Source organism: Shinella kummerowiae (genome assembly GCF_009827055.1).
Classification (GTDB): Bacteria; Pseudomonadota; Alphaproteobacteria; order Rhizobiales; family Rhizobiaceae; genus Shinella; species Shinella kummerowiae.
On record NZ_WUMK01000004.1, the window covers coordinates 1 to 229,499 of the forward strand.

Annotated in this window: 217 protein-coding genes and 3 tRNA genes (1 of these 220 running past the window's edge); 149 read left to right on the forward strand and 71 right to left on the reverse strand. The window is 62.1% G+C overall.

Annotation, left to right across the window (positions count from 1 at the left end):
* The 4 genes from GR138_RS10885 to GR138_RS10900 form a co-directional block, all read right to left on the reverse strand.
* Positions 1–1,209: calcium-binding protein (locus GR138_RS10885; protein ID WP_160859269.1), on the reverse strand; the 1,209-nt coding region annotated here is incomplete at its 3' end.
* A 1,652-nt stretch (positions 1,210–2,861) separates the two neighbouring features.
* Positions 2,862–4,091, reverse strand: a complete 1,230-nt coding sequence (locus GR138_RS10890; RefSeq protein WP_160859271.1) for a calcium-binding protein — start codon at positions 4,089–4,091, stop codon at positions 2,862–2,864.
* 224 nt (positions 4,092–4,315) lie between these two features.
* A complete protein-coding gene (locus GR138_RS30960; protein WP_160859273.1) occupies positions 4,316–4,483 on the reverse strand; it encodes a DUF982 domain-containing protein in 168 nt (55 codons plus the stop codon).
* 511 nt (positions 4,484–4,994) lie between these two features.
* Positions 4,995–5,273 (reverse strand): hypothetical protein, encoded by a 279-nt coding sequence (locus GR138_RS10900; protein WP_160859275.1) that lies wholly within the window; start codon positions 5,271–5,273, stop codon positions 4,995–4,997.
* Between the two features lie 101 nt (positions 5,274–5,374).
* Between GR138_RS10900 and GR138_RS10905 the strand changes: the two genes are divergently transcribed.
* On the forward strand, positions 5,375–5,641 hold the full coding sequence (locus GR138_RS10905) for a hypothetical protein (RefSeq protein ID WP_160859277.1): 267 nt from the start codon (positions 5,375–5,377) through the stop codon (positions 5,639–5,641).
* 72 nt (positions 5,642–5,713) lie between these two features.
* On the opposite strand, the gene exbD is transcribed toward GR138_RS10905, so the two are convergent.
* Together exbD and exbB are read right to left on the reverse strand one after the other, a co-directional pair.
* Complete coding sequence (gene exbD, locus GR138_RS10910; RefSeq protein WP_160859279.1) at positions 5,714–6,142, reverse strand: TonB system transport protein ExbD; 429 nt, start codon at positions 6,140–6,142, stop codon at positions 5,714–5,716.
* Between the two features lie 3 nt (positions 6,143–6,145).
* A complete protein-coding gene (gene exbB, locus GR138_RS10915) occupies positions 6,146–7,168 on the reverse strand; it encodes a tonB-system energizer ExbB (RefSeq protein WP_338091069.1) in 1,023 nt (340 codons plus the stop codon).
* A 327-nt stretch (positions 7,169–7,495) separates the two neighbouring features.
* Between exbB and GR138_RS10920 the strand changes: the two genes are divergently transcribed.
* The 6 genes from GR138_RS10920 (at position 7,496) to exoR (ending at position 16,475) form a co-directional block, all read left to right on the forward strand.
* Positions 7,496–8,146: a methyltransferase domain-containing protein gene (locus tag GR138_RS10920; RefSeq protein WP_160859790.1), complete on the forward strand. Its 651-nt coding sequence runs from the start codon at positions 7,496–7,498 to the stop codon at positions 8,144–8,146.
* 254 nt (positions 8,147–8,400) lie between these two features.
* A complete protein-coding gene (locus GR138_RS10925; protein WP_160859283.1) occupies positions 8,401–9,798 on the forward strand; it encodes a TolC family outer membrane protein in 1,398 nt (465 codons plus the stop codon).
* A gap of 154 nt (positions 9,799–9,952) precedes the next feature.
* Entirely contained in the window at positions 9,953–10,732 is a 780-nt protein-coding gene (locus GR138_RS10930) for a PopZ family protein (RefSeq protein WP_160859285.1), read from the forward strand.
* A gap of 137 nt (positions 10,733–10,869) precedes the next feature.
* Positions 10,870–13,713 (forward strand): valine--tRNA ligase, encoded by a 2,844-nt coding sequence (locus tag GR138_RS10935; protein WP_160859287.1) that lies wholly within the window; start codon positions 10,870–10,872, stop codon positions 13,711–13,713.
* A gap of 358 nt (positions 13,714–14,071) precedes the next feature.
* Entirely contained in the window at positions 14,072–15,310 is a 1,239-nt protein-coding gene (locus tag GR138_RS10940) for an OmpP1/FadL family transporter (protein WP_160859289.1), read from the forward strand.
* Positions 15,311–15,674: 364 nt separating this feature from the next.
* Positions 15,675–16,475, forward strand: a complete 801-nt coding sequence (gene exoR / locus GR138_RS10945; RefSeq protein WP_160859291.1) for an exopolysaccharide production regulator ExoR — start codon at positions 15,675–15,677, stop codon at positions 16,473–16,475.
* Between the two features lie 31 nt (positions 16,476–16,506).
* Here the strand turns inward: exoR and xth are convergent, their stop codons facing one another.
* A complete protein-coding gene (gene xth, locus GR138_RS10950) occupies positions 16,507–17,298 on the reverse strand; it encodes an exodeoxyribonuclease III (protein ID WP_160859791.1) in 792 nt (263 codons plus the stop codon).
* A 32-nt stretch (positions 17,299–17,330) separates the two neighbouring features.
* On the reverse strand, positions 17,331–17,663 hold the full coding sequence (gene erpA / locus GR138_RS10955; RefSeq protein WP_160859293.1) for an iron-sulfur cluster insertion protein ErpA: 333 nt from the start codon (positions 17,661–17,663) through the stop codon (positions 17,331–17,333).
* Positions 17,664–17,881: 218 nt separating this feature from the next.
* On the opposite strand from erpA, the gene GR138_RS10960 reads away from it, so the two are divergent.
* The 15 genes from GR138_RS10960 to GR138_RS11030 all read left to right on the forward strand — a co-directional run bounded on the left by GR138_RS10960 (position 17,882) and on the right by GR138_RS11030 (position 35,309).
* Complete coding sequence (locus GR138_RS10960) at positions 17,882–19,102, forward strand: deoxyguanosinetriphosphate triphosphohydrolase (protein ID WP_160859295.1); 1,221 nt, start codon at positions 17,882–17,884, stop codon at positions 19,100–19,102.
* A gap of 66 nt (positions 19,103–19,168) precedes the next feature.
* Positions 19,169–20,929 (forward strand): arginine--tRNA ligase, encoded by a 1,761-nt coding sequence (argS, locus tag GR138_RS10965; RefSeq protein WP_160859297.1) that lies wholly within the window; start codon positions 19,169–19,171, stop codon positions 20,927–20,929.
* Between the two features lie 63 nt (positions 20,930–20,992).
* Entirely contained in the window at positions 20,993–24,265 is a 3,273-nt protein-coding gene (locus GR138_RS10970; RefSeq protein WP_160859299.1) for an SPOR domain-containing protein, read from the forward strand.
* Positions 24,266–24,393: 128 nt separating this feature from the next.
* Positions 24,394–25,413, forward strand: a complete 1,020-nt coding sequence (nagZ, locus tag GR138_RS10975) for a beta-N-acetylhexosaminidase (RefSeq protein WP_160859301.1) — start codon at positions 24,394–24,396, stop codon at positions 25,411–25,413.
* A gap of 76 nt (positions 25,414–25,489) precedes the next feature.
* Complete coding sequence (locus tag GR138_RS10980) at positions 25,490–26,302, forward strand: segregation and condensation protein A (RefSeq protein WP_160859792.1); 813 nt, start codon at positions 25,490–25,492, stop codon at positions 26,300–26,302.
* Positions 26,295–26,999, forward strand: a complete 705-nt coding sequence (gene scpB, locus GR138_RS10985) for an SMC-Scp complex subunit ScpB (protein WP_261004093.1) — start codon at positions 26,295–26,297, stop codon at positions 26,997–26,999. Before GR138_RS10980 ends, scpB begins: the two co-directional genes overlap by 8 nt.
* Before the next feature lie 65 nt (positions 27,000–27,064).
* Positions 27,065–28,162: an ABC transporter ATP-binding protein gene (locus tag GR138_RS10990; RefSeq protein ID WP_160859305.1), complete on the forward strand. Its 1,098-nt coding sequence runs from the start codon at positions 27,065–27,067 to the stop codon at positions 28,160–28,162.
* Positions 28,163–28,204: 42 nt separating this feature from the next.
* Positions 28,205–28,402, forward strand: a complete 198-nt coding sequence (locus tag GR138_RS10995) for a twin-arginine translocase TatA/TatE family subunit (RefSeq protein ID WP_023511864.1) — start codon at positions 28,205–28,207, stop codon at positions 28,400–28,402.
* A gap of 51 nt (positions 28,403–28,453) precedes the next feature.
* The gene (gene tatB / locus GR138_RS11000; RefSeq protein ID WP_160859307.1) at positions 28,454–29,074 is read left to right on the forward strand and encodes a Sec-independent protein translocase protein TatB; all 621 of its coding nucleotides are present in this window, start codon (positions 28,454–28,456) and stop codon (positions 29,072–29,074) included.
* Positions 29,071–29,901, forward strand: coding sequence for a twin-arginine translocase subunit TatC (gene tatC / locus GR138_RS11005; RefSeq protein WP_160859309.1), 831 nt, complete (start codon positions 29,071–29,073; stop codon positions 29,899–29,901). The genes tatB and tatC overlap by 4 nt, the downstream gene beginning before the upstream one ends.
* Positions 29,902–29,965: 64 nt before the next feature.
* Positions 29,966–31,249 (forward strand): serine--tRNA ligase, encoded by a 1,284-nt coding sequence (serS, locus tag GR138_RS11010; RefSeq protein ID WP_160859311.1) that lies wholly within the window; start codon positions 29,966–29,968, stop codon positions 31,247–31,249.
* Positions 31,250–31,262: 13 nt separating this feature from the next.
* The gene (gene surE / locus GR138_RS11015; RefSeq protein WP_160859313.1) at positions 31,263–32,033 is read left to right on the forward strand and encodes a 5'/3'-nucleotidase SurE; all 771 of its coding nucleotides are present in this window, start codon (positions 31,263–31,265) and stop codon (positions 32,031–32,033) included.
* Positions 32,030–32,686, forward strand: a complete 657-nt coding sequence (locus tag GR138_RS11020; RefSeq protein WP_276508782.1) for a protein-L-isoaspartate(D-aspartate) O-methyltransferase — start codon at positions 32,030–32,032, stop codon at positions 32,684–32,686. Before surE ends, GR138_RS11020 begins: the two co-directional genes overlap by 4 nt.
* A gap of 261 nt (positions 32,687–32,947) precedes the next feature.
* Positions 32,948–33,574: a hypothetical protein gene (locus GR138_RS11025; protein WP_160859315.1), complete on the forward strand. Its 627-nt coding sequence runs from the start codon at positions 32,948–32,950 to the stop codon at positions 33,572–33,574.
* A gap of 151 nt (positions 33,575–33,725) precedes the next feature.
* Positions 33,726–35,309, forward strand: coding sequence for a peptidoglycan DD-metalloendopeptidase family protein (locus tag GR138_RS11030; RefSeq protein WP_160859317.1), 1,584 nt, complete (start codon positions 33,726–33,728; stop codon positions 35,307–35,309).
* A 72-nt stretch (positions 35,310–35,381) separates the two neighbouring features.
* Here GR138_RS11030 and ftrA read toward each other — a convergent pair whose 3' ends face one another.
* Positions 35,382–36,371, reverse strand: a complete 990-nt coding sequence (gene ftrA / locus GR138_RS11035; protein WP_160859319.1) for a transcriptional regulator FtrA — start codon at positions 36,369–36,371, stop codon at positions 35,382–35,384.
* An 87-nt stretch (positions 36,372–36,458) separates the two neighbouring features.
* Between ftrA and GR138_RS11040 the strand changes: the two genes are divergently transcribed.
* The 3 genes from GR138_RS11040 to GR138_RS11050 are packed head-to-tail and all read left to right on the forward strand — an operon-like array spanning position 36,459 to position 37,702.
* A complete protein-coding gene (locus GR138_RS11040; RefSeq protein ID WP_160859321.1) occupies positions 36,459–36,890 on the forward strand; it encodes a rhodanese-like domain-containing protein in 432 nt (143 codons plus the stop codon).
* Positions 36,887–37,360, forward strand: a complete 474-nt coding sequence (locus GR138_RS11045) for a GNAT family N-acetyltransferase (protein ID WP_160859322.1) — start codon at positions 36,887–36,889, stop codon at positions 37,358–37,360. Before GR138_RS11040 ends, GR138_RS11045 begins: the two co-directional genes overlap by 4 nt.
* 36 nt (positions 37,361–37,396) lie before the next feature.
* Entirely contained in the window at positions 37,397–37,702 is a 306-nt protein-coding gene (locus GR138_RS11050) for an NIPSNAP family protein (RefSeq protein WP_160859323.1), read from the forward strand.
* Between the two features lie 39 nt (positions 37,703–37,741).
* On the opposite strand, the gene GR138_RS11055 is transcribed toward GR138_RS11050, so the two are convergent.
* Positions 37,742–38,626: an ATP-binding protein gene (locus tag GR138_RS11055; protein WP_420853636.1), complete on the reverse strand. Its 885-nt coding sequence runs from the start codon at positions 38,624–38,626 to the stop codon at positions 37,742–37,744.
* A gap of 168 nt (positions 38,627–38,794) precedes the next feature.
* Between GR138_RS11055 and yajC the strand changes: the two genes are divergently transcribed.
* The 5 genes from yajC (at position 38,795) to GR138_RS11080 (ending at position 43,572) form a co-directional block, all read left to right on the forward strand.
* Positions 38,795–39,133 (forward strand): preprotein translocase subunit YajC, encoded by a 339-nt coding sequence (yajC, locus tag GR138_RS11060; protein ID WP_160859325.1) that lies wholly within the window; start codon positions 38,795–38,797, stop codon positions 39,131–39,133.
* A 147-nt stretch (positions 39,134–39,280) separates the two neighbouring features.
* Entirely contained in the window at positions 39,281–41,788 is a 2,508-nt protein-coding gene (gene secD / locus GR138_RS11065) for a protein translocase subunit SecD (protein ID WP_160859326.1), read from the forward strand.
* Positions 41,781–42,167, forward strand: coding sequence for an Mth938-like domain-containing protein (locus GR138_RS11070; protein ID WP_160859327.1), 387 nt, complete (start codon positions 41,781–41,783; stop codon positions 42,165–42,167). Before secD ends, GR138_RS11070 begins: the two co-directional genes overlap by 8 nt.
* Positions 42,168–42,198: 31 nt before the next feature.
* Entirely contained in the window at positions 42,199–43,041 is an 843-nt protein-coding gene (locus GR138_RS11075; protein ID WP_338091086.1) for a phytoene/squalene synthase family protein, read from the forward strand.
* Between the two features lie 78 nt (positions 43,042–43,119).
* A complete protein-coding gene (locus GR138_RS11080) occupies positions 43,120–43,572 on the forward strand; it encodes a hypothetical protein (RefSeq protein WP_160859329.1) in 453 nt (150 codons plus the stop codon).
* A 9-nt stretch (positions 43,573–43,581) separates the two neighbouring features.
* Here the strand turns inward: GR138_RS11080 and trmFO are convergent, their stop codons facing one another.
* From trmFO to GR138_RS11095, 3 genes are all read right to left on the reverse strand, one after another.
* The gene (gene trmFO / locus GR138_RS11085; protein ID WP_160859330.1) at positions 43,582–44,991 is read right to left on the reverse strand and encodes a methylenetetrahydrofolate--tRNA-(uracil(54)-C(5))-methyltransferase (FADH(2)-oxidizing) TrmFO; all 1,410 of its coding nucleotides are present in this window, start codon (positions 44,989–44,991) and stop codon (positions 43,582–43,584) included.
* Between the two features lie 158 nt (positions 44,992–45,149).
* The gene (locus GR138_RS11090) at positions 45,150–45,293 is read right to left on the reverse strand and encodes a DUF1127 domain-containing protein (RefSeq protein WP_069058671.1); all 144 of its coding nucleotides are present in this window, start codon (positions 45,291–45,293) and stop codon (positions 45,150–45,152) included.
* Between the two features lie 332 nt (positions 45,294–45,625).
* Positions 45,626–45,769, reverse strand: coding sequence for a DUF1127 domain-containing protein (locus GR138_RS11095; protein WP_069058672.1), 144 nt, complete (start codon positions 45,767–45,769; stop codon positions 45,626–45,628).
* A 1,097-nt stretch (positions 45,770–46,866) separates the two neighbouring features.
* Here GR138_RS11095 and GR138_RS11100 point away from each other — a divergent pair.
* From GR138_RS11100 to GR138_RS11120, 5 genes are all read left to right on the forward strand, one after another.
* Positions 46,867–47,970 carry a DUF2157 domain-containing protein gene (locus GR138_RS11100; protein ID WP_160859331.1) on the forward strand — a complete coding sequence of 368 codons (1,104 nt, stop codon included), beginning with the start codon at positions 46,867–46,869 and terminating at the stop codon, positions 47,968–47,970.
* Positions 47,971–47,972: 2 nt separating this feature from the next.
* A complete protein-coding gene (locus GR138_RS11105) occupies positions 47,973–48,560 on the forward strand; it encodes a GDYXXLXY domain-containing protein (RefSeq protein WP_160859332.1) in 588 nt (195 codons plus the stop codon).
* Between the two features lie 128 nt (positions 48,561–48,688).
* Positions 48,689–48,773: transfer RNA gene (locus GR138_RS11110), tRNA-Leu, on the forward strand.
* Positions 48,774–48,951: 178 nt separating this feature from the next.
* The gene (gene tig, locus GR138_RS11115) at positions 48,952–50,427 is read left to right on the forward strand and encodes a trigger factor (protein ID WP_160859333.1); all 1,476 of its coding nucleotides are present in this window, start codon (positions 48,952–48,954) and stop codon (positions 50,425–50,427) included.
* A gap of 214 nt (positions 50,428–50,641) precedes the next feature.
* Complete coding sequence (locus tag GR138_RS11120; RefSeq protein ID WP_160859334.1) at positions 50,642–51,769, forward strand: DUF2336 domain-containing protein; 1,128 nt, start codon at positions 50,642–50,644, stop codon at positions 51,767–51,769.
* Positions 51,770–51,772: 3 nt separating this feature from the next.
* Here the strand turns inward: GR138_RS11120 and GR138_RS11125 are convergent, their stop codons facing one another.
* Both GR138_RS11125 and parE read right to left on the reverse strand, forming a co-directional pair.
* Positions 51,773–52,207, reverse strand: coding sequence for a hypothetical protein (locus GR138_RS11125; protein ID WP_160859335.1), 435 nt, complete (start codon positions 52,205–52,207; stop codon positions 51,773–51,775).
* 70 nt (positions 52,208–52,277) lie between these two features.
* On the reverse strand, positions 52,278–54,335 hold the full coding sequence (gene parE / locus GR138_RS11130; protein ID WP_160859336.1) for a DNA topoisomerase IV subunit B: 2,058 nt from the start codon (positions 54,333–54,335) through the stop codon (positions 52,278–52,280).
* Positions 54,336–54,620: 285 nt separating this feature from the next.
* Between parE and GR138_RS11135 the strand changes: the two genes are divergently transcribed.
* The 4 genes from GR138_RS11135 (at position 54,621) to GR138_RS11150 (ending at position 58,729) form a co-directional block, all read left to right on the forward strand.
* Positions 54,621–55,505, forward strand: coding sequence for an alpha/beta hydrolase (locus GR138_RS11135; protein WP_160859337.1), 885 nt, complete (start codon positions 54,621–54,623; stop codon positions 55,503–55,505).
* Between the two features lie 51 nt (positions 55,506–55,556).
* Positions 55,557–56,327, forward strand: a complete 771-nt coding sequence (tpiA, locus tag GR138_RS11140; RefSeq protein WP_160859338.1) for a triose-phosphate isomerase — start codon at positions 55,557–55,559, stop codon at positions 56,325–56,327.
* Between the two features lie 122 nt (positions 56,328–56,449).
* Positions 56,450–56,953, forward strand: a complete 504-nt coding sequence (gene secG, locus GR138_RS11145; RefSeq protein ID WP_160859339.1) for a preprotein translocase subunit SecG — start codon at positions 56,450–56,452, stop codon at positions 56,951–56,953.
* A gap of 138 nt (positions 56,954–57,091) precedes the next feature.
* Complete coding sequence (locus GR138_RS11150) at positions 57,092–58,729, forward strand: CTP synthase (RefSeq protein WP_160859340.1); 1,638 nt, start codon at positions 57,092–57,094, stop codon at positions 58,727–58,729.
* 54 nt (positions 58,730–58,783) lie between these two features.
* On the opposite strand, the gene GR138_RS11155 is transcribed toward GR138_RS11150, so the two are convergent.
* Positions 58,784–60,007 carry an MFS transporter gene (locus GR138_RS11155; RefSeq protein ID WP_160859341.1) on the reverse strand — a complete coding sequence of 408 codons (1,224 nt, stop codon included), beginning with the start codon at positions 60,005–60,007 and terminating at the stop codon, positions 58,784–58,786.
* A 118-nt stretch (positions 60,008–60,125) separates the two neighbouring features.
* Here GR138_RS11155 and GR138_RS11160 point away from each other — a divergent pair, with 118 nt between their 5' ends.
* Complete coding sequence (locus tag GR138_RS11160; RefSeq protein ID WP_160859342.1) at positions 60,126–60,716, forward strand: TetR/AcrR family transcriptional regulator; 591 nt, start codon at positions 60,126–60,128, stop codon at positions 60,714–60,716.
* A gap of 9 nt (positions 60,717–60,725) precedes the next feature.
* Here GR138_RS11160 and GR138_RS11165 read toward each other — a convergent pair whose 3' ends face one another.
* Complete coding sequence (locus GR138_RS11165) at positions 60,726–61,871, reverse strand: ceramide glucosyltransferase (protein ID WP_160859794.1); 1,146 nt, start codon at positions 61,869–61,871, stop codon at positions 60,726–60,728.
* A gap of 214 nt (positions 61,872–62,085) precedes the next feature.
* Positions 62,086–62,631: a cysteine hydrolase family protein gene (locus tag GR138_RS11170; RefSeq protein ID WP_160859343.1), complete on the reverse strand. Its 546-nt coding sequence runs from the start codon at positions 62,629–62,631 to the stop codon at positions 62,086–62,088.
* A 101-nt stretch (positions 62,632–62,732) separates the two neighbouring features.
* Between GR138_RS11170 and GR138_RS11175 the strand changes: the two genes are divergently transcribed.
* Positions 62,733–63,692, forward strand: coding sequence for a GlxA family transcriptional regulator (locus GR138_RS11175; RefSeq protein WP_160859344.1), 960 nt, complete (start codon positions 62,733–62,735; stop codon positions 63,690–63,692).
* A gap of 6 nt (positions 63,693–63,698) precedes the next feature.
* Here GR138_RS11175 and GR138_RS11180 read toward each other — a convergent pair whose 3' ends face one another.
* Positions 63,699–64,958 carry an FAD-dependent oxidoreductase gene (locus GR138_RS11180; RefSeq protein WP_160859795.1) on the reverse strand — a complete coding sequence of 420 codons (1,260 nt, stop codon included), beginning with the start codon at positions 64,956–64,958 and terminating at the stop codon, positions 63,699–63,701.
* Positions 64,959–65,101: 143 nt separating this feature from the next.
* Between GR138_RS11180 and GR138_RS11185 the strand changes: the two genes are divergently transcribed.
* From GR138_RS11185 to GR138_RS11245, 13 genes are all read left to right on the forward strand, one after another.
* Entirely contained in the window at positions 65,102–65,995 is an 894-nt protein-coding gene (locus GR138_RS11185) for a VOC family protein (protein WP_160859345.1), read from the forward strand.
* Between the two features lies 1 nt (position 65,996).
* Positions 65,997–66,836 carry a 3-deoxy-8-phosphooctulonate synthase gene (kdsA, locus tag GR138_RS11190; RefSeq protein ID WP_160859346.1) on the forward strand — a complete coding sequence of 280 codons (840 nt, stop codon included), beginning with the start codon at positions 65,997–65,999 and terminating at the stop codon, positions 66,834–66,836.
* Positions 66,837–66,966: 130 nt separating this feature from the next.
* Positions 66,967–68,241, forward strand: coding sequence for a phosphopyruvate hydratase (gene eno / locus GR138_RS11195; RefSeq protein WP_160859347.1), 1,275 nt, complete (start codon positions 66,967–66,969; stop codon positions 68,239–68,241).
* A 139-nt stretch (positions 68,242–68,380) separates the two neighbouring features.
* Entirely contained in the window at positions 68,381–68,689 is a 309-nt protein-coding gene (locus tag GR138_RS11200; RefSeq protein WP_160859348.1) for an FtsB family cell division protein, read from the forward strand.
* 149 nt (positions 68,690–68,838) lie between these two features.
* Complete coding sequence (pdhA, locus tag GR138_RS11205) at positions 68,839–69,885, forward strand: pyruvate dehydrogenase (acetyl-transferring) E1 component subunit alpha (protein WP_160859349.1); 1,047 nt, start codon at positions 68,839–68,841, stop codon at positions 69,883–69,885.
* A gap of 18 nt (positions 69,886–69,903) precedes the next feature.
* Positions 69,904–71,289, forward strand: coding sequence for a pyruvate dehydrogenase complex E1 component subunit beta (locus tag GR138_RS11210; RefSeq protein WP_160859350.1), 1,386 nt, complete (start codon positions 69,904–69,906; stop codon positions 71,287–71,289).
* Between the two features lie 15 nt (positions 71,290–71,304).
* Complete coding sequence (locus tag GR138_RS11215; protein WP_160859351.1) at positions 71,305–72,642, forward strand: pyruvate dehydrogenase complex dihydrolipoamide acetyltransferase; 1,338 nt, start codon at positions 71,305–71,307, stop codon at positions 72,640–72,642.
* Between the two features lie 16 nt (positions 72,643–72,658).
* On the forward strand, positions 72,659–73,300 hold the full coding sequence (locus GR138_RS11220) for an SGNH/GDSL hydrolase family protein (protein ID WP_160859352.1): 642 nt from the start codon (positions 72,659–72,661) through the stop codon (positions 73,298–73,300).
* Positions 73,301–73,359: 59 nt separating this feature from the next.
* The gene (lpdA, locus tag GR138_RS11225) at positions 73,360–74,805 is read left to right on the forward strand and encodes a dihydrolipoyl dehydrogenase (protein WP_160859353.1); all 1,446 of its coding nucleotides are present in this window, start codon (positions 73,360–73,362) and stop codon (positions 74,803–74,805) included.
* A 62-nt stretch (positions 74,806–74,867) separates the two neighbouring features.
* Entirely contained in the window at positions 74,868–75,875 is a 1,008-nt protein-coding gene (gene lipA, locus GR138_RS11230; protein WP_338091074.1) for a lipoyl synthase, read from the forward strand.
* A gap of 71 nt (positions 75,876–75,946) precedes the next feature.
* On the forward strand, positions 75,947–76,513 hold the full coding sequence (locus GR138_RS11235; protein ID WP_160859355.1) for a P-loop NTPase family protein: 567 nt from the start codon (positions 75,947–75,949) through the stop codon (positions 76,511–76,513).
* A 9-nt stretch (positions 76,514–76,522) separates the two neighbouring features.
* Positions 76,523–76,975, forward strand: a complete 453-nt coding sequence (locus tag GR138_RS11240) for a type II toxin-antitoxin system RatA family toxin (RefSeq protein ID WP_160859356.1) — start codon at positions 76,523–76,525, stop codon at positions 76,973–76,975.
* Between the two features lie 31 nt (positions 76,976–77,006).
* A complete protein-coding gene (locus GR138_RS11245) occupies positions 77,007–77,816 on the forward strand; it encodes a hypothetical protein (protein ID WP_160859357.1) in 810 nt (269 codons plus the stop codon).
* Here the strand turns inward: GR138_RS11245 and GR138_RS11250 are convergent.
* A complete protein-coding gene (locus GR138_RS11250; RefSeq protein WP_338091087.1) occupies positions 77,813–78,307 on the reverse strand; it encodes a CinA family protein in 495 nt (164 codons plus the stop codon). The two genes, GR138_RS11245 and GR138_RS11250, sit on opposite strands and share 4 nt — an antisense overlap.
* Positions 78,308–78,309: 2 nt before the next feature.
* Complete coding sequence (locus GR138_RS11255; RefSeq protein WP_160859359.1) at positions 78,310–79,521, reverse strand: bifunctional 2-C-methyl-D-erythritol 4-phosphate cytidylyltransferase/2-C-methyl-D-erythritol 2,4-cyclodiphosphate synthase; 1,212 nt, start codon at positions 79,519–79,521, stop codon at positions 78,310–78,312.
* A 146-nt stretch (positions 79,522–79,667) separates the two neighbouring features.
* Between GR138_RS11255 and dusB the strand changes: the two genes are divergently transcribed.
* The 9 genes from dusB (at position 79,668) to hflX (ending at position 91,143) form a co-directional block, all read left to right on the forward strand.
* Entirely contained in the window at positions 79,668–80,693 is a 1,026-nt protein-coding gene (dusB, locus tag GR138_RS11260; RefSeq protein WP_160859360.1) for a tRNA dihydrouridine synthase DusB, read from the forward strand.
* A complete protein-coding gene (locus tag GR138_RS11265) occupies positions 80,690–81,838 on the forward strand; it encodes a two-component system sensor histidine kinase NtrB (RefSeq protein WP_160859361.1) in 1,149 nt (382 codons plus the stop codon). The genes dusB and GR138_RS11265 overlap by 4 nt, the downstream gene beginning before the upstream one ends.
* Positions 81,838–83,292 carry a nitrogen regulation protein NR(I) gene (gene ntrC, locus GR138_RS11270; protein ID WP_160859362.1) on the forward strand — a complete coding sequence of 485 codons (1,455 nt, stop codon included), beginning with the start codon at positions 81,838–81,840 and terminating at the stop codon, positions 83,290–83,292. The genes GR138_RS11265 and ntrC overlap by 1 nt, the downstream gene beginning before the upstream one ends.
* A 205-nt stretch (positions 83,293–83,497) precedes the next feature.
* The gene (locus GR138_RS11275; protein WP_160859796.1) at positions 83,498–85,768 is read left to right on the forward strand and encodes a sensor histidine kinase NtrY-like; all 2,271 of its coding nucleotides are present in this window, start codon (positions 83,498–83,500) and stop codon (positions 85,766–85,768) included.
* The gene (ntrX, locus tag GR138_RS11280; protein ID WP_160859363.1) at positions 85,758–87,122 is read left to right on the forward strand and encodes a nitrogen assimilation response regulator NtrX; all 1,365 of its coding nucleotides are present in this window, start codon (positions 85,758–85,760) and stop codon (positions 87,120–87,122) included. The genes GR138_RS11275 and ntrX overlap by 11 nt, the downstream gene beginning before the upstream one ends.
* A gap of 29 nt (positions 87,123–87,151) precedes the next feature.
* Entirely contained in the window at positions 87,152–88,528 is a 1,377-nt protein-coding gene (gene trkA / locus GR138_RS11285; protein WP_160859364.1) for a Trk system potassium transporter TrkA, read from the forward strand.
* A gap of 8 nt (positions 88,529–88,536) precedes the next feature.
* Entirely contained in the window at positions 88,537–89,400 is an 864-nt protein-coding gene (locus GR138_RS11290; RefSeq protein WP_160859365.1) for a D-amino-acid transaminase, read from the forward strand.
* A gap of 100 nt (positions 89,401–89,500) precedes the next feature.
* Positions 89,501–89,743: an RNA chaperone Hfq gene (gene hfq / locus GR138_RS11295; RefSeq protein WP_023514954.1), complete on the forward strand. Its 243-nt coding sequence runs from the start codon at positions 89,501–89,503 to the stop codon at positions 89,741–89,743.
* Positions 89,744–89,820: 77 nt separating this feature from the next.
* Complete coding sequence (gene hflX / locus GR138_RS11300; protein WP_160859366.1) at positions 89,821–91,143, forward strand: GTPase HflX; 1,323 nt, start codon at positions 89,821–89,823, stop codon at positions 91,141–91,143.
* 7 nt (positions 91,144–91,150) lie between these two features.
* Here the strand turns inward: hflX and mazG are convergent, their stop codons facing one another.
* Entirely contained in the window at positions 91,151–92,002 is an 852-nt protein-coding gene (mazG, locus tag GR138_RS11305; protein ID WP_160859367.1) for a nucleoside triphosphate pyrophosphohydrolase, read from the reverse strand.
* Positions 92,003–92,010: 8 nt separating this feature from the next.
* Complete coding sequence (locus GR138_RS11310) at positions 92,011–92,598, reverse strand: deaminase (protein ID WP_160859368.1); 588 nt, start codon at positions 92,596–92,598, stop codon at positions 92,011–92,013.
* 197 nt (positions 92,599–92,795) lie between these two features.
* Here GR138_RS11310 and cysG point away from each other — a divergent pair, with 197 nt between their 5' ends.
* The 5 genes from cysG (at position 92,796) to GR138_RS11335 (ending at position 97,769) form a co-directional block, all read left to right on the forward strand.
* Complete coding sequence (cysG, locus tag GR138_RS11315; RefSeq protein ID WP_160859369.1) at positions 92,796–94,235, forward strand: siroheme synthase CysG; 1,440 nt, start codon at positions 92,796–92,798, stop codon at positions 94,233–94,235.
* Position 94,236: 1 nt separating this feature from the next.
* Positions 94,237–94,554 (forward strand): DUF2849 domain-containing protein, encoded by a 318-nt coding sequence (locus tag GR138_RS11320; RefSeq protein WP_160859370.1) that lies wholly within the window; start codon positions 94,237–94,239, stop codon positions 94,552–94,554.
* A gap of 10 nt (positions 94,555–94,564) precedes the next feature.
* On the forward strand, positions 94,565–96,241 hold the full coding sequence (locus GR138_RS11325; RefSeq protein WP_160859371.1) for a nitrite/sulfite reductase: 1,677 nt from the start codon (positions 94,565–94,567) through the stop codon (positions 96,239–96,241).
* 11 nt (positions 96,242–96,252) lie between these two features.
* Positions 96,253–96,753, forward strand: coding sequence for a DUF934 domain-containing protein (locus GR138_RS11330; protein ID WP_160859372.1), 501 nt, complete (start codon positions 96,253–96,255; stop codon positions 96,751–96,753).
* A gap of 203 nt (positions 96,754–96,956) precedes the next feature.
* Positions 96,957–97,769: a ferredoxin--NADP reductase gene (locus GR138_RS11335; protein ID WP_160859373.1), complete on the forward strand. Its 813-nt coding sequence runs from the start codon at positions 96,957–96,959 to the stop codon at positions 97,767–97,769.
* Positions 97,770–97,824: 55 nt separating this feature from the next.
* Here the strand turns inward: GR138_RS11335 and GR138_RS11340 are convergent, their stop codons facing one another.
* A complete protein-coding gene (locus GR138_RS11340; protein ID WP_160859374.1) occupies positions 97,825–98,442 on the reverse strand; it encodes an FCD domain-containing protein in 618 nt (205 codons plus the stop codon).
* Between the two features lie 280 nt (positions 98,443–98,722).
* Between GR138_RS11340 and GR138_RS11345 the strand changes: the two genes are divergently transcribed.
* Positions 98,723–99,127: a VOC family protein gene (locus GR138_RS11345; RefSeq protein WP_160859375.1), complete on the forward strand. Its 405-nt coding sequence runs from the start codon at positions 98,723–98,725 to the stop codon at positions 99,125–99,127.
* Positions 99,128–99,146: 19 nt separating this feature from the next.
* On the opposite strand, the gene GR138_RS11350 is transcribed toward GR138_RS11345, so the two are convergent.
* A complete protein-coding gene (locus tag GR138_RS11350; RefSeq protein ID WP_160859376.1) occupies positions 99,147–99,989 on the reverse strand; it encodes a MurR/RpiR family transcriptional regulator in 843 nt (280 codons plus the stop codon).
* Positions 99,990–100,148: 159 nt separating this feature from the next.
* Here GR138_RS11350 and GR138_RS11355 point away from each other — a divergent pair, with 159 nt between their 5' ends.
* Together GR138_RS11355 and GR138_RS11360 are read left to right on the forward strand one after the other, a co-directional pair.
* Positions 100,149–101,606, forward strand: coding sequence for an MFS transporter (locus GR138_RS11355; protein ID WP_160859377.1), 1,458 nt, complete (start codon positions 100,149–100,151; stop codon positions 101,604–101,606).
* Positions 101,607–101,611: 5 nt separating this feature from the next.
* Positions 101,612–102,289 carry an aspartate/glutamate racemase family protein gene (locus tag GR138_RS11360; RefSeq protein WP_160859378.1) on the forward strand — a complete coding sequence of 226 codons (678 nt, stop codon included), beginning with the start codon at positions 101,612–101,614 and terminating at the stop codon, positions 102,287–102,289.
* A 73-nt stretch (positions 102,290–102,362) separates the two neighbouring features.
* Here GR138_RS11360 and GR138_RS11365 read toward each other — a convergent pair whose 3' ends face one another.
* From GR138_RS11365 to GR138_RS11405, 9 genes are all read right to left on the reverse strand, one after another.
* On the reverse strand, positions 102,363–103,277 hold the full coding sequence (locus tag GR138_RS11365) for a LysR family transcriptional regulator (protein WP_160859379.1): 915 nt from the start codon (positions 103,275–103,277) through the stop codon (positions 102,363–102,365).
* Positions 103,278–103,336: 59 nt separating this feature from the next.
* Positions 103,337–104,869, reverse strand: coding sequence for an ABC transporter ATP-binding protein (locus GR138_RS11370; protein WP_160859380.1), 1,533 nt, complete (start codon positions 104,867–104,869; stop codon positions 103,337–103,339).
* A 5-nt stretch (positions 104,870–104,874) separates the two neighbouring features.
* Complete coding sequence (locus GR138_RS11375; RefSeq protein ID WP_160859381.1) at positions 104,875–105,807, reverse strand: ABC transporter permease; 933 nt, start codon at positions 105,805–105,807, stop codon at positions 104,875–104,877.
* A 77-nt stretch (positions 105,808–105,884) separates the two neighbouring features.
* Entirely contained in the window at positions 105,885–106,946 is a 1,062-nt protein-coding gene (locus tag GR138_RS11380; RefSeq protein ID WP_338091075.1) for an ABC transporter permease, read from the reverse strand.
* 105 nt (positions 106,947–107,051) lie between these two features.
* On the reverse strand, positions 107,052–108,029 hold the full coding sequence (locus GR138_RS11385) for a BMP family protein (RefSeq protein WP_160859383.1): 978 nt from the start codon (positions 108,027–108,029) through the stop codon (positions 107,052–107,054).
* A gap of 39 nt (positions 108,030–108,068) precedes the next feature.
* Entirely contained in the window at positions 108,069–109,061 is a 993-nt protein-coding gene (locus GR138_RS11390) for a BMP family protein (protein WP_160859384.1), read from the reverse strand.
* A 49-nt stretch (positions 109,062–109,110) separates the two neighbouring features.
* Positions 109,111–110,406, reverse strand: coding sequence for an amidohydrolase family protein (locus GR138_RS11395; RefSeq protein ID WP_160859385.1), 1,296 nt, complete (start codon positions 110,404–110,406; stop codon positions 109,111–109,113).
* 220 nt (positions 110,407–110,626) lie between these two features.
* Positions 110,627–111,427, reverse strand: coding sequence for an aldolase (locus GR138_RS11400; RefSeq protein ID WP_160859386.1), 801 nt, complete (start codon positions 111,425–111,427; stop codon positions 110,627–110,629).
* A gap of 223 nt (positions 111,428–111,650) precedes the next feature.
* Entirely contained in the window at positions 111,651–112,547 is an 897-nt protein-coding gene (locus GR138_RS11405; protein WP_160859387.1) for a LysR family transcriptional regulator, read from the reverse strand.
* Between the two features lie 162 nt (positions 112,548–112,709).
* On the opposite strand from GR138_RS11405, the gene GR138_RS11410 reads away from it, so the two are divergent.
* The 10 genes from GR138_RS11410 (at position 112,710) to GR138_RS11455 (ending at position 124,373) form a co-directional block, all read left to right on the forward strand.
* A complete protein-coding gene (locus tag GR138_RS11410) occupies positions 112,710–114,101 on the forward strand; it encodes a nucleobase:cation symporter-2 family protein (protein ID WP_160859388.1) in 1,392 nt (463 codons plus the stop codon).
* Positions 114,102–114,163: 62 nt separating this feature from the next.
* Complete coding sequence (locus GR138_RS11415) at positions 114,164–115,027, forward strand: FAD binding domain-containing protein (protein ID WP_160859389.1); 864 nt, start codon at positions 114,164–114,166, stop codon at positions 115,025–115,027.
* Positions 115,024–115,506 carry a (2Fe-2S)-binding protein gene (locus GR138_RS11420; protein ID WP_160859390.1) on the forward strand — a complete coding sequence of 161 codons (483 nt, stop codon included), beginning with the start codon at positions 115,024–115,026 and terminating at the stop codon, positions 115,504–115,506. Before GR138_RS11415 ends, GR138_RS11420 begins: the two co-directional genes overlap by 4 nt.
* A complete protein-coding gene (locus GR138_RS11425; protein WP_160859391.1) occupies positions 115,503–117,809 on the forward strand; it encodes a xanthine dehydrogenase family protein molybdopterin-binding subunit in 2,307 nt (768 codons plus the stop codon). The genes GR138_RS11420 and GR138_RS11425 overlap by 4 nt, the downstream gene beginning before the upstream one ends.
* On the forward strand, positions 117,806–118,975 hold the full coding sequence (locus tag GR138_RS11430; RefSeq protein WP_160859392.1) for a CobW family GTP-binding protein: 1,170 nt from the start codon (positions 117,806–117,808) through the stop codon (positions 118,973–118,975). Before GR138_RS11425 ends, GR138_RS11430 begins: the two co-directional genes overlap by 4 nt.
* Positions 118,976–119,373: 398 nt before the next feature.
* Entirely contained in the window at positions 119,374–120,297 is a 924-nt protein-coding gene (locus tag GR138_RS11435) for an amidohydrolase family protein (protein WP_160859393.1), read from the forward strand.
* Positions 120,298–120,314: 17 nt separating this feature from the next.
* A complete protein-coding gene (locus GR138_RS11440) occupies positions 120,315–121,262 on the forward strand; it encodes an amidohydrolase family protein (protein ID WP_160859394.1) in 948 nt (315 codons plus the stop codon).
* A 219-nt stretch (positions 121,263–121,481) separates the two neighbouring features.
* Positions 121,482–122,855, forward strand: coding sequence for a UbiD family decarboxylase (locus GR138_RS11445; RefSeq protein ID WP_160859395.1), 1,374 nt, complete (start codon positions 121,482–121,484; stop codon positions 122,853–122,855).
* A gap of 5 nt (positions 122,856–122,860) precedes the next feature.
* On the forward strand, positions 122,861–123,445 hold the full coding sequence (locus GR138_RS11450; protein ID WP_160859396.1) for a UbiX family flavin prenyltransferase: 585 nt from the start codon (positions 122,861–122,863) through the stop codon (positions 123,443–123,445).
* Between the two features lies 1 nt (position 123,446).
* Positions 123,447–124,373, forward strand: a complete 927-nt coding sequence (locus tag GR138_RS11455; RefSeq protein ID WP_160859397.1) for an XdhC family protein — start codon at positions 123,447–123,449, stop codon at positions 124,371–124,373.
* A gap of 151 nt (positions 124,374–124,524) precedes the next feature.
* On the opposite strand, the gene GR138_RS11460 is transcribed toward GR138_RS11455, so the two are convergent.
* On the reverse strand, positions 124,525–126,381 hold the full coding sequence (locus GR138_RS11460) for a M10 family metallopeptidase (RefSeq protein ID WP_160859398.1): 1,857 nt from the start codon (positions 126,379–126,381) through the stop codon (positions 124,525–124,527).
* 189 nt (positions 126,382–126,570) lie between these two features.
* Between GR138_RS11460 and GR138_RS30235 the strand changes: the two genes are divergently transcribed.
* From GR138_RS30235 to GR138_RS11485, 6 genes are all read left to right on the forward strand, one after another.
* Positions 126,571–126,795 (forward strand): tetratricopeptide repeat protein, encoded by a 225-nt coding sequence (locus tag GR138_RS30235; protein WP_202402646.1) that lies wholly within the window; start codon positions 126,571–126,573, stop codon positions 126,793–126,795.
* A gap of 243 nt (positions 126,796–127,038) precedes the next feature.
* Positions 127,039–128,298: a ferredoxin reductase family protein gene (locus GR138_RS11465; protein WP_160859399.1), complete on the forward strand. Its 1,260-nt coding sequence runs from the start codon at positions 127,039–127,041 to the stop codon at positions 128,296–128,298.
* A gap of 102 nt (positions 128,299–128,400) precedes the next feature.
* Entirely contained in the window at positions 128,401–131,685 is a 3,285-nt protein-coding gene (locus GR138_RS11470) for a c-type cytochrome (RefSeq protein ID WP_160859400.1), read from the forward strand.
* A 65-nt stretch (positions 131,686–131,750) separates the two neighbouring features.
* A complete protein-coding gene (locus tag GR138_RS11475; RefSeq protein WP_160859401.1) occupies positions 131,751–132,647 on the forward strand; it encodes an OmpA family protein in 897 nt (298 codons plus the stop codon).
* Positions 132,644–134,221 carry a caspase family protein gene (locus GR138_RS11480; RefSeq protein ID WP_160859402.1) on the forward strand — a complete coding sequence of 526 codons (1,578 nt, stop codon included), beginning with the start codon at positions 132,644–132,646 and terminating at the stop codon, positions 134,219–134,221. Before GR138_RS11475 ends, GR138_RS11480 begins: the two co-directional genes overlap by 4 nt.
* Positions 134,221–135,768: a caspase family protein gene (locus GR138_RS11485; RefSeq protein WP_160859403.1), complete on the forward strand. Its 1,548-nt coding sequence runs from the start codon at positions 134,221–134,223 to the stop codon at positions 135,766–135,768. The genes GR138_RS11480 and GR138_RS11485 overlap by 1 nt, the downstream gene beginning before the upstream one ends.
* Positions 135,769–135,804: 36 nt before the next feature.
* Here GR138_RS11485 and GR138_RS11490 read toward each other — a convergent pair whose 3' ends face one another.
* From GR138_RS11490 to GR138_RS11515, 6 genes are read right to left on the reverse strand one after another with little or no spacing between them, the layout of a single operon-like run.
* Complete coding sequence (locus tag GR138_RS11490) at positions 135,805–137,028, reverse strand: molybdopterin molybdotransferase MoeA (RefSeq protein ID WP_160859404.1); 1,224 nt, start codon at positions 137,026–137,028, stop codon at positions 135,805–135,807.
* Positions 137,028–137,522 (reverse strand): cyclic pyranopterin monophosphate synthase MoaC, encoded by a 495-nt coding sequence (gene moaC, locus GR138_RS11495; protein WP_160859405.1) that lies wholly within the window; start codon positions 137,520–137,522, stop codon positions 137,028–137,030. Before moaC ends, GR138_RS11490 begins: the two co-directional genes overlap by 1 nt.
* On the reverse strand, positions 137,522–138,337 hold the full coding sequence (gene trpC / locus GR138_RS11500; RefSeq protein WP_160859406.1) for an indole-3-glycerol phosphate synthase TrpC: 816 nt from the start codon (positions 138,335–138,337) through the stop codon (positions 137,522–137,524). Before trpC ends, moaC begins: the two co-directional genes overlap by 1 nt.
* Before the next feature lie 8 nt (positions 138,338–138,345).
* Positions 138,346–139,368 (reverse strand): anthranilate phosphoribosyltransferase, encoded by a 1,023-nt coding sequence (trpD, locus tag GR138_RS11505; protein WP_160859407.1) that lies wholly within the window; start codon positions 139,366–139,368, stop codon positions 138,346–138,348.
* Between the two features lie 16 nt (positions 139,369–139,384).
* Entirely contained in the window at positions 139,385–141,274 is a 1,890-nt protein-coding gene (locus GR138_RS11510; protein WP_160859408.1) for a peptidylprolyl isomerase, read from the reverse strand.
* A 3-nt stretch (positions 141,275–141,277) separates the two neighbouring features.
* Entirely contained in the window at positions 141,278–141,577 is a 300-nt protein-coding gene (locus tag GR138_RS11515; RefSeq protein ID WP_150129881.1) for a hypothetical protein, read from the reverse strand.
* Between GR138_RS11515 and GR138_RS11520 the strand changes: the two genes are divergently transcribed.
* The 5 genes from GR138_RS11520 (at position 141,558) to GR138_RS11540 (ending at position 147,868) form a co-directional block, all read left to right on the forward strand.
* Positions 141,558–143,207, forward strand: a complete 1,650-nt coding sequence (locus GR138_RS11520; protein ID WP_160859409.1) for a sodium-dependent inorganic phosphate transporter — start codon at positions 141,558–141,560, stop codon at positions 143,205–143,207. The genes GR138_RS11515 and GR138_RS11520 overlap by 20 nt on opposite strands.
* 79 nt (positions 143,208–143,286) lie before the next feature.
* Positions 143,287–144,666, forward strand: coding sequence for a bifunctional UDP-N-acetylglucosamine diphosphorylase/glucosamine-1-phosphate N-acetyltransferase GlmU (glmU, locus tag GR138_RS11525; RefSeq protein WP_160859410.1), 1,380 nt, complete (start codon positions 143,287–143,289; stop codon positions 144,664–144,666).
* A gap of 138 nt (positions 144,667–144,804) precedes the next feature.
* Positions 144,805–146,631, forward strand: a complete 1,827-nt coding sequence (glmS, locus tag GR138_RS11530; protein ID WP_160859411.1) for a glutamine--fructose-6-phosphate transaminase (isomerizing) — start codon at positions 144,805–144,807, stop codon at positions 146,629–146,631.
* Positions 146,628–147,122 (forward strand): GNAT family N-acetyltransferase, encoded by a 495-nt coding sequence (locus GR138_RS11535; protein WP_160859412.1) that lies wholly within the window; start codon positions 146,628–146,630, stop codon positions 147,120–147,122. Before glmS ends, GR138_RS11535 begins: the two co-directional genes overlap by 4 nt.
* Positions 147,123–147,157: 35 nt before the next feature.
* On the forward strand, positions 147,158–147,868 hold the full coding sequence (locus tag GR138_RS11540; RefSeq protein ID WP_160859413.1) for a DUF502 domain-containing protein: 711 nt from the start codon (positions 147,158–147,160) through the stop codon (positions 147,866–147,868).
* Positions 147,869–147,904: 36 nt separating this feature from the next.
* Here the strand turns inward: GR138_RS11540 and GR138_RS11545 are convergent, their stop codons facing one another.
* Both GR138_RS11545 and recG read right to left on the reverse strand, forming a co-directional pair.
* On the reverse strand, positions 147,905–148,120 hold the full coding sequence (locus GR138_RS11545; RefSeq protein ID WP_160859414.1) for a hypothetical protein: 216 nt from the start codon (positions 148,118–148,120) through the stop codon (positions 147,905–147,907).
* A gap of 75 nt (positions 148,121–148,195) precedes the next feature.
* Positions 148,196–150,301: an ATP-dependent DNA helicase RecG gene (gene recG, locus GR138_RS11550; RefSeq protein WP_160859415.1), complete on the reverse strand. Its 2,106-nt coding sequence runs from the start codon at positions 150,299–150,301 to the stop codon at positions 148,196–148,198.
* A 107-nt stretch (positions 150,302–150,408) separates the two neighbouring features.
* Here recG and GR138_RS11555 point away from each other — a divergent pair, with 107 nt between their 5' ends.
* A complete protein-coding gene (locus GR138_RS11555) occupies positions 150,409–150,717 on the forward strand; it encodes an FAD assembly factor SdhE (RefSeq protein WP_160859416.1) in 309 nt (102 codons plus the stop codon).
* Positions 150,714–154,226, forward strand: coding sequence for a transcription-repair coupling factor (gene mfd, locus GR138_RS11560; protein ID WP_160859417.1), 3,513 nt, complete (start codon positions 150,714–150,716; stop codon positions 154,224–154,226). Before GR138_RS11555 ends, mfd begins: the two co-directional genes overlap by 4 nt.
* Positions 154,227–154,238: 12 nt before the next feature.
* Here the strand turns inward: mfd and GR138_RS11565 are convergent, their stop codons facing one another.
* From GR138_RS11565 to GR138_RS11575, 3 genes are all read right to left on the reverse strand, one after another.
* Positions 154,239–154,670, reverse strand: coding sequence for a GNAT family N-acetyltransferase (locus GR138_RS11565; RefSeq protein ID WP_160859418.1), 432 nt, complete (start codon positions 154,668–154,670; stop codon positions 154,239–154,241).
* A gap of 26 nt (positions 154,671–154,696) precedes the next feature.
* On the reverse strand, positions 154,697–155,368 hold the full coding sequence (locus GR138_RS11570; protein ID WP_160859419.1) for a DsbA family oxidoreductase: 672 nt from the start codon (positions 155,366–155,368) through the stop codon (positions 154,697–154,699).
* Positions 155,369–155,503: 135 nt separating this feature from the next.
* Positions 155,504–157,300 (reverse strand): extracellular solute-binding protein, encoded by a 1,797-nt coding sequence (locus tag GR138_RS11575; RefSeq protein WP_160859797.1) that lies wholly within the window; start codon positions 157,298–157,300, stop codon positions 155,504–155,506.
* A gap of 289 nt (positions 157,301–157,589) precedes the next feature.
* Between GR138_RS11575 and GR138_RS11580 the strand changes: the two genes are divergently transcribed.
* Positions 157,590–158,216, forward strand: a complete 627-nt coding sequence (locus GR138_RS11580) for an invasion associated locus B family protein (protein ID WP_160859420.1) — start codon at positions 157,590–157,592, stop codon at positions 158,214–158,216.
* Positions 158,217–158,415: 199 nt separating this feature from the next.
* Complete coding sequence (locus GR138_RS11585) at positions 158,416–159,123, forward strand: FadR/GntR family transcriptional regulator (protein ID WP_160859798.1); 708 nt, start codon at positions 158,416–158,418, stop codon at positions 159,121–159,123.
* Here GR138_RS11585 and GR138_RS11590 read toward each other — a convergent pair whose 3' ends face one another.
* From GR138_RS11590 to GR138_RS11610, 5 genes are all read right to left on the reverse strand, one after another.
* The gene (locus GR138_RS11590) at positions 159,124–160,914 is read right to left on the reverse strand and encodes a cation:proton antiporter domain-containing protein (RefSeq protein WP_160859421.1); all 1,791 of its coding nucleotides are present in this window, start codon (positions 160,912–160,914) and stop codon (positions 159,124–159,126) included.
* Positions 160,915–161,024: 110 nt separating this feature from the next.
* Complete coding sequence (locus GR138_RS30240; RefSeq protein WP_202402620.1) at positions 161,025–161,372, reverse strand: hypothetical protein; 348 nt, start codon at positions 161,370–161,372, stop codon at positions 161,025–161,027.
* An 18-nt stretch (positions 161,373–161,390) separates the two neighbouring features.
* Positions 161,391–161,660, reverse strand: coding sequence for a hypothetical protein (locus tag GR138_RS11600; RefSeq protein WP_160859422.1), 270 nt, complete (start codon positions 161,658–161,660; stop codon positions 161,391–161,393).
* Between the two features lie 88 nt (positions 161,661–161,748).
* On the reverse strand, positions 161,749–162,273 hold the full coding sequence (locus GR138_RS11605) for a DUF992 domain-containing protein (RefSeq protein WP_160859423.1): 525 nt from the start codon (positions 162,271–162,273) through the stop codon (positions 161,749–161,751).
* Between the two features lie 192 nt (positions 162,274–162,465).
* On the reverse strand, positions 162,466–162,678 hold the full coding sequence (locus GR138_RS11610; protein ID WP_160859424.1) for a hypothetical protein: 213 nt from the start codon (positions 162,676–162,678) through the stop codon (positions 162,466–162,468).
* A gap of 304 nt (positions 162,679–162,982) precedes the next feature.
* Here GR138_RS11610 and GR138_RS11615 point away from each other — a divergent pair, with 304 nt between their 5' ends.
* Both GR138_RS11615 and GR138_RS11620 read left to right on the forward strand, forming a co-directional pair.
* Complete coding sequence (locus GR138_RS11615) at positions 162,983–163,555, forward strand: hypothetical protein (protein ID WP_160859425.1); 573 nt, start codon at positions 162,983–162,985, stop codon at positions 163,553–163,555.
* A 148-nt stretch (positions 163,556–163,703) separates the two neighbouring features.
* Positions 163,704–163,793 (forward strand) — tRNA-Ser (locus tag GR138_RS11620).
* 39 nt (positions 163,794–163,832) lie between these two features.
* Here the strand turns inward: GR138_RS11620 and GR138_RS11625 are convergent.
* Positions 163,833–164,462: a MarC family protein gene (locus GR138_RS11625; protein WP_160859426.1), complete on the reverse strand. Its 630-nt coding sequence runs from the start codon at positions 164,460–164,462 to the stop codon at positions 163,833–163,835.
* Between the two features lie 238 nt (positions 164,463–164,700).
* Here GR138_RS11625 and gyrA point away from each other — a divergent pair, with 238 nt between their 5' ends.
* The gene (gyrA, locus tag GR138_RS11630) at positions 164,701–167,481 is read left to right on the forward strand and encodes a DNA gyrase subunit A (RefSeq protein ID WP_160859427.1); all 2,781 of its coding nucleotides are present in this window, start codon (positions 164,701–164,703) and stop codon (positions 167,479–167,481) included.
* Positions 167,482–167,599: 118 nt separating this feature from the next.
* On the opposite strand, the gene GR138_RS11635 is transcribed toward gyrA, so the two are convergent.
* Positions 167,600–167,746, reverse strand: a complete 147-nt coding sequence (locus GR138_RS11635) for a hypothetical protein (RefSeq protein ID WP_160859428.1) — start codon at positions 167,744–167,746, stop codon at positions 167,600–167,602.
* 12 nt (positions 167,747–167,758) lie between these two features.
* Complete coding sequence (locus tag GR138_RS30795) at positions 167,759–167,884, reverse strand: hypothetical protein (protein ID WP_276508783.1); 126 nt, start codon at positions 167,882–167,884, stop codon at positions 167,759–167,761.
* A 249-nt stretch (positions 167,885–168,133) separates the two neighbouring features.
* On the opposite strand from GR138_RS30795, the gene coaD reads away from it, so the two are divergent.
* The 6 genes from coaD to tgt all read left to right on the forward strand — a co-directional run bounded on the left by coaD (position 168,134) and on the right by tgt (position 172,563).
* Positions 168,134–168,628: a pantetheine-phosphate adenylyltransferase gene (gene coaD, locus GR138_RS11640; RefSeq protein ID WP_160859429.1), complete on the forward strand. Its 495-nt coding sequence runs from the start codon at positions 168,134–168,136 to the stop codon at positions 168,626–168,628.
* A gap of 34 nt (positions 168,629–168,662) precedes the next feature.
* Positions 168,663–169,232: a peptidylprolyl isomerase gene (locus tag GR138_RS11645; RefSeq protein ID WP_160859430.1), complete on the forward strand. Its 570-nt coding sequence runs from the start codon at positions 168,663–168,665 to the stop codon at positions 169,230–169,232.
* Between the two features lie 83 nt (positions 169,233–169,315).
* Positions 169,316–169,831 carry a peptidylprolyl isomerase gene (locus GR138_RS11650; protein ID WP_069058785.1) on the forward strand — a complete coding sequence of 172 codons (516 nt, stop codon included), beginning with the start codon at positions 169,316–169,318 and terminating at the stop codon, positions 169,829–169,831.
* 80 nt (positions 169,832–169,911) lie between these two features.
* Positions 169,912–170,361, forward strand: coding sequence for a DMT family transporter (locus tag GR138_RS11655; RefSeq protein ID WP_160859431.1), 450 nt, complete (start codon positions 169,912–169,914; stop codon positions 170,359–170,361).
* 7 nt (positions 170,362–170,368) lie between these two features.
* A complete protein-coding gene (gene queA, locus GR138_RS11660) occupies positions 170,369–171,436 on the forward strand; it encodes a tRNA preQ1(34) S-adenosylmethionine ribosyltransferase-isomerase QueA (RefSeq protein ID WP_160859432.1) in 1,068 nt (355 codons plus the stop codon).
* Positions 171,433–172,563, forward strand: coding sequence for a tRNA guanosine(34) transglycosylase Tgt (gene tgt, locus GR138_RS11665; RefSeq protein WP_160859433.1), 1,131 nt, complete (start codon positions 171,433–171,435; stop codon positions 172,561–172,563). The genes queA and tgt overlap by 4 nt, the downstream gene beginning before the upstream one ends.
* A 3-nt stretch (positions 172,564–172,566) precedes the next feature.
* Here tgt and GR138_RS11670 read toward each other — a convergent pair whose 3' ends face one another.
* The 3 genes from GR138_RS11670 to GR138_RS11680 form a co-directional block, all read right to left on the reverse strand.
* Positions 172,567–172,989, reverse strand: coding sequence for a DUF4864 domain-containing protein (locus GR138_RS11670; protein ID WP_160859434.1), 423 nt, complete (start codon positions 172,987–172,989; stop codon positions 172,567–172,569).
* A gap of 205 nt (positions 172,990–173,194) precedes the next feature.
* Complete coding sequence (locus GR138_RS11675) at positions 173,195–173,722, reverse strand: GNAT family N-acetyltransferase (RefSeq protein WP_160859799.1); 528 nt, start codon at positions 173,720–173,722, stop codon at positions 173,195–173,197.
* A gap of 240 nt (positions 173,723–173,962) precedes the next feature.
* On the reverse strand, positions 173,963–174,400 hold the full coding sequence (locus GR138_RS11680; protein WP_160859435.1) for a BA14K family protein: 438 nt from the start codon (positions 174,398–174,400) through the stop codon (positions 173,963–173,965).
* Positions 174,401–174,675: 275 nt separating this feature from the next.
* On the opposite strand from GR138_RS11680, the gene GR138_RS11685 reads away from it, so the two are divergent.
* Positions 174,676–175,650, forward strand: a complete 975-nt coding sequence (locus tag GR138_RS11685) for a GlxA family transcriptional regulator (RefSeq protein ID WP_160859436.1) — start codon at positions 174,676–174,678, stop codon at positions 175,648–175,650.
* Positions 175,651–175,697: 47 nt separating this feature from the next.
* Here GR138_RS11685 and GR138_RS11690 read toward each other — a convergent pair whose 3' ends face one another.
* The 4 genes from GR138_RS11690 to GR138_RS11705 form a co-directional block, all read right to left on the reverse strand.
* On the reverse strand, positions 175,698–176,474 hold the full coding sequence (locus GR138_RS11690; RefSeq protein ID WP_160859437.1) for an amino acid ABC transporter ATP-binding protein: 777 nt from the start codon (positions 176,472–176,474) through the stop codon (positions 175,698–175,700).
* A 16-nt stretch (positions 176,475–176,490) separates the two neighbouring features.
* A complete protein-coding gene (locus GR138_RS11695; protein WP_160859438.1) occupies positions 176,491–177,645 on the reverse strand; it encodes an amino acid ABC transporter permease in 1,155 nt (384 codons plus the stop codon).
* Between the two features lies 1 nt (position 177,646).
* Complete coding sequence (locus GR138_RS11700; protein WP_160859439.1) at positions 177,647–178,855, reverse strand: amino acid ABC transporter permease; 1,209 nt, start codon at positions 178,853–178,855, stop codon at positions 177,647–177,649.
* A gap of 96 nt (positions 178,856–178,951) precedes the next feature.
* Entirely contained in the window at positions 178,952–179,980 is a 1,029-nt protein-coding gene (locus GR138_RS11705) for an amino acid ABC transporter substrate-binding protein (protein WP_160859440.1), read from the reverse strand.
* Between the two features lie 354 nt (positions 179,981–180,334).
* Here GR138_RS11705 and GR138_RS11710 point away from each other — a divergent pair, with 354 nt between their 5' ends.
* Positions 180,335–181,525, forward strand: coding sequence for a cystathionine beta-lyase (locus GR138_RS11710; protein WP_160859441.1), 1,191 nt, complete (start codon positions 180,335–180,337; stop codon positions 181,523–181,525).
* A gap of 3 nt (positions 181,526–181,528) precedes the next feature.
* Here GR138_RS11710 and GR138_RS11715 read toward each other — a convergent pair whose 3' ends face one another.
* Together GR138_RS11715 and GR138_RS11720 are read right to left on the reverse strand one after the other, a co-directional pair.
* Positions 181,529–182,689, reverse strand: a complete 1,161-nt coding sequence (locus GR138_RS11715) for an FAD-dependent monooxygenase (protein ID WP_160859442.1) — start codon at positions 182,687–182,689, stop codon at positions 181,529–181,531.
* A 21-nt stretch (positions 182,690–182,710) separates the two neighbouring features.
* A complete protein-coding gene (locus GR138_RS11720) occupies positions 182,711–182,959 on the reverse strand; it encodes a zinc-finger domain-containing protein (protein WP_160859443.1) in 249 nt (82 codons plus the stop codon).
* 166 nt (positions 182,960–183,125) lie between these two features.
* On the opposite strand from GR138_RS11720, the gene GR138_RS11725 reads away from it, so the two are divergent.
* The 8 genes from GR138_RS11725 (at position 183,126) to GR138_RS11760 (ending at position 190,005) form a co-directional block, all read left to right on the forward strand.
* The gene (locus tag GR138_RS11725) at positions 183,126–183,911 is read left to right on the forward strand and encodes an alpha/beta fold hydrolase (RefSeq protein ID WP_160859444.1); all 786 of its coding nucleotides are present in this window, start codon (positions 183,126–183,128) and stop codon (positions 183,909–183,911) included.
* An 89-nt stretch (positions 183,912–184,000) separates the two neighbouring features.
* Positions 184,001–184,834: a serine O-acetyltransferase gene (gene cysE / locus GR138_RS11730; RefSeq protein WP_160859445.1), complete on the forward strand. Its 834-nt coding sequence runs from the start codon at positions 184,001–184,003 to the stop codon at positions 184,832–184,834.
* A 96-nt stretch (positions 184,835–184,930) separates the two neighbouring features.
* Positions 184,931–185,134: a DUF3126 family protein gene (locus GR138_RS11735; protein ID WP_117371167.1), complete on the forward strand. Its 204-nt coding sequence runs from the start codon at positions 184,931–184,933 to the stop codon at positions 185,132–185,134.
* Positions 185,135–185,349: 215 nt separating this feature from the next.
* Entirely contained in the window at positions 185,350–185,703 is a 354-nt protein-coding gene (locus tag GR138_RS11740) for a phasin family protein (protein WP_160859446.1), read from the forward strand.
* A 266-nt stretch (positions 185,704–185,969) separates the two neighbouring features.
* Positions 185,970–186,320: an ATP-dependent Clp protease adapter ClpS gene (gene clpS / locus GR138_RS11745; protein ID WP_420853638.1), complete on the forward strand. Its 351-nt coding sequence runs from the start codon at positions 185,970–185,972 to the stop codon at positions 186,318–186,320.
* 9 nt (positions 186,321–186,329) lie between these two features.
* Positions 186,330–188,840, forward strand: coding sequence for an ATP-dependent Clp protease ATP-binding subunit ClpA (clpA, locus tag GR138_RS11750; RefSeq protein WP_160859447.1), 2,511 nt, complete (start codon positions 186,330–186,332; stop codon positions 188,838–188,840).
* Between the two features lie 83 nt (positions 188,841–188,923).
* Positions 188,924–189,664 (forward strand): AzlC family ABC transporter permease, encoded by a 741-nt coding sequence (locus GR138_RS11755; protein ID WP_160859448.1) that lies wholly within the window; start codon positions 188,924–188,926, stop codon positions 189,662–189,664.
* Positions 189,661–190,005 (forward strand): AzlD domain-containing protein, encoded by a 345-nt coding sequence (locus GR138_RS11760; RefSeq protein WP_160859449.1) that lies wholly within the window; start codon positions 189,661–189,663, stop codon positions 190,003–190,005. The genes GR138_RS11755 and GR138_RS11760 overlap by 4 nt, the downstream gene beginning before the upstream one ends.
* A 12-nt stretch (positions 190,006–190,017) precedes the next feature.
* Here the strand turns inward: GR138_RS11760 and GR138_RS11765 are convergent, their stop codons facing one another.
* Genes GR138_RS11765 through GR138_RS11780 form a run of 4 tightly spaced genes read right to left on the reverse strand, consistent with a single transcriptional unit; the run spans position 190,018 to position 192,842 of the window.
* Complete coding sequence (locus GR138_RS11765) at positions 190,018–190,440, reverse strand: HIT family protein (protein ID WP_160859450.1); 423 nt, start codon at positions 190,438–190,440, stop codon at positions 190,018–190,020.
* Positions 190,441–190,459: 19 nt separating this feature from the next.
* A complete protein-coding gene (locus tag GR138_RS11770) occupies positions 190,460–191,650 on the reverse strand; it encodes a GNAT family N-acetyltransferase (RefSeq protein ID WP_160859800.1) in 1,191 nt (396 codons plus the stop codon).
* A 2-nt stretch (positions 191,651–191,652) separates the two neighbouring features.
* Positions 191,653–192,378, reverse strand: a complete 726-nt coding sequence (locus tag GR138_RS11775; RefSeq protein WP_160859451.1) for a glycerophosphodiester phosphodiesterase — start codon at positions 192,376–192,378, stop codon at positions 191,653–191,655.
* Positions 192,378–192,842, reverse strand: coding sequence for a RidA family protein (locus GR138_RS11780; RefSeq protein WP_160859452.1), 465 nt, complete (start codon positions 192,840–192,842; stop codon positions 192,378–192,380). Before GR138_RS11780 ends, GR138_RS11775 begins: the two co-directional genes overlap by 1 nt.
* A gap of 146 nt (positions 192,843–192,988) precedes the next feature.
* On the opposite strand from GR138_RS11780, the gene GR138_RS11785 reads away from it, so the two are divergent.
* The 14 genes from GR138_RS11785 (at position 192,989) to lpxB (ending at position 207,320) form a co-directional block, all read left to right on the forward strand.
* Entirely contained in the window at positions 192,989–193,816 is an 828-nt protein-coding gene (locus GR138_RS11785) for a cell envelope integrity EipB family protein (RefSeq protein ID WP_160859453.1), read from the forward strand.
* A 186-nt stretch (positions 193,817–194,002) separates the two neighbouring features.
* Entirely contained in the window at positions 194,003–194,770 is a 768-nt protein-coding gene (gene rpsB / locus GR138_RS11790) for a 30S ribosomal protein S2 (RefSeq protein ID WP_160859454.1), read from the forward strand.
* 239 nt (positions 194,771–195,009) lie between these two features.
* Positions 195,010–195,936: a translation elongation factor Ts gene (tsf, locus tag GR138_RS11795; protein WP_160859455.1), complete on the forward strand. Its 927-nt coding sequence runs from the start codon at positions 195,010–195,012 to the stop codon at positions 195,934–195,936.
* Between the two features lie 206 nt (positions 195,937–196,142).
* Positions 196,143–196,865 carry a UMP kinase gene (gene pyrH, locus GR138_RS11800; RefSeq protein ID WP_069058826.1) on the forward strand — a complete coding sequence of 241 codons (723 nt, stop codon included), beginning with the start codon at positions 196,143–196,145 and terminating at the stop codon, positions 196,863–196,865.
* 58 nt (positions 196,866–196,923) lie between these two features.
* Positions 196,924–197,484 (forward strand): ribosome recycling factor, encoded by a 561-nt coding sequence (frr, locus tag GR138_RS11805; protein WP_160859456.1) that lies wholly within the window; start codon positions 196,924–196,926, stop codon positions 197,482–197,484.
* 42 nt (positions 197,485–197,526) lie between these two features.
* Positions 197,527–198,273 (forward strand): isoprenyl transferase, encoded by a 747-nt coding sequence (locus tag GR138_RS11810; protein ID WP_160859457.1) that lies wholly within the window; start codon positions 197,527–197,529, stop codon positions 198,271–198,273.
* Entirely contained in the window at positions 198,273–199,106 is an 834-nt protein-coding gene (locus GR138_RS11815; protein ID WP_160859458.1) for a phosphatidate cytidylyltransferase, read from the forward strand. The genes GR138_RS11810 and GR138_RS11815 overlap by 1 nt, the downstream gene beginning before the upstream one ends.
* Before the next feature lie 25 nt (positions 199,107–199,131).
* Positions 199,132–200,265 carry an RIP metalloprotease RseP gene (gene rseP / locus GR138_RS11820; RefSeq protein ID WP_160859459.1) on the forward strand — a complete coding sequence of 378 codons (1,134 nt, stop codon included), beginning with the start codon at positions 199,132–199,134 and terminating at the stop codon, positions 200,263–200,265.
* 239 nt (positions 200,266–200,504) lie between these two features.
* Complete coding sequence (bamA, locus tag GR138_RS11825; RefSeq protein WP_160859460.1) at positions 200,505–202,865, forward strand: outer membrane protein assembly factor BamA; 2,361 nt, start codon at positions 200,505–200,507, stop codon at positions 202,863–202,865.
* 50 nt (positions 202,866–202,915) lie between these two features.
* Positions 202,916–203,983, forward strand: coding sequence for a UDP-3-O-(3-hydroxymyristoyl)glucosamine N-acyltransferase (gene lpxD / locus GR138_RS11830; protein WP_160859801.1), 1,068 nt, complete (start codon positions 202,916–202,918; stop codon positions 203,981–203,983).
* On the forward strand, positions 203,976–204,443 hold the full coding sequence (fabZ, locus tag GR138_RS11835; protein ID WP_160859461.1) for a 3-hydroxyacyl-ACP dehydratase FabZ: 468 nt from the start codon (positions 203,976–203,978) through the stop codon (positions 204,441–204,443). Before lpxD ends, fabZ begins: the two co-directional genes overlap by 8 nt.
* The gene (gene lpxA / locus GR138_RS11840; RefSeq protein ID WP_160859802.1) at positions 204,440–205,258 is read left to right on the forward strand and encodes an acyl-ACP--UDP-N-acetylglucosamine O-acyltransferase; all 819 of its coding nucleotides are present in this window, start codon (positions 204,440–204,442) and stop codon (positions 205,256–205,258) included. The genes fabZ and lpxA overlap by 4 nt, the downstream gene beginning before the upstream one ends.
* A 5-nt stretch (positions 205,259–205,263) precedes the next feature.
* Positions 205,264–206,142, forward strand: coding sequence for an LpxI family protein (locus GR138_RS11845; protein WP_160859462.1), 879 nt, complete (start codon positions 205,264–205,266; stop codon positions 206,140–206,142).
* Positions 206,139–207,320, forward strand: coding sequence for a lipid-A-disaccharide synthase (lpxB, locus tag GR138_RS11850; RefSeq protein WP_160859463.1), 1,182 nt, complete (start codon positions 206,139–206,141; stop codon positions 207,318–207,320). The genes GR138_RS11845 and lpxB overlap by 4 nt, the downstream gene beginning before the upstream one ends.
* Before the next feature lie 30 nt (positions 207,321–207,350).
* On the opposite strand, the gene gltA is transcribed toward lpxB, so the two are convergent.
* Positions 207,351–208,640 carry a citrate synthase gene (gltA, locus tag GR138_RS11855; RefSeq protein ID WP_160859464.1) on the reverse strand — a complete coding sequence of 430 codons (1,290 nt, stop codon included), beginning with the start codon at positions 208,638–208,640 and terminating at the stop codon, positions 207,351–207,353.
* Between the two features lie 307 nt (positions 208,641–208,947).
* Between gltA and GR138_RS11860 the strand changes: the two genes are divergently transcribed.
* Positions 208,948–211,479, forward strand: coding sequence for a ComEC/Rec2 family competence protein (locus GR138_RS11860; protein WP_160859465.1), 2,532 nt, complete (start codon positions 208,948–208,950; stop codon positions 211,477–211,479).
* 54 nt (positions 211,480–211,533) lie between these two features.
* Here GR138_RS11860 and lexA read toward each other — a convergent pair whose 3' ends face one another.
* Positions 211,534–212,256 carry a transcriptional repressor LexA gene (gene lexA, locus GR138_RS11865; protein WP_160859466.1) on the reverse strand — a complete coding sequence of 241 codons (723 nt, stop codon included), beginning with the start codon at positions 212,254–212,256 and terminating at the stop codon, positions 211,534–211,536.
* Between the two features lie 369 nt (positions 212,257–212,625).
* Between lexA and GR138_RS11870 the strand changes: the two genes are divergently transcribed.
* The 9 genes from GR138_RS11870 (at position 212,626) to GR138_RS11905 (ending at position 220,348) form a co-directional block, all read left to right on the forward strand.
* Entirely contained in the window at positions 212,626–213,120 is a 495-nt protein-coding gene (locus GR138_RS11870) for a YciE/YciF ferroxidase family protein (protein WP_160859467.1), read from the forward strand.
* Positions 213,121–213,934: 814 nt separating this feature from the next.
* Positions 213,935–215,218, forward strand: a complete 1,284-nt coding sequence (locus GR138_RS11875) for a site-specific integrase (protein ID WP_160859468.1) — start codon at positions 213,935–213,937, stop codon at positions 215,216–215,218.
* Positions 215,218–215,592: a hypothetical protein gene (locus tag GR138_RS11880; protein WP_160859469.1), complete on the forward strand. Its 375-nt coding sequence runs from the start codon at positions 215,218–215,220 to the stop codon at positions 215,590–215,592. The genes GR138_RS11875 and GR138_RS11880 overlap by 1 nt, the downstream gene beginning before the upstream one ends.
* A gap of 80 nt (positions 215,593–215,672) precedes the next feature.
* The gene (locus tag GR138_RS11885) at positions 215,673–215,882 is read left to right on the forward strand and encodes a helix-turn-helix transcriptional regulator (protein ID WP_420853646.1); all 210 of its coding nucleotides are present in this window, start codon (positions 215,673–215,675) and stop codon (positions 215,880–215,882) included.
* A gap of 136 nt (positions 215,883–216,018) precedes the next feature.
* Entirely contained in the window at positions 216,019–216,465 is a 447-nt protein-coding gene (locus GR138_RS11890) for a hypothetical protein (protein ID WP_160859471.1), read from the forward strand.
* A complete protein-coding gene (locus GR138_RS30560) occupies positions 216,465–216,743 on the forward strand; it encodes a hypothetical protein (protein ID WP_246200400.1) in 279 nt (92 codons plus the stop codon). The genes GR138_RS11890 and GR138_RS30560 overlap by 1 nt, the downstream gene beginning before the upstream one ends.
* Positions 216,718–218,772 carry an AAA family ATPase gene (locus GR138_RS11895; RefSeq protein ID WP_246200402.1) on the forward strand — a complete coding sequence of 685 codons (2,055 nt, stop codon included), beginning with the start codon at positions 216,718–216,720 and terminating at the stop codon, positions 218,770–218,772. Before GR138_RS30560 ends, GR138_RS11895 begins: the two co-directional genes overlap by 26 nt.
* A gap of 221 nt (positions 218,773–218,993) precedes the next feature.
* Positions 218,994–219,218 (forward strand): hypothetical protein, encoded by a 225-nt coding sequence (locus GR138_RS11900; RefSeq protein ID WP_160859473.1) that lies wholly within the window; start codon positions 218,994–218,996, stop codon positions 219,216–219,218.
* Positions 219,215–220,348 (forward strand): hypothetical protein, encoded by a 1,134-nt coding sequence (locus GR138_RS11905; protein ID WP_160859474.1) that lies wholly within the window; start codon positions 219,215–219,217, stop codon positions 220,346–220,348. Before GR138_RS11900 ends, GR138_RS11905 begins: the two co-directional genes overlap by 4 nt.
* A 144-nt stretch (positions 220,349–220,492) precedes the next feature.
* Here GR138_RS11905 and GR138_RS30245 read toward each other — a convergent pair whose 3' ends face one another.
* Together GR138_RS30245 and GR138_RS11910 are read right to left on the reverse strand one after the other, a co-directional pair.
* Positions 220,493–220,648, reverse strand: a complete 156-nt coding sequence (locus tag GR138_RS30245) for a hypothetical protein (RefSeq protein WP_202402621.1) — start codon at positions 220,646–220,648, stop codon at positions 220,493–220,495.
* A gap of 648 nt (positions 220,649–221,296) precedes the next feature.
* Positions 221,297–221,737, reverse strand: coding sequence for a hypothetical protein (locus GR138_RS11910; protein WP_160859475.1), 441 nt, complete (start codon positions 221,735–221,737; stop codon positions 221,297–221,299).
* A 70-nt stretch (positions 221,738–221,807) separates the two neighbouring features.
* Between GR138_RS11910 and GR138_RS11915 the strand changes: the two genes are divergently transcribed.
* From GR138_RS11915 to GR138_RS11960, 10 genes are all read left to right on the forward strand, one after another.
* Positions 221,808–221,884 (forward strand) — tRNA-Pro (locus GR138_RS11915).
* A 517-nt stretch (positions 221,885–222,401) separates the two neighbouring features.
* Complete coding sequence (locus GR138_RS11920) at positions 222,402–222,788, forward strand: hypothetical protein (RefSeq protein ID WP_160859476.1); 387 nt, start codon at positions 222,402–222,404, stop codon at positions 222,786–222,788.
* Between the two features lie 16 nt (positions 222,789–222,804).
* Positions 222,805–224,652, forward strand: a complete 1,848-nt coding sequence (locus GR138_RS11925) for a terminase large subunit (protein ID WP_338091076.1) — start codon at positions 222,805–222,807, stop codon at positions 224,650–224,652.
* Positions 224,652–225,923, forward strand: coding sequence for a phage portal protein (locus GR138_RS11930; RefSeq protein WP_160859478.1), 1,272 nt, complete (start codon positions 224,652–224,654; stop codon positions 225,921–225,923). Before GR138_RS11925 ends, GR138_RS11930 begins: the two co-directional genes overlap by 1 nt.
* Positions 225,920–226,522, forward strand: a complete 603-nt coding sequence (locus GR138_RS11935; RefSeq protein WP_160859479.1) for an HK97 family phage prohead protease — start codon at positions 225,920–225,922, stop codon at positions 226,520–226,522. The genes GR138_RS11930 and GR138_RS11935 overlap by 4 nt, the downstream gene beginning before the upstream one ends.
* A gap of 68 nt (positions 226,523–226,590) precedes the next feature.
* Positions 226,591–227,862, forward strand: a complete 1,272-nt coding sequence (locus GR138_RS11940) for a phage major capsid protein (protein ID WP_160859480.1) — start codon at positions 226,591–226,593, stop codon at positions 227,860–227,862.
* 44 nt (positions 227,863–227,906) lie between these two features.
* Complete coding sequence (locus GR138_RS11945; protein ID WP_160859481.1) at positions 227,907–228,134, forward strand: hypothetical protein; 228 nt, start codon at positions 227,907–227,909, stop codon at positions 228,132–228,134.
* Positions 228,097–228,630: a head-tail connector protein gene (locus GR138_RS11950; RefSeq protein ID WP_160859482.1), complete on the forward strand. Its 534-nt coding sequence runs from the start codon at positions 228,097–228,099 to the stop codon at positions 228,628–228,630. The genes GR138_RS11945 and GR138_RS11950 overlap by 38 nt, the downstream gene beginning before the upstream one ends.
* A gap of 15 nt (positions 228,631–228,645) precedes the next feature.
* The gene (locus GR138_RS11955; RefSeq protein WP_160859483.1) at positions 228,646–229,050 is read left to right on the forward strand and encodes a hypothetical protein; all 405 of its coding nucleotides are present in this window, start codon (positions 228,646–228,648) and stop codon (positions 229,048–229,050) included.
* A 162-nt stretch (positions 229,051–229,212) separates the two neighbouring features.
* Positions 229,213–229,499 carry the 5' portion of a head-tail adaptor protein gene (locus GR138_RS11960; protein WP_160859484.1) on the forward strand. 70 nt of this gene lie beyond the right edge of the window, so the window shows 287 of its 357 coding nt (coding positions 1–287); it begins with the start codon at positions 229,213–229,215; the stop codon falls past the right edge of the window.

Genomic DNA, 229,499 nt, shown 5'->3' on the forward strand with positions numbered 1-229,499 from the left:
TCCGGCCATGGTGTTGCCGAGAATGTTGCCGGTGGCGTTGATGTTTGCTGCGCCGGTCAGCGCTACCTTCTCGACATTGGCGGCCATGGTCCAGCTAATGGACGATTGAACCAGGTCCGTGCCGCCTCCGGCAGCCTCGATCACAACGTCGCCGGCATTGTCGAGGACGTATGTATCGTTGCCGATGCCGCCAGTCATTTTGTCGGCTCCGGCGCCACCATTCAACCGGTCATCGCCGCCGCCAGCGTTGAGGACATTGTTCCCCGCATTGCCCTTGATGGTATTGGAAAGGCTGTTTCCGATGCCATTAATCGTGGCGGTGCCGGTCAGGAAAAGATCTTCAACGTAGGTGCCTGCAAGTGAATAGCTCACGGACGCTTCGATCCTGTCCAGGCCGTTGGGTGCGGTTTCGACAACCTTGTCGCCAACGTTATCGACGATGTAGGTATCATTGCCCTTGCCGCCGGACATTGTGTCGGCACCAGATTTGCCGTCCAGGACATTGTTCGCGACATTGCCTACCAGCGAATTCGCAAGAGCATTACCCGTGGCATCCGCCTCCTCTATCCCAGTGAGGATCAAGCGTTCGACGTTGTTTGAGAGTTCATAGCTTACCGAGCTTTTGACTGTATCTAGGCCGTCATTTTCGTATTCCCAAACGACGTCTCGCCACGAATCGACGATGTAAACGTCGTTCCCAGAATCCCCCAGCATGACGTCCCAGCCAGTGCCGCCATCAAGGGTGTCATCGCCCCCGTCGGCAAAAAGCGTGTCTCGGCCTCCGTACCCCATCAGATAGTCACTGTTCCAGGTACCGTCTATCTTGTCAGAGTACTGAAAAATAATCTCGGCAACACTATCAGACGTCATGGTCCCGTAGAAATAAGTGTAGTTTAGCTCAAATCCCCTGATCTCGTAGAATCCCTCAATGAGATCGAAATTCTCATCGGTTTCTATCCATGAGGCATTTATAATTGAAACATATGACGACGTAAAATCGACATCTAGTGTCAGTTCATCGACAGAGTAATTGAACCAACCACGCAGTTCATATGATATTTCAGGGAATGACGCTGTGTCTACGAAATAGAGATAATCTGTTTCGTGATCGCCTGGGCCGGAACCGGCTAAGTCTGCATCGTGAATTAAATGGAATTCAATATTTCGCATATCGACGCCGGCGGCGCCAAACGCTGAGAATTCTGCCATAGCCCTCTTCCATGAAACATTTGTTCGTTAAGATCAACTTGCCCGATCCGATTTAGAGCGTCAATGACCTGCCGATGAAGATTTATCCGGCTGTTCTCGGATCTGTAGTGGCCGAAAGAAATGCTCCGCTGGTAATAGCGGGGCAGGAGGTCGATCAGCGCGGCGAGATATTCGCAATCTGATCAAGTTTGTTCTGTCATAGCGAATTCACGATGGGCGCCGGCCGCTAGATGAACATCGATCCGTTGATGTCCAGGCTGGCGAGGTGCATCTGAGACATCTTTTTGCCCTTCGTCAAATTCCGACTAGTCCAAGCACCGAAAGCGTCACGTAGCCGATCACGCATAACCACGCGACCGGTATTGCGGCTACCGCGCCCCAAATTAGCTTCTTCATCATTTGCGCCCCAACTGACTATCTCTCATCAAGCGTAGAGACGGGCTGTTTGGCAAGACATTAGCCATGACCTCGCGAAGGCGAGCGCCCGCATACCGACTCGCCAATAACCTTGCCTCGAGTCCCACCAAGCCTGCTTGGCGAAGACAAGCCGAAATTCATTGAATATTTCTTTGCGATTTTTTTAAGGGGCCTCCACGTATATCCATGGCGGCAGCATAAAGTCGCCATCGTCTCAGCATTGTGAGCCTGTCTCCAAAGCATATCAAAAAACGAATGACATTCAGTAATTTGGCTTAATCTGACCAAATGTGATGGCGCGAAGACGGTTATCGATTTCGGAAAGGTTTTACATTTCAGCGATCATAAAGCCGGGACCCAGATCGTCTTGAATTCGTCTGTTCCCAGCAAAGAAAACGGCGCTCCCACCCCGTTGGTTCTTTACGTGACGGAGGGTTTCGATGCAGTCGTGGCGGCACTCGGAGCCACGAAAGTAAGACGATAGGCGCCTAAATCCGGAAGCTCGCCGGTCTTAAACATCGCATTCGCTGTGTCAAAGTTAATAGCTTACATGTCTCGATCTTGCGAAGATACACGTGCCATCCGGAGGTGGACAGGGATTCGGCTCAGAAATGAGCCGAGTCTTTGGCATGATCGCCGCCGCAGACCATATCCATATTACTGAAATATTTGTCGTTTTCCCTTCAACATAAGGGAACCGCACCTCATCCTCCTTTGTTTTCAAGCATATTCGAAAACAAAGGAGGATGAGATGTTCCAAGCGTCTCTCGGCGGCGGCTTTGGCGCGCAGGGCTATGGCCTACGTGCATCCATCAACGCCGCAGTAGCCTACGACGGAATATGCTCCCAGCACCGGATCGATCTTCGTTTCGAGCCGCAGGCCATTATAATCCAAGGCCGAGTTCCGCCAGGCGTCGTTCGGAGGGTTCGTACAATCATTTTTGAGGTTGCCGGATCGGTCCCGGTTTGGGATCGAACGTTCTGGCTAGGGTAACTGCCTCAGCCTGTGATAAACACGCCGGCCGCTTTCGCGGCCTTCAGAAACGTGCTCTGCGCCGCGGCAGGCTCTGCGGGGGACTCAACTATCTCCCTAATCCGGGCAACCTTGAGGCGACCGCGCCTCAGTAACCGTGATCACGGCGGCTGGTTCCCCTTGCGCCGCTTTCTTCCATCGCCGGAAGCTCACCGGCATGAAACAGGCCCCTCGCAAGCCGCGGGCTTCTTTCGCCGTTCTCCTAAATGATGAAGAAGTCGGCATTGGTCAGCGCAAGCCCGGCTGTAAGCTTGGCAAACTCGACTGTTCCACCGGAAGCGGAACCATTGCTGTCGTAGATCAGGGCGCCCGTCGAGGAGTTGTAGATGATCCGGTCGCTCGCATCGCCAGCCGCGGTCCCGATACGAAAAGCCGCAGAAGAAAGCCCGCCGTTCGCACCGACCCCCGTGAAGATAGCATTGTCCAGCCAAACGGTGTCGTCCGCCGCGTTAAAATCGACGATGGTGTCCTTGTTCGTGGAACTGTTAGGCACCGTGTTGAACACGAAAATATCTGAACCGTTACCGCCGGTCAGCGTGTCGTTGCCACGGCCGCCAAAAAGCCTGTCATTGCCGTCGCCGGCACTGATGATGTCGTTGCCCGCTCCGCCGTTCAGGGCATTGTTGCCATTGTTTCCGGCCATGGTGTTGTTGAGAATGTTGCCGGTGGCGTTGATGTTTGCTGAGCCGGTCAGCGCTACCTTCTCGACATTGGCGGCCATGGTCCAGCTAGTGGACAATTGAACCAGATCCGTGCCGCCTCCGGCAGCCTCCGTTACGACATCGCCGGCATTGTCGAGGACATACGTGTCGTTGCCTGCGCCGCCAACCATCTTGTCGGCGCCGGCGCCACCGTCCAGCGTGTCGTTTCCGCCTAACCCTACAAGTAGATTGTTGCCATCATTGCCGGTCAAAATATTTTGGAATTCGTTCCCTGTCAGGGATGCGTCAGTGTTTCCGGTGAGCACCAACCTGACCATCGCACTTCCCGTGCCAAAAATCACCTTCGCGATGTCAATGCTGATCGACGACCGGACCGTCACTGAGTCATAGACTTCCTGAATGAACAGCTGGTCGCCGATATTGTCGAAGTAGGCCAAGATTAAGGTACCTTTGCCAATCATGAGATCAGCGCCAGTTCCTCCATCTAATTTGAGACTAAAGGCATCTCCCCGGAGGACATCGTCCCCGGCATCGCCAGAGAGCGTTGCGCCCCATAGGTCACCCTTGGCGACGATTTCATCATTTCCGTCGCCGCCGTAAATTCTCTGTGCGCTCTCTATAACCCCTAAGCCACTGAATATCTTGTCATTACCGCCGAAGCCGTAAATAGTAAGGTTGCCGTCGGCGCCCAGAATAACGTCACTTTCCGGGGTGCCGTTCAACACGCCGTCAACAACCGTTCCCGGCTGATTTCCATCAATGTAAGCCATCAGCATCCCCAAATGGTGTTCACATCCTGAGGGGGTCAGGCCGACACTATGCACGCAATAGTCAATCTTTGGTGTGCCGGCACCCGTAAAAAAAATCGCGCAGGCCCCTGTGAGGGCTCTTCTCCCCTCCGACGACGCGGGAGGGGCTTGGCGTTCGTAGCTCGGCCTGGGTGTTGATTGCCATTGCTGTCAGTCTCTGCACCGGCCTTATCATCTGACCTCAGTTAAAGGTGAGCGATCGACGCGACCGGTGGCGCATCTTGAACGGTGGAAAGGTTCACGGCCATGCCACACCTGCGGTCACCGCGGATAAACAACCCGGCCTCTTCTGCCGCCTTGATAAGCGCCTCGCGTGCAGCCTCGGGGTCTTCTTTCCCCTCCAGTACCGCCAATCGGCTCTATAGCGGGCAGCCGGATCGGATCGACGCAACTCTTGGCGAGAGCCAGCGATCAGAATTCATTCGAAAACCAGCAGAGCGAGAGCTTCAGAGGCTCGAAGCGGCAAAAGCAGAGCAATCTGAGGACGACTAGCTGCGCAGCCAACGTGGTAACCCGTCGTTGTCAAGAGGACCCATGTTCATCGACACAGTGGTCGGCCGTTCCCGGTTCGCGCCATCCCCTCGTCGTACCAGTCCTCAACGGCCTTCGCCGCCTCCCAGCTTCGACTGCTCGGCCGCATGGGGCAGGTGCCGGACAAAGGCACTCCAGTCAGAACAGTTTCCGCTCCAAATATACATGCCGCGCTTCAGGCTCGTTCGTTCCCGCGATACCCTTCCTGTGCAAAGTCCACATGGAAGGCCGACCAGTCTTCCTTATCCTGATCGGGGACGGTCAGCACCGAGCGGTATTTTTTCTTCATGTATGGCCGGTCATGGCGGAAAGTGATGGGAAAAGGCGCAAGATTCAAGGGACGACGAGAGGCAAATCTATTCTGAACGTATGAAATTTCGCAGCAGAATCAACAAATGAAATGCGGACGAAAAACATCAAACCGCCCTGAATTTCAGAACGGTAATCGAAATCACTGCGCTGTGATTGGATTTGCAGTCCTCTGCGTAACCACTCCGCCACGAGGCCGTCCGTCTTGCTATAAAGCGAGTGGTGCCGGGCGTTTAGAACGAATTTAGAAAGGGCGCAAGAGGCTTCCCTCGCATTGTGGATTTTTTCCGCCGCCATATGCATTTTGCGCGCCCGGAGCTTGATACGGCCATTGAAACCCTACTTATCGTCTGTGGTGGCTCGTGCCGAAACGTGCCGGGCCTCAACACATTGGAGAGAATCCCATGCCCAATCCGAAAGTCCTTGCGGCGATAGCCATTGCGTTCGCGCTATCGGGCTGCGCGCCGTCGACGCTGGAACCCATACGCGGCAGCATTACCTACAACGGGCAGCCTCGGACGAAGCTGACGAAATCGCCGATCGGCAGTACGTTTGACCACAAGTTCATCGGGCCGGGTGGCGACCAATATGTCGAAACGTATCGGATAGCCCCGGATCGCTCGCTGGAACTGCTGTCCCGCTACAAGGTGGAAATCGTCGATTCCCGATAACCGGATCGAGTTGGGCCGTTTCGTCCCGGCTGAAGAGGAGGCGCGTTCGCAAAGGCGCCTCCCGTTTCGCCGCTATTGCGCCGGTGCGGCGCCTTCCAGCCCGACGAGGGCGATCTTGGCGTAGCCGGCTGCGCGCAGCAGGTTCATGACATCCATGACGCTGCCGTAATCGACGGCCTTGTCGGCGCGCAGCAGGACGCGCGTCTGCTTGTTGCCGTCCGTCACCGCATCGAGTTCGGGTCCGAAGCTGTTGCGCGCGATCTCGCCATTGCCGATCGATACCGTCAGGTCCTTCTTCAACGTCATGAACACCGGCTTGTCCTCGCGCGGGGTCGGCTGCGCGACGGAGGAGGGCAGGTCGACATTGATGTCGACAGTGGCGAGCGGGGCAGCCACCATGAAGATGATGAGCAGAACCAGCATGACGTCGATGAACGGCGTCACGTTGATTTCGCTGTTCTCCTCGAGGTCGTCGCCGCTATCCTTGATCTTGCTGGCCATGGATCACCCGATCTTCACGACGGAGCCGCGTTCGCTGCGCTGCGCGGGGTGGCGAACGGCGCGGCGCACGTCGAGGTCACGGCTGGCGAGGCGTTCGATCGCGGCCGAGGCATCGGCAAGGTTCTGGCGGTAGCCGGTGATGGCGCGGGCGAGGAAATTGTAGAACACCACGGCCGGGATGGCGGCGACGAGGCCGATCGCGGTCGCCAGAAGCGCTTCGGCAATGCCTGGCGCGACGATGGCGAGGTTGGTGGTCTGCGCCTTCGAGATGCCGATGAACGAATTCATGATGCCCCAGACGGTGCCGAACAGGCCAACGAACGGGCCGGTCGAACCGATCGTGGCAAGCAGGCCCGTGCCCTTGGCCATGCGGCGGCCGGCATGGGCTTCCATGCGCGAAAGGCGCGAGGCGATACGTTCCTTCACACCACCATCCGACACGTGGTCGAGAACGCCTTCGGATAGCTGCATCTCTTCCCGCGCGGCGCGGGTCATGTGGGCGACCACACCGCGATTGCGGCCGAGCGCCTGCTCGCCATCCTCCAGGCCGCGTGCAGCGGAAAGCTGGCGGACCGCGCGACTGGCGGAGCGCTGGGCGCTGCCGAGCTCGACGATCTTCACCAGAAGCACGGTCCAGGTGACGACAGAAGCAAAGGCGAGGCCGAGCATCACGCCTTTGACGACGATGTCGGCGGCCATGAACATGCCCCAGGGGGAGAGGTCGTGCGGCAGGCCGGACTGGCGTTCACCGACCGCTGGCGCGGTATCATCGGATGCTTCGAGGTCGGTTGCCGTGGCGGCGTCTGCGGGGTTGGCCGGATTTTCGGCCGTGTTTTCGCCGGCCACCGGACGGGATGTCGTGTCGGTCGTGGTCCCGCCCGTTGCAGTGCCTGTCGCCTGTCCCGTCGTGACAGGTTGATTGTCCGTCTGGACCGACGGTGTCTCCTCGGTCTGCGCCGACACGGTATGCGGGGTGGCAAGCGCCATCAGGAAGATCGCGAGTAGCAGTCGGGACCGTTTCAGCACCGTGTATTCCTCTTGCATGTCTTAAATTAAACGAAGCCCGCTCGCTGGAACGGGCACGGTGTGGGCGCGAGGCGCTCCTAAAACCTGCTTTCTCAATACGACATTATACGCAAGGCAGGCAATAATATGTTGAGTAGTTTATTCATGATAATGCCCGAAGCGGCCAGAGGCCTGCCTTTTGCCCTCGCTGTGACGCGGATTTTGCGCGCAAGCGGTCGACGCCTATGGACACCCGGGCTGAAACCGCACTAAGACAATCGCGACGCATCCGGCATTGCAACCGGGCCTTTGTGCCGCGGTCTGCCGTTACTCACAGGGCTAGAGATGATTGACTACAAAGCAGCGCGCACGAAGATGGTGGACAACCAGATCCGTACGACGGATGTGACGTCGCACGAGGTGCTCGACGCGTTCCTCACCGTTGCGCGCGAAGAGTTTGTGCCCGCGGCCGCCAAGCCGCTTGCCTATATCGACGATGACATCCAGCTTGTTCCCGGCCGCTACCTGATGGAGCCGTCGCCGCTCGCCAAGCTGATCCAGCTTGCGGATGTCGTGGCCACGGACGTGGTGCTGGAAGTCGGATGCGGCACCGGCTACGCCTCGGCGATCCTCTCGAAGCTCGGAAGTTCGGTCGTGGCGATCGAAAGCGACGCGACGCTTGCGGCGACCGCAACGGAAACCCTGTCCCGTCTCGGCTATGACAATGTCGCTGTGGTAGTCGGTGATCTCGAGGCCGGCTACGCGCCCGAGGCGCCCTACGACGTCGTCTTCGTGCACGGTGCCGTGGAATTCGTTCCCGATGCGCTCCTGGCGCAGCTGCGTGATGGCGGCCGGTTCGTCGTCGTCGAGGGCTATGGCAATGCCTCGCAGGCCCGTCTCTATATCAAGGAAGGCGGCCACGTTTCCGAGCGCACCGTTTTCAACACGGCGGTCAAACCGTTGCCCGGCTTCCGAAAGGCAAAAGAATTCGTTTTCTGAGGTCGCTTTGTTGCAATGATATCTGGCAGGCCTGATTTGTTGCGCATTGGCAACGGGCCTGCCGTATCGTCACTTTCGAAGCACTTGCGGCCGGTATGACGGCTATTCCCTGATAAACTTACGGGCAATATCGCGAGCGTGGAAGCTGTGTCAAAATGGCTCTGCGAGCCAAAAGTCTAGGCGGCGGTCTGCCGGCGCGCACTGTGTAGGGAGCGGCTCAGCGGCGGGTCGATCCAGGATCGGAGTTTTGTACTGTGTCCATTCTTCGTCGAACCGCTCTTGCGCTCGCTCTCGCTTCTGCCGCGCTGGTGGTGCCCTGCAACGCCTCTGCCGAGACGCTGGCGGGCGCAATGGCCAAGGCCTACCAGAACAATCCCGATCTCAATGCGGCCCGGGCGTCGCTGCGCGCCATCGACGAGAACGTTACGATTGCCAAAGCGGGCATGCGACCGCGGGTCAGCCTCGTAACGCAGTCGGAGCTCAACCGCACGAACCTCGACGTGGGATCGCGAAATTTCTTCGGGCAGCGTGGCTCGCGCCGCACGCAAAGCTTCACGTCGAGCTACGGCCTCACCATCACGCAGCAGATTTTTGATGGCTTCCAGACGCTCTATCGCGTCAAGGTCGCCGAGGCGAACGTGCTGGCCAACCGCGAATCGCTGCGCGCCAATGAAATCTCGATCCTGCTCGCGGCCGTCGAATCCTACGCCAACATTGCGCGCGACCAGCAGATCCTCACGATCCGCAAACAGAACATCGCCTTCTTGCAGGAACAGCTCAAGGCTGCCGGTGCACGCCTCGATGTCGGCGAGGGAACGCGTACCGATGTCAGCCTGGCGGAAGCGGATCTTGCCGCTGCCAAGGCGTTGCTGACGGCAGCGGTTTCGCAGCTCAAGCAGAGTGAAGCTGCCTATGTGCAGATCGTCGGGGAAATGCCGAAAGGCATCAAGCAACCTTCCTCGGCGAAGAAGGCGATGCCGGCCTCGCTCGACCAGGCCGTCGCCACAGGCATGCGAGAGAATCCGAACATCCTCGCCGCCATGCGCAGCGTCGATGCGGCCGGGTACAACGTCAAGGTTGCCGAAGGCACGATGCTGCCGGGCGTCTCGCTGCAAGGCGATGTCTACAAGTCCGTCAATTCGGAAGAAGGTCCTGCCGACAATCTCAGCAGCTCCCTTTCTGCCCGTGTGACCGTGCCGCTCTACCAGGGGGGCGCGGAATATGGCCAGATCCGCCAGGCCAAGGAGCAGCTCGGTCAGCGGCAGATTCTCGTCGATTCCGCACGCATGGACGTGCAGCGCACCATCGTTTCGGCCTATGCGCAGTTCGAATCGTCGGTAGCCTCCATCGCCGCCATCGGGGCGCAGATCGAGGCGGCCAACATGGCGCTTGAGGGCGTGATCGAAGAGCGCAATGTCGGCCAGCGCACAACGCTCGACGTGTTGAACGTGCAGCAGAACGTGCTCGATGCCCGGGAAGACTTGGCAATTTCCCAGCGCAATGCGGTTGTCGCCAGCTATTCGGTGCTCGCCGCCACCGGCAACCTGACGGTTCGCAGCCAGGACCTGGCCGTGGCGGAATACCGCTCCGAGGTGCACTACGAGGCCGTCAAGGACAAGTGGTTCGGCCTGAGAACCGTCGACGGTCGCTAGACCTCCGCCCTTGGCAGGGCAAACAAATCTGTGCATCACTCGTAACACATGATTCGCGGCGATTTAGTTCGCTTCGGAACTCGCCTAGGGTTTTCGGGATGTCCGGCACGCCTCATGCGGCAGGCCGTGGACGTCGCAGCGATCGGGGATAGAAATGGCTCAGCCAAATGTAGCGCGTGAACCGTCCATGGATGAAATCCTGGCGTCCATTCGCAAGATCATCGAAAACAACGAAACCCAGACCGATCTTGTCGCCGATGCGCAGGATGACGACGGGTTCGACATCACGACCGAGAGCCATTCCAACCTGCTGGATCACCCGGCTGTCGTCGAACGGTTCCATGTGGAAGAGCATCGCTCGGCATCCATTCAGCCGATCGCGCGACCGGAGACGGTGTCGAGCAGCCAGCCAGCGTTGTCGCTGGCGGATGTCGCCGCGCGTGTTCGCGCAGCTTCGGAACGCCATATTGCCGCGAACCGCGAACCGCTGGAGCGCGAGCCTGTTCTGATCGAGCCCGAGGGTGTCGCAAGCGAGGAAAGCCCGCTTTCGACCGCGCGTATGGCTGCGGCTCCCGATCATTTCACGTCCATCGCCGAGCCCGTGGAAAAGATCACACCGGTTGTGGAAACGTTCGAGCCGGCCCCCGCATTCGTAGAGCCGGTCCGGCAGGAAGAGGTTCGCGTTGCCGAGCCTGCTGCCGTTGTCCGTGATATCGCGACACTCGTCTCGCCGGCCGTTGGTGAGCGGGTCGCGCAATCGTTCGGTGCGCTGGCGGAGGCGATCGATGCCGGCCCGCGCCGCTCCTTCGATGAGATCGCCGAGGAAATGTTGCGCCCGATGCTGCAGGACTGGCTTGAAGACAACCTGCCGACGCTCGTCGAGCGGCTGGTGCGCGAAGAGATCGAACGCGTGGCGCGCGGCCCGCGCCGCTGACCGACGTCGCCATTCCTTAATCAAATTCTGGTTTGAGCCGCGCCGGCCCCCCGGCGCGGCTTTTCTCTGATATTGTTGACTTCGCGCCGGCCATCCGGTTTAGAGAATCCACGACAAACAGCAGGCTTCGCACGAAAATGCTTGAAAAAAATTATGATTCCGCAGCGGTCGAGCCGCGAATTGCCAAGGCGTGGGAAGATGCGGACGCATTCCGCGCAGGCGAGGGCGTCAAGCCCGGCGCCGAGACCTTCTCCATCGTGATCCCGCCGCCGAACGTGACGGGCTCGCTGCATATGGGGCACGCGCTCAACAACACGCTGCAGGACATCATGGTTCGCTTCGAACGCATGCGCGGCAAGGACGTGTTGTGGCAGCCGGGCATGGACCATGCCGGCATCGCGACCCAGATGGTCGTCGAGCGCAAGCTGGCCGCCGAAAAGCTGCCCGGCCGGCGCGAGATGGGCCGCGAGGCCTTCATCGAGAAGGTCTGGGAATGGAAGGCGGAATCGGGTGGCCAGATCTTCAACCAGTTGAAGCGCCTTGGTGCCTCCTGTGACTGGTCGCGCGAACGCTTCACCATGGATGAGGGCCTGTCCGAGGCTGTCCTCGAAGTCTTCGTCTCGCTCTACAAGGAAGGCCTGATCTACAAGGATATGCGTCTCGTCAACTGGGACCCGAAGTTGTTGACGGCGATCTCGGACCTTGAAGTCGAGCAGGTCGAGACGAATGGCAATCTTTGGCACCTGCGCTATCCGCTGGAGCCGGGCGTCACCTACCAGCACCCGGTCGCCTTCGATGCGGATGGCACGCCGACCGAATTCGAGACCCGCGACTATCTCGTCGTGGCAACGACCCGCCCGGAAACCATGCTCGGCGATACCGGCATTGCCGTAAGCCCCGAGGACGAGCGCTACACGTCGATCGTCGGCAAACACGTCATCCTGCCGATCGTCGGCCGCCGGATTCCGATCGTTGCGGACGAATATCCGGACCCGACGGCCGGCACCGGCGCGGTCAAGATGACGCCGGCGCATGATTTCAACGACTTCGACGTCGGCAAACGCCATGGCCTGCGCCAGGTCAACGTGTTGACGATCGACGCCAAGATCACGATCAAGGAAAACGAGGACTTCCTTGAGGGGCTTGAGCCGAACGACATGCAGCGCGGCCTCTGGGACCAGCTCGACGGCATGGATCGTTTCGAGGCCCGCAAGCTGATCGTCACCGTTTTCGAAGAGGGCGGCTTCCTCGACAAGGTCGAGCCGCACAAGCATACCGTGCCGCATGGCGACCGCGGTGGCGTGCCGATCGAGCCGCGGCTGACCGAACAATGGTATGTCGACGCCAAGACGCTGGCCAAGCCGGCGATCGCCTCCGTGCGCGAAGGCCGCACCAAGTTCGTACCGAAGAATTGGGAAAAGACCTATTTCGAGTGGATGGAAAACATCCAGCCATGGACCATTTCGCGCCAGCTCTGGTGGGGGCACCAGATCCCGGCCTGGTACGGCCCGGATGGCCAGGTCTTCGTCGAGAAGACCGAGGAAGAGGCGCTGCACGCCGCCATCCAGCACTACATCGCCCATGAAGGCCCCTGGAAGGCCTGGGTCGAGGAGAAGCTGGAGAATTTTGCACCTGGCGAGATCCTGACGCGCGACGAGGATGTGCTCGACACGTGGTTCTCCTCCGCACTCTGGCCGTTCTCGACGCTCGGCTGGCCGGAAAAGACGCCGGAGCTGGAAAAGTATTACCAGACCGACGTGCTGGTCACCGGTTTCGACATCATCTTCTTCTGGGTCGCCCGCATGATGATGATGGGCATGCACCTCATGAAGGACGAGTTCGGCAACCCGATCGAGCCGTTCCACACCGTCTATGTCCACGCCCTGGTGCGCGACAAGAACGGGCAGAAGATGTCGAAGTCGAAGGGCAACGTCATCGATCCGCTCGAACTGATCGATGAATACGGCGCCGACGCGCTGCGTTTCACGCTGGCCATCATGGCTGCGCAGGGTCGCGATGTGAAGCTCGACCCGGCTCGCATCGCCGGCTACCGCAACTTTGGCACCAAGCTGTGGAACGCCACACGCTTTGCCGAGATGAACGGGGTGAAGACCGATCCGAAGTTCGTGCCGGAAGCGGCCTCGCTGACGATTAATCGCTGGATCCTGACGGAACTCGCCCGCACGGCGCGTGACGTCACCGAGGCAATCGAGACTTATCGCTTCAACGATGCGGCGAGCACGCTCTACCGCTTCATCTGGAACCAGTTCTGTGACTGGTACCTCGAACTGCTGAAGCCGGTCTTCATTGGCGAGGACGAGGCGGCCAAGGCGGAATCGCAGGCCTGCGCGGCCTATGTTCTGGAGGAGATCTACAAGCTTCTCCACCCGTTCATGCCCTTCATGACGGAAGAACTCTGGGCGCATACCGCAGGCGAGGGCAAGACGCGCGAAAACCTGATCTGCCATGCGGAATGGCCTTCGCCGGCCTATGCCGACAACGCGGCCGCCGACGAGATCAACTGGTTGATCGACCTCGTATCCGGCATTCGTTCGGTTCGCTCCGAAATGAACGTGCCGCCAAGCGCGACGGCGCCACTCGTCATGGTCGGTGCCAATGCGTTGACGAAGGCGCGTCTCGAAACGCACGACTCGGCGATCCGCCGTCTTGCCCGCGCGTCGGAAGTCAGCCTCGAGGAAACGGCGCCCAAGGGCGCCGCGCAGATCGTCGTCGGCGAAGCGACGGCCTGCCTGCCGCTCGGCAGCCTGATCGATCTTGCGGCAGAAAAGGCCCGTCTCGAAAAGGCGATCGACAAGGCAAAGGCTGAGGCCGCGCGCATCGAGAGCAAGCTGTCGAACGAAAAATTCGTGGCCAATGCCAAGCCGGAGGTCGTTGAGGCGGAGCGCGAACGTTTCACCGAACTGGAACAGCAGCTCGCAAGCCTTGCCGTGGCGCTTTCCCGCGTGAGCGAAGCCGGCTGATTCTCTGCCGAACGGACATCTTCACCCTGAAAACCGCGCCGGAGCCTCCGGCGCGGTTTTTTATTCGTCTGTTGGCCGGCAAATTGCCGACTGTGGTCAAAATGTGACATGGCGTCGCACGCACGAAAAATTGACCTATGAGATGGGGAAATGACGCCATTTCGCGGAAAAATATTCCGAACAGGACCTTTAGTGAGGGTCTTCAGAAAAATCTTACGTAATTTTTTGAATACCCATTGGAAATCAGGGGCAAAAAGTGGGGTTTGCCAAGCGGGCGCTCCTCTTCGATAGTCATGGCCGGAGAGGCGTGGGACGGAGGCAGCTGTCGCCGCGCGGAACTTTTGCAGGGGAGGACTGTATGCGTAAGAGAAATATTGGCGCGGGGATTGCGGCGGCGGCTGGCCTGCTGGCGGCAACTTCGGCCTATGCCGGCGGCCTGGAGCGCGGCGGCTACAACATCGATCTGTTGTTCGATCCTTCCGATTATGCCGCAGAGAGCGCGGTGACCTATGTCAACCCGCAGCGCGATCTCAACAATGTCGAGGACATCAACCCGGCCAACGGCGACCTTAACGGCCGGCCGAGCGATGGTATCCGCGACACCGAGGGCTACTGGGTCCCGCGCCTTGGCGTGAAGGCAAAGCTCTTCGAAGGCGTCGACTGCATGGCTGACTACTCGCAGCCCTGGGGCGCCCATACCAACCCTGGCTCGAACTGGGCTGGTGCGAACGACAACATCGAAACCAAGATCGAGAGCGACAACTACGCTGCGACCTGCTCCTACAAGTGGGACGTTGGACAGGGCCAGCTGCGCATCATCGGCGGTGGCTTCTATCAGGAAGTCGGCGGCTTCAAGGAGCGCCTCGTTGCCGACCTGACCCCCTTCGGTTCTCCGTTGAGCGGCGTGGGGCGGCTTGATCTCGAAGGCAGTGGCTGGGGCTGGCGCACGGGTATCGCCTATGAAATTCCGGAATATGCCCTGCGCGTGAGCCTTGTTTACAACAGCGCGGTCGATCTCGATAACCTCAGTGGCACGATCGACCTTCGCAACGTCTTGCTGCCGACTCCCGTAGGCCCCATCCAGGGTACGAAATATAACGTCGAAAGCGACGCCTCCATGCCGGATTCGCTGGAACTCAAGTTCCAGACGGGTTTCGCACCGGACTGGCTGGTTTTCGGCTCGGTGAAGTGGACAGATTGGAGCCAGCTGCAGATCATCAAGGTGACGGCGGTGAATCCGAACCCGCTTACGCCTCCGACGTCACTCGATCTGCTGTATCGTGACGGCTGGACCGTGTCCGGCGGCATTGGCCACAAGTTCAATGAAAAGCTGAGCGGTGCCATGAGCCTGACCTGGGACCGCGGCACCAGCCATGGCTACGGCAACCAGACCGACACGTGGGCTCTGGGCTCCGGGGTTTCCTACAACGTGAATGAGAATATCGAGCTGCGCCTTTCCGGTGCCCTCGGCCTCATGACGAGCGGTAGCTCGGACACGCAGGTTGTCGATGGCGAGCCCGTCGGCACGAACGTCAGGTACGACTTCGATACCGACTACTTTGCTGCAATCTCGACGTCGCTCAAGGTCAAATTCTGACCGGCGGACCAGCGAACAACGAGAATCAGGCCCGGTGTCACCACCGGGCCTTTTTTCTTGGTTAACGTTTCCTTGCTGCGTGGCATGTCCGATGTGGAAATCACAGCGTCGTGCAAAAATATGTGACGGAATCGCAACACATTTTTTTCCAGAGTTTGCTACACGCATAGGCAAGCGATGAAATGTCCATTTCCCGCCACAAACGGGGCGCAGCGATAGGGACATGTAGACGCGTGAAACCGCGCCCAAGGAAACGATGAGCCAGCCGATGTCATTGCCGCCGGAGTTGCCGGAAACCTGCACGAGAACCGTGCATTCCCGGTTTGGCGCAACGACCAGGGAACGGCGCGGAATTGTTGAAGTGATGCCCAAGTCCGAGTTGATGCCGATGAAAGTACTGGTAATGGGCCTTTGCCTCTCGCTCTCCTTCGGAGCGAGCCAGGCCCTCGCATTTGATCCTCAATCCGGCGTCAGCAAGGAAAGCGGCCCCTTCGATCTCTTCAAGTTCGGTTTCTTCTCCTACAAGGAGGGGCGCAAGACCGACGCCGTCGAGGCCTATCGCTATGCGGCGGAAAAGGGTCATACGGGCTCGCGCTGGGCGCTCGCCAACATGTATGCCGATGGCGACGGCGTGACGGAAAACGATCTCGAAGCCTTCAAGATGTATAGCGAGATCGCTCAGGCCGGCGTGGAGCCGGGTTCGGAAGACACCGGCTACTTCGCCAACGCGCTGATCGCGCTTGCCAGCTATTACCGTCGCGGCATTCCGGACAGTCCCGTCAAGATCGACATGGCGCAGGCCCGGCAACTCTATTTCCAGGCCGCCTCCGCCTTCGGCATTCCTGAAGCGCAGTTCCAGCTCGGCCGCATGATGCTGACGGGCGAGGGTGGTTCGGTCAGCGTGCACCAAGCCAAGAAATGGCTGAACCGCGCCCGCAACAACGGCCATGCCGGCGCGATGGGTCTGTTCGGTAACATCCTCTTTCAGGAAGGCCAGACCACACGCGGCCTCGCTTTCATGACCGCAGCGCTCGACCATTGCCCGCCGAAGGACTGTGGTTGGCTTCAGGCAACGCAGGAAGAAGCGTTTTCCGTCGCGAGCGAAGAAGATCGCCGCAAGGGCATGGCCCTTGCCGAGAGCATCCGGTTCAATCCGGAAGAGTAGTTCTCAAAAAAGAGCCGACTTTCGTCGCGCGTCAGGCCGCGTAGTCGAATATCGCCACCACCGGCACGTGGTCGGACGGCTTTTCCCAGTTGCGCACGTGCTTTTCGACCGCTGTCGAGACGAGGCGGTCGGAGGCTTCGGCCGATAGCATGAGGTGGTCGATGCGGATGCCGAAATTCTTCGGCCAGCAACCGGCCTGATAATCCCAGAACGTATAATGCGGCACGGCGTCGGTGGAAGCCCGGACGGCGTCCAGCAGGCCCAGATTTTCCAGGCGTCGGAAAGCCTGGCGGGTCGGCGGCAGGTAAAGCGCGTCCCTTTGCCAGACCTTGACGTCCCAGCAATCGTGCGGCTCGGGAATGACATTGTAATCGCCGGCAAGCACCAGCGGCTCTTCGAGCGCCAGACGGTTCTCGGCGAAGGCGATGAGGCGATCCATCCAGGAAAGCTTATAAGGGTATTTGACCGGGTCGTCGGCCGGATTGCCGTTCGGCAGGTAGATCGAGCAGACGCGCACCGCGCCGCCTTCAACGGAGAACACGCCCTCGATGAAGCGCGCCTGTTCGTCGCCGTCACCGCCGGGCAGGCCACGGTTCACCTCGTCCGGCCGGATTTTCGAGAGGAGGGCGACGCCGTTGAAGCCTTTCTGGCCATGCGTCTCGACATGGTAGCCAAGCGCCTCGATGTCGGCGCGGGGAAAGGCTTCGTCGACCGATTTGATTTCCTGCAAGGCAACGATATCGGGATTGGACTCCTTGAGCCACGCGACGAGATTGTCGATGCGCGCCCGCACGCCGTTGATGTTCCAGGTGGCAATCTTGATCGGCATGCGGGTCTCGTTTCGGTTGGATGTGGTCAGATCGAGAAACTGGTGCCGCAGCCGCAGCTGGCGACGGCATTCGGGTTACGGATCTGGAACGACTGGCCAAGCAGGTTGTCGACGAAGTCGATCTCGGATCCGTCCATATAGACGAGGGAGAGCTGGTCGATCAGCACCTTGGCACTGTCGCGCTGAAGCACCAGGTCGTCATCCTGCTGGTCCTCGACGAGATCGAATTTGTAGGAAAAGCCGGAACAGCCGCCGCCTTCGACGGAGACGCGTAGCGCCTGTTTTTCCGGCGAGGAATTTAGGATCGACGCGATGCGCCGTGCGGCGGCGTCGGAGATGGTTACGGATTTATCGGTCATGTCTGCCTCCTGCCGGGGTCAAGATCCGGAGAGAATCGCCTGTCTTCCACAGCCGGCAAGGGGGCGCCGAAGATTGCGTCTGTTGCGAGGTGTTGAAAACAAATCACTGAAAAGACTGGTTTTTCAAGCATGCCTTGCAGCCGGACTTGCCGCTGTGCACACTATAGGTATGAAGGCATTGAGGCCGCGTCAATGGGCGGTGTGAATGCAGGTGACGAATGACACTGGACAGACATGCGCTGGGTTTTGGCGCAGGACAACGCGCCATCTATGCTTGCGACCCCTGGGCGACCCGTGGGCGGCTTCATCCCGAGCCGGAAAGCCCCACACGGTCGGACTTCCAACGCGACCGCGACCGGATCGTGCACACGACCGCCTTCCGACGCCTCAAGCACAAGACCCAGGTCTTCATAGCCGCCGACGGCGATCACTATCGCACGCGGCTTACCCACACGATCGAAGTGGCGCAGATCGCCCGCGCCCTGGCACGCGCGCTGAAGCTTGACGAGGACCTCGCCGAGGGCGTCGCGCTGGTGCATGATTTCGGCCACACACCTTTCGGCCATACCGGCGAGGACGCGCTGCACGAGGTTCTGGAGCCCTTCGGCGGCTTCGACCACAATGCGCAGTCGCTGCGCATCGTCACCAAGCTGGAGCGGCGCTATGCCGAGTTCGACGGGCTGAACCTCACCTGGGAAAGCCTGGAAGGGCTCGTCAAGCACAATGGCCCGCTGATCGGGCCGACCGGCGAGTGCACGCATGGCGACGACGTACCGCGTCCCATCCTGGAATATTGCGCCCTGCACGATCTGGAGCTGGCCAGTTTCGCCAGCCTCGAGGCACAGGTGGCGGCGATCGCCGACGACATCGCCTACAACACCCACGACATCGACGACGGCCTGCGCTCCGGCTATCTCACCTTCGAGATGCTGGAGGAGGTGCCGTTCCTCGCCAAGCTCATGACGGATGTGCGCGACAAATATCCCGGCCTCGAAGCCGCGCGCTTCACCCACGAGATCATGCGCCGCCAGATCACCGCCATGGTGGAGGATGTGATCGGCTATGCGCAGGAGGCGATCCGCGACGAACGGCCGGAAAGCGCCGAGGACGTGCGCAAAGCGCGCCGGTGCCTCGCGACATTCTCGGAAGAGATGTCTGTCACCGACAAGCAGATCAAAAAGCTGCTTTTCTCGCGCATCTACCGCCATCCGGACGTCATGCGCGTGCGCGCCAACGCGGCCTCGATCCTGACAGACCTTTTCCATGCTTATATGGATGACCCGCAGCTCATGCAGGGGCACTACTGGGTGGATCGCATCGCGACCATGCCGGAATCGGCAAGGGCCCGCCATGTCGGCGACTATCTGGCGGGGATGACCGACAATTACGCGGTCAACACCCATCGCCGTCTGTTTGACCATACCCCCGAATTGCGGTAGTCAGCCGCCACCTGAACTTCTTCGCAGAAATGGCCCGAAACGGGCCGCTGCGCGCGGATGGATGAGATGAACCTTTTTACAGACTTCGATAACAGAATCAAACACGTACTCGAAGGACTTGATATCGTCCGTGAGAAGCGGGCCGAACTCGATTTCTCCCGTATCAGCGTCGAGCCGCCGCGCGATGCCAGCCATGGTGATGTCGCGACCAACGCGGCGATGGTGCTGGCCAAGCCGCTTGGCCTCAATCCGCGCGCGCTCGCAGACCGCATCGTCACGGAACTGAAAAACGACCCGGAAGTGGCGGATGTCAGCGTCGCCGGCCCCGGCTTCATCAACGTGCGCCTGTCCGTCGCCTACTGGCAGAAGCTGCTTGCCGGCATGGTCAGGGCCGGCACGGACTACGGCCGCAGTTCGCTTGGCGACGGCCGCAAGGTCAATGTCGAATATGTCTCCGCCAACCCGACCGGCCCGATGCATGTCGGCCATTGCCGCGGCGCCGTGGTGGGCGACGCGCTCGCCAACCTGCTCGCCTTTGCTGGCTATGCGGTGACCAAGGAATATTACATCAATGATGCCGGCTCGCAGATCGACGTGCTGGCACGCTCGGCCTTCCTGCGGTACCGCGAGGCTCTGGGCGAGGCGATCGGCGAGATCCCGGCGGGCCTCTATCCCGGCGACTACCTGGTTCCTGTCGGCGAGGCGCTGGCTGCCGAACACGGCACGACGCTGCGCGCCATGCCGGAGCATCAGTGGATGCCGATCGTCAAGGAGAAGACGATCGAGATGATGATGGCGATGATCCGCGAGGATCTTGCCGCGCTCAACGTCCATCACGATATCTTCTTCTCCGAGCGTTCGCTGCATGCCGGCAACGGTGCGTCCATCCGCACCGCGATCAACGACCTCACCTTCAAGGGCCATGTCTACAAGGGCGTGCTGCCACCGCCGAAGGGACAGCTGCCGGAGGACTGGGAAGACCGCGAGCAGACACTGTTTCGTTCGACGGAAGTGGGTGACGATATCGATCGTCCGCTGATCAAGTCGGACGGTTCCTATACCTATTTCGCGGCCGACGTCGCCTACTTCAAGGACAAGTATGATCGCGGTTTCGACGAGATGATCTATGTGCTCGGCGCCGACCATGGCGGCTACGTCAAGCGTCTGGAAGCTGTCGCGCGCGCCGTCTCGGAGGGTAAGGCGAAGCTGACCGTCCTGCTGTGCCAGCTTGTAAAGCTGTTCCGCAACGGCGAGCCGGTGAAGATGTCGAAGCGCTCCGGCGACTTCGTCACCCTGCGGGAAGTCGTCGAAGAAGTCGGCCGTGATTCGGTTCGCTTCATGATGCTGTATCGCAAGAATAGCGAGCCGCTCGACTTCGACTTTGCCAAGGTGACGGAACAGTCCAAGGACAATCCGGTCTTCTACGTGCAATACGCCCATGCGCGCTGCATGTCTGTGTTCCGCCAGGCGGCGGAGGCCTTCCCGGATCTCGACGTTGCCTCGCTCGACCTAGCCGGCGCAATTGCCGGGAATATCGTCGATCCGAGCGAATTGCAGCTTCTCGCGAAGCTGGCAGAGTTCCCCCGTGTCATCGAGGGTGCGGCCGCCGCGCAGGAGCCTCACCGCATCGCGTTTTATCTCTATGATCTTGCCGGCGCGTTCCACGGACACTGGAATAAAGGTAAAGAACAACCGGAATTACGGTTTGTTAACGATAAAAATAGAGAATTGAGTATCGCCAGACTTGGGCTGGTGCACGCTGTCGCGTCTGTTCTTAAATCGGGCCTGTCCATTACAGGCACCGCAGCACCGGACGAAATGCGATAACGTCACCATTTACCCACAATAAGCTGGCAAACGCGTCTTTGTAGCTTTTGAGTGGGAAGCAGTATGGCCGACAAGAACTTCGCACGAAGCGGAACCGCTGATACGGATCTTCTGGCAGATGATGATCCGTTGAGCGAGCTTGCCCGTCTCGTCAATTTCGAGCCTCGCCCGGTCCAGGGTGTCAGCAAGTCCCGCTCCGATGCTGCCGAGGCAGCGCCGCGCCATGAGAACCCCGTGCTCGCCCTCGAGGACGAACTCATGCGCGCCTTCGAGCAGTTCGATATGCCGACCCGCGGCGCCGTCGAACCGATCGTTGCTGAGAGGGCCGTGCCCCGCCATGTCGAGCCGGTTTTTGAAGAGCCGGCTCCGGTTGTCGAGGATCGCGATGCCCTGCTGGACGACGCGCCGTCGCGCGATCTTCCGGTGCAGCATGCCGCTCGCCAGGAGCCTGCCTTCGAGGCGCGTCCTGAGCCCGTTTTCGAAGATGACAATGCATCGCTCCCAAGCGAAGCGGCTGTTGCCGATGCCCGGCAGGACGAGGCCGAGCTGGGTGCAGATTCGGCGCTGTTGCTTGCCGATGAGCTGGAAGCGGTTTTGTACGATGTGCCGTCCATCGATACCAAATCGGCACAGCATGCCGGTCAGGCATTCGCTGAACGGTTCGAGCCGCGTTTTGAAGAGCCGGTCCGCAATGAGCCTGCGTTGGAGACCTATACGCCTGCGCAGCCCGATGCCGACCAGCCGGCCTTTCTCGGCCTTCAGCCGGTATCCACGGACGAGAGCCTGTTCGATGATGTCGGCCTTGACCTCGAGCGTGAACTGGAGCTGTCGATTGGCGACGGTTTTGCCGACGAACTTTTCGCGGCTGAGCCTGAGCAGGGGGAAGCGCAAGGTGTGGACGCGTCCTTCGTCGAGCCGATGGCTGTCGAGGTGGTGGAAAGCTATGTGGAGCCGCGGTTCGACGGCTTGACGGCAGACGACACTGTCGTCGAGGCCGCACAGCCGTTCCGGGCCGAAGCCGCCTACGAGCGCGAGGAGCCACACTTCGTCGAGGCGATGCCCTATCAGACGCGGGAAGAGCATGCCCGCGTCGTTGCCGAGGCCGAAACTCAGTGGCAGGCGGAAGAGCCGGCTTTTGTGCCGGAACCAGGCTATCAGGTCGAGTCCGTGGCAAAGGGTCAGGACTACGACCACGACGCGCTGCTTGCCGACATTGAGCGTTATCCCGTGCCGGAAAGCCGCTCGCAGGTCGCCAGCGCTACGGTTGCTGCTGCTGCGTCGGCAGCGATATCGGCGCGCAATCCGCCCGCCAATATTTCCGCCATCTTCGGCCGTGCAACACCCGTCGCGCATCGCGGTCCTGTGGCTGAAAAGGCGATCACGCCCGTTGTTGCCGAAAAGGCAATCACGCCTCCCGTCGTCGAAAAGGCGATCACGCCTGTCGTCGAGCCGATCAGCAAGCCGATCGTCGAAACCGTTCAGGCGCCTGTCGTCGAAGCACGGCGCGAGCCGGTGGCTGTCGCCGAGCCTGAGATTGATCTCGACAATCTGGAGTTCGATCTCTCCGACATTGACCTGGACCTGTCCGATCTGTCGCTCAATGACGAGCCGGTAAAGCATGAGGTCAAGCCTGCCGTAGCGGTGGCTGCGGTCAAGGTGCCGGAGAAGAAGGCAGAGGTCGTAAAGCCGGTCGAAGTGCAGGCGGCTGTTCGCCGCGAACCCGTTGTCGCCGTACCGGTTTCGACCTATACGAAGCCGCAGCCGATCGCCGTCGAGACGAATGACGGCGCGCTGCCCTTCGATCCTTCGATGATCGCCGACACCGATGTGGGTGTTTCTCCGGTTACGGAACTGGATGTGCCGCACCTCCCGGTCGTAGAGAAGGAGAAGCCGCCGGTCTACCAGCCGGATTACGACTTCGACATCGACGCGGAAATGGCACAGCTCTTCAGCGAGCCGGCCGCCAAGGCGAAGGGCGAAAGCCGCCAGGCGACGGCTGCCGTGGCGGCAGCCGAAAAACAGCCGGCGGCGCAGATCAATGACGTCGACGATTTCGAGCGCGCGCTCGAAGAGGATTTCCGCCGCTCGCTGAACCAGCCGGAGCGCATGGCCATTCCGGTCGATCCGGGTCAGGCAAGCCCGCTCTATGCCGGTGACGGCTACGATGACGAACCTGCCCGCCCGCGCCGCGGCCTGTTGATTGCCGCCTCGATTGCCGGCCTTGTTCTCATCGGTGGCGGCGGCGTCTACGCCTGGTCCGCCTTTACCGGCGGCACGGTTGGCTCCGGCGAGCCGCGCGTCATTCTCGCCGACAAGGAACCGATCAAGGTCGTGCCCGAGGAAAAGGGCGGCAAGACCGTTCCGAACCAGGACAAGGCCGTTTACGATCGCGTCGCCGGCGACAATGCCAGCACGCCGCAGCAGGAACAGCTCGTCACCTCGACGGAAGAACCGGTCGACGTGGTGCAGCGTACGCTGACGCCGGAAACCCTGCCGTTCGACGGACAGGAAGACGGCGTCGAGGCGGTTATCGCGGCTGACGACGAAAACCGCGTGCTGCCGGGCGTCGACGAACCCGCCACGGCGACGGCCGACGGTGGCAACAAGCCGCTCGTCTCGCCGCGCAAGGTCAAGACCATGATCGTCAAGCCGGATGGCACGCTTGTCGCCCGCGAGGAGATCGTGACCGAGCCGGCAACGGAGATCGCGCAGATCGACGCCAAGGCGACGGGAACGACCGGTACGGCTTCGGGGGAGGCCGCAACGAACGCGACGCTTGATGCCAATGCCTCCCTGCGCACAGAACAGGGTGCTGCAGAAGGTCAGCCGCGCTCGGCGCTTGCCGAAGCGGCAGATGCCGAGGTCGACGACACCGCGCCCGTGCGCACGGTGAAGACGACGACCATCGGCGCCACGAGCACGTCGACCGACGGCAATACGCCGGTCCCTGTCACGCGTCCGGTCGACCAGCCGGTCACCGTTGTCGGCACAGTGACCGAAAACGGCAACGTTCGCGGCACGGAGACTGCCGAAGCAACGCCGACCCAGACGCAGCAGACGGCGGAACAGACGCAGGTCGCCGCTGTCGCACCGGGCAGCTACGTGATCCAGATCGCTTCGCTGCCGTCGGAAGCCGAGGCGCAGAAGAGCTACAATTCGCTGTCCTCGAAGTTCGGCAGCGTCATCGGCGGTCGCGGTGTGGATATCAAGAAGGCGGAAATCCCGAACAAGGGTACCTTCTTCCGCGTTCGCATCCCGGCCGGATCGCGTGAAGAAGCCAATTCGCTCTGCAGCCGCTACAAGAGCGCGGGCGGCAGCTGCCTCGTCACCCGCTAAGGCTGACAGCTTGATTTCAGAGGCGCGGGACCTGTTCCGCGCCTCTTTGATTCCAACGGGGCGCTGTGCAGAAAATCGTCGCCGACGCGCCCTTCGTCTTTCCCAACCGAACCTCTAAGATTGCTGACATGAGCGAATCGAAATCCTTCCTTTCAGGCTGCAAGGGCCTGAGTCTTACGGCCGACGAAAAGGCCTTCTTCCGCAGCGAGCGGCCCTGGGGCTTCATCCTGTTTGGCCGCAATATCGGTGAACTGGCGCAGGTCGCGGACCTGACGGCGGAAATGCGCGACTGCGTGGGTGGCGACGCCACCATTCCGGTGCTGATCGACCAGGAGGGCGGGCGTGTCCAGCGCATCAAGCCGCCGCATGTCCAGCAATACCCGAACGCCGCCGCCCTCGGCGCCATCTACCGCGCGGACGCGGAAAAGGGGCTGCGCGCCGCCTGGCTGATGTCGCGCCTGCACGCCTTCGATCTTCTCCGTCTCGGCATCAATGTCGATTGCCTGCCGGTGCTCGACGTCGCCGTGCCGGGTGTGCACGACGTTATCGGCAATCGCGCCTACGGACAGGAGCCGGAGATCGTTTCCGCCATGGGCAAGGCCGCTGGCGAAGGGCTCAAGGCCGGCGGCCTGCTGCCGATCATGAAGCACATGCCGGGCCACGGCCGCACCATGGTCGATTCCCACCATGACCTGCCGGTCGTGCATGCGAGCCGGGAAGAGCTTGAGGCGTGCGATTTCATTCCCTTCCAGCGCATGAAGGATGAGTTGATGGCGATGTCGGCGCATATCGTCTTCACCGCCATCGATGCCGACAACCCGGCAACGACGTCGGCCAAGGTCGTGCGTGATATTGTCCGCGGCCATATGGGCTTCGACGGGCTCCTGATGTCCGATGACGTGTCGATGAATGCCCTCAAGGGCGATATTGCCGAAAGAAGCCGGGGAATCATCGCCGCCGGCCTCGACATGGTGTTGCATTGCCATGGCATCATGGACGAAATGATTGCGGTGACAGAAAACGTTCCCCCGCTTGCCGGCGACAGCCTGCGGCGGGCGAACGCGGTACGCGCAGGCTTTCCGACGCCGGACGGGGCGGATGAACAGGCTCTGCGCGAAGAGTTCAACGCCATGATCGCGGTGGCCTGACGGCCTCCGCAAAAGGAGCGACGTGCAGGTGACGGGCGGCAAGTCTCCGAAGAAGGGTCGCGGTGCGGATGCGCCGATGGACGACCTGTGGCAGGACGACGCCGAGGGGCGGGGTCTTTCGGAGGAAAGCCTCGTCGTCGATCTCGCCGGTTTCGAAGGTCCGCTCGATCTTCTCCTGCACCTTGCCCGCACGCAGAAGGTCGATCTGACCCGCATCTCGGTGCTGGCGCTGACCGAGCAGTACCTGGCCTTTATCGACCGGGCGCGAAAAATCCGCATCGAACTTGCAGCCGACTACCTCGTCATGGCCGCATGGCTTGCCTATCTCAAGTCCCGCCTGCTGATCCCCAAGCAGGCGAAGGACGACGGACCGACCGGCGAGGAAATGGCAGCGAGCCTGGCCTTCCGCCTCAAGCGTCTGGAGGCGATGCGCGACGCCGCCGGCAAGCTCGTCAACCGCAACCGTCTCGGTCGCGACATCTTTGTCCGGGGCATGCCCGAGCACATCCCGACGGAGCGCCGCTCGGCCTTCGAGGCCTCGCTCTACGATCTCCTGAGCGCCTACGCATCGATGCGTCAACGCCACGCGGTCACGCAGGTGACCATCGAGCGGCGCAGTGTCTGGTCGCTCGCCGATGCGCGCGAGATCCTTCAGTTGCTGTTCGGCGAGTTCGATGGCGACTGGACGGCGCTCGATCACTTCATGCTGCGCTATCTGACGGACCCGGCCGAGCGCACGACGGCGATCGCCAGCGCCTTTGCGGCAACGCTGGAGCTCGTCAGGGAAGGGCGGTTGGAGCTGCGCCAGGATGGCGCCTTCCAGCCGATCTACCTGCGCAAGGGGCCGAAACCGCAAGGCGAAGACGACGGGGGCACCGAGCGTGGCTGAACACGAGGATGACGAAGCGGAAAGCGGGACGATCGTCGATCCGCGCCGGTTGCATGAGGCGGCGCGGATCGCGGAAGCGCTTATCTTCGCGTCCGCCGGGCTCGTTTCGCAGAGCTATATTGCCGAACGCCTGCCGCGCGGCGTGGACGTGCTGCATGTGATGCGCGAACTCAAGGGCCTCTATGCCGGGCGTGGCGTCAATCTCATCCAGATCGACGACAGTTGGGCGTTCCGAACGGCGCCGGATTTGTCCTTTGTCATTCGGACCGACGAGACGGAGGTGCGCAAATTGTCGCGTGCCGCGCTCGAAGTGCTGTCGATCATCGCCTATCACCAACCTGTTACCCGCGCCGAAATCGAAGATATCCGCGGCGTGCAGACCTCCAAGGGGACGCTGGACGTTTTGATGGAGGCGGGCTGGGTGCGCTTTCGCGGCCGCCGGCGTTCGCCTGGCCGCCCCGTCACCTTCGGCACCACGCGGGATTTCCTCGATCATTTCGGCCTTGAGGAACTGCGCGACCTGCCTGGCCTCGATGAATTGAAGGGGGCGGGGCTGCTTTCCGGCCGCATCCCCTCCAACTTCCAGGTGCCGCTGCCGCTTGGCGAGGACGAGATCGCTGACGATGAGGACCCGATCACCGCACTCGATCTCGAAGAACTCGGTCTCTTGACACCGGGCGGTAAAGCAGACGAATAAACGAAGCTTTATGACAGGACTGTAGGCTTGGCCCGCGGGCCGGCGGCAGGGAAAGACTTCGGGAAATGGCTTCGGACCCGTCAAACGGTATCGAGACGAGACGGGCATCCGCGGTCACCTTCGCGGCAAGTCTGACCTTCGAGGATATCCACCATAGCTATCACGGCAAGGAAACCATTCGCGGCATTTCGCTGACGGCGAAACCGGGGCAGGTGCTCTGTCTGCTCGGCCCCTCCGGCTCCGGCAAGACCACGCTTCTTCGCATTGCCGCCGGCATCGAGGCGCAGTCGGCCGGCCGCGTTCTCCTGAACGACCGCGAGATCGCTGGTCCCGACCTGTTCCTGCCGCCGGAGCGACGCGGCGTCGGCCTGATGTTTCAGGATTTCGCGCTCTTTCCCCATATGTCGGTGCTCGACAATGTGCGCTTTGGCCTGACGGCCTTGCCGCGTGCGGAGGCAGAGGCCGAAGCCGAGGCCGCGCTGGAACGCGTCGGCCTGGCGCACTATGCCGAAAAGTTTCCGCATGTCCTGTCCGGCGGCGAGCAGCAGCGTGTGGCGCTCGCCCGGGCGCTGGCGCCGCGCCCGTCGGTTCTCCTGATGGACGAGCCGTTCTCCGGCCTCGATTCACGCCTCAAGGATTCGATCCGTGCCGATACGCTGGCGATCCTGCGCCAGTCGCGGGCAAGCGCCATCGTCGTGACGCATGACGCCGAAGAAGCGATGCGTATGGGCGATCGCATTGCGCTTTTGAAGGACGGGCGGCTTGTGCAGGAGGGCACGGCGGAGGAGTTGTATCTCAATCCCAAGGACATTTTTGCCGCCGCCTTCTTTTCGGAAATCAACGAGTTTCCCGGATACGTGCGCGGCGGCCGCGTGGAGACGCCGCTCGGCAATGTCGACGGCCGGCATTTCAGTGACGGGCAGAAGGTGCGGGTCGCGGTGCGCCTTTCGGGCCTGCATGTGAGCGAGAGCGGCGGCGATGTGCCTGCCCGCATCCTGTCGCGGCGGTTTCTTGGTGTGGTCGAATTGCTGGAACTTGCGGTCTCCGGCACCGAGCGGCCGGTCAGGGCGCGTGTCCGCGCGGATCAATTGGCGGCCGGATTGCGTGATGTCACGCTTTCGGCTAACCAGCGCGACATACTAGTGTTTGTAAAAGACGGCTGAACGTCTTACATCGGGGTTCGAATTCGAAAGGGAGTTACGGGAATGGGTTCATTCAGCATCTGGCATTGGCTGATCGTTCTGGTGGTTGTGCTGCTGTTGTTCGGCCGCGGCAAGATTCCGGAACTGATGGGCGATGTCGCCAAGGGCATCAAGAACTTCAAGAAGGGCATGTCCGACGAGGAAGCCGCCGCCGCTGACAAGGCGAAGACCGTCGATCACAAGGCCGACGAGGTCAAGTGACCGGGATTCCGGCCGCGAGCATCGGTTCGCGGCCCATGAGGACACGACCCCATGCTTGATGTCGGCTGGACCGAAATACTCGTCATCGCCATTGTTCTGATCATCGTGGTGGGTCCCAAAGACCTGCCGCAGATGTTGCGGACGTTTGGCCGGATGATGTCGAAGATGCGCGGCATGGCGAGTGATTTCCGCCAGCAGTTCGACGAGGCGTTGCGCGAGGCCGACCTCGAAGACGTCAAGAAGACGATCGGCGAGGCGCAGAAGCTCAACCCGCTGAACACCATCCGCGATGCGGTCAATCCGCTGCGCCAGATGGGCAACGACATCAAGGCCGATCTGCAGAAGACGACCAGTTCGGTCTCGTCTTCGAGTTCGGCGGCAAATCCGGTCGACAGCGTCTCCAGTGCGCCCGTCGCCGTGCCGTCGGAGGCGCAAAAGCCGGCCTCCACCGAGCCGGTGGCCGCTGTTCCGCTCAAGGCGGGGCCGACCCGGAAGACTGCGGCGAAGACGTCCTCCGCCAGCGCCGCGAAGACGGCAAAACCGCGCAAGGCACCGGCCAAGACCGAGGCCAAGGTCGAGGTCGAAACGAAACCGGCCGCGAAGGTTGCATCCGGCAAGAAGGCGGCTTCCGCCAAGTCCAAGACAGCGAAGACCAAGAAGGACGAGGCATGAGCGGCGATATCGAAGACAAGCCCCAGCCGCTGATCGAGCACCTGATCGAGCTTCGCCAGCGCCTGCTCTGGGCGGTCGGCGCGTTCTTCGTGGCGTTCCTCGTCTGCTTCTACTTCGCCAAGCAGCTGTTCAACCTGCTCGTCCTGCCGTTCAAATGGGCGGTGGAATGGGCGGGGCTGACGCACCGCAATGTGGAGCTGATCTATACGGCGCCGCAGGAATTCTTCTTCACGCAGATCAAGGTCGCGATGTTCGGCGCGTTTGTCATCGCCTTCCCGGTGATCGCGCAGCAAATCTACAAGTTCGTCGCGCCGGGCCTCTACAAGAACGAGCGTTCCGCCTTCCTGCCGTTCCTGATCGCTTCGCCGATCCTCTTTCTCATTGGCGCGGCGCTGGTCTATTTCTTCTTCACGCCGATGGTCATGTGGTTCTTCCTCGCCATGGAACAGGGCGGCGGCGAGGGGCAGGTGTCGATCCAGCTCCTGCCGAAAGTGTCCGAATATCTCAGCCTGATCATGTCGCTGATCTTCGCCTTCGGCCTGGTCTTCCAGCTTCCGGTCATCTCGTCGCTGCTCGTGCGCGCCGGTTTCATCACGTCGCAGACGCTGAAGGAAAAGCGTAAATACGCCATCGTCATCGCCTTCGTCGTCGCCGCCGTGCTGACGCCGCCGGACCCGGTCTCCCAGATCGGCCTTGCACTGCCGGCCATCCTTCTCTACGAGATTTCCATCTATACGGCCCGACTCATCGAACGGCAGCGGGCGAGCGCCTCCAACGCACAAGATGCGGAAAACGAGGTCGCTGCAACGCCGGACGAGGCTGACTGAGCCTCGTCGGCAGGTCGCTGCCGGGCGCGGATGGGTCTCAATCCACGGAACGCCTGGAACGACAATGCTTGATATCAAATGGATCCGCGACAATGCCGACGCCTTCGACGCCGCTCTGGCGAAGAGAGGCGCCAGCCCCCTTGCAACGACGCTGATCGATCTCGACGAGAAGCGCCGCAGCGTGATCCAGAAGGCGCAGGACATGCAGTCGCGCCGCAACGCCGCCTCCAAGGAGATCGGCGCGGCGATGGCGAGCAAGAACAGCGAGCTTGCCGAAAAGCTGAAAGCCGAGGTTACCGCGATCAAGGATCTGCTTCCGGCTGCGGAAGAGGAAGAGCGCCAGGTCACGGCGGAACTCACCGATCAGCTCTCGCGCATCCCCAACATCCCGCTCGAAGACGTGCCGGTCGGCAGCGACGAGACGGGCAATGTCGAGAAGCTGACATGGGGCAGCAAACCCGGCTGGAACCACAAGGCGCTCGAACACTACGAAATCGGCGAAGCGCTCGGCTGGATGGACTTCGAGGCCGCTGCGAAAATCGCCGGCTCGCGTTTCACCGTGCTGAAGGGCCAGCTTGCCCGGCTTGAGCGCGCGCTCGGTCAGTTCATGATCGACGTGCACACCGGAGAACACGGCTATACGGAAGTCCATGCGCCGCTTCTGGTGCGTGACGACGCCATGTTCGGCACCGGCCAGCTGCCGAAATTCTCCGAAGACCTGTTCCGCACCACGGATGGCCGCTGGTTGATCCCGACCGCGGAAGTCTCGCTCACCAATCTGGTGCGCGAGGAAATCCTCGACCAGGAGAAGCTGCCGCTTCGCTTCACCGCGCTGACGCCGTGCTTCCGTTCGGAAGCCGGTTCGTCGGGCCGCGATACCCGCGGCATGCTGCGCCAGCACCAGTTCATGAAGTGCGAGCTTGTCTCGATCACCGATGCGGATAGCTCGATCGACGAGCACGAGCGCATGACCGCCTGCGCGGAAGAGATCCTGAAGCGTCTCGGCCTGCACTACCGCGTCATGACGCTGTGCACCGGCGACATGGGCTTTGGCGCCCGCAAGACCTACGACCTCGAAGTCTGGCTGCCGGGGCAGGATACGTTCCGCGAAATCTCGTCCTGCTCGGTCTGCGGCGATTTCCAGGGCCGTCGCATGAATGCGCGTTATCGCGGCAAGGACGACAAGGCGACGAAGTTCGTGCACACGCTGAACGGTTCGGGTACGGCCGTCGGCCGCGCGTTGATCGCCGTCATGGAGAATTATCTCAACGAGGATGGCACGATCACCGTGCCGGACGTGCTGCTGCCCTATATGGGCGGGCTGAAGAAGATCGAGAAGGCCGCCTGAGGCGGGAGATGACATGCGCATTCTTCTGACGAACGATGACGGTATTCACGCCGAGGGCCTTGCTGCCCTCGAGCGGATTGCCCGCGAACTGACGGATGACGTCTGGATCGTCGCGCCCGAGACCGACCAGAGCGGCCTCGCCCATTCGCTGACGCTGTCCGAGCCGCTGCGCCTGCGCAAGATCGACGACAAGCGGTATGCGCTGCGCGGCACGCCGACGGACTGCGTCATCATGGGCGTGCGCGAAGTGCTCGACGAGAAGCCGGGTCTCGTTCTGTCCGGCGTCAATGCCGGCGCCAACATGGCAGATGACGTCACCTATTCCGGCACGATCGCCGGCGCGATCGAAGGCACGCTGCAGGGCATCAAGTCCATGGCGCTCAGCCAGGCCTATAACCATGCCGGCGGGCGTGTCGTGCCGTGGGAGGTTGCGGAAACCTTCGCGCCGAAGCTGATCCGCCAGTTGATGGATGTGGAACTGCCCGACTGGACATTCTTCAACCTCAACTTCCCGAACTGCGCACCCGCCGACCTTCAGGGTGTCGAGGTGACGAGCCAGGGTAAACTCGATTTCGGTCTGACGATCGACGAACGCGCCGATGGCCGCGGCCTGCCGTATTATTGGCTGCGCTTCGGCGAGAGAAAGGGCGATTTCCGCGCCGGGACCGACATCCACGCGGTGAAGAACCACAAGATTTCCGTGACGCCGCTCAAGCTCGACCTGACGGACTACGCCGTGCTCGACCGCGTGCAGCGGGCGCTTAATGGCGAGGATGCGGATTGAACACGGGGCGGGTGATCGAGAAGGAAGGTTTGGCCGCGCTGGCGATGCGCCTGCGCGCGCAGGGCATCAACAATCTCGACCTCCTGACGGCCGTGGAGCAGACACCGCGCACGCTGTTCGTACCGCCGCAGTTTACCGGTGAAGCCTATTCGCGCCGCGTTCTGCCGCTGGAATGCGGGTCGTTCATGGAAGGCATCGACCTTGCGGTGCGCATCCTGCATTTCCTCAATCTCAAGGCTGGCCAGCGCATTCTCGAAGTCGGCACCGGCAGCGGATTCACCGCCGCCGTCATGGGACGCCTGACGGAGCGCGTCCTGACGGTCGACCGCTACAAGACGCTTGCCAACACTGCGCAGCAGTCCATCGAAAAAGCCGGTATCCGCAACGTCATCGTGCGGCAAGCGGATGGCAGCAATGGCATGCCGGGCGAGGGCACCTTCGACCGCATTCTGGTAACCGCAGCCTTTCCGGCCCTGCCGCGCTCCTTTGCCGAGCAGCTTGTCTCCGGAGGCATGCTGATCGCGCCTGTCATGGTCAGCGATACCGAATGTCGCATGCTGAAGCTGGTGAAGACCGGCAGCCGTTTCGACCGCGAAGACCTCTTCGACGTGCCTTACCTGCCGATCGTACCGCAGATGGCGCAGGCGCTCTAATCACCCTCTCATGATCCGTATTTGTCGCTCGGCAGGCCGTCGCCCTGCTGAGTCTCTTGGCGTTTTTGCTGGAAATCCGGGGCCTCCGGAAACGCCGCTTGCAGGCGACGCGAGGATTCTCCTCGCAAATACAGCGCGTTAACCTTTTGTTAACCAGCGTAAGCTTCGCGCAAGTTTCGGGGCGTAGGCCGGTGACGAAGCAGCAGTTTCCACGCAGGACGCCGGTTTTCAGATGATGCGGTCGTTCCGATGGAGAGGGTAATGTACGTCTCGAACAGGATCACCAGCAGCTCTACCGGCGACAGTCTCGCATATCTTGCGACCAAGGCTGCAGGCAAGGCTGTTGAGGAGAATGCCGAGGTTGGTTCGACCGCCCATCTCGCCGGTGGCAGCTACGATCCGTCCGCCCATGTCGGCCTGACGGTTGATGCCCTTCTTGTGCTGAGCGTCGCCAAGGAAGAGATGACATCCAGTCTGCCGGCGTTGACCGAAGCCGAGCGCAACAATCTCGACACGGCGGAGCTTGAAAAGCGCGAAAACGATGCGTTCGGACACTTCCTCGCGGAAGGCGACCGAAAGGGCTACTATCGCGCTTACATCGAATATTTCGACAGCATGCCCATGCAGGACCAGCGCAGCGCCCGTTACGCCGGCACCCGCGAGCCGGCCGTCGCTGCTCTGCGCGCCATCGCCTACAATGAGAGCGCCCTCGACATGACGGCGCCCGATACGGCACTCGAAAATGCTGCCGTCGCGGGTGAACAGTCGGTCCGTCGTTCCACCCCCATTTCGGCGATCTTCCAACCGAGCCAGGGCGATTTCGAAAACGCCGCCCGCGTCGGTGGCCGCATCTCGCGCGCCGACAGCATGTACGCGACCGGCTTCTAGTCGTTTCGACCTTGGTTTTGCCATGGTGCGGGAACACCATGGTTATCAATTCACCAAAAACCTGTTGCGGATAGCCCAACTTTAACCGGGCGGTAACTCTAACGCGCTTTAATCGACCTACATCAAGTAGTGTACCGATTGGGTTAGTCTCATGCGTAAGAGTGTATCGCCGAGTTTTGGTAGGACCGCGAGCCGCCTGGTAGTGGCCGCCCTGCTGGCCAGCGTTGCGACCGGGTGCAGCTCGGACGTTTCCCGTTTTGGCGGCCTCTTTTCCTCCTCCTCTGGTCAGGACAATATCACGACGAGTTCGGTTCCGCGCCGCACGCTCTTTGGCGGCGGCGAGACCAATCCGGTTCCGCGCGGCACGGTCGGCAACGGCCAGCAGTTTGCGACGGGCGACCAGATGGGGACGCGCAACGAGGCGATGAACCAGCCGTTCCCGGATCAGGGTACGGTTTCCTACGATCCGATCAACACGGCGACGACCAGCGGTTCCGGCACACGCCTGGCGACGACGCCGATGCGTGTGCAGCGCGGCGATCTCAGCGATCCGACAGCCGGCGTCCGCCAGGATGCCGAGCGCGAAGTGGCCGTTGCCCGGGACACGACCGAGCGCAAGGCGAAGGCTATCGTCTCGGATGCGGACACCTTGACCACGGCAACCGTGAACAAGGCCAAGGCTGGCTGGTCGACGAACAACGCACCGGTCGTCATGCTGCGCCAGGGCGAAAGCGTTAAGACGCTCGCCAACCGCTACGGTGTTCCGGAAAAGGAAATCCTTGCGGCCAACGGCCTGAAGCGCGCTTCCGACGCCGAGCCCGGCCAGAAGATCGTCATCCCGACCTTCAGCACCACCGCCAGCGCCGCCAAGGCCTCGACGGACCATACGCTCAAGGTTGACAACAAGCTTCCGACGCCGGAGCGCAAGGGTGAGCAGAACGTCGCCATCCTGCCCGGTACCTCCACCCGCGAGAAGCAGAAGTCGGAAAGCGGCCAGACGAATTCCAACGTCGCCGATGCTGCCGAAGGCAAGGGCAAGGCCGGCTACGAAGTGCAGCCCGGCGATTCGCTTGCCAAGATCGCGCGCAGCAACGGTGTTTCCGTCGATGCGCTGAAGAAGGCGAACGGCCTTGAAACCGCGTCGATCCGCATCGGCCAGAAGCTGACGATCCCGGCTGGCGGCGCCGTCGAAGCGACGACCGACAAGACCGTGACGGCGTCTGTTCCGGTCAACAAGGAAAAGAAGGTTGAGACGGCGGAAAAGAAGCCGGAATCCTACAAGGCGCCGGTGAAAACCGTCTCGGTCACGGAAGCGACGGAAAAATCGGACGTTACGGATGAAGCGCCGGAATCGACCGGCATCGGCAAGTATCGCTGGCCGGTTCGCGGTGCGGTCATTGCCGGCTACGGCGCCAATGTCGAAGGCAACCGCAATGACGGCATCGACATTTCGGTCCCGGAAGGCACGCCGATCAAGGCGGCGGAAAACGGTGTGGTCATCTACTCGGGCAGCAGCCTGAAGGAACTCGGCAATGCGGTTCTCGTGCGCCACGACGACGGCACGGTTACGGTCTACGGCCATGCCGGCGAGTTGAGCGTGCAGCGCGGCCAGAAGATCCAGCGCGGCCAGACCGTCGCCACCTCCGGCATGAGCGGCAACGCCACCCGTCCGAAGGTTCACTTCGAAGTGCGCAAGAATGCGACCCCGGTCAACCCGATGACCTTCCTGGAATAGGATTGGTCGACGGGCAGCATTGATATGGCAACGGGCGGTCCCTTAGGGCCGCCCGTTCGCGTTTCCCTGCTTCTAGCCGACGCGTCGACCGAAGGCCTCGCGGTAGGCGGCCGGCGTTGTAGCAAGGTGCAGTCGAAAATGGTGGCGGAGCGTTCCGGTCGTGCCGAAACCGGAGAGTGCCGCAACCTCTTCAACCGACGCATCGCTTTCTTCGAGCAGGTCGCGTGCTTTTCCAAGCCGTTGGGCCAAAAGCCAGCGCGCGGGCGTCATGCCGGTCGCGGCTTCGAAGCGGCGCAGGAAGGTGCGTGTGCTCATGCCGGCACGCCGCGCGAGTGACGCGGCGGAATGATCCGCGCCGAGATTTTCCCGCATATGGTCGAGAAGCGCGCCGAGGCGGCCGCTTTCATGGGGTCGCGGCACCACCTGCTTGATGAACTGCGCCTGGCCACCATCCCGGTGAGCCGGGAGGACAAGGCGGCGGGCCACGCGGTTTGCCGCTTCCGGTCCGAAATCCCGGCGGATGAGATGGAGGCAGAGGTCGAGCCCGGCCGCCGTGCCGGCGGAGGTCAACACCGTGCCGGCATCGACATAGAGCACGTCGGCGCTGACTCTGATTTCCGGGTGCCGTGCCGTCAGGGTGTCGGTGTAGCGCCAGTGGGTCGTGGCGCGCTGGCCGTCTAGCAAGCCGGCCGCCGCCAGCACGAAGGCGCCGGAGCAGAAGGAGAGGAGACGCGCGCCGCGCGCATGGGCTGCCGTCAACGCATCGATCAGCGCCTGCGGCACCGGCGCGTCCGTGCCGCGCCAGCCCGGAATGATGATCGTCCCCGCCTCAGCCAGCAGGTCCAGGCCGCCATCGACGGAGAATGTCAGCCCGCCTGCCGCGCGCATGTTGCCCGCATCCACGCCGGCCACGGCGAAGCGGTACCAGTTCGTGCCCATCTCAGGTCGTGGCAGGGCAAAGATCTCGGTCGCGATGCCGAATTCGAAGGTGCAGAGTTGATCATAGGCGATGGCGACGACGAGCGGATTGGGCAACGGGCGGAGCGATAGCGGGTTTGGCATGATGTTCATTCTATATGGCGTTCATGCCATCTGCAATCCCGGCTCACAACCCGCTAGATGTTAACCATCCAACAGGGAGCAGAGATCATGAGCTACGTCACCGATTACGCACCGGCACCATCCGCTATCGCCATCGAGCATTTCCTGAAGCGGCTTTCCGTCGAGACCGATTGCGCCGATGTCTCCGCCGCCCTCAAGGCCGGCGATCAGGACTTCGTGCTGCTGCACGTCGTTGGCTCTGCGGAAGCCTATGCGCGGCGGCATGTGCCGGGCGCGCTGCACCTTCCGCACCGCGAAATTTCCACCGCGCGCATGGCGGCGTGGCCTGAGGACACGCTCTTCGTGGCCTACTGCGCCGGTCCGCATTGCAACGGGGCGGATCAGGCGGCGCTGAAGCTCGCGCGGCTCGGCCGGCCGGTGAAAATCATGATCGGCGGCATCACCGGCTGGGCGGATGAAGGGCTGCCCTTCGCAACCGGAGCCGAACCGGGCGATCTGCTCGCGGTCGCTGCCGAATGAGCGCCGACAAGCTTGTCGTGCGCCCGTTCGAACCGCGGGATGTCGATGCGGTCTGGCGACTGATGCGGGAATTGGTGGTGTTCGAGGGATATCTCGACGCCTTCTTGGTCACACCTGCCGATCTCCTGACCCACGGATTTGGTCCGACGCCCGCCTTCGGTGTGTTCGTTGCGGTGAAACAGCATACGATCGCCGGCATCGCCGTGCATTACCGCATTCCGTGGACGTTCGATCTGCGGCCGGTCCTGGTGCTGAAGGAGTTGTTTGTCGCGGAGGCGTTTCGGGGGCTGCATGTGGGTAGCATGCTTTTTGCGCATCTGCAGGCCCATGCGACCGAGATCGGCGCGTCGGCGCTACGATGGACTGTGCTTCCGGACAATGAGCCTGCCAAGCGATTCTATGCGGCGCAGGGTGCTGCGCGCGATGCAGCCTGGGAGCATTGGACCCTGCCAATCGCGCGGCGAATCTGAAACGGTCGGCGCAGCCACCAACCACAGGAGAACCCCTTGATTACCTGCTACCTCAGATATGTCATCGACCCGCACAAGCTGGAGGCGTTCGAAGCCTATGCCCGCGCCTGGATTCCCATCGTCAATCGCATGGGCGGCACGCATCACGGCTACTTTCTGCCGAGCGAGGGCGCAAACAACATTGCGCTCGCACTCTTCAGCTTCCCGAGCCTTGCCACCTATGAAGATTACCGCACGCGCATGCTGAACGACCCGGAATGCATCGCCGCTTTTGAAATGGACAAGCGTAACCGCAGCATCATCAGCTATGAGCGCAGCTTCATGCGCCCGGTTCTTTCGTAAAAAGACGAAAGCCGGCTCGTTTGGAGCCGGCTCCTCGGGTCATTTGTTGAGCGGTTTGCCCAGCCGGCCGGCGAGGTCCTGCACATATTGCCAGGCGACACGGCCGGAGCGGGAGCCACGGGTTGTGGCCCATTCGAGGGCTTCGGCGTGGAGTTGTTCCGTCGGAATGCCCAGATCGAAATGACCCGCATAACCGTCGATCATTTCGAGATATTCGACCTGGCTGCACTTGTAGAAGCCGAGCCAGAGGCCGAAACGGTCAGACAGCGACACCTTTTCTTCGACCGCTTCCGACGGATTGATGGCGGTCGACTGCTCGTTCTCCATCATATCGCGCGGCAGGAGATGCCGACGGTTGGAGGTGGCGTAGAGCAGCACATTGTTCGGCCGGCCTTCCACGCCGCCATCGAGCGCCGCCTTCAGCGATTTGTAGGACGTGTCGTCATGGTCGAAGGAGAGGTCGTCGCAGAAGATGATGACCGGGCAGGGCGCGTCCTTGAGGATCTCCATCAGCGCCGGCAGTGTTGCGATATCCTCCCTATGCACCTCGACGAGCTTCAGGCCATTCTTCGTCTCGCTCGCAGCGAGCGCGTGCACCGATTTCACCAGCGACGACTTGCCCATGCCGCGCGCGCCCCAGAGCAGCACGTTGTTGGCCGGCAGGCCGCGGGCGAAGCGCAGGGTGTTGTCGACCAGGATGTCGCGCACATGGTCGACGCCACGGATGAGGTCGATGTCGATGCGGTTCGGGCGTTTCACGGGCTGGAGGTGCTGGCGCGCCGGCGACCAGACGAAAACGTCGGCCGCATTCCAGTCGTTGACGGCGGGTGCGGGGCCGGCGAGGCGCTCGAGCGCGGCATTGATACGGCCGATTTCGGCGAGCAAAAGCTTGACGTGATCTTCCTGCAATTTCTCTCTCCTCATGCGTTCTTGCCGGGTAGCATACGGCGCCACATCGCGAAAAGAGGGAAAGCGCTTGAAAACAGGCGGCTTCTCAAGGTCGTGTGTTGCATTCGAGACCCCTTTGCCTATATTCCGGCAACCGAAATGGGCCGCCAGGCTCTATAAATTCAAGATTTCAAGGAGTAGCTGATGTTCATTACCGAGGCCTTCGCCCAGACGGCGGCACCCGGCGGAGCAGCCGGCGGCGCGGACATTCTCATGTCGGTCCTGCCGTTTCTGCTGATTTTCGTGGTGATGTATTTCCTCATCATCCGTCCGCAGCGCGCCAACATGAAGCGTCGCGAAGAGCTTCTGAAGAACATCCGTCGTGGCGACCAGGTCGTCACCGGTGGCGGTATTGTCGGCAAGGTCTCCAAGGTCCTCGACGGTAACGAGCTCGAAGTCGAAGTCGCCGAAGGCGTCAAGGTACGCGTGGTCCGCAGCGGCATCAGCGAAGTCCGCGTCAAGGGCGAGCCGGTCAAGGAATAACATGGCCGCCATCCGCCCGGGTGAAAATCCGGCCGGATGGCGGACTGGTTTTCGGCCGGCGTCGGCGCCGGGTTGTTTTTGTTTTTACGCAATTCCGGCAAGATCGCGTTTCGCACCTTTGCTGGAATGGCCGTAGGCGAGACCGCGATGCAACAATCCGCCCGCTTGAAGACCCTTTCTCTCTGGCTCGTCCTTGTGGCGAGCCTTCTTGTCATTCTGCCGAGCCTTCTTCCGGCCCGGATGAGCGCCAGCCTTCCCAACTGGCTGACGGCGCACCGCCTGGCGCCCGGTCTCGACCTCACCGGCGGTTCCCGCCTGGTGCTGGAAGTCTCGCGCAGCGATATCGCGGCCGACCGGTTGCGCGCCGCCGTTGAAACGATTGGCAACACGCTGCGCGCAGGGCGCATCCCCTATAGCGACCTCAATGGTGCGGAACAGACGATCGACGTCACCGTGACGTCGGCCGATCGGCTCGAGGCTGCGCGCGCAGCGCTGGCCGGCCTCGATCTCGGCACGATCAGCGAGCCCGAAAGCGGCCAGTTCCGTCTCGTTCTGTCGCCCGCCGCCATCAACGATGCCGTGAGTGCCGCCTCGCTGGGCGCCGTCGATGCCGTACGCCGCCGTGTCGAAAGCCTCGACATCCCGTCGCTCGTCGTCGGGCGCGGCGAGCGCGATCGCATCGTCGTGTCGATGCCGGGCCTGACCGACCCGCAACGCGTCAAGGACATGCTTGCGCAGGTCGGCCGGCTGTCCGCCCGCCTCGTCGATAACAGCATGCCCGTCAATACGGCCATGGACGATGGCGCGCCGGCTGGCTCCGAAGTGCTCTATTCCATCGGCGAGCCGCCGGTCGGCTATCTGGTGCGGCAGGACGATCTGTTCACGACGACGGATGTGGCATCCGCGCAGCCGGCGGCCAACGACGAGCCCTTCATCGAATTCGTGCTGAAGGGCGAGGCCGCGGAGCGGCTCGCTGCCTTCACGCGCGAAAACAGCGGCCGGACCATCGCCATCCTGCTCGACGGCCAGATCATCTCGACGTCGCAGATCCAGGGCGCGATCACCGACGGCGTCGGCCGGCTTTCCGGTGACTTCGATGCCGAAGGCGCTGCAAACCTCGCCCGCATCATCGCCAGTGGTCCGCTTCCGGCGCCGCTCACTATCATCGAGGAGCGCTCGATCGAGCCGGCGCTCGGCGCGACCTCCAGCGGAACGGTTGTGATCGCACTCGTGATCGCCGTTGCGGCGGTTGTTGCCTTCATGACCTTCTTCTACGGCGTGCTCGGTGTTGTCGCCTCGGTGGCGCTGTTTTTCACCGTGTTGCTGACCTTTGCCGTGCTGGCGCTCATCGGCGCGCCGTTCTCGCTCTCCATGATCGCCGGCATCGTGCTGATCGTCGGCATCGCGGTCGATGCGAGTGTGCTGGTCTTCGAGCGCGTCCGCGAGGAGGTGAAGGCAGGCCAGGCGCTCTCGGATGCCGTCGATACCGGTTTCGCGCGTGCCCGCGCGACGGTGCTGGACGCGTCCGCGACCATGCTGATCGCCATTGCCGTGCTCTTCCTGCTGTCCGCCGCTCCCGTGCGTGCCTTTGCGCTCGCCGTCGGCATCGGCCTGCTGGCGACGCTCTTCACCACCTTCACGCTGACACAGCGTCTCGTGCGCGCCTGGCTCGGCCGCAGCCACGCGACGCACCTACCGAAAGGGGTGCGCTCCGGCTTCTTCGATCGCCTGAACCTGCGCTTCATGGCGGTGCGCAACGGCGTTTTCCTGCTCACTGCCGTGCTGTCGCTTGCGATCGCCGGCCTGCTCGTCGCCGGAAAGCTACAGCTCGGAATCGATTTCACCGGGGGTGCGGCGCTGGAAGTGCAGGCGAAATCGGGCAATGCCGACCCCACCGATATTTTCGCGCGCCTCAGCGATACCGGTGTCGACGTGCAGAGTGTCACCAGGCACGGTGATGCGCGGCATGCGCTCGTTCGGCTGACATCGGCGGGTGAGGGCGAGAATGCCGAGCAGACCTCGGTGCTCGTCGCCCGCGGCGAACTGGAAGACGACTATGATTTCCGTCGCGTGGAGGCGGTCGGCCCGGCGATTTCCGGGGAGCTGATCGATACGGCGACGCTCGGCTTCGTCGTCGGCCTCCTGGCGCTCGTCGCCTATATCTGGATCCGCTTCGAGTGGCATTTCGCCATCGGCGCGATCATTGCGCTGGCGCATGACGTGTTCTTCACGCTCGGCTTTCTGGCAATCGCCAAGATCGAGTTCAACGTCACCGCCGTCGCTGCCCTCCTGACGGTCGCCGGTTACTCTTTGAACGACACGATGGTCGTCTATGATCGTATTCGCGAGAACCTGCGCCATTTCAAGCAGATGCCGCTGCCCATCCTGATCGACGATGCGATCAACCGCACGCTGTCGCGCACCGTGCTGACCTCGGCGACAACGCTGATCGCGCTGGCGGCATTGGCCTTCTTCGGCGGCGAGGCGATCCGAACCTTCGCGCTGACGCTGCTCTTCGGGGTGGCGATCGGCACCATATCCTCTATTTATATTGCCGGACCGATCCTCATCCTGTTCCGCCTGCAGCCGGAACGTTACCGCCCGGGCAAGGGCGGCAAGGGAGCGGTCACGGAGGCGACGGGAGCCAATGGCTAAAGGCATCGAAATCCGGGAGGCGCATTTCCCCGGGCGTGCGCCGATCGACGCATATGGCAATGGCGGCTTCCGCTTTGCCGACATGTCACATCGTGGCTCCATCCTTTGCCTGCCGTCTGGTATTCACGGCTGGGACAAGGACGAGGGGTCACCGCTGACGCTTGCCGATATCGAGCGCGTGCTGGACGAGGCAGGCGATATCGAGGTGCTGCTCGTTGGCACGGGCAAGGAAATCCGACCGCTGCCGGCGGACATCAAGGCGGCTTTGCGCGAGCGCAAGATCAGCTCCGATCCGATGAGCACGGGAGCGGCGGTGCGCACGTTCAATGTCATGTTGGCCGAGAGCCGGGCGGTCGCCGCCGCACTCATCGCCGTGTGACGCGGAAGGCGGTTTTCTCGACGTGACCGATATACAAGCCAATTACGCGCACTGTTTGACGGTGCTCCGCGAGACCGATCGCGACCGTTACCTCGCCTGCCTGCTGGCGCCGGCGGAAAAGCGGGGCGCGCTCGCCGCGCTTTACGCCTTCAACGCCGAGATCGCCCGCGTGCGCGATATGGTGCGCGAGGCGCTTCCCGGCGAGATCCGCCTGCAATGGTGGCGCGACCTGCTGGAAGGTGAGGCGGATGGTGACGCTTCCGCCAATCCGCTTGCTGCCGCCCTGATGGCGACGGTCAAGGAACACCGACTGCCCATCGCTGTGCTGACGGATATGATCGAGGCTCGTATCTTCGATGTCTACAACGACCCGATGGAAAGCCGCGCGACATTCGAAGGGTATGCCGGCGAGACCGCATCGGCACTGATCCAGTTGGCGAGCCTTGTTCTCGATCCGGCCGATGCACCGAAATCCGCCAACGCAGCCGGTCATGCCGGCGTCGCACAGGCGGTGGCAGGCGCGCTGCTGATGCTGCCGATCCACCGCCGGCGCGGACAAGTCTATCTGCCTGCCGATCTTCTGGCCGCGACGGGCCTGACACCGGAGGCTCTGCTCGACGGCAGTGACCGGCCCGCGGCAATGCGGGCGGTGGAAGCCTTTGTCGGCCTCGGGCGCGAGCATCTTGCCAAAGCGCGCGAGGCGAACGGCATATCGGCAGCGAATCGCCCGGCATTTTTGCCAGTTTCGCTGGTTCGGCATATATTGAATGCCGTGGAGAAGGCGGGCGCCGAAGCGCTCGAGCGCGCCCCGCAGCCCCCGCAATGGCGGCGGCAATGGTGGATGTGGCGGGCGATGCGCCGGGGTCCGTTCTGAAGACCTGACAAGACGCAAAATTGGCGCAAGCCTTGTCCGCTAAAGCGACAGAACGGTTATCGCGGAGGAGTCGCGCGGATGCTCTGGACCATCACTGTTGGGTGCCTTCTGTTGGCGGGCCTTATCTTTCGGCAGGCCTATCGCCGGGAGGACGGGCAGGAGATGGCGGGCGAGGATGCAGGCCTTGCGATCCTGGAGTTCGGCCGGGCGTTTCCAGACGAGGCGATCCGTGAGGTGATCACGACCGCGAATGGCCGCACCGTGTTCCTGCGGCTGCATGACGGCAAGGCCGGCTGCATGAACGCCCACGGCCACCACTATTCCTGCCATCTGATCGAACCCGGCACCGTGCGCGTCAACAGCGTCGGCCCGAAGCGCCTCACCGTGCAATTCGCCAACGCCGCCTACGAGGGCGGCACGTTCGAATTCCGTGACGAGCGGGAGACGGCAGAGGTTTCGCTCTGGCTGCTTGGCAGCTTCATGCCCGGCTTGGCTGGCGCAGACCAGCAGGTCGTCGGCCAGCCAAGCTGAGGCGCAGCCTCAGCCTTCAAGCCACCGCGCACAGTCTTCCAGCGCCCGGGCAGCGGTTGCCTGCTTCTTGGCGATTGCCTTGTCCTTGCCGCGAAAACGCTTCAGGCCTTCCGGCCTCGTCACGGAACCCGGTTCCAGCGGCGGGAACAGGCCGAAATTGACGTTCATCGGCTGAAACGAGCGTTTGCCGGGCTCGTCGTCCGAGACGATGTGGCCGCCAGTGATATGGCCGAGTAAGGAGCCAAAAGCCGTCGTTTCCGGCGGCAGCGACGGTGTCTCGCCACGGCGCTCGGCGGCGGCGAAACGGCCGGCGAGCAGGCCGATGCTGGCACTTTCCACATAACCTTCGCAGCCGGTGATCTGGCCGGCGAAACGCAGGCCCGGGCGGCCCTTGAGCACCAGCGAGCGATCAAGCAGCGTCGGCGAATTGATGTAGGTGTTGCGGTGCAGGCCACCGAGGCGGGCGAACTCGGCGTTTTCGAGGCCCGGGATGAGGCGGAAGATCTCCGCCTGCGCGCCGTATTTCAGCTTCGTCTGGAACCCGACCATATTGTAGAGCGTTCCGAGCGCATTGTCCTGCCGGAGCTGCACGACCGCATAGGCTTTCACGGTCGGGTTATGCGCGTTGGTCAGACCCATCGGCTTCATCGGGCCGTGGCGCAACGTCTCGCGGCCGCGTTCGGCCATGACTTCGATCGGCAGGCAGCCGTCGAAATAGGGCGTGCCTTCCCATTCCTTGAAGCCCGTCGTGTCGCCGGCGATCAGGGCGTCGACGAAGGCATTGTACTGCGCTTCGTCCATCGGGCAATTGATATAGTCCTTGCCTGTGCCGCCGGGGCCGACCTTGTCGTAGCGCGACTGGAACCAGCAGGTATCCATGTCGATGCTGGCCGTGTGCACGATCGGAGCGATGGCGTCGAAGAAGGCAAGCGAATCAGCGCCGGTGCGCTGCTGGATCGCGGCGGCAAGCGACGGCGCGGTGAGCGGGCCGGTGGCGATGATCGCCTGGTCCCACTCTTCCGGCGGTAGGCCGGTCACTTCTTCGCGCGTGACGGTGATCATCGGATGGCTCTCGAGCGCGGCGGTGACAGCAATGGAAAAGCCGTCGCGGTCGACAGCAAGCGCGCCACCGGCCGGAACCTGATTGGCGTCGGCGGAGCGCATGATCAGCGAGCCGGCAAGCCGCATTTCGGCATGCAGCACGCCGACCGCGTTGCTGGTCGCGTCATCGGAGCGGAAGGAGTTGGAACAGACGAGTTCGGCAAGGCCGTCCGTCTTGTGGGCATCCGTGCCGCGCACGCCGCGCATTTCATGCAGGATGACGGGGATGCCGCTCTCGGCAATCTGCCAGGCAGCTTCGGAGCCGGCCAGGCCGCCGCCGATGACGTGAATGGGGGCGAAGGAAGAGGTTTTTGTCATGGGCGGTTCGTTACCATGAGCACCGCAGCAATTCCAAGGAAAAGCGTCTGGCGCGCATGTCACACCCCGGAATCAAAAACGGCACCAGATGGTGCCGTTTGAAGCGTTCCTCGCGCGTCGCCGTTTCCGGCCGCAGCGTCGGAAATCCGGCTGATGTCTTAGCGGAAGGAACGGGAAGCGATGTCGCGGATGTCGTAACGGGTCAGGCCGATGTCGGACAGCGTGTGGTTCGACAGGTTGCCGAGTTCGTTCATCGTGCGGCGGTAGGAAATCCAGTTCTTTGCGATGCGGATCGGGTTCATGGTCTTGCTCCTCGAAGCGGTTGGCCGGGAGGTCTGCTCGCCGGTTTGTGAGATCTATATACGCCCGACCCATATTAATGTGCAGTGCAAAGAAAATGCAGCTGCTATGCATTTGTGCAATAAGATGATTAACGCGCAGGCATCTGGTCCCACTGAGGGCAGGAAGGCAGAAAGTGCCGATATTCCGGGCAGATAGGTTGATTGCCGCCGGAAATCATTTCTGCCTTGGAGGAGGGGTGCGACATTGTGCGCCGCAAAACACCGGCAAACGAAAACGCCCTCCGGTGGGAAGCCGGAGGGCGTTTGAAAATGGATCCCGTGGGATCGTTGGCTTAGATCGAAGCCTTGCGAGCGATGTACGGGATATCGCTGCGGCCGATGCCGAGGTCGCGGAGTTCACGGTCCGACATACGGCCGAGTTCGTTGACGGTCTGACGGTACTTGCGCCAGTTGTTAAAAGAGCGTGCCAGGTTCATGTCATTACCCCTTTCTTGGGCTTCCTACTGGGCGGCCGCTCGTCCTTGGCGCCGCCCCGATCTGATGGTTTGAAATATACGCTGCATTGCCGAAAAGAACAGCGCTGTTACGGCACGGCACCTATGCGATTTATGCATGTCAAGCGGAAATTTTGGCAAAATTCTGGCCAAAACCCGGGCGATTCGCCACAAAGGTAAAGATCGCCATGCGCGACTGGATGGGTGCGGTGCAAAAAGAAACGCCCACCGGGGGAGGAGATCCGGTGGGCGTTGCTGATGTCGATTGGCAACCTGGGAGGAGGAGTGGCTGCCAATCCTGTCGGGGACGTTAGGAGGAGGAGATCGTCGCCCGACTGATGATGTGTATATAGCCCGGCAGGGCGTCGCGCAGAAGAGCTGGATATGAATGGCACCCATGCACGAGGCGCATGCTTCTCACGCCGGGCATGAGGGTCTGCGCAAACTTTAAGCCGATTGGAAAAGGGGCCGGGGGCTTTTCGCCTTTGGCGGAGCAATGCCATGCATTCCGCGCAAATAATAACGCCCGCTGGGGGAGGAGGTCCAGCGGGCGTCACTAAAGATGATTGGCAACTGGGAGGAGGAGTGTTGCCAATCGTATCGAAGCGGCGCTGGGAGGAGGAGTGCGACGCTTCGAATTCTATGTCGAACCCCGTTTCCGGGGTATCGGGTCTTTGGCATCATGCCGGGCGCTCGACCAGTCCGCCCTCCCGTTCGTCTGTCGCCGTACGTTACGCGGCGCCTTGATTTCCGGGCCGGATCGCTTCTGATCCGATGACTGCACTATAGCCCATTCCCGGTTTTTGTGCAGTGCAATATGAGCATGGATGATATGCGTCAGATGCATGCTGCAGATCGGGAGGGCAATCGGTGCCTGCAGGCTAAATATGCCGAGGATTTCTTTATATCCTGTTAATCTTGTTGCTGGTCACGCCAGATTTAAAAAATCCCCGCGAGAAATTGCTCATTTTTCGGGATTTCGCTCCAATTGCGAATTTCCTGGCAAGCTATATCGTCCTTGTTGACGGAACGAGAATCGGTTGAACGCCGGCGCAATTTTTCGAACGGAGCGGGAATGAATGTACAGGGGCAGGCTGGAGCGCGATCTCAAACTCTGGACGGCGCAAGGCTTGATCGATGAGCCAGTCGCCTCGCGCTTGCTGAAGGAATATGATTCCCGCCCCAGCTCGTTCAGTCTGGGCCGCGTGCTGATGATCATCGCGGCGCTTCTCGTCTCGGCTGCCGTCCTGCTGCTCGTCGCCGCCAATTGGGAGGCGATACCGCGCCTCGTCCGGCTCATCGGCATCGTCGGGGTGATTTGGGGTGCCTATCTTGCCGGCGGCTTGCTCATCACGCGCGGTGCGGAGCGGCTTGCCGCCGCCTTTCTCGTGCTCGGTACGCTCGCCTTTGGCGGCGCGATCGCATTGGTGGGGCAGATGTACCATCTCTCCGGCGATACGTTCCAGGCGATGCTCGTCTGGTTTGCCGGAGCGGTCGTGGCCGCCGTGCTCTTCCGTTCGGGCGCAGTGACCGCCATTGCAGGATTTCTGGCCTTCGTGGTTGCCGGCGCGGACTGGACCGCGTCCTACAATACGAATGAGATGGTGCTGCTCTGGCTGATGCCGGTCATGGCCGTCATCATCATCCTGCTCGTGCGCTACACGGGTGCCGACAGGGTCCGGCACCTGGCCTATCTGCTGCTCGTGACCTGGCTTGCCTTTATCTATAGCGAATACGAGACGCCGACGACGGCAATCACGATTGCCGCCTTCGGTGCGGTTGCCTACCTGCTTGCCGCCGTGCCGCAATCCCCACTTCATGCGGTTGCGCGCAGCGCCGGTGCGTCGCCGGCCTTCTATTCCTATCTCGTGCTGATCGTCGGCCTTCTCGTGCTGCACGCCGAATTCGATGATATCGGGGACCGGCTGTTCCTCGGCATCATCACGCTCGCTGCCGCCATCGCCGGCATTGCGCTGTCCGGCAAGGAGAACGGGGCGGTGCGTTATCTTGGCTATGCCACCTTTGCCGCCGAGACACTCTATCTTGCCTCGGAAACGATCGGCTCGATCATCGGCACATCCGGCTTCTTCCTTGTGTCCGGTCTGGTGGTGGCGCTGATTGCTTGGGGCGTCATCGCGCTGGAGCGGCGTTTTTCCCAGGCTGAAACGAAGGCGGAGGCCTGATCATGACGACATCCCGTTTTTTTAGCCTGCCCCCGCTTGTCGCAGCCATCGTTGCAGCCGCGCTCCAGACGGCCGTGCTGGGCTATATGGTCGAAAGTCGCGCCTCCATTCTGCGCAGCGGCGCAGATATCAAGCTGAAGACGTTGCCCGTCGATCCACGCGACCTGCTGCGCGGCGATTACGTGATCCTGTCCTATTCCATCTCGACGATCTCGAAGTCGATCATCACGGGGCAAGCGCCCGCGGCCGGTGGCCGTGCGAGGCTGTCGGTGCGGCTGAAGCCCGGCACCGACACGCTATGGACCGCGACCGAGGCGAGTTTCGGTGAGCTAGCACCGGCGGAGGGCAGCGTCGTCATGCGCACGCTGCCGTTCGATTATTATGCCGGCGTGGACGGTCTGCCGGAAACATTGTTCGTCAATTACGGTATCGAGCGTTATTATGTGCCGGAAGGCGAGGGCAAGGTTCTCGAGGATGCCCGCAACCAGGAAGAGCTGGAAGTGGAGGCGCGGGTCTCGGACGATGGCACGCCGCAGATCGCCCGGCTGATCCTGCGCGGCGAGCCGATCTATGACGAACCGCTCTATTGACAGCGGACGGGCGGGACAGCGCATTTTTCCTTTGATCCGCCGAAAACGGGTGATATAGAGACGCCGCGCTCGGAAGGCGCCAGGATGAGCGGCCTTCAAGCCGCCCTTGGCAACGAGGTTTCTGAGGCGCGGGTATGGTGAAATTGGTAGACACGCCAGATTTAGGTTCTGGTGCCGCAAGGCGTGGGAGTTCAAGTCTCTCTACCCGCACCAGAGCCACCTGACGCGGAAACAGCGGTTTCCGCGTTGCGTGGAGCATTGAGAGCGCCATTTTGCTTGCCAAAGGGCCACCGAATTCAGTAAAGCCACTGCCGGCAAATGGACCGGCGGGGTGCTCGCCATAACCGGAAGGCCGGTTTGAGCACCGCCAACTCGAAATAAAGGTTTGAACATGCAGGTTATCGAAACGCTCGCTGAAGGGCTGAAGCGCGAAATCAAGGTCGTTATCCCGGCCAAGGACATGGAAGCTCAGATGAACGAGCGTCTTGAAGACGCCAAGGGCCGTGTCCGCATCAACGGCTTCCGTCCGGGTAAGGTACCGTTCGCGCATCTCAAGAAGATGTACGGCAAGTCGATCATGGCTGAACTCGTCAACGAGATCGTCCGCGACCGCCCGTCCACCATCCTGTCCGAGCGCGGCGAAAAGTCTGCCACGCAGCCGGAAATCGGGATGACCGAAGACCAGGCCGAAGCTGAGAAGATTCTCGCCGGCCAGGCCGATTTCGAGTTCACGCTGTCCTACGAAGTGATTCCGGCAATCGAGCTGAAGGATGCTTCCGGCATCGCCGTCACGCGCGAAGTCGTTGAAGTCGATGCTTCGGAAGTCGACGAGCAGATCCTGAAGATCGCCGAAAGCGCGCGTTCCTACGAAACCAAGAAGGGCAAGGCCGCCGACGGCGACCGCGTCACGATCGATTACCTCGGCAAGGTCGATGGCGAAGCCTTCGACGGCGGCAAGGACGAAGACGCAGAACTCGTTCTCGGCTCCAACCGCTTCATCCCGGGCTTCGAAGAGCAGCTCGTCGGCCTGAAGGCTGGCGATGAGAAGGTCATCACCGTGACCTTCCCGGCAGACTACCCGGCTGCCAACCTCGCCGGTAAGGAAGCCACCTTCGACATCAAGGTTAAGGAAGTCGCTGCCGCCGCCGACGTCGAGATAAACGACGAGCTGGCCAAGAAGCTCGGCCTCGAATCGGCCGACAAGCTGCGCGAAATCGTCCGTGGCCAGATCGAAAGCCAGTATGGCTCGGTCACCCGCCAGAAGGTCAAGCGTCAGATCCTCGACCAGCTCGACGAGATGTACAAGTTCGACACGCCGGAACGCCTGGTCGACGCCGAGTTCGAAAACATCTGGCGCCAGATCAACACGGACCTTCAGCAGTCGGGCAAGACCTTCGCTGACGAAGACACCACGGAAGAAGCAGCCCGCGAAGAATACCGCAAGCTTGCTGAACGCCGCGTCCGTCTCGGCCTCGTTCTCTCGGAAATCGGCGAAAAGGCCGGCGTCCAGGTGAGCGACGAAGAAATGCAGCGTTCGCTCTATGAGCAGCTCCGCCAGTTCCCGGGCCAGGAAAAGCAGATCCTCGATTACTTCCAGAAGACCCCAGGTGCTGCCGCATCGCTGCGCGCGCCGATCTTCGAAGAGAAGGTCGTCGATCACCTGCTCAGCGAAATCAAGGTGACGGATAAGGCCGTCTCCAAGGAAGAGCTGATGGCCGAGGACGAAGAGGGTTCCGAGAAGGAAACCAAGAAGGCTGCGCCGAAGAAGAAGGCTGCTGCCAAGGCTGAGGCTGCGGAAGGCGAAGAAGCCGCTCCGAAGAAGAAGGCCCCGGCCAAGAAGAAGGCCGCTGAAGGCGACGCCGAGTAATCGGTTCGACCCAATCGAATACGGAAAGGCCGCCCATCGGGCGGCCTTTTTGTTTGGCTGCATCGGCCAGACGCAGGCCTGGATGCCGTTTCACGGGCTTTGCGGGCCGCCTGTGGCAATGACTGCCCGGTTAACGGATATGGTGAACCAATCTTAAACACTTTGTCGATAACGTGTTTTCAGACAGTTATGGTGCAGGCGTTTGGGGCGTCCATTGATCGTTCATGCTTTTCTCCGATGGGTCGAGACCGCGAGGGCCGCCGACAGGGCGAAGGCGGCCAGTGTGCTGGCGCGGGCTTACGCACGCGCGCGCATCGCCGTCGAAGACCGGCACGCTGCCGAAATGGCGATGATCTTTCTGCTCGACGATCCGGCGCCGAAAGTGCGGCTGGCCCTTGCAGAAGCGCTGGCCGAGTGCGGGGATGCCCCGCGCGCCGTTATCCTGCCGCTTGCCGAAGATCAGCCGGAAATCGCCGCTCATATCATTCTGTGTTCGTCTTTGCTTACGGATGCCGATCTCGTCGATCTGGCCGCCCGGGGCAGCGACGTGACGCGCATGCTGGTGGCGCACCGGACCTATGTTTCCCGGCCTGTTTGTGCGGCGCTTGCCGAAATCGGCGAAGTGCCGGACGTGCTGGCATTGCTGGAAAACGAAGGGGCCGTGCTGTCCCGCCGCAGCCTGGCACGCATTGCCGAGCGTCTCGGGCATGATGCGGACATCCGCGCCCTGCTGCTTGACCGCGACGATCTGCCGAGCGACGCCCGCCATGCGCTTGTCGAGAAGGTCGGCACGGCACTTGCCGGTTTCGGGCTCATCCAGGTGGCGGTCGGAACGAGCCGTGTCGAGCGCATCACGCGCGAAGCCTGCGACGTCGCGACGATCGGCATGGTGGCGGAGGTGACGCCTGCGGAGATGCCGGCCCTCGTCGAGCACTTGCGCCTGACCGCGCGGCTGACGCCGGTCTTTCTCATGCACGCGCTGTGCACCGGGCGGGTCGAGTTCTTTGCCGCCGCGATCACCAACCTGTCCGGACAGGCGGAACGTCGCGTTCGCTCGATTCTCTCCGATGGCCGCGAGGCTGCCGTGCGCGCCCTTTACGAGGCTGCAGGTCTGGGGCGCGATATCAGCGTGCTCTTTACCGAGGTGACGATGCTGTGGCGGTCGGAGGCCAAGCGTGGCGATGGCCTGCTCTCGGTCTCCGAGCGGCTGCTGTCAAGCGCCCGGGCCGCGGGCAACACGTCCTGCCAGTCGATGCTGGAGCTGGTCGAGCGTCTGGCGATTGCCGAGCAACGCCAGACGGCGCGCAGCTACGCCGTCATCGCCACGCGCGAAGCGGCGTGAACCTCATTTGGTGAAGCGCTTTACCACCCAGGAGTAACCATCCTCGGCGTAGCGCACCGGCGTGGTCACGGCCGCCTTCAGCGCGGCTTTGTCGGGAATGGCTTTTTTAACGAAGTTCAGCGTGCGGGCCGCGAGACCCTGTTTGGCCTCCGTGGTCTCGGCCGGAACCGGAGCCTCTGTGGCGGCAAGGGTATTATCCGCCGGCGTTGCGTCGGGGGCAGGCTTTGCCACATCGGCGGTGATGCGGTCACCGGAACTCTCGCACACGGCAACGATCACCGGGTAGTTCTTGTTCTGATGGCGATTGATATAGGTTTCGGCTTGGGCGTCGCAGAGTGACACGGTCTGCCAGCTTCGGTCGACCGTATCGATATAATGGCACTGGGTCGCGCTGTCGTCGCAGCCCATGATCGTCATGACGATGAGCGCAGCTTTCATGGCCGTCCTTTCCGCCTTCGTTCCTGCCGGTTAGAAGCCGGCTTTGCCGCGAAAATAAGGCGACAAAGCCTCAGATATCAAGGTTGTCGGCGAAGACCGCGCGCTCCTGGATGAAGCGGAAGCGGGCTTCCGGCTTGGTGCCCATCAGGTCGTCCACGGCCGTGCGCGTGCCCTCGAAATCTACGTCGTCGATCGCGACCTTGAGCAGCGTGCGCTTCGATGGGTCCATCGTGGTTTCCTTGAGCTGCGCCGGCAGCATCTCGCCAAGACCCTTGAAGCGGCCGATCTCCACCTTGCCGCGGCCGTTGAACACCGTGCGCATCAACTCCTCGCGGTGCCCGTCATCGCGCGCATAGAGCGTTTTGCCGCCCTGGCTGAGGCGGTAGAGCGGCGGCACGGCGAGATAGAGGTGGCCGCCACGGATGAGGTCGGGCATCTCCTGATAGAAGAACGTGATCAGCAGCGAGGCGATGTGGGCGCCGTCGACGTCAGCATCGGTCATGACCACGACGCGCTCGTAGCGCAGGTCCTCTTCACGGTATTTCGAACGCGTGCCGCAGCCGAGTGCCTGCACCAGATCGGAAATCTGTTGGTTGGCGCTCAGTTTTTCGCGGCCGGCACTGGCGACGTTGAGGATTTTGCCGCGCAGCGGAAGGATGGCCTGGTTGGCGCGGTTGCGTGCCTGTTTTGCCGAGCCGCCTGCCGAATCGCCCTCGACGATGAACAGTTCGGCGCCTTCTGCGGAATTCTGCGAGCAATCGGCGAGTTTTCCGGGCAGGCGCAGCTTGCGCACCGCCGTCTTGCGGCTCACTTCCTTTTCCTTGCGGCGGCGCATGCGCTCTTCCGCGCGCTCGATCACCCAGTCGAGCAGCTTCGCCGCTTCACCGGGATTGTCGGCAAGGTAGTGGTCGAAGGGATCGCGCAGAGCGTTTTCAACGATGCGCTGGGCCTCGACGGAGGCGAGCTTGTCTTTCGTCTGGCCGACGAATTCCGGCTCGCGGATGAAGACGGAGAGCATGCCGACCGCCGAGATCATCACGTCGTCGGTGGTGATGTCCTTGGCACGCTTGTTTTGCGTCAAGTCGGCGTAGTTCTTCAGGCCCTTGGTGAGCGCAATGCGCAGGCCGGCCTCGTGCGTGCCGCCGTCAGCCGTGGGAATCGTGTTGCAGTAGGAGTGGATCAGCGAATCGCCGCCATACCAGGTGACGGCCCATTCGAGCGAACCATGGCCACCGGCCTTCTCGCTCTTGCCGGCAAAAATCTCGCGGGTGACGGTGTAGTCCTTGCCGAGCGTCGCCTGGAGATAATCCTTCAGGCCGCCGGGGAAGTGGAAGACGGCCTTTTCCGGGGTTTCCGAGCCTTCCGGCAGCAGCGATGGATCGCAGCTCCAGCGGATTTCCACGCCGCCGAACAGGTAGGCCTTGGAGCGGGCCATGCGGAAGACGCGACCCGGATCGAAACGGGCGTGGGCGCCGAAGATCTCCGGGTCCGGATGGAAGCGGACCTTGGTGCCGCGGCGGTTGTGCACGTCGCCGAGTTCTTCAAGCCCACCGACGGGCTTGCCGCGGGAAAAACGCTGGCGGTAGAGTTTCTTGTTGCGCGCGACCTCGACCTCGAGGTGGTCGGACAGCGCGTTGACGACCGAGACGCCGACGCCATGCAGGCCGCCCGAGGTCTCGTAGGCCTTGCCGTCGAACTTGCCGCCGGCATGCAGCACGGTGAGGATGACTTCGAGTGTCGACTTGCCCGGCATCTGCGGGTGGTTCTCGACCGGAATGCCGCGGCCGTTGTCGGTGACCGTCAGGAAGCCTTCGGCGTCGAGGTTCACATCGATGAAGTTGGCATGGCCGGCGACCGCTTCGTCCATCGAGTTGTCGATGACTTCGGCAAACAGATGGTGCAGCGCCTTCTCGTCCGTGCCGCCGATATACATGCCGGGGCGCATGCGTACCGGCTCGAGACCTTCGAGCACGCGGATCGCCGAGGCATCGTAGCCGCCCGAGCCTTCGCTGACGGGCTGCCGTGGCTCGTGTGCGGGCGCGGCCGCCGTCGGCTTTTCGGCCGGAGCGGCAGGCTGCTTGGCGGGCGGGGAGGGCATATTGGCGAAAAGGTCGTTGTCGTCTTGCATGGGCTGTTCAGAGTTTGTTCCGTTTGCCAGTTCTCCCGTCGATCCGGATGGATCGGGGTTTGGCGAAAATAAGTTCATCGGCGAATCACCAGTGACTCTGCCAGATTCCGTGGGGTTTCGCGATGACAGACTGGTGAAGGCGATCTGCCATCCTGTGTCATTGTCTGCCGCACTGTACGACGCCGAGGACTTACTCGGCAGCAATCGATCGAAGCCCTGTCGGGCGAGGATTGCGTTGCGCGTGGGCGGATGGCAAGTATCGCCACCGCAAGGGAGTGCCAGTTCATGTCTCAGTCCACAGTTCATTGCCTGCGTCGGCTGGTTCTGGCCGCGCTGTTTGCCGGAATGGCCGTGCAGGATGCGGCGGCGCTGACGCTCGATGCCTGGAAGGACGCACTGTTTGCCTATGGCACGGTGGTGGAAACCTCGGATGGCGGCGCGCTTCGCGTGATCGACTACCAGGAACTGCGCGACATCAACGGGCGCGACCAGGTGCCGGAGCGCCGTGTGAAATCGGCCTATGTCTCGATGGCGGTGAAGAAGGCGCAACAGAATGCGACGATCGACACGCCGGCGGGGCCGATTGACGTGGCGATGACCGGCAAGGGCGAGGGGGCGGCCTTCAGCGTCATCTTCATCCATGGCCGTGGCGGCGACCGTCGCCTTGGCAACAACGACTGGAATTTCGGCGGGAATTTCAACCGGCTCAAGAACCTCGCGGTGCGTGGCGGCGGTGTCTACTACGCGCCGAGCGTGCCGTCTTTCGACGATGCGGGTGCTGCGCGCATTTCGGGCCTCATCCTCACCGCCAAGGCGCTCTCGCCGAATGCACCGGTCATTCTTGCCTGTGCCTCGATGGGCAGTTTCATCTGCGCTCGCGTCGCGCGCGATCCGGCGGCCGTCAAAAGCCTTGCCGGCATGGTGCTGATGGGCGGCGCAGCCGATGGCGACTATGCGAAGACTGCGGCCTTCAAGGCCAAGCTGCCGGTCTACTTCACCCATGGCGACAGCGACAGCGTCTATGCCGCCAACGACCAGATCGCCGTGTTCCGCAAATTGCGCAAGGCTGGCGTGCCGGCGCGCTTCGTGCTGTTCCAGACCGGCGGCCATGGCACGCCCGTGCGCATGACCGACTGGCGGGAGACGTTGAACTGGCTGTTTGCGCAGTAGGCTTCGATTTGCTACGCCGCAAGCGACCGATTTTATGGATAGGGAGGCCTCATGACACCGGATGTAACCCCGCTTGTTGCCGGGAACTGGAAGATGAACGGAACGCGCGCATCGCTTGACCAGATCAAGGCGATGGCTGAAGGCGTGAAGGGGCCGCTCTCGGAAAAGGTCGAGGCGCTGATCTGCCCGCCGGCAACGCTGCTTTATGTGGCGACGGCGCTTTGCGACGACAGCCCGCTCAAGATCGGCGCGCAGGACTGCCACGAGAAGGCATCCGGCGCGCATACCGGCGATGTTTCCGCGGAGATGATCGCCGATTGCTTCGGCACACATGTCATCGTTGGCCATTCCGAGCGCCGCACCGACCACAAGGAAAGCGACGCGCTGATCCGCGCCAAGGCCGAGATCGCCCATGAAAACGAGCTTGTCGCGATCGTTTGCATCGGCGAGACGGGTGATGAGCGCAAGGTCGGCAAGACGCTGGACGTGCTGAAAAGCCAGCTGGCCGCCTCCGTGCCGGACGGTGCCACGGCGGAAAACACCGTGATCGCCTATGAACCGGTCTGGGCGATCGGGACGGGACTTACGCCGACGGCCGGCGATGTCGAGGAGGCGCATGCTTTCATGCGCGCCGAACTCAAGGCACGTTTTGCCGGCGAGGGCGCAAAGATGCGCATTCTCTACGGTGGCTCGGTCAAGCCCGGCAATGCCAGGGAACTGATGGGGGTCGCCAATGTCGATGGCGCGCTGATCGGCGGCGCGAGCTTGAAATCGGACGACTTCCTCGCCATCTACCGGGCATACGAAGAGCTCACGGCCTGAAGCTTGTTCCGCCTGCCTGCAAAAGGGCGGGCGGATTGACTGCTAGGGCTTGGAATGGTGCGCGGCTTGGTATATTGAGCCGCAAACCTGAAATTTGGGCCGTCTGGCCGGGATCCTGAAACATGCAGACCATTTTGCTCGTCATCTATCTCATGGTCGTCGTCGCGCTGATCGGCGTCGTGCTGATCCAGCGCTCTGAAGGCGGCGGCCTCGGCATCGGCGGCGGCTCCGGCTTCATGTCGGCACGCGGCACGGCCAATGCCCTGACGCGCACCACGGCCATCCTCGCAACGCTGTTCTTCGTGCTGGCGCTCGGCATGGGCATCATCGCCCGCTACGAGACGCAGCCGACCGACATTCTTGATCGTATCCCGGGCACGACCGGTACGGGGGGCGTTCTCGACGCACTCGGCGGCGGCGAACAGAATCAGGACACGCAGAACAACAACACGACCAACCAGACGCCTGCGACGACCGGCACCGACGCCGTTCCGACCGAGGGCGGTGCGGCCACCGGCACAGGTACGAGCACCGGGACCGGCAACACGTCGACGACGACGGGCACCGGCACGACGGGTGGCGCAACGGGCACGGAACAGAATTCCGGCGTCCCGAGCGGCCAGTAAGCCGCAAGGACTGAAAGCAAATCGGCCGGTTGGCGAAACCCAACCGGCCTTCTTCTTGTGTAAAACGCCGATTGTGCCTTCCGAAATCACGCCCAAGGTGATTTTTCGGTGGCGCAATCGATTTTGAAAAGGTATCCGGTGACTCCCATGGCGCGATATGTATTCATCACAGGCGGCGTGGTTTCTTCCCTCGGAAAAGGCATCGCTGCCGCTGCACTCGGAGCTCTCCTTCAGGCGCGTGGCTACCGCGTTCGCCTCAGGAAGCTAGACCCCTATCTCAATGTCGATCCGGGCACCATGAGCCCGACGCAGCACGGTGAGGTGTTCGTCACCGACGACGGCGCGGAAACCGACCTCGACCTTGGCCACTACGAGCGCTTTACCGGGCGTTCGGCCACCAAGTCCGACAACATCACCACCGGCCGCATCTACAAGAACATCATCGACAAGGAACGCCGCGGCGACTATCTCGGCGCGACCGTGCAGGTCATTCCGCACGTCACCAACGAGATCAAGAACTTCGTCACCGATGGCAACGAGGACTACGACTTCGTCATCTGCGAGATCGGCGGCACGGTGGGCGACATCGAGGCTATGCCGTTCATGGAAGCGATCCGTCAGCTCGGCAACGATCTGCCGCGCGGCACGGCGGTCTATGTCCACCTCACGCTGATGCCCTATATTCCGGCCGCCGGCGAGCTCAAGACCAAGCCGACGCAGCACTCCGTCAAGGAGCTGCAGGCCATGGGTATCCATCCGGACATCCTGCTGGTGCGTGCCGACCGGGAAATACCGGAGGCCGAGCGCAAGAAGCTCTCGCTGTTCTGCAACGTGCGCCAGACCGCTGTCATCCAGGCGCTCGACGTCGCGTCGATCTACGACGTGCCGCTTGCTTACCACAAGGAAGGCCTGGACGACGAAGTGCTGGCCGCCTTTGGCATCGAGCCGGCGCCGAAGCCGCGCCTTGACGCCTGGCAAAAGGTTTCCGATCGCATCAAGACGCCGGAAGGCGAGGTGACCATTGCCATCGTCGGCAAGTACACCGGCCTCAAGGATGCCTATAAATCGCTGATCGAGGCGCTTTACCACGGCGGCATCGCCAACCACGTCAAGGTCAAGCTCGAGTGGATCGAGTCGGAGGTCTTCGAGAAGGAAGATCCGGCGCCGTATCTGGAAAAGGTGCACGGCATCCTCGTTCCCGGCGGTTTTGGCGAGCGCGGCTCGGAAGGCAAGATAAATGCGGCGCGCTTTGCCCGCGAGCGCAAGGTGCCGTATTTCGGCATCTGCTTCGGCATGCAGATGGCCGTCGTGGAAGCGGCCCGCAACCTCGCCGGCTTTGAAAAGGCGTCCTCCACGGAATTCGGCAAGACGACCGAGCCGGTCGTCGGCCTGATGACGGAATGGGTGAAGGGCAACGATCTGGAGAAGCGTTCCGCGTCGGGCGATCTCGGTGGCACGATGCGTCTCGGCGCCTATCGCGCGTCGCTGAAGGGCGGCACGAAGATCGCCGACATCTACGGTTCGACGGACATTTCCGAACGCCACCGCCACCGCTACGAAGTGAACGTGGATTACAAGGACAAGCTGGAAAGCTGCGGCCTGGTCTTTTCCGGCATGTCGCCGGACGGCGTCCTGCCGGAGACGGTGGAGTATCCGGATCATCCGTGGTTCATCGGCGTTCAGTACCATCCGGAACTGAAGAGCCGCCCGCTCGATCCGCACCCGCTCTTCGCGAGCTTCGTGGAAGCGGCGCTGGAACAGAGCCGCTTGGTCTGAGGCAATCTATTCACGATAAAAAAGCCCGGCATCTCTGCCGGGCTTTTTTGTTGCCTATTCAGCGGCCTGCACCAGCGGGCAGACCCCGTCGTCGCAATCCTCGCCGGCCAGTATGCGCTGGCCGAGACCGATGGTGAGGACGGCGCCGATGCCGGCGGCGATGGACACCCAGAAGCCGTTCTGAGCCCCGAAATTATCGACCGCCCAGCCGGCGACGAAAGCGCCCAGGGCCATGCCGATGCCGATGCCGGTGGTGACCCAGGTGACGCCCTCGGTCAGCATGGCTTCAGGCACGCGGCGCTCGACGATGCCGAAGGCGGTGATGAAGGTCGGCGAGATGGCGACGCCGCTGAGGAAGACAGCGATGGCGAGCATCGGCACCGTGCCGGCAAAGGGCAGCGGCAGCGCGGTGAGCGCCAGGATGGCGACGGCGATCATCAATTGCTTCTGGAGCGCCATCGTCGGGTTCAGGGCGCCGAGAATGAGGCCGACGACGAAGGAACCGACGGCATAGACGCCGATGACGAGGCTGGCGGCATTCGGTTGGCCGAGTTCCTTGGTGATCGCCACCGCGCTGACTTCTGCCGTCGCGAAGGTGGAGCCGACGAAGATGAGGGCGAGCGTGATGATCTGCACCGGGCGCAGGCGGATAGCCGATTTCTGCGGCGCGCTGCCGGCGACATGGCGGACGGCCGGTTCCGTGCCCCGTTGCAGCACGAAGGCGAACGTGCCGACGGCGAGGAAGGCCGTGCTGATCAGCATGCCGGCCTCCGGGAAGAGCGCTACGGCAAGGCCGACGGAAAGCGAGGCGCCGGCAATGTAGACCAGTTCGTCGGCCGCCGATTCGAACGCGAAGGCGGTATTGAGTTCCGGACGATCGCGGAAAATGTCGCTCCAGCGGGCACGCAGCATGGCGGGCATGCTGGGCATCGCGGCGGCGAGGAAGGCGAAGACGAAGAGTGTCCAGACGGGCCAGCCCTGGTTGGTGCCGGCAATCAGCGCCAGGAAGGCGATGACGGCAACGATCGTCGCCGGTGTCAGCACGGCTGCCTGGCCGTATCTGTCGACGAGGCGGGAGACTTGCGGGGAGATGAGCGCGTTGGTCAGCGCGAAGGTGGCGGACACCGCGCCGGCGAGCCAGTATTCGCCGTGGGTCTGCGACAGCATCGCGACGATGCCGATCGGCGCCATGGCGATCGGAAGGCGTGCGAGGAAACCGGCGGCGGAAAAGCCCTTCGTTCCGGGGACGCTGAAAATCTCTTTGTACGGGTTGGCCATGGCCTGCTCCTGAAAATGGACCGTCTCGCCACTTACATACGTGGCGTATGTCTATGAGATAGTTGCATACGTGGCGTATGTCAAATAAAATACGTGGCGTATGTGAAAAGGAGATGCCATGCGCAAACCGCGCGAGGAAATGATTGCCGAAACGAAAGCCAAGTTGATCGCCGCAGGCCGTCAGGCCTTCGGCACCGTGGGCTATGCGGATGCGTCGATGGACGATTTCACGGCCGGCGCCGGGCTGACGCGCGGTGCGCTCTACCATCATTTCGGCGACAAGAAGGGGCTTCTCCAGGCCGTCATTCGGGAAATCGACGCGGAGATGACGGCGCGGCTCAACAGGATTTCGGCTGAGGCGCCGAACCGCTGGCAGGGTTTCGTCGCGGAATGCGTCGCCTATATCGAGATGGCGCTGGAGCCGGAAATCCAGCGCATCATGTTTCGCGACGGGCCGGCGGTGCTTGGCGATGTGTCGCAATGGCAGACGACAAGCGGCTGTATTGCAGCGCTCAGCCGCAGCATCGAGCAGCTCAAGGCCGATGGCGTGATGGCGGATATCGATACGGAAGCCGCGGCCCGCCTGATCAACGGTGCCAGCAGCCACGCCGCCCTGTGGATCGCCAAGTCTGACGCGCCGGAAGAAACCTCCCGGCGCGCGGTGAAGGGGTTTCGCACCTTGCTGGAAGGGCTCTGCGTGCGGGGCTGACGGGGCCGATTACGATCCCGCCGGCGCTTCCTTCAGTTCACAGGCGGTGGTGCCGATCGTCATCGTGTTGCCGCGCCAGTCGATATTGCCGCCGACCCAGCTGCGCAGCCAGATGGCGGGCATCATGCAGTCGCGCACGATCATCGCAGGGACCGACCAGACGGAGAGCCGCCAGCCCTTGGTGAGCGCAAGGCCCACTTCCGGCAGATAGATGGCCGCGAGCACCAGAAGGGCAGCAGGCGCAAGCGTTACGTCGGACATCATGGCCCCAATAAGCGCCAGAAGCAGCGGCGGAATGGCGCCGAGCAGGATTTCCGGCGTGAAGAAACTCGGGAAGGTAACACGGCGCAGGCGCGACCAACGGCACTGGCGCGACCAGATTTCCTGGCCCGTGCGGCGGCCCAGCGGCTGTTCGAACGGCGATGAGACGAGGTGAACCTTGAGGCCGAGCCGGCTGACCAGTTTGGTGGAGGCCGCGTCCTCGGCGATTTCCGCATTCAGCGCATGGATGCCGCCATTCGCATCGAGCATCGGCTTGTACCACAGCATGCTCTTGCCCTGCGCGAAGCCGAGGCCCATCGCTTCGCCGGCATATTGCCAGCGTGCCTGCTGGGTGTTGAGGAACATGCATTCCACCTCGGCCCAGAAACCATCCGGCCGCGAGCCGAGCGGCGTCGAGCAGACCAGGCCTGAATCGGTTCGCCAGCCGCCCATCAGGTACTGAATGTAATCCGGTGGCATCAGCACGTTGGAATCGGCGAGGATCACCCAGTCGTGGCGCGCTGCCTGCCAGCCCTTGACGCAATTGTTGAGTTTCGGATTGGCGCTGATGCGGTCGTCACCCACGAGGATGCGTGTCTCGATATGCGGATATGCGGCCGCCGTCTTCACGATTTCCGGGATGATGGGATCGCCGGCATGGGCGACGCAGAACAGCAGTTCATAATCCGACCAGATCAGGCGGAAGGCGCGATCCAGCGTTTCGGCCGTAAAATTCTCGATGCCGCGAACGGGGACGACGATCGAGACCGGCGGCTTCTCGTCGATGGCCGGCGGTGGCGCGTCGGTCGGTTTCAGCCGTCTGCCGGCAATCACGATGCTGGCAAGGTTGGTCGCGACAAGGGCGACCGAGGCGAGGGCGAAGGCCTGAGCCATGTCCATTCAACGCGTACTCCGCTTGGCGCCGGTCCTGGCGGCTGCCGGGTGCATTCACGCGGAAAGAGACATCATTGTCACATGACAGGCGAATGACGCGCCGCGACATGTGACGCTGAATGGCGCGGTATCTCGTCGCTTTCGTCTTTGCCTTGCCATCTCCGCCGCAGCGGAGATGGTTATTTTTCCCGGTTTTTTCAGACGGTTCCGGGACTCAGGACAGGAATTCCGCCGTCGTCGTGACCTTGCCATAGCCGAACTCGAGCGCCGACATGATCGTGGCATGAACCTGCGCGGCGGGCACGACCGAATCACCAAAGGCCTTGTCGCGTGTGGCGCAGGCATCGTGCACGACGGTGAGCCCGTAGCCGAGATCGGCGGCGGCGCGGGCGGTCGCGTCGATGCAGACGTCGCTCATCGCGCCGACCACCACCACCTCTTCTATTCCACCGTCCTGTAAGGTCTGCTGGAGCGTCGTTTCGCGGAAGGAGTTCGGAAAATTCTTGACCACGACCGTGTCGCCAGCCAGCGGCGTCACCGTCGGGATCGGATGGATGCCGTCGGTATCCGGGGCGAAGAGCGGCGAATCCGCCTCCTTCGCAACGTGATGAACGTGGATGATCCGGTCACCTTTGCCGCGTGCCGCCTCGACGACGCGGGCAGCATTGGCGGCGGCGGTGTCGATGCCGGTCAGCGCGAAGCTGCCGGAAGCCAGATAATCCTTCTGGAGGTCGACGATGATGACGGCGCGTTTGCTCATGGGAGATCCTTTCTGCACGCGATTGATGTCATGGACATTCTGCCCCGGGCCTGCCATCTCTCGCCATTGGCGAGATCGACATAATACGTGGTGAAAGTGACATGGCAGCTGCGGCCGAGATTGGACTGGTGCTTTATCCCGGCGTGCAGATGGCGGCCGTGCTCGGCATGACGGACCTCTTCAATTCGGCAATGGAACTGGCTGGCCGGAAGGGCGCGGCCGTGCCAATGCTCGGGGTCAGCCATTGGCGGCTGGAAGACGGGCGACCGGTGCGCATCGAGGCGAGCATGCTCCCGACCGAGGCGCCGCGCCCTTGCGTTCTCGTGCTGCCGCCAGCGCTTGGCGATCCCATCCGCCGGGAGGATGCGGCGCCCTTCGCCGCCTGGCTGCGGGAATGCCATGCCAATGGCATCCGGCTCGCCTCGATCTGCGCCGGGGCCTTTTTGCTGGGCGAGACCGGGCTGTTGACCGGCCGGACGATCACCACCAACTGGGTGATTGCCGAGACCTTCGAACTGCGTTTTCCCGATGTTCATGTCGATACGGATCGCCTGCTCAGCGACGATGGTGACATCGTCACGGCTGGTGGCGTCATGGCCTGGGTCGATCTCGGGCTGAAACTGATCGACCGATTTCTCGGGCCGACGATTATGCTGGAGATTGCCCGGCAGTTCGTGATCGATCCGCCGGGACGGGAGCAACGCTACTACAGCACCTTTTCGCCGCGTCTGCTGCATGGCGATGCGGCGATCCTGAAGGTGCAGCACTTTCTGCAGGCAACGGAGGCGAAGGAGATCGGTCTGGATGGACTGGCTGCCCAGGCCGGGCTGGAGGAGCGCACCTTCCTTCGGCGTTTCCGCAAGGCGACGGGACTGACGACGACGGACTATTGCCAGCGGCTGCGCGTGGCGAAGGCGCAGGAATTGCTGCAATTCACTATACGCTCGGTCGATAGCGTGGCGGTGGATGTCGGCTACAACGATCCCGGCGCCTTCCGGAAGGTCTTTGCCCGCATTGTCGGGCTGACGCCGGGTGACTATCGCAAACGTTTCCGCTCCTGAGCGCGGTCAGCGCGTGGCGGTTCGTCGGCTGTCATGACCGTCAAAGGCAAAGAGACCCGCGTCGGCATCGCTGTGGCCGGCGATCTCCGATGCGACGATCTCGGCGGCGATCTGGCTGAAGGTGATGCCGTTGCCGCCGAAGCCCATGACGGCGAAGACATTGTCGAGACCGGGCACCCGACCGATCAGCGGCAGGCCGGTGCGCGTCGTGCCGAAGGGGGCGGCCCAGGTATAGTCCGGCGCTGGCAACGAAAGACCGAGCAGGGCTTCAGTCTTGTCGCGAATGACCTTCGCCTTGTTTTTCAGCTTCTGCGGCGAGGCGAAGGCGTCCTCGCTCTCCTCGTCCTCGCCGCCGGCAATCAGCCGGCCGTCGCGTGAGCGACGCAGATAGAGATAGGGATCGGCACCTTCCCAGACGATGCAGTCATTCAGCCAGTCCGGCAGGGCAATGCCGGGCGGCGTGGCGAGCGCCCAGGTGGAAACGATCGCGTGGTCCTTGTGCGCCAGCGTCTCCAGGAATTCGTAGCCGGAGCAGAAGATGGCGTGGCGGGCGGACAAAATCTTGCCGTCGGTCGTGGCGAGGAACACACCCTGCGTCGTCGAGCGTACATCGGTGATTTCGAGCGGGCTGACGAGTTCCACCCCGCGCCGTGCCGCCGCGCGCAGGATGCCGACGGCCATCTGGGCGGGATTTGCGGAGGCGGAGATGTCGCTCATGATCGCGCCGGTGCGATCGAGGGAAAAGCGCTGCGCAAGCGTGGCGGAATCGACGAAATCCGCCGCGATATTGGCCGCGTGTCGTGCATCGACCTCCGCGCGCAGCGCACGGCTGCCGTATTCGTCGCCAGCGAGGAACAGCGTTTTCTTGCGCTCGAAGCCGCAGGACAGGCCGAGATCAGCGACGATGTGCGTCAACTGCTCGACGGCACGGGCCGAGCGTTGCCAGGCGCGGCCGGCCCTTTCTGATCCGATCATGGCGGCAAGTTTGTCGAGCGGCGTGTCGATTTCGTGCTGGATCATAGCCGTGCTGGCTAGCGTGCTGCCGTGCACGGGGGCGCGGCGGTCGACCACGAGCACGGAACGTTTTCCATCCGCCAATGCATGCGCCATCAGCGCGCCGGAAATGCCGGCGCCGACGATGACGACGTCGTAGTCGCTGCGCAACGGCCTTTGCCGCGTGCGAAGCGCGATGCGGGGCGAGTCGGCCCACAGGGGGCGGGATTCGTGCAGATCGCGCTGTCGGGTAATGTCGTCGGGCTTTGGAATGGGAATGCTCCGATGCGGAAGTCGTCTGGAATGGGTGGCGGATGGAAAAGTTCCGTGCGCCCCAGCCTGTCATACGGGTGCTTGCATTGCGGGCCGAAAGCATGCAAAGCACGGGGCGCCTGAAACACGACCGGATTTTACCCATGACCGTGAGTTCGAGAACGCCCCGCCCGATCGACCATCTGGTGTTGCCGGTGTCCGATCTCGGGCTTGCCCGCGAGCGTCTGACGGCGCTGGGTTTCACCGTCGCCAAGGATGCGCGCCATCCCTTCGGGACGGAAAACTGTTGTGTCTTCCTCGCCGATGGCAGCTATCTGGAACCGCTCGGCATTGCCAATCGCGAGGAATGCGAGGCGGCGGCCCGCAAGGGTAATGTCTTCGTTGCGCGCGACCAGGCCTTCCGTTTCCGCCGCGGCATCGAAGGTTTTTCCGGCATCGCCATGGCAAGCAGCGATGCCTGGGAAGATGACCAGCGTTACACCCATGCCGGCCTCTCGGGCGGCGAGGTGCTGGAATTCTCCCGCGACATGCTGCTGCCCGATGGCACATCGGCGACCGGCAGTTTTCGCCTGGCCTTTGCCGCCGACCAGCGCAGCCCGGATTTCTTCTTCTTCGCCTCGCAACGCATCCTGCCGCTGCCATCCGACCGCAAGGCGCTGGAAGCGCACGAGAATGGCGTTCTGGCGCTCAGCGAAGTCGTGCTGTCCGAGCAGAACCCGACCGACTTCCAGTATCTGGTGCAGGAAGCGGCCGATGAACGCGAGGTTGAGGCCCTATCCTTCGGCATGTCCGTCGATACGCCGCGCGGCCGTATTACGGTGCTCAACGATGCGGGCCTTGAGGGCTTCTATGGTATTCCGTCGGTCGCCGGCGCTGATCGCGGCCTGAAAGGACGGGCGGTCGTGTTCAAGATTTCCAGCCTGTCCGATTGTCGCCGCCTGCTGACCGAGCGCGGCGTTGCTTTTCAGGAACGGGACGACCGCCTGATGGTGCCGCCGGCACCGGGGCAGGGCGTCCTCTTCGTCTTTGGAGAATGAGATGAAAACCAATTCCACCGTCACCGTCGGCGAAGGCCCGAAGAAGGTTACCTTCTCGCAGACCGAACGTTTCTCGCTGATCGCCGGCCCCTGCCAGATGGAGAGCCGCGAGCACGCCTACATGATGGCCGAGGCGCTCGTCGAAATGTGCGACAAGCTCGGGATCGGCCTGGTCTACAAGTCCTCCTTCGACAAGGCCAACCGCACCTCGCTTTCCGGCAAGCGCGGCATCGGGCTTGAGAAGGCGCTGGAGATCTTCGCCGACCTCAAGAAGGATTTCGGCTTTCCGGTGCTGACCGACATCCACACCGAAGAGCAGTGCGCGGAAGTGGCCAAGACGGTCGATATCCTGCAGATCCCGGCCTTTCTGTCGCGCCAGACGGACCTGCTCGTCGCTGCCGCCAAGACCGGCCGCGCGATCAACGTCAAGAAGGGGCAGTTCCTTGCGCCTTGGGACATGAAGAACGTGCTCACCAAGTTCACCGAGAGCGGCAATCCGAACGTCATGCTGTGCGAACGCGGCGCGTCCTTCGGCTACAACACACTCGTCTCCGACATGCGCTCGCTGCCGATCATGGCCTCGCTTGGCGCACCGGTCGTGTTCGACGCGACCCATTCCGTGCAGCAGCCGGGCGGGCAGGGCGGTTCGACCGGCGGCCAGCGCGAATTCGTCGAGACCTTGTCGCGCGCCGCCGTCGCGGTAGGCATTGCCGGCCTCTTCGTCGAAACGCATGAGGACCCGGACAACGCCCCCTCGGACGGCCCCAACATGGTGCACCTGAAGGACATGCCGCGGCTGCTCGAAAAGCTCGTCGCCTTCGACGACATCACCAAGGGCTAAGGCTTCAAACGGATGACACGCAAGCGTGCCATCCGTTTTCATGACGGCACCCTGCGCCATTGTAATTTCCGCATGGTCGATTAAAAGTAAATTTTAATCGATTTATAAACCTCGAAACAGGACGATTTCCATGACTGCTATCATCGACATCATCGGCCGCGAGATTCTCGACAGCCGCGGCAATCCCACCGTCGAAGTGGACGTGCACCTCGAAGATGGCAGCTTCGGCCGTGCGGCCGTTCCGTCGGGCGCGTCCACGGGTGCGCATGAAGCCGTCGAACTGCGCGACGGTGGCAAGCGCTACCTTGGCAAGGGCGTCGAAAATGCTGTCGCCGCCGTCAATGGCGAGATTTTCGAGGCCGTCGGCGGTCTCGAGGCTGAGGACCAGATCGCCATCGACCAGACGATGATCGAGCTCGACGGCACGCCGAACAAGGCCCGCCTCGGCGCCAACGCCATCCTCGGCGTGTCGCTTGCCGTCGCCAAGGCCGCGGCCGAAGCTGCCAACCTGCCGCTCTATCGTTATGTCGGCGGCCCGAACGCCCGCATCCTGCCGGTGCCGATGATGAACATCATCAATGGCGGCGCGCATGCCGACAACCCGATCGACTTCCAGGAGTTCATGATCGTTCCGGTCGGCGCCGACAACATCCGCGACGCCGTGCGCATGGGTTCGGAAGTCTTCCACACGCTGAAGAAGCAGCTCGCGGCCGACGGTCACAACACCAACGTTGGTGACGAAGGCGGTTTTGCGCCGGGCCTCGCCTCGGCACCTGCCGCCCTCGACTTCATCATGAAGTCGATCGAGAAGGCCGGCTACCGTCCGGGCGAAGACATGTATATCGCGCTCGATTGCGCCTCGACCGAATTCTTTAAGGACGGCAAGTACGTGCTTGAAGGTGAAGGCCGCACGCTGGAGCCGGGCGCCATGGCCGACTATCTCGCCGAACTCGCTGCAAAATACCCGATCTTCTCGATCGAGGACGGCATGGCCGAAGACGACTGGGACGGCTGGAAGGCCCTGACCGACAAGATCGGCAAGAAGGTTCAGCTCGTCGGCGACGACCTGTTCGTCACCAACTCGGCCCGCTTGCGCGACGGCATCAAGATGGGCGTCGGCAACTCGATCCTCGTCAAGGTCAACCAGATCGGTTCGCTCTCCGAAACGCTCGACGCCGTTGAGACCGCGCACAAGGCGAGCTATACCGCAGTCATGTCGCACCGTTCGGGCGAGACCGAGGATTCGACGATCGCCGACCTCGCCGTCGCCACCAACTGCGGGCAGATCAAGACCGGCTCGCTCGCCCGCTCCGACCGTACCGCCAAGTACAACCAGCTGATCCGCATCGAGGAGCAGCTTGGTCCGCAGGCCAAGTATGCCGGTCGCGGCATCCTGCGCGGCTGATCGGAAAAACAGTTTCTCCGAAATGGCAAAACCCGCATCGCAAGATGCGGGTTTTTTCTTTGCCCCATCCATCATGGTCAATAGTCGGTTAACCGCTTGGCGCTAGTGTAAAATCTGTATTGCGTATCGGGGCACCTGCATGTGGACCAAACATCATAAAAAGCGGAAATTCGGCCGGCTGACACTGCCGGTGATTACGGTCGCATTCCTTTCCTACTTCGGCTATCATTCCGTGCATGGCGAGTTCGGTCTCAGGGGGATGGAGGAATTCGAACGGCAGCGGGTGGAGCGTCAGGCGCGCGTCGATGTGCTCGTGCGGCAGCGCCAAATCCTGGAAAAAGAAGTGGCGTTGATGAGCGACGGCTCGCTTGAACGCGACATGCTGGACGAGAAAGCGCGCTCATATCTCAACATGTCACGTGCTGACGAAATCGTCATTTTCCACTGAAAAACTGGATTAACTGAAATCTGGTTAATCGTAAATCTCCCTTACTAATCATGGGCTTACGAAGAATATAAGCCATGCATTTATAGCATTGCTGCGACGGACTTTCTCCCCTATGGTTTTCTCCAAGAGGCAAACATAGGGAGGAACGCATGGCTCCGCGTAAAACCGCGTCCACGTCCAGCCGCAAGACCGCGGCAAAGCCTGTCAAAAAAGACTTCACCGGCGGCACCATCGCCGAATTCTCCAAGGAAGACGATCTCAAAGCCTATCGCGAGATGCTGCTGATCCGGCGTTTCGAGGAGAAGGCCGGCCAGCTTTACGGCATGGGATTCATCGGCGGCTTCTGTCACCTCTACATCGGCCAGGAAGCTGTCGTCGTCGGCATGCAGGCGGCGCTGAAGGAGGGTGACCAGGTCATCACCGGTTATCGCGACCATGGCCACATGCTCGCTTGCGGCATGAGCCCACGTGGTGTGATGGCCGAACTGACCGGACGTCGCGGCGGCCTTTCCAAGGGCAAGGGCGGCTCCATGCACATGTTCTCCAAGGAAAAGAATTTTTACGGCGGTCACGGCATCGTCGGCGGGCAGGTCTCGCTCGGTACCGGTCTCGCCTTCGCCAACCGCTACCGCGGCAACGACAATGTCTCGCTTGCCTATTTCGGTGACGGCGCGGCCAACCAGGGCCAGGTCTACGAGAGCTTCAACATGGCAGCGCTCTGGAAGCTGCCGGTCGTCTACGTGATCGAGAACAACCGCTACGCCATGGGCACATCCGTTTCGCGCGCCTCCGCCCAGACCGACTTCTCGCATCGCGGCGCCTCCTTCAACATCCCCGGTTTCCAGGTGGATGGCATGGATGTGCGTGCGGTGAAGGCTGCTGCGGACGACGCTGTCGCGCACTGCCGTGCGGGCAAGGGTCCGGTCATCCTCGAGATGCAGACCTACCGCTACCGCGGCCACTCCATGTCCGACCCGGCGAAGTATCGCTCGAAGGACGAAGTGCAGAAGATGCGTTCCGAGCACGACCCGATCGAGCAGGTGCGCGCCCGTCTTCTGGAAAACAAGTGGGCAAGCGAGGACGATCTCAAGCAGATCGACAAGGAGGTCCGTGACATCGTTGCCGACAGCGCCGATTTCGCCCAGGCCGATCCGGAGCCGGATGCATCCGAACTCTACACCGACATCCTGCTGTAATCCGGGGAGGGACGAACAATGCCTATCGAAATTCTCATGCCCGCCCTGTCTCCGACCATGGAAGAGGGTACGCTCTCCAAATGGGTCAAGAACGAGGGTGACACCGTCAAGTCCGGCGACGTGATCGCCGAAATCGAAACCGACAAGGCGACGATGGAAGTCGAAGCCGTTGATGAAGGCGTGATCGGCAAGATCCTGATTGCCGCCGGCACCGAAGGCGTCAAGGTCAACACGGCGATTGCCGTGCTGCTGCAGGACGGCGAAAGCGCCGATGCAGCCGTCGCGCCGAAAGCCGCCGCCGCTGAAAAGCCGGCTGAAGCCGAAGCACCCAAGGCCGCCGAGCCGGCACCCGCCGCCGCGTCCGTTCCGGCCCAGCCGAAGGGCGAAGTCGCCGCCGATCCGGATATCCCGGCCGGTACCGAAATGGTGATGACGACGGTGCGCGAAGCGCTGCGCGACGCCATGGCGGAAGAAATGCGCCGCGACGAGGACGTCTTCGTCATGGGCGAGGAAGTCGCCGAATATCAGGGTGCCTACAAGATCACCCAGGGCCTGTTGCAGGAATTCGGTGATCGCCGCGTCATCGACACGCCGATCACCGAACACGGTTTTGCCGGCGTCGGCGTCGGTGCGGCCATGACGGGCCTGAAGCCCATCGTCGAGTTCATGACCTTCAACTTCGCCATGCAGGCGATCGACCAGATCATCAACTCTGCCGCCAAGACGCTCTATATGTCCGGTGGCCAGATGGGCGCGCCGATCGTCTTCCGCGGCCCGAATGGTGCGGCTGCCCGCGTCGCGGCCCAGCACTCGCAGTGCTATGCCGCCTGGTACAGCCACATTCCGGGCCTCAAGGTCGTCATGCCCTACACGGCTGCCGATGCGAAGGGCCTGCTGAAGGCTGCCATCCGTGACCCGAACCCGGTCATCTTCCTCGAAAACGAAATCCTCTACGGCCAGAGCTTCGAAGTGCCGAAGATGGATGATTTTGTGTTGCCGATCGGCAAGGCGCGCATCCACAAGAAGGGCAATGACGTCACCGTCGTTTCCTTCGGCATCGGCATGACCTATGCGCTGAAGGCGATAGCGGAACTTGAGAAGGACGGCATCGATGTCGAACTGATCGACCTTCGCACCATCCGTCCGATGGACCTGCCGACCATCATCGAATCGGTCAAGAAGACCGGCCGCCTCGTGGTCGTCGAGGAAGGCTATCCGCAGTCCTCCGTCGGCACCGAGATTGCGACCCGCGTCATGCAGCAGGCCTTCGATTACCTCGATGCGCCGATCCTGACGATCGCCGGCAAGGACGTTCCGATGCCCTATGCCGCAAACCTCGAAAAGCTGGCGCTGCCGAATGTCGGCGAAGTCGTCCAGGCGGTCAAAACCGTCTGCTACAAGTAACGGGAGGGCGGAGAGATGCCGATCAACATTACGATGCCCGCCCTGTCACCCACCATGGAAGAGGGCAACCTCGCCAAGTGGCTGGTCAAGGAAGGTGACACCGTGAAATCCGGTGACGTCATCGCCGAGATCGAGACCGACAAGGCAACGATGGAAGTCGAAGCCGTCGACGAGGGCGTTGTCGCCAAGATCGTCGTGCCGGCCGGGACGGAAGGCGTGAAGGTCAACAGCCTGATCGCCATCCTCGCCGCGGATGGTGAAGACGTGGGCGCTGCCGCTGCTGGCGGCGGTTCCGCTCCGAAGGCGGAAGCAAAGCCCGCCGAGGCGCCGAAGGAAGCGGAAAAGCCGGCTGCTGCCGCACCGGCTCCGGCTGTAACCGCATCTGCCGGTCCGGCTCCGGCCAAGGACGGCAACCGCGTGTTCTCCTCGCCGCTCGCACGCCGTATCGCCAAGGAAGCCGGCGTCGACATTTCGGCGGTTTCGGGTTCCGGCCCGCATGGTCGCGTGGTGAAGAGCGACGTTGAAAAGGCCGTCTCCTCCGGCGGTGCCAAGTCTGCCGCTGCCGCAGCCCCGGCTGCTGCTGCGTCGGCCGCCCCGGCCGCAGCCCCCAAGGGCATGTCGGAAGAAGCCGTGCTCAAGCTGTTCGAGCAGGGTTCCTACGAACTCGTGCCGCATGACGGCATGCGCAAGACCATTGCCAAGCGCCTGCAGGAATCCAAACAGACGATCCCGCACTTCTACGTCTCGGTCGATGTCGAGCTCGATGCGCTTCTGGCGCTGCGCGCGCAGATCAACGATTCTGCACCCCGCAGGGACGACAAGCCGGCCTACAAGCTTTCGGTCAACGACATGGTGATCAAGGCCATGGCGCTTGCTCTGCGTGACGTGCCGGATGCCAACGTCTCCTGGACCGACACCAACATGGTCAAGCACAAACATGCCGATGTCGGTGTTGCCGTGTCTATCCCGGGCGGCCTGATCACGCCGATCATTCGCAAGGCGGAGCTGAAGAGCCTGTCGGCCATCTCCAACGAGATGAAGGACCTCGGCAAGCGCGCCAAGGAACGCAAGCTGAAGCCCGAAGAATATCAGGGCGGCACGACTGCGGTCTCCAACATGGGCATGATGGGCGTCTCGAACTTCGCCGCCGTCGTCAACCCGCCGCATGCGACGATCCTCGCGGTCGGCGCGGGCACGGAGCGGGTCGTGGTCAAGAAGGGCCAGATGGTCATCGTCAACGCGATGACGGTCACGCTCTCCACCGACCACCGCGCCGTCGACGGTGCGCTCGGCGCCGAGCTGCTCGGTGCCTTCAAGCGCTACATCGAAAGCCCGATGGGGATGCTCGTCTGATACGCGGGGTGCGGCCATGAAGACGGTTCTCTGCTACGGCGACAGCCTGACCTGGGGCTACAGTGCGGAAACGCTCGACCGGCATGCTTTCGAGGATCGCTGGCCGAGCGTGCTCGCCAAGGCTCTGGGACCGGATGTCACCGTCATCGCAGAGGGCCTGAATGGCCGCACCACCGCCTATGACGACCATCTGGCGGATTGCGATCGCAACGGCGCGCGCATCCTGCCGACCATCCTGCACAGCCATGATCCGATCGACCTTGTGATCCTTCTGCTTGGTGCCAACGACATGAAGCCGACGATCTGCGGGACGGCATTCGGTGCGGCACAGGGCATGGAGCGGTTGGTGGGACTTGTGCGTCACCATGCCTGGTCGTTCGGCGGCCAGGAGGGGCCGGAAATCCTCATCGCCTCGCCGCCCCAGATCTGCGAGACGGCGAACACCGCATTTGCGGCGATGTTTGCCGGCGGTGTCGAGCAATCGGCCATGCTGGCGACGCTCTATGCGGATCTCGCGGATGAAACCGGCTGCGGCTTCTTCGACGCAGGATCGGTTGCCAGGACGACGCCGCTCGACGGCGTGCATCTCGATGCTGAGAATACACGGGCGATTGGCCGCGGGATCGAGCCCGTCGTGCGCATGATGCTCGGATTGTAAAAAGACAACAGGCGGTAGCAGCAGTTCGCGCACTCGCCAGGAAAAAGGCAGGAAACGACATGGCTCAGACTTACGACGTCATCGTTATCGGTTCGGGTCCGGGCGGCTACATCGCCGCGATCCGCGCCGCCCAGTTGGGCCTGAAGACGGCCATCGTCGAGCGCGAACATCTCGCCGGCATCTGCTCCAACTGGGGTTGTATCCCGACCAAGGCGCTGTTGCGCTCGGCCGAGATTTTTCACTACGCGCAGCATCCGGGTGACTACGGCATCAAGATCGAAGGCTCGGTGACGCCGGACCTGAAGGCGATCGTCGCCCGCTCGCGTGGCATTGCCCAGCGCATGAACGGCGGCGTCGGCTTCCTGATGAAGAAGAACAAGGTCGACATCATCTGGGGCGAGGCGAAGATCACCAAGCCGGGCGAGATCGTCGTCACCAAGACGGTGAAGGCGATCCAGCAGCCGCAGGCACCGCTGCCGAAGACCGTTCTGCCGGAAGGCACCTATACGGCCAAGAACATCGTGATCGCGACCGGTGCCCGTCCGCGTGCGCTGCCCGGCATCGAGCCGGATGGCAAGCTGATCTGGACCTATTTCGAGGCAATGAAGCCGGAAGAAATGCCGAAGTCGCTGCTCGTCATGGGCTCGGGCGCCATCGGCATTGAATTCGCCTCGTTTTATCGCACGCTCGGCGTCGATGTGACGGTTGTCGAGGTGATGAAGACGGTGATGCCGGTCGAGGATGCGGAGATTTCCGCGCTCGCCAAGAAGCAGTTCGAGAAGCAGGGCATGAAGATCCATCTGGAGGCCAAGGTCACCAAGGTGGAGAAGGGCGCGAACTCGATCACCGCGCATGTCGAGATGAAGGACGGCAAGGTCGAGAAGATCACCGCCGACCGTATGATCTCTGCCGTTGGCGTACAGGCGAATGTCGAGAATATCGGCCTCGAGGCGCTCGGTGTGAAGACCGACCGCGGCTTCATCGCCATCGACGGCTACGGCAAGACCAACGTGCCGGGCATCTACGCCATCGGCGACGTCGCCGGCCCGCCGATGCTGGCCCACAAGGCCGAGCATGAGGCCGTGATCTGCATCGAGAAGATCGCGGGCCTGCCGAACGTGCATCCGATGGACAAGTCGAAGATCCCGGGTTGCACCTATTGCCACCCGCAGGTCGCCTCGGTCGGCCTCACGGAAGCCAAGGCCAAGGAACAGGGCCGCGATATCCGCGTCGGCCGCTTCCCGTTCGTGGCGAACGGCAAGGCGATCGCGCTCGGCGAGGATCAGGGTCTCGTCAAGACGATCTTCGACAAGAAGACCGGCGAACTGCTCGGCGCCCATCTCGTTGGCGCAGAAGTCACCGAACTCATCCAGGGCTTCGTCATCGCCATGAACCTCGAGACGACCGAGGAAGAGCTGATGCACACGATCTTCCCGCATCCGACGATTTCCGAAACGCTGAAGGAAAGCGTGCTGGATGCCTATGGGCGTGCGTTGAACGCTTGAACGTGCTAAAGCCCGCCTCCACATGAGGCGGGCTCACTCTTTCAGGGTCCGCAGGACAGGCCGTGCGCGCCTGCCAGGAAAGTGGAAACGACATGGTCACCATTCTCGACCGCACCAACCTTTCGCCCGACGTCAAGCGGGTGCGCCACCCGGAAAAGGCCAAGCGGCCGGACACGGAAGTGCTGCGCAAGCCGGAATGGATCCGCGTCAAGGCGCCGGTCTCCAAGGGCTACCAGGAAACGCGTGACATCGTGCGCTCCCACAAGCTGGTGACGGTGTGCGAGGAAGCGGGCTGCCCGAATATCGGCGAGTGCTGGGACAAGAAGCACGCGACCTTCATGATCATGGGCGAGATCTGTACCCGCGCCTGCGCCTTCTGCAATGTGGCGACCGGCAAGCCGAATGCGCTCGACATGGCGGAGCCGGAAAACGTCGCCAAGGCCGTCAAACAGATGGGCCTCAGCCACGTCGTCATCACCTCGGTGGACCGTGACGATCTCGCCGATGGCGGCGCGGAACACTTCGAGAAGGTGATCTGGGCGATCCGCGCGGCCTCTCCGCTGACGACGATCGAAATCCTGACGCCCGACTTCCTGAAGAAGCCGGGTGCACTGGAGCGTGTCGTCGCCGCCAAGCCCGACGTCTTCAACCACAACATGGAGACCGTGCCGGGCAATTATCTCACGGTTCGTCCGGGTGCGCGCTACTTCCACTCCGTCCGCCTCTTGCAGCGCGTGAAGGAACTGGACCCGACCATGTTCACCAAGTCTGGCATCATGGTGGGGCTTGGCGAGGAGCGTAACGAAGTGCTCCAGTTGATGGACGACCTGCGTACCGCCGACGTGGATTTCCTGACGATCGGCCAATATCTCCAGCCGACCCGCAAGCACCATGCCGTCATGAGCTTCGTCACGCCGGACGAGTTCAAGTCCTACGAGACCGTCGCCTACAGCAAGGGCTTCCTCATGGTCTCGTCGAGCCCGCTGACGCGTTCCTCGCACCATGCCGGCGATGATTTCGCCCGGTTGAAGGCTGCGCGCGAGCGCAAGCTCCAGGTCGCTGCGGAATAGACATTTCCGCCCCCGTCCTTTAAGCCCCGCTGTCCTGCCCGACGGCGGGGTTTTCGTTTCGGGAGTTGGACATGACGTCTTCAATCACGATCGATGACGCGGCCGAGCGGCTGAAGGCGGCGGAGCGGGTGCTGGTGATAGGCTGCTCTGGGAGCGGCAAGAGCACGCTGGCGCAAGGGCTCGGGCGTCGGCTCGGCCTGCCTTATGTCTCCATGGATCGCGAAATCTTCTGGCTGCCGGGTTGGACGGTGCGGCCGCGTGCGGAGGCTTTGGCGCGCATGCGCGATATCGTGGTGGGAGAGCGCTGGGTCATCGACGGTACCAGCCCCGGCACACTTGAGCTGCGTCTGCCGCGCACGCACGTCATTCTTTGGCTTCGCCCGCCGCGCTGGACGTCGCTTTATGGGGTGGTATCCCGCTGGCTGAAGTTCCGCGGGCGATCGCGGCCCGAGATGGCTGATGGCTGCCCGGAGCGGTTGAGCCTTGAATTCCTCACCTATATCTGGAACTTCGAAAAGACGGAGAGTCCGGAAATCGAGGAGAAGCTTGCGGCATATGGCCCGGATGTGCCGGTTTGCGTGTTGAAATCCAAGGCTGAGAACCGGCAGCTACTTGCAAGGATCGGCGAGGTTTATTAGCTCTCGGCCATGCCACAGTTCGAAACCCGCCGCCCGGTTCCTCATACACCCGAACAGATGTTCGACCTCATCGCCGATGTCGAGCGCTATCCGGAGTTCCTGCCGCTTTGCGAGGCGCTCGTGATACGCTCGCGCAAGGAGAGGGACGGCAAGGAACTGCTCGTTGCGGACATGACGGTCGGCTACAAGGCGATCCGCGAGACCTTTAGCACGCAGGTGCTGCTCAACCGCGCCGAGCGGGCAATCGACGTCAAATATATCGACGGGCCGTTCCGCTATCTCGACAACCGCTGGCGCTTCGAAACGCTGCCGGGCGGCGGCTGTTCGGTGCATTTCTTCATCGACTACGAGTTCAAGAGCCGCATTCTCGGCGCTCTGATGGGCTCGATGTTCGATCGTGCCTTCCGCATGTTCACCGAGGCGTTTGAAAAGCGCGCCGACGCGATATATCCCGCAGCCTGAATTTTTCAGCCCGCTCGCCCGTTACCGGAGCATGGTCACCCGGTTCGCTCCCTTTGCCCTGATCGCCTTCATCTGCACGCCTGCGGCCGCGCAGGAAGCGCCGGGAGACTACATTCTTCTTCTCGACGAACAGAACCGGCCGCTCGCCGGAAGTTATCGCATCGGGCCGGATGTGAAGATGACAATCCAGGGCAGAGAGGACGGCTTGCCCCGAAATCCGGTTTATCTGGATCGCGCCTTCTTCCCCACCCACGAAGCGGAGATGTTGGCCTTTTACAACGCGCGCCATGCCTATTCCTCCGATCCGGCGGCGATCGACGTCGGCGGCGAGATGCGCATCGTGGACACGGAGACGCTGCAGCCTCCGCTCTTCCAGGACCAGAAGTCGGAGCGCGAGAAGGCGCTGAAAGTGAAGGTCACGGCGCGTTTGGCCTTCGAGGTGAGCGGCTACAAGCTTGTCGGCAAAGCCTATACCGTCGAGGGGGCTGAACTTGGCGACGAGGACCGGCGGCTCGGTGATTTTTTCCATGTCGAGACGTTCGATATCGTGTTGCCCGCACCGGCGGCCCGCAAGATCGCTGCCCTCGAGACCGGTAAGGCATTGAGTTCCAGCGATTTCGAGGCGCTCTTCGTGGAACGGACAAGTCCCATTCCGGATTTCACGAAATGTGTGAGCGAAAAACGCAAGACACCTGAATACAAGGCGCTCGCCGAAAAGCAGAGGGCGCTTGTCGATGCGTTCCTCGCGAAGAATTTTCCTGCGGGCCAGGCTTTCTGGGGGGATACGGCGCTCTACGAGGCGAATTTCGCCATGAACATCTATTCGCTCTGCCCGAATTAATTCTGCGATATCTCGATCAGCATTTCCAGTGCTGTGCGCACAGTCGCGAGCCTGACGGCGCTGCGGCCGATGTCGCCGTAACGCATTTCCCGATGCAGCGTCTCGTAACCTGTGCGCGCGGCGGCGAGGTGGACGAGGCCGACCGGTTTCTCCTCCGTGCCACCGCCCGGACCGGCAATGCCGGTGACTGCAATCGAAATATTGGCGCCCGAATTGCCGATGGCGCCCTGCGCCATTTCCAGCGCGGTCGGGCGCGAGACGGCGCCATGGGCCTTCAGCGTCGCATTGGCGACGCCGATCATTTCGCGCTTGGCCTCGTTGGAATAGGTGACGAAACCGCGGTCGAAGACGACGGAGGAGCCGGCGATTTCGGTGATCGCCCCGGCGATGAGGCCGGCCGTGCAGGATTCGGCGGTGGCGATCAGCAGCTTCTTCCCAGCAAACTCGACAACAATGGCGTGGGCGGCGTCTTCGATATCCTTGGGCCAGATGCTCATGCGTCGTTTCCCTTGTAGACGACAGTCGCGGTGGCAATCGCGGCGATGCCTTCGCGGCGGCCGATGAAGCCGATCTTTTCGTTGGTCGTCGCCTTGACCGAGCAGCGATCGAGCGAAATGCCGAGGAATTCCGAGAGGTTGCGGCGCATCTCTTCGCGATGCGGGCCGATCTTCGGCGCCTCGGCGATCAGCGACACGTCGGCATTCATGATCGTGCCGCCATTCTTGCGCACGATGTCTGCCGCGTGTTCGAGGAAGATGCGTGAAGCCGCGCCCTTCCATTGCATGTCCGAAGGCGGAAAATGGTCGCCGATATCGCCGGCGCCACAGGTGGCGAGCAGGGCGTCCGTCAGCGCGTGCAGGGCGACATCGGCGTCGGAATGGCCGGAAAGCTTCTGGTCGTGCGCAATGAACAGGCCGCAGAGCGTCACGCCGTCACCTTCGACGAGCTGGTGTACATCATAGCCGTTGCCGGTGCGAACATCCGGCAAGCCGTGGGCGAGGCGCTGGTCGGCCATGGCGATATCCTTCTGCAATGTAAGCTTGACGTTACCGGCGCTGCCTTCGACGAGATGCACGCGCACGCCGGTCCATTCGGCAATCGAGGCATCGTCGGTGAAATCCGTGCGCCCGGAGGCGGCCGCGCGACGATGGGCGTCGAGGATTGTGGCGAAATGGAAGGATTGCGGCGTCTGCGCTGCGAAGAGGCCGGAGCGCGACACGGTTTCCGCAACATTGCCGTTGGCGTCCGCCCGCTTCAGCGTGTCGGCGACGGCGACGGCCGGAAGGACGGCCCGCGCGCCGTGATGGAAGGCGGCCAGCGTGCGTTCGAGAATGGCGGGCTCGACGAACGGGCGCACGGCATCCTGGATCAGGACGTGGGTGATGTCGTGATCGGCGAGGGCCTCGAGGCCGGCGAGCACCGATTGCTGGCGTGTCGGGCCTCCATGCACGACGGTGAGGCGATCGCCGGCGGGTAGGGCCTCTGCGCGGGCGGTTTCGAACAGCGCTTCGTCATCGGGATGTATCACGACCACGATACGCCGGGCCGGCTGCCAATTGACAAAGAGATCGAGCGTATGGGAGATGACCGGCCTTCCGCCGATGCGGCGGTACTGCTTGGGGCCTTCGGCATGGCTGCCGGCCCGTTCGCCGCGCCCGGCGGCAACGATCACCACAGCGCAGGATAGCGTGTTTTCCGCCTGCATTTCGGTCTCGTACCTCCCGTTTCAAAGCGTTTTGAGGTGGTTTAGCCGGAAGGATGCCGCAATTCCAGCGTCCGTGGGAAAATTGCCGGGCGATGTGATTGCGACTTGGCAAGAACGATAACAATGGCTAAAAATAGTGCAGAGACATGACCTGCTTGAAAGATGAGCATTTGACGATCCCCGCCCTGTCAGCGCCGCTTGCGGTCGGTGGCCAGACCCTTCGCAACCGGGTGGTTCTCGCGCCGATGTCCGGTGTGACGGACCTGCCGTTCCGCGATCTCGCCTGGCGTTTTGGCGCAGGGCTGGTGGTGACCGAGATGGTGGCCAGCCGGGAACTCGCGCTGAATGCGCGCGAAAGCTGGTCGCGCATCCGCAATTGCGGCATCCGGCCGCATATGGTGCAGCTTGCCGGCCGCGAGGCGCACTGGATGGCGGAGGCGGCGAAGATCGCGGAAGGCGAGGGCGCCGATATCATCGACATCAATATGGGCTGCCCCGCCAAGAAGGTGATCGGCGGCTATTCCGGTTCCGCGTTGATGCGCGATCCCGATCATGCGCTCGGCCTGATCGAGGCGACCGTCAACGCGGTCAAGGTGCCGGTGACGGTGAAAATGCGGCTTGGCTGGGATCACGATTCGCTCAATGCACCGCATATTGCGGCCCGCGCCGAGGCGGCTGGTGCCGCGATGATCACGGTGCATGGGCGCACGCGCATGCAATTCTACGAGGGCCGAGCCGATTGGGATGCGATTCGCGCGGTGCGCGACGTGCTCACTATCCCGCTCGTGGCCAATGGCGACGTAGACACGGCGGATGATGCATTGGATATCCTGCGCCGCTCGGGGGCCGATGCCGTGATGGTCGGCCGTTCGGCGCAGGGGCGGCCTTGGCATCCGGCCGTGATGGCGGGAGCCTCAGTGCATCCTTCTGCGGAAGAGGTCGCCGCGGTTGCGGTCGAGCACTATCGCATGATGCTCGATTTCTACGGCGTGGAGGCGGGCCTGCGCCATGCACGAAAACATGTCGGCTGGTATCTGGAGCGTTTTGCACCCGGCCTGACGGGGCCGGACAAGGCCGGGATCATGACGGCGCGCGACAGCGCCTTCGTGGCGGACCGGCTCGCAGCCGCCATTCTGGGCGCCGACACGGCCCGGATTGGAGAGGCTGCATGACGGACAAGGCCGCTGACCAGAATGCCGGCAAAGCGCCGGACCTTGCCCTCGCCGTGCTTAACGCCATCCAGAACCCTGTCATCCTCGTCGATGTCGACGGGTTCATCGCCTTTGCCAATTGGGAGGCCGAATCCTTCTTCGGGGCGAGCGCCAACCATCTCGCCCGGCACAAGGTTTCCGCCGTCATACCCTTCGGCAGCCCGCTGTTGACGCTGATCGACCAGGTGCGCGAGCGCAAGGCGCCGGTCAGCGAGTATCGGGTGGACCTCAGTTCGCCGCGTCTCGGCGCCGAGAAGCTTGTCGATATCTATGTGGCGCCGGTGACGACCGAGCCGGGCTCGGTGGTGGTCGTCATCCAGGAGCGTTCGATGGCGGACAAGATCGACCGCCAGCTCACCCATCGCGCCGCCGCACGATCGGTGACGGGGCTCGCCTCCATGCTGGCGCATGAGATCAAAAACCCACTTTCCGGCATCCGCGGCGCAGCGCAACTGCTCGAAACCTCCGTCCTCGACGAGGACCGGGCGCTGACCCGGCTCATCTGCGATGAGACGGACCGCATCGTCTCGCTGGTCGACCGGATGGAAGTGTTTTCCGACGAGCGGCCGATCGACCGCGTGCCGCTCAACATTCATTCGGTGCTCGACCATGTGAAGGCCGTCGCCAAGGCGGGGTTCGGGCGGGATATCAAGATCACCGAGCTTTACGATCCCTCGCTGCCGCCGGTTTATGCCAACCGCGACCAGCTCGTTCAGGTTTTTCTCAACCTCATCAAGAATGCGGCCGAAGCCATCGGCAACCGGCCGGATGGGGAAATCCAGCTGACGACCGCCTATCGGCCCGGCATCCGGCTTTCGGTGGCCGGCACGCGTGAAAAGATCTCGCTGCCGCTGGAATTCTGCGTACACGACAACGGCCCGGGCGTGCCGGCGGATCTCGTGCCGCACCTGTTCGACCCCTTCATCACGACCAAGACCAATGGCTCCGGTCTCGGTCTGGCGTTGGTCGCAAAGATCATCGGTGGCCATGGCGGCATTGTCGAATGCGACAGCCAGGGCTCCCGTACCACCTTCCGTGTGCTGATGCCGGCCTCCCGCGGCGCCAGTGAAGACGACGACTTTTCCAAGACCAAAGGACATATCTGATGACAGGCGCCACAGTCCTCGTTGCCGATGACGATGCCGCGATCCGCACGGTGCTCAACCAGGCTCTCAGCCGTGCGGGATATGACGTACGCATCACCTCCAACGCAGCGACCCTGTGGCGCTGGATTTCCGCCGGCGAGGGCGACATCGTGGTAACCGATGTCGTGATGCCGGACGAAAATGCCTTCGACCTGCTGCCGCGTATCAAGAAAGCCCGCCCCGAACTGCCGGTGCTGGTGATGAGTGCGCAAAACACCTTCATGACGGCGATCAAGGCGTCGGAGAAGGGCGCCTACGATTATCTCCCGAAGCCCTTCGACCTGACGGAACTCATCGCCATCATCGGCCGGGCGCTGTCAGAGCCGAAGCGCAAGCCTGCGCGTCTCGACGACGACACGCAGGACGGTATGCCGCTTGTCGGCCGCTCGGCGGCGATGCAGGAAATCTACCGCGTGCTCGCCCGCCTGATGCAGACGGACCTGACGCTAATGATCACGGGCGAATCAGGCACGGGCAAGGAACTCGTCGCGCGCGCGCTACATGACTACGGCAAGCGCCGAAACGGTCCCTTCGTTGCCATCAACATGGCGGCGATCCCGCGCGACCTCATCGAATCGGAACTGTTCGGCCACGAGAAGGGCGCGTTCACCGGCGCGCAGAACCGTTCGACCGGCCGTTTCGAGCAGGCCGAGGGCGGCACGCTCTTCCTCGACGAGATCGGCGATATGCCGATGGATGCGCAGACCCGCCTGCTGCGCGTGCTTCAGCAGGGCGAATATACGACGGTCGGTGGTCGCACGCCGATCCGCACGGATGTGCGCATCGTGGCCGCGACCAACAAGGATCTCAAGCAGTCGATCAACCAGGGCCTGTTTCGTGAGGACCTATACTACCGCCTGAACGTCGTGCCGCTCCGCCTGCCGCCGCTGCGCGACCGGGCGGAAGACATTCCTGATCTTGTGCGCCATTTCGTGCAGCAGGCGGAAAAGGAAGGGCTCGACGCCAAGCGCTTCGATCAGGAGGCGCTGGAACTGATGAAGGCGCATCCCTGGCCGGGCAATGTGCGCGAACTGGAAAATGTGGTGCGCCGACTCACCGCGCTCTATCCGCAGGACGTCATCAGTCGCGAGATCATCGAGACGGAGTTGCGCGCCGACATTCCCGACAGCCCGATCGAGAAGACGGTGGCGCGCACGGGCTCGCTGTCGATTTCGCAGGCTGTGGAGGAAAACATGCGGCAGTATTTTGCCAGCTTCGGTGACGGCCTGCCGCCGGCCGGTCTCTACGACCGCATCTTGGCGGAGGTGGAGTATCCACTGATTCTGGCCGCTCTGACGGCGACACGCGGCAACCAGATCAAGGCCGCCGACCTGCTTGGCCTCAACCGCAACACGCTGCGCAAGAAAATTCGCGAACTGGGTGTGTCCGTGTACAGAAGTTCCCGTTCCGCTTGACTTAACGGCAAGGGGCGTTGCATTTTGGCCACAATCTGTTGCTTGAGGGTAACAGAGGGGTTTGCGGCCGAATAGGTTCGCGTGCCTGATCGTTCTGGATACGGGTGCGAATGCAGCCGATCCCTGCGCGATCGGCGCTACTCCGGAAAACACGAGAAAAGCGCCGGCGCCCTTCGGGTATCCGGTCGGGGAAGCGATGCGGCAGATGAATGAAGGCGCGAGCCTGCTTTCGGCAACGAACGACGCGGGAACGGGCGGCGACCGCCGCGCGTCCTTTGCCTTGCCAGGCCTGCTGCTTGCCGGTGGCGCGCTTGTCGCCGGGACGATCTCGCTGTTCATCCTGCTCGGCCTGACGCCGATCAAGCCTGAAGCGAATGTCGTCATCGCATCGGCGGCCATCAACGCAATCTTCATCGTCGGCCTGATGTTCCTGATTGGCCGCGAAATCCTGCGACTTTTGCGGGCCCGCAGGCGCGGCCGAGCCGCGGCACGCCTGCATGTGCGGATCGTCGCCCTTTTCTCCATCGTCGCGATCACGCCGGCCGTGCTGGTGGCGATCTTTGCGTCCATCACGCTGGATGTCGGCCTCGATCGCTGGTTCTCGATCCGGACCCAGTCGATCGTCAGCTCGTCGCTTAATGTGGCGCAGGCCTATATGCTTGAGAATGCGAGCTACCTTCAGGGGCAGACCGTGTCGATGGCGAACGACCTCGATCGCAATCGCCAGCTCTACAGCCTCGACCGGACGGGCTTCATAGAATTGATGACGCGACAGGCGCGCGGCCGCGGCATGCTCGGCGCTTTCCTGTTGCGCGCCGACGGTTCGACCCTCGTTCAGGCCAACATCCACACGGAAAGCCCGCTGCCGGCAGTTCCCGAGGAAGCGCTGCGCGCCTCCGCCGCGGGCCAGCCGACGCTCATTCCGCCGGGGACGACGAACCTCGTCGGCGCCATCATCAAGCTCGACAACATCCCGAATGCCTTCCTCTACACGATCCGCACAGTTGATCCCGAAGTCATGCGCTCGATGCGGCTGATGGAGGAAAACACGGCGGAATACCGGGCTCTCGAAGCCGGTCGCACGACGTTGCAGATCGCTTTCGGCGTGCTTTATCTCGGTTTTGCCCTCATCGTGCTGCTTGCCGCGATCTGGACGGCAATCGCCGTCGCCGACCGGATTGTTCGGCCCATCCGCCAGTTGATCGGCGCTGCTGACAGCGTCGCCTCCGGCAATCTCGATGTAAGCGTGCCGGTGCGCGCGGTGGACGGCGACGTCGGCAACCTTTCGCGCACCTTCAACAAGATGATCGCGGAAATTCGTGCGCAGCAGGCGCAGATTCTCGACGCGAAAGACGAGGTCGAACATCGCCGCCGGTTCATCGAGGCCGTGCTCTCCGGGGTGACCGCCGCCGTTATCGGCGTCGAGGACGATGGCAGGATGACCATCGCCAACCTCTCGGCAGAACTGCTGCTCGGTCGGAATGCCGGCGATCTCATCGGCAAGCCGCTGGCGGAGGTGGCGCCGGAAATCGCCGCCGTGCTCACCGAAGGGTCGAGCCGCTACCGCAACGACCATCGCAAGCAGGTCAATGTCATGCATGGCGGCAAGGAGCGGACGCTCAACGTGCAGGTGACGCGCGAGGAGGCGAAGGATGCGAAGGAATCCTATGTCGTCACGATCGACGACATTACCGACCTCGTCATCGCGCAGCGCTCGACGGCCTGGGCGGACGTCGCGCGGCGCATCGCACACGAGATCAAGAACCCGCTGACGCCGATCCAGCTTTCCGCAGAACGCATCCGTCGCCGCTACGGCAAGCAGATCGACCCAGAGGACCGGGCGGTCTTCGACCAGTGTACGGATACGATCGTGCGGCAGGTCGAAGACATCGGCCGCATGGTGGACGAGTTCTCGTCCTTCGCCCGCATGCCCAAGCCGACCAAGGAGCGTTCGGACCTACGCAACATCCTGAAGGATGCGGTGTTCCTGCGCGAAATGGGCAACAATCACGTCACTTTCCACAAGGAACTGGGCGAGGTGCCGCTGACGGGGCTGTTCGATGCGCGCATGCTGGGCCAGGCCTTCGGCAATCTTATCAAGAATGCCGTGGAGGCGATCGAGGCTCTGCCGCCGGACGGGTCGCGCGAGGAGCGCAAGGTTTTCGTTCGCGCGACGCCCGACGATGCTGGACGGCGGTTCGTCGTCGACGTCATTGACAACGGCAAGGGCCTGCCGACGGAGAACCGGCATCGTATTCTCGAACCCTATATGACGATGCGCGAGAAGGGCACGGGGCTCGGCCTCGCCATCGTGAAGAAGATCATCGAAGACCATGGCGGGCAGTTGGAACTGCATGATGCCCCCGCGGATTTCGACAATGGCCACGGGGCAATGATCCGCGTGATCCTGCCCTACGAGGAAACGGTGGCCATCGGTGCGGACAAGAAGAGCAAGGAAATGAGCCATGGCGTCTGATATTCTCGTAGTCGACGACGAAGAGGACATTCGCGAGATCGTCTCGGGCATCCTTTCGGACGAGGGGCACGAAACGCGCACCGCCTATGACAGCGACAGCGCGCTCGCCGCGATCAGCGACCGCGTGCCGCGCCTGATCTTCCTCGACATCTGGATGCAGGGCAGCAAACTCGACGGGCTGGCGCTGCTCGACGAGATCAAGAGCCGCTATCCGGACCTGCCGGTCGTGATGATTTCGGGCCACGGCAATATCGAGACGGCCGTTTCGGCGATTCGCCGCGGCGCCTATGATTTCATCGAGAAGCCGTTCAAGGCGGACCGGCTTATTCTCATCGCCGAGCGGGCGCTGGAGAATTCCAAGCTGCGCCGCGAGGTGACGGAGCTGAAGAAGCGTTCCGGCGATCCGGCGGAGCTGATCGGCACCTCCGTCGCCGTCTCGCAGTTGCGCCAGAATATCGACAAGGTCTCGCCGACCAACAGCCGAATCATGATCCTCGGCCCGTCCGGTTCCGGCAAGGAGCTGGTGGCGCGCATGATCCATCGGAAATCGACCCGTGCGACGGGACCGTTCGTCGTGCTCAACGCTGCGGCGATCACGCCGGAACGCATGGAAGTCGCGCTGTTCGGGACGGAAGGCACGCCCGGCCAGGCGCGCAAGACAGGCGCACTGGAAGAGGCCCATGGCGGCATTCTCTATCTCGACGAGATCGGTGAAATGCCGCGCGAGACGCAGAACAAGATCCTGCGCGTACTCGTCGACCAGCAGTTCGAGCGCGTCGGCGGTTCGAAGCGGGTGAGGGTGGATGTGCGCATCATTTCCTCGACAGCCTACAATCTCGAAAGTCTGATCGCCGAGGGCGGTTTCCGCGAGGACCTCTACCACCGCCTCGCCGTCGTGCCGGTGCGCGTGCCGCCGTTGGCGGAGCGCCGTGAGGACATTCCGTTCCTCGTCGACATGTTCATGCGCCAGGTCAGCGAGCAGGCGGGCATCCGCGCGCGGAAAATCGGTGACGATGCGCTTGCCGTGCTGCAAGCCCACGACTGGCCGGGCAACATCCGCCAGTTGCGCAACAATATCGAGCGCCTGATGATTCTCGCCCGCAGCGACGGCCCGGATACGCCGATCACCGCCGATATGCTGCCGACGGAAGTGGGTGACATGCTGCCGAAGATTTCGACTCAGGGCGACCAGCACATTATGACGCTGCCGCTGCGTGAGGCGCGTGAAATGTTTGAGCGCGACTATCTCATCGCCCAGATCAATCGTTTCGGCGGCAACATTTCCCGTACCGCCGAATTTGTCGGCATGGAACGCTCCGCGCTCCATCGCAAACTGAAGTCGCTTGGCGTATAAGGCCGTCCAGGGACTACGGGGTTTAGGGTATGAAAGTCATCATCTGCGGCGCCGGACGCGTCGGATACGGTATCGCAGAACGGCTCTCGGAAGAGGGTAACGACGTTTCGGTGATCGACACGCAACCGTCGCTGATCGCTGCCATCACCGAGACGCTCGACGTCAGCGGTATCGTCGGCCATGGCGCGCATCCGGAGGTGCTGGCCAAGGCCGGCGCCGACCAGGCCGACATGTTGATCGCCGTCACGTTGTTCGACGAGATCAACATGGTCGCCTGCCAGGTGGCGCATTCGCTGTTCAATGTGCCAACCAAGATCGCCCGCATTCGCGCCCAGAGCTATCTTGCGCCGGAATATTCCGATCTCTTCTCGCGCGATGACATGCCGATCGACGTCACTATCTCGCCGGAGGTGGAAGTCGGCAAGATGGTGCTGCGGCGCATCTCCTTCCCGGGCGCGACCGATGTCGTGCGCTTTGCCGACGATCGCATCGTCATGGTGGCGATCGAGTGCATGGAGGATTGCCCGGTCGTCGAGACGCCGTTGAAGCAGTTGAGCGAACTCTTCCCCGATTTGAATGCCACCGTCACCGGCATCTTCTCGAACGGCAAGCTTTCCGTGCCGAACTCCACCGATCAGCTGCATTCGGGCGATCTGGCCTATGTGGTTTGCGACAGGGGGCATGTGCGCCGCACGCTTGCACTGTTCGGCCACGAGGAGCAGGAGGCCGCGCGCATCGTCATCGCCGGCGGGGGCAATATCGGCTATTTTGTCGCCAAGACGATCGAGGACTATCAGCCGAAGACCCGGTTGAAGATCATCGAGAGCGACCGCGAGCGTGCGATTGTCGTGGCCGACAAGCTGCGCAATGCCGTCGTGCTGCACGGTTCGGCGCTCGACCAGAAGATGCTGCTGCAGGCCGATATCCAGGATGCGGACCTGATCGTGGCGCTGACCAACAACGACCAGATCAACATTCTCGGCAGCGTGATGGCCAAGCGCCTCGGCTGCAAGCAGAACCTCGTGCTGGTCAACGACCCGATGTATCAGGATTTCACCAAGACGCTCGGTATCGACGCCCATATCAATCCGCGCGCCGTGACGATTTCGGGCATTCTGCAACACGTGCGCAAGGGCCGCATCCGCTCGGTCTACGCGGTGCAGAAAGGGTCGGCCGAGGTTATCGAGGCGGAAGCCCTGGAGACGTCGCCGCTCGTCGGCAAGCCGCTGCGCGAGATCGAACTGCCGCCCGGCATCCGTATCGGTGCGATCTACCGCGACAAGGCGGTGATTCGCCCTGATGGCGATACGAAGATCAAGGCGAAGGACCGGGTGGTGCTCTTCGCCGCTGCCGCGGCCGTGCGCCATGTCGAGCAACTGTTCCGCGTCAGCATCCAGTATTTCTAAGGGTACCCATGCCTCGCTTTGCCTATGTCAACGGCCGCTATGTGCGCCATGCCGATGCTGCCGTGCATATCGATGACCGTGGCCTCGTGTTTGCCGATGCGGTGTATGAAGTCTGTCAGGTGCAACAGGGCTTCATCGTCGACATCACGCGCCATCTCGACCGGCTCGACCGGTCGCTTGGCGAAATCCGCATTCGTCCGCCCATGCCCCGGGCAGTTCTGACGGGCGTCATGCGCGAGGTGCTCCGCCGCAATCGCGTCGTCAACGGCATGGTCTACCTCCAGGTGACACGCGGCCGGGCGAAACGCGACCACGTTTTCCCTTCGCCAGAGGTGCGTGCATCGCTCATCGTGACGGCGAAGGCGATGAATCCTGCTGTAAACGCCGCGAAATATGCGGCGGGCATCAAGGCGGTTACGGTCGCCGACAATCGCTGGGGCAGGGTGGACATCAAGACCGTCGGCCTGTTACCGAATGTGCTGGCCCGCCAGCAGGCAAAGGAGGCAGGCGCGCAAGAGGCGATTTTCGTCGATGCCGACGGCTACGTCACCGAGGGTGGTGCGACGAATCTGTGGATCGTCGACCGTGCCGGAAAACTCGCCACGCGCCCGGCCGATCACGCCATCCTGCGCGGCGTCACGCGCACGACGCTGCTGGACGTGGCGAAAAAACTTGGGATTGATGTCGAGGAGCGCCGCTTTTCGGTTGCGGATATGCTGGAGGCGAGGGAAGTTTTCATCACCGGGGCGACGACGATCTGTCTGCCGGTGGTTTCCATCGACGGGCAAACGATCGCCAACGGCCATCCGGGCATGACGGCGCAGAAAATCCGGGATGCCTTTTTCGCCGTTGCGGAGAAGACCGCGATTTGATACCAGAATCGACGGTCCGGGAATTTCTTGCCGGGCCTGGGGACAATTTTATTTTCAGTCAACCGGTCTCAAGGGCCGGCAATCAGAAAGAAGCGGCGCGATGGCGGAACGTTCTCAAAACCTGCAGGATCTTTTTCTTAATACCGTTCGCAAGCAAAAGATTTCCCTGACAATCTTTCTCATCAACGGGGTCAAGTTGACCGGGGTTGTTACGTCTTTCGACAACTTCTGCGTGCTTCTCCGTCGCGACGGTCACTCGCAGCTCGTGTACAAACACGCGATCTCGACCATCATGCCGGGCCAGCCGTTGCAGATGTTCGAGACCGAGGAAAGCGGCTCCTGACAGGACCCAAGAAAATTAGCAAAACCGATGTAAACACGGATTCCATCGTCCCGGACGTCGAAAAACGCCGGGACGATATGCGCGCTGTCGTCATAGCACCTGTCTTGAAGGCGGCGCGCGCCAAGCCCAATCCGACCGCTGTCGCACGCTCCGACGAGGCACGCCTGGAAGAGGCTGTCGGCCTCGCCCGTGCCATCGACCTGACCATTGTCCACTCCGCTGTCGTGCCCGTCAGCCAGCCGAAACCCGGCACGCTGCTCGGCACTGGCAAGATCGCGGAAATCAAGGAGTCGCTCGACGAGCACGATGCCGGCCTCGTCATCGTCGATCATCCGCTGACGCCTGTACAGCAGCGCAACCTCGAGAAGGAATGGAACGCCAAGGTCATCGACCGGACGGGCCTCATCCTCGAAATCTTCGGCCGGCGCGCCTCCACCAAGGAAGGCACGTTGCAGGTCGAGCTGGCGCATCTCAACTACCAGCGCGGCCGTCTCGTGCGCAGCTGGACCCACCTTGAACGCCAGCGCGGTGGCGCGGGCTTCATGGGTGGTCCGGGTGAAACGCAGATCGAAGCCGACCGCCGGCTGTTGCAGGACAAGATCATCAAGCTGGAACGCGAGCTGGAGCAGGTGCGCCGCACCCGCCAGCTCCACCGCTCGAAGCGCAAGAAGGTGCCGCACCCGATCGTGGCGCTTGTCGGCTACACCAACGCCGGAAAGTCGACGCTGTTCAACCGGATCACCGGGGCAGGGGTTCTCGCCGAGGACATGCTGTTTGCAACGCTCGATCCGACGTTGCGACGCATGAAGCTGCCACAGGGCCGCACCGTCATCCTGTCGGACACGGTGGGCTTCATCTCCGACCTGCCGACCCACCTTGTCGCGGCCTTCCGCGCCACGCTGGAAGAAGTGCTGGAAGCGGATCTCATTCTCCATGTGCGCGACATGTCCGACCCGGACAATGGCGCGCAATCGTCGGACGTGCTGCGCATCCTCGGCGATCTCGGCATCGACGAGAAGGATGGCGCCGAGCGCATCCTCGAAGTCTGGAACAAGATCGACCGGCTGGAGCCGGAGGCGCGCGATGCGCTCGTGCAGAAGTCCGAGAACCAGCCGAACGTGATCGCCGTTTCCGCGATTTCGGGCGAGGGCGTCGATACGCTGCTTGGCGAAATCAACCAGCGGCTTTCCGGCGTGCTCGTCGATCGTGACGTCATCGTGCCGGTGATGCAGTTGCAGCTTCTGCCGTGGATCTACGATCATTCGATCATCGATCTCCGCGAAGATATGGAAGACGGCAATGTACGGCTGGAACTGCGGCTGACGGAAACCGAAGCGGCTGAACTCGATCGCCGGCTGGGTATTGGGCAGAAGGCTCAGCGAGAGGACTGGGAGCGCTAACGCAACGTCACTTTGCTGACGTTGCGTTATCCAAGCTTCGTTCGATCTGCTTGGCGGCCTGCCAAAGTTCCTCCATGCGCTCCAGCGTTGCCGCCTCCAGGCTTTCGCCATTGGCGCTGAGACTCTCCTCGATATGGGAGAAGCGGTTGCGGAACTTGGTGTTCGTGCCGCGCAGCGCCATTTCCGGATCGGCGCCGACATGGCGACCGATATTGACCAGCGCGAAGATCAGGTCGCCGAGTTCGTCGGCGACGGCCTTCTGGTCGTCGTTCTGCAGCGCCTCGCGCAACTCGCCGATTTCTTCCTCGATCTTGTCGAGGATCGGGGCTGGCTCCGACCAGTCGAAGCCCACCTTGGCGGCGCGTTCCTGAAGTTTCAGGGCTTCGACAAGGGCGGGGAAAGACCGCTGCACGGAGCCAAGGTGGCCGCGCAACGGATCGTCCGGCAGCCCACGCCGTGCTCGGCGCTCCTTGCGTTCGCGCTTTTCCGCCTGCTTGATGTCGTCCCATTGCAGTTTCACCGCCTCGGGCGTGTCCGCGTCCGAGCGGGCGAAGACATGCGGGTGGCGGCGGATCATCTTGTGCGTCACCGCCTCGACGACATTGCCGAAATCGAATTCGCCGCGCTCCTCCGCCATACGAGCATGGAAAACCACCTGCAGGAGGAGGTCGCCCAGTTCCTCGCAAAGGTCGTCCATGTCGTTCCGCTCGATGGCGTCCGCGACCTCGTAGGCCTCTTCGATCGTATAGGGCTTGATCGTCTCGAAGGTCTGGACGACATCCCACGGGCAGCCGGTTTCCGGTTGGCGCAGGACAGCCATGATCTCGATCAGGCGCTCGATGTCGCGGCTCGGTTCCATGATCAATCTCAGTTCAGCGGGATGTTGTTGTCGGACTTGCCGGACTGGTAGCTTTCGGAAAGCCTGTCATAGGCCGCGCGGATTTCGGCATCCTGCTTTTTGAGGTCCGTTTTCGCGGTCTCGTCGGCGGTGGCGATGAGGTCGGCGATGGCGGCGGAGTGCCAGAAGGCATTGGTCTTTGCGTACCCACCCGGCTCGAGCCGGAAAACTTCCTTCAGGATGCGCAGGTCGTGCGGGATGGCAAAGCTGTCGCGCGAATCCTCGTGGCTGAAGAAGTAGTAGAAATTGTCGAACCCGGCCCAGGTGATGGCGGAAAGGCACATGGAGCAGGGTTCATGCGTCGAGAGGAAGACGTAGTCCTTGGTGTTTGGCCTTTCCACACGCTCGTAGAAGCGCTTCAGCGTGTGCACTTCGCCATGCCACAGCGGGTTTTCCGTCTCGTTGTTGGTTTCCGCCAAGACCAGCGAAAGGTCGGTCTTGCGGAGGATGGCGGCGCCAAAAATCTTGTTGCCGGCGGCGACGCCGTCGCGTGTCAGCGGCAGGATATCGAACTCCATGACGTCGAGCAGACGTTTTGCGAGGGCGGCCTGGTCCATGATGGGATCCCCGATTGTGATATGCTGGCATCCTTACCGGGCGCCCGGGCAAGGGGGCAAGAGCGTCCGGTGACTTATGCTCAAAATGCCGAACCTCGGAGTAAAACAATACGCCCCTCCTTGGGCATTGGAATTTCTGTTTCTTTTGTTTGTGGCCATTTTTGGCGATAGTGCGCAAACTTCAACCGGACCAAACCATGACTGAATCGCAGCAGAAGCTTTCGACATTCCCGGCGTTCTTCCGCACCACCGGCAGAACGGTCGTTGTCGTGGGCGCTGGCGACGAGGCTTTTGCCAAGGCGCGCCTCCTGCTCAACACGGATGCCCGGATCGTTATTCTGGCGGAAGAGCCGGAGGCGGATTTCGCCCGGTTCATCGCTGACAAGGGCCTTGTGCTCGTTCGCGTGCCCTTCTCGAAGCCGGCGATCGCGGATGCGACGCTGGTCTTCGCGGCGACGGGGCATGCAGCGGCTGACCGCACTATTGTCGCAGCCGCCCGCGAACTGCACATTCCGGTCAACGCCGTCGACCAGCCGGATCATTGCGACTTCTTCACGCCGGCGCTTGTCAACCGTGCGCCGGTCGCCGTTGCCATCGGCACGGAAGGCGCAGGCCCCGTTCTGGCGCAGATGATCCGCGCGCAGGTCGACCAGATATTGTCGCCGTCGCTTGGCCGTCTTGCGAGCCTGGCCAACAGCTATCGGCAGGCCGTCGACCGTATCCTGCCGCGCGGCGTGACGCGCCGCGTCTTCTGGCGCCACTTCTTCCAGGGCGCCGTCGCCGATGCCCTCAACAATGGCGATACCGAACTGGCGCGCCGCGCCGCCAACACGCTTCTGAATTCGCAAGGCAAGGCCGCGGGCCATGTCTGGCTCGTCGGTGCCGGCCCGGGCGCCGAAGACCTGCTGACGCTGCGCGCCCAGCGCGTGATGATGGAGGCCGATGTGATCGTCTTCGACGCGCTCGTGCCGCAGGCGATCGTCGACATGGGGCGCCGCGATGCCGAGCGCCTGTCCGTCGGCAAGCGCAAGGGCTGTCACTCAAAGTCGCAGGAGGAGATCAACGATCTGCTCGTCGAGCTTGGTAAGGCGGGAAAACGTGTCGTGCGCCTGAAATCCGGCGATCCGCTGGTCTATGGTCGCGCGGGTGAGGAAATGGCGGCGCTGCGCCAGGCGGGCGTGACCTATGAGGTGGTGCCGGGCATTACCTCCGCCTTCGCGGCGGCTGCCGATTTCGAACTGCCGCTGACATTGCGCGGCGTTGCCTCCTCGCTGGTCTTCACGACGGGCCACGACCTGACGGGCGCGGTCCTGCCGGACTGGGCGCGTCTTGCGATTTCCGGCGCCACCGTTGCCGTCTATATGGGGCGCACCGTGGCCGCCTCCGTCGCCGCGCGACTGATGGATGCCGGTCTGCCGGCCGAAACGACCGTCGCCGTCGTGGAGAACGCCAGCCGCCGCGACAAGCGGCTGCTGCACGGCACGCTCAAGGATCTTCCGGGCCTGGAGCATCGCGACGAACTGTCCGGTCCGGTCATGGTGATCATCGGCGAGGCCGTTGCCGGCGCCAATTTCGAACATTCCACACCGCTCGCCCAGCGCGAGACGGTTCGTGATACAGCAGCATTGGGAGCATGACATGGCCGACAAGGTTCTGACAGCCAATCGACTTTCCGACGGCATCTCCGTCTGGCTGGACGCCGCCGGCACCTGGAACGAGCACCTCCAGTCCGCCTTCGTGGCGCGCCACAAGGAGGCCGTCGAGGCGCTGGAAGCGACCGGCAAGCAGGCCTATGCCGACAACAAGGTGGTTGACGTCAACGTCGTCGACGTCGAAGAATTCGATGGTGTCCTTCGACCGCTGCGCATGCGCGAACGCATCCGCGCCGAAGGCCCGTCGATTTCCTACGCCGCCGGTTATGCCGGCTTGATTGCGACGGCCGCACCGGCCGCCTGAGGGACTTTGCATGTATCGCTACGACGAATTCGACCACGCCTTTGTCTCCGACCGCGTTGAACAGTTTCGCGATCAGGTCGGTCGCCGCCTGTCCGGCGAATTGGCGGAGGATGCCTTCAAGCCGCTGCGCCTGATGAACGGCGTCTATCTGCAGCTGCACGCCTACATGCTGCGCGTCGCCATTCCCTATGGCACGCTGAATGGGCGTCAGATGCGCATGCTGGCCTATATCGCGCGCAAATATGACCGTGGCTACGGCCATTTCACCACGCGCCAGAACATCCAGTACAACTGGCCGAAGCTGAACGAGCTGCCGGACGCGCTTGCCGATCTCGCGACCGTGGAGATGCACGCACTCCAGACCTCGGGCAACTGCATTCGCAACGTGACGGCCGACCATTTCGCGGGGGCTGCCGCCGATGAGGTCGCCGATCCGCGGCCCTACGCGGAAATCCTGCGCCAGTGGTCGTCGGTGCATCCGGAATTCTCCTTCCTGCCACGCAAGTTCAAGATCGCCGTCACCGGCGCCGAGCGCGACCGCGCGGCCATCCAGGTGCACGATATCGGCCTGCACCTGAAGAAGAACGAAAAGGGCGAGATCGGCTTTGCCGTCTATGTCGGCGGCGGGCAGGGCCGTACGCCGATGATCGCCAAGAAGATCCGCGACTTCCTGCCGGAAGAGGACCTGTTGTCCTACACGACGGCGATCATGCGCGTGTACAACCTGCATGGCCGGCGCGACAACAAGTACAAGGCGCGCATCAAGATTCTCGTGCACGAGACGGGCGCCGAGGAACTGGCGCGGCAGGTGGACGTCGAGTTCGCTGCCCTCAAGGATAGCGAGCTGAAGCTGCCGGAACGGGACGTCGCCGCCATCTCCGCCTATTTCGCGCCGCCGGACCTGGCGCCCCGCGCCGAGGGCTGGGCGAGTCTTGCGCAATGGAAGAAGGCGGATGCGGATTTTGCCCGCTGGGTGCAGAACAATGTCCAGCCGCACAAACATCCCGACTACGGCATGGTGACGATTTCGCTGAAGCCGATCGGCGGCATTCCGGGCGACGCGACCGATACGCAGATGGAAGCCGTCGCCGACATCGCGGAAGAATACGCCTTCGACGAAATCCGCGTCAGCCATGAGCAGAACCTGATCCTGCCGCATGTGGCGCTGGCCGATCTCGAGCCGATCTACCGTGGTCTCGTCGCCGCGGGCCTCGCAACCGCCAATGCCGGCCTGATCACGGATATCATTGCCTGTCCCGGGCTGGATTATTGCGCGCTGGCCAATGCCCGCTCGATCCCTGTCGCACAGGAGCTTTCGCTGCGCTTCGGTGCGCCCGAGCGCCAGGCGGAGATCGGCGAACTGAAGATCAAGATTTCCGGCTGCATCAATGCCTGCGGCCACCACCATGTCGGCCATATCGGCCTGCTGGGCGTGGAAAAGAAGGGCGAGGAGCTTTACCAGATCACGCTCGGCGGCTCCGGCGACGAGAACACCTCGATCGGCGAGATCATCGGCCGCGGCTTCGAACCGGAAAAGGTGACGGACGCCGTGGAGGTGATCGTCGATACCTATCTGGGTCTGCGTCTCGATCCTTCCGAAACTTTCCTTGTCGCCTATCGCCGCGTCGGACCGCAACCCTTCAAGGATGCGCTCTACGGTGATAAAGCGGCGGCAGCGGCAGCCTGAAGGGAGCGATCATGACGAAAATCTGGAACGAATCCGGCTTCGTGACCGACGATCCGTGGATCATCGAGACGGAAGAGACAAAGGCCGGCTCGAACGAAAAGGCCATTCTCGGCCTCGACGACTTCCTGGTGAAGGTATCGGAAAGTGATGACACGGAACTCGGCGTGCTGATCAATCCGGCGGACGATGTGCGCAAGCTGGAGGGTCATCTCGACCGGCTGGCGCTCGTGGCCGTCGCTTTCCCGGCCTTCAACGATGGTCGCGCCTTCAGCCATGCGTCGCTGTTGCGTGCGCGCCTCGGGTTTTCGCGTGAGGTGCGGGCGGTCGGCGATGTGTTGATCGACCAGATTCCGTTGATGCTGCGCTGTGGCATCGACAGCTTTGCCGTCACCAATGCGACCGCGCTGAAGCGGCTTGCGGAAAACCGGCTGCCGGGCATCGACAATCACTACCAGCCGACGGCCCGCCCTTCGGAAGAGGTCGGTTCCTATAGCTGGCGTCGTCGGGCCTGATTTCCAGGCCCGCCTTCCGGGCGGGCCTGTGAAAGGCCGCAATCGCGTTCTACACTTGCGCGAGATCAAAGCCGCGCAGCACGAAAAAGAGAACTATTGCGCGGCCAATCGGCGCATTGGAACGGAATACCTTCCTTTGCCGCTCAACATGTAATATCTGCCTATCGTCAAGATTTTCCGACGCAGCCAGGATCGATCCCGAAATGAACGCACCTGCCAAGACCGAAGATTTCGTACCCGCCATTCCCGCCGGTGTTTTCGCCGAGACGGTGACGAGCGTGCGGCATTATACGGATCGCCTGTTCAGCTTCCGCATGACGCGCCCGGAAAGCTTCCGCTTCCGCTCCGGCGAGTTCGCTATGATCGGCCTGATGGTCGGCGAGAAGCCGGTCTACCGTGCCTATTCGATCGCCAGCCCCTCCTGGGACGAGGAACTCGAATTCTTCTCGATCAAGGTGCCGGACGGCCCGCTGACGTCGCATCTCCAGCAGATCCAGCCGGGCGATACCGTGCTGATGCGCAAGAAGCCGACCGGCACGCTCGTGCTCGATGCGCTGACGCCCGGAAGGCGCCTCTACATGTTCTCTACCGGCACCGGTATCGCGCCCTTCGCGAGCCTGATGCGCGATCCGGAAACCTATGAAAAGTTCGACGAAGTCATCCTGACGCATACTTGCCGCGAAGTCGCCGAACTGCAATACGGTTTCGACCTTGTCGAGGAAGTCCGCAACCATGAATTCCTAGCGGAAGTGGTCGGCAACAAGCTGCGCCACTATGCGACCGTGACCCGTGAGGATTACGCGCAACAGGGCCGCATCACCGACCTTATTCGCAATGGTAAGATGTTCGCCGATCTCGGCGTGCCGCATTTCGATCCGGCCGTGGATCGCGGCATGATCTGCGGCTCCTCGGCGATGCTGAAGGAAACCAAGGCTCTGCTGGAAGAGGCGGGTCTCGTCGAAGGCTCCAACAACAAGCCCGGCGAGTTCGTCATCGAGCGCGCCTTCGTCGATTGATTTGGCGAACAGGAAGAATGCAGGGCGGCCTTCGGGTCGCCCTTTTTGTTTGTGCTTACGCGGAGAGATAGTCGATCAGGTCGGTCATCGCCGCTTCGGCAGCGAGCCTATCGCCGTTGCGGATGGCGCGGATGACCTTCACGTGGCGTTCCACCGAACCATCCATGTGCCGGTTGTCGGCGCGGGTAAACCAGAGACGGCGTGAATGGGTTTGCAGGGGAGCGAGCGCCGCTGTCAGATAGCGGTTGGGGCAGGCTTGCTCCATGATTTCGTCGAAGGATTTGTCGGCCGCAAGAAAGCCCTCCACATCGGAATGGATCGAGCAGGCCGTCATGGCCTGCGCACAGGCGACGAGCTGTTCGCGGTGATCGTCGTCGGCGTGCTGGGCCACGAGGGCAGCGGCGAGGGGTTCAAGCTGCCGGCGCGTGGCCATGACATGGGCATGGTCATCCGGCCGGATTGCCGTGATCTGCAAGCCGGCGCGCGGGCGCACGGCAATCAATCCCTGCCATTCGAGCTTCTGGATCGCCTCGCGCACCGGTGTGCGGCCATGGCCGGCAAGTTCGATGAGCTGGCGCTCAGTCACCAGCGAGCCCGGTTTCAGTTTGAGCGTGACGATCAGCCCCTCGAGGGTGAGGTAGGCGAGGTGGGCCTGCGATGCCGCGTTGTCCACGTTCCGGCGCTCCAACTGATATATCACACATAAACATGCCGTAAATCGAACGACGAGTTTCCTGATATATCAATGCGTGTGCGCGAAAGCCAGAGGTGCCGGTTCCCGCAGCGTCTTGCGGGATCTTTCGTGCTAGAAGTCGCCATTTTCCGCCATTCCATCGACGACAGCATCGACATTGACGGCAGCGGATGCCCGGCCTTATGCAGGGTGGGCGCTGTTTCCCGCGATGGGATGCCGCCCGACCAATTTGCGCCGAGCCGTTCCGAGGAGACGTTTCATGAACCAGAGCCTCGCCCATATTGCGCTCATCGTCCGCGATTATGACGAAGCCATCGACTTCTACGTGGACACGCTTGGCTTCGAACTGGTCGACGACACGTACCAGGCGGAACAGGACAAACGTTGGGTGGTGGTGCGGCCGAAGGGAACGGGCAGCTGCTCGATCCTGCTTGCCCGCGCGTCGTCGCCCGATCAGGCGCGCTATGTCGGTGATCAGGCGGGCGGGCGGGTTTTCCTCTTCCTGCGCACCGATGATTTCTGGCGCGATTATCATGCCCTGGTCGAAAAGGGTGTGGCCTTCGAACGGGAACCGAAGACCGCGGACTACGGGATCGTCGCGGTGTTCAAGGACCTTTACGGCAATCTCTGGGATCTCATCGAGTTCACCGACGGCCGACCCTGATGCGGCCGTGACGGGGCGGCTATAGTTCCTCCAGCGTGTCGCCGAAGCGCTCGATACCGCGCAGGCGCGTGCGACCGGCGGCGCCGGCCCGTTCGATGGCGCGCGTTGCGATCAGGTGACAGATGGCCATGACCGAGACGTGGTTGAACAGCGGCCCCGGTGCCAGTGTCTGGCAACGGAAGTGCCACGTTGCCGTCGCGCGGTGCGCGACACCCTCGTCCGTCAGGTAGAGAAGCTTGGCACCGCTCTTCTCGATGGCGGACAGGATGGTCTCCATCTGCGCGATGCGCCGGCGCAGGCCAAAAACGATCGCGACATCCTTGTCGGTGACACTGACGAGGTGTTCGCCAAGCGTTTGGCCGGCGCCTGGAATGGCGACGATGTTTTCCACCACCTGCGTCATCTGCCATTGCAGATAGTCGGCGAAGGCGTGGCTGCTGCGAAAACCAAGCACCCAGGTCTTGCGCGCATTGAGGATCGCATCCGCGACCGCATCCACCTGCGTGTCGGTGATCGTCGCGAAGGTGCCCTCCAGATTGGCGATGCCCTGGGCGACGTGGGCGGCAACCGACTGAGCCGCCGCGGCATCGGTTGAGGCGGCGAGGAACAGGCGCGACCCGGTCTGTTTTTCCTCGCGCGCATGGCGGCGCGCTTCCTCGTAGTTCTCGTAGCCGAGGCGCCGGACGAAGCGGGTCACCGTCGCGTTGGAGACCTGGGCGAGCTTGGCGAGTTCGGAGGCTGAGTAGCTCGCAAGCTCCCCCGGAAAGTCGCAGACGAAGTCGCCGAGTCGACGCTCGGCAGGATGCAGACCTTCAAGCGCATCCCGCACGCGAAACAGGAACGAACGATCCGTGGAGCTCATCTCATTCATCGCCTTCTCTCATTAAATCAGGGTTGTAACGGACTGGCCGGACTTCGCAAGCGTGTGTGGTGAAACTGTCATCAAGTTTCTTGAAAAGATGATTTCATTGATGTAATATATGAAAATTGATTTTCATGCTGATGCCAAGAGGAGGAGACTATGGCAGCAGAAGGTATGGTGCAGTCCGGCAAATCATCGCCGGCAATCCGTCAACTGGAGGGAGCGCTCACCCGTATCGGGGTTACCGGCGCGCATAAGCAGATCATCGCGCTGGTGCTGATCGGGTGCCTGTTCGACAGTTTTGAACAGAACACGATCGGCGTGTCCGGCCCGCTCCTGAAGGAGCATTGGGGCCTGACCGGCACGGATATCGGCTTCCTGAATACGATCACATTTGGCAGCGCGGCCATCGGGCGCCTGCTTTCGGGCATTCTCGGCGACCGCTACGGCCGCCGCGTCATGCTGACGATCAATCTCTTGCTGTTCTCGCTCGGCTCGGCCGCCTGCGCGCTGGCACCGGACTTCATGTTCCTGTGCATCGCCCGGGCGATCGTCGGTTTCGGCGTCGGCGGGGAAATCTCGACGGCGGTCACCATGCTGTCGGAATTCTGCTCGCCGAAATTCCGCGGAACGGCGGCCGGCCTCGTCAATGTGGGCGCGGGCGGTTTCGGCAACTTCCTGGCACCCGTCTACGGGCTGATGATCTTCAGCATCTTCCCGGGCGAGGATAGCTGGCGCTGGCTGTTTGCCTCGCTTGCACTGCCGGCGCTGCTGGTGGTGTTCTACCGTCGCTACGTGCCGGAAACACCGCGGTTCCTGGCGTCACAAGGGCGCATCGACGAAGCGAACAAGGTGCTTTCGGTGCTGGAATCCGGATCGCTCCGGCCGCGTAACCTCGTCGTCAAGGAATATCTCTCCAAGGAAAACGAGCAGGACGCACCACGCGCCAAGGGCGCCTGGAAGGAACTTTTCCGCGCACCGTTCCTCGGCCGCATCATTCCGGTATCGATCGCCATCCTGATGAGCTACGGCGCCCAGCTTTCCGTGCTCACGCTGATGCCGATCATCTTCGTCTCGATGGGCTACACGCTGCAGGGTAGCCTGCTCTACAGCATGATCATCCAGAGCGGCAGCGTTCTCGGCGCCATTGCTGCTTCGATGTTCGGCTATTACTTCCCCCGCAAGCGCGTGCTGACCGTGGGTGCGATCTGCGCCTGCCTTGCGGCGCTTTCCATCATGCAGTTCGGCACCACAATCTATCTGGTGCTGTTCTTCGGCGCGCTCTTCCAGTTCTTCGTGCTTCTGTTGAACACCTCGATCTGGATCTATGCGCCGGAACTCTTCCCGACCCGTATCCGCGCCTTCGGCGTTGCCTTCATCCTGGCGACGGGCTCGGCTGCCGGTTCCTTCGTGCCGACCATCTCGGGCGCCCTGTTCGATGCTTACGGCATGGGCGGCGTCTTCGGCCTCGCGGCTGCCATGTATGCGGTCTTCGCCGTCTGCATCCGCCTCGGGCCGGAAACCTACGGCATGTCGATGGAAGACCTCACGCAGCGTGCGGATGTCATCGGCAAGAGCGAGGACATCGCCGTCGAACCCCTCAAGGCAGGAGCATAACCGTAATGACCCCGCACATACTGTTGATCAATCCCAACAGTTCCGAGACCACCAGCGACATGATGCAGGCCATCGCGCTGCGGTCTTCAGCCGAGAGGCTGGACGTGAAGGCCGTGACGGCCAGCCGCAGCCCGGCCATGATCGTCACGCCCGAGCAGTTGACAGCCTCTGCCACGCAGGTGGTCGAGCTGGGCACCGCGCACGGCCGGGATTGTGCGGGCATCATCGTCAGCGCCTTCGGCGATCCCGGCCTGGCCGAGCTTCGCGGCAAGGTCGCGGTTCCCGTGGTCGGCATCTGCGAGGCCTCGATGATCGAGGCTTCGCAGGGCGGCCAGAAGTTCGGCGTCGCAACCTCGACGCCGGACCTGATCGAAGCCATCGACCAACGCGCCCATGACCTCGGCCTTGGCCATCTCTATACGGGTGTGCGTTGCACGGAGGGCGATCCGGTCGCGCTTGCGTCCGATACCGGCCTTCTGGCCGAGGCGCTTGCGGGCGCGGTGCGTGCCTGCATCGAACTCGACGGTGCGGAGGCCGTGATCATCGGCGGCGGCCCGCTCGGCCAGGCCGCAGACCGGCTGCGGCAGGTCTTCGATACGCCGGTGATCGGGCCGATCCCCGCGGCGGTAGAACGGCTCATCGGCCTGATCGGGCAGGGCACGAGCGTGCCACAGGCGATGTGAAACTTTGTAGGCCGGCTCCAACCGGATCTGTGAAAAGCAAAGACAGGGCGCTTCCGCCAACAGCGGGGCGCCCTCAACTGCGAACAGTGGATCCCGTCTTCTCCGCTGCCCAGGCAATGAACACGGCTTTCAAATGTTCGGCAGCCGGCGAGAGGCTATGATGGCGCCGTTGCAGCACGGAAACATCGCGCATGACATGCGGCTCGATGAGGTCGACGGTCATCACCCGCACGGCGGACGCGAGCTGGCTTGAATTTTCCGGCAAAACGGCGACGCCCATGCCGGCGGCGATCATGCTGATGGCGGTGGTCGAGAAGCGCACCTCGTATTTCGGCCGGTAGCTCGGCACGACGCGGATGAGATTGTGCTCAACGATGTTGCGCAACGGATTGGACGCGGCGAGCGTGATGAGGGTTTCGTCCTTCAATTCGGCCCAGCGCACGGATTTGCGCTTGGCGAAACGGTGATCCTCCCGGCAGACGAACATCAGCTTGTCGCGCAGCAGCGATGTGGCGGCAATCTCGGGATCGTCTTCCGAAAGCGTGCCGATCGCGATATCGACCTCGTTGCGCTTGAGGGCGGGGCTGATCTGCTCTTCGGGCATGTCGCGAATGTTGACGGTGATTTCCGGGTACATGCGCAGGAACCGCGCGAGGATTGGCGGCACGACGGTCGCGGCAAGCACGATCGCCGCGGCAACCGTCACCTGGCCGCGCTTGAGCGAAGCATTGTCGCGCACGTCGCCGACGGCCAGTTCCAGGTCCTTCAGGATTTTTCGCGCCTGGGGCAGGAATTCCTGGCCGACGAGGGTGAGCGAGACCATGCGGGTGTGCCGGTCGAACAGGCGCACGCCGATCTCCGCTTCCAGATCCCGGACGAGAATGCTGACAGCCGACTGGGTGAGGTGGAGATTGCGGGCGGCGAGATTGAACTGGCCGAGCTCGGCTACCGCGATGAAGGCCCTGAGTTGCCGCAGGGTTATGTTCATGGGCGTGCTGCCCTCCTGTTTATGCGGCTGCCATCAAACGCTGCCACACCCATCCCTGTCTAGCCCGCAAGCGCCGGCTGTTCCGTTTTACCGGCCATCAGCAAGCCGAGTTCATCGAGGCGGGTGCGGTCCGGCGGCAGCTCGCCGAGGATTTCGCCATGGAACATCACGAGGATGCGGTCGCAGATCGCGAAGAGTTCCTCAAGCTCCGTGGAGATGAGCAGGATGGCCCGCCCGCTGTCGCGCTGCTTCAGCATCTCCTCCATGACGAACTCCATCGCGCCGATGTCGATGCCGCGGGCGAGCTGGTTGACGAGGATGAAATCCGGATTGCGTGCCAGTTCGCGCGCGACCACCAGCTTCTGCTGGTTGCCACCGGACAGGTCGCCGATCCGCTGATCCTCGTCGCGGGATTTGATGCGGAAGCGCTTGATGAGATCGCGGGTATGCTCGCTGATCATGCGGCGGTTCAGCATTCCGCGTGCGGCAAAGGGTGGTTGGTCGTAACGCTGGAGGACGGTGTTCTCGCTGAGCGACATCGACATGACGATACCGTGTTTGTGCCGGTCTTCCGGGATGTGGGAAAAACCGCTGGCATTGATGCGGACGGGGTCGAGGCCCGTAATATCCTTGCCGTTGAGCACGACGCGACCGCCATCGACCGGCAGCAGGCCGGACAGCGCCAGCGACAGTTCGGTCTGGCCATTGCCGGAAACGCCGGCAATACCGACGATCTCGCCGGCGCGCACATGAAGGCTCACGCCACGGACGGCGGGAAGCCCGGTTTCGCTGCGACAGGTGAGATTTTCGACCGACAGCACGAGCGGGCCGGGGTTGGCGGGGTTGCGGGCCAACTCCATGCCGACGTCACGGCCCACCATCATGCGCGCAAGTCCGCGCGCATCCGTGTCGGCAACATTCACGGTGTTGACAACCCGCCCGTCGCGCATGACGCTGATGCGGTCGCTGACGCGCATCACCTCGTCCAGCTTGTGCGAGATGAAGACGACGGTCTTCCCATCCTTGACGAGGTCGCGCATCAGGGCCAGCAGACGGTCTGTCTCCTGCGGGGTGAGCACGGCGGTCGGCTCGTCGAGGATCAGCAGGTCGATGCCATGGAATAGGGTTTTCAGGATCTCGACGCGCTGCTGTTCGCCGACGGAAAGATCCTCGATCAGCGCATCCGGGCGCACGTCGAGCGCATAGCGGTCGCTCAGCTCACGGATTTTCGCATGAACCTCGTCCATGTCGTTGATGACGCGCAGCGCCGAGCCCTGGCCGAGGATGTAGTTTTCCGCCACCGTCAGGTTCGGCACGAGCATGAAATGCTGGTGCACCATACCGATGTGCTGGCGGATCGCCTCGCGCGGGCTGTTGAAGCGCACCGATTGGCCCTTGTAGATGATCTCGCCTTCGTCGGGGCGAACCATGCCGCAGATCATGCTCATCAGCACGCTCTTGCCGGCGCCGTTCTCGCCGAGCAGCGAATGGATCTCGCCCTCTTGGATCTCCAGCGAGACGCCGTCGCTGGCAACGATCGGGCCGAAGCGCTTGCGAATATTGTCGATGCGCAGGAAGGGTTTCTGGGACATGTCCGTTACCTCATCTCGTAGGGCTGGCCGAGTTTGCCGGGGGCTGCACCCTTGCCGCGAACCACGACGAGCGTGATGATCGTCATGATGTAGGGAAGCGCCTGCAGGACCTGATAGGGCACGACGATGGACGCTTGCGCCTGAAGCATGAGCTGCAAGGCATAAAACAGGCCGAAGAGCAGCGAGACGAAGAACGCGCCGATCGGCGACCACCGTGCGAAGACGACCACAGCCAGCACGATGAAGCCGCGACCCGAGGTGATGCCTTCGACGAACTGGTTGGAATGGCCGAGCGTCAGGAACGCACCGCCGAGCCCCGCAAGCCCCGTGCCGACGAGGACCGCGCCATAGCGATAGGCCGCGACATTCCGGCCGGCGACATCGACGGCCTTCGGATGTTCGCCGACGGCGCGCAGCGTCAGGCCGAAGGAGGTGCGGTAGAGCACGAGCGTGGCGAGGATCGCGACGAGGATCGTCGAATAGACGATGAGGTTCTGCTGGAAAAAGGCCTCGCCAAGGAAGGGCAGGTCGCTGAGCCAGGGAATATGCACCGGCTGGGCGATCTCGATGCCCTTGCCGGTCGAGACATAGTAGGTGCGGAAGAGGAAGGCCGTCAGTCCCATGCCGAGCAGGTTGAGCGCTGCGCCCACCACGATCTGGTCCGCCTTGATGGTGATCGTGAAGAAGGCGAAGACGAGGCCGAACAGCATGCCGCCCAGCACCCCGGTCAGAAGGCCCAGGAGAACGCTGTCGGTCGCAAAGGCCGTCGCGAAGCCACAGAAGGCGCCGACGAGCATGGTGCCTTCCAGGCCGATATTGAGCACGCCCGCCCGTTCGGAAAAGACCTCGCCGATCGAGGCGAAGATGAGGGGTGTCGCAAGCCTCCAGGCGGCGCCGACCAGCGTCGCGAGGAAGGTGAGGAACATCATGTCGTCCATTAAGAAAATCCTTCAGGAAGGTCGCCTAAGATTTTGTTTTCACGCAAGGTAAGTTCCTTGCGGGAGTTTCCATTCTTTCAGGCCACGATCCTGATGATGTCACGCAGCTTGGCGAAGGCGACGACCGAGAGGATGACGATGCCCTGGATGACGAGCACAAGGACCTGCGGCACTTGCGAGGTGATCTGGAGGACTTCGGAACCGGATCGCAATGTCGCAAACAGCCCGCCCGAGAGGATTGCCGCCAGTGGGTTGTTGCCGGCGAGCAGCGCCACGGCGATGCCCTCGAAGCCGTAGCCGGGCGAAATGTTCTGGTAGAGACGGTGTGTGACACCGGCGACCTCGAAGGCGCCCGCAAGCCCGGCCATCGCGCCGCTGATACAGATGGCGATCATGATGTTGCGGCCGACATTCATGCCGGCATAGCGCGCCGCATGCGGATTTTGGCCGACGACGCGCAGGGCAAATCCACGGCTGCTTCTTTGCAGGAAGATGTAGAGTGCGACCGCCAGCACCACCGCGACGAGAATGCCGACGTGGAGCCGCATGTCGGAGACGATGCGCGGCGTCCAGGCTTCCCGCACCAGGCGGGCAGACTGCGGATAGGCAGCGCTCGCATCCTTCATCGGCCCGGTGACGAGATAGCTGGTCAGGATTATCGCGATGTAGTTGAGCATGATCGTCGTGACGATCTCGCTCGCCTGGAAACGCACCTTCAGATAGCCGGCGATGCCGGCCCAGGCAGCACCCGCGATCGCACCCGCCAGCATGACGAGCGGCGCATGCACCCAGACCGAGAGGCCGTCGATGCTGGTGCCGACGAAGGTCGCGGCGATCGCCCCGACATAGAGCTGGCCCTCGGCGCCGATGTTCCAGATTTTGCAGCGGAAGGCGACGCAGAGCCCGGCGCCGATCAGGATGAGCGGGGTCGCTTTCAGCAGGATTTCGCCGACCGAGCGCATGTCCTGGAATGATCCGAAAATCATGACCGTGACGACGTCGCTTCCGTTGAAGCCGTTGAGCCACAACAGGGCGGCGCCGCAGGCGAGGGCGACGATGACCGCCGCAAGAGGTGTTACGGCGCTGATCGCGACCTGCGAGAGCGTCCGGTAGAGGGCTTGGGCTGCTTGAGGATACACGTTCTCACGCACTCCCTGGTTTACCTGTTCCATGGATCGATCCGGATGTTGATGTGGCGCGCAAGGATGCGCTGCGGCCGGATGGCCGGCCGCAGCGCGGCCCGGTTATTCGCCGGTCTTGATCTCGCCAGCCGCGATCTTGTCGCTGATCGCCTTGACCTCGGCGCGAATGTCTTCCGGCACGGAGACCGGGCCGTCGTCGCGGAAGGTGAAGGACATGACCTTCGGGTCCTTGAGGCCGAAGACGACGTTTTCCGTCGGCGGGCTGCCATCCTTGATCGTGCGCACGACTTCCACCACGCCCTGGGCATAGTCGGCGACGTAGAGGCCGAGAATGTTGTTGGGCGCGACCGGCGTGAAGTCGCTGAAGATCGAGAAGGAGCGCACGTCCGGGCCGGATTCGGAGATTGCCTGATAGCCGCCGACCGTGGCGCCCGAGGCGTTCGGCACGACGAAATCGGCCCCCTGCGAGATCATGCTCAGTGCCGCTTCCTTGGCCGCCGTCGTATCGGTGAAGTTGCCGATATAGGCTTCGCTGATCGGGAAATCCGGGTTGACGCTCTTGGCGCCGTTCTTGAAGCCGGCAAAGGCCTGCTGGATCGGCGGAATTTCCATGCCGCCGACGAGACCGGCCTTGCGGCCCATCTTCGCGGCGATGACGCCCATCAGGTAGAAGGGCTGGCTGGTATCGGTGTTGAGGCCGATGACATTGCCTTCATGGATGCTGCTCGACGAGATCAGGAAGTAGGTGTCCGGATAATCGAGGGCGACTTCAAGTGCTGCGTCCTGGAATTCGAAGCCGTGGCCGAGGATGACCTTGTAGCCTTGGCTGGCATAGTCGCGAAAAGCCTTTTCGAAGGAGGCCGGGTTCTGTTGCAGCTCGACATAGCTGATCTTGGCGCCGAGCTGTTCCTCCACGCCCTTCAGCGCGTTGTAGCCGATCCGGTTCCATCCCTCTTCCGAAACGCTGCCGGGCACGAGTAGGCCCATTTTCAGGTCCTCGGCATGCGCCATTGCCGGAACGGAAACGGCGATGGACAGAGCCGCCACGCCTTCCAGAAATGTTCTTCTTGAAAGTTTCATTGATGTTCCTCCCATTTGATAAGTTCCCAAAAGCCGCGCTTATTTCGCGCGTGTCTGGATCTCGCTCGCAGCGATCTTCGCGCTCACCTCCTCCAGGTGTTTGCGCAGGTCCTGCGGTATCGTTCTGGCGGCTTCGTCATTGAAGGTGAACTTGATGACGTCCTTATCCTTCAGGCCGAAGTCGACATTGCTTTGCGGCACGGCGCCGTCCCGGATGCCGGAGACGATGCGAACGATGCCTTGACCGTAATCGGCGATGAACGTGCCGAGGATGTTCTTGGGGGCGACGTCCGTGTGGTCGCTGTACACACTGAATGTGCCGGATTGCGCGCCTGCCTCTCGTGCGGCCTGGATGACACCCAGTCCCGCAGCGTTCGCATTGGGAACGACGAAGTCGGCGCCCTGCGACATCATGCTGACGGCGGCTTCCTTGGCGGCACCTGCATCGGTGAAGCTGTTGATGAACACCGTCGACACGGGGAAGTCCGGTTTCACGCTCTCGACGCCCCTCCGGAAACCCTCGAAGGCATGCGCGATGGGCGGGATTTCCATGCCGCCGATGAGGCCGGCACCCTTGCCCATCGTCGCTGCGATCACGCCCATGAGATAGAACGGTTGGCTGGCATCGGTGTTGAGGCCGATCACCTTGCCTTCATGGACGCTGCTCGACGAGATGAGAAAAACGGTATCCGGAAACTCTTCCGCCGTCGTGAGGGCGGCGTCCTGGAACTGGAAACCGTGCCCCAGGACGACCTGGTATCCCTGGCTCGCATAGTCGCGGAAGGCCTTTTCGAAGGCGGCCGGGTTGTCGGCCAGCTCGACATAGCTGATCTTCGCGCCGAGTTCGTTTTCGACGCGCTTCAGCGCGTCATAGGCGATCCGGTTCCAGCCTTCCTCCGCGACGCTGCCGGGCACGAGCAGGCCCATCTTGAAGTCGCCGGCATGGGCCGGCGCTTGCCAGATCGAGCCGGCGAGGGCCAATGCGAAGGTGGATGCAAGCAGTGAACGACGTGAAAATGCAGTCTTTTTCATTTGTTCCTCCCATTAGATTGCATATCAATCCCCCCGGAGTGGTCGTTCCCTATGCGTCCTCCTTCGAGCGGATATTTTCGGTTGCGCTGTGCGAGACCAACCGCCCCTTCGAGAAGACGAAGGCACGGTCCGGCCCGCCGGCAACCAATGTGTCGGTGTCGATACAGTCGGTGACGATGAAATCGGCGCGCGCGCCGGCCTTGAAGCCGTAGTCCTTGCCAAGGCCCATCAGGCGGGCAGGTGCCGTGGTGATCATGCGGTGGGCGGCGGCAAGTTCGTCGCCGCGCAGATGGCCTGCCAGCAATGTCCAGCGGGCGATTTCCAGCATGTCGCCCGAACCCGTCGGCACGAACGGATCCTGTATGTTGTCGGAGGCCGTGGCGATGGTGACGCCGGCCCGGTAGAGTTCGGCGACGCGTGTCAGGCCGCGTGGAGGGAGCATCTCGGCATCGCGGCCCTGCAGGTAGAGATTTGCCGCCGGCAGCGTCACGACGCCGACATCAAGGGCGAGCATGCGCTCGGCGATACGCTGGAAATCCGAGCGGGGCAGGGCACTCAGCACGGAGACATGGCTGAACACGGTGCGCCCCTGCATGCCGAACCGCTCGACCCGTTCGAGGGCGGCGTCCAGCAGATGCACGTCGGCCTTGAGGTGCTCGTCGAGATGCAGGTCGACCGGCTTTCCGGCCTTCACGGCGGCGGAGAACAGCATGTCGAGATAACGTGGCGGATCTTCGGAGACGGCCGGCGTGCCGCCCACGGCATCGGCCAGCGCCACCGCGCCGTCGATGTTCTTCGCCAGCCAGTCGAAATCCTGGCCGGGGTGCGGCGTCATGAAGGCGACGAGCTGGAGAGTGATGCGGTCTTTTTCGGCGTCACGAACACCGGCCAGCGTCTCGATGCCGTGGAAGCCGGCATCCTTGTCGACATTGATATGGCTGCGGATGGCCGTGGTGCCGCGGGACAGACATCGCTCGACAGTGCGCGTGGCGCGCTTGTGAATGTCGTCCGGGCCGGCGGTGCGGGCATATTTGGCGAAGGCTTCGCGAGCGCCCTGCAACGTGCCGGAGGGATTGGGCGTGAAGCGCAGCACACCGGTCTTGTCGAGATGCTGGTGCGCATCGAGGAAGCCGGGCGAAACCAGCATGCCGGTGATGTCCACGCAAGCGCCGCAGGTGCTGGTATCGAGGTAGGGCTCGACGGCGACGATGCGCCCATCCGCTCCGACGACGATGTCGCTGAGCGATTGCGAACCGTCGTCATGAATGACGGTTCCGCCCGTAAGCGCAAAGGACTGGCCGGGTACCAGATTTGCAAGCGACGCAGTTTGAGTATCACGTACCATTCGTCCCCACCTTCTTGTTATGGCGGAAAACAAAGCACGGGCAATTAGTTAAAACAAATTCATTATTTCAATTGTTTGATGAAAAAATGAATATAATCGCGGGTGCTCAGGTTTCTCGCAGTCGCAAAAATTCCTATAAAAAGATAATAAGAATCAGTTGGTTGAAAAATAGGCAGGTCGGCACCCATGGCATGGCAACCGGTGCCGACCTATCGGAATCTCAGTGCCGATATTGTGGTTCTTCCGCGTCAAGTTGCCGGCGGATAGCGGCCAAGTGAGCGGCGGCGGAGGCGGCGTCACCCTCGCGCATCTGTCGGTAGGCAGCGTCCGCAATCGCCGGATCGACCGGGGAAACCGTGCGGCCCGTGGACATGGCGAGCACCTGCACTTCGCAAGCGCGCTCGAGATAATACAGATCGTCCCACGCCGCCGCGATGGTCGGTGCCAGCACGAGCACGCCGTGATGCTTCAGGAAGACGATATCCGCATCGCCGGCCGTTGCGGCAATGCGCGCGCCCTCGCGATGATCGAGCGCCAGGCCGTTATAATTTTCGTCGACTGCGGTGCGGCCGTAGAATTTGAGCGCTGTCTGCCCGGCCCAGATCAGCGGCGGGCCGTCGGTCATGGACAGCGCGGTGGCGTAGGGCATGTGCGTGTGGAAGGCCACCCTGGCGCGCGGCAGGCGGCGGTGGATTTCGGCATGGATGTAGAAGGCGGTCGCCTCCGGCTCGCCGTCGCCGTCGACGACGGCGCCGTTGAAATCGCAGACCAGGAGTTTCGAGGCCGTCAGCTCGCGGAAGGCATGGCCGTAGGGATTGACGATGAACAGATCGTCATGCCCCGGCACGACCGCAGAAAAATGGTTGCAGATGCCTTCCTCGAAGCCGTTGCGCGCGGCCATGCGGAAACAGGCGGCAAGATCCTCCTTCGCCGTGCGGATGGCGTCGGTGGAAAGGTCGGGACGATTTGGCTGGGCGGGTTCAGCGGCATGTGCAGCGCCGCCTTTGAGGGAGTGAGCCATGGGTGCTCCTGGTCTGGTGTGGGAGCGGCGGCTGGCCGGAGCACCCATGGGCGCCAGCCTCCGCGCGCAGCAAGAACCGGTGGCCGCTGCGCCCTGCCTGCCCGTGCCTCGCGCGGTCCAGCAGCGCCATCAGATAACGCGCGATTTCTCGCGCGGTCAATCGCGGGGTGGTTGCGTCCGATCCTCCCTCTGGACTACCGGCCATTGTGCGGTGCGCCGCTGGCTAATGCACCGACTTCAGCAGGAAATCGCGAAACCGCCGTGCAGCGGGAGACAGCGATCGAGTCCGTTTCTGGATCAGGCTGACCTCGCGCTTGATATGCGGCTCGGTCGGCGTACGCACGATGAGCCCCATGGAGGTCGCGAGCCGCGTGACCGCAGACGTCATGATCGCAACGCCGAGGCCGCCTTCGACCATGCCGATGATCGTCAGCGGCAGCGCCACCTCCTGCATGGCCTTGTCGAGCGGCAGCACGATGCCGTTGCGCACCAGCTCGCTTTCCAGCCGGTCGCGAATGGGGTTGCCGCGCTGCGGGCCGATCAGCTTGCAATCGGCAAGGTCGGTCCAGCGAAGCTCCGCCAGCTTTACCAGCGGGTCTTCGGGGTGGAGGACCACCAGGAACTCGTCCGTAGTAAGGCGCGTGCCCATAAGCTCCGTGTCGTCATCGGGCACCGTGCCGATGCCGACATCCACCGAACCGTTGGCGACCTGCTCCAGCACGGTCTTCTCTGCCACGTCATGCAGCGCGACCTCGATTTCCGGATACAGCTTGGTGAAGCCGTGGACGAGCTGCGGCAGCATCAGGGCTGCTTGAACCGTGCCGGCGGCGACCGAAACCTTGCCGCGCCGCAGCGCATTCAGCTCCCGCGAGCTTTCCACCATGCCCTCGATGTCCGCCACGGCGCGCGCTGCGATCGGCAGGATGTCCATGCCCGCCTGCGTGAGGCGGAGCAGCCGCGTGTGCCGGTCGAAGAGGCGCAGGTTGAGGTTCGTTTCCAGTTGCCGCACCAGCGTGCTGACGGCTGACTGCGACGAGCCGAGTTTGTCGGCGGCTAGCGTGAACTGGCCGAGATTGGCCACGGTGACGAAGGCCCGAAGCTGCTTAAGCGTGATGTCCATGGCGACCAATTCATTCAATTGTTGGATGAATAAATATAATTATGCCGATTGTTTACTGATTTGGCCAGAAGCATGATCCATCTCGTACGGCGTGCGGTGAAAAAACCACGAGGCCAAGAAGCCCGCACCGCGCCGGAACACTGTTCGCTGGGAGGAAAGCGAATGTCCAATCCTGCAACGACGGATCCCGTCGAAAAAATGTATCCGGTCCCGAGCCTCATGGCTCTGGGCCTGCAACACGTTCTCGTCATGTATGCCGGCGCGGTCGCCGTGCCGCTGATCATTGGCAGCGCGCTGCACCTGCCAAAGGAACAGATCGCCATGCTGGTCAGCGCGGACCTGTTCTGTTGTGGCATCGTGACCATCATCCAGGCGCTCGGCGTCGGCAATGTCGGCATTCGCCTGCCGATCATGATGGGCATCGCCTTCACGGCGGTCCCTTCGATCATCGCGACGGGCACCAACCCAGAACTCGGCATGCCCGGCGTCATCGGCGCCGTCATCGGTTCCGGCATCTTCACGCTTCTCGCCGCGCCCTATTTCGGGCGATGGGTGCGGTTCTTCCCCCCGATCGTCACCGGCACGGTCATGCTGATCATCGGCCTGTCGCTGATGCGCGTCGGCGTGAACTGGGCGGCCGGCGGGCAGCCGATGATCCGGGGGCCGGAAGGCATGATTCCCAACCCGGCGTACGGCGCACCCTTCGCGCTCGCCGTCGCCTCGATCGTGCTTGTTTCGATCCTGCTTCTGACGCGGTTCCTGAAGGGCTTCCTGGCCAATCTCGCCGTGTTGCTCGGCATCTGTATCGGCTTTGCCATCGCGATTGCCGCCGGCAAGGTGAGCTTCGCCGGGGTAGGGGATGCTAATTGGGTGCAGATCATCCATCCGCTCGCCTTCGGCTGGCCGGTCTTCGAATTCTGGTCGATCTTTTCGCTCTGTGCCGTCATGACGGTGATGATGGTCGAGTCGACCGGGCAGATCCTTGCCGTCGGTGACATGGCCGGCCGCAAGATTTCCCAGGCGGATCTCGCACGCGGCCTCCGCACCGATGGCGTCGGCAACATCATCGGCGGCATCCTCAACACCTTCACCTACACGACCTATGCACAGAATGTCGGCCTGCTGCAGATCACCGGCGTCATGAGCCGCTGGGTGGTGGCAACGGGTGGCGTCATCCTGATCCTGCTTGGCTTGCTGCCGAAGGTCGCCTTCATCAGCGCATCGATCCCGAGCTATGTGGTGGGTGGTGCGGCGATCGTGATGTTCGGCATGGTCTCGGCCACCGGCGTCAAGATCCTCGCCAAGGTGGATTTCACCAACAACCGGCGCAATCTCTACATCGTCGCCGTCAGCGTCGGCCTCGCCATGGTGCCGGTCGTCGCGGACAAGATCTTCGACCAGCTGCCGAACGCAATGGAGAAGTTCCTGCATAGCGGCGTGCTCGTCGGCACCTTTGCCGCAGCGCTTCTCAACATCCTCTTCAACGGCATTCCTGCGAAGGATCCGGAGGATTCCGAGCTCAAGAACGGTGCACCGGCGGCCGATCCGGCCTGATGCGCAGCCGACAATAGTCCGGCGGCGCTGAGCCGCCGGAGCCCCGAACCAAGGGAAATCCCATGAGACGCTTTGAATACCATCGGGCGGAAACGCTGGAGCATGCCTCGCGCCTTCTTGTCGAGCTTGGCGACGACAGCTTCCTGTTTGCCGGCGGAACGGACCTGCTGGTCGAAATCCGCGAGCGGCTGCGCCGCGTGCGCAATGTCATCGACATCAAGTCGATCCTCGGCCTTTCCGACATCACCTATGACGAGGCGCGCGGCCTGACCTTTGGCGCGCTGGTGACAGTTGGACGGCTGGAGCGCCTGCCGCTGGTGTGCCAGCGCTATCCGAACCTGCGCGCGGCCTTCGCTTCGCTCGGCTCTATCCAGGTGCGCAATCGCGCCACCGTCGTCGGCAATATCTGTCGCGCCTCGCCATCGGCGGACACGATTCCGCCGCTGATCGCCGACGGCGCCTTCGTGCACATCTACAGCCGCACGAACATGCGGGTGGTCCCGCTTGCCGAATTCTTCACCGGCCCGGGCAAGAGCGTACTCGCCAAGGGCGAGATCGTTACCGGTATCACCGTTCCGCCGGCGCTGGACAACAGCGGCAAGGCCTATCTCAAACATGGTCGCCGCAAGGCGATGGAACTGTCCACCGTCGGCGTTGCCGTCAGCCTCACCATGGAGGACGGCCTCTGCAACGACATCCGCATCGCGCTCGGCGCCGTCGGCGCGACCGTGCTGCGGGCGCCGGAGGCGGAAGCCATGCTGCGCGGTACGGCGCTCGATGCGGCGACCATCAAGACCGCCGCGAACAAGGCGATGGAGGAATGCACGCCGATCAGCAACGTGCGCGCCAGCGCCGATTACCGCCGCGACATGGTGGGCGTACTGACCGGCCGCGCCATCAAACAGGCACTGGAGGCTTTCGCATGAAACGGATCGTCGAACTCACCATTAATGGCGAGGCGCGCGACATGGCGGTGGAAACCTGCTGCTCGCTGCTCGACGCGCTGCGCGACGATGTCGGCCTCACCGGCACCAAGAAGGGCTGCGACGTTGGCGATTGCGGGGCCTGCACCGTGCTGGTCGATGGCGAGCCGGTCAATGCCTGCCTGATGCTCGCCGTCGAAGCTCAAGGCCGTTCGATCGAGACGGTCGAAGGGCTCCAGCCGAGCGTCGATACGCTGCATCCGTTGCAGGATGCCTTCATGCGGCACGGCGCCTCGCAATGCGGCTTCTGCACGCCCGGCATCCTGATGATGGCCAAGAAGCTGCTCGCCGACAATCCGCGCCCGACCGACGAAGACATCCGCTTCGGCCTCAGCGGCAATATCTGCCGCTGCACCGGCTACACCAAGATTTTCGACGCGATCAAATCCGCCGCGCGCGAGATGGAGGCTGCAAGATCATGAACATCAACACCCCTATCGAAGAGCGCGAGTTCAAGATCGTCGGCAAGAGCGTTCGCCGTGACGACGTGCTGGAAAAGGTAACGGGCGAGGCCGAATATACCGGCGACGTCAAGCTCGCCGGCATGCTGTACGGCAAGACCAAGCGCGCGACCGTCGCCCATGCGCGCATCAAGAGCATCGATGTCAGCAAGGCGCTTGCCTATCCCGGCGTCAAAGCCGTGCTGACGCATGAAAACGTGCCGCGCGTGCTGCATTACGGCTCGCCGCATCCGCGCTCGGCCTCCTGCACCAAGGACCAGTATATCCTCGACAAAAAAGTGCGGTTCTGGGGCGAGGGCGTCGCCGCCGTCGCCGCCATCTCGGAAGAGATCGCCGACGAGGCGCTCGATCTGATCGAGGTGGAATACGAGGCCCTGCCGGCCGTGTTCGAGCCTGAAGACGCGGCCCTTCCGGGCGCTCCGCTGATCCACGAGGTCGGGCCGGGTGGCAACCTGGTGCTCGATCCGGTGCGCGTCAACCGGGGCAATGTGGAGGCCGGTTTCGCCGAGGCGGATTTCGTGCTGGAAGGCACGTTTTCCGGCGGCCGTCCGCATCCGGCCTATATGGAGCCGAATGTCTGCATCGCCGACTGGGACGGCTCGAACAAGCTGACCTTCTGGACCTCCACGCAGTCCTCCTTCATGGTGCGCGGCATCCTGGCCGAAGTGCTCGGCCTGCCACTCACCAAGGTGCGCGTGCTGGTCGACCATATGGGTGGCGGCTTCGGTGCCAAGCAGGACTGTTTCCAGCACGAATTTTTGTGCGCGCTGCTTGCGAAGGAAACGCGCCGCCCGGTGAAGATGGAATTCACCCGCCACGAGACCTTCATTGCCGGCCGCGCGCGCCATCCCTGCCGGATCTGGCTGAAGCAGGGTTTCAAGAACGACGGCACGCTGGTCGCGCGCGACATGAAGCTCGTCTACGATTCGGGCGCTTACGGTTCACACGGCCCGGGCGTGACGATTGTCGGCACCACCGCCGCCACCTCGCTCTATCGCTGCGAGAATGTGCGGCTGGAAGGGCGCTGCCTCTACACCAACACGCCGATCAACGGTGCCTTCCGCGGTTATGGCGTGGTGCAGAGCTATTATGCGCTCGATATCCAGATGGACGAGGCGGCCGAACGGTTGGGCATGGACCCGGCCGAACTGAAACTGAAGAACGTTGTGCGGGAAGGCGACATCGCGCCGTCCGGCCATCCGATCCTCGGCCACGGGCTGGAAATCTGCCTCCAGCACGGCATCGACGTGCTCGACTGGAAGGCACTGCGCAACCGCGACCGCACGCCGGACCCGAGCCAACCGCATATCCGCATCGGCTGGGGAGTCGGCTGCGAAATGCACGGCTCCTCTGCCTATCCCGGCATCAAGGAGCAGGGCAACGCCACCGTGAAGGTCAACGAGGACGGCACGGTGACGTTGCTCACCGGGGCGGCCGGCCTCGGCACCGGCGCACACACCGCGCTGGCGCAGATTGTCGCGGAAGAACTCGGTGTGCGTTTCGAGGATATCGGCACCATCCATGGCGACACCGACGTGGTGCCGTGGGATATCGGCGCCTTCGCCAGCCACACGACCTATCTCGTCGGCACCGCCGCCAAGATGGCCGCCACCAAGGTGCGCGCCTCCGTTCTCGAGCGCGCCGCGATGAAGCTGCAAGTCAAGCCCGACGAGATCGACCTTTCCGAAGGCAAGATCTTCGTCAAGGCCGAGCCAGGCCGCTTCATGACAGTCGCCGAAGCCATGGGACCGTCGCGCGGCATTCCCGCCGCCAATATCGTCGCGAACGGCACCTACGAGCCGACGAAATCCTACTCCTTCGCCGCGCATTTCACCGAGGTGCATGTCGATACGGAAACCGGCATCGTCGAGGTCAAACGCGTCATACCGGTGCACGATATCGGCCGGGTCATCCACCCGATCGCGGCACAGGGCCAGATCGAGGGCGGCATCCAGCAGGGCATCGGCCACACGCTGACCGAAGACTACGTGATCGACAAGAAGACCGGCCGGTCGCTGAACGCCGGCCTGGTCGATTACAAGATGCCGCTGTCGATGGACATGCCCGACATCGAGACGATCATTCTCGAAGCGGCCCCCGATCCGGGCGGCCCCTGGGGCGCCAAGGGGGTGGGCGAAGACCCGATCATCGCCATCGGTCCGGCCATCGCCAACGCCATCCACGACGCCATCGGCGTGCGTTTCCACCACTATCCGATCACCCCGGAAGACATCCTGAAAGCACTGAGGGAGAAGGGCGCATGAACATGCATATCGAACCGGCCAGCAAGAAACTCCCGATCACGATCCTCACCGGCTTTCTCGGCTCGGGAAAGACGACGCTGCTCAACTACATCCTCACCGAACGCCACGGCCACCGCATCGCGGTGATCGAAAACGAGTTCGGCGAGGTGGACGTCGACAGCGACCTGGTGCTCGCCTCCGACGAAGAGATCTTCCAGATGCAGAACGGCTGCATCTGCTGCTTCGTCGATGTGCGCAACGACCTGATCGACGTGATGAAAAAGCTCTTGAGCCACAAGGACAAGTTCGACCACATCATCGTCGAGACCTCGGGGCTGGCCGACCCGACCCCCGTCGCCACCGCCTTCTTCGTCGACCGCAGCGTCGCTGACGAGGTGGAACTCGACGCCGTCGTCACGCTGGTCGACGCCATGCATATCGACCAGCACCTTTATGATCCGGTGCTCGATGGCAGCGACAACCAGGCGGTCAACCAGATCGTCGCCGCCGACCGCATCCTTGTCAACAAGATCGACCTTGCCTCCGAGGAAGCGCTCGGCGAACTCGAAGGGTCGCTGCGCAGGCTCAACCAGACGGCGCCGATCCTGCGCTCGACCTATGGCAAGGTGGACCTGTCCAACATCCTCGGCGTCAACGGCTTTCGGCCGTCCTATGTGCGCGAGCGGGCGGAAATCCTCGACATCGACATGGACGACGACCACGACGCGCATGGCCATCACAGCCACGATTGCCATGATGCGGCCTGTGACCATCCGGACCACGAACACCACCTTGAATGCCACGACGCCGCCTGCGACCACCCGGACCATCGCCATGATCATGACCACAAACACGACCATGCAACGGCCCTGCGCCCGCACCGCCACGATGCAACGGTGAAGTCCCACTCCTTCGTCTACCCGCAATCCTTCGACGGCGAGAAACTGGCGGGTTTCCTGAAGGATTATCTCGGCGAACACGGCGACGACATTTTCCGCACCAAGGGCATCGTGTCGGTGGCAAACGATGACCGATTCTTCGTGCTCCAGGCCGTTCACAAGCTGGTCGATTTTCGTCCCGATCACGCCTGGGGTGAGGATACGCCGAAATCGAAATTCGTCTTCATCGGCCGCAATCTCGATCGTGACAGCATAGACAGAAACTTGCGCGCATGCCTGGCGGCCTAGCGGCGCTTCTCCTGCCGCTACCCGCCTGCTCAAGACCTTCTGTCTGAACCGCCCGCGCACCCTCCAGCGCGCGGGCGGTCGCTGGCTTTTTTATGAAAATACCTTTTAAAAATAATCACTTAGATTGATATTTTAATTGACATAAAGCCGCTGCCGTGGTCTTTTCGGCGTCGAGTAGAAGCACCGACAATTGCTCACCGTCTGTTGGAAGATGAGGCTGCGATGTCGATGCTGACTACGAAAGGAACACCCGCCGTTTGTGCCCCGTTTCGGGCCCCGGCCGTTCTTCTCCGTCATCGGCGTTTCCTGAGTTCGCGGATCCACGCCCGGCGCCTGCCGGCATGGCGTTCATCGCGCGGCCCCGCATCGACCGGACCCTCTACGACAGGAGAACACGAATGATAATCGACCTAAGCTGCTACCCCACCGATCTGGTGGACCTGGCTTGGCGCCATGACGGACCGCCGTTTACCGGCGACAAGCTTTTGAAAATGATGGACGGCCCGTATTATGTGAACGGTAAGCCGCGCCGGATCGACAAGGCCTTCATCCAGCCGCCGCAGGGCAACACCATCTACACGCATGAAGTCATGGACCTGGAAGGCAAGGCCGCCATCCGCCAGTACATGGCCTATACCGAAAAGATGGTGACCGAGCATCCCGACCGTTTCCTCGGCTGCTTCGTCTACAACCCGCGCTACGGCACGCAGAACGGTGCCGAAGAAATCGAACGCTACGCCAAGGAGTTCGATTTCAAGATGGTGCAGCTGCAGGCCAACATGCACGCCTATCGCCCCGACCGCGCGCTCGACTGGTTGCGCCCGGCGCTCAAGAAATGCGCCGAGCTCGGCCTGATGGTGAAGGTGCATACCGGCGACGGTCCGTATTCGATCCCGACCGAATTCTACCCGATCATCCGCGAGTTCCCGGAAGTGAACTTCATCCTCGCGCACTTCGGCGTGCAGACCGGCGGCGTCTACGTGTTCGAGCCGATGCAGATGGCGCTGGATACGCCGAGCGTCTACGTCGAATCCGGCTGGTGCCTCCAGTCGCGTATCGTCGAATTCGCCAAGGTGCTGCCAAAGCACAAGATCCTCTTCGGCTCCGATACGCCGCCGAACGAGCCGGGCATGTGGATCAACCTTCTGGAAGTCCTCTGCCACGAGCCGCCGCAGGGCATGAACCTCGATGAAGATACGCTGGAGGATTACCTCGGCAACAACGTCGCCCGCATGATCGGTCTCGAGCCGACCAAGGCACCGGCAAGCGTCGAAGAAGCCGAGGCGTATCTGCGCCAGCACGGCGTCTCGCTCGCCGCGTAAACTGAACGGAGTGAACCATGATCATCGATACCCATCTTCACCCGACCAACCTCGTCGACGAGGCGTGGCGCCACACGGGAACGCCCTTCACCGGCGAGCGCATGCTCAAGCTGATGGACGGCCCCTACATGATTAACGGCAAGCCGCGCCGGATCGACATGGGCTTCATCCAGCCGCCGCCGGGCAATACCGGCTACCGTGACGGCAACCGCAAGGGCCGCGACGGCATTCGCGACTACATGGCCTACATCGCCGAGCTTTGCGAAAAGTATCCGGACCGCTTCATCGGCAACTTCAACTACAACCCGCGCTGGGGCCCCGAAAACGGCGCTGCGGAGCTGGAATTCCACGTCAAGGAATACGGTTTCAAGATGCTGAAGTTGCATGCGAACATGCACGGCTATCGTCCTGACCGTGCACTCGACTGGCTGCGTCCGGCGATGAAGAAGTGTGCCGAACTCGGCGTCGTCGTGCTCATCCACACCGGCGACGGCCCGTATACCATCCCGACGATGTTCTACCCGATCATCCGCGAGTTCCCGATGGTCAACTTCATCATCGGTCACTTCGGCATCCAGACGGGCGGCAACTACTCGTTCGAATCCTTCTGGATGGCGATGGACACGCCGAACGTTTACTGCGAATCTGGCTGGTGCTTCCAGTCGCGCATCGTGGAGTTCGCCCAGCAGCTGCCGAAGAACAAGATCGTCTTCGGCACGGACAGCCCGCCAAACGATCCGGGCATGTGGCTGCGCGAGCTGGAAGTGCTCTGCAAGGACCCACCGCACGGCATCAACCTCTCCGAGGACGATCTGGAAGGCTATCTCGGCAACAACATCGCCAAGCTCGTCGGCATCGATCCGTCGCCGCCGCCGCGTGACGTGAGGGACGCCCAGGCCCGCCTGACGGATTCTTACGCCGGCGTCGACCGCGCCACCGGCAAGCATCTGCTGCAGCCGGCTTGATCTGACAAGGAAACGCCCGTCGCTCATTGGCGGCGGGCGCAAGACCCCCTCATCCGGCCCTTCGGGCCACCTTCTCCCTGTGAGGGAGAAGGTGAAGTGCGGACCTCACGGTTTCCCCCTTCTCCCCACCGGGGAGAAGGTGCCGGCAGGCGGATGAGGGGGTTTTTACACATCGGGCGGACCGAAAGCGCCGCCAACCCCGAACACCGAGGCCGAGACATGAGCCAGTACCACAAGCAAGACGTTCGCCGTTTCCTGGCCGATTACCAGGCGGAACATCCCGAGGACGTCATCACCATCGACCGGCCGGTCTCGGACGATCAGGACGCCACAGCGCTGATCTGGACCCTCGCGGACAAGGGGCAGCACCCGATGCTGCACCTCAAGAATGTCAGCGGCATCGGCGCCGAGGTCATCTGCAATATCTTCGCCTCGCGGGATCGCATCGCCCGCCTTCTCGGCTCGACCGCCGACAAGCTGCACGAGGCCTATCAGGCGCGTTCGAACAAGCCCTTCACCCCGGAACTGCTGGAAAGCGGCCCGATCACCGAAGAGATCATCTCCGGCGACGCCGTCGACCTCAACATGCTGCCGATGCTGAAGCACTTCGACACCGACCGCGCGAAATACATCACCTCGGGCATCATCATCGGCGAGCATCCGGAAACCGGTGCGGGCAATCTCAGCTATCACCGCGCGATGATCCATTCGAAGAATTCGCTGGCGACCTCGCTGCATTCGCGCGGCCATCTCTGGCGGCTGATGAACATGGCGAAGGAGAGGGGCAAGCCGATGCCCGTCGCCATGGTGATCGGCGGCCATCCGCTGTTCATGATCGCCGCCTCCGCCCGCCTTGCCTTCGGCGAGGACGAGCGCGATGTCGCCGGCGGCCTGATGGGCGAACCCTTGCAGGTCGTGCGCACGCCGAAATACGGCATCCGCGTTCCCGCCCATGCCGAGATCGTGCTGGAAGGCGTGATCGATCCCGAGGCGCATGTGGAAGAGGGGCCGTTCGGCGAGTTCACCGGCTATTCTTCCGACCGCTCGACCAACAACCTCTTCACCGTCGAGACCATCATGCGCCGCCGCGATGCCATGCTCGTTTCCGTCGCGGGCGGCAATTCGGCCGAGCACCTGAACCTTGGCCGCGTGCCGCGCGAGGCTGAAGTCGTGGAGAAGCTGAAGGCCCGTTTCCCCTCGATCACCGCCGTGCACTACCCGTCCTCCGGCACCCATTTCCACGCCTATATCGCGATGAACCAGACCCGCGAGGGCGAGGCGCGGCAGGTCATGCTTGGCCTGCTCGGCTGGGACCAATATCTGAAGAACGTCGTGGTGGTGGATGCCGATGTGGACATTACCAAGGACTCGGAAGTCCTCTGGGCGCTCGCCACCCATTTCCAGCCGCACAAGGATGTCGTTATCATCGAGGGCCTGCCGGGCAATGCGCTCGATCCCTCGGCCAGCGGTATCGGCACAACCTCGCGCATGGGGCTCGACGCCACGCGCGGCCCGAACTTCCATGGCGTGCGCGCGCGTATCAGCGATGAAGCGTCCGCCCGCGCCACGGCCCTCCTCAAAAACGTGGGATAAAGGTCATGACGCGGCCAAGACGCATGATCGTCGGCATTTCGGGCGCTTCCGGGGTCATCTACGGCAAGCGCATCCTCGAAGTGCTGCGCGATCTCGAGATCGAGACGCATCTCATCATGTCGCGCGCCGCCTGCATCACGCTCGCGGCCGAGGCGGATTTCACCAGGCAGGATCTGGAAGCACTGGCGACGACCACCCATTCCAACAAGGATATCGGCGCTGTCTGTTCCTCCGGTTCCTACAAGACGCTCGGCATGATCGTTGCGCCCTGTTCGGTGAAGACCATGGCGGAAATCGCCACGGGCGCGACCGACAACCTCTTGTCGCGGGCCGCCGACGTCGTGTTGAAGGAGCGCCGCCGGCTCGTCCTTATGCTGCGCGAGACACCGCTGCATCTTGGCCATATCAGGAACATGGCGCAGGTGACGGAAATGGGCGGCATCATCTATCCGCCCGTGCCGGCCTTCTACGCCAAGCCGCAGAGCCTCGCCGACATGGTCGATCACACCGTTGGACGCGTGCTCGATCTTTTCGACCTGGACCCCGGCATCGTGCGCCGCTGGCAGGGAACGCAGGGCGAGGTGGTGTGACATGGCCGTTCGCATCGCCCCCGAGCCGGAGACGCTGGAGCCACGCGCCGCCTTCCTCTCGGACGATGCGATCGACATTCTCGCCTTCGCCGCGCAATCCATGACGGAAGGCCATGCTGCGGCTCTCGTCACTCTCGTCGAAATCCGCGGCGGCGCGGCCCGCGCCATCGGCGCGCAAATGGCGGTGCGCGAGGACGGCCTCTATTGCGGCTTCGTCTCCGGCGGCTGTACGGAGGCGGCCGTCGCCGCCGAAGCCATGATGGCCCTTCAAAAGGGCCTGGACCGCAACCTCCGTCTCGGCGAGGGTTCACCTTTCTTCGATATCGTGCTGCCCTGCGGCGGCGGCATCACGCTCGCCATTCATGTCCTGCGCGATGCCGCCGTGCTGCACCACGCGCTGGCGGCCCTTCAGCGCCGCATCCCCGTGAGCCTGCGCTATCATGCCGGCAGCCAGACGCTCGCCCTTGAGGCCGATGAGGGCAAAACCGGTTGGGACGGCGAGGGTTTCGTCCGCGCCTACCGCCCAAGGGAAAGGCTCGTGCTTGGCGGCACCGGCATGGAGGTCAGCACCGTGGCGCAGGTCGCGGCTGCATCCGGCTACGAGGTCCTGCTGCTGGAACGGGGCCAGGCACCGACAAACGATCAGTTGGACCGCGACACCGCCGTCGCACTGCTGTTCCACGACATTGATCGGGAATTGGCATTGCTCGAACGCGCCTTGGCATCGAGGGTCTTCTACATCGGCGCGCTCGGAAGCCGCCGCACGCACGCAAAACGCTGCGCAGCCTTGCGACAACGTGGCTACGGTGACGGCGACCTCGCCCGGATCAAGGCCCCCATCGGAATTTTCGACAAGGCAAGGGATGCGCGCACACTGGCGCTCTCGATCGTCGCCGATGTTGCGCAGGCGCGGCTGAACGACTGCTGAAAGATCCAGTGTTCAGGCGAAGCTGTTTGAACGAGGCTCGGGAACAAATCATCTACCTGCGAAAAAAGGCCCGGAGATTCTGGGCCTTTTCGTATCAATTTAAACGGTTACTGCCAGGAGGCAGGAAAATTTCAGCGCAGAAATCCTCCGATCAGAGAAGGAAGTCGCTGGCGTTGAGATCGCTCAACTTGAAATCGTGCAGAACAATGATGTCGGTGCTGGTAAATTTAATCTGGACGTCTGCACCGACCTGCGTCGATCGGACCAATACCGAGTTTATCGATGAGAAGTTGTAAGACCGCAAATCGATATCATCAATGTTGTTCTGGAAGTCGATGATCGTGTCCTTACCATAACCCTTGGCAAAATAAAAGTCATCGCCGCCGCCACCGCCGGTCAATACATCATTGCCCCTGCCACCGGTAATTTTGTTGACGCCGCTGTTGCCGACCAACCTGTCATTGAACGCACTGCCCAGCAGGTTTTCGATGGACGAATAGGTATCCCCCGCGGCATCGCCAGTATTGGTTGACGAATTCGCCAGGTTGGCCCGCACAGCGGCTTTGGCATCGGAGTAGGAGGCTGTGTCCGTTCCGCTGCCGCCAATCAGTTTGTCGGCACCCGCTCCGCCCGTCAGAGTATCGCTGCCGGTGCCACCGGTAAGCATGTTGACACTGCTGTTGCCGACCAACCTGTCATTGAAAGCGCTGCCCAAAAGATTTTCGATGGACGAATAGGTATCCCCTAAGGCATCACCTGTATTGGTTGACGAATTTGTCAGATTGGCTCGCACGGCGGCTTTGGCCGTGGCGTACGAGGCTGTGTCCGTTCCGCTGCCGCCGATCAGTTTGTCGGCACCTGCTCCGCCCGTCAGAAGGTCGTTTCCGGTGCTGCCGTCCAGCGTATCGACTCCCGCACCACCGTCCAGTTTGTCGTTGCCGGCGAAACCATAGAGCTTGTCGTTGCCGTTGTTGCCAACGAGACTGTTGGCACCCTGGTTGCCACGGATCGTATCGCTGCCGCTACCGCCTTTGGCGTTTTCAATGAGAGACCGTAGGTCGCCATTGAAGAGAAGCGCATTGAAAATATTGCCGCGCGCGAAAGCGTCAACTTCAAAGTTCAACTTGGCAAGCTGAACTGCGCTGAACTTGGAGTGCAAGCCCGGGCGCAGGTCAATTGAAAGGGCCGTTGTATAGGCCGACAAGTCGTAGGTGTCTGTGCCGCCGCCATCCCAGATCGTTGCAAAAATTCGATTGCCGCCGGCATCAATCGCGACTTGGCCGTTCACCAGCGTATCACCACTATTGGGATTCCACTTGTAGACAGTGTTGCCCGAGTTTGTTGAGAAGTCGGCACCGTACATTTGCTGTAACGCTGCGATGTCATACATCATATATGTTTGCGCGTAGCCGAATTCCTCGTTCCTATAACCATCGATAGGTCCACCAACATTCGAGCGGTACGTCATGATGGAATATTCCATCGAGTCCGTGTTGCTCGGCAGGGCAGGAAAACCGAATTCCGCTTCATGGCCGTGTTTCAGACCGAGCGCATGACCGATCTCGTGCAGCATGGTTGCCCAGGCGTAGTTTCCCGCGACCGGCGAGCGATAGTCGAACGAGCGGCCAAACCACACATCACCGCCGACCGCCGCGGTCGTCGGGAAATACGCATGAGCCGTTCCGGAGCCGTTGGTTTCGGCAAAGCGCAGGGTCGCCGTCGTGTTGCTGCCGCCCGAGATCGTGACGTTTGTGAAACCCTCAACGGAAAAACCGTCATTTGCCGCCGGGCCGAAAGCCGTGTCGAGGGCAAACTTGGCGGCATTCTGCTGCAGCGTCGATACCGTCCCGAAGACGTTCGTGGGCTCACCCGTATAGGAATAATCCGACGAGGCGGTGGGAAAAGCATAGGTGATCGGACCGTCCCATGCGGTGCCAAAAAAAAGACCGTCGGTTGTCTGCGTCCCGGTTGCAGTTACCGTCTTGGTGGTCTTGCCTGTGCCTGTCATATCGCGATCTCCGGAGATTGGGTGGACTATCCATGGTCTTTCGCCATGGATAGTCCTCAATTGGCGTGGAAACTCATGCGCGTTGAATTGCGCTTGCAACGCGTTACTGATTCATTAACGTCCTAACACAGAACGGATGACAGCAGCATGCTATTCGCGCGGAGATTCAAAGTGTTCTTTAAAATATCCATGATGGCAACGACCTGTCTTGTGCTGTCGGCCGCAAGCAACGGGCCCGAAGGCACGGGTGGTACGATGATTCCGCCGACGGACCCTGAAATCGTCGTCGAGGCCGAATACAAGAGCTTCAAAGCAAAAGGCACGCGGGAGGCGCTTGAGCTCTTCATCGCGCGCCATCCTGACCACCCCCTTGCCGAGAAGGCACGGGAGGATATCCGCCGCCTGGGCAAATGAGCGGATACAGATTGACAGAAAGTCGGTAGGGCGCCTATGGCGCCCTATTCTATGTGTTTCGTTCCATTGTCATATTAGATTTCGGTGAGGGGATTTTCCTCTCGTCTCATCCCGTAGCGAAGATACACCCGAATAAAGCCGAAGGCCCGTCCGTCGATTAGAGGATTGCGGTTGACGAATGTCATGGGCCTTGCCAGCATGCCCCCGGGATTCCGACCGACCGGCTGAATGTGGGGGCATACGTTGACTGCGGGTTCCATCATCGCGACGCTTTTGATTGTCTTTGCCGGCCTTCTGGCCGTGCCGGCTGTCAGCCATACCAATGCGGGAACCACGTTTTCGCTGATGGCCTCTTCCATGGCCTTCGTGGCCATGGGGATCGCCCAGTTCATGGCAACACGCCCGCCTTTCATCGAAAGGCTTTTCGGCGGACTTGACCGTATCTACCAGTTCCATCGCAAGATCGGCATCGCGGTGCTCTGTCTTATCCTGGTGCACTATTTCATTGCACCGGATTTCCAGGGGCTTTCCGTGACGAGCGGGCTGAACCAGCTTGCGAAGACGGCGGGGGAGTGGGCGTTCTATGCCTTTGTCTTCCTGCTGGTCCTCAGCATCGTCAAGGTGATCCCGAAGACGCGTTTCCAGATTCCCTATCAGTACTGGCGCATCACGCACCGCTTCATCGGCCTGCTCTTCGTGATGGTGGCGTTCCATCAGATGTTCATCAAGCGCCCTTATGACGGCACGGCACTGCTGGCGACCTATCTCAATCTGTTCGCTCTCATCGGCATTGTAAGCTACGCCTATACGCAGCTCCTGCCATGGCTTCGCACGCGCAGATACGAGGTTGTCAATGTCGAGCGCCATGACGGGGCGACGATCATTTCGGCGAGACCGATCGGCGGGAAGCTTCGGGCGAAGCCTGGCCAGTTCGGTTTCTTTCGCGTCAACAAGCCGGGTCTTCGCGAGCCGCATCCTTTCACCATCGCCGGCATCGAGGATGATGGTTCCGTCCGTTTCGCCATCAAGCCACTCGGTGATTATACAAAGGCGCTGCGCGAGACGGTTGCGGTCGGCGATGCCCTGACGCTCGAGGGTGGCTACGGTCATTTCAATCATAAACGTGGCGGCAAGAAACAGATCTGGCTTGCCGGCGGCATCGGCGTCACACCCTTCCTCGCCATGGCGAGCCGGCTGAAAGGCGACGAGGGGCAGGATATCCACATGGTTTATTGCGTGCGCGACGGCGCCGAGGCGATCGGCCTCGAGACGTTCCGCGCGCAGGCGGAAAAGCTCGAGAACTTCAACTTCGTTCTGCACAATTCGGCGACCGATGGGCGCTTCGATGCAACGAAGCTGGTCGCGGGCACATCGATGAACCCCGCCGAGGCCGACCTGTGGTTCTGCGGTCCACCGCCCTTGCGAATGGCCATTGAAAAAGGATTGAAGGAACTCGGCAAGGCACCACGCCGCGTCGAGTTCGAGCGTTTCGAGTTTCGGTAGGATAGTTCCCGAAGAAACTGCGAAGCGGTTTTGCATCCGGAATTGTGTGAGAGATTGAATTTCCAGCCGGTCCGCCGGCCTCTTGGAGCGAGGGAACAAGCCATGCGCATGTTCAAGACATCACTTTCCCGTCGGCGCTCGGGCATTGCCGCAACGCTTGGCCTTGCCATGTTGACCTTCTGTCCCATCGGGGCATCGGCGATCGACCAGTTCGCGTCGGATGCGTTCGGCACCTACCAGCCGAATGCCGACAACGGCAAGGTCGTGTTCGGCGCCGCTGGCTGTGGCGCCTGCCATGGCTCGGGCGACAACACCGAACTGCTGTCCGGCGGCATGGAAATGCAGACGGCGATCGGGAAATTCTTCGCGCCAAACATCTCCGCCCATCCGAACGGCATCGGCGGCTGGTCCAATGCGGACTTCCTGAATGCCGTGATGGTCGGCCTCGACAAGGAAGGCAACAACCTTTACCCGGTCATGCCCTATACGTCCTATGGCGGCATGAAGCCGGAGGACGTGCTGGATATCAAAGCCTATATCGAGACGCTGCCGCAATCGGATGCCGCCTCGCAAGAGCATGAGATTGCCTTCCCGTTCAACCGGCAGACCACGCTCACACTTTGGAAGCGCAGCCACTTCACCGTGCAGGCTTACCAGCCGCGCGAGGAAACCCAGATGGAGCGTGGCCGCTATCTCATCGAGAATGTCGGTGGCTGCGGTGATTGCCACACGCCGCGCACCACGACCTATGGCCTTGATCTCGCCCGTGCCTATGAGGGTGAAAAGGGCCTGACCGGCGCTGTCGCACCGGATATCACCAAGGCGCGCATGAGCGGGCTGGCGTCCCACGAGGTCTTCACCAAGGGCCTGATCGACGAGGGCAAGAAACTCTCCGGTTCGCCGCTGTCGGATCCGGTCATGCGCCGCATCGCACAGGGCCTTTCGACGCTGTCCGATGAAGACAAGCAGGCCATGTATGCCTTCCTTGCCGATCGCGAGGTGAAGGTGACACCGGTCGAGACCAGCACTGCCCCGGTCTGTAGCGAAGCGACGGCCGAATCCGCGCTCAGCGCCGGGGGTGGCAGTGCGGAATTGGCCTCGGCAGCCGATGCCTTCATCGGCAAATATTGCCGCAACTGTCATGGTCCGGGCGAAAGCTCGCAGGGCTCTTTCCCGTCGGGCGACCTAGCCTCGATTGCCGCCAACCCGGCCTTCGTAACGCCCGGCGACGCTGCCAAATCTCTGCTTTACACCAGCGTCACCAGCGGCCGCATGCCGCTCGGCAAACGCCCGAGCGACGCCGAAGTGCAGGGTCTGGCCGACTGGATCAACTCGCTGAACCAATCGGATATCCCGACAGCGGTTTCCGCAACGCAGACCAAGCGCTCGCGGCCGATGCTGAAATATCTCGATTTCGTCGAGCTGGCGCTGCGCGACATTTCGGAGGTGGACGAACACGACCAGCCGTTCATGCGCTATTTCAGCTACCGCGACCAGTACAACGGCATGATGAGCTGCGAGACGCATGAAACGTTCCTGAAGCGCATGAAGGTTCTCGCCGGTGGCTTCAAGAAGCTTTTGAACTCGCTCTCCTACGGGCCGGAGCTTGTGCTGCCCGAGGAAGTGGAAGGATCCGACGGCCTGCTCGTTCGCGTCGATCTGCGCGACCTCGAATGGAGCCAGGAAGACTACGATTTCCTGATCAACGAGTATTTCTATGGTGTGGATCCGGCGAGCGACGCCCAGCTGCACTCTTTGGCCAAGGCGACGCAGAGCCAGTTGCCGATCATGCGCGTCGACTGGTTCATGAGCAACGGCGCACGGCCGAAGGTCTACAACCGCCTCATGAAGCTGCCGACCAATATTTCGGAGCTTGAAAAGCGCTTCCAGGTGCCTGTCGAGCAGAATATCGAGCGCCGCCGCATCGTTCGTGCGGGCTTCGCCGACGGTTCCTCGGGCGTTTCCGATCACAACCGCATGCTGGAGCGGCACGACATGCCGTTTGGCGGCTACTACTGGAAGTCCTATGACTTTGCCGGCGACGTCGGCAAGCAGGTGCTGAAGCGCTTCCCGGCGGGTCCGGAAGGCGTTCGCCTGAAGGCTGGTCTCGAAGCCTTCGACCATGACGGCGGCGAAATGATCTTCTCGCTTCCGAACGGCATGCAGGGCTACTATCTCTCGACCGACAAGGGCGACCAGCTCGACATCGGCCCGACGGCGATCGTCTCCTTCCGCAAGCGGCCGATCGGCAAGGGTGTGGAGATCATCAACGCCCGCTCGTGCTTCGACTGCCATTTCGACGGCATTCTCTCCAAGCGCGACCAGCTGCGTGAGCATATCGAAACCTCCACGCTGTTCTCCAAGGACCAGCAGGACGAGCTGCTCGCCGTCTATGTGCCGCAGGAGGAACTGAACGAGGTCTACAAGCGCGACACGGACCGTTTTGTCGCCGCGCTCGATCGCCTCGGCATCACGGAAGCAACGTCCGGCGGCGGCAAGACCAGCCTGAAAGCGCCGGGTGGGGCGGAAATCTTCACCTACTTCGCCGACAAGTATGAGGACGAGTTGAACTTCGAGCAGCTGGCTGCCGAGTTCGACATGACGCCGGAGGAGTTCTCCTCCGACATCCGCCGCCTGACCGACGTGAATGCCCTGCGCATCGGTATCGACTGGGTTGCGACGCTCGAATCGGGTGCCACGATCCCGCGCACCGAGGTCGAGGAGCAATATGCCTTCATGCTGGAACCACTGCTGCAGCTGGAACCGCTGAAGCGCGGCGTCAATCCGGACGTTGCCGCCAACAACACCGGCGATGCCTCCTACAATAAGCCGGCCGTGGACAATACGGGCTATCAGCAACCGGAGCAGAAGCAGGAGCAGGCGACCGGCGGCGAGCAGTACCCGGCCAACGACGCCTATGTCACGCCGGCCTACAAGCAGGACGACAAGGCGCAGGCTGAAAAGGTCAAGCTTGCCCTGCATGTCCCGTCGACAAGTGCGAAGGTGGGGGACTATCTGAGCTTCGAGCTCAGCACGAACCATGCCTGCGAGCTTCAGGTGATGTATGTGGAGGACACCGGCAATGTGGAGATCATTCCGGATGTGATGATCGGCAACACGACGCTGAATGTCGGAGAACGCCGCCTGATCCCGCAGCCGGGCACGGGCAACCTGACCTTCGATTCGCCGTCGCCCGGCGAAACGATGCTCGCCTACTGCAAGATCGGCGGCCTCGGCGACCAGAAACTGACGGCCGAGCAGGCCAAGCAGCTGGCTGCCGGTTCGAAGCAGCCGACAACCCGCGGCATCGCGGTCAACCTCGCCAAGCAGGCCGAGAAGGACAACGGTGCGGCCGGTCTCCAGATGGTGACCTTCGAGATCAAATGATAACAGGGGCAGGGGCTTTCGGGCCCCTGTCCATGGCGACCACGAGGATAAGGGCTGGACTGACAATGCTGATGCGATCCCTGGCGGTGACACTCTTCTTACTGGCTGGAGCCGCGCCGGCCGCGGCGGCCTGCGATGCCTTCACCGGCGTCATCGAGGCGTTCAATGCCGGCGACGAGCAGAAGGCACGCTCCTTTGCCGAAACCGCCGGCACGGCCAATTGCAGCGCAAACGAGCGCACCCTGGTCGGTCGCGTCGCGGCTCTGACGGCCTTCAACCGCATCTCGACGGCGGTGGGCAATGGCGGAACGCTGTCCGACCACCGGCAGGAGCTGGAAGACCTCCAGCGGCAGTATGGCGGACCCTGGCAGGTTTTCGACGCGCTGGGCGATCTTGCCCGTGAGCGCAAGGACTACGAGCAGGCAGCACGGTTCTACCAGATTGCACTGGAAGACGGATCGAACGAGACGCTGACGCCGGACTGGATGGCGCCGGACGAACAATACATTCTGCGTCTCGACAAGATGGCGAGCGAAATGCGGCTTGCCGCGCCCCGCCCGGTGAAGCTTGCCATGCGCGGCGGGTGCAAGGTTTCGTTCCGGGGCGTGACGATCAAGAAGAAGTCGACGCCGGTGCGCTACGTCTTCGGCACGGCGGATTTTGCGCCGGAAGGCATCGAGGCGGCTAAGGATCTGGCCGAGTGCCTGAAGACTGTCAAACCCGGCTCGATCACGCTGATCGGGCATACCGATCCCGTCGGCTCCGCTGACGCGAACTACAAGCTGTCGCTCGCCCGCGCCGAAACGCTGAAGACCTATCTCCACGACGCCGGTTATGCCGGCACCATCACCACCGAGGGCAAGGGCGAAGACCAGCCCTTCAAGCCGGACGATGCCAGCGCCTATGACGCGGAAACGCTGAACCAGTTGCACCGTCGCGTGGAAGTGGACGTGCAACAATGATGAAGACTCTGCCCCGTCTGCTGGCGCTGTCTCTCGCCGTCGCCTTGCCGGCGCCGGTTTTCGCGGCACAGACCTACGCGCTCGTCGTCGGCGTCGACCAGTACCCGAACGATGTCAGTCTGGACGGTGCGGTGCGGGACGCGGAAGACGTTTATCGTTCGATGACCGCGGCGGGCTTCACGACCACCAAGTTCACCAACGAGCAGGCCCGCAAGGACGATATCCGCAAGGCCTGGACCGACATGGTGGCACAGGCCGCCGCCGGCGATACGATCATCTTCACCTATGCGGGCCACGGTGCACAGATGCCCGAGCTTGTCGCGGGCGACGAGGCGGATGGCCTCGACGAGTTTCTTCAGCTGCCGGGTTTCGACCGCAACCGTTATGATGAAACATCCAACGAGATCATCGTCGACAACGAGATGAACGCCTGGTTTGCCGAGGCCGAGGGCAAGGGCGTGCATGTGCTGTTCGTCTCGGACAGCTGCTTTTCCGGTGGCATGAGCCGGTCGATCAAGGGCAAGAGCCGCCTCGCACCGGCCGTCAAGGTCAAGCTCGCGCCACCGTCGCAGGAGGCGATCGCCGGCGCCAATCTCAAGGAAATCAGCTTCAAGCAGGTGACGGTGCTGGCGGCCTCGCTGGAAAGCCAGCCGACGCCGGAGGTCATCATCGACGGCGAGCCGCGCGGCGCTCTGAGCTGGAGCTTTGCCCGCGCCGTGGAGGGCAGCGCCGACCGCGATGGGGACGGCGTCATTACCCGTATCGAGCTTGAAGACTATATCTTCTCCAATGTGAAGAACCGCTCGGAAGCCTTGCAGGTGCCGAACTTCATGCCGCAGGTGGCGCGTTCGGATGGTGAGGTCGTCGTGACCTTGACGCGCGGCATCCCGGTCGCGAGCGGCAACACCACGACGACAGACACCGCTGATGACGGCGCGGCCGATGCGGGCAAGACGGTCAAGACGGCGAAGGATCTCGGCTGGACGGGCAACATCGCCCTTCAGATCGACGGCACGGCAGACAAGCCGAAGAATGCCGATGGCACCGGGACGCCCTATCGCTGGGATGTGGCGGGCGGCGTCTTCTACACGCCGAATGGCGATGTCGCGGCCGAAAATGTCGGCGCGGACCGTATCCAGTCCGTAGTGGACAAATATGTGCTGCTCGACTTCCTGAAGGCCATGGCCAGCCAGAATCCCGGTTCCGTGTCTTTGACGCCCACCAAGGATATATATGCTGCCGGCGATCGCCTGCGTTTCGACGCGCCGCCCGGCCGCTATCCGAACATGCTCGTCTTCAACCTCGCCAATACAGGCGAGGTGCAGTTCCTCGACATGCAGGCGGCGGGCACGAACAGTTCCGAATTCAAGCTGACGGATGTCGAGGTCGTCAAACCGTTCGGCGCCGACCACCTCATCACGATCTGGACGGCCGAGCCAGTCGATGCGATCGGCGCGGTGCTGGCGGACAAGAACGTGACGGCCGAAGCCCTGCTGCGGGCGCTGACGACCCGTCTCGACGGCAAGGAAGCCGGCGTCGCCATTCAACCTCTCTACACGCGGGAAACGCTCTGATGATCCGTTACGCCGCCGCTCTTCTCCTGTCGCTTAGCCTTTTCTCCGGGGCGGAGGCCGCCGACCGGGCGCTCCTGATCGGCATCGGCACCTACGCTTCGCTGCCTGAAAAAATGTTCCTCGAAGGGCCGAAGAACGATGTACCGCTGATCGAGAAGCTGCTGAAGGAGAAGCAGGGTTATGCGGCGGATTCCATCCGGGTCCTGCTCGACAAGGATGCGAGCCGCGCGTCAATCCTCGCCAACATCGACGAGTGGCTGGTCAACGGCACGCAGCCGGGCGACCGGGTCTATTTCTACTTCTCCGGTCACGGCCTTCAGGTGAAGGACGTGAGTGGCGACGAGGAGGACGGGCTGGACGAGGCGCTGTCGACCTATGACATCGTTGCCGGCGATGGCGACTGGTCGAATGTCATTCTCGATGACGAGATCGATGCGATGCTGGCGAAGTTGAAGGATCGCGCCGTTTCCATCGTCATCGACGCCTGCCATTCGGGCACGATTTCACGCTCGCTGTCCACGGATGTCGGCGAAGCGCTGGAGAGCGCGCGCTTCCTGCCGCGGCCCTTCGCCAAACCGGTCGACGTGGTGAAGACGCGCGGCCTACGCATCGACGTTGCCGTGGTCGACAAGCCGGAGATCGCCAAGCAGAACGGCGTGGAGGCGTGGAGTGCGGCCTCGTCCTATCAGGTGGCCTGGGATGATACGCGCCTGCCGCCCGAAGAGCGGCACGGCGTTTTCACGCTCTCCTACGTCAATGGCCACGAGATTTCCGCTGCCGATAGCAATGGCAACGGTATCGTCTCCAACGCGGAGCTGCTCGAATATGTGAAGAAGCAGTCGCAGACCTATTGCGCCGCGCAAACGCAGTGCCAGGGTCTCGATCCGCAGCTGGAGGTCAATTACGCGCTGCTTGGTGCCAGCGCCGTCACGCCGGCCGCCGAAGGCGGGCAGCAGTATCAGCAGCCGCAGACCGGCGGCGAAACGCAGCAGAACCCCGACTACGGCAAGGTTGAGGAGGTCAAGGTCGAGAACACGCCGCAGACGGCTTACGTCGCAGCGGACCCGGTGGATGCCGTCGGTGACATTCTCGGCAAGCCGCAGACCGGCGATGTCACGGTGGCGCTCTCCTCCGACCACCTCAAGGCTGGCGATGCCTTCAAGATCAGCGTGACGAGCAGCACAGGCGGGCACCTCATCCTCTACGACGTCGACAAGGACGGCAAGGCGACGCAGATTTTCCCGAACGAGGCGGCGCAGAAGATCACGCCGCTGACGCCGAACATGCCGCTCACCATTCCCGACGACTATTACGGCTTCGATTTCGAGGCGGATGGCCCAAGCGAAAACGTGCTGGTGGCGATCGTCATCGCCGACGATGTCGACCTCACCAAGGTCGCGCCCAACGACTACGGCCTGACCAAGGAACTGGATGCGCGCACCACGATCGCCGAGATCGCCGATACCCTGAAACAGACGTGGACGCGCGATGCTGAAAACCGCAGCGTCAACTGGTCGCTCGGGCTGCTGAAATATACGGTCTATTGAGCGAACGGGCCGCCGAGGCTGCCCGAAAGCGCCGGCTCAGCCTTGCGGCTCGCGGATCAGCAGGATCTCGCAGTTCATGCCTTCCGGCGCTGCCGGCGCATGCGGCGCACGGATGAGCAGGCCTTCCGATTCGGCGAACAGCTTCATCATCGAGGAATCCTGCTTTTCGAACGGCGTCACGCGGTAAGTCCCGTCAGCGGCGCGGTGGATGCGCGACCGCACATAGTCCTGCCGCTGGTCGTTCTCCTTGAGCGCGACGGCGGCAATGGCTGGATGCTGCCGGTTCCGCGCAGGCAGGCGGGCGAGATGGCGGACAAGCGGCTCGAGGAAGAGCAGCGAGCAGACGAGGCTCGACACCGGATTGCCGGGCAGGCCGACGACCTGGATGGCGCCAAGGCGGCCGACCATCAGCGGCTTGCCGGGGCGCATGGCGATGCGCCAGAAGTCGAGTTCCATGCCGGCTTCGCCAAGCACGGGCTGAACGAGATCGAAATCCCCGACGGAAGCGCCGCCGAGCGTCACGAGCACGTCGATGTCGAGCGACAGCGCGTTGCGCACGGCGTCGAGGATCGCCTGTTTGTCGTCCCGGACGATGCCGAGGTCGATCACCTCCGCGCCGGCCTCGCGGGCGAGGGCGGAGACACCATAGGTGTTGGAGGCGATGATCTGGCTGGCGCCGGGCGGCGTGCCCGGCGGCACGAGTTCGTCGCCGGTGGCAAGCAGGGCAACGCGCGGGCGGGCGTAGACGGTCAGTTCCGGATGGTTCATGGCCGCTGCGACCGTCAGGCGGCCGGCATCGAGCACGTCGCCGGTCTTCAGCACGACGTCGCCTTCGGAAAAATCCTGGCCGCGCGGGCGGATATGGCGGCCTTTCGGCGTGAGGAAGGTCGTGCGGATGCGCCCGCCCTCCAGCACCTCGGCGTCTTCCTGCAAGAGCACGGTCTCGGCGGAGGCCGGAAGCGGCGCGCCGGTGAAGATGCGCACGGCCTCGCCGGGGCCGACGGAGCCATCGAAAGCATGCCCGGCGGCTGAGGTGCCGATGACCGTCAGGACGGAGCCGAGTTCGGCAATGTCCGCATGGCGGACGGCGTAACCGTCCATGGCGGAATTGTCGAAGGGTGGCTGGGTCAGCCGTGCGGCGATATCTTCGGCGAGCACGCGGCCCTGTGCGTCATGCAGTAAGACCTGTTCCGTGCGCTGCGTAGGGCTTGCGCCGGCGAGCAGGCGATCGAGGGCATCGGCAACGGGAAGAAGGGACATCAGGCGTCTCTGCGTTTGTAATCGCCGGAGCGGCCACCGGATTTTTCGCGGAGCCGGACGCCGCCGATTTCCATCTCGCGATCTGCGGCCTTTGCCATGTCGTAGATGGTGAGGCACGCGACGCTGACGGCGGTCAGTGCCTCCATCTCGACGCCGGTGCGGCCGGTCAGCTTCGCCATGGCCTCAACGCGCAGGCCGGGCAGGGCGCGGTCCTCGCGGATATCCACCGCGACCTTTGTCAGCATCAGCGGATGACAGAGCGGGATGAGGCTCGACGTCTGCTTGGCGGCCATGATACCGGCAAGACGCGCCGTGCCGATCACGTCGCCCTTCTTGGCGTCTCCTTTGAGGATGAGATCGAGCGTCGCGGGCGCCATGCGGATGAAACCCTCGGCGACGGCAATGCGGACGGTTTCGGCCTTGTCTCCGACATCGACCATGTTGGCTTCGCCGGAGGCATCGATATGGGTCAGCGTGTCAGCCGTCCCGGCCATTATTCCGCCGCCAGCATGCCGGCCGAGCCGGTCAGGAGTTCACGGGTCGCGGCCGCGACGTCATCCTTGCGCATCAGGCTTTCACCGACGAGGAAGGTGGAAATGCCGACCTTGCCGAGGCGCTCACAATCGGCATGGGTGAAGATGCCGCTTTCGCCGACGAGCAGCTTGTCGTCCGGCACCATGCCGGCGAGCTTTTCCGAAACGGCGAGATCGACCTCGAAGGTGCGCAGGTTGCGGTTGTTGACACCGACGAGCTTGGATTTCAGCTTCAGCGCGCGCTCCATCTCTTCCTCGTCATGCACCTCGATCAGCACGTCCATGCCGAGCGAGAAAGCGGAATCCTCCAGCATTTTCGCGGTGTCGTCGCTGAGCGATGCCATGATGAGCAGGATGCAATCCGCACCCCAGGCGCGGGCTTCCAGCACCTGGTAGCTGTCGAACATGAAATCCTTGCGCAGCGCGGGCAGGGCGCATGCTTCACGCGCGGCGGTCAGGAATTCCGGTGCGCCCTGGAAGCTCGGCGTGTCGGTGAGCACGGAGAGGCAGGCGGCACCACCGGCCTCATAGGCTCTTGCCAGCGCTGGCGGATCGAAATCCGGACGGATCAGGCCCTTCGAGGGGCTTGCCTTCTTGATCTCGGCGATCAGGCCGAACCGACCTTTCGCCTTCTTGTCCTTGAGGCTTGCGAAGAAGCCGCGTGGCGGCTGCTGGTCGCGGATGCGGGCACGAAGCTCGGCGGGGGTGACACGCGCCTTGGCGGCGGCGATCTCGTCCAGCTTGTAGGCTTCGATCTTCTTCAGTATGTCGGTCATGGCCAATCCTACTCCGCCTGGCCTTCATTGGAAACCGTGACAAGACGCTCCAGTGCGGCGCGGGCGCGGCCGCTCTCGAGCGCTTCCGTCGCCAGCGCCATGCCGTCCTTCAGCGTTTGCGCCCTGCCGGCCACGACCAGCGAGGCAGCGGCATTGGCAAGCGAGATGTCACGATAGGGCATGTGCGCGCCGCCGAGCACCGAGAGGAGGGCGGCGGCATTGTGCGCGCCGTCACCGCCGCGGATATCGTCGAGTTTCACCTGCGGAAGGCCGAAATCGGCGGGCGTCAGTTCGAAGGTGCGGATCTTGCCGTCCTCGAGTGCCGCGACCTGCGTCGTGCCGGTCGTGGTGATCTCGTCGAGGCCTTCGCCGTGCACGACCCAGATGCTTTCCGAGCCGAGGTCCCGCATCACTTCGGCAATCGGCACCAGCCAGTGCGGCGAGAAGACGCCGAGGAGCTGGCGCTTGACGCCGCCGGGATTGGACAGAGGACCAAGCAGGTTGAAGATCGTGCGCGTGCCGAGTTCGACGCGCGACGGGCCGACATGCTTCATCGCAGGATGGTGCAATTGGGCGAACATGAAGCCGAGGCCGGCATCGTGGACGCAGCGGGCAATCTCGGCCGGGCCGATATCGAGCTTGACGCCAAGGCAGGAGAGGGCATCCGCCGTGCCGGACTTGGAGCTGAGCGCCCTGTTGCCATGTTTGGCGACGGGCACACCGGCGCCGGCGACGATGATCGCAGCAAGTGTCGAGATGTTGTAGGTCCCTGCACCATCACCGCCGGTGCCGACGATGTCCATGGCATCCGCCGGCACGGTGACCGGCAGCATGCGGGCGCGCATCGAGCCGACGGCGCCGTAGATCTCGTCCACGGTCTCGCCGCGCACGCGCAGCGCCATCAGGAAGCCGCCGATCTGCGAGGGCGTGGCGGCGCCGGACATGATGATCTCGAAAGCGCCTCTCGCCTCCTCGCGGTCGAGATGGTTTCCCGCCGCGACTTTGGCAATATAGGGTTTCAGGTCGGACATGGATTTCCCGTCTCCCTTACCGCGCGATGCTTTGTTCGGCGAGCGTGCGGTTGATGGAGACGCCGTAGGCCGTCTGCAGCGCGCTGACCATCTGGTCGAGAATGTCGTCTCCGCTGGCGCGGGCGACGGCGGCGATCTGCTGCTCGTCGTTGGAGAGCGCGTCGGTTGCCGTATCCGCGTTGGCTTCCGTCACCTTCAGCAGGATCTGGCCTTCGCCATCGACGCCCGGCGTGTTGACGACATGGCCGACAGGGCCGGCAAAGGCCGCCGCAACTGCGGCGGGACCGAGCACCGGATCCTGCGCGCCACGGTGCAGACCGATCTTGTTTTCGACGGCAATGCCGAGTTCGCCGGCAATAGCGGCAAGGTCGCCGCCCTTGCGGACACGCTCAGCCAGTTCGCCTGCCTTCGTGGCGAGCGCCTGGCGCTGCTGTTCGGCCGTCCAATCGGCAACGACGCGGTCGCGCACTTCGTCGAGCGTGCGGTCACGATCCGGGATCACGTCGAGCACTTCGAACCAGGCATAACCTTCGCGGCCGACATTGACCGGCTGGGTTTCCGTGCCGACGTCCGTCTTGAAGATTTCGCCGACAAGGGCGGCTTTTTCCGGCAAGCCGTTGATTTCCTCGCCCTTCTGGTCGTTGCCCTGGGCGTCGATCGCCTCGATCGTCACGGCCTTCAGGTTGTTCTTGGCGGCGGCCTCGGCAAGAGTCAGGCCCTCGGCGCGGCTGTCCTCGATGCGGTCATGCACGGCAAGAATGCCGTCGGCCGCTTCGGAAAGCGCCAGCTCGTTGCGCAGTTCTTCCTTTACTTCGTCGAAGGACTTCAGCACTTCCGGGCGGATGTTCGTCACGCGCAGGATGATCGGACCGAACGTGCCGTCGATGACCGGCGTCGTGCCGCCATCCGCAGCGACGGCGAAGGCGGGCTCCGCGAATTTCTGGTCCGGGACGTTCGCCTTCGTGAAATCGCCGAGCAGCACGTCGGCCGGGGTCTTGCCCTGTTCCGTGATGAGCGCGTCGAAGGTCGTGCCGGCGGCAAGCTTCGTGGCGGCGGCATCGGCAGCGGCGCGGTCGGCAAAGGTCAGCTGCTCGATCGTGCGGGTTGCCGGCGTGCGGTATTTTTCCTTGTTCTTCTCGTAGTCGGCCTGCAGCGCCTCGTCGGTGATGGCGGCCGTGTCCAGGATGTCCTTCGGCTCGAGCGCGAGATAGACGAATTTGCGGTATTCCGGTGCGCGATACTTCGCCTTGTTCTGTTCGAACCAGGGCGCGAGCACGTCATCGCCCGGCGCCTTGACGGGGTCGATATTGGCATTGCTCAACAGCAGGTAGTCAATGGTGCGCGCTTCGTTGCGATACTGGCGAAGCGCTTCGGTCAGCACGGCAGGCGCCTTGTAACCATCGGAAACGGCTTCGACCACCTGGGTGCGGATCGCCACCTGGCTGCGGTTGTTGATATAGTCGTTCTCGCGCAGGCCCGCATTGCGCAGCACGGACGAGAAGGCCATGCGGTCGAACTGGCCATTGACGCCGCGGAAGGCCGGATCGTCGGCGATCAGCTGGGCGAGGCGGCCTTCGGAGAGTCCGAGGTTCATGTCGCGCGAAAGCTGGTCGAGTGCCGCACCCGCAACGAGTTCGGCAAAAACCTGGTTCTCGACGCCGAAGGCGCGAGCCTGTTCGGCGGTGAGCCGCGTGCCGAAGCGCTGCGACATCGTTGCGACCTGGCGCTCATAGGCCAAACGGAAGTCCGTCGGCGAGACCTTGACGTCCCCGACTGTGACGACGGCGTTCGACGCGCCGGTAACAAGCGAACTCGAAACGCCCCAAACTGCGAAAGAACCGACCAGTACGATCAGCAGGGCTTTTGCCACCCAGGTCTGGGAGGCGCGTCTCAGGGCGTCGAGCATCGTCTAAATTTCCTCATGAACGCGGCCATGCGGCCGGAAATCGTCTCTTAAAGGAAAGTTCACGGGAATTGAAGTGCGCAACGTGCTTGCAATGCTGCGCAAAATAACCGCTCGCACACAAGCGGGCTTTGCTTCGATTTCCTTTGCCGGCAAACCAAATTTTTTTGAAATTATTGGCAGATTTCCGACGAATTCCACTGTCATAATTTGAAAATTCATGCTCGGATGCGTGATCACCGCCGTGAGTCCGTTCGCGACCGGGGTGTGGAGGAGGATAACAAAGGTGGAATCTACAATCGTCATGATCAACCTTTTCGGCGCGGTCGCGCTGCTCCTGTTCGGTCTCGCGCAGGTGAAGGACGGCATGACGCGGGCCTTCGGCGTCAAACTGCGCTCCGGGCTGGCGCTTGGCACGCGCGGGCCGTTCCGCTCCTTTTTTGCCGGTTTCGTCGCGACGGTCGCCCTGCAGAGTTCTACGGCAACGGCCCTGATGATCGCCTCTTTCGTCGAGCGCAATCTGGTGCGGGCGCGGATGGCGCAGATCGTGCTGCTCGGTGCCAATGTCGGCACGGCCGTCACCGCCTGGCTGGTGGCGACGGGCATCGAATCGATTTCACCGCTGATCATCCTGGTCGGCGTCGTGCTTTATAAATCGAGCAGCTCCACCGCGCGGCAGGGCCTTGGTTCGGCGCTTGTCGGCATTGGCTTGATGCTGCTCTCCCTGCATCTGCTTGGCCTTGCCACGGAGCCGATGCGCCAGTCGCCGGCGCTCGCCGCATTCCTGAAGCTTCTCGACGGTGCCTGGCCGGCAGCGCTCGCCTTCTCCACCGTGCTGGCCATCATTTCCTCGTCGAGCCTTGCGGTCGTCGTGCTGATCCTGTCGCTCGCATCCATGGGCATTCTTTCCCCCGCTTTGACCGTCATCCTCGTGCTCGGTGCCAATCTCGGCGGCGCCGTGCCGCCGGTCATCGCGACGCTGAAAGCCGCAGCCTCCGCGCGCCGGGTCACGCTTGGCAATCTTCTGGTTCGCGGCGTGGGGTGTCTTGTCGTGCTTCCCTTCGCGGGGCAGATTGCCGGACTGCTGGCGATGCTGCCGGTCCCTGCCGCAAAACTGCCGGTCGACGTGCATCTCGTCTTCAACATCGCCGTCGCAATGGTGCTCTGGCCGCTTTCCAGCCCACTGTCACTCCTTATGGAAAAGCTTGTTCCGGAGGAGAAGCAGCCGGAAACCGGGCCGAAATACCTCGACGATACCGCGCTTTCGACGCCGGTGATCGCGCTTTCCGGCGCGACTCGCGAAGTGCTGCGGGTCGGCGACATCATCGAATCCATGCTGATCAGCACCATGCGGGCCTTCAACGACAACAATCTCGCGCCGCTGAAAGATGTCGCCGAGCTGGAGCGCCAGGTCGATGCCCTGCAGCAGGAGGTGAAGATCTATCTCTCGCGGCTTGGCAGGCAGGGCGTGGGCGGCGAATCGGCGGCCCGCTCGATCGTCATCATCGATTACGCGATCAACCTCGAGCATGTCGGCGACATCATCGAAAAGGGCCTTCAGGAGCAGGTGCGGAAGAAGATCGTCAACGGGCTGAAATTTTCCGACGACGGTTACAAGGAGCTCGCCAACCTTTTCAACCTGACGATCGAGAACCTGCGCATCGCCCAGACGATTTTCGTCACGCGGGATTCCGGCCTGGCGCGTCAGTTGGTGGAGGTGAAGGTCGATGTGCGCCGCATGGAGAAACAATCCTCCGAACGCCACCTCGAACGGTTGCGCGACGGCCGGCTGGACAGTCTCCAGACCAGTTCGCTGCATCTCGACATCCTGCGCGACCTGAAGCGGGTGAATGCCCATCTGGTGTCGGTCGCCTATCCGATCCTCGACGAGAGCGGATTGCTGACGGAAAGCCGGCTGCGCAGCAACACCAAATGAGCGGGTGCGAAATCCCTTTGTCTCTTTGGGGGGCTTTTTGCTAAGGAACGCCATCGATTTCGAATGAAAGAGGATTCTCATGACTCCAGACCGCACGAAGCGCAATTGCCTGGCCGTCATTCTCGCGGCGGGCGAAAGCATGCGTATGAAGTCGTCGCAGTCGAAGGTCCTGCACCCGGTCGGCAACCGGCCGATGATCGCCCATGTCGTTGATGCACTCGCCAAGGCCGGTATTTCCGATATCGCGCTGGTATTGGGCCGCGACGCGGATAAAGTCGAAGCGGCGGCGAAGAACGCTGCGGTCACAAGCTCCGTCCATATACAAACGGAACGCCTCGGCACGGCGCATGCGGTGCTTGCGGCGCGAGCGGCCATCGCCAAGGGCTATGACGACGTGCTCGTCGTCTTCGGGGATACTCCGCTTATCACCAAAACACCGTTGATCGCCGCGCGGGATGGCCTTGCAGCCGGCGCCGATGTGGTCGTCATCGGCTTCGAAACCGCGGATCCGACCGGTTACGGCAGGCTGCTCATCGAAAACGGCGAACTGCTGGCGATCCGCGAGCACAAGGATGCGAGTGACGCCGAACGCGCCATCACCTATTGCAATGGTGGCCTGATGGCGATCGACGGCCGCAAGGCGCTCGATCTGATCGACCGGATCGGCAACAGCAACGCCAAGGGCGAGTACTATCTCACGGACATCGTCGAGATCGTGCGGGCCGAAGGCGGCCGTGCCATCGCCGTCGAAACGCCGGAGGAGGAACTGACCGGCTGCAACACACGTGCCGAACTTGCCGTCATCGAACGGCTCTGGCAGCAGCGTCGCCGGCATGAAATGATGATCGACGGCGTTTCGATGACCGCGCCGGAAACCGTCTTCCTGTCCTATGACACGGTGATCGGGCGGGATGTGACGATCGAGCCGAATGTCGTCTTCGGCCCGGGCGTGACCATCGAGAGCGGTACTGTCATCCATTCCTTCTCGCATATCGAGGGCGCCCATGTCGCGGCGGATGCGGAAATCGGCCCCTATGCGCGGCTGCGGCCGGGCGCAAATCTCGGCGAGGGTGCGAAGGTCGGCAATTTCTGCGAGGTGAAGAAAGCGGAGATCGGTGCGGGCGCCAAGGTCAACCACCTGACCTATATCGGTGACGCGGTCATTGGGGCCAAGACGAATATCGGCGCGGGAACGATCACCTGCAATTACGACGGCATCAACAAGCACATAACCCACATCGGCGCCAACGCCTTTGTCGGATCGAATTCGTCGCTCGTCGCACCGGTGTCGATCGGCAACGGCGCCTATGTCGCGTCGGGCAGCGTCGTCACCGAAGATGTGCCGGACGACGCGGTCGCCTTCGGCCGCGCCCGGCAGGAAAACAAGCCCGGGCGGGCCGCCATCATCCGCGCGCGTAACCAGGCGCTCAAGGATGCGAAGACGAAGGCGGCCGAATAGCCGCCGCATCTGCCCCGTTACAACACGTGTTTCACATTAATGCTTGCAATTGAAAGTGAGCATGGGCGTGTTGCGCTGCGGTAAAAAATCTCTACGAAAAGAACGAAATCAAAACCATTCGAAAGAGCGGAGCGGCTTATGTGCGGAATTGTCGGGATCGTTGGAAACCAGCCTGTCGCGGCTCGGCTCGTCGATGCCCTGAAGCGCCTTGAATACCGGGGGTATGATTCCGCGGGCGTGGCCACCATCGTTGACGGAAAGCTCGCGCGCCGGCGCGCCGAGGGCAAGCTCGTCAATCTGGAGAAGCGGCTCGGGGAAGAACCGCTGGCCGGCGTCATCGGCATTGCCCACACCCGCTGGGCAACGCACGGCGCTCCGACGGAAGGCAACGCGCATCCGCATTTCGTCGATGGCGTCGCTGTCGTCCACAACGGCATCATCGAGAATTTTTCTGAGCTGAAAGATGAGCTGACGGCCGAAGGTGCGACCTTCGCGACGCAGACGGACACCGAGGTCGTCGCGCAGCTCGTCGCAAAATATCTCCGGCAGGGCCTCGGCCGCCGCGAAGCGATGCATGCGATGCTGCGCCGCGTCACGGGCGCCTATGCGCTCGCGGTCATCTTCGAAGACGATCCGTCGACCATCATGGCCGCCCGCAACGGCCCGCCGCTGGCCGTCGGCTACGGCAAAGGCGAGATGTTCCTCGGCTCCGATGCGATCGCGCTTGCGCCGTTCACCAACGATATCAGCTATCTCATCGACGGCGACTGGGCCGTGATGGGCCGCGAGGGCGTGCACATTTTCGATGCCGACGGCAACCGCGTCGAGCGCCCGCGACAGATCTCCTCCGCCGCTGCCTATCTCGTCGACAAGGGTAATCACCGTCACTTCATGGAAAAGGAAATCCATGAACAGCCGGAGGCGATTTCCCACGCGCTCGGCCACTATGTCGATTTCCTCAAGCACACGGTTCGTCCCGTCGCGGCGGATATCGATTTCGCCAATGTGCCGAGCCTTGCCATTTCCGCCTGCGGCACGGCCTATCTCGCTGGCCTGGTCGGAAAATACTGGTTCGAGCGTTATGCCCGCCTGCCGGTCGAAATCGATGTTGCATCCGAATTCCGCTACCGCGAAATCCCGTTGAACCCTGCCTCGGCAGCCCTCTTTATTTCCCAGTCGGGCGAAACCGCCGACACGCTCGCCTCGCTGCGCTATTGCAAGGAACACGGCCTGAAGATCGGCGCCGTGGTCAATACGAAGGAATCGACGATCGCCCGCGAATCGCATGCGGTCTTCCCGATTCTCGCCGGCCCGGAGATCGGTGTCGCCTCGACCAAGGCCTTCACCTGCCAGTTGACGGTGTTGGCCGCGCTGGCGATCAGTGCGGGCAGGGCGCGCGGTACGATCACCGAGGCGGAAGAGAAGGACCTCGTTCGTTACCTCGCCGAGATGCCCCGCATTATGGCGAGCGTACTGAACACCATTCAGCCGTCGATCGAGCAGCTTGCCCGCGAGCTCACCAAGTTCAAGGACGTGCTCTATCTCGGTCGCGGCACCAGCTATCCGCTGGCGATGGAAGGCGCGCTGAAGCTCAAGGAAATTTCCTATATCCACGCCGAAGGTTACGCCGCCGGTGAGCTGAAGCATGGACCGATCGCGCTGATCGACGAGAACATGCCGGTCATCGTGATTGCGCCGCATGACCGATTCTTCGACAAGACCGTCTCGAACATGCAGGAAGTGGCGGCCCGCGGTGGCCGGATCATCTTCATCACCGACGAGAAGGGGGCGGCCGCGTCGAAGCTGGAAACCATGGCGACGATCGTCCTGCCGAATGTCGACGAGATCATCGCGCCGATGATCTATTCGCTGCCGATCCAGCTGCTCGCCTACCACACCGCGGTGTTCATGGGCACCGACGTCGACCAGCCGCGCAACCTTGCGAAGTCCGTGACGGTCGAATGATCGTCCGGCCCGAGCAGCCGGCCGATGTCGACGCCATCCGCACCCTGACTGAAACGGCGTTCCGAACTGCTCCGCATGCCGATGGCACGGAGCACCTGATCATCGACCGCCTGCGGGCAGCCGGTGTCCTGACGCTCTCGCTTGTCGCGGAGCTCGATGGCGCGGTTGTCGGCCACGTCGCCTTCTCGCCGGTCACGGTCTCCGATGGCAGCGCGGGCTGGTACGGTCTCGGCCCGATTTCCGTCGACCCGGCCCTGCAGGGCAAGGGGATCGGCGGCAGGCTGGTGCGTGAGGGGCTTAAGCAGTTGAAGACGCTCGGAGCGACGGGGTGCGTGCTGCTGGGCGATCCCGCCTATTATGGCCGTTTCGGCTTTGAGGCCGATCCGAAACTGACGCTGAACGGTGTGCCGCCGGAGTATTTCATGCGTGTGGCATTTTCACCGGTTTACGGCGGGGGAACCGTTTCCTATCATCCGGATTTCTACGGCTGAGCGGCCTCCCACGCTCGCCCCACGCTGGATATCCGATGACCGAACTTCTTCCGAGACAGTCGCTTGCCATGCGGCTGCGCAACAACTTTCTGACGGGCCTCGTCATCTGCGCGCCGATCGCCATTACCATATGGCTGACCTGGACGTTTATCCGCTGGGCGGACAGCTGGGTAAAACCCTATATTCCGGCGCAGTATAACCCGGAAAGCTATGTCCAGTTCGCCATTCCCGGCTTCGGCCTGCTGACGGCGCTGGTGCTGATCACACTGGTCGGCTTTCTCGGCAAGAACCTCATCGGCCGGACGATCGTCGAATTCGGCGATTCGCTGTTCAACCGCACGCCGCTGGTGCGCACGGTGCACAAGAGCCTGAAGCAGATTTTCGAGACGGTGCTGAAGGACAAGGGCACGTCATTCAACAAGGCGGCGATGATCGAATATCCGGGCCCGGGTCTGTGGGCGATCGTTTTCGTGGCGACGGATGCGCGCGGCGAGATTGCGTCGAAATTCAAGGCGATGGGCAAGGACATGGTCGCCTGCTTCCTGCCGCCGACGCCGTTTCCGACGGCGGGTTTCCTCGTCTATGTGCCGCGCGAAAAGCTCGTGCCGCTCGACATGAGTGCCGAGGATGCCGCCAAGCTGATCATTTCGGTCGGATTGGTCACGCCACCGGAAAAGACGTTGCAACTGCTGGAAAGCGAAGAGCAGCGCAAGGCAAAGGCGAAAGCCAAGAAAAAGAACGGATAAGAGGCGAGCCGTCCCGGCAGGAACGGCTCGAACGGCTTATTTTGAAGCCGGCAGGTCTTTTTGATCTTCGATGATGATCGGATCCGCTTCTGCGGGAAGACGAGACTGTTTTTCCGTGGTGGCGACGCTTGCTGTCGTAATCGTCTTGTCAACGTCTGCGGCCGCATTGATCTTGCTGTGGCCGGCACAGTCCGCAAAGGCTGCTGATGCCGAGAGGCCAAGCGTTGCTGCGACTATGAGAACTGTCTTCATGGCATTTCTCCTTCTTCGCTTATGCAAAACAATTATGCCTTTACATCCGGTATCGGCGAAATCACGATTTTGTGGTCACCCGGCGCGCAGGAAGCGGATCGCCTCGTCGCGGCGGTGGAGATAGAGCAGGGTGCGGATCGCCTCGCCACGCCCGCTCGTCAGGTCGGCATCGCGCTCCAGCACATAGGCCGCATCCTTGCGGGCGATTTCCAACAGGTCGCCATGCGCCTCGAGACTTGCCACCAGAAAGCCCGGCGTACCGGATTGCCGGGTTCCCAGCAGTTCGCCTTCGCCGCGCAGCTTGAGATCCTCTTCCGCGATGCGGAAGCCATCCTCCGTGTCCCGCAGGATGGAGAGGCGCGCCCTGCCATTCTCGCTGAGCGGCCCCTTGTAGAGCAGGATGCAGCTTGACGCCTCGTCGCCACGTCCGACACGGCCGCGCAACTGGTGCAACTGGGCGAGCCCGAAGCGCTCGGCATGTTCGATGACCATGATGGTGGCATCCGGCACGTCCACGCCGACCTCCACCACAGTCGTCGCCACCAGCAGCCGTGTCTCGCCGCTCTTGAAGGCGAGCATGGCCGCGTCCTTCTCCGGCCCGCTCATCCGGCCGTGCACGAGGCCGGCGGCCGGGCCGAAGACGCTGGCGAGCGTCGCATGCCGCTCCTCGACGGACATCAGGTCGCTTTCTTCCGATTCCTCGACCAGCGGGCAGATCCAGTAGGCCTTCTTGCCTTCGGCAAGGGCCGCGCGCAGCCGGTCGACGATCTCGCCGACACGCTCCTGCGCCACCACGACCGTCTGGATCGGCTTGCGGCCGGCCGGTTTCTCCGTGAGCTTGGACACGTCCATGTCACCGAAGGCCGCTAGCACCAACGTGCGGGGGATGGGTGTCGCCGTCATCACCAGCATATGTGGCGAGATGCCCTTTGCGGTCAGCCGCAGGCGCTGGTGTACGCCGAACCGGTGCTGCTCATCGACGACGGCCAACACAAGGTCGTTGTAGACAACATTGTCCTGGAACAGGGCGTGCGTGCCGATGACGATCTGCGTTTCACCCGAGGCGATGCGTTCGAGGATCGCGTCCCGTTCGCGGCCCTTCGTCCGCCCGGTCAGCACATCAATCGTCACGCCGGCCGGTGCGGCCATGCGCGACAGCGTGGCGAAGTGCTGCCGCGCAAGAATTTCGGTTGGGGCCATCAGCACAGCCTGCCCGCCGGATTCGACGGCTGCCAGCATGGCCATCAGCGCCACCGCCGTCTTGCCGGCGCCGACATCGCCTTGCAGGAGACGCAGCATGCGCTGTTCGCCCGCCATGTCCTTGAGCACCTCGGCGATGGCCGCCTGCTGGCTGTTGGTCAGCGAAAAGGGCAGGGCGCCGGTGACTGGCTTGCTGAGCGCGCCCGTTGCGACGACCGGCCGGCCGGCGACCTTGCGCAGGCGCTGGCGCACGAGGGCAAGCGAAATCTGGCCGGCCAGAAATTCGTCATAGGCAAGCCGGCGGCGAGCAGGGGCCTGCGGGTCGAGGTCCGTCTCGTCGCGTGGATCATGCAGGCGGTGGATGGCATCGAAGGCGGAGGGAAAACCCTGCCGCTGCAACAATGTCTGGTCGATCCATTCCGGCAGGTGCGGCACGCGGGCGATCGCCGCTTCGACGGCTTTGCGCAGCACACGGGAGGTCAGACCCGCGGTCAGCCCGTGCACCGGCTCGACCAGCGGCAGGTTATCCGCTTCGCCAAGCCGGACCATGTAGTCCGGATGCACCATCGAGGGGCGACCGTTGAACCAGTCGACCTTGCCGCTGACGACCACCGTCTCGTCGATCGGCAGCGCCTTTTCCAGCCAGTTGCCCTTGGCGCGGAAGAAGGTGAGCGCCAGTTCTCCCGTCTCGTCATGCAGGAAGACCCGGTAGGGCTGGTTCGATCTGCCGGGTGGCGGCGGCTGGTGGCGATCGACGCGGCCGGTGATCGTCACGATGACGCCGGGCTGCGCGTTGGCGATGCCCGGCTGGTTGCGGCGATCGACGATGCTGTGGGGAAAATGGAAAACGAGGTCGATGACGCGGCAATCGTCGATGCTCTCCTGGTTGAGCAGGCGCGCGAACAGGTCTCCCAGCTTCGGGCCGATGCCCGGAAGGGAGGAAAGCGGTGCGAAGAGCGGATCAAGAAGGGCAGGACGCATGACCGGCAAAATCGCCGGAGAAGGACGCTTTGGCAAGGCTGACAAGTGGCTTTTGCCAGTCTATAGAAGCGCCAGACGATCCAAGCGGTAGGAAAGTGAAGACGATCATGACGGGAACGACACGCTCCAGCGCCGAGATCGACCCACGCCGCAAGCGCATCCTCTTCCGTTGTTGGCACCGTGGCATCCGCGAGATGGACCTGGTGCTCGGCGCCTTTGCCGATGCCGAGATCGCGACACTTTCCGAGACCGAGCTGGACGAGCTGGAACGCATCATGGCCGAGGAAGACAACGACCTCGTCAAATGGGTGACCGGCGAGAGGCCGGTGCCCGACGAATTCCGCGGTGGCCTCTTCCCGCGCATCGCCGCCTATCGCCCTGATTTCTCTCCGCTCTTCAAAGACGACCGCGCATGATCCCCGGTTTTTCCCCTGAACGCATCGCGGCTGCCGGTCGGCCGCTGACCATCGGTGCCGTGCCGTCAGGCGTCGAGCCGCTGATCCTTGCCGATCTTGCCCGCAAGACCGGCCCGATCGCCTTCGTGCTGTCGGACGGCCAGCGCATTTCCGATCTTGAACAGATGCTCGGCTTCGTCGCGCCCGACATTCCGGTGCTGACGCTGCCCGGCTGGGACTGTTTGCCCTATGACCGCGTGTCGCCGAGCGCCGAAGTGTCGGCACGCCGGCTATCCGCGCTCTCGGCGCTGATTGCCCACCAGAAGAAGTCGCACCCGGCCATCGTGCTCGTCACGGTCAACGCGATGCTACAGAAGACGGCACCGCGCGTGATCATCGAAAGCCTCGCTTTCTCGGCCAGGCCCGGCAACCAGATCCGCATGGACGATGTCGCCGCACGGCTCGAGCGCAACGGCTTCGACCGCGTCGCGACCGTGCGCGAGGTCGGTGAATATGCCGTGCGCGGCGGCATTCTCGATGTCTTTGTGCCCGGTAGCGGCGAGCCGGTGCGCCTCGATTTCTTCGGCGACACGCTCGAATCGATCCGCTCCTTCGATCCGGCGAGCCAGCGCACGACGCGTCAGGCACGGTCGCTCGATCTCAACCCGATGAGCGAAGTGACGCTGACGCCGGAAACGATCTCCCGTTTCCGTACGCAGTATCTCGCCTCGTTCGGCGCGGCCACGCGCGACGATGCGCTCTATCTCGCCGTCTCCGAGGGCCGGCGCTATGCCGGCATGGAGCACTGGCTGCCGCTGTTCTACGACGGGCTTGAAACGACCTTCGACTATCTCGAAGGCTTCCGCATCGTCACCGACCACACGGTGCGGGAAGCGGCCGTCGAACGTTCCCGTCTCGTGCGGGATTATTATGACGCCCGCGTTGCCTCCGCGACGCCCGGCAAGGGGCAAGTAGCGCAGTCCACCCCCTACAAACCCGTTCCGCCCGGCCAGATCTATCTCGATGCGGAGCGTTTTGCGCAGGAGCTTGATCAACGCAACGCCATTCGCCTGACACCGTTTAACGAGCATGAGGGCGAGGCGCGGCAGGTCGAGACGATCGAGGCGCGACCGGGCGTGCGCTGGGCGCGGCCGGCGGGCAGTGAGGATGCGGAAGGCGCCCGCGTCAACGTGTTCGGCCAGGCGGTGACGCATATTGCCGACAAGCGCGCCGCCGGTGCCAAGGTGCTGGTCACGGGCTGGTCGGAGGGATCGCTCGACCGCCTGTTGCAGGTTCTGTCCGAACATGGCCTCGCCAATGTCGTGCCGGTCGAAAAATTTGCCGACCTGCGCAAGCTCAAGCCGGGCGAGGCCGGGTCTGCCGTCCTCAGCCTCGAAAGCGGCTTCGAGACCGGCGATGTCGTCGTCATCGGCGAGCAGGATATTCTTGGCGACCGCATGGTGCGGCGCTCGAAGCGGCGCAAGCGCGGGGCGGATTTCATCACCGAGGTCGCCGGCCTAGACGAGGGCTCGATCGTGGTGCATGCCGAGCACGGCATTGGCCGCTTCGTCGGCTTGCGCACTATCGAGGCGGCCGGGGCGCCACATGCCTGCCTCGAACTCGTCTATGCGGATGAGGCGAAACTCTTCCTGCCGGTCGAAAACATCGACCTTCTGTCGCGTTATGGCGGCGAGGGCACCGATGCGATGCTCGACAAGCTCGGCGGCGTTGCCTGGCAGGCACGCAAGGCGAAGCTTAAGAAGCGCCTGCTCGACATGGCGAACGGCCTCATCCAGATCGCCGCGGCCCGCCTGGTGCGCCATGCGCCGGTGCTCGTGTCGCCGGAAGGCATCTATGACGAGTTCGCCGCCCGCTTTCCCTATGACGAGACGGACGACCAGGCGAACGCCATTGATGCCGTGCGCGAGGATCTCGGCGCCGGCCGGCCGATGGACCGCCTGGTCTGCGGCGACGTTGGTTTCGGCAAGACCGAAGTGGCGCTGCGCGCCGCCTTCATCGCCGCGATGAACGGCGTTCAGGTTGCCGTCGTCGTACCGACCACGCTGCTTTCCCGCCAGCATTTCAAGACGTTCACCGACCGTTTCCGCGGGCTGCCGATCCGCTTGCAGCAGGCCTCCCGCCTCGTCGGTTCAAAGGAACTGGCGCTGACGAAAAAGGAACTCTCCGAAGGCAAGACGGACATCGTCGTCGGCACCCATGCGCTGCTCGGCAGCTCGATCAAGTTCGCCAATCTCGGCCTGTTGATCATCGACGAGGAGCAGCATTTCGGCGTGAAGCACAAGGAGCGGCTGAAGGAGCTGAAGAGCGACGTGCATGTGCTGACGCTCTCGGCGACGCCGATCCCGCGCACGCTGCAACTTGCCATGACGGGCGTGCGCGAGCTGTCGCTGATCACCACCCCGCCGGTCGACCGCATGGCCGTGCGCACCTTCATCTCACCGTTCGACCCACTGGTCATCCGTGAGACCCTGATGCGCGAGCATTACCGTGGCGGCCAGAGCTTTTATGTCTGCCCGCGGCTCAGCGACCTCTCGGAAATCCATGATTTCCTGCGCCAGGATGTGCCGGAGCTGAAAGTGGCGGTCGCGCACGGCCAGATGCCGGCGACCGAACTCGAAGACATCATGAATGCCTTCTACGAGGGCCGTTACGACGTGCTGCTGTCGACGACCATCGTCGAATCCGGCCTCGACGTGCCGACGGCGAACACGATGATCATCCACCGTGCCGACATGTTCGGCCTCGCCCAGCTCTATCAGCTACGCGGCCGCGTCGGCCGGTCGAAGGTGCGTGCCTTTGCGCTTCTGACACTGCCCGTCAACCGCACGCTGACCGGTATGGCGGAACGCCGCCTCAAGGTGCTGCAATCGCTGGATACGCTCGGCGCCGGCTTCCAGTTGGCGAGCCACGATCTGGATATCCGCGGTGCCGGCAACCTGCTGGGCGAGGAACAGTCCGGCCATATCAAGGAGGTCGGCTTCGAGCTCTACCAGCAGATGCTCGAAGAGGCGGTGGCCGAGATCAAGGGCGACGAAGAGGTCGCCGATAGCGGCTGGTCGCCACAGATTTCGGTCGGCACGCCGGTGATGATCCCGGACGACTACGTGCCGGACCTGCATCTCCGCCTCGGCCTCTATCGCCGCCTCGGCGAAATCACCGAGCTTGGCGATATCGATGCTTTCGGCGCCGAATTGATCGACCGTTTCGGCCCGTTGCCGATCGAGGTGCAGCATCTCCTGAAGATCGTCTATATCAAGTCGCTCTGCCGCGTGGCGAATGTGGAAAAACTCGATGCCGGTCCGAAGGGCGTCGTCGTGCAGTTCCGCAACAAACAGTTTCCGAACCCGGCGGCCCTTGTCGGCTACATTTCCAAGCAGGGCACGTTGGCGAAGATCCGGCCGGACCAGAGCCTGTTCCTTGCCCGCGACTATCCCACGCCGGAACGGCGTCTGACCGGGGCCGCGCAGGTGATGACGCAGCTTGCGGGATTGGCAAAACAGGGGGCCTGACAGCCGCCTGTTTCAGCGCAACCGTTTCTTCATGAAATAGAGGGGGATGGCACCATCATCGCCTTCGAGTTCACCGAACGCCACATAGCCCTGCTTCTCGTAAAAGGCGCGTGCCTGGAAGGCGAATGTACCGAGCCACACGCCGATGGAACCACGCTTGCGTGCAATCGTCTCCGCTTCCGTGAGCAGTTCGGCTCCAAGCCCGATGCCGCGATAGGATTTCGGCACGAGCAGGAATTTGATATACGACCAGCCGTAGTCGTCCGTACCATAAAGACCGCCGATGACCGTGCTGGTTTGCGGGTCGCGCAGGACGACGGCAAAATCCGGTGTCTCCGGTGCGAAACCCCGCATTTCAGCGTTGAAAGCGGTGAGGGCGGTATCGATGGTGTCGTGGATCTCGGCAGAGGGATTTTCGGCTATGATCTCGACAATGGGGCGCATGCAAACTCCAGATTGACCAAACGGGCCTACGTGCCGGCGGCGCGTTCCTTCGCCTTCACGGCGACGATCTCGCGGAAGGCATTCGTCAGCACGTCGACCGACTGCGCACCCATCACCGCATATTTGTTGTCGATGATGAAGCAGGGCACGCCGGTGACGCCCATGTCGCGGGCCATGCCGATCTCTTCCTTGACCGCGTCGACATCGGCGCCGGCGGAGAACAGCGCACTCACCACGGCGCGATCCATGCCGTTGTTTTCCGCAATGTCGAGCAACACCGCGCGGTCGCCGACATTGCGGCCCTCTTCAAAATAGGCCTTGAACAGGGCCATCGCCACGCGGCTCTGGATGTCCGGGCTCTCGATCATCGCCCAGCGCAGGAGGCGGTGGGCATCCAGCGTGTTCGGGCTGACCGTCACCGCCGGGAAATCGAAATCGATACCGTCCTCATGGCCGAGATCCGTCAGCATCTTATGCGCGCGCTCGACAGCGTCGGCGCCGCCGAGCTTTTCGGCGAGGTGTTTCTTGTGGTCGACGCCCTCGGCGGGCATGTCCGGATTGAGCTGGTAGGGACGGAACGTCACGGCCACGGCAACGTCGCCCTTGACGTTGTCGATCGCTTTCTCAAGCCGTTTCTTGCCGAGATAGCACCAGGGGCAAACGACGTCCGAAACGACATCGATCGTAATGGCTTCCATCCGGATTTCCTTTCGAGATACCGGAAATTTCCGGCATATGCACATTGACGCGGTACCTGACCGCCGAGATAGGCCGACCCGGCGAGGCTTTCAACAGGTTACCATAAAGTACCCGTAATTCTGGGGATGTCCTCTTTATTGTGCCTTCTCGTCCCACCATACGGGTAACTGGAAGCCCCAGAGCGGCGTCATCTCGGGACGGCCGATATGTTTGTTGCGCGCAATCCATTGTTCGCCCAGATGATAGAGCGGCACAATGTAATTGCCGGAAAGCAGCATCCGATCCTGGAGACGGACGGCAGATTGAAAATCCTCTGCCGTGCGGGCGGCGAGAATGGCTGCCATGACACGGTCGATATCGGCATCGGCGACGCCTGCGAAATTCTCGCTGCCTTCGATATCCCGCGCCTGCGTTCCCCAGCGGCGCACCTGTTCGAGACCCGGCGACAGGGAGGACAGGAAGGCTTTCATGATGACGTCGTAGTCAAAAGTCTGGCTGCGGCTCTGGTATTGCGAATCATCGACGGTTCTAAGGCTTACCCGGACACCCAGGGCGGCTAGGAAACGCTGGTAGGCGAGGGCGAGTTTTTCCTGATCGGCGTTCTGTGTCATGATTTCGAAGGCCAGCGGCTTGCCGGAGGCATCGACCATGCGGCCGTCCTTGATCGAGTAACCCGCCTTCTGGAAATGCGTCATCGCCTCCCGCAGAACCTTGCGGTCACGGCCCGAACCGTCGGTCACCGGAAGGCGATGCGTGCCGGCGAGCACGGACGGATCGATCTTGTTCACCGCGTCGCCGATGATGTCGCGTTCGCGTGCGTCGATCGGCACATTGAGCGATGACAGTGCCGAATTCTGCCAGAAGCTTTCCGTGCGCGTATAGGCGTTTTCAAACAGGGTCCGGTTGACCCACTCGAAATCGAAAACGAGCGAGAGCGCCTTGCGCAATTCCGCGTTCTGGAAGACGGGCCTTCGCGTATTGAAGACGAAGCCGAACATGACCGGCGGCAGTTTCGATTTCACGGCGTCCTTGACGACCGTGCCGGAGTGGACCGCGGGAAAATCGTAACCGCGCGCCCATTTCGTCGGATTGCCTTCCTGGTAGACGTCGATCACGCCCTTCTTGAAGGCTTCGAACAATGAATTGTCCTGCAGGAAATATTCGACGGATATCTCGTCGTAATTGTCGAAACCGACTTTCGAGGGAATGTCCTTGCCCCAGTAGTTCGGATCGCGCTCGTAGACGATGCGTTCGCCCGGCTTCACGGCCTTGACCTTGTAGGGGCCGGAGCCGAGCGGCAAGGCGAGCGAAGACCGGTCGAAGGTTTCCACGTCGATCGCGTGTTTCGGCAGGATCGGCGAGAAGGCGATCAGCAGCGGAGCCTCGCGGTCGCCCTTGTCGTTGAAGGTGAAGCGGACACTGTGCTCGCCGGTCTTTTCGAGTTTCTCGACGGTGTTCAGCCGGATGCTGAACGGCGCACGGCCCTTGTCGCGCATCAGTTCGAAGGTGAAGATAACGTCTTCCGGCGTGACCGGTTTTCCGTCTGCCCAGCGCGCCTTCGGGTTGAGATGAAATTCGATGAAGCTGCGGTCGTCGTCCCACTCGACGCTTTCCGCGAGCAGGCCGTACATGGAGAACGCTTCGTCGCGCGAGCGCACCATCAGCGATTCGTAGACGAGATTGCCGAATTCGGGGTCCCACATGCCGCGCGCCGTCGTGCGCATGCTTTTCAGGATGAAAGGATTGAGGCTGTCGAAGGTGCCGACGACGCCATAGGAAATGCGGCCGCCCTTCTTCACGTCCGGATTGACGTAGCTGAAGTGCTTGTAGTCCGGCGGGAGAGCCGGGTCGCCGTGCATGGCAATTCCGTGGACGGGGGCGGCATGGCCAAGGCTGGCGGGCAGGCCGATGAGGCAGGCCGCAAAGGCCATCAAGAAGGGACGCAAGGGGATCTCCTCGTGGGGTCCGGATGATTCTTGACCATTATACCCGCTGGAACGGGGACAGCAGTGTGGCAAGTGAGGGAAATCGAATGTGTGCGGGATTTTCGCAAGAAAAGCTGGATATCCGCAGCCGCCCATTGTAACAGGGTTCGCCGAAGCGGGTCATGCAAATGCCTCAATTCGCCGACAGGAGAGCGCACGGCTGACCAAATGCCCGAGAGGGGCTCAAGGAGGGGCGTCGTCGCTCCGGCACCGGATTTCAGGAGACCGAACTCGTATGATCTTCACATCGCACCTCATCAAGCGGACCGTGCTTTCCGCCTTTGCTGCTAGCGTCGCCCTGGCGGCTGCGCCGTCTGCATCGTTTGCACAGCAGCAGGCCGCTCCGCCGAAGGGCTGGTTCAAGGTCTGCACCAAGCAGGAAGACAATGACGTCTGCATCGTGCAGAACCTGCTGGCGGCCAACAGCGGCCAGCTGATCACGGCTGTCGGCCTCATCACCGTCACCGGCAAGACCAACCGCAAGATCATGCAGGTCTCGGTCCCGAGCGCACGCCTCATCCCGCCGGGCATCCAGATGCAGATCGACGGCGGCAAGGGCCAGAAGCTCGATTACGCCATCTGCATGCCCGACAAGTGCGTTGCCGAAGTGCTTCTGACGGACCAGATGATCGCCAGCCTCAAGAAGGGCGGCGAACTCGTCCTGACCTCGATCAACTTCCAGCGTGCGCCGAACCCGATCAAGATCTCGCTTGAGGGCTTCACCGGCGTGTTCGACGGCGAGCCGATCGAGCAGTCGAAGCTCGAAGAGCGCCAGCGCCTGCTGCAGGAAGAAATGCAGAAGAAGGCTGAAGAGGCCCGCAAGAAGCTCGAGGACGCCCAGAAGGCAGCCAAGAGCCAGTAAGCCTCACGGCGACCAAGACATTAAAACCCGGCCAAGAGCCGGGTTTTTTGTATGTGGAGCCTGGCCGACACGATCGGGCTTTGCGGAATCGGCGGGGCGCTTTATATCTGCACGACTGTTCTGGACTAAAAGGGGTGGTTCGGGACGGAGGAGGGGAACATTCTTGCGCAAAGGCTTGCTTGAAACCGTCATCAGCGGGATGAACACGCGTACCAGCCACGCGCAGGTCGTCAACGAATTGGGCAGGGCTATCATCGCGGGGGATTATCCCGTCGGGGCAACGCTGCCGGGCGATGCCGAGCTTGCCGCCCGCTTCAAGGTTTCCCGCACCGTCCTGCGTGAGGCGATGAAGACGCTCGCGGCCAAGGGCCTTGTGGTGCCGCGCGCGCGCATCGGCACCCGCGTGACGCCGAGCATGCAATGGAACCTCTTCGACAGCGATATCCTCACCTGGTACTTCGCCGTCGGCGTCAACGAAGACTTTCTGCTGCATCTTTCCGAGGTGCGGCTTGCCTTCGAGCCGCATGCGGCGGCGCTTGCGGCACGGCACGCTTCGGAGGCGGATATCAGCCAGATGATGCGCCTTGCCGTCGCCATGGGCGATCCCGAGCATACGGCCGAAACGCTCGCCGTAGCCGACCTGAAATTCCACCTGGCCGTGCTCGAGGCCTCGCGCAATCCCTTCCTGCGCACGCTGGGCAGCCTCATCGAGGCCGGGCTTGTCGGTGTCTTCAAGCTGAGTTCACCCGCCGCCGACCGCGGCAAGATCAGCGATGTGTCGACCAGCCATATCCGCATCGTCGAGGAAATCGACAAACGCGACGAGGACGGCGCACGGCGCGCGATGGAAAACGTCATTCGGGTTGGACGCGAGCGGGTGGTTGAGGCCCTGCGCAGCGACGACTAGTCAGGTCGACGACGGCTGGGCGAGATCCAGTTCGCCCTGCGCGCCATTTTCCGGGCGATGTCCCTTTTGCCCATCGCCGGCAAGCAGCCGATCGGCCATTGCCGCGGCAAGCTCCTCCTTGGCAAGAACGATGTGATTGGCGCCGAATTGTCGGAGGTGATCGGCCTCGGCCTGAGAATTCGCCCGCGCCACGATGTTGATCGCGCCATTGGCGGCCCGCGCTTGCTCGATCAGCGTACCGGCGGCAAATGCATCCGGAAGGGCGGTCACGAACCATCGCGCGGCGGCAATATTGGCTTGTGCGAGCACGCCACGGCTTCCGGCCGGCTCGCCGATCGCCTCGGTACCTCCATCGCGCAACTCTTCCGCCACGCCGGCCCGCTCCTCGATGACGAGCAGGGGAATGCCGGCCGCCCGCAACTGATCGACGATGCGTTTGCCGACCCGGCCATAGCCCACCACCACCGCATGGTCGGTGAGTGTCGTCGGCTCCGGCACATCCTGCGCAGGCTCGTCCGGCGGCGGCGCCACGTTTTCGTCTCCTGCCGGTTCCGACGCGGTTGGGGCCGTGTCGAGCTTGGCACCATAATGATCGACCGCGAGGAAGAGCAGGGGATTGACGAGGATCGAAAACAAGGCGCCCGCAACAATGAGATCCTGCGCGACGGGCGGCAACAGGTCGAGGCCTACACCCAGAACGACGAGAATGAAGGAGAATTCGCCGACCTGCGCCAGACTGGCGGCGATGGTCAGCGCGATCGTGCGCGGATAGCCGAATGCCTTGACGATCAGATAGGCCGCCGCCGACTTGATGAAGACGATCGTCACGATGGTCGCGAAGATGGCCAGCGGCCGTTCGATCAGGTTGACCGGATTGAACAGCATGCCGACGGAGACGAAGAACAGAACAGCGAAGGCATCGCGCAACGGCAGTGTTTCGCGCGCGGCCTGCTGGCTTAGCTGCGATTCGGCCAGCACCATGCCGGCAAAGAACGCGCCCAGCGCGAAGGAGACACCGAAGAGTTTAGCCGAACCGTAGGCGACACCAAGCGCGATGGCGAGAACCGCAAGGCGGAAAAGCTCCCGCGAGCCGGTATGCGCGACATAGTGCAGGATCATCGGAATGACCTTGCGCCCGACGATGAGCATCAGCGCGATGAAGGCGGATACCTTGAGCGCGGTGACGCCGACCGCCGTCCACACCGAACCGATCCCCAGCGCCCGCGTCAGTTCTGGATCGACATTGGCGGTCTGCGCCGTACCGCCCAGCACGCCCGCGAGCGGCGGCAGGAGCACGAGCGTCAAAACCATCACCAGGTCCTCGACGATCAGCCAGCCGACCGCGATACGGCCTTTTTCCGTCTCCACCATGCGGCGCTCCTGCAGCGCGCGCAGCAACACCACGGTACTGGCGACGGACAGCGACAGGCCGAACACGAAGCCGCTGCCCGCCGACCAGCCCATTGCGAGCGCAAGCAGCAGGCCAAAGACGGTCGCCACCGCGATCTGACCGATTGCACCCGGAATGGCGATCGCCCGGACCGACAGCAGATCCTTCAGGGAGAAATGCAGGCCGACACCGAACATCAGCAGGATGACGCCGATCTCCGCCAGTTCGTTTGCGAGATTCTGGTCCGCGACGAAGCCCGGTGTGAACGGGCCGATGATGACGCCCGCCAATAGGTAGCCGGCTATCGGTGGCAGGCGGAAGCGATGCGCCACCAGTCCCGCCGTGAAAGCGAGGCAGATACCGGCAACCAGGGTTGCGATCAACGGTGTCGCGTGGGGCAATGCACGATCCCGGTTTCTATGGGAGAATTTCAGCGGATCGCAGAAAATTCTCTATAATTCAAGAGGATAGGGTATCGTCGCCGGTTTTTGCGTGCAAGGCGGAAAATGCATCAGTCGTCGTTGCTGGCGTCCAGCTCTTCCGGCCGCTTGCCCTCGTCTACTGCGCGGGTGACAAGCTGGGCGGCGCCCATCGACTGATAAAGATTGAAAAGCGCCTCGCTCGCCCGCGCGGCAAGCCGGAACCATTCGCTGTTGCCGGCAATTGCGGGGTGGTGAAGAAGCTGGTCGTCGACCAGATCGAGCACGATGGAGGTGGTATGGACAGCCTCGTGGAAACCGAAGGTGCCGGACGCATAGTGGGAAAGCAGGACCGGCGGCGTCATGGCACGTTCGGTGGCCAGAATGTCGAGCTGCTTCAGGCGTTCGTCTTCCAGTTCGATATCGGTGCTTTCCAACATGGTCGTCTCCATTCGTTTCTAATCCCAGAGATACTCGATTCGAGTGTAACGACGGAGAAGAAGAAGCGAGCGATCCGGCTGAATTTGATAGGTCTCCACGACGCGGCGGCCACGCTTGTCGAAGAACGTGTGATCGAAGGTGCTGCCGATCGGGGCTTTCGTCAGCTTGCTGCGCGGCTGGCCGCCATAGGTGATGCTGCCCGGGATGGGCTCCACCGACGATGGGGCGCCGGTCGTACAGGCGGCAAGCAAGAGCACGGACAGAAGGGGCGGAACAAGACGGATCATGATGGTCTCCTTGGGCATAGTCTAGCAGATCAGCGCGCGACAACCATCATGAGAAACGGGCGGCCAAGGCCGCCCGTTTTCATCCATATCAGCCCTGCGGCGTCAATGTCACCGATGTGCCGGTTGCCGCCAGGTTGAGACCGATCTGGCCGCTGATGCTGACCGTCTGCAGGTGGATCGACCCCGAGGTGCCGCCAACGAGCAGGTTGGTGCCGACGCCGAAGCCGAGGGTCGCCTCAGCCGTCGCGCCCTGGTAGAGGCCGCCAAGCGAACCCTGATGGTAGCCGGCCGTCGGCGCGAAGACCGCCCAGACGATGCGGCCCTGTGTGGTGAAGCCGAGGTCGACGCCCATCTTGCGGATGACGCCGGTGTAGGAATCGTGTGCGCCGCGGCTGGAGGAGAAGACGCAATCGACGGTCTTTGCCGAACCCAGCACGTAGCCGACTCCGCCGCCGACGTCGCAGGTCAGCATTCCGATCTTCACACCGCCCTGGTCGCCACGGTCGACATAGGTCGGCGCTTCTTCGCGGATAACCATATCCGCCGCGCCGGCCGTCGTCGCGATAGCCTGCGCAAGGGTCAGCGCGAGGACTGTTCCGAGCTTCTTGTTCATCTGTGCACTCCTTCTAACAGGCACGATAATGGCGAATCCGGCGAAATTGTTCCGGGTCGCACTGCATCTCATGGCGAAGATCGTGGCAGAGTGTAGGCAGGTAATCTTTTGATAACACATTGCAGGCGCCAACGGAGACAGCGTCCACCGGTTGAGGCTTTTCAACAACATATCCGGGGCAGGGCGGCTGCATCACACCTGGTTGATCGTCGGCAGATGCGTGATCACCTCGTCACGGCGCTTTTCGTCGAGACGCGCGATATGCTCGTTCCAGAACGCTTCGGCCGCGCGCGTCTCGTGCTTCCATTGGCGTGTGCTGAGGTGATTGTCGTCGATCTTCGCCAGCCGCCCTCCGCCGAGGCGAACATATTCTGCGGCAAGTTTTGCGGTCGATGTCTGTTCCATGGCGGCCTCCTGTGGTGGCCAACCGAAACCCCGCATGCTGCCTGATTGTTCCGGCAACAAAAAAGGCCGGGGCGAAACCGCACCGACCTTCCTCATCATCACCTGTTCACCAGTGCCAGTACATCCGTGGTCAAGGGCATCAGGTGATGCGGCCATCGCGAGCGGCAGATATTTTCCAGCGCTCATCAGCAAGGCCGATGACGGGTATATAGGAGGGCATTGTGTTCAAAACAAGTTCACGCCGTCTTAGATTGTTTAGGCTAAGTGATCGCGCCAGAAGCCACGTTTTAAAGGGGTGGAAAGCGTGCATAGGGATTTTCCCCGCGAGGAATTCAAGCTTTCGGAAGGACATCACTATCTGGCTGTCCTTCTTCTTAGTTTTCTAATGGCGTATATGGCTGCGACCGGCATTTATGCAATTTTACCGACGGGTCATTGGCTTGCGCCCGTTGCTGCTTTGGCTTCCAGCGCGGTTGTTTTCGTGGTTTTTATCGTGATGGGTCTCCGGACTATCGCCAAAATAGACGTCGACCGCATTGTCCTGGCCATCGATCCCGAAGGCATTCATGTCGCGGATGTGCGGGGCTTTTACATGAAAGGCACTCTATCAACGCATGTTCCCTGGACCTGTGTCGAAAAAATTCAATATGTTGTTTCGGGGCGGTTCAAGGAGACCAAAAGAATTATCGTCGAAACCCGTGATCACGCCCATCAAAGCATAACGATCCCGGCGAATGACCTTCGTTGCGACGATCCACACCACCTCTACGAAACGATGAAACGATACCGGCGCCAGTTCGCACCGATCGTTCAAAATGAACTAGGCCTCAAAGCCTACCGCTCTTCCGCCTGGACGGGCCTTGATGAGGATTATTGAGAGCGGCTGTAATTCTTCAGGCGTGTGTCAAACGTTGACGATGGGATGAAAGCTGCTAAAAAGCGGCATCGCTTGAAGACTGAAGAGCCGGCTTTAAACACGGTTTACGGACTTCTCCCGTCCTGGAGAAGAAGGCCTTCAAACAGATGGAAGAGTGTCCGAGTGGTTTAAGGAACCGGTCTTGAAAACCGGCGTGCGGGAGACCGTACCGTGGGTTCGAATCCCACCTCTTCCGCCAGCCCTGATTTTCGAGAGCTCAGGGTGACTGGTTTTGCGGTCACCCCAGGAAGACCGACTTCACCCCGTCCACCACGAACTGCACCGCCAGTGCGGCCAGGATGACGCCGAGGAGGCGGGTCAGGATGGCGCGGCCGGTGTTGCCGAGGAAACGGTCGATACGCTCGGCGATCACCAGCGAGAGAAAGAGGATGGCGATGCAGAGCGCGATGACGCCGATGAGCGCGCCGCGCTCCAGCGCCGACGGGAAGGAACCGGAGGTGAGGATCGTCGCGGAGATGGCGCCGGGGCCGGCGATGAGCGGCAGGGCGAGCGGGAAGACGGCGATATTGTGGATGTGATCGCGGGTGATCGCCACCTCACTGGTCTTTTCCTTCCGTTCGTTGCGGCGCTCGAAGATCATCTCGAAGGCGATCCAGAACAGCAGCAGGCCGCCGGCGATGCGGAAGGCGCCGATCGAGATGCCGAGAAGCGACAGCACGCCAGCGCCTGTCAGCGCAAAAACCGCCAGGATACAGAAGGCGATGATGCAGCCGCGCAGCGCCACCTGCTTGCGCTGCGCGCGCGTCATGCCGACGGTCAGCCCCAGGAAAATCGGTGCGAGCCCGGGCGGATCGATGGTCACGAGCAGCGTCGTGATCGCATTGACCAGAAGGTCGATGTTGAGCATTGCGGCGTTCCCCTCGCCATTGTGCGGCCGCTTTTGGCGGCTTTATGCCGACATTGTTAGGCGAGGGTGGTGTGCAAGGGAAGGGCGGTCGCGGGCTTGTACCGACAATGTCTCGAAAATGCGCAAATTGGCGGATCTTCCTTGCAAAAGCCTGTTCAAAACCCTTTGCAAAATTGGCGCGGCAAGCGCCGGTAGGCTATAAATCAAGACTGATTCTGAACAACGATCGTGATCAAAATTGACAGAGCAATCGACACCCGGCGGCAAAAACCCACCCGGCATTGAGCCTATTTCCATCATCGAGGAAATGCAGCGGTCGTATCTCGACTACGCGATGAGCGTGATCGTGTCCCGCGCGCTGCCCGATGTGCGCGACGGCCTGAAGCCCGTGCACCGGCGCATCCTCTACTCGATGAGCGAGATGGGCGTCGACTGGAACAAGAAATACGTGAAGTCGGCGCGCGTGACCGGTGACGTGATGGGTAAATACCATCCGCACGGAGACTCGGCGATCTATGATGCGCTTGCCCGCATGGCGCAGGATTGGTCGCTCCGCCTGCCGCTGATCGACGGTCAGGGCAATTTCGGCTCCATCGACGGCGACCCGCCGGCAGCCCAGCGTTATACGGAATGCCGTCTGGAAAAGGCGGCACACTCGCTGCTCGACGACCTCGACAAGGAAACCGTCAACTTCCGCGACAACTACGACGGCACGATGAGCGAACCCGTCGTCGTTCCGGCAAAGTTTCCGAACCTGCTGGTCAATGGCGCTGGCGGTATCGCCGTCGGCATGGCGACGAACATTCCGCCGCACAACCTGATCGAAGTCATCAACGGCTGTATCGCACTGATCGACAATCCGGCGATCGAGTTGCTCGACCTGATGCAGCACATTCCCGGTCCCGATTTTCCGACCGGCGCCCTGATTCTCGGCCGCGCCGGCATCCGCCAGGCCTACGAGACCGGCCGCGGCTCCGTGGTCATGCGCGGCCGCGCCACCATCGAGCCGATGCGCGGCGACCGCGAGCAGATCATCGTCACGGAAGTTCCCTTCCAGGTGAACAAGGCGACGATGATCGAGAAGATGGCCGAGCTGGTGCGCGACAAGCGCATCGAGGGCATTTCAGATCTGCGCGACGAATCCGACCGCGATGGCTACCGCGTCGTCATCGAGCTGAAGCGCGATGCCAATGCCGAGGTTATCCTCAACCAGCTCTACCGTTACACGCCGCTGCAGACCTCCTTCGGCTGCAACATGGTGGCGCTGAACGGCGGCAAGCCGGAGCAGATGACGCTGCTCGACATGCTGCGCGCCTTCGTCTCGTTCCGCGAGGAAGTCGTCAGCCGCCGTACGAAATATCTGCTGCGCAAGGCGCGTGACCGTGCCCATGTCCTGGTCGGCCTCGCCATCGCCGTCGCCAATATCGACGAGGTGATCGCCCTTATTCGCCGTGCGCCCGATCCGCAGACGGCGCGCGAGCAATTGATGGAGCGCCGCTGGCCGGCAAAGGACGTTGATGTGCTGATCAAGCTCATCGACGACCCTCGTCATCGCATCAACGAGGACGGCACCTACAATCTCTCCGAGGAGCAGGCTCGCGCCATCCTCGAACTGCGTCTCGCCCGTCTCACGGCACTCGGCCGTGACGAGATCGACGAAGAACTCAACAAGATCGGCGAGGAGATCAAGGATTACCTCGATATCCTTTCGTCGCGCCTGCGCATCATGACGATCGTCAAGGACGAGCTTATTGCCGTGCGCGACGAGTTCGGCACGCCGCGCCGCACCGAGATCGTCGAGGGCGGTCCGGACATGGACGACGAGGACCTGATCGCCCGTGAGGACATGGTCGTTACCGTGTCGCATGCCGGTTATGTCAAGCGCGTGCCGCTCGCGACCTATCGCGCGCAGCGCCGTGGCGGCAAGGGCCGCTCCGGCATGGCCATGAAGGACGAGGATTTCGCAACCCGTCTGTTCGTTGCCAACACGCATACGCCGGTGCTGTTCTTCTCCTCGCGTGGCATCGTCTACAAGGAGAAGGTCTGGCGCCTGCCGATCGGCACACCGCAGTCGAAGGGCAAGGCACTCATCAACATGCTGCCGATCGAGCCCGGCGAACGCATCACGACGATCATGCCGTTGCCCGAGGATGAAACGACGTGGGAAAACCTCGACGTCATGTTCTCGACGACGCGCGGCACGGTTCGCCGCAACAAGCTCAGCGACTTCGTCCAGGTCAACCGCAACGGCAAGATCGCGATGAAGCTCGAGGAAGAGGGTGACGAAATCCTCAACGTCGAGACCTGCACGGAGCAGGACGACGTGTTGCTGACGACGGCGCTCGGCCAGTGCATCCGCTTCCCGGTCGATGACGTGCGTGTCTTTGCCGGCCGCAACTCGGTCGGCGTGCGCGGCATCTCGCTTGGCTCCGGCGACCGCATCATCTCGATGACGATCGTCAGCCATGTCGATGCCGAGCCGTGGGAACGCGCCGCCTACCTCAAGCGCTCCGCCGCCGAACGCCGCGCCAGCGGTGTCGACGAGGAGGATATCGCGCTGGTCGGTGAAGAGGTCGGCGAAATCGGCGACCTGCCCGAAGAGCGCTATCAGGAACTGAAGGCGCGCGAACAGTTCGTGTTGACTGTGTCGCAGAAGGGCTTCGGCAAGCGCTCCTCCTCCTACGACTTCCGCACGTCGGGTCGTGGCGGTAAGGGGATCCGCGCCACGGATACCTCGAAGACCAATGAGATCGGCGAAGTCGTCGCGGCCTTCCCGGTCGAGGACAAGGACCAGCTCATGCTCGTCTCGGACGGCGGCCAGCTGATCCGCGTGCCGGTCGATGGCATTCGCATCGCCAGCCGCGCGACGAAGGGCGTGACGATCTTCTCCACTGCCAAGGACGAGAAGGTCGTGTCGGTCGAGCGCATCAGTGAGCCGGAAGGCGAGGATGATGTGGAAGAGATCGGCGTCGAAGGTGAGATCGAAGCGGGAGATGCAGCGCCGCCCGCCGAGGAATAAGCCCTTCACGCCACTATAGAAATGGAAAAGCCGGACGGGCAGGGAACGACCGTCCGGCTTTTGTATGTGCGGGCGGCCTGGAGGAAAGGCCACCCGCTCAATCGGCGGCAAGGGGGCGTTAAACGCCGAAGCCGCCTGCTTCTGTTTTCAGCTTCACCACCTTCAAGGCTGCACGGTCACGTTTCAGTTCGATGATCGTGCGCGCAAAGTCGAAGGTGAAGACGGCGCTGATAAAAACTGTGAAAAGTATGGTAAGGGCAGCCATCATGGTCTCCACTCAACGCAGCCACTTGCCACGGCCGACGGCCTTTGGCGTGATGGGGCGATCCTCTTGCCGCAGGGCATGGATCGTCGCAACGCTGAGCGCGATGAACATCGTCATGCAAAGAAGTGCCAGTGCCATTTTCGTGTTCCTTCCAGCCAGAGGAAACGCAATACTTGGTTCTTGGTGTTCGGACGGTACAATGCGCGACTGCGACCTTTGTTCCCGTCCTTCATACTCGCTATTTAGACATGGTGTGCTGAAACGGACTTGAACAGTCTGTTCACCGAGAGTTCATCTTCGCGACCGGGGACAGTTGCGGGCACAGCCTTGCGGAGCCTTGCGATTTGGCGCCGTCCATGACAAAAGGCGGCAAACGGGACCCTGCCGATGACAGTTGCCTTCTATCCTGGCTCTTTCGATCCGATCACCAACGGCCATATCGATGTTCTCGCGCAGGCGCTGAACGTGGCGCCCAAGGTGATCGTGGCGATCGGGATCCATCCCGGCAAGACCCCGATGTTCTCCTTCGAGGAACGCGCCGACCTCATCCGTCAATCCATCGCCGGAACGCTGCCGGACCGGGCAGACGATGTCAGTGTCGTGTCCTTCGCCAATCTGGTTGTCGATGCGGCGCGCAGCCACAATGCCCGCCTGCTCATCCGCGGGCTGCGTGACGGCACGGATCTCGACTATGAAATGCAGATGGCCGGCATGAATCGCCAGATGGCGCCCGACGTGCAGACCGTCTTTCTGCCGGCCGGCGTTGCCTCGCGGCCCATTACCGCCACATTGGTCCGCCAGATCGCGGCCATGGGCGGCGATGTCAGCGCCTTCGTTCCGGCGCCCGTCTTTGCGGCTTTGAATGCCCGCAAGAAGAGCTGAGCACAATCATCCTGAACCCCTCAAGGGAGCTATCATGAACATCCTTCGCCTTGCTTTCGCCGGAGCCCTGTTCCTCGCGACGACCACAGGCGCCGTCGTTGCCCAGGCCGCCGATTTCCTCACGATCCAGCTGAAGGACGGCCCGGTCGTCATCGAGCTTGATTCCAAGGTGGCGCCGAAGCACGTCGAGCGCATGAAGGCGCTCGCCGCCGCCGGCGAATACGACAACGTCGCCTTCCACCGCGTCATCGAAGGCTTCATGGCCCAGACCGGCGACGTGCAGTATGGCGACATGGCGGACGGCTACCAGGCGCAGGCGGCCGGCACGGGCGGTTCCAGCCAGCCGGACCTGCCGGCAGAATTCTCCGAGGTGCCCTTCCAGCGCGGCACGGTCGGCATGGCGCGGTCGCAGGATCCGAATTCCGCCAACTCGCAGTTCTTCATCATGTTCGCGCCAGGCGACTTCCTGAACGGCCAGTACACGGTCGTCGGCAAGGTCGTCTCCGGCATGGAGAACGTCGACAAGATCAAGCGCGGCGATGACGCCAACAACGGCTCCGTCACCGACCCCGACCGCATGGTCAAGGTCACGGTCGGCAAATAATCCCACTTTTTGATGTGTCGCCGGTTGTAATCGCAAAACCGTGCCACACCTCTTGCGCAACAGACTTTTGAAGGAGAAAGACCATGGCCGAGATCAAAGATCCGGAAAACACCATCATCATGGAGACGACGAAGGGCAAGGTTGTCATCCAGCTGCTTCCGGATCTCGCACCGGGCCACGTGGCGCGCATCAAGGAACTGACGCGCGAAGGCGCCTATGACGGCGTCGTCTTTCACCGCGTGATCGAAGACTTCATGGCCCAGACCGGCGACGTGCAGTACGGCAAGACCGGCGGCAAGGACTTCAACCCGGCCCGCGCCGGCATGGGCGGCTCGGAAAAGCCGGACCTGAAGGCCGAATTCTCCAACATGAGCCACGTGCGCGGCACGTGCTCGATGGCCCGCAGCCAGATGCCGAACTCGGCCAACTCGCAGTTCTTCATCTGCTTCACGGACAGCCCGTGGCTCAACAAGCAGTATTCGGTCTGGGGCCAGGTCATCGAAGGCATGGACAATATCGACAAGATCAAGCGCGGCGAGCCGGTGCGCGATCCTGACACCATCGTCTCGATGAAGGTTGCCGCCGACGCGGCTGCCTGATACAGGAACGATCGATTTCGACCGCGCTCGCCACGGCGGGCGCGGTTTTTCTTTGTGCGCTTTTCAAGAGACAAGTCGATATGGCTGCTTTCCTCTGGGCGCTGCTCGGCGTTGCGGCCGGCGCGTGCATCGCAATCCAGGCTCCGATCAATGCCATGCTCGGCCGCGGGCTGGGCATGCCGGTGGCGGCTGCCTGTGTGTCCTTCCTGTCCGGCGCCATCATCCTCGCCATCGTCGTGCTGGCCACCGCCTCGTTTGAAGGCCGGGGACCCGACTGGCGCGGACCTGCCGCCTGGCTGTACTTCGCCGGCGGCGCGCTCGGCACGGTCTATGTCACCACCGCAATCTTCCTGACGCCGCGCATCGGCGCTGCCGCCGTCATGGCCTTCGCCGTCTCCGGCCAGCTTCTCGCCGGCATCCTCCTGGATCGCATCGGCTTCCTCGGCATGGCGGTGCGAGAAGTTTCCGTCGGCCGCATCGCCGGTGCGATGTTGCTCGTCGTCGGCGCGCTGATGATCCGCTTCTACTGAGGGTTTCATGCGCGTCGACCTCTTCGATTTCGATCTCCCGGAAGCCAACATCGCGCTTCGCCCGGTCAGCCCGCGCGAGGCCGCGAAACTCCTCGTCGTACGCCCCCGGACGGATGCCCCCTACGAAGACCGGACCGTCGGCGACCTGCCGTCGCTTCTGCGCGCGGGCGATGCGCTGGTGTTCAACGACACGCGCGTCATTCCCGCCCAGTTGGAAGGCATCCGCCACCGCGACGGCGCTGGCGGCCAGAAGGTTTCCGCGACGCTGCACATGCGCATTGCCGGCGACCGGTGGAAGGCCTTTGCCAAGCCCGGCAAACGCATCAAGATCGGCGACCGCATCACCTTCGGTGCGGGCGGCGATCTCTCCGCGACCGTCGAGGCGAAGGGTGAGGGTGGCGACGTCACGCTCCACTTCGATGCCTCTGGCCCTGACCTCGACCGCGCCATCGCCATGGTCGGCCATATCCCGCTGCCGCCCTATATCGCGTCGAAGCGCGAGGACGACGAGGCGGACCGCCGTGACTACCAGACCATCTATGCCCGCGAGGAGGGCGCCGTTGCCGCGCCCACCGCCGGCCTGCACTTCACCGACGCGCTTTTCGAAAAGCTCGATGCGCTGGGTGTCGAGCGGCATTTCGTAACGCTGCATGTCGGCGCCGGCACCTTCCTGCCGGTCAAGGCGGACGACACGACCGAGCACGTCATGCACGAGGAAATCGGTTATGTCTCGCAGGAGACCGCTGCCGCGCTCAACGCGGTGCGCGCGAGGGGCGGGCGCATCGTCTCCGTCGGCACGACGTCGTTGCGCTTGCTCGAAAGTGCGGCCGACGCGGATGGCACGATCAAGCCGTGGTCGGGTGCCACGGGCATCTTCATCACGCCAGGCTATCGTTTCCGCACCGCCGATATGCTGATGACCAATTTTCATCTGCCGAAATCGACGCTGTTCATGCTTGTATCGGCCTTCTCCGGCCTCGAGACGATGCGTGGCGCCTATGCGCATGCGATCGACACCGGCTACCGCTTCTATTCTTACGGCGACTCCAGCCTGCTTTTCCGGAACGACCGATGACCGAAACATTCCAGTTCAAACTCACCGCCACCGATGGCAAGGCACGCCGCGGCGAGGTCTCCATGCCGCGCGGCACCATCCGCACGCCGGCCTTCATGCCCGTGGGAACCGTGGGCACCGTCAAGGCGATGTATCTCGACCAGGTGCGCGACCTCGGTGCCGACATCATCCTCGGCAACACCTATCATCTGATGCTGCGGCCGGGTGCCGAGCGCGTTGCGCGGCTTGGCGGTCTGCATGAGCTTATCCGCTGGAAGCATCCGATCCTGACGGATTCCGGCGGTTTCCAGGTCATGTCGCTTTCCGGCCTACGCAAGCTCGACGAACAGGGCGTGACCTTCAAGAGCCATGTCGACGGCGCGTTGCATCACATGTCGCCGGAGCGGTCGATCGAGATCCAGGGCCTGCTCGGCAGCGATATCCAGATGCAGCTCGACGAATGCGTGGCGCTGCCGGCCTCACCAAAGGAAATCGAGCGGGCGATGGAAATGTCGCTGCGCTGGGCCGAGCGTTGCAAGGTTGCCTTTGGTGACCAGCCCGGCAAGGCGATGTTCGGCATCGTGCAGGGCGGCGACATTCCGCATCTGCGCGTGCGCTCGGCGCAGGCACTGGCCGCGCTCGACCTCAAGGGCTATGCCATCGGCGGCCTTGCCGTCGGCGAGCCGCAAGAGGTCATGCTCGACATGATCGACACGACAATTCCCCATATGCCGGCCGAAAAGCCGCGTTACCTGATGGGCGTCGGCACGCCGGACGACATGCTGAAATCCGTCGCGCGCGGCGTCGACATGTTCGACTGCGTGATGCCGACCCGTTCCGGCCGCCACGGCCTTGCCTTCACCCGCCGCGGCCGCATCAACCTGCGCAACGCCCGCCATGCGGAAGACATGCGTCCGCTCGACGAGGAATCAAGCTGCCCGGCCGCCCGCGACTATTCGCGCGCCTATCTGCATCACCTCGTGCGCGCCAACGAATCACTCGGCGGCATGCTGCTGACATGGAACAATCTGTCCTACTACCAGGACCTGATGGCCGGCATCCGCAAGGCGATCGAAGAAGGCCGTTTCGCCGATTTCATGGCGCAGACGCAGGAAGAATGGGCGAGGGGCGATCTCGCTCCCCTGTGACGATCAGATTTCCGGGCCCGGCGCGGCGCGCACCATGTGCACGCCGTTGATCTTGTAGCTGCCATCCGGCTGCTTTACGAGTTGGTAGAGCGCCGTCCAATCCTTGCCGTCCGGCCCGGAAATCAGCACCTCCTGCACCACCGTATCGCCCGCGACCTTCGAGCGGCCGAAGGCAAAATTGCCCGGCCGGTAGACCGGCGCATAACCCTTCTTCACCATGTCGAAGAAGGCGCTCTCGCTCGGGAATTTACCGCGGATGGTGGGCGAAGCGAAGGAATAGGCCGTTTTCGCATCATCGTTCAGGAAGGCATCGATCTGGTTCTGGATGATGGACTGTGCTGTATCAACGGGCTCCTCCGCCCGGGCGAAGGAGGACGGTAGCGTGATGGTGAGAATGCAAAGGAATAAGGCGGCAGGCAATTTCATGGCGCGCACTCCTTTTCGATGGAAGGTAGAGTAGCACGGGGATTTTCAAGGGGCTGCCCTTTTCCGGGAAGGTCAGTGCGATGAAATAAAAAAATTCCAGTAAAAACAAAGTGATGTTTTTATTTTTTAAATAAAAACATCACTATCACGTATCCGTGATGTGGGGGCTAGGCGAATACAGAGGCAGCGAACGTGACGCCCGTTCCTATGCTGCGCTCCTGCGAAAGACCACGATGTCCGAATCCTGGTAGGTCGACCGGGCGAACTCCTGGAAACCATGCCGCTCTGCAAGGCGTATGGAGGCCGCATTGTCGGGATCGATGATGCAGGTGATGGGAACACCGCGGTGGTTGGCCTCTGCCCAGGGCAACGTCGTCTCCAGCACCTCGCTGGCATAGCCGCGCCCGTGGTATTCCGGGATCAGACCCCAACCTGCCTCCAACGTGCCTTCGATGCTGGGGACGAAGCCCCTGCGCATCTCATGGAAACCGGCTTCTCCGATGAGCTGTCCGGACGCCTTTTCCGTGATCGCCCAGAAGCCGAAGCCCATGACGCTCCACATGCCGATATGGCGAAGCAAGCGGACCCACGACTGTTCCCGCGACAGGGGGACGCCGGCAACGTAGCGGACAACCTCTGGCATGCTCCACATCGCCGTCATTGCATCAAGATCGTCGGCTCGAAAGCCTCGCAGCACGAGGCGGTCGGTTTCAAGGACAGGTATATTGGGCATCGGACCGTTGGTAGCGGAAGATCGGAGACTGTGCGTGTTCAAGAAGAAAGCCGGCTCTGAGTTTGACGGAACAAGACTGGATTCCCGACAACCTACACTGGAAAGATTGACATAGTCGACAGTTCCCTCGTGCGCTCCACCGGATTCCTGATTGGCACATCTTTCAAACCGATATGAAAAAGCCCGCCGAGGCGGGCTTTAGCCAGTTCATCAGGCCCCCCCGCAGTCAGCGGGTCCGTCTTACGAGTAGGGCGAGATGCACGCCTTGCGCGGGCCGTAGTTCGGCTGGAACGTATTGTCGTAGGCGCGGTATGAGCGGTAGCGGTTGGAGCACCAGTTCACATGCGAATTGCCGCCAGCCTGCGGCTGGTTGGCGATCGCACCGCCGATTGCCGCACCCAGGCCGAAGGCAGCAAGCGGATACCACCAGCCATCCGAGTGACGGCGATAGCCGGGACGATAATCGCGGTAGCCGCGGTGACCATGCCAGCGGCGGCGGTCCGCCCGGCGTTCATACCGGTCGCGACGGCGCTCGTAGCGATACTGGACCTGTTCAACGGAGGATGCTTCCGGAACGGGCACGCGGGCAAATGTCACCGCCTGGGCCGGAACGACCGATGTCAGTCCAACGGCAAGGGAGAGAAGCCCAGCGGCAAGACCGGTCTTGAGGTTAAACATGGCACAACCTTTCTAAATTGTTCGGCAGCAGAACGCGGCACAGGGGACTTGGTTCCCATCGCGATGTTGAACGTCACCATTTCCAAAACAAAAAAAACGGGTTGGTCCGCCTCGTCGGCTCGCCAACCCGTTCCGGTAAATGCGGATCAGGGTGTTCGGGGTACAGGGGTTCTCACCGCAATCCGGCTGCATCTCCGGATCTCCTGTGCGGCCGATCATGCCCGAACGCGCTTTTATCGATTGACATAATCCGCATCTTTTTTGACAATTTCTTCATGAGCAAAAAGGTGCATCGGCAGGGGCCGCTCGACGTCACGATCGTCCTCCTGCCTGAATCGTCGATCATGTCGCTTGCCTCGGCCCTTGACCCGATGCGCGCCGCCAATCGCGTCGTGCCGGAGCCGGTTTTCCGCTGGAAGATCCTGTCGCCGCAGGGCAAACCCGTCCTGCTGACCTGTGGCCTGGAAATCCGGGTGGACGGGGACTTTGCCGACGTGACCAGCGGCGACGCGCTGCTTTTGATCGCCGGCTTCAACCAGGATCGTCATGCCGACCGCACTTTCGTTGCCCGGCTCAAGAAGGTGGCGCGGCGCTTCGGCGTGGTTGCCGGCATCGAGTCGGGCTGCTGGCTGCTGGCGCGGTCCGGCCTGCTCGATGGCCGCGACGCGACGGCGCATTGGGAAGAACTCGAGGATTTCGCGGCCGCCTTTCCGGCGCTCAACGTGCGGGCCGACCGCTTTGTCACCGATGGCCCGCTATGGACATCGGGCGGCGCGTCGCCGACCTTCGACATGATGTTGCATCTGGTGCGCGAGCAGTTCGGCTCGGCGGTGGCGCTCGATGTGGCGAGCGTCTTCGTCTATGACGAAACCCATGCGGCAACGGATGCGCAGCCACTCGTCTCGCTTGGCCGGCTGGGGGAACACCAGCCGGAACTCGCCGCCGCCATCCGCCTGATGGAGCGCACGATCGACCGGCCGCTGACCATCGCGGCCCTTGCCCGGCGGCTCGGCTTTTCGACGCGCAAGCTGGAGACGCTGTTTACTAACCGCCTCGGCATCGGGCCCGGAAAGTATTACCTGCGGCTGCGGCTGACGGCCGCGCAGCGGATGGTGCGCGATACGCCGCTGTCGATCCAGGACGTGGCGCTGCGCAGCGGCTTTGACAGCCTGTCCGCCTTTTCCCGCGCCTTTCGCCATCATTTCGGGGCGAGCCCACTGAAACTGCGGGCGGAACTGCGCCCGAAATGAAAAAGGCGGGCTGTTCGGCCCGCCTTTCGATCTCCATGCCGATCCGCCTAGTGCAGGATCTGGCTGAGGAAGAGTTTGGTGCGCTCGTGCTGCGGATTGTCGAAGAACTCGGCCGGCGAATTCTGTTCGACGATCTGGCCCTGGTCCATGAAGATGACGCGGTTGGCGACCTGGCGGGCAAAACCCATTTCGTGCGTTACGCACAGCATGGTCATACCCTCTTCGGCCAGCGACACCATCGTGTCGAGCACTTCCTTCACCATTTCCGGGTCGAGTGCGGAGGTCGGCTCGTCGAACAGCATGATCTTCGGCTTCATGCACAGCGAACGGGCGATCGCCACGCGCTGCTGCTGGCCGCCGGAAAGCTGGCCCGGATATTTGTGTGCCTGTTCCGGAATCTTGACGCGCTTCAGGTAGTGCATCGCCACTTCCTCGGCGTCCTTCTTCGGCATCTTGCGCACCCAGATCGGCGCCAGCGTGCAGTTCTCCAGGATCGTCAGGTGCGGGAACAGGTTGAAGTGCTGGAACACCATGCCGACTTCGCGGCGCACCTCGTCGATCTTCTTCAGGTCGTTGGTCAGTTCGATGCCATCGACGACGATCGAGCCCTTCTGGTGTTCCTCCAGCCGGTTGATGCAGCGGATCATCGTCGACTTGCCGGAGCCCGACGGGCCGGCGATGACGATGCGCTCGCCCTTCATCACCTTCAGATTGATGTCGCGCAGCACGTGGAAATCGCCGTACCACTTGTTCATGTTGGTGATCTCGACGGCGACGTCCGTCGTGGAGACCGCCAGCTTTTGCGCCTGGGCTTGGTTGGCCATTGTTGTTTCCTCTCAGTTATCTTTTGTGGCCCTTGTCGAGCCGGCGTTCAACGAAGGCCGAATAGCGCGACATGCCGAAGCAGAAAATCCAGAACGTGAAGCCGGCGAAGATCAGGCCCGTTAGCGGCGTGACCGGCGTGATCCAGCCAGAATCCCCAAAACTTGCCTTCACGATACCGAGCAGGTCGTACATCGAAATGATCGTGACGAGGGAGGTATCCTTGAACATGCCGATGAAGGTGTTCACGATGCCCGGGATCACGAGTTTGATGGCCTGCGGAAGCACCACGAAGGTCATTTTGTGGAAGTAGTTTAGACCAAGTGCATCGGCCGCTTCATATTGTCCTTTCGGAATGGCTTGAAGACCACCGCGAATAACCTCCGCCATATAGGCGGACGCGAAGATCGACACCCCGATCAGCGCGCGCAGGAACTTGTCGATGTTGTTGCCGGGCTCGAGGAACAGCGGCAGCAGCACGCTGGCCATGAAGAGAACGGTGATCAACGGCACGCCGCGGATCAGTTCGATGAAGGCGACGCACACCGTCTTCAGCACCGGCATCTGCGACCGGCGGCCGAGCGCCAGCAGAATGCCGGCAGGCAACGAGACCGTGATGCCGACAAAGGAGATGATCAGCGTGACCATCAGGCCGCCCCACAGCGACGTCTCGACATGCCGCAGGCCGAACACGCCGCCGAGCAGCAGGAAGAAGGCGATGACCGGCAGGACGATCAGCAGCAGGATGGCATTCAGCCCCTTGCGCGGTACCTTCGGCATCAGGAAGGGGACGAGCAGCCCGACGAACATGGCCACGACCAGTAACGGCCGCCACAGTTCGTCGCGCGGATAGGAGCCGAACATGAACTGCACGAAGCGGTCGCCGACATAGGCCCAGCAGGCACCGCTCCAGCCGGCCGGAAGCTGGCCGCCCTGGTCGACGGTGAGGCAGGCCGTGCGGTCTGCGCCGATCCAGACGGCCGATACGAACAGCCAGTTGATGAGGCCCGGCAGGAAATAGACCAGCGCAGCCAGCGCGAGAAGCGACAGGATACTGTCCTTCACCGAGGCGAACAGGTTCTTGCGGATCCAGCCGATGGCCGACGAGTCGGACAGCGGTGCCTTCTCCGGCTCGAGGAAGTCTTCGCGGACGTAGGTAATACTTTCGGCCATATCAGCGCTCCACCAATGCCATCTTGGCGTTGAACCAGTTCATGAACAGCGAGGTGATGAGGCTGATCGAGACATAGATCAGCATCCAGATCGAGATGATCTCGATCGACTTGCCGGACTGGTTGAGGATGGTGCCGCCGACCGCGACGAGGTCGGCATAACCGACGGCCACCGCGAGCGAAGAGTTCTTGATGAGATTGAGATATTGCGAGGTGAGCGGCGGAATGATGATCCGCAGCGCCTGCGGCAGCACGACGAGGCGGGTGGCCTGGCCGGGACGCAGACCGAGCGCATAGGAGGCTTCCGACTGCCCCTTTGACACGCCGCGGATACCGGCGCGCACGATCTCGGCGATGAAGGAGGCCGTGTAGAGCGAAAGAGCGAGGTAAAGCGCGAGGAATTCCGGCCCGATGACCATGCCGCCCTTCATGTTGAAGGAGCCGGGCACGGCATAATCGAGGCTGAGCGGGCTTCCCACCGCGACGAAGACGATCAGCGGGAAGAGCAGGATCAGGCCGAGATTGACCCAAAGCACCGGCGGGCGCTTGCCCGTGGCGCGCTGGCGGGCATTTGCCCAGATTGTGAAGCCGATCGCCGCGATGATGCCGATCACGAAGGCTGCAAGCACCACCCCGAAACCCTCGCCGAAAATTGGCGCCGGCATGTAGATGCCGCGGTTCGAGATGAAGAAGACCGCGTTCGGGTCATCCTTGACGTGCTGGAAGATGGTGCGGATCGAGGGCAGCAGGGCGAGAACGCCGAGATACCAGAAGAAGATGACCAGCAGCGGAGGAATGTTGCGGAAGATTTCCACATAGACCGTGCAGAGCCGCGCGATCAGCCAGTTATGCGACAGGCGCCCGATGCCGACGAGCAGGCCGACGATCGTCGCGGTGACGATGCCGGCGGCGGCCACGACGAGCGTGTTGATGAGGCCGACCTGAAGCGCGCGGAAATAGGTCGAGTCGCTCGAATAGGCGATCAGGGTCTGCGCGAGATCGAAGCCGGCGCGGCTGTTCAGGAAGCCGAAACCCGCCGTCATGTTGGCGCGGGCCAGGTTCTGGACGACGTTGTTCCACGCGTACCAGACCGCGGCGACGATCACGACGAGCGTCACGACCTGATAGACGATGCTTCTCAACGCGGGATTGTAGAGAAGAGATACCTTCGGCGGTTCGCCGGACCCTGTTCGGGCATCCGCAAGAGCCATGCATTTCCCCTGAGCTTGTGTTCGCCCTGTTTTCCGGGCGTTTGTTAAAAGGGGAGGGCAATGATCTGCCCTCCCGGATTGGTGTCGATCAGCCGCTTAGCGGATCGGCGGGGCGTACTGCAGGCCGCCCTTCGTCCACAGGCCGTTCAGGCCGCGGGCGATCTTGAGCGGCGAGCCTTCGCCGACATTGCGCTCGAAGGATTCGCCGTAGTTACCAACAGCCTTGATGATCTGCACGGCCCAGTCCTTCGGCAGGCCGAGGTCGGCACCGATGGTCGAGTCAGCTTCTTCGCCGAGGAAGCGCTTGATGTCCGGGTTGGCGGACTTCTTCATCTCTTCGACGTTCGCCGTCGTGATGCCGAATTCCTCGGCAGCCACCATCGCATAGTGCGACCAGGTCACGATGTCGAACCACTTGGAGTCGTTCTGGCGAACGGCCGGGCCGAGCGGTTCCTTGGAGATGATTTCCGGCAGAACCATGTGGTCGTCCGGGTTGGCCATCTTCAGGCGGATCGAGTAGAGGCCCGAGGCGTCCGTCGTGTAGGCGTCGCAACGGCCGGCATTGTAGGCGGCGTCGGCTTCATCCTGCGCTTCGAAAACGACCGGCTTGAAGTCCATGTTGTTCGCGCGGAAGTAATCGGCGAGGTTGAGTTCGGTCGTCGTGCCGGACTGGACGCAGACGGAGGCGCCGGACAGTTCCAGCGCCGACTTCACGCCGAGTTCCTTCTTCACCATGAAGCCCTGGCCGTCATAATAGTTCACGGCACGGAAATCGAAGCCGAGCTGCGAATCGCGGCTGACGCTCCAGGTGGTGTTGCGGGCGAGAATGTCGATTTCGCCGGACTGCAGGGCCGGGAAGCGGTCCTTGGCCGAGAGCGGCGTGTACTTTACCTTGGTGGCGTCGCCGAAGACGGCAGCAGCCACAGCCTTGCAGAGGTCAACGTCGAGACCGGCCCAGTTGCCGGCCGAATCCTGTGCGCCGAAGCCGGCAAGGTTCGAACCGTTCACGCCGCACTGTACGAAGCCCTTTGCCTTTACGTCACCGAGCGTGTCGGCCTGTGCTGCCGTTGCGCCAAGCCCCAGAACGGCTGCACCAACGAGCGCCGTCACGATTTTTTTTGCCATTTTTTACAACCTTTTTCTGTTGTCTTTGTTTTGTCCGCTGATCACGCGATCCTGATGATCGCGTTGCGGAACTCGCCACCCTCCCGGCGCGAGGTTGCTTATCTCATGCTCAAAATTTCGCAGGGTCAAGTGATCCTGACCATTTTCCGGTCGGTAACCTAAATTTGTCGGCGCTTGGCGGGATTTTGGGCAAAAAACCGGGGATTTGTGCAGTAAATCGCTCAAAAAAATCGCGTCTTTCCCATTTGAAGCGCTTTGGATATCGCGCCGCCCGTTCATGCAGGGGTTGACCTGCCGGTTTCGCTGGCGAAAAGTCGGCGGCTCAATCCCTCTTGCCTCTCTTCGGACCGATCCATGAAAAACAGAGACGAAATCCTCGCCGGCGCCGGCGTGAACACCCGCCTTGCCCATGCCGGAAACGACCCGGCGGACTATCACGGTTTCGTCAATCCGCCTGTGGTACACGCCTCGACCGTGCTTTTCCCGAATGCCGCGACGATGGAGAACCGGGCGCAGAAATATACCTACGGCACACGCGGAACGCCCACCACGGACGCGCTTTGCGCCGCCATCGATGAACTGGAAGGCTCGGCCGGCACCATTCTCGTGCCCTCGGGCCTGGCGGCCGTCACCGTGCCGTTCCTGGCCTATCTCTCGGCTGGCGACCATGCGCTCATTGTCGATTCGGTCTATCACCCGACCCGCCATTTCTGCGACACGATGCTGAAGCGCCTCGGCGTGACGGTGGAATATTACGATCCGATGATCGGCGCGGGAATCGCGGCGCTGATCAAGCCGAACACCAGGCTGGTCCACACAGAGGCGCCCGGCTCGAACACCTTCGAGATGCAGGATATCCCGGCCATCGCGGCGGTTGCGCACCAGCATGGCGCGGTCGTCACCATGGACAACACCTGGGCGACGCCGCTCTATTTCCGCCCGCTCGATTTCGGCGTCGATGTCTCCATCCATGCCGCGACGAAATACCCGGCCGGCCATTCGGACGTGCTGTTCGGCACCGTTTCCGCCAATGCTGCGCATTGGGAACAGTTGCATGACACGCAGATCACGCTCGGCACCTGCGCCTCGCCAGATGACGCCTATCAGGTGCTGCGCGGCCTGCGCACCATGGGCGTGCGGCTGGAGCGGCACCAGGAAAGCGCCCTGGAGCTCGCCCGCTGGCTGGAAGGCGTGGACGACGTTTCACGCGTGCTGCACCCGGCATTGCCGAGCTTCCCGGGCCACGATCTCTGGAAACGCGACTTCAAGGGCGCGAGCGGCATTTTCTCGATCGTCCTGAACGGCGGCTCGCGGGAGCGTTACCGGGCGAAGGCCCATGCATTCCTCGATGCGCTTGGTATTTTCGGCCTCGGTTATTCCTGGGGCGGCTTCGAGTGCCTTGCGGTGCACGTCACCCTTGCGGATCGCCGCGTCGCCAAGGGACCGGAGGAGGGACCGGTTCTGCGCCTGCAGATCGGCCTGGAAGACGTGAAGGACATCAAGGCCGATATCGAACGCGGGCTTGCAGCGGCACGCGCTGTCTGATCCTCAGCGGGGCGTGCGGTAGCCGTAGAGCCAGTCGAGATCGGCGGCGAGGCTCTGCGGTCCGCGCAGCGCCAGCACCAGGTTTCGGCCCAGCGCGATCGGGCCACGCGCATGGTAGGCGAAGCGGTTGAAGGCACCGCGGCTGCGCACGCGGGCGACGCGTTCGCGGCGGGTGGTTTCGAAACGCCGCAGCGCCTGCGCACTGTCGGTTCCATCGGCAAGCACATGGGCGAGCAATGCGGCATCCTCGATCGCCATCGCCGCGCCTTGCGCCGCAAATGGCGTCATGGCATGCGCGGCGTCGCCGATCAGCACCGTCTCGCGTCCATTCGTCCACGCACCATCGGGGCATTCGAAGAGCGGCCACATCAGGGGCTCTTGCGCATCGTTCAACAGGCGGCGGATACCGGCGTGCCAGCCGGAAAAGGCGTCGAGCAGGCGCTTTCGCGCCATGGCATCACCCTGTCGCGACCAGCCTTCCGGCGGCGCTTCCGCAAGCTGGTGGATGGCGACGATGTTGAAGGCCTGGCTTTCCGCAAGCGGGTAGGCGACGAGATGCGCCTGGGGACCCAGAAATGCCGTCACGGTACGCGGGTTGAGAAACGGCGGGGCGAGGCCATAGGGCACGAGAAAGCGCCAGGCGACCGTACCGGAATAGCGTGCGAGCAGGGCGCCCGGCACCGCTTGCCGGAGGCGCGACCACACACCGTCGGCAGCGACGAGGATATCGGCCGGCGCGATGGCGCGCGCCTGTTCGGCGGTCTCGATTCGCCGGCCGGTCGTCACCGTGCAGAGTGGTTCCCGGCGAACGGCATCCACGAGCACGGCTTGCAGGGCCGCGCGGTGCAGCACGCCATAGGGAGCGCCCCAGCGCGTGCGGGCGTCGCCGCCGGCGGGCACTGACGCGAGCGGCGCAAGCGAACTTCCCGAAGACAGCAGGATATGGTCAGGCTCACTCCAGCGGGCGCTGAGCCTGTCGATAAGGCCGAGATCATCGAGGATGCGAGACGCGTTCGGCGAGAGTTGCAGGCCGGCGCCGACTTCCTCGAAGGCGGGAGCCTGTTCGAGGATGTGCGCGGTGATGCCCTTTTGGGCAAGTGCGAGCGCTGCCGTCAGCCCGGCAATGCCGGCGCCGACGATCGTTGCGGATGTGACGGAAGACATCGAGTGCCGGCCTTTCGGCCGTTACGCCGCAACCTGGTTGGTGAAGGTGCAGCCGACCGGATCGGTCTGGCTGGCCTTGAAGGCCGGGTTGTAGCGGAAGAGCGTTGAGCAGTACGGGCAGACCTTTTCGTTGTCATCGCCCATGTCGAGGAAGACGTGCGGATGGTCGTAAGGCACGGACGCACCGACGCACATGAATTCCTTCACGCCGATCTCGATTGCGCGATGGCCGCCGTCGTTCTGGAAATGGGGAATGCTGTGGCCAGCCATGTCATGCTCCGTAGAATACCGTCTTTTCTGGCGCGGACCATAGTCGGCTTCCGGTGAAATGTGTAGATGCAAAACCGTCGCGTCTGGCGAGATTTCGGCGCGGCTGCCGTTTTCTCCAGGGCCGAACCGCTTTATGAGCAGGATAGAAAACGAAAGAAGGCCCGCGATGAACCTCGATGCTCCAGCCTTTTCCAGCTTCACCCATGACGGGCTCGAACTCGCCTTCTTCGATGAAGGCGATCCCGCGGGGGATCCGGTACTGCTGATCCACGGCTTTGCCTCCAGCGCCAACGTCAACTGGGTGTTTCCCGGCTGGTTGAAGACGCTGGGCGATGCCGGCTACCGCGTCATCGCGCTGGACAATCGCGGCCATGGCAAGAGCGCCAAGCCGCATGACCCGGCTTTCTACACGCCGCCCCTGATGGCCGGCGATGCCGCCGCACTGCTCGATCATCTCGCAATCTCCGAGGCGCATGTCTTCGGCTATTCCATGGGCGCGCGCATCACCGCCTTCATGGCGCTTGCCCATCCGCACCGCGTGCGGTCCGTCGTGTTCGGCGGGCTGGGCATCGGCATGGTGACCGGTGTCGGCGACTGGGACCCGATCGCCGATGCCCTGCTGGCGCCGTCGCTCGACGTGGTGGACCATGAGCGTGGGCGCATGTTCCGCGCCTTTGCCGACCAGACGAAATCCGACCGGCAGGCGCTCGCCGCCTGTATCATGACGTCGCGCGATCTGCTGACGGAAGCGGATATGGGACGCATCGACGTGCCGGCGCTGATCGGTGTCGGCACCAAGGACGACATTGCCGGCGCCCCGCAGCCACTGGCCGATCTCATGCCGAATGCCCGTGCGCTCGACATTCCCGGCCGCGACCACATGCTCGCCGTCGGCGACAAGGTCTTCAAGCGCGCCGTGCTGGATTTCTATGCGGAAATCGACGCTCGCTGACGCGTCGTTCACGACAGGGCTGCCGGACCATTTCGCTCGGCCGTCCTTTGCTTTATAGTCGGACCGGAATGACGATAAGGAGTGCGGCAATGGTCGCGACAAATGAAATCAGGGCCGGCGAGAACCTCAAGGCCATGGATCCGATCTGGGACAGCCTGCGCGAAGAAGCGCGCGTTGCCGCCCAGGCCGAGCCGCTTCTGGCGGCCTTCCTCTATTCGACGGTGTTGAACCACCGCTCGCTGGAAGAAAGCGTGATCCATCGTGTCTGCGAGCGTCTCGATCATCCGGACCTGCAGGCGAACCTGCTGCACCAGATCTTTTCCGAGATGCTGGAAGACTGGCCGGAATGGGGTGGCATCCTGCGCGTCGATATCCAGGCCGTCTACGACCGTGACCCGGCATGCCTGCGGTTCCTGGATGCCGTGCTCTATTTCAAGGGCTTCCACGCCATCCAGACCCATCGTGTCGCGCACTGGCTCTACAACAACGGTCGCCGCGACCTCGCGCTCTACCTGCAAAGCCGCTCGTCCAGCGTCTTCCAGACCGACATCAACCCGGCCGCGCGCATCGGCAAGGGCATCTTCCTCGATCACGCCACCGGTTTCGTCGTCGGCGAGACGGCGGTGATCGGCGACAACGTGTCGATCCTGCACAACGTGACGCTCGGCGGCACCGGCAAGGAGGGCGGCGACCGCCACCCGAAGATCGGCGACGGCGTGATGATCGGCGCTGGCGCAAAAATCCTCGGCAATATCCATATCGGCCATTGCTCGCGCATTGCCGCCGGCTCCGTGGTGCTGAAGCCCGTGCCGCCGAAATCGACGGTGGCCGGCGTGCCGGCCAAGGTGATCGGCGAGGCGGGCTGCAACGAGCCGTCGCGCGCCATGGACCAGCTTCTCGCCGCCTTCGACTACGATCTCTAAAACGGGAAAAGTCGCGGCCTGCCGGATATCGAGGGTTTACACGACCGGGGGCAGGTGCGAGAAGCGCGGCAAATCAAACGTTGACGGAGACATGACGTGAAGCCGGAAGAAATCAGGAAGCTCGAGGCCTACTTCAAGCGCAATATCAACAAGGAGATCGTCATCAAGGCCCGTCCGCGCAAGGATGAATCGGCCGAAGTCTATCTCGCTGATGAATTCCTGGGCGTCGTATTCCGCGATGACGAGGATGGCGAACTCTCCTACAACTTCTCCATGGCGATCCTCGACATCGATCTCTGATCTGTCGACATTTGCCTAGAAAACGACCCGGCTGCCCATGGCGCCGGGTTTTTTGTTATATTTTTGCGACAAAACGGCCATTTCGGGCGCCAATAATCATACCTATCGGGCAAGGTCTTGCTTTGTTTGCGGAATATTGCATTGCAGCATCTTCATTGACTTTTTTGTGCATTGCATATAGATTCAAGGCTATCACCGGGATCAAGGAGACTTCGATGTTCAATTTCGATGACGCCAACAAGAAGAGCAAGGAAGCCGTGGATTCGTTCGTCAAGAGCTACACGACCGTTGCGCAGGGCTTTCAGGCGATTGCCACCGAGACGGCTGACTATTCGAAGAAGTCCTTCGAAAACAACATTGCCCACATCGAGAAGCTCTCTGGCGTCAAGAGCGTCGAAGCCGCTGTCGAACTGCAGACGGCTTTCGTGAAGTCCTCCTATGAAGGCTTCGTCGCCGAAGCGACCAAGCTCAGCGAAATGTACGCCGACCTCGCCAAGGGCACGTACAAGTCCTACGAAGCACCGGTTGCCAAGGCGACCGCTGCTGCCAAGGCTGCCGTCGCCGCCTGATCTTCTTCGTACAGCGTACGCGTATAACGTTTATCGGCCGGCTGCGGGCAACCGCAGCCGGCCTTTTCGCGTCGCGAGGGTTGCGCGAGGCTGGCGCGGCGGGAGCAAATTTCGCTATTTCCTTCGGACGGTCCCCGATTATGATTGCAGTGCGAAGCAGGGGTCTTACAATCGTGTGTCGAGACATTAGATAACAGGTCCACAAGGCAGCCTCGGCTGAACGGTGCGCTCCAAGGAAGCGGCCGAAATCAAGGGAATGAACACAGATGAATGTGAGACGGGCTCGAATGCAGGATGGGGAAGGCGGCAGCGACACTCCCGGTCGCAGCACCTCCGTCATTACCCGCACGAAGCCGAAGACCAAGAAGCCGAGCCTGTACCGCGTCCTGCTTCTCAATGACGATTATACTCCGATGGAGTTTGTAATCCACATTCTGGAACGTTTCTTCCAGAAGGACCGGGAAGCCGCCACACGGGTCATGCTCCATGTGCACAATCATGGGGTCGGCGAGTGTGGTGTGTTTACCTACGAGGTTGCCGAAACCAAAGTGACACAGGTGATGGATTTCTCCCGCCAGCACCAGCATCCGCTGCAATGTGTCATGGAAAAGAAATGAGGAACGACCGTGCCAACATTTTCTGCAAGCCTTGAAAAGGCGCTCCACCAGGCACTGACCTACGCGAACGAGCGTCATCACGAATATGCGACGCTCGAGCACCTTCTGCTCGCGTTGATCGACGACGCCGATGCGGCCGCCGTGATGGGTGCCTGCAATGTCAATCTCGACGTGCTGCGCAAGACCGTCGTCGATTATGTCGATAACGACCTCGCCAACCTGGTGACCGGTTACGAGGAAGATTCCAAGCCCACCTCCGGCTTCCAGCGCGTCATCCAGCGCGCGGTGATCCATGTCCAGTCGTCCGGACGCGAGGAAGTGACCGGCGCCAACGTGCTCGTCGCGATCTTCGCCGAGCGCGAGAGCCATGCCGCCTATTTCCTGCAGGAGCAGGAGATGACACGTTACGACGCGGTGAACTTCATCTCGCATGGCATCGGCAAGCGTCCCGGCTCCACCGAGCAGCGCACGGTGCGCGGTGCCGACGAGTCCGAAGGCGAGCCGACGAAGCAGCAGCGCAACGGCGGCGAGCCGGAAGAGGCCGCCAAGAAGCAGGACGCGCTGACCGCCTATTGCGTGAATCTCAACGAGAAGGCGAAGAACGGCAAGATCGACCCGCTCATCGGCCGCCACGCCGAGGTGAACCGCACCATCCAGGTCCTCTGCCGCCGCTCGAAGAACAATCCGCTCTATGTGGGCGATCCGGGTGTGGGCAAGACGGCCATCGCCGAAGGCCTCGCCAAGCGTATCGTCGAAGGCAAGGTGCCGGAAGCGCTCGCCGACGCGACGATCTTCTCGCTCGACATGGGCACGCTCCTTGCCGGCACGCGTTATCGCGGTGACTTCGAGGAGCGCCTGAAGCAGGTCGTCAAGGAACTGGAAGATTATCCGGGTGCGGTTCTGTTCATCGACGAGATCCACACCGTCATCGGCGCCGGCGCCACCTCCGGCGGCGCGATGGATGCGTCCAACCTCCTGAAGCCGGCGCTGTCTTCCGGCGCGATCCGCTGCATCGGTTCGACGACCTACAAGGAATACCGCCAGTTCTTCGAAAAGGACCGGGCGCTCGTCCGCCGCTTCCAGAAGATCGACGTCAACGAGCCGACCATCGACGACACGATCGAGATCATGAAGGGCCTGAAGCCCTACTTCGAGGAATACCACAAGCTCCGGTATTCCAACGAGGCGATCAAGTCGGCCGTCGAATTGTCGGCACGCTACATCAACGACCGCAAGCTGCCGGACAAGGCGATCGACGTGATCGACGAGACCGGCGCGGCCCAGATGCTGCTGCCGGCCGGCAAGCGCCGCAAGCTGATCACCGAGAAGGAGATCGAAGCGACGATCGCCACCATGGCCCGCATTCCGGCGAAGACCGTGTCCAAGGACGACGAGCAGGTGCTCTCCAACCTGGAGAAGGAACTGCGCTCGGTGGTCTATGGCCAGGATCTGGCGATCGAAGCGCTGGCATCGGCAATCAAGCTTGCCCGTGCGGGCCTGCGCGAACCGAACAAGCCGATCGGCAGCTACCTGTTCTCCGGCCCCACGGGCGTCGGCAAGACGGAAGTCGCCAAGCAGCTTGCCGCCTCGCTCGGCGTGGAACTGCTGCGCTTCGACATGTCGGAATACATGGAACGGCACACGGTTTCGCGCCTGCTCGGTGCACCTCCCGGCTATGTCGGCTTCGACCAGGGCGGCCTGCTGACCGATGGCGTCGACCAGCATCCGCATTGCGTGCTGCTGCTCGACGAAATCGAGAAGGCGCATCCGGACCTCTACAACATCCTGTTGCAGGTCATGGATCACGGCTCGCTGACCGACCATAACGGCAAGAAGATCGACTTCCGCAACGTCATCCTGATCATGACGACCAATGCGGGCGCATCCGACATGGCCAAGGCCGCCATCGGCTTCGGCTCGTCGAAGCGCGAAGGCGAGGACATGGAGGCGATCAACCGCCTGTTCACGCCGGAATTCCGCAACCGTCTCGATGCGATCATCCCGTTCGGCTCTCTGCCGACGCCGGTCATCCATCAGGTCGTGCAGAAGTTCGTCATGCAGTTGGAAACCCAGCTTGCCGAACGCAACGTCACCTTCGACCTGCAGCAGGAGGCAATCGCCTGGCTGGCCGAGAAGGGCTACGACGAGAAGATGGGGGCTCGCCCGCTGGCGCGTGTCATCCAGGAAAACATCAAGAAGAAGCTCGCCGACGAAATCCTCTTCGGCAAGCTCAAGAAGGGCGGCGTCGTTCGCGTCTCCGTAGGCCCGAAGGAAGACGGCTCGAAGGGCCTGATCCTCGACGCCGTGCCGGAAACCGCGCCGATCAAGCCGAAGGCCGAGGTCGAGGAAACCGCCGCGAAGAAGGCCAAGCCCCGCAAGGCCAAGGAAACCGTTGCCGCCGAAGCGGCACCGACCAAGGCCAAGTCGTCGAAGAAGGTGACCGAAGCCAAGGCCGAACAGCCGAAGGACGAGCCGCCGCGCAAGTCCAGCGCCGTTCCGAAGGTGCCGCGCAAAAAATAACGGCTTTACAAATCATACAGGCCGGGCAGGAGACTGCCCGGCTTTCTTTTTGTTGAAGATCCGAGACCCGCCCGAGAGAGTGGATGACTGCCGAGACCGCGCCAGAACCCCAATCCCAGATGCACTGGTTTCTGCTCGGCATGCGCGGCATTTTCAGCCTGCCGGCGATCATCCTGATGCTGTCCTTCGTCGGCTTTGCCGCTTTCACGGCGGAGGCGAAAATTCCGGTCGAGCAGGTGATGTTCATGACCGGCATGGTCTGGGCGCTGCCGGCGAAAGTGATCCTCGTCGGGTCGATGCTGTCGGGCGCGCACATCGCTGCCGCGTTCATCGCCGTGACGCTGTCTTCCGTGCGCATGATGCCGATGGTCGCTGCGCTGATCCCGGAAATCCGCGACCGCCGCACGCCCACCTGGCTGTTGCTGATCATCTCGCATTTCGTGGCGATCACCGCCTGGGTCTTCGCAATGGAGCATGTGCGCACCGTGCCACGGGAGGGCCGCGTCGCCTTCTTCGCCGGCTTCGGCATCACCCTGACGGTCGCCAACATCATCCTGGTCGGCCTCGTCTACGGTGCCGTTTCGGAATTCCCGCCCATCGTTTCAGGCTGCCTGTTCTTCCTGACGCCGGTCTATTTCCTCACCTCGATCTGGATTTCCGCCCGCCATCGCGTGATCTACTGGGCGCTCGGCATCGGCCTTGCGCTCGGCTACGTCTTTGCGGTGATCGCTCCGGAATACGACATCCTGCTTGCCGGCGTCATCGGCGGAACGGTCGCCTGGTGGGGGGAACGGTGGTTGCGCCAGAGGGAGGCCGGCCGATGAGCTTCGACGGCCTCTGGCCCTATATCTACATCGCCATCGCCGGCTGGCTTGCGACGGATCTGTGGCGCTGGGCCGGCGTACTTGCCGGCAACCGCATCGACGAGACATCGGAAGTGCTGAACTGGGTGAGGGCGGTGGCGACCGCGCTCGTGGCCGCCGTCATCGCCAAGCTGATCTTCTTCCCGACCGGAACGCTCGAAACCTCGCCGCTCTGGCTGCGGCTCGGCGCGGTGGTTTTCGGGGCCGTCTGCTTCTTTTTCGGCGGCCGTTTCCGACAGATCCTGGGCATAGCCGCGGCCATAGCCTTCCTGGCCGCGGGGCTCGCCATCACAGGCGCCTGATCGGAGGGGCGCTTATTCCGACAGCGCCTTTTTCAGCTTTTCCGCATTCGCAGCCAGCACGCCCTGGTCTTCCATCGTGCCGGAATGCGGCTTCAGCGCCACGCCCTCGTTGCGCGGGATGACGTGGAAATGCAGGTGATAGACGGTCTGGCCGGCGGCCGGTTCGTTGAACTGGACGACCGTCACGCCATCCGCCTCGAACGCCGCCTTTACCGCGACCGCTACCTTCTGCACCACCGGCATCAGGCGCGAGAGCGTTTCCGGGTCGGCATCGAGGATGTTGCGCGACGGCGCCTTGGGGATGACGAGCGTATGGCCGTTCGCCTGCGGCATCACGTCCATGAAGGCTATCGCGTGGTCGTCCTCGTAGACGCGGTGCGAAGGGATTTCGCCGCGCAGGATCTTTGCGAAGATGTTGTTGGTGTCGTAGCTCATGCTCGTCTCCCGATAGTGCTCAGTCTGTGTCGTTCGGTTCGCCGCGGCGGAAGGGGCCGTGTTCGGCAAGATATTCCCCCGTCATCTCGACATCGCGACGCTCGCGCTCAAGATAGTCCGCGACGGCGCGCCGGAGGCCTGGATGGGTTAAGTAGTGGGCAGAGTGGACGGTGGCCGGCAGATAGCCGCGCGCCAGCTTGTGTTCGCCCTGCGCGCCGGCCTCGACGCGCGCCAGCCCCTTGGCGATGGCGAAATCGATCGCCTGGTGGTAGCAGACCTCGAAATGCAGGAAGGGGTGGTCCTCGATGCAGCCCCAGTGCCGGCCATAGAGCGTATCGCCGCCGATGAAATTGATCGCACCGGCGATGTAACGACCGTTGCGCCGGGCCATGATGAGCAGGATATCGTCGGCCATGCGCTCGCCGATCAGGCGGTAGAATGCACGGTTGAGATAAGGCCGCCCCCATTTGCGACTGCCGGTGTCCATGTAGAAGGTGAAGAACTGGTCCCAGATCGCTTCGGTCAGGTCCTTGCCCGTCAGCCAGTCGATTTCGATGCCGTGTTCCAGCGCCGCGCGGCGCTCCTTCTTCAGGGCTTTACGTTTGCGCGAGGCGAGCGTTTCGAGAAAATCCTCGTGCGAGCCGTAACCGGCATTGATGAAGTGGAATTGCTGGTCCGTGCGGTGCAGGTAGCCGGACGCCTCGAAGACCGGCATTTCCTTTTCCGGCACGAAGGTCACGTGTGCGGATGACACGCCGTGGCGTTTGCACAGTTCCTTCAAACCCTCGGCAAGTGCCGCCTGTGTCGCGACAACCGGTTGGTCGGCGCGGTGCAACAGGCGCGGGCCGGTGGCCGGCGTGAAGGGGATGGCGGCCTGCAGTTTGGGATAATAGCTCCCGCCGGCGCGCTCGAAAGCATCGGCCCAGCCATGGTCGAAGACATATTCGCCCTGGCTGTGGTTCTTGAGATAGACGGGCAGGGCGCCGAGAATGGCGCCGTCGTCCCCCTCCAGGAGAAGGTGCTGGCCGAGCCAGCCCGTTTCGGCAATGGCACAGCCCGATTCCTCGAGCGAGGACAGGAAGGCGTGGCTGACGAAGGGATTGTACGGCGTCGACGTCTCGTCTATGGAGGCGCCGGCGAGGCGCCCCCAGTCGTTCGCCGGAATGTCGGCGAAGCTCGTTTCGACGCGGATGCGCACCGACCCGGCCATACTCAAGCCGTCAAGGCCTCGCGCGGATCAAACCCTTCGAAGGTCATCTGGTCCGCGTTGAGGGCCGTGATCGTGCGCGCCTCGTCGTCGCGCACCGTCCAGGTGATGATCTGCTTGCCGAGATCGCGCTGCCGGCTGATGAAATCGTTCGGCAGGTGGCCGTAGTAATAGGAGATGAAATCAAGCCCGAGCTGCATGGCGGCCTCGTGCACGGCAAAATTCTCCGGCCGCACGCCTTCCGCCGTCAGGCCGACGGGGCGGGTCGTGCCGATTTCCGTCAGATCCTTCAACAGCCATTGGTCGAAGCTCATCAGCGCGACGGGGCCTTCATAATCCTCGATCGCATCGAGCACGGCCATGGCGAAGCCCTCGTCGTCGCCCTTGCGGCCCTTGAGCTCCAGAACGAGCGGCACGCGGCCCTTCACGAGATGGAGAAGCTGCTTCAGCGTCGGCACGCGATCTGCCGTGCCGCCGATCGGCAGCAGGCCGAGTTCGCCGGCCGTGCGTGCACGCACGTCACCCTCGATGCCGCAGAGCCGCTTCAGGTCGTCGTCATGGAAGACGACGGGAATGGCATCGGCCGCATATTGCAGGTCGCATTCGATGGCAAAGCCGGCATCGGAGGCACGCGCGAAGGCGGACAACGTGTTTTCCCAGACGGTCCGGTTGAGGTCGTGATAGCCGCGATGGGCAATCGGCCTCTCGGTCAGCCAGTTGAATTTCTGCATCAGGCAATTTCCATGATGGCGTCGATTTCGACGGCGGCATTGAGGGGAAGGGCCGCCATGCCGACCGCGGCGCGGGCGTGTTTGCCGGCCTCGCCGAGCGCGCCGACGAGGAAGTTGGACGCGCCGTTCAGCACCAGATGCTGTTCGACAAAGTCCGGCGTCGAGGCGACGAAACCGTTGATCTTGATGATGCGCTTGATGCGCGACAGGTCGCCGAGTGCGGCCTTGGCCTGGGCAAGGAGGCCAAGCGCGCAGAGTTCGGCCGCCTTCTGGGCACCGGCGACATCGACGTCCTTGCCGACGTGACCGGTCACGGCGAGCTTGCCGTCGAGCATCGGCAACTGGCCGGAAATGTGAAGCACGTTGCCGCTGATGACGAAGGGCACATAGTTCGCTGCCGGGGCCGCCGCTACGGGAATGTCGTAGCCCAGTTCCTTGACGCGTTTCTCGATTTCAGCGGACATGCCGGTCTCCGTTGTTGGCCTGTTTGGGATATCGCTGCGGCCTGCCGTCGCGATATCGAAATGAATGGGGCGTGGCGCGCATATTGCCTCGCTTTTGCCGGAAGAGTTCTTATAACATCGCGACCGACTTCAACAGGAGGAAACGGATGTTTCGTTCAGCCTTTGTCGCGGCCGCCATGGCCGGGGCATGCATCGCCGGCAGCGGCATCACGAGCGCCTTTGCCACACCGGCGACGGGGCTTGCGCCGCACCGTGCCGTCTACGACCTCCAGCTTAAGGATGCGACCGAGCGCTCGGGCATCGCCGGCATGTATGGCCGCATGGTCTATGAGTTCAACGGCAGCCCCTGCGACGGCTATACCGTGAGCTTCCGTTTCGTCACCCAGGTCAATACCGGCGAGGAAACGCGGCTCACCGACCAGCAGACGACGACCTACGAGGACCTGAAGAGCGGCAGCTTCCGCTTCCTCACGCGCTCGTTCACCGATGAGAAGCTGGACAAGGAAGTGCGAGGCTCCGCCCGCGAGGACAAGAACGGCGTCAGCGTCGACCTGACGGCGCCGGACACACGCCAGGTGGAACTCGCCGCCAGCCGCTTCCCGACCGAGCACATGCTGGACGTCATCGATAGCGCCAAGAAGGGCAAACGCTTCTTCGAATCGCGCCTGTTCGACGGCTCGGATGCCGGCGACAAGACGCTGATGACCACGACGGTCGTCGGCAAGAAGGACACGCCCAAGGCCGGCGATCCGGATGCCGACAAGGCGGGCACATTCTCGAAGCAGGCCTTCTGGCCGGTCTCGATCGCCTATTATAATGACACCAGCGAAGGCGACGCGCTGCCGGTCTACCGCATGTCCTTCAAGCTTTACGAGAACGGCATCACCCGCGACCTGACCATGGACTATGGCGAGTTCGTGCTGACCGGCAAGCTCGCCAAGCTGGAAATGTTCAAGCAGCAGGAGTGCAAGTAAGCACCCTTCCACCGTCTTTTTTGCTGGTTGCCCTTGATTTACCGGGAGACTGGGGGTATGGGGCAGCCATTCCACACGTAAGGCATGGGATTGTCCGGGAGAAATCCGGACTGTTCCGCCCGGTGGCATTCCCCAAGGGGATGCTGTTCGCCTTGCGGAGGTTCAACCGGAAAAGGATAAAAAGGCATGGCATTGCCCGATTTCTCTATGCGCCAGCTTCTGGAAGCTGGTATTCACTTCGGCCACCAGACCCACCGCTGGAACCCGAAGATGAAGCCGTACATCTTCGGCGATCGTAACAACGTTCACATCATCGACCTGGCACAGACCGTTCCGATGCTGTCGCGCGCCCTTCAGGTCGTGTCCGACACCGTCGCCGGCGGCGGCCGCGTTCTGTTCGTCGGCACCAAGCGCCAGGCGTCCGACATCATCGCTGACGCTGCCAAGCGTTCGGCCCAGTACTACGTCAACGCCCGCTGGCTCGGCGGCATGCTGACGAACTGGAAGACCATCTCCAACTCGATCCAGCGCCTGCGCAAGCTCGACGAGATCCTCGCTTCGGAAGGCTCCGGCTATTCGAAGAAGGAGCGCCTGACCCTCGAGCGCGAACGCGAAAAGCTTGAAAAGGCTCTCGGCGGTATCCGCGACATGGGTGGCACGCCGGACCTGATGTTCATCATCGATACCAACAAGGAATCGATCGCCATCCAGGAAGCCAAGCGTCTCGGCATTCCGGTCGTTGCCATCATCGACTCCAACTGCGATCCGGACCCGATCGACTTCCCGATCCCCGGCAACGACGACGCCTCGCGCGCCATCGCGCTGTACTGCGACCTGATCGCACGCGCTGCCATCGACGGCATCGCACGTCAGCAGGGCGCTTCTGGCCGCGATCTCGGCGCCTCCGCTGAAGTTCCGGTCGAGCCGGCGCTCGAAGCAGAAGCCGAAGCATAAGGCCAGGGTCGGAGCGAAACATTCGCTCCTGCTTTCCCGATTCAACCGAGGCCAGAGAGACGATCCCTGGCCTCGGCTTGTTTAAAGACCTTGTCTGCCCACGGTCCGAAGGGCCTAGCTGAGGCGGCAGGTCGCGGTGATCTTCATCACCCTGTCACATTTCCGGGTACATTCGTTCCCAAAACCTTGAGTTCGCCGAGGTTTTCCGGCGGCACGCAACAACCGACAAGAGGCTCACAATGGCTGAAATCACCGCTGCACTGGTGAAGGAACTGCGCGAAAAGTCCGGCGCAGGCATGATGGACTGCAAGAAGGCGCTGACGGAAAACAACGGCGACATCGAAGCAGCAATCGACTGGCTGCGCGCCAAGGGCATCGCCAAGGCCGACAAGAAGTCCGGCCGCACCGCCGCTGAGGGCCTGATCGGCATCGCCAGCGCCGGTACCAAGGCTGTCGTCCTCGAAATCAACTCCGAAACCGACTTTGTCGCTCGCAACGATGCCTTCCAGGATCTCGTTCGCGGCGTTGCCGGCGTGGCGCTTGGCACCGACGGTTCCGTCGAGGCGATCTCGGCTGCCAACTACCCGGCAACCGGCAAGTCGGTTCACGAGACCATCACCGACGCGATCGCCACGATCGGCGAGAACATGAACCTGCGCCGCGCAACGCTGCTGTCGGTCGAAGACGGCGTCGTCGCGACCTACATCCACAATGCGGTTGCTGACGGCCTCGGCAAGCTCGGCGTGCTGGTCGCGCTGAAGTCGACCGGCGACAAGGAAGCGCTCAACGCCATCGGCCGCCAGGTCGCCATGCACGTTGCCGCCACCAACCCGCTCGCCATCCGTTCGGAAGAAGTCGATGCCGCTGTCGCCGAGCGCGAACGCAACGTCTTCATCGAGCAGTCGCGCGCGTCCGGCAAGCCGGACAACATCATCGAGAAGATGGTTGAAGGCCGCATGCGCAAGTTCTTCGAGGAAGTCGCCCTGCTGTCGCAGGCCTTCGTCATGAACCCGGAAGTGACCGTCGGCGCTGCCGTCAAGGAAGCTGAAAAGACGGTCGGCGCTCCGATCGAAGTCGTCGGCATGGCCCGTCTGCTGCTCGGCGAAGGCGTCGAAAAGGAAGCGACGGACTTCGCGGCCGAAGTCGCAGCCGTCGCCAAGGGCTGATTTTTCATTCCCGCTTGGGAAAAGAATGGCCTGATTGGGAAAAGAACCGGGCGCCGCGTGACAACGCGGCGCCCTTCGTGTATCCGGCTTGCCGAAATGCCTGCCCCGAAATTTCTCTGCGGCGAGGGCTGCCCTTTGCAGGACCGCCCCCCGGTTCTGCCCGGCTGCCGGATCGGGAGAGCAGGCCCACGAGTTCAGGAGCGACCATGACGGCCAAGCCAATCTACAAACGTGTTCTGCTGAAAGCCTCCGGTGAGGCGCTGATGGGATCGCAAGGTTTCGGCATCGATGTCGCGGTCGCCGATCGCATTGCCTCCGACATCGCGGAAGCCCGCGCACTCGGCGTTGAGGTCGGTGTCGTCGTCGGTGGCGGCAATATCTTCCGCGGTGTGGCCGTCGCATCGAAGGGCGGCGACCGGGTGACCGGCGACCATATGGGCATGCTGGCGACCGTCATCAACGCGCTGGCGCTCGCAACCTCGCTGCGCAAGCTCGACATCGACACCGTCGTCCTCTCGGCAATCGCCATGCCGGAAATCTGTGAAAGCTTCTCGCAACGCGCGACGCTCTACCACCTGTCGCTCGGCCGCGTGGTGATCTTTGCCGGTGGAACCGGCAACCCGTTCTTCACGACCGATTCGGCCGCAGCTTTGCGCGCCGCCGAAATGGGCGCCGAGGCGATCTTCAAAGGCACACAGGTCGACGGCATCTATTCCGCCGACCCGAAGAAGGATCCGCACGCCACCCGCTTCGACCGCCTGACGCACAGCGAAGTGCTGGAAAAGGGCCTTGCCGTGATGGACGTCGCCGCCGTTGCGCTGGCGCGCGAAAACCACATTCCGATCATCGTCTTCTCCATCCATGAAAAGAGCGGCTTTGCCGAAATATTGACCGGTGGCGGACGCGGTACCATCGTAACCGACAACTGATTCTCAGTCGGCGCACGCTGGATGCGTGTGGCCGCTTTATGAAAACGGGAGTATTCCGATGAGTGAAGGTATTGACCTTAAGGAACTGAAGCGCCGCATGGACGGTGCGATTTCCGCTTACAAGAACGACATCGCCTCGCTGCGCACCGGCCGCGCCTCGGCCAACGTGCTCGATCCGGTGCAGGTCGAAGCCTATGGTTCGCGCGTGCCGCTGAACCAGGTCGCCAACATTTCCGTTCCCGAGCCGCGCATGCTGTCGGTGTCCGTCTGGGACAAGGGCATGGTCGGCGCCGTCGAGCGCGGTATCCGCGAATCGAATCTCGGCCTCAACCCGATCATCGACGGCCAGAACCTGCGCATTCCGCTGCCGGAACTCAACGAAGAGCGCCGCAAGTCGCTCGTCAAGGTCGCCCACGACTATGCCGAAAAGGCGAAGGTCGCGATCCGCCATGTGCGCCGCGACGGCATGGACGACCTTAAGAAAGCCGAAAAGGACGGCGATATCGGCCAGGACCTGAGCCGCGCCCAATCCGAAAAGGTGCAGAAGATGACGGACGAGACGATTTTGGACGTCGATCGCTTGCTTGCCGAGAAGGAAAAGGAAATCATGCAGGTTTAGGGCGTTCGCCACCTGCATTCATTTCTCTTTTTCGGATTGCTCATGAACCAGCTTTCGCCCAGCACCGTACCGGCCCACGTCGCCATCATCATGGATGGCAATGGGCGCTGGGCGAATGCGCGGGGCCTGCCGCGCGCGATGGGTCATCGCAAGGGCGTCGAGGCCGTGCGCGAAGCCGTGCGGACAGCCACCGAGTGTGGCGTTTCCTACCTGACGCTCTTCGCCTTCTCTTCGGAAAACTGGAGCCGGCCGCAGAGCGAGGTCTCCGACCTGATGGGCCTCCTGAAGACCTTCATCCGGCGCGACCTCGCGGTGCTGCACCGGCAGAACGTGCGTATCCGCATCATCGGCGACCGGACGAACCTCGCCAGCGACATCCTGCCGCTCCTTCTGGAGGCAGAGGATACGACCCGGAACAATACTGGCACGACGCTGGTGATCGCCTTCAACTACGGCGCGCGTGACGAAATCGCCCGCGCCATGCAAACACTCGCCGCTGACGTGGTCGCCGGGCGTCTTGATCCGCGCGACATCACGCCGGAGCGTATCGGCGCCTCGCTCGATACCGCCGGCATTCCCGACCCCGACCTCATCATCCGCACTAGCGGGGAGGAGCGGCTGTCGAATTTTCTGCTCTGGCAGGGGGCCTATGCCGAGCTGATGTTCATTCCCGATTTCTGGCCGGATTTTTCGCGCGAGACCTTTCTCGATGCCCTGTCGCGCTATTCCGCACGCGAGCGCCGGTTCGGCGGCTTGCAGGCGACGAAGACCCTTGCGGTGGGCTCCTGATGCAGACTGAACTGCGCCTGCGCATCCTTTCCGGCATCGTGCTGGCTATTGTCGTGCTTGCCGCGACCTGGTTCGGCGGCTTTACCTTCCGTCTGCTGGCCTCGGCCATCGGGCTTCTCGTCTATTACGAGTGGTCGACGATCACCCGCATGCCCGAGACGGATTTCCGCGCCAATGCCTTCGGCTGGTTCTCGGTCGGCATCATCGCGCTGCTCGTCGTCTTCGGCATCGATGAATTCGCGTTGCCGGTGCTGATCGGCGCCACCTTGATCGGCGTCGTCTATGCCTTGGCCCTCAAGGGCAGCGGCTGGCTTGCCGGCGGCATCGGCTATGCCGGCCTGACGGTGATCTCGCTTGCGGCGATCCGTGGCGACACGGCGAACGGCTTTGCGGCGATGGTCTTCATCTTTGCCGTCGTCTGGGCGACGGACATCCTTGCCTATTTCATCGGGCGCGCGATCGGCGGACCGAAACTTGCGCCGCCGATCTCGCCGGGCAAGACCTGGTCCGGGGCCATCGGCGGGGCCATCTCGGCCGTCATCGCCGGCACATTGGTCCATATGATCTTCTTCCCGCTGAATGGGCTCTGGATACCGATGATTGCGTTCGTGCTCTCGGTCTTCAGCCAGGTGGGCGACCTGTTCGAATCCTTTATCAAGCGCCGATTCGGCGTGAAGGACTCGAGCCGCCTCATTCCGGGACATGGTGGCGTTATGGACCGGGTCGACGGCCTTGTTTTTGCCTGCTTCGCCGCGTTCCTCATTGCGCTTGGCGACGCGCTCGTGTCAGGTGCCGCAAACGCGCCAGCCGGCGTGTTTCTTTTCGGCCCGTAATCGCGAAGACTTAAGGATTGGGATCATGGAAATGCTGGCCGGCTCCGTTGGCTTTGTGACGGGCTATATCATTCCCTTCCTGGTCGTGCTGACACTCATCGTCTTCGTGCACGAGATGGGTCACTATCTCGCGGGCCGCTGGTCGGGTATCGGCATCACAGCCTTCTCCGTCGGCTTTGGTCCCGAGATTTTCGGCTTTAACGACCGGCATGGCACACGCTGGAAGCTTTCCGCGATTCCGCTCGGCGGCTACGTGAAGTTCCTGGGCGATGATGATCCTGCCTCCATTCCGGATTACAACTCCGTTGCAGCGCTGCCTGAATCCGTTCGCGCACGCACGTTCCTCGGCGCAGCCCTTTGGAAAAGGGCGGTGACTGTCGCCGCCGGACCAATCGCCAATTTCGTGCTCGCCATTGCCATCTTTGCCGTGATGTTCGTCATCTATGGCCGGCAGGTTGCCGACCCGATCGTCGCCGAAGTGCGTCCCGGCAGTGCGGCGGAAGAAGCCGGCGTCCTGCCCGGCGACCTGCTCGTCGCGCTCGATGGCCGCCCCGTGGCGACGTTCGATGACGTGCGCCGTTATGTCAGCGTGCGTCCGGAGCTGAAGATCACCGTCACCGTCCGCCGTGATGGCACCGATCTCGATCTTCCGGTGGTGCCGAAGCGCGCCGAAATCACCGACCAGTTCGGAAACAAGATCGAACTCGGCCAGATCGGCATCGTCACCAACCAGGAGACCGGCAATTTCCGGGTCGTCGAGTATGGTCCGATCGAAGCCGTGGGGCAGGGTGTTCTGCAAAGCTGGCATATTGTGACAGGCACGTTCGACTATCTGTCGAATCTCGTGACCGGCCGCATGAAGGCCGATCAGCTCGGCGGTCCTATCCGGGTTGCGCAGGCTTCTGGCCAGATGGCGACGCTCGGTGTTGCCGCATTGCTGCAGCTTGCCGCCGTCCTCTCTGTTTCCATTGGACTTTTGAACCTTATGCCGGTTCCGGTACTTGATGGCGGCCACCTGATGTTCTATGCGGTGGAGGCCATCCGGGGCAGACCTGTCGGACCCGGGGCGCAGGAGATCGCATTTCGCATCGGCATGGCGCTGGTGCTCATGCTGATGGTCTTCGCGACCTGGAACGACATATCGATGCTTCTTGGCTGAAAGTTTGCCGGCGCGGCCGGTGAGGATTTGAGGGGGGCCGCAGCCCGACGTGCAGTCTTGCTAAGGCTCTGTTTACCGTAATGAAACGCATTTAGTGGCCATAGGGTCACTGTTTGAATTGAAGTAAACAGAAATTAACGCGTGACCTTGCTTGTATGGCAAAAGCGGTTAAAACGGCAAACGTGACCGGAGTCGGGTGTATGCCTGCCGGGACGTTGAAACGAAGGTAAGTGGTGAAGATGAAAGCTGGTTCAAACTTTTTGAACGCCGTGTCGGCCGTTGCACTGTCGGCCAGTATGGTAGTCACGGGCGGCTCTTTTGCCACGCTTGTCTCCGCGACTGCCGCTGAAGCGGCCGTCATCCGCAGCATTCAGGTGCGCGGCGCCGATCGTGTCAGCGCTGATACGGTAAAAGCCAACGTCACGATCACCCCCGGCAAGAATTTCTCGAACACGGATATCGACGCTTCCGTGCGCCGGCTGTTTGCCACTGGTTACTTCTCCGATGTGAAGATCACCGTTTCCGGTAGCACGCTCGTCGTCACCGTCAACGAGAACCAGCTGATCAACCAGGTCGTCATCAACGGCAACCGCAAGATCAAGGACGACAAGCTTCTGCCGCAGCTTCGCTCGCAGTCGCTTGGCCCGTTCAGCCAGACCTCCGTCGAAGCGGACATCCAGACGATCCGCGAAGCCTACGCGAGCATCGGCCGTAGCGACGCGACCGTCACCACGGAGACCTATCCGCTTGGCAACGGCCGTGTGAACCTCGCTTTCGTCGTTGACGAAGGGGATCGCACGAAGATCTCGCAGATCAATTTCGTCGGCAATCAGGCCTATAGCAACAGCCGCCTGCAGTCCGTCATCATCACCAAGAAGTCGAACTTCCTGTCGTTCCTGACCCGCAAGGATGTCTATAATCAGGACAAGCTGCGCGCCGATGAAGAAACGCTGCGCCAGTTCTACTTCAACAATGGTTATGCCGACTTCCGCGTCGTTTCGTCCGAGGCTGTTCTCGATGAGGCAAGCAACGAATATGTCATCACCTTTACGGTCGATGAAGGTCAGCGCTATGACTTCGGTCAGATGAACGTCGAATCGACTGTCGATGGTGTTGATTCTCAAGAACTGCAGGGGCTCGTTGAATCCCGTCCGGGCAACACGTACCGTGCCAAGGACGTCCAGAGCACGATGTCCGAGATTTCCCAACGGGTCGCGGCGAAAGGCTATCCGTTCGCCCGCGTCACGCCACGCGGCAACCGCGATCCGAGCACCGGCACGATTGCCGTGGATTATCTGGTCGATCAAGGCGAGCGCGCCTATGTCGAGCGTATTGAAATCCGTGGCAATACCCGCACGCGTGACTATGTCATTCGTCGCGAGTTCGATATCGGCGAAGGTGACGCCTTCAACCAGGATGTGATTTCGCGCGCGAAGCGTCGCCTTGAAGCGCTCGGCTATTTCTCGTCCGTCAACATTTCGACGGCGCCCGGCAGCGAAGCCGACCGTGTTGTTGTTGTCGTCGATGTTCAGGACCAGTCGACCGGTTCCTTCGGTATCGGCGCGGGTTATGAAACCGGTGACAAGGGCGGCGTGAAGCTCGAGGCTTCGATTGAGGAGAAGAACTTCCTTGGTCGCGGCCAATATATTCGCGTTGCCGCCGGGACCGGCAAGAATTCCCGCAATTACAACCTTTCGTTCACGGAGCCTTATTTCCTTGGTTATCGCCTGGCGGCAGGTTTCGATATCTTCAGCGATGAAGACCGTAGCGAAGACTTCTACGACCTGAATACGCGCGGCTTCAACCTGCGTGTGACGGCTCCGATCACGGAAGACCTGTCGACCACCTTCCGCTATAGCTATGCAAAGCTGGACTACAAGACCTCGCTGGACTTCGATGATCCGGATGACAGAGAAGAATTGTCCAGCCCGTACTGGGATGTGGTCAACAATGGTCCTTGGGTGCGTTCCGCAATCGCGCATAGCGTGACGTTCGATACGATTGATGATCGTACGCTGCCGCGTGACGGTATTTTTGCCCAGGTCACGCAGGAGTTTGCAGGGATCGGCGGAGATTCCGAATACTACAAGATTTCCGGTAAGGCGCGTTACTACCATATGCTTTTGGAAGATGCGGATGTCATCGGCTCCATCGCGGTCAGTGGCGGTCACATGTGGGGCTTTGGCGACACCAAGGTCTACGACCAGTTTAACTTGTCGGGAAGCGACCTGCGCGGCTTCGAATCCGCTGGTATCGGCCCGCGGGCAACCTCGACGGGCGACGCGCTCGGCGGCACGACCTTCTTCACGGCTTCTGCAGAAGCATCGTTCCCGCTGCCGTTCGTGCCGCGTGACGCTGGTTTCCGCGGTGCATTCTTCGCCGATGCCGGCACAGTCTACGGCAACGACGTCAAGATCAACCAGTTTGGCATCGACGACAAGGTCAAGGGCACGGACATGACGCTGCGCGCTTCGGTCGGCGCGTCCATCATCTGGGCGTCGCCGTTCGGTCCGCTGCGCTTCGACTATGCGATCCCGGTCAAGAAGGAAGACTTCGACGAGACGCAGCGCTTCAAGTTCGGCATCGCGACCCAGTTCTAAGACGGGCAGTCCAGAACTGCGCAAAACGGACGTTCTGGAGTCATCGCGTGATGGAACATAACTGGTTTTTTCCGCCCCACGACGGCATTCGTCTGGGCGACCTGGCGATAGCGCTTGGGGCGGAACTCATGGATGCTGTGCATGCAGACCGCATCGTGCGGAGTGTTTCGCCGGTAAACCGGGCGAAGAGCGGCGATCTCTGTTACATTCTCTCCCGTAAATTCCGCCATGAACTCGCGACCAGCGAGGCATGCGCGATCCTGTGCGACCGCTCGTTCGTTTCGCTCATTCCGCCTCACATCGCCGTTCTCGTTTCCGCACGCCCACACACCGCTTTTGCGCGGGCCGGTGAGATGCTGCACCCTGCGGCCATGCGGCCGGAGGTGATAATTTCTGCTCCGGCCGGTATCGCCTCCGGGGCCTATGTCGATCCAGAAGCGCGCCTCGAAGCCGATGTTTCCGTCGAGCCGATGGCCGTCATCGGCAAGGGCGCCGAGATTGGCGAGGGTACGCGCATCGGCCCAGGGGCAATCATCGGCGCGGGTGTCAGGATCGGCCGCAACTGCAGCATCGCTGCGGGTGCGACCGTGCAGTACGCCCTGATCGGCAACGATGTCATCATCCATCCGGGCGCCCGCATCGGCCAGGACGGGTTCGGCTATGCGCCGGGCCTCAAGCCTGGCATGATCAAGATCGTTCAGATCGGCCGCGTCATCATCCAGGACAATGTGGAAATCGGCGCCAACACGACGATCGACCGCGGCACGATGGACGATACGGTGATCGGCGAGGGGACCAAGATCGATAACCAGGTCCAGGTCGGTCACAATGTGCGCATCGGTCGCCATTGCGGCATCGTCAGCAAGGTCGGCATCGCCGGTAGTACCCGCATTGGCGACGGCGTCATGATCGGCGGTGCATCGGGCATCAATGGTCATATAACCATTGGCGATGGCGTGCAGATTGCCGCGATGAGCGGTGTCGTCGCCGACATTCCGCCTGGCGAAAAATATGGCGGCGTTCCGGCGCGGCCCATGCGTGATTTCCTGCGCGATATGGCGGAGATCGCCATGCGCTCCAGTACTCGAGTCCAGAAAAAGGGGGGCAATGATGAGTGAAGAGACCAAGGCAACGCTTGGCGTGGCTGACCTGCGGGAAATCTTGACGCTGCTTCCCCACCGCTATCCCTTCCTCCTCGTCGACAAGATCGTCGAGATCGACGGCGACGAATCGGCGATCGGCATCAAGAACGTCACGGTCAACGAGCCGCATTTCATGGGGCATTTCCCGGATCATCCGATCATGCCCGGCGTGCTGCTGATCGAGGGCATGGCGCAGACCGCCGGCGCTATCTGCGCCCGCAAATCGCGTGTCGGCACCAACCTCGTCTACTTCATGACGATCGACAATGCCCGCTTCCGCAAGCCTGTCGTGCCCGGTGACCGCGTCGAATATCACGTCACGAAGCAGAAGCAGCGCGGCAATATCTGGAAGTTTCATTGCGACGCAAAAGTTGATGGGCAACTGGTCGCGGAAGCTGATATCGGCGCGATGATCGTGAAAAAGGAAGACGCCTGAAAATGATTGCCGCCAGCGCGAAGATCCATCCGCTTTCCGTGATCGAGGACGGCGCTGTCATCGGTGAGAACGTTGTCGTCGGGCCCTTTTGCTATGTGGGACCGAAGGTCGTTCTTCACGATGGCGTGGAACTTCTCGCGCATGCAGTCGTCACCGGCCGCACGATTGTCGGCCGTGGCTGCCGTGTCTTTTCCAATGCCGTGATCGGCGGCGATCCGCAGAGCCTGCACCATGATGGTGCGGAAACCACCCTTACCGTCGGCGAGAAGTGCACCTTCCGCGAAGGCGTGACCGTCAACACGGGCACGACCGAAGGTGGCGGCAAGACTGTCATCGGCGACAACAATCTTTTTCTCGCGAATTCCCATGTGGCGCACGACTGCATTCTGGGCAGCCATATCGTCATGTCGAACAACGTCATGCTTGCCGGCCATGTCACGATCGAGGATCGCGTCATTCTCGGCGGCGGCTCCGCGGTGCATCAGTTCACGCGCATTGGCCGCCAGGCGTTCATCGGCGGTCTTTCGGCCGTCTCCTACGACGTGATCCCCTATGGCATGCTGAACGGCAATCCCGGCCTTCTGGGCGGACTCAATGTCGTCGGCATGAGCCGTAGCGGCATGGAGAAGGCGACGATCCATCAAGTCCGTCGCGCCTTCAAGCAGATTTTCGAGGGTGAAGGCTCCATCCGTGTCAACGCCGCCGCGATCCGCGACGAATATGCGGACAGCGAACCGGTCATGCACATTCTCGACTTCATCGCCGCCGACAGTGATCGTGCACTGTCTTCCCCCAACCGGGGCAACAAGGGCTGAGTGGCATGACGGACGGCCGGCCCGCGCAACGTGACCGGCTGGCTATTATCGCTGGTGGTGGTCTCCTGCCACGCTATGTCGCCGACGCGGCCCGCGCCCGTGGCGAAAATCCCTATATTCTCGCGCTCACCGACGAGTCCGCGGACGACTGGTCCGGCTATGATCATCAGGTGATCTCGATCGGCAACTATGCCGGCATCGGCGCGGCGTTCCGCGCCAGGGGAATCGGCCGTGCGGTGCTGTCCGGCTCCGTCCGCCGCCGCCCCGAATGGCGCGACATCCATGCACCGTTCAAGGCGCTTCTGGCGCTTCCATCCGTTGTTCGCACGCTGCTGAAGGGTGGCGACGATGCCGTGCTTAAGATGGTTATTCGCCTGATCGAAAGCGAAGGCGTGCGTGTCGTCGGCGCCCATGACATCGTGCCCGACCTCCTGGGAAGCGAAGGCCCGCTTGGCGCTGTCGCGCCGGATACGGCGGCCGAAGCCGACATCGCCGCCGCCGCCGCCGCCGCACTGGCGCTTGGCCGACTGGACGTAGGGCAGGGGGCCGTCGCACTTGGCGGCCGCGTGGTCGCGCTAGAAGGAGCGGAGGGCACCGATGCGATGCTGGAGCGCGTGGCGCAACTGCGCGCCTCGGGTCGCATCTCCACCCGCCGCAAGGGAGTTCTGGTCAAGCTCTGCAAGCCGGAACAGGATCTCAGGGCAGACCTGCCATCGATCGGTGTCGAGACTTTGCGGCGCGCCCGCGCCGCCGGCCTCGCCGGTGTCGCCGTGGAGGCAGGACGCTCGCTTGTGCTGGAGCGGGAAGCGCTTGTCGCGGAAGCCGACGCACACGGCCTTTTCGTGACGGGCATCGTGCCGGGAAGAACGGAGAAACAGCGATGACCAACCCCGCGCTGAAGGTCGGCATGATCGCCGGCGAGGTATCGGGCGATTTGCTCGGTGGCGATCTGATAGCAGCCCTACGGGAAGCCCATGGCGGTTCGATCGAGCTTGTCGGCGTGGGTGGCGAGGCGCTGGAGCGGCAGGGGCTCACCTCCCTGTTCGACTTTTCCGAGCTCTCCATCATGGGCATATCGCAGGTGCTGAAGCGCCTGCCGTCGCTGCTGCGCCGCATCCGCCAGACGGCGGACGCGATCATCGCCGCGCGCCCGGACGTGCTTGTCATCATCGACAGCCCGGATTTCACCCATCGCGTGGCGCGCCGTGTCCGCAAGGCGCTACCGGACCTCCCGGTGGTCAACTATGTCTGCCCGAGCGTCTGGGCCTGGAAGGAAGAGCGCGCGCCGCGCATGCGCGCCTATGTCGATCATGTCCTGGCGCTGCTGCCGTTCGAGCCAGCCGTCATGGAGCGCCTCGGCGGCCCGGCAACGACCTATGTCGGCCACCGGCTGATCAGCGATCCCGATGTGCAACGGGTGCGCGCGGCACGCCTGGAGCGTACGGACGATCAGCCTTCCGGCGCGCGCGTCTGCCTGCTGCTGCCCGGCTCCCGCGCAACCGAGATTACCCGCCTGCTGCCGGCCTTCGGCATGGCAGCGCGCGAGATGATCGCGCGCAATCCCGCCACCCGCTTTGTGCTGCCGACCGTGCCGCGCCAGGAAGCACTGGTGCGCACATTGACGGCGGACTGGCCGGTGAAGCCGCACATCACCGTCTCGGCCGATGAAAAATGGCAGGCTTTCGCGGAGGCCGATGCGGCGATCGCGGCCTCAGGCACCGTCATTCTCGAACTGGCGCTGGCCCGTGTCCCGGTCGTTTCCACCTATCGCTTCGACTGGGTCGCCAATCTCTTTCTCCGCAAGATCAAAATCTGGACCGCGGCGATCCCCAACCTCATTGCCGACTACACGGTCGTGCCGGAATATCTCAATGAGCAAGTACGCCCAGGCAGCCTCGCACGCTGGTTCGAGCGGCTTTCCTGCGATACGGCCCAACGTCGCGCCATGCTGGAAGGCTACGACCTCGTGCATGAACGCATGCGAACCATCCGCCCACCCGGCGAAACCGGTGCTACGGTCATCCTCGATCTTCTCGCAACAAAAAAGCCCGGTCAGAACTGACCGGGCTTTTTTCATCTCATCGTCTGGCTATCAGCGCTTGGAGACCGGCACGTAATCACGCTTCGGTTCGCCGATATAGAGCTGGCGCGGGCGGCCGATGCGCTGTTCCGGATCTTCGATCATCTCGTTCCACTGGGCGATCCAGCCGACCGTACGGGCGAGCGCGAAGAGCACGGTGAACATGGTGGTGGGGAAGCCCAGCGCCTTCAGCGTGATGCCGGAGTAGAAGTCGATGTTCGGGTAGAGCTTCTTCTCGATGAAGTACTCGTCGGTCAGCGCGATGCGCTCGAGTTCCATCGCGACTTCCAGCATCGGATCGTCCTTGATGCCGAGCTCGTTGAGAACCTCATGCGTCGTCCTCTGCATGATGCGCGCGCGCGGATCATAGTTCTTGTAGACGCGGTGGCCAAAGCCCATCAGGCGGAACGGATCGTTCTTGTCCTTGGCGCGGGCGACATATTCCGGAATGCGGTCGACCGAACCGATTTCAGCGAGCATGTTCAGCGCCGCTTCGTTGGCGCCACCATGGGCAGGGCCCCAGAGGCAGGCAATGCCGGCGGCGATGCAGGCGAACGGGTTGGCGCCCGAGGAGCCGGCGAGGCGCACGGTGGAGGTCGAGGCGTTCTGCTCGTGATCGGCATGCAGGATGAAGATGCGGTCCATGGCACGTGCCAGAACCGGGTTCGCCACATACTCTTCGCACGGCACGGCAAAACACATGCGCAGGAAGTTCGAGGCGTAGTCGAGGTCGTTCTTCGGGTAAACGAAGGGCTGGCCGATGTGGTATTTGTAGGCCATGGCGGCGATCGTCGGCATCTTGGCGATCATGCGCAGCGAGGCAACCATGCGCTGATGCGGATCGGTGATGTCGGTCGAGTCGTGATAGAAGGCCGACAGCGCGCCAACACAGCCACACATGACAGCCATCGGATGGGCGTCGCGACGGAAGCCGGTGAAGAAACGCGACATCTGCTCGTGCACCATGGTGTGGTGCGTGACGCGGTAGTCGAAATCGTCCTTCTGCGTCTTGGTCGGCAATTCACCGTACAACAAGAGGTAGCAGGCTTCGAGGAAATCGCCGTGTTCGGCAAGCTGCTCGATCGGATAACCGCGGTGCAGCAGAACACCTTCGTCGCCATCGATATAGGTGATCTTCGATTCGCACGAGGCGGTGGAGGTGAAGCCGGGATCGTAGGTGAAGGTGCCGGTATTCTTGTACAGCGTACCGATGTCGATCACATCGGGGCCGATGGTACCGGATCGCGTCGGCAAGTCCACCGTCTTGCCACCGACTGACACACCCGCGCTAGTTCCTGTCATAACGATCCTCCGTTGTTTCCAATGGCGGCACGAAGCTGTGCCGTATCCATGAACATGCTCGTTTTGCTAACCCATTTGCCCCATGCTGCCAAGCAATACCAAAGGCAAATTGTGCATTGCGGAAAAGGGCTTTCCGGCAACGCAATATCTACCCTTTCCATGAAGTTGCAAGCAACTTTTGAGAGTGCTTTGCGTGATGCGGAGGGCGCATCCCATATGCCTGGCTTAGCACTTTCGACATGTACTGCAGATTGAAGATTTCTCCATTCGATTGCACAATGCCATGGGGAACGGGTGGGGCCGAGTCATGGCCAGGATCGACATCGCGGAAAAACAGGCGGCGTCCGAGGCTGATGCCTGGCGCGGCGTGCCTGCGGCCGATCCCCAACCGGTCGCTCTGCTCGAACCGCCAAGCCGCCCGGTCGTTCGCCTTCTCCTGCGTGCCGCCAGCCGCCTCTATGCGCGCCTTGCCGGGCGGCAGACGCTGGCGACTGCTTTTGCCGAGGAGCGAGCGCATGGCCATTTCCTCCTTTTCGTTCCCGTCTTCCTCGGAGCGGGTGCCGCACTGTGGTTTTCCGCAGCGTCGGATCCGTCGCCCTATGCGCTGATCCTGCTCGCCTGTGCGGCCCTCTGGCCCGCCTTGCGGCTTCGGCATCGCGAAAGCCTGGTGGCACTTGCGGCGGGTGGCGCCTTCCTTATCCCGCTCGGCATGCTGCTTGCAGCCGCCGAGACCACCCTCCTTGGCACCGTCATCCTGGATACGCCGGTGACGACGGAGGTAAGGGGACGCGTGCTCTCGCGCGAAAGCGATGATCGCGGTGCAATCCGCTATCGCATTGCGCTCGAAACCACACACGAGCCCACTTTGAAGCGCCCGCCCGATGTGGTGACGCTGCTTGCCCGAAGCCGGCATGCGCCGATCGCCATCGGCGACGGCATCACGGGGCGTGCGCGCCTTGGCCCACCGTCGGGCCCCGCATTGACGGGGCTCAACGATTTCACCTTCGATGCCTATTTCGCCGGCACGGGCGCGGTCGGTTATTTTTACAGCGCGCCCACCGCGACGACGGCGCGCGAACCCGGTCTCTACGACAGGATGCGGCAACGGATCGCCGCGTGGCGAAACAACCTCACCGAGCACATCCGCGGGCGCATCGGCGGCGATGCCGGGGCCATTGCCGCAGCCCTAGTCACCGCGGAACAGCGGGCAATCGGAGAGGAAACGGTCGAAGCGCTGCGGCAGGCAGGCCTTGCCCATGTGCTTGCCATTTCCGGATTGAATATGGTGCTCGCCGCCGGGACCTTCCTTGTCGGCGCGCGCATGCTGATGGCGCTTGTTCCGGGTTTTGCCGAGCGTTATCCGGCCAAAAAGTTTGCGGCCGCCGGCGCCCTGGTCATGGTGACGCTCTACATTCTGGTGTCTGGCGGTGCGATCTCCGCGGTGCGATCGTGGATCATGATCTGCGTGATGCTCGTCGCCGTGTTGTTCGGGCGTTCGGCCATCAGTCTGCGCAACGTGGCAATCTCGGCAATCCTCATCCTGCTGGTCACGCCCTCTGCCGTGACAAATCCCGGTTTTCAGATGTCCTACGCCGCAACGCTGGGCCTTGTCGCCGGCTACGCCGCGTGGCGCGAGCGTCCGGTCCACCGCGAGAGCCGGGGAGGGCCGTTTGCGCTGTTCGGTGGCGCGGCCGGCCGCTTCTTCGGCGGGCTGATCCTTTCCTCGCTGATCGGCGGCTTTGCGACGCTGATCTACTCCATCGGCCATTTTCACCGTATCCCGGCCTATGGGCTCGCCGGCAATCTGCTGGCCATGCCGGTGATCAGCATCATCGTCATGCCCTTCGGCCTCATCGCCGTTCTGCTGATGCCCTTCGGTCTCGATGCCATTCCCTTTGCGATCATGGGCAAGGGTATAGAGTGGATGATTGCGCTTTCGACATGGGTGGCAGGCTGGAAGGGCGAGATCGTCACGGGCCGCATCCCCGAGATCGCCTTCCTGCTCATCGGCATCGGCGGCGGTCTCGTCTGCATCTTGCGCACCCGGTTGCGCCATGCCGGCACGCTTCTCGTCCTCGGCGGCATCCTTGTCGCCTGCTGGTCGGGGCAAGGCACACGACCGGAGGTTCTCGTCTCGGAAGATGGCCGACTGGTCGCTATCCTGCGGGACGGACAAGCCGCGACCAACCGCGCGCGGCCACCGGATTTCATCTATGCACAATGGCGGCGCGCCCTTCGCCTCGCGGGGTTGCTGAAACCGGAGATCCGCAGGACGGCCGGCCTGACGGTGGATGCCGACAAAGTGGATGACGACAAAGTGGATGCCGAGAAGCGGGATACTGCCACGACTGCCCGGCAGAGGCGGCCCCGTCGCGAAGCGGACCGAGAGAAGGCCAAGGCAGCCATGACCGCAGCCTTCGATACGGCTCGCACCCGCGACGGCTTCATCTGCGAAGCAAAAGCCTTTTGCGCAGCCGTTTCACCCAGCGGCTGGCGCATCGTGGCGCTGGAAGACCTCGCCTTCCTCGGCACGGCCTGCGACGGGGCGGATCTCGTCATCGTGCCGGTGGCAATCCGGCTGGAGGCCTGCCGTTCCGGTGCCCGCCTCATCACGACGCGTCATTTGCGGAAAACCGGCACCCTGGAAATCCAACCGGTCGTCGGGCAGGCGCATTCCGGCCTGTCCGATGCCCGTTTTGTTCCTGCCGTCGAAACGCTCCAGCGCCCCTGGTCACGGCACCGCACCTACGATTGGCGCACGGGCACCTACGAGGGCGAGAAGGCCGACGAAAGCGCTCAGAAATCTCTCACAGTCCCGTCCAGCGCCTCGGGGTCGTGATGTTCCCCAGGGCGTTCTGGTAAATACGCCGCCGCGAACCATAGCGCGACAGGTTTAATGGTAGCGGCGAATAAGGCCGACGAGCTTGCCCTGGATCTTGACCCGGTCCGGCCCGAAAATACGGGTTTCATAGGCCGGATTGGCGGCCTCGAGCGCGATGGATGCGCCCTTGCGGCGGAAGCGCTTCAGCGTTGCTTCCTCATCATCGACCAGCGCGACGATGATTTCACCGGGATTGGCGGTGCTGGCATTGCGAATGATGACGGTGTCGCCGTCGAGGATGCCGGCCTCGATCATCGAATCGCCCTTCACCTCCAGCGCGTAATGTTCCCCGCCGCCGATCATTTCGGCCGGCACGGTGATTTCATGGGTGTTGTTCTGGATAGCCGAGATCGGCACACCGGCTGCGATGCGTCCCATGACCGGCACGGAAACGGAGGAGGGCATGTCGGCCTGGCTTGACGTTCGCTGCGGCGGTGCGGCCGGCGCAGGCTGCTTGCCGAGGCTTCCCTCGATGACCGCTGGGGAGAAGCCGCGGCGCGGCTGCAGACTGGGCGAATAGGCGTCGGGAAGCTTGATGACTTCGAGGGCGCGGGCTCGGTTCGGCAGCCGACGAATGAACCCCCGCTCCTCGAGCGCCGTGATGAGCCGATGGATGCCCGATTTCGAGGCAAGATCCAGCGCATCTTTCATTTCATCGAAGGATGGCGGTATGCCGGATTCCTTCATTCGTTCATGGATGAACAAGAGAAGTTCCTGTTGCTTGCGTGTCAACATCGCCGTCACCCCAGAATCGCGAAACAAATATAGAACATACACTATCTGTTCCATATGTGTTCCGCAAGGGCCTGCGGTTGCGGAGGCCCTAGAAGGGGACGGGAGTTGGTTCGGATTTTGCGCTGGACCCAAAGTTTTCCGCCACAAAGGCAAGCGCTCCCGCCAAGGAGGTATCCGCGCCTGGGAAGGCCGGCCCGTCGCATCGTTCGGACGCATCAATCCGGCACAAGTCCTCCGCCGAAAGATGGACCCAGCGGCGTCCTTATGCTCCGGGCAATGATCTCGAATGGCGCTCGCCTGAGCGGGGGCGGAACGAATCCCAGGCAAACTGATTTCTCCTGCGCATTTCATTCGCGAAGGAGAGACACCATGAAATCGCTGGCTGATATTTTCGAACACACCCTGCAGGACGTCTATTACGCGGAGAACGCCATCATCAAGGCGCTTCCGAAGGTCGCCAAGGCTGCCAAGAGCCCCGCGCTGAAAAAGGCGGCCGAAGACCATCTGGCGGAAACCAAAGGCCAGATCAAGACGCTGGAACAGGTCTTCAAGTCGATCGGCAAGAAGGCCTCGGGCGAAAAGTGCGACGCCATCGAAGGTCTGATCAAGGAGGCCGACGGCCTCATGGAAGAAGCGGAAGGCACGGCGCTCGATGCCGGTCTGCTTGCTGCGTGCCAGGCTGTCGAACACTACGAAATCGCGCGCTATGGCTCGCTGCGCGAATGGGCCAAGGATCTCGGCCATGACGAAGCGCACAAACTGCTGAGCGAAATCCTCGATCAGGAGAAAGCGGCGAACAACAAGCTGACGAACCTCGCCGTAACGTCGATCAACAAGGCGACGGCGAAAGCCAAGGCCGCCTAGACACGTTGAAGCAGAACCCGCTACGCCCCAACCAATACGGCCGATCGACCTGCGCGATCGGCCAGCGGCCAAGACGGGTGGAGATTCCGGCTTTGGCGGTACTGTCAAGAACTGGAGCGATCATATACCCAGCCCGAGCAGGCTTTTGCTCACGCGTCGTTAAAATTCAATTCAAGATTGCGTTGAACGTATTAAATAGTCGAACGGCGTAGCGGCACGAGGCAACCGAGCAAGAACTGCGTGGTCAAGTGCAGCATGTCTAACCAGTCAATACTGATGCCGGCGGCTTTGCAGACGACCAAATAGCATAGCTCAAAAGAACTACTGCACCGCGTCTATTCTCCGACTGATCAGCAATTGTTCTACGGATGTTCGCGCAAAATTAGAAACCGTATATATAGTGCCGTGGCACTCGCAAGCGGCGGCTGATTTTTATGCGAAACTCACCCGGCTCAGGTTCGCCCACAATCAACACGATAGAACGATTAGACCTATCGCCAGTTCTTTCCGAAACTCGCGAGGAAGCCGCACATCATTCTGAAGCAGTCTGAATGCCGGCACCTTGGAACCGTATCAGTTCAAACCTAGCCATCAATTTCCTGTAAGTCTTTGATTTTGTGGTGAGCGCGCAGGGATTCGAACCCTGGACCTACTGATTAAAAGTCAGTTGGCACACTTTTCCATACGTTTCCGTCGGTGTCAATAACCCTTTATTTTTCAGAGATTTCAGCCTATATGTTCGTCCTACGTTTCGCTACGTTTCATCGTGTTTCATCCGACGGTGGCGACTCGGTGGCGACTGGAGGGGATTTGATTGCCTACGATCAAGCTGACACGCAAAACTATAGCTTCACTGGAGCCAGGCGAGAAACCAGTCATCTACTTTGATGAGACCGTCAAAGGTTTCGGCTTGAAGATCATGCCGACAGGCGCGCGCTCGTGGGTCCTGGAGTATCGCCCCGGCGCAGGTGGGCGCGGCGTAGCCAAAAAGCGTCTGAAGATTGGAACGCCAGCGACGATGCCCCCCGAAGAGGCTAGGGAACGGGCCATTCGGACATTGGCGCGGGTCACGCTTGGCGGGGATCCTGCCGGAGCCAGATCCGACGAGCGTTCTTCACCTACCGTATCAGATTTAGTTGACGCGTATATGCGCGATCACGTTGCTTCCAAGCGAAAGGCTAAAACGGAGGCAGAATACAAGATCGTGATCGACAAGCACGTAAAGCCGGCCATCGGCAGCATGCGTGCGTCTGTGGTCATGGCGGCTGACGTCGCTCGCATGCAGTCCTCGATTGTCCGAGGCAAACGCCGTAATGGCAACACTGGAAAAACCACCGCGAACCGCGCGCTTGCTGTGCTCTCGGCCGCTTTCAACTGGGCACAAGGGGTCGGCTTGGTGCCTGACGGGCACAATCCGACAAAGCGAGTCGAGCGCTTCAGCGAGAGTCGAAAGGAGCGGTTCTTGACCACCTCGGAGATGACCGCTCTTGGAGAGGCCCTGTATGAGGCCGAGACCATCGGCTTGCCATATGACGTTGATGAGAACAGGGCGAAAGCCAAGAATGCTCCGAAGCCCGAAAACCGCAGAACTGTATACGGCCCGCATGCGGTTGCTGCGATCCGACTATTGCTTCTAACCGGAGCTCGAAAGCGTGAAATCTTAGACTTACGGTGGCAAGACGTAGACCTTGACCGAGGCGTCCTGTTTCTTGCTGACTCAAAAACAGGAAAGAAAACGCTCGTGCTCTCGTCTGCGGCCATTGCCATCCTGCAAAACTTGCCGCGGTTAGGCATCTATGTGATCGCTGGCGCCACTGCCGGCGCGAAAGGCGAGAGGCCGCGGGCAGACTTGAACAAGCCTTGGGGCGCTGTACTGAGGCGGGCTGGCCTTGAAGGCGTCCGACTACATGACCTTCGGCATTCTTTCGCGAGCGTTGGCGTGGGGGGCAGCCTCGGGCTTCCGATTGTCGGTAAGCTGTTGGGACATACGCAAGCAGCCACAACCGCGCGGTATGCTCATCTTGATACCGACCCACTGAAGAAAGCAGTCGATACGATCGGCGATAAGATCAGCTCTGCAATGGGAGCGCGACGGTGATGGCAAAGCTTCCTGATGGATTTAGCCTGCAGGCGCTGCCCATTGAAATAGCAATGGCTGAGGGGAGAACCGAAGACGCCAAGACCGCCATCGTAGCTGTGCTGCTCGCTGGTAACGCCGACAAGGTGGTTCAAAGGATCGCCGCGGAGATGATCAAGCCTCCCAAACGAGCGCGTGGCCGCGCGAAGTCGCTAACCCGTCACTGGCTCGATATTGGCGAACAGTTTCATTGGCTCCGCAACGACAGCGTTAAATACGAAGACGCAATGGTGATTTTATCTCAAAGGTTCGGATATTCGGAAAGCCACATCCGTAAGGCGATTGCGGAGTTCGACGCCGCTAAGGCTGCGAGCGATGAGGCATCCCGCGAATAAATGGTATTTGTTCGATTAGTTAAAAAAGTAAAACTGTCCTATTCTCGGCATCATTCGGAAACAAGGAGATGCCCATGAATATGAGGACAAAGGAAGCCGCCCACTACTTGGGACTTTCCAAATCAACGCTCGATAAACTCCGTTGCTTCGGCGGCGGCCCTCGCTACTACAAACTTGGGAAGCCGGTCGTGTACGCAGTGGGCGACCTTGACGCCTGGAAGGCTGAGAGGGCGCGTACCAGCACCTGGGGCGCTGCAAACCAGAACGCACCGGTATCTGCGGCCGCTTAGCCGCCCTTGACCGCTTTCGCGACGAAGCGGTTAATGCCTCTAGGCTTTGGCCACGTGCGCCACTGCATTTACTACCCACCACCATCCACCAGCATCATCATCATTGAACCGGCCGCGTGCCGGCGAGGAGGAACCTATGCGCCTAATCACTACCAAGGACGGTCTGACCATCAATCCCGAGCATGTGGTTCAGTTCACCACATTGCGGAACGGGCAGACAAAGATTCTTCTGTCTACAGGTGGCGAGCAATATGTTGAGGCCTACGGGGACGACCTCCGCGACCTTTTCATCCCGGTCGTCAATGCAAATCCTGGCTTCCAGGCAGTGTTCGTCGATCGCCTGATTGATGGAACATTTCACTACCAGCGCCGCTCGGTCATTGCGTGGCGTCTCTGCCCCGGCGGAAATTATCCGATTTTCCAGGGATACAACCAAGACGCCGACGACTACTTGGTCATGATCGACCCAGCGGGCGGAGTCTTCGACTCCGATCACAACATGTGGCCCACACTTGAGGACTGGCGGAAAGAGTACGAGGCGGAGCAAAGCGAGATCGCTGCCAGCGTGGCGAAGGCTGCCTGATGAAAATCCTTGATCTGAAACCCGCCTCCGGAGACGGAGGCGGGGCGGTGAAGCTCGTTGCTAATTTCGATCTCGAGCTTTCACCGGACGTGAGGCTGCTCGGCCTTCGCCTGATTGAGGCCCCCGATGGCAGACGGTTGATCTATGCCGCCAACGCCAACGGTGGGCGAAGGACCGCGACGTTTTCCCCCACAATGGCGCAAGCCATTACCGCAGTCGCAACTGAGTATCTTACGAGGCACGGAACCGCCAATGAACAACACCGCCGTACAGCTTGATCCTCGCCAAATTGCGCAGTCCTTGGGCGGCACAGCTCGCGGCAATCAGATTTCGGCGCCGGCACCTGGACATTCCCGAAAAGACCGCTCGCTTTCTGTTCGGATTGACCCGTCGGCCCCAGAGGGGTTTGTCGTCAACGGATTCGCCGGCGAGGATCCGCTCGGGCTGCGCGACTACGTTCGCACGAAAGCCGGCTTGCCTGACTGGGAGCCACAACGCCGTGTCCACACTGCGCCAACATCGCACCTTCGTCTGGTTAAAACCGCGGAGCCGCCGAAGCCATTCACCGACTATCACCTGACGCGGCAAGGGTATGCCCACGCGGCCACCTACGATTATGTCGACGGGTCGGGCGAAGTATTGTTCGAGGTTCTTCGGTATGAGCATCCAACGGAGCCAAAGACCTTCACTCAGCGGCGTCCCGACGGGAATGGTGGCTGGTTCGCCGGCCGTGGTGACTCTGTCTTGTATCGCTTGCCGGAGATTCTAGCCAATACGACGGATCCGATCTTCGTGGTCGAGGGAGAAAAGGACGCCGATCGTCTGGCATCATTCGGTTTTCTCGCGACTACGCCTCCACAAGGCGCTTGGCCCGATGATTTGTCGGTGCTCGCCGGAAGGAAGATTTATGTCCTAGCCGACAACGATGTGCCCGGAGAGAGGAAAGCAGCTGCGGCGATCGAGCGCCTAACCGGTATTGCTACAGTCACCCGCGTCGATCTTCCAGGGTTGCCAGATCGGGGGGACGTATCCGACTGGTTTGATGCCGGACGCACAGCCGAGGAACTTGTAGCGCTTTGCATAGATGCGGCCCCGCTGCCGGCAAACGACAACACCCCACCATCAGAGTCCGCCCTCTCAATCTTCGACTGGACCGTCGATCGCTTCGTCGGTGCAGCGCCTCCGGTCGAATACCTCGTCGATGGTGTGATCCCGACCGGCGTACCCGGCATGGTGTCGGCCGCCGGGGACACGGGAAAATCATACGCGCTGCTCGAACTGCACCGTCGCGTCGCCTTCGGCTCTAACCAGTTTGCGGCGCCCATCTTCGGGGGCAGGGTGGTCGCCGAGGGTACGTCCGTGATGATCACCAGCGAGGATGACGCAAACGAGGTTCATCGGCGCGTTGCAGCACTCGACGAAAGGGAGCAACGCTACACGGCCGCAGGCAAGCGCATGATCATTGTGCCGTTGCCATCTGCCGGTGGTGCGCGCGCGTTCTGGCGAGAGGATCGAAAGAGGGGCCTGCTGGAGACCGACGATTTCAGGAGCATCTGCGACCAACTCCTTAGTATCTCCGATCTTCGGCTGGTGACATTCGACCCTTTGGCCTCGTTTGCCCATCTTCCGCTGAACGAGGACCCGACTGCGGGCCAATTTGTTTGCTCGTCGTTGGCGCGGCTGGCGTCGGAAACGAAGGCGACGGTGTTGGTTGCCCACCACATGCGTAAGTCCAAGGCCCCGATCGAAACGCTTTCAGACGCCCGCGAGGCGATCCGCGGCACTACGGCGTTGGTGGACGGCTTGCGGTTGGCGTATGCCATGTGGCCGGCGGATGAGGCTCGCGCGAAGCGGATCTGCAAGTCGCTAGGCATAGGTCACGAGCCCAACAAGATCGTCCTCGGCGGCGTCGTCAAAGCGAATGGCGCGGCACGGAGAATAATGTCGATATACGCCAGGAACGAGACGGGTCTATTGATCGACCGAAGCTCCGGCCTGGGGGCCTCGGCACCCGCGCAGGGCGACTTGCGTGCTGCGCTCGTGGTTTCAGTAGAGGCCGCTGCCGCAGCGGGCGCGCCTTTTACTAAGACCGGTGCGAGTGGCCTCTTCGAGCTCCGCGAGCGATTGCCGGAAGAGCTAAGGCGCATGGGCAAGGCGAGGCTCGATGCCCTAGCAGCGGATGCTCTCGAACGCGGCGACATCGTTCGCGTAGCGGCTCGCGGCGAGAAAACCGCAAAATGGCTCGACGTACCAACGGGCATGTTCGCCGCTGGGATTGGCACGTTCACGGCTGGAATGCCGCGCTGAACATCCGTTCCCAGAGAGAGTTGGGAACGGCCGTTCCCGTGGGAATGGGAACACTAAGTAATTGTTTCTGTTAGATTTCCCGTTCCCATTCTCAGCGTTCCCAAGATTTTTGGGAACGGCTAAGTCATTGAAAATAAAGCCGTTCCCACGTTCCCAGGTTTTACCCTTCTTTAGAAGGGGAGGCGTCTGGGAGCGCCATCCCTGAAATGAAGGAGCACAGAATGATCCGAACCCGCATTCAAAACATCGGCGGCGCCTTCCCCGGTCGTGGAGCAGCACCAGCAATGACCAAGGGGTTCTACCTCGCTCGGGGGGAGCGCACTGCAATTGACCGGCTTAGTGACAGGGCCGCGTACAGGCCAGTCGTGAACTCCGATGCCGGCTCGCTGGTGGCTGCCAACGACAACTCGGTGAAGAAAGTGAAAAAATCGGAGGACGCTGCTTGAGCCAGGCCAGTAAAAACAACCGCGATCTTTCGAACCTTTCCGCGCTTTTGGCGGCCGCAGCCTCGTCCGCGCCTGCGCCTACCATGCGGAAGAACCCCGCACCAGTCCCCGCCAACGACAACAAGGTCGCCGACGTCCTGGCATGGCCGACGCTCGGGCGATTGGCTCACCGTGGCGACGAGGCGCGTGTTTTCGCGCTCCGCCATTGGCGAAACCTATGCTTCCCCGGTTCAGGATACATCCCGCCGGAGCCAGCCGACGACGTAACTGATGAACCCGAAATGGAGGTGCGACCCTCCGAGGCTGAACTCCTTCGTGCGGTCGGTTGGACCGTGACCGGGGCCGAGCGCTGGCAGCATACCGGAAAGATTGTGAACACCTACGAACCAGCCGCGCCTGTCGAACCCACCATCAATCGCCACCGCAACGGCGCCGTCGACATTGAACTCGGCGATCTCATCTTCCGCGATGGCGAGATGATTAAATGGGGCCAAACAGCGAGGGGCAGGGCGCTTCGGCCGGTTGAGCGTACTCGCGGCATCAAGGGGCCGGCACCCAAGGGAAGGACAGAGACGGTGGTGTGGTCTTACCTGCGAGCGCCAGCAACAACCTCGTCGCCGTTCACCACAACATCGCTTAGACGCTCTTTCTCCGGCGAGCGGGCGATCCCGGACATGTACAAGCCACTTCCCGGCGTCGAAGAAGCACGTACCGTCCTACGTGACCACGGCGCGGACGGCACCGTAGCGTTCGAAGACCTTCCTGTGCCCGCAATCCGCTGCCCAGACGCCCTTGTCGCCGGGCCGCAGTGGGTGGGCGGCGTGAAGAAACCGAAACCCCTCGGCGAGATATCGGCGGCAGCGGGTCCGGAGGGTGAAGTTGCCAGGCGGATCGAGGCAGGCCCCTACCTGGCGCATCTTCGGCGTGTGCTCGGCGATCACGCAAAAGTCCTGGACATGGCCATCAGTGATGTGTCGGCGAAGAAAATCGGGATCGAGATGGGGAAGGGGCAAGCTTATGCCGAGAAAGCCGGGCCGATCCTTATAGACGCCGCCATCGACGCGCTAATCGCGGCAGACGAGACGGCCAGACTGCTCGTTGAACAGAAACCGAAGAAAATCGCGGCATAACCTCCGGTCGAGCCGGTCGCCGCCCCGTATGTTATTGAAGGGATTTATTTCCCGGAGGCCGCCTTTGCGCGGCCTCTTCCTTTTGAGGCGCTGGTCGAGACGCGGACGCATGAACTCGCGAGATCGACCAGGCCAGCCTCAATCTCACGAGGCAATACGCCGAGCGGCCTTGTGCACTGCCTTCGCGTCATCTCCGTGTTCCGCCAGAATGGCCTTCGCGTCCTCGGTTGATATCCGGTATTTCTTCGCGACGGTGATCGCATCGAGTACAGGCGCTTTGGCACCTTTGTTGTCTGTCATGTCTATCTCCGATGGGATCGCAGCGCGCTCAAGTCCAGGTCAGACGAGCCTCTTCGCTCCCGACTATATGGAGGTAGCGGACTAGGATAGCAAGGGCTAGTACCCACCGACGGTCGCGAGCGTAAGTCGCGATATTCGGGGCGAAAGCCTGACGGTTTTCGCGAAATACGAAGATGGGCGCTGGACCAATAGTTACCCAGGCATCTTCGTTCCTCATGCGCCAGACGTGGCGACTAGAGCGCGCTATCCGGTCATGGGTCGCTACCACGACGCAGTCCAGCCTGTGAGGTCTGGCCGCTCGTTCAATTGCCGAAGCCCCTGCCAGCGCATCTAAGCTCGGCAGTATAGCGTCTGCAGCGCTGCGCTTCGGTAACTCCATTGCCCTTGCGCGCCTCCTCCGCAGCATGGGCGATCGTGCGGCGGCCTCCCTACGGGTTGAGGTCGCCGCTTTTGTTTCTTATATGTGCCCTAAGCGGTTTCCCGTATCGTTGATCGCGTGCGTCACATGCGTTGATTACTGAATTTATTATCTCGGTAATTATTGACATTAATAGGCGCGCGACTTACATTTCCCATCGAGACGGAGGCGCTGGGGCCTAATAAGTTACCCAGGGCCGTCTCGACTAGGCCACCTTTGGGTGGCCTTTGTCATTTTGGTGGTTTATTTTGATCGCCCTTTGGCATCACAGAATAAAGCTCAGCCTTTGGTTTCTTCTTCGTCATCTCGAACACCGCGCGGTCATTGACCATATTCCCGTAGCCGTCGTTTCTTGGGTTTGGATTTTGCGCGAAGGTGACAATCTCCGAAGTGAACGTAACCGATGTCGGTAGCATCGCACTCACAATTTGAGCGATCATGTCCTCTCGCGTGTACCCGTCGCGAGAGCGACTGTCGTGCAGGTGTTTGCCTATAAAAAGAATCTCGTTGTCATCCAACAAGTGTAAACCGACAGCGCCTCGCTGAAGATTTAGCTCGGTGAACTGAATCGTAGTGAAGCATCCGATAGCAATCATAGGCGCGCGCTCACCTAAAGATAGGCGAAGCAGGTTCTCTGCTATCGCCTTTTCGGCATCCTTGTACAGCGGCACGGTCTCACCCTCATTTCCCCACGCGCAATCTAGGGGTGAGGATGCGAGGGGTGCAAGACTTTTTCGTCTACAGTGTGTAGCGCAGCCTGGTAGCGCACGTGACTTGGGCTCACGGGGTCGCAGGTTCGAGCTCTGCCACACTGACCATATCGAGGTGCTCATGACTGAAGGCTTCGTTATGGCCTGTTTGTTTGCGGTCGCATTCGCAACATGGCTTCCGTTCTACCTTCAATGGCGCTGAGCGGATGGCAAACTACGACGCACGCTCAGAAGAAGCCGCAGCCTATCGCCGTCTGTATAAGACGGCACGATGGCGACGGATACGCGAGCACCAGTTAGCGTTTCACCCCCTGTGTGAGTGGTGCCTGGAGCGGGAAGAGATCACGGAGGCGACTGAGGTGCACCATGATGGCGCCCATCGCGGTGATCTCGACAGGTTCTGGTGCGGCCCATTCATCAGCACCTGCAAGCCTTGCCACTCATCAAGAGGGCAGCTTGAGGACAACGGCAAGACGGTCGTGACGTTTGGCGCGAACGGATGGCCGATGTGACCGGGAGGGGGTGTGTTGCTCTTTGGCAACATGCCGGCCGTGGAACCGGTGTGAGGGCAAAGCGTAGGCGTCCACACTTCAGAATATGACCCCTTCATGCAGGAGTGAATGCCATGGCGATGCCGCGAACGCCTCTCGCCAAGGCGGCTGTTGAGGCGAGTGACAAGAAGAACCCAAAGAGGTTCAAGGCTCGCAAGGAGCCGAAGCCGAACGGCCCACTTGGTGCGCCGCCGAAGTGGCTTGCCGACACCGATACCAACAAGGCCAAGTCGGCGTGGCTACTGTTCCAGAAAGAAATTCCCTGGCTGACGGAGTCGCATCGAATGCTGGTCGGCATGGCCGCCAACATTCAGGGCCGCATCATGGCCAACCAGGATGTCGGTGTCCAGGCGATGAATCTGCTCCGGCAGTGCCTTGGTCAGATGGGCGCCACGCCATCTGATGCTAGCAAGATTACGGTGCCCGATGACGAGGACGAGAAAGACGACCTCCTCGACTGAGGAGGCGCTGGCGAGGGTGAGTGCATACGCACAGCAGGTTATCGATGGCGATGTCATCGCTGGCCCACATGTGCGGAACGCTTGCCGCCGTCATTTCGCCGATTTGCAGCGCGGCCACGAACGAGGTCTCTCCTGGGACGATGAAGCTGCGAACCGGGTTTTCCGGTTCTTCGAAGAACGTCTTCGGCTGAGCGACGGCCAGTTCGACGGCCGTCCGTTTAAACTGCACCCGTCGCAAGCATTCAAGCTCGGCTCAATTTTTGGATGGAGGAAGGCGGACGGCGCCCGCCGATTCCGCACAGTCTATATCGAGGAAGGCAAGGGCAACGGAAAATCACCGTTCGCAGGGGGTGTCGGCCTCTATGGTTTGATGGCAGACAGCGAGCCTGGCGCTCAGATCTATGCGGCAGCGGCAAAAAAGGACCAGGCGCAGATCCTTTTTCAGGATGCTTGCAAAATGGTCAGGCAGGCTCCTGCGCTGGAGCAACGCCTCAAGTTCAGTGGCGGCATCGGCAAAGAATTCAACATTGCGCACCACAAGTCGCAGTCATTCTTTCGCCCCATCTCGAAGGAAGCGGGTAAAACCGGTTCCGGCCCCCGCCCGCACTTTGCGCTTTGCGATGAGGTGCACGAGCACCCCGACCGCGGCATCATGGAGATGCTGCAGCGCGGCTTCAAGTTTCGCCAGAATCCGCTGCTGTTGATGATTACGAATTCCGGTTCCGATCGCAACAGCGTGTGCTGGGAGGAGCGGACTCGCGCCGTCCAAGTTGTCACCGGTACGAAGACGCCAGATGAGGAATTCACCTTCGTCGGCGAGACGTGGGAAGGGAGCGACAGCGTATTTGCCTACGTGTGCTCGCTTGACAAAGACGACGATCCGATGACGGATCCGACATGCTGGGGCAAAGCCAACCCGCTTCTTGGAACGATCCTGACCAATGACTACCTAGCTGGCGTCGTCGCCGAAGCGCGCGACGTCCCGGGAAAGTTGAACAACGTTCTTCGACTGCACTTCTGTGTGTGGACCGATGCTGACAAGGCATGGATGCCAAGGGCAACGGTCGACAAGGTCATGTCGGAATGGGACCTACCGCCCGACGGGCCGCTTTACGTGGGCATTGACCTTTCCGGCACCAAAGACATGACGGTTGTGGCCTGCGTGCAGCCGACTGGGTTCATTACTCTGACGAGGCATGACGGCGAGACAGCTGAATTGCCCACTTACGATGCGTGGATCGAGGCGTGGACACCCGGCGATACCCTTGCGGCCCGTGTCACGGCTGACAAGCAGCCATATGACATTTGGGTAAGGGACGGATACCTGAACGCTCCGGAGGGACCGCGCATACGTTTCGACATTGTCGCTGCGCGCGTAGCTGAACTTGATCGTCTCTATGATATCCAGTCCATTGCATACGACAATTATGCGTATGCGGCATTCAAAGATGAACTCGACGTTTTCGGCATAACAGCTGAGCAACTACCTCACCCCCAAGGCGGGAAGGTGAGGGCGAGGCCATCATCGGAGAGGGTTGAAGCGGCCAAGGCAGCTGGCCAAAAGCCACCTCTTGGGCTCTGGATGCCAGGTTCTGTCAATGAGTTAGAGAACCTGATTATCGACGGTCGCATTCGGCTTCGGTCCAATCCGGTCCTCATGACCGCCCTTATGGGCTCGACATTTAATCACCCGCCAGATCCCCATGGAAATCGTTGGTTCGTGAAGACGAGGTCCAGCGTGCGCATCGATGCGGCAGTCGCTTTGGCAATCGCCTGCGGCGCCGCCGCTGACGGGCTTGTGGAGATTAAGCCCATCGCTTCCCCTTGGGACGACCCCGAATTCAGCATCGCAAAGGCGGCATGATGGACTGGAAACTTGGCCTAGGCCGCCCAAAAGCCAAAGAACCTGCGGAAACGCGCACAACCATCGAAAATCCGACTGTTCCGGTAAGTGCCGAGAATTTTCTGGCTTTTTTCGGAGTGCAGTCGGCAAACCTGCCGGCGGTGACGATCGATAATGCACTAACCGTGCCCGCAGTGTGGGCTGCCGTGAACTTCCTGTCTCGCACGCTGGCGGCGTTGCCGCTGCATGCCTACCGCAAGACCAAGACCGGGTCCGAGCGCATTGGCGGCATGCTTGCGACGGTGGTGCATGATGCGCCGAACCCTGCGCAGGACAGCTTCAAGTTCCGCCAGTGGTTCTGGTCACAGGTTTTCACAGGCGGACGCGGCCTGGCATGGATCGAGCGGACGCCGCAGGGCGTTGAGGCCATCTGGCCGCTCGATCCCAGCAAGACGACGATCTCGCGCCGCGCCGGCAAAGTGATCTACACTTGCGAGGGCACGGAGTACCCCGCTGCCGACGTTATCGACGTGCCGTTTATGCTCAAGGCGGACGGTCTGAAGCACTACGGGCCTATCGCACAGGCGTCTAAGGCCATTCAGCTTGCGCTGGCAATGAACGACTACGGCAGCAACTTCTTCGCTGGCGGCGGCGTTCCTCCGCTGGTGCTGGAAGGCCCGTTGCCGGCGAATGGTGACGCGATGAATCGCGCCAAGGCCGACATCAAGCGCGCGATCGATGGCGCCAAGGGCGCTGGCGAGTCAGTCTTCCCGATTCCGCCTGGCTACAAGCTGAATCCGGTAGGCCTTGACCCGGCAAAGGGCCAGATGGTCGAGGCGCGTCGCTTCCAGGTGGAAGAGATCGCGCGAGCTTGGCAAATGCCTCCCGTATTCTTGCAGGATTTGTCGAAAGCGACCTTCAGCAACGCTGAGCAGCAGGATTTGCACCTTGTGAAGCACCTCATCGGCCAATGGGCCGAGGCGCTTGAGGGCGAAATGAACCTGAAGCTATTCGGGCGAACCGCGCGCAACAGGTATGTCGAACACAATTTGGATGGCCTACTTCGCGGTGACTACAAGACCCGCATGGAGGGCAACGCTCGCGCGATCATGACCGCGCAGTTGACCCCGAACGAGGCTCGCGAGCTCGACAACCGACCGCCGCTCCCCGGTGGCAACAAGTTGCTCATCCAGCAGGCGACTGTTCCCGTTGATATGGCCGGCGAAGTGCCGGCCGCAGCCAATGACAATACGCCGCCAAGCGGCAATGAGGGTGAGGCGGAAGCCGCATGAGCAAATTCGAGAAGCGCATCACGCAGCAGGTTGAACTGCGTACAGACGAGAGCGGCACGAAGACGCTTACCGGCTACGCGGCCGTGTTCAATTCCCCAACCGATATTGGCGGGTACTTCACCGAGCAGATCGCGCCCGGCGCGTTCGCCGAGACGATTAAGGGCGACGTCCGCTGCCTGTTCAACCACCAGAGCGGCAACGTCCTGGGACGGACCAAGAGCGGGACGCTGCGGCTGTCGGAAGACGCCCACGGGCTCCGCTTTGAGGTGGATCTTCCGGACACGGTCCTCGGCCGCGACGTCGGCACGCTGGTTGCCCGAGGCGACATCAGCGGCTGCTCGTTCGATTTCCGCGCCATGAAGCAGTCGTGGGACGACACGGTCGACCCGCCGAAGCGCACGCTGGAGAAGGTCGAGATCAGCGAAGTCTCCATCGTCACGTTCCCGGCCTATGCCGATACGTCGGTAGGCGTGCGCTCGTTGGAGGCGATCCGCGCGGAGGCGGGCTCGCGCAATCGAGCTGCGGCTGCCCGTCGGCTGGCTGAAAGGCGAGCAGCACAAGAACAAAGGTTCCGCGGCATACGGCAGGACGCCTCGTAACGCCCGGCAAAGCCGGAGGGCATGGACAAACGTCCTGCCATTCCCACCCCTAAAATCTGGAGAATTTGATGCCTACTCTTACCGAGTTGCAGGAGAAGCGCGGCCGTCTGATGACGCAGGCGCGCGAAGCCCTGAATGAAATCACCACAAATACCGACGCAGCCCGCTCCGCGGAGCTCGAAGCTCGCCACGACACGATCATGGCTGACTTCGACCGGCTCGAGAAGAACATCGAACGCGAGGAGCGCCAGACGGCCATCGAGGCTCGCTTCGAAGAGCGCCAGCGCCAGCGTCGTCCGAAGGGCGAAGACACTGACCAGCGTGGCCAGGATGAAGGCGAGCCCCTGAGCTACCGCGCGGTGTTTCACAAGTTCATGGCAAGCGGCGCCGACCTCGGAGAACTTTCCACCGAGGAGCGCGCGATTCTGAAGAGTGGCGCTCAGTCCGGTAAGGAATTCCGCGCGCAGACTGCCGGTACCACTACAGCCGGCGGCTTCACCGTCCCGACCGAGCTTGCGGCGATCATCATAAAAACGATGAAAGACTGGGGTCCGATGTATGATGATGACATCGCGACCGTCCTCAATACGGCCTCCGGCAACCCGCTAAAACTGCCGACCGTAGACGACACTTCTGTGACTGCCGAGAAGCACATGGAAGCTGCCGCGCTCACCGATGACGGCGGCAAAGACGCGACGTTCGGCCAGAAGTCGCTGGATGCCTATGTCTACGACACGGAATTCGTCCGGTTTTCGATGGAGTTGGCGCAGGACTCGATCTTCAATATGGAATCGCTCCTCGGCGGACTCCTTGGTGAGCGCCTTGCCAGGATTGCCAACCGTGAGCTGACGATCGGCGACGGCACAGGCGACCCGAACGGCGTCGTCACTGCTTCCTCGTTGGGCAAGACGGCTGCGGCAGCCGCAGCAATTACAGCTGATGAGATCATCGACCTCCTCCATTCGGTGAATTCGGCTTACCGTCGATCGCCCAAGGCCCGCTTCATGTTTGCTGACACCACGCTGGCGGCGATCCGCAAGCTGAAGGACGGGCAGGGCAATTATCTTTGGCAGATGGGCGACGTGACTGCCGCTCAGCCTGGCACGCTCCTCGGCTACCGCTATGCGATCAACGACGACATGGACACCCTGGCTGCTGCCAAGAAGGTCATGCTGTTCGGTGACTTCTCGAAGTACTTCGTCCGCAAGGTCGGATCGCCCGTCATCGGAGTGTTGCGCGAACGCTTCTGGCCTGACCTCGGCATTGCCGGCCTCATCCGCTTCGACGGCGAGCTCGGCGACACCGCGGCAGTCAAGCACCTGATCACGGCTGCTTCCTAATCCTGGACGGCGGGCTTCGGCCCGCCTCCTTCCAAGGAGGGAACATGAATATCCGAATGCTAGTCGGACTGTCCGGCAACGAGTACAGCCTGTCGCCTGGCGACACGCGCGAATTTCCCGACGCTGAGGCCATCCGGTTGATCGAAGCGGGTTATGCCATTCCAGTGGCTGAAGAGATTGTCGAGCGCGCTGTGGCGCAGCCCGCCTCGGAGCGGCGCGGAAGGCGGAATAAGGATGTGGTATCCACCGAAGGTCACGACGCCGCCAACTGAGCCAGTCTCAGTCGCGGAGGCGAAACGCCAGTGCAATGTTTTGCACGATGACGATGACGCGCTTTTCGCCGCGCTGATCTCGGCGGCTCGAGACCATGTCGAGCGGTATTGCGGGACGCCTCTGGCGCAGCAGACTGTTGAAGTAAAATGCGACAGCTTTTGCGACATGGCGCGGCTTCCCATTGCTCCTGTGAGCGACGTTGACATTGAGTATGTCGCGACAGATGGCACAGAACAGACTGTGCCGGATGCGGCCTACGAGTTGAGAGCCGATGGGCTCGATGCGTCTGTCGTTCCTGCGTACGGTCAGAATTGGCCGGCGACACGTCCAAGATCTCGGATCGTCGTGACAGCTATCGTCGGATACGAAACCCTGCCCGCGTCGATACGGCACGCGATGCTGCTCTGGATTGCTGAAGCCTATCTCAATCGCGAAAACGCGGAAACGCCCGAATGGACGGCGTTCGACGCTCTTTTGACCAATTACCGGCGCTAGGCCGCAGGAGACCCCATGGCAGACCTGACAATTACCGCGGCCAGTGTGGTCGCTGGTACCAATTCCACGCGAGACCACGGCACGGCAGGCGAGACGATCGCGGCGGGCAAGGCCGTTTTCCTGGAGCCGACCACCAACAAGTGGATGCTCTCGGACAACAATGGCACGGGCACGCGCACGGTCAACGGCATCGCGCTGAATGGCGCGAGCTTCAACCAGCCGCTGGCGATCCACAAGAGCGGCGACATTACGATCGGCGCGACGCTGACCGCTGGCACTGACTACTGGCTTTCCGGCACGGCGGGCGGCATTTGTCCTGTAGCGGATTTGGATACCGGCATGGATCCTGTTCTGATTGGCATCGCGAAGTCGGCGAGCGTGCTGGCAGTCGATATCCAGGATCCGGGTGTGACGCTTTAATGCCCTGGGTCCGGTTCACCGAGGATCATAACTGGGTGCAGCCGGGGTTCACCATCGCCTACAAGGCGGGCATGCACCTGAACGTCACGCGCGCCTGTGCTGACGAAGCAGTGACGGCCGGCAAGGCTGTAAGGGCTGGAGTGCCTAAGCGGGAGGCTGCTGATGGCAAAGAAGCCGAATAGCGGCGCCCTGCGCGTCAAACTGCACTTTCAGGTGCGGCCTTTGGTCGACGACGGCATGGGCAATGAGCAATCTGGCCCGTGGGAAACTGTCTTCACAGACTTCGCCGAATTGATCCCGCTCAGGGGCGGCGAGCCCGTGCTGGCGGCCCGTCTGACGGGCGTACAGCCGTATATCGTGCGAGTGCGCAGTCATACTGCCAGCCGCGAGGTAACGCCGTCCTGGCGCGCTCTAGACGCCCGCAATCCGAAGCGCGTTCTGAACATCAG

Bases quoted from the DNA above. Each gene is read 5' to 3' on its own strand.
- exbD (WP_160859279.1), bottom strand. From the start codon at position 6,142: ATGGCCAGCAAGATCAAGGATAGCGGCGACGACCTCGAGGAGAACAGC.
- GR138_RS10905 (WP_160859277.1), top strand. From the start codon at position 5,375: ATGCCCAATCCGAAAGTCCTTGCGGCGATAGCCATTGCGTTCGCGCTA.
- moaC (WP_160859405.1), bottom strand. From the start codon at position 137,522: ATGGCCGGGACGGCTGACACGCTGACCCATATCGATGCCTCCGGCGAA.
- tatC (WP_160859309.1), top strand. From the start codon at position 29,071: ATGAGCGGCGATATCGAAGACAAGCCCCAGCCGCTGATCGAGCACCTG.
- GR138_RS11350 (WP_160859376.1), bottom strand. From the start codon at position 99,989: ATGAGCTCCACGGATCGTTCGTTCCTGTTTCGCGTGCGGGATGCGCTT.
- GR138_RS11515 (WP_150129881.1), bottom strand. From the start codon at position 141,577: ATGACGATTGTAGATTCCACCTTTGTTATCCTCCTCCACACCCCGGTC.
- pyrH (WP_069058826.1), top strand. From the start codon at position 196,143: ATGACGGCCAAGCCAATCTACAAACGTGTTCTGCTGAAAGCCTCCGGT.
- trmFO (WP_160859330.1), bottom strand. From the start codon at position 44,991: ATGACAAAAACCTCTTCCTTCGCCCCCATTCACGTCATCGGCGGCGGC.
- GR138_RS30795 (WP_276508783.1), bottom strand. From the start codon at position 167,884: ATGGCACTGGCACTTCTTTGCATGACGATGTTCATCGCGCTCAGCGTT.
- GR138_RS10890 (WP_160859271.1), bottom strand. From the start codon at position 4,091: ATGGCTTACATTGATGGAAATCAGCCGGGAACGGTTGTTGACGGCGTG.
- hflX (WP_160859366.1), top strand. From the start codon at position 89,821: ATGCGCGCTGTCGTCATAGCACCTGTCTTGAAGGCGGCGCGCGCCAAG.
- ntrC (WP_160859362.1), top strand. From the start codon at position 81,838: ATGACAGGCGCCACAGTCCTCGTTGCCGATGACGATGCCGCGATCCGC.
- GR138_RS11585 (WP_160859798.1), top strand. From the start codon at position 158,416: ATGAACACGCGTACCAGCCACGCGCAGGTCGTCAACGAATTGGGCAGG.
- recG (WP_160859415.1), bottom strand. From the start codon at position 150,301: ATGCGTCCTGCCCTTCTTGATCCGCTCTTCGCACCGCTTTCCTCCCTT.
- serS (WP_160859311.1), top strand. From the start codon at position 29,966: ATGCTTGATATCAAATGGATCCGCGACAATGCCGACGCCTTCGACGCC.
- nagZ (WP_160859301.1), top strand. From the start codon at position 24,394: ATGAGCGAATCGAAATCCTTCCTTTCAGGCTGCAAGGGCCTGAGTCTT.
- lpxD (WP_160859801.1), top strand. From the start codon at position 202,916: ATGGAACATAACTGGTTTTTTCCGCCCCACGACGGCATTCGTCTGGGC.
- tpiA (WP_160859338.1), top strand. From the start codon at position 55,557: ATGACACCGGATGTAACCCCGCTTGTTGCCGGGAACTGGAAGATGAAC.
- GR138_RS11920 (WP_160859476.1), top strand. From the start codon at position 222,402: ATGGCGATGCCGCGAACGCCTCTCGCCAAGGCGGCTGTTGAGGCGAGT.
- GR138_RS11105 (WP_160859332.1), top strand. From the start codon at position 47,973: ATGACGACATCCCGTTTTTTTAGCCTGCCCCCGCTTGTCGCAGCCATC.
- GR138_RS11095 (WP_069058672.1), bottom strand. From the start codon at position 45,769: ATGAACCTGGCACGCTCTTTTAACAACTGGCGCAAGTACCGTCAGACC.
- tatB (WP_160859307.1), top strand. From the start codon at position 28,454: ATGCTTGATGTCGGCTGGACCGAAATACTCGTCATCGCCATTGTTCTG.
- GR138_RS11345 (WP_160859375.1), top strand. From the start codon at position 98,723: ATGAACCAGAGCCTCGCCCATATTGCGCTCATCGTCCGCGATTATGAC.
- trkA (WP_160859364.1), top strand. From the start codon at position 87,152: ATGAAAGTCATCATCTGCGGCGCCGGACGCGTCGGATACGGTATCGCA.
- GR138_RS11135 (WP_160859337.1), top strand. From the start codon at position 54,621: ATGTCTCAGTCCACAGTTCATTGCCTGCGTCGGCTGGTTCTGGCCGCG.
- GR138_RS11870 (WP_160859467.1), top strand. From the start codon at position 212,626: ATGAAATCGCTGGCTGATATTTTCGAACACACCCTGCAGGACGTCTAT.
- hfq (WP_023514954.1), top strand. From the start codon at position 89,501: ATGGCGGAACGTTCTCAAAACCTGCAGGATCTTTTTCTTAATACCGTT.
- GR138_RS11090 (WP_069058671.1), bottom strand. From the start codon at position 45,293: ATGAACCCGATCCGCATCGCAAAGAACTGGATTTCCTACCGCCGCACG.
- rseP (WP_160859459.1), top strand. From the start codon at position 199,132: ATGGAAATGCTGGCCGGCTCCGTTGGCTTTGTGACGGGCTATATCATT.
- GR138_RS11040 (WP_160859321.1), top strand. From the start codon at position 36,459: ATGAGCTACGTCACCGATTACGCACCGGCACCATCCGCTATCGCCATC.
- fabZ (WP_160859461.1), top strand. From the start codon at position 203,976: ATGAGTGAAGAGACCAAGGCAACGCTTGGCGTGGCTGACCTGCGGGAA.
- GR138_RS11670 (WP_160859434.1), bottom strand. From the start codon at position 172,989: ATGAAATTGCCTGCCGCCTTATTCCTTTGCATTCTCACCATCACGCTA.
- GR138_RS11320 (WP_160859370.1), top strand. From the start codon at position 94,237: ATGGCCGACAAGGTTCTGACAGCCAATCGACTTTCCGACGGCATCTCC.
- GR138_RS11455 (WP_160859397.1), top strand. From the start codon at position 123,447: ATGGCCGTTCGCATCGCCCCCGAGCCGGAGACGCTGGAGCCACGCGCC.
- GR138_RS11395 (WP_160859385.1), bottom strand. From the start codon at position 110,406: ATGGTACGTGATACTCAAACTGCGTCGCTTGCAAATCTGGTACCCGGC.
- exoR (WP_160859291.1), top strand. From the start codon at position 15,675: ATGCCCAAGTCCGAGTTGATGCCGATGAAAGTACTGGTAATGGGCCTT.
- GR138_RS10995 (WP_023511864.1), top strand. From the start codon at position 28,205: ATGGGTTCATTCAGCATCTGGCATTGGCTGATCGTTCTGGTGGTTGTG.
- surE (WP_160859313.1), top strand. From the start codon at position 31,263: ATGCGCATTCTTCTGACGAACGATGACGGTATTCACGCCGAGGGCCTT.
- GR138_RS11175 (WP_160859344.1), top strand. From the start codon at position 62,733: ATGGCAGCTGCGGCCGAGATTGGACTGGTGCTTTATCCCGGCGTGCAG.
- GR138_RS11045 (WP_160859322.1), top strand. From the start codon at position 36,887: ATGAGCGCCGACAAGCTTGTCGTGCGCCCGTTCGAACCGCGGGATGTC.
- pdhA (WP_160859349.1), top strand. From the start codon at position 68,839: ATGGCTCCGCGTAAAACCGCGTCCACGTCCAGCCGCAAGACCGCGGCA.
- GR138_RS11555 (WP_160859416.1), top strand. From the start codon at position 150,409: ATGACGGGAACGACACGCTCCAGCGCCGAGATCGACCCACGCCGCAAG.
- lpdA (WP_160859353.1), top strand. From the start codon at position 73,360: ATGGCTCAGACTTACGACGTCATCGTTATCGGTTCGGGTCCGGGCGGC.
- GR138_RS11420 (WP_160859390.1), top strand. From the start codon at position 115,024: ATGAAACGGATCGTCGAACTCACCATTAATGGCGAGGCGCGCGACATG.
- GR138_RS11635 (WP_160859428.1), bottom strand. From the start codon at position 167,746: ATGGCTGCCCTTACCATACTTTTCACAGTTTTTATCAGCGCCGTCTTC.
- GR138_RS11355 (WP_160859377.1), top strand. From the start codon at position 100,149: ATGGCAGCAGAAGGTATGGTGCAGTCCGGCAAATCATCGCCGGCAATC.
- GR138_RS11210 (WP_160859350.1), top strand. From the start codon at position 69,904: ATGCCTATCGAAATTCTCATGCCCGCCCTGTCTCCGACCATGGAAGAG.
- GR138_RS11025 (WP_160859315.1), top strand. From the start codon at position 32,948: ATGTACGTCTCGAACAGGATCACCAGCAGCTCTACCGGCGACAGTCTC.
- GR138_RS11700 (WP_160859439.1), bottom strand. From the start codon at position 178,855: ATGGCTCTTGCGGATGCCCGAACAGGGTCCGGCGAACCGCCGAAGGTA.
- GR138_RS11385 (WP_160859383.1), bottom strand. From the start codon at position 108,029: ATGAAACTTTCAAGAAGAACATTTCTGGAAGGCGTGGCGGCTCTGTCC.
- GR138_RS11740 (WP_160859446.1), top strand. From the start codon at position 185,350: ATGTTCAATTTCGATGACGCCAACAAGAAGAGCAAGGAAGCCGTGGAT.
- secG (WP_160859339.1), top strand. From the start codon at position 56,450: ATGCAGACCATTTTGCTCGTCATCTATCTCATGGTCGTCGTCGCGCTG.
- GR138_RS30235 (WP_202402646.1), top strand. From the start codon at position 126,571: ATGATGGCAACGACCTGTCTTGTGCTGTCGGCCGCAAGCAACGGGCCC.
- dusB (WP_160859360.1), top strand. From the start codon at position 79,668: ATGACCTGCTTGAAAGATGAGCATTTGACGATCCCCGCCCTGTCAGCG.
- GR138_RS11160 (WP_160859342.1), top strand. From the start codon at position 60,126: ATGCGCAAACCGCGCGAGGAAATGATTGCCGAAACGAAAGCCAAGTTG.
- GR138_RS11470 (WP_160859400.1), top strand. From the start codon at position 128,401: ATGCGCATGTTCAAGACATCACTTTCCCGTCGGCGCTCGGGCATTGCC.
- GR138_RS11950 (WP_160859482.1), top strand. From the start codon at position 228,097: ATGTGGTATCCACCGAAGGTCACGACGCCGCCAACTGAGCCAGTCTCA.
- lexA (WP_160859466.1), bottom strand. From the start codon at position 212,256: ATGTTGACACGCAAGCAACAGGAACTTCTCTTGTTCATCCATGAACGA.
- GR138_RS11600 (WP_160859422.1), bottom strand. From the start codon at position 161,660: ATGATCCGTCTTGTTCCGCCCCTTCTGTCCGTGCTCTTGCTTGCCGCC.
- coaD (WP_160859429.1), top strand. From the start codon at position 168,134: ATGACAGTTGCCTTCTATCCTGGCTCTTTCGATCCGATCACCAACGGC.
- GR138_RS11215 (WP_160859351.1), top strand. From the start codon at position 71,305: ATGCCGATCAACATTACGATGCCCGCCCTGTCACCCACCATGGAAGAG.
- rpsB (WP_160859454.1), top strand. From the start codon at position 194,003: ATGGCATTGCCCGATTTCTCTATGCGCCAGCTTCTGGAAGCTGGTATT.
- GR138_RS11690 (WP_160859437.1), bottom strand. From the start codon at position 176,474: ATGGCCAACCAAGCCCAGGCGCAAAAGCTGGCGGTCTCCACGACGGAC.
- GR138_RS11310 (WP_160859368.1), bottom strand. From the start codon at position 92,598: ATGGACCAGGCCGCCCTCGCAAAACGTCTGCTCGACGTCATGGAGTTC.
- GR138_RS11405 (WP_160859387.1), bottom strand. From the start codon at position 112,547: ATGGACATCACGCTTAAGCAGCTTCGGGCCTTCGTCACCGTGGCCAAT.
- GR138_RS11155 (WP_160859341.1), bottom strand. From the start codon at position 60,007: ATGGCCAACCCGTACAAAGAGATTTTCAGCGTCCCCGGAACGAAGGGC.
- ftrA (WP_160859319.1), bottom strand. From the start codon at position 36,371: ATGCCAAACCCGCTATCGCTCCGCCCGTTGCCCAATCCGCTCGTCGTC.
- GR138_RS11845 (WP_160859462.1), top strand. From the start codon at position 205,264: ATGACGGACGGCCGGCCCGCGCAACGTGACCGGCTGGCTATTATCGCT.
- GR138_RS11900 (WP_160859473.1), top strand. From the start codon at position 218,994: ATGATCCGAACCCGCATTCAAAACATCGGCGGCGCCTTCCCCGGTCGT.
- GR138_RS11755 (WP_160859448.1), top strand. From the start codon at position 188,924: ATGACTGCCGAGACCGCGCCAGAACCCCAATCCCAGATGCACTGGTTT.
- queA (WP_160859432.1), top strand. From the start codon at position 170,369: ATGCGCGTCGACCTCTTCGATTTCGATCTCCCGGAAGCCAACATCGCG.
- GR138_RS11400 (WP_160859386.1), bottom strand. From the start codon at position 111,427: ATGGCTCACTCCCTCAAAGGCGGCGCTGCACATGCCGCTGAACCCGCC.
- GR138_RS11255 (WP_160859359.1), bottom strand. From the start codon at position 79,521: ATGCAGGCGGAAAACACGCTATCCTGCGCTGTGGTGATCGTTGCCGCC.
- bamA (WP_160859460.1), top strand. From the start codon at position 200,505: ATGAAAGCTGGTTCAAACTTTTTGAACGCCGTGTCGGCCGTTGCACTG.
- GR138_RS11695 (WP_160859438.1), bottom strand. From the start codon at position 177,645: ATGGCCGAAAGTATTACCTACGTCCGCGAAGACTTCCTCGAGCCGGAG.
- kdsA (WP_160859346.1), top strand. From the start codon at position 65,997: ATGAAAACCAATTCCACCGTCACCGTCGGCGAAGGCCCGAAGAAGGTT.
- GR138_RS11165 (WP_160859794.1), bottom strand. From the start codon at position 61,871: ATGGCTCAGGCCTTCGCCCTCGCCTCGGTCGCCCTTGTCGCGACCAAC.
- secD (WP_160859326.1), top strand. From the start codon at position 39,281: ATGCAACAATCCGCCCGCTTGAAGACCCTTTCTCTCTGGCTCGTCCTT.
- GR138_RS11765 (WP_160859450.1), bottom strand. From the start codon at position 190,440: ATGAGCTACGACACCAACAACATCTTCGCAAAGATCCTGCGCGGCGAA.
- GR138_RS11475 (WP_160859401.1), top strand. From the start codon at position 131,751: ATGCTGATGCGATCCCTGGCGGTGACACTCTTCTTACTGGCTGGAGCC.
- GR138_RS11890 (WP_160859471.1), top strand. From the start codon at position 216,019: ATGCGCCTAATCACTACCAAGGACGGTCTGACCATCAATCCCGAGCAT.
- GR138_RS11610 (WP_160859424.1), bottom strand. From the start codon at position 162,678: ATGGAACAGACATCGACCGCAAAACTTGCCGCAGAATATGTTCGCCTC.
- GR138_RS11705 (WP_160859440.1), bottom strand. From the start codon at position 179,980: ATGGCAAAAAAAATCGTGACGGCGCTCGTTGGTGCAGCCGTTCTGGGG.
- GR138_RS11265 (WP_160859361.1), top strand. From the start codon at position 80,690: ATGACGGACAAGGCCGCTGACCAGAATGCCGGCAAAGCGCCGGACCTT.
- GR138_RS11055 (WP_420853636.1), bottom strand. From the start codon at position 38,626: ATGAGGAGAGAGAAATTGCAGGAAGATCACGTCAAGCTTTTGCTCGCC.
- GR138_RS11440 (WP_160859394.1), top strand. From the start codon at position 120,315: ATGATCATCGATACCCATCTTCACCCGACCAACCTCGTCGACGAGGCG.
- cysE (WP_160859445.1), top strand. From the start codon at position 184,001: ATGGTCGCGACAAATGAAATCAGGGCCGGCGAGAACCTCAAGGCCATG.
- GR138_RS11575 (WP_160859797.1), bottom strand. From the start codon at position 157,300: ATGGCCTTTGCGGCCTGCCTCATCGGCCTGCCCGCCAGCCTTGGCCAT.
- GR138_RS11235 (WP_160859355.1), top strand. From the start codon at position 75,947: ATGACGTCTTCAATCACGATCGATGACGCGGCCGAGCGGCTGAAGGCG.
- GR138_RS10930 (WP_160859285.1), top strand. From the start codon at position 9,953: ATGGCTCAGCCAAATGTAGCGCGTGAACCGTCCATGGATGAAATCCTG.
- GR138_RS11335 (WP_160859373.1), top strand. From the start codon at position 96,957: ATGAACGCACCTGCCAAGACCGAAGATTTCGTACCCGCCATTCCCGCC.
- argS (WP_160859297.1), top strand. From the start codon at position 19,169: ATGAACCTTTTTACAGACTTCGATAACAGAATCAAACACGTACTCGAA.
- GR138_RS11955 (WP_160859483.1), top strand. From the start codon at position 228,646: ATGGCAGACCTGACAATTACCGCGGCCAGTGTGGTCGCTGGTACCAAT.
- GR138_RS11290 (WP_160859365.1), top strand. From the start codon at position 88,537: ATGCCTCGCTTTGCCTATGTCAACGGCCGCTATGTGCGCCATGCCGAT.
- GR138_RS11685 (WP_160859436.1), top strand. From the start codon at position 174,676: ATGAGCAAAAAGGTGCATCGGCAGGGGCCGCTCGACGTCACGATCGTC.
- GR138_RS11895 (WP_246200402.1), top strand. From the start codon at position 216,718: ATGAACAACACCGCCGTACAGCTTGATCCTCGCCAAATTGCGCAGTCC.
- gltA (WP_160859464.1), bottom strand. From the start codon at position 208,640: ATGACAGGAACTAGCGCGGGTGTGTCAGTCGGTGGCAAGACGGTGGAC.
- mfd (WP_160859417.1), top strand. From the start codon at position 150,714: ATGATCCCCGGTTTTTCCCCTGAACGCATCGCGGCTGCCGGTCGGCCG.
- GR138_RS11240 (WP_160859356.1), top strand. From the start codon at position 76,523: ATGCCACAGTTCGAAACCCGCCGCCCGGTTCCTCATACACCCGAACAG.
- GR138_RS11935 (WP_160859479.1), top strand. From the start codon at position 225,920: ATGAGCAAATTCGAGAAGCGCATCACGCAGCAGGTTGAACTGCGTACA.
- GR138_RS11375 (WP_160859381.1), bottom strand. From the start codon at position 105,807: ATGGACGACATGATGTTCCTCACCTTCCTCGCGACGCTGGTCGGCGCC.
- GR138_RS11605 (WP_160859423.1), bottom strand. From the start codon at position 162,273: ATGAACAAGAAGCTCGGAACAGTCCTCGCGCTGACCCTTGCGCAGGCT.
- GR138_RS11540 (WP_160859413.1), top strand. From the start codon at position 147,158: ATGACCGAACTTCTTCCGAGACAGTCGCTTGCCATGCGGCTGCGCAAC.
- lpxB (WP_160859463.1), top strand. From the start codon at position 206,139: ATGACCAACCCCGCGCTGAAGGTCGGCATGATCGCCGGCGAGGTATCG.
- GR138_RS11445 (WP_160859395.1), top strand. From the start codon at position 121,482: ATGAGCCAGTACCACAAGCAAGACGTTCGCCGTTTCCTGGCCGATTAC.
- GR138_RS11490 (WP_160859404.1), bottom strand. From the start codon at position 137,028: ATGTCCCTTCTTCCCGTTGCCGATGCCCTCGATCGCCTGCTCGCCGGC.
- tgt (WP_160859433.1), top strand. From the start codon at position 171,433: ATGACCGAAACATTCCAGTTCAAACTCACCGCCACCGATGGCAAGGCA.
- GR138_RS11365 (WP_160859379.1), bottom strand. From the start codon at position 103,277: ATGAACATAACCCTGCGGCAACTCAGGGCCTTCATCGCGGTAGCCGAG.
- glmU (WP_160859410.1), top strand. From the start codon at position 143,287: ATGACTCCAGACCGCACGAAGCGCAATTGCCTGGCCGTCATTCTCGCG.
- GR138_RS11170 (WP_160859343.1), bottom strand. From the start codon at position 62,631: ATGAGCAAACGCGCCGTCATCATCGTCGACCTCCAGAAGGATTATCTG.
- GR138_RS10900 (WP_160859275.1), bottom strand. From the start codon at position 5,273: ATGCATATGGCGGCGGAAAAAATCCACAATGCGAGGGAAGCCTCTTGC.
- GR138_RS11535 (WP_160859412.1), top strand. From the start codon at position 146,628: ATGATCGTCCGGCCCGAGCAGCCGGCCGATGTCGACGCCATCCGCACC.
- GR138_RS11370 (WP_160859380.1), bottom strand. From the start codon at position 104,869: ATGTCCCAGAAACCCTTCCTGCGCATCGACAATATTCGCAAGCGCTTC.
- GR138_RS30560 (WP_246200400.1), top strand. From the start codon at position 216,465: ATGAAAATCCTTGATCTGAAACCCGCCTCCGGAGACGGAGGCGGGGCG.
- GR138_RS30240 (WP_202402620.1), bottom strand. From the start codon at position 161,372: ATGTTGGAAAGCACCGATATCGAACTGGAAGACGAACGCCTGAAGCAG.
- GR138_RS11930 (WP_160859478.1), top strand. From the start codon at position 224,652: ATGGACTGGAAACTTGGCCTAGGCCGCCCAAAAGCCAAAGAACCTGCG.
- GR138_RS30245 (WP_202402621.1), bottom strand. From the start codon at position 220,648: ATGACAGACAACAAAGGTGCCAAAGCGCCTGTACTCGATGCGATCACC.
- GR138_RS11410 (WP_160859388.1), top strand. From the start codon at position 112,710: ATGTCCAATCCTGCAACGACGGATCCCGTCGAAAAAATGTATCCGGTC.
- GR138_RS11185 (WP_160859345.1), top strand. From the start codon at position 65,102: ATGACCGTGAGTTCGAGAACGCCCCGCCCGATCGACCATCTGGTGTTG.
- GR138_RS11100 (WP_160859331.1), top strand. From the start codon at position 46,867: ATGTACAGGGGCAGGCTGGAGCGCGATCTCAAACTCTGGACGGCGCAA.
- GR138_RS11460 (WP_160859398.1), bottom strand. From the start codon at position 126,381: ATGACAGGCACAGGCAAGACCACCAAGACGGTAACTGCAACCGGGACG.
- GR138_RS11565 (WP_160859418.1), bottom strand. From the start codon at position 154,670: ATGCGCCCCATTGTCGAGATCATAGCCGAAAATCCCTCTGCCGAGATC.
- GR138_RS11435 (WP_160859393.1), top strand. From the start codon at position 119,374: ATGATAATCGACCTAAGCTGCTACCCCACCGATCTGGTGGACCTGGCT.
- GR138_RS11645 (WP_160859430.1), top strand. From the start codon at position 168,663: ATGAACATCCTTCGCCTTGCTTTCGCCGGAGCCCTGTTCCTCGCGACG.
- GR138_RS11510 (WP_160859408.1), bottom strand. From the start codon at position 141,274: ATGCTCGACGCCCTGAGACGCGCCTCCCAGACCTGGGTGGCAAAAGCC.
- parE (WP_160859336.1), bottom strand. From the start codon at position 54,335: ATGCAAGACGACAACGACCTTTTCGCCAATATGCCCTCCCCGCCCGCC.
- GR138_RS10980 (WP_160859792.1), top strand. From the start codon at position 25,490: ATGGACGACCTGTGGCAGGACGACGCCGAGGGGCGGGGTCTTTCGGAG.
- GR138_RS11720 (WP_160859443.1), bottom strand. From the start codon at position 182,959: ATGGCTGGCCACAGCATTCCCCATTTCCAGAACGACGGCGGCCATCGC.
- GR138_RS11125 (WP_160859335.1), bottom strand. From the start codon at position 52,207: ATGAAAGCTGCGCTCATCGTCATGACGATCATGGGCTGCGACGACAGC.
- GR138_RS11030 (WP_160859317.1), top strand. From the start codon at position 33,726: ATGCGTAAGAGTGTATCGCCGAGTTTTGGTAGGACCGCGAGCCGCCTG.
- GR138_RS11080 (WP_160859329.1), top strand. From the start codon at position 43,120: ATGCTCTGGACCATCACTGTTGGGTGCCTTCTGTTGGCGGGCCTTATC.
- GR138_RS10960 (WP_160859295.1), top strand. From the start codon at position 17,882: ATGACACTGGACAGACATGCGCTGGGTTTTGGCGCAGGACAACGCGCC.
- GR138_RS11360 (WP_160859378.1), top strand. From the start codon at position 101,612: ATGACCCCGCACATACTGTTGATCAATCCCAACAGTTCCGAGACCACC.
- ntrX (WP_160859363.1), top strand. From the start codon at position 85,758: ATGGCGTCTGATATTCTCGTAGTCGACGACGAAGAGGACATTCGCGAG.
- trpD (WP_160859407.1), bottom strand. From the start codon at position 139,368: ATGTCCGACCTGAAACCCTATATTGCCAAAGTCGCGGCGGGAAACCAT.
- GR138_RS10990 (WP_160859305.1), top strand. From the start codon at position 27,065: ATGGCTTCGGACCCGTCAAACGGTATCGAGACGAGACGGGCATCCGCG.
- frr (WP_160859456.1), top strand. From the start codon at position 196,924: ATGAGTGAAGGTATTGACCTTAAGGAACTGAAGCGCCGCATGGACGGT.
- GR138_RS11580 (WP_160859420.1), top strand. From the start codon at position 157,590: ATGATCTTCACATCGCACCTCATCAAGCGGACCGTGCTTTCCGCCTTT.
- tig (WP_160859333.1), top strand. From the start codon at position 48,952: ATGCAGGTTATCGAAACGCTCGCTGAAGGGCTGAAGCGCGAAATCAAG.
- GR138_RS11220 (WP_160859352.1), top strand. From the start codon at position 72,659: ATGAAGACGGTTCTCTGCTACGGCGACAGCCTGACCTGGGGCTACAGT.
- GR138_RS11425 (WP_160859391.1), top strand. From the start codon at position 115,503: ATGAACATCAACACCCCTATCGAAGAGCGCGAGTTCAAGATCGTCGGC.
- GR138_RS11070 (WP_160859327.1), top strand. From the start codon at position 41,781: ATGGCTAAAGGCATCGAAATCCGGGAGGCGCATTTCCCCGGGCGTGCG.
- GR138_RS11725 (WP_160859444.1), top strand. From the start codon at position 183,126: ATGAACCTCGATGCTCCAGCCTTTTCCAGCTTCACCCATGACGGGCTC.
- GR138_RS11450 (WP_160859396.1), top strand. From the start codon at position 122,861: ATGACGCGGCCAAGACGCATGATCGTCGGCATTTCGGGCGCTTCCGGG.
- GR138_RS11570 (WP_160859419.1), bottom strand. From the start codon at position 155,368: ATGGAAGCCATTACGATCGATGTCGTTTCGGACGTCGTTTGCCCCTGG.
- GR138_RS11545 (WP_160859414.1), bottom strand. From the start codon at position 148,120: ATGAAGACAGTTCTCATAGTCGCAGCAACGCTTGGCCTCTCGGCATCA.
- GR138_RS11815 (WP_160859458.1), top strand. From the start codon at position 198,273: ATGCAGACTGAACTGCGCCTGCGCATCCTTTCCGGCATCGTGCTGGCT.
- GR138_RS11655 (WP_160859431.1), top strand. From the start codon at position 169,912: ATGGCTGCTTTCCTCTGGGCGCTGCTCGGCGTTGCGGCCGGCGCGTGC.
- GR138_RS10970 (WP_160859299.1), top strand. From the start codon at position 20,993: ATGGCCGACAAGAACTTCGCACGAAGCGGAACCGCTGATACGGATCTT.
- GR138_RS11785 (WP_160859453.1), top strand. From the start codon at position 192,989: ATGTTTCGTTCAGCCTTTGTCGCGGCCGCCATGGCCGGGGCATGCATC.
- GR138_RS11710 (WP_160859441.1), top strand. From the start codon at position 180,335: ATGAAAAACAGAGACGAAATCCTCGCCGGCGCCGGCGTGAACACCCGC.
- GR138_RS11810 (WP_160859457.1), top strand. From the start codon at position 197,527: ATGAACCAGCTTTCGCCCAGCACCGTACCGGCCCACGTCGCCATCATC.
- mazG (WP_160859367.1), bottom strand. From the start codon at position 92,002: ATGGAACCGAGCCGCGACATCGAGCGCCTGATCGAGATCATGGCTGTC.
- GR138_RS11945 (WP_160859481.1), top strand. From the start codon at position 227,907: ATGAATATCCGAATGCTAGTCGGACTGTCCGGCAACGAGTACAGCCTG.
- tsf (WP_160859455.1), top strand. From the start codon at position 195,010: ATGGCTGAAATCACCGCTGCACTGGTGAAGGAACTGCGCGAAAAGTCC.
- GR138_RS10935 (WP_160859287.1), top strand. From the start codon at position 10,870: ATGCTTGAAAAAAATTATGATTCCGCAGCGGTCGAGCCGCGAATTGCC.
- GR138_RS11330 (WP_160859372.1), top strand. From the start codon at position 96,253: ATGACGAAAATCTGGAACGAATCCGGCTTCGTGACCGACGATCCGTGG.
- GR138_RS11680 (WP_160859435.1), bottom strand. From the start codon at position 174,400: ATGTTTAACCTCAAGACCGGTCTTGCCGCTGGGCTTCTCTCCCTTGCC.
- GR138_RS11940 (WP_160859480.1), top strand. From the start codon at position 226,591: ATGCCTACTCTTACCGAGTTGCAGGAGAAGCGCGGCCGTCTGATGACG.
- cysG (WP_160859369.1), top strand. From the start codon at position 92,796: ATGACTGAATCGCAGCAGAAGCTTTCGACATTCCCGGCGTTCTTCCGC.
- GR138_RS11325 (WP_160859371.1), top strand. From the start codon at position 94,565: ATGTATCGCTACGACGAATTCGACCACGCCTTTGTCTCCGACCGCGTT.
- GR138_RS11860 (WP_160859465.1), top strand. From the start codon at position 208,948: ATGGCCAGGATCGACATCGCGGAAAAACAGGCGGCGTCCGAGGCTGAT.
- GR138_RS11275 (WP_160859796.1), top strand. From the start codon at position 83,498: ATGAATGAAGGCGCGAGCCTGCTTTCGGCAACGAACGACGCGGGAACG.
- GR138_RS11415 (WP_160859389.1), top strand. From the start codon at position 114,164: ATGAGACGCTTTGAATACCATCGGGCGGAAACGCTGGAGCATGCCTCG.
- GR138_RS11770 (WP_160859800.1), bottom strand. From the start codon at position 191,650: ATGGCCGGGTCGGTGCGCATCCGCGTCGAAACGAGCTTCGCCGACATT.
- GR138_RS11675 (WP_160859799.1), bottom strand. From the start codon at position 173,722: ATGCCCAATATACCTGTCCTTGAAACCGACCGCCTCGTGCTGCGAGGC.
- GR138_RS11885 (WP_420853646.1), top strand. From the start codon at position 215,673: ATGAGGACAAAGGAAGCCGCCCACTACTTGGGACTTTCCAAATCAACG.
- eno (WP_160859347.1), top strand. From the start codon at position 66,967: ATGACTGCTATCATCGACATCATCGGCCGCGAGATTCTCGACAGCCGC.
- GR138_RS11390 (WP_160859384.1), bottom strand. From the start codon at position 109,061: ATGAAAAAGACTGCATTTTCACGTCGTTCACTGCTTGCATCCACCTTC.
- erpA (WP_160859293.1), bottom strand. From the start codon at position 17,663: ATGACCGATAAATCCGTAACCATCTCCGACGCCGCCGCACGGCGCATC.
- GR138_RS10940 (WP_160859289.1), top strand. From the start codon at position 14,072: ATGCGTAAGAGAAATATTGGCGCGGGGATTGCGGCGGCGGCTGGCCTG.
- glmS (WP_160859411.1), top strand. From the start codon at position 144,805: ATGTGCGGAATTGTCGGGATCGTTGGAAACCAGCCTGTCGCGGCTCGG.
- GR138_RS11625 (WP_160859426.1), bottom strand. From the start codon at position 164,462: ATGCTCAACATCGACCTTCTGGTCAATGCGATCACGACGCTGCTCGTG.
- GR138_RS11485 (WP_160859403.1), top strand. From the start codon at position 134,221: ATGATCCGTTACGCCGCCGCTCTTCTCCTGTCGCTTAGCCTTTTCTCC.
- GR138_RS11245 (WP_160859357.1), top strand. From the start codon at position 77,007: ATGGTCACCCGGTTCGCTCCCTTTGCCCTGATCGCCTTCATCTGCACG.
- trpC (WP_160859406.1), bottom strand. From the start codon at position 138,337: ATGACCGACATACTGAAGAAGATCGAAGCCTACAAGCTGGACGAGATC.
- GR138_RS11775 (WP_160859451.1), bottom strand. From the start codon at position 192,378: ATGCAGAAATTCAACTGGCTGACCGAGAGGCCGATTGCCCATCGCGGC.
- GR138_RS11760 (WP_160859449.1), top strand. From the start codon at position 189,661: ATGAGCTTCGACGGCCTCTGGCCCTATATCTACATCGCCATCGCCGGC.
- GR138_RS11430 (WP_160859392.1), top strand. From the start codon at position 117,806: ATGAACATGCATATCGAACCGGCCAGCAAGAAACTCCCGATCACGATC.
- GR138_RS11480 (WP_160859402.1), top strand. From the start codon at position 132,644: ATGATGAAGACTCTGCCCCGTCTGCTGGCGCTGTCTCTCGCCGTCGCC.
- GR138_RS11200 (WP_160859348.1), top strand. From the start codon at position 68,381: ATGTGGACCAAACATCATAAAAAGCGGAAATTCGGCCGGCTGACACTG.
- clpS (WP_420853638.1), top strand. From the start codon at position 185,970: ATGAATGTGAGACGGGCTCGAATGCAGGATGGGGAAGGCGGCAGCGAC.
- GR138_RS11715 (WP_160859442.1), bottom strand. From the start codon at position 182,689: ATGTCTTCCGTCACATCCGCAACGATCGTCGGCGCCGGCATTGCCGGG.
- GR138_RS11650 (WP_069058785.1), top strand. From the start codon at position 169,316: ATGGCCGAGATCAAAGATCCGGAAAACACCATCATCATGGAGACGACG.
- GR138_RS11880 (WP_160859469.1), top strand. From the start codon at position 215,218: ATGGCAAAGCTTCCTGATGGATTTAGCCTGCAGGCGCTGCCCATTGAA.
- yajC (WP_160859325.1), top strand. From the start codon at position 38,795: ATGTTCATTACCGAGGCCTTCGCCCAGACGGCGGCACCCGGCGGAGCA.
- GR138_RS11780 (WP_160859452.1), bottom strand. From the start codon at position 192,842: ATGTCCGCTGAAATCGAGAAACGCGTCAAGGAACTGGGCTACGACATT.